187 protein-coding genes, 1 tRNA gene, 3 rRNA genes and 15 pseudogenes (1 of these 206 cut by a window edge) are annotated in these 230,686 nt (G+C 42.5%); 129 read left to right on the forward strand and 77 right to left on the reverse strand.

The window, feature by feature from the left end; translation table 11 throughout:
• The first annotated feature begins 668 nt into the window (after positions 1-668).
• The 10 genes from GFB47_RS11535 (at position 669) to GFB47_RS11580 (ending at position 18,750) form a co-directional block, all read left to right on the forward strand.
• On the forward strand, positions 669-1,892 hold the full coding sequence (locus GFB47_RS11535) for an AAA family ATPase (RefSeq protein ID WP_153448233.1): 1,224 nt from the start codon (positions 669-671) through the stop codon (positions 1,890-1,892).
• Positions 1,892-2,866: a ParB/RepB/Spo0J family partition protein gene (locus tag GFB47_RS11540; protein ID WP_153448234.1), complete on the forward strand. Its 975-nt coding sequence runs from the start codon at positions 1,892-1,894 to the stop codon at positions 2,864-2,866. Before GFB47_RS11535 ends, GFB47_RS11540 begins: the two co-directional genes overlap by 1 nt.
• A gap of 116 nt (positions 2,867-2,982) precedes the next feature.
• On the forward strand, positions 2,983-5,103 hold the full coding sequence (locus GFB47_RS11545; protein WP_153448235.1) for a GNAT family N-acetyltransferase: 2,121 nt from the start codon (positions 2,983-2,985) through the stop codon (positions 5,101-5,103).
• Positions 5,104-5,410: 307 nt separating this feature from the next.
• Positions 5,411-9,619 (forward strand): formate dehydrogenase subunit alpha, encoded by a 4,209-nt coding sequence (gene fdhF, locus GFB47_RS11550; RefSeq protein ID WP_153448988.1) that lies wholly within the window; start codon positions 5,411-5,413, stop codon positions 9,617-9,619.
• A 384-nt stretch (positions 9,620-10,003) separates the two neighbouring features.
• A complete protein-coding gene (gene pdxH, locus GFB47_RS11555) occupies positions 10,004-10,648 on the forward strand; it encodes a pyridoxamine 5'-phosphate oxidase (RefSeq protein WP_153448236.1) in 645 nt (214 codons plus the stop codon).
• Positions 10,649-10,872: 224 nt separating this feature from the next.
• A complete protein-coding gene (locus GFB47_RS11560) occupies positions 10,873-11,661 on the forward strand; it encodes a helix-turn-helix transcriptional regulator (protein ID WP_153448237.1) in 789 nt (262 codons plus the stop codon).
• Between the two features lie 156 nt (positions 11,662-11,817).
• Entirely contained in the window at positions 11,818-15,033 is a 3,216-nt protein-coding gene (gene putA / locus GFB47_RS11565; RefSeq protein ID WP_153448238.1) for a bifunctional proline dehydrogenase/L-glutamate gamma-semialdehyde dehydrogenase PutA, read from the forward strand.
• Between the two features lie 10 nt (positions 15,034-15,043).
• Entirely contained in the window at positions 15,044-15,781 is a 738-nt protein-coding gene (locus GFB47_RS11570; RefSeq protein WP_178306496.1) for a 1-pyrroline-5-carboxylate dehydrogenase, read from the forward strand.
• A gap of 124 nt (positions 15,782-15,905) precedes the next feature.
• Positions 15,906-17,399, forward strand: a complete 1,494-nt coding sequence (gene putP / locus GFB47_RS11575; RefSeq protein ID WP_153448240.1) for a sodium/proline symporter PutP — start codon at positions 15,906-15,908, stop codon at positions 17,397-17,399.
• Positions 17,400-18,075: 676 nt separating this feature from the next.
• Positions 18,076-18,750 (forward strand): Qnr family pentapeptide repeat protein, encoded by a 675-nt coding sequence (locus GFB47_RS11580; RefSeq protein WP_153448241.1) that lies wholly within the window; start codon positions 18,076-18,078, stop codon positions 18,748-18,750.
• Positions 18,751-18,759: 9 nt separating this feature from the next.
• On the opposite strand, the gene GFB47_RS16830 is transcribed toward GFB47_RS11580, so the two are convergent.
• Positions 18,760-19,335: a hypothetical protein gene (locus GFB47_RS16830; RefSeq protein ID WP_233282250.1), complete on the reverse strand. Its 576-nt coding sequence runs from the start codon at positions 19,333-19,335 to the stop codon at positions 18,760-18,762.
• A 281-nt stretch (positions 19,336-19,616) separates the two neighbouring features.
• Here GFB47_RS16830 and GFB47_RS11590 point away from each other — a divergent pair, with 281 nt between their 5' ends.
• Entirely contained in the window at positions 19,617-19,961 is a 345-nt protein-coding gene (locus GFB47_RS11590; RefSeq protein WP_153448242.1) for a YajD family HNH nuclease, read from the forward strand.
• Between the two features lie 116 nt (positions 19,962-20,077).
• On the opposite strand, the gene hpf is transcribed toward GFB47_RS11590, so the two are convergent.
• A complete protein-coding gene (gene hpf, locus GFB47_RS11595) occupies positions 20,078-20,437 on the reverse strand; it encodes a ribosome hibernation-promoting factor, HPF/YfiA family (protein ID WP_153448243.1) in 360 nt (119 codons plus the stop codon).
• 321 nt (positions 20,438-20,758) lie between these two features.
• On the opposite strand from hpf, the gene GFB47_RS11600 reads away from it, so the two are divergent.
• From GFB47_RS11600 to GFB47_RS11630, 7 genes are all read left to right on the forward strand, one after another.
• Positions 20,759-22,390, forward strand: a complete 1,632-nt coding sequence (locus GFB47_RS11600; protein WP_153448244.1) for a diacylglycerol kinase family protein — start codon at positions 20,759-20,761, stop codon at positions 22,388-22,390.
• A gap of 139 nt (positions 22,391-22,529) precedes the next feature.
• Positions 22,530-23,405, forward strand: coding sequence for a DMT family transporter (locus GFB47_RS11605; RefSeq protein ID WP_153448245.1), 876 nt, complete (start codon positions 22,530-22,532; stop codon positions 23,403-23,405).
• Between the two features lie 200 nt (positions 23,406-23,605).
• The gene (locus GFB47_RS11610) at positions 23,606-24,085 is read left to right on the forward strand and encodes a DUF1097 domain-containing protein (RefSeq protein WP_153448246.1); all 480 of its coding nucleotides are present in this window, start codon (positions 23,606-23,608) and stop codon (positions 24,083-24,085) included.
• A 118-nt stretch (positions 24,086-24,203) separates the two neighbouring features.
• Entirely contained in the window at positions 24,204-24,560 is a 357-nt protein-coding gene (locus tag GFB47_RS11615) for a helix-turn-helix domain-containing protein (protein WP_153448247.1), read from the forward strand.
• 39 nt (positions 24,561-24,599) lie between these two features.
• Positions 24,600-25,247 (forward strand): DUF3157 family protein, encoded by a 648-nt coding sequence (locus GFB47_RS11620; RefSeq protein WP_153448248.1) that lies wholly within the window; start codon positions 24,600-24,602, stop codon positions 25,245-25,247.
• A 315-nt stretch (positions 25,248-25,562) separates the two neighbouring features.
• Positions 25,563-27,137 (forward strand): sensor domain-containing diguanylate cyclase, encoded by a 1,575-nt coding sequence (locus tag GFB47_RS11625; protein WP_153448249.1) that lies wholly within the window; start codon positions 25,563-25,565, stop codon positions 27,135-27,137.
• 80 nt (positions 27,138-27,217) lie between these two features.
• Positions 27,218-27,853, forward strand: coding sequence for a Vat family streptogramin A O-acetyltransferase (locus GFB47_RS11630; protein WP_153448250.1), 636 nt, complete (start codon positions 27,218-27,220; stop codon positions 27,851-27,853).
• 118 nt (positions 27,854-27,971) lie between these two features.
• On the opposite strand, the gene gcvP is transcribed toward GFB47_RS11630, so the two are convergent.
• Both gcvP and gcvH read right to left on the reverse strand, forming a co-directional pair.
• The gene (gene gcvP, locus GFB47_RS11635) at positions 27,972-30,854 is read right to left on the reverse strand and encodes an aminomethyl-transferring glycine dehydrogenase (RefSeq protein ID WP_153448251.1); all 2,883 of its coding nucleotides are present in this window, start codon (positions 30,852-30,854) and stop codon (positions 27,972-27,974) included.
• 137 nt (positions 30,855-30,991) lie between these two features.
• Complete coding sequence (gene gcvH, locus GFB47_RS11640) at positions 30,992-31,375, reverse strand: glycine cleavage system protein GcvH (RefSeq protein ID WP_153448252.1); 384 nt, start codon at positions 31,373-31,375, stop codon at positions 30,992-30,994.
• Between the two features lie 395 nt (positions 31,376-31,770).
• Between gcvH and GFB47_RS11645 the strand changes: the two genes are divergently transcribed.
• The 3 genes from GFB47_RS11645 (at position 31,771) to GFB47_RS11655 (ending at position 34,544) form a co-directional block, all read left to right on the forward strand.
• The gene (locus tag GFB47_RS11645; RefSeq protein ID WP_153448253.1) at positions 31,771-32,361 is read left to right on the forward strand and encodes a helix-turn-helix domain-containing protein; all 591 of its coding nucleotides are present in this window, start codon (positions 31,771-31,773) and stop codon (positions 32,359-32,361) included.
• A gap of 103 nt (positions 32,362-32,464) precedes the next feature.
• Positions 32,465-33,598: a glycine cleavage system aminomethyltransferase GcvT gene (gene gcvT / locus GFB47_RS11650; protein ID WP_153448254.1), complete on the forward strand. Its 1,134-nt coding sequence runs from the start codon at positions 32,465-32,467 to the stop codon at positions 33,596-33,598.
• 538 nt (positions 33,599-34,136) lie between these two features.
• Positions 34,137-34,544: a hypothetical protein gene (locus tag GFB47_RS11655; RefSeq protein ID WP_153448255.1), complete on the forward strand. Its 408-nt coding sequence runs from the start codon at positions 34,137-34,139 to the stop codon at positions 34,542-34,544.
• A gap of 234 nt (positions 34,545-34,778) precedes the next feature.
• Here GFB47_RS11655 and GFB47_RS11660 read toward each other — a convergent pair whose 3' ends face one another.
• Positions 34,779-37,628: an FAD-binding and (Fe-S)-binding domain-containing protein gene (locus GFB47_RS11660; protein ID WP_153448256.1), complete on the reverse strand. Its 2,850-nt coding sequence runs from the start codon at positions 37,626-37,628 to the stop codon at positions 34,779-34,781.
• 320 nt (positions 37,629-37,948) lie between these two features.
• On the opposite strand from GFB47_RS11660, the gene GFB47_RS11665 reads away from it, so the two are divergent.
• Genes GFB47_RS11665 through GFB47_RS11675 form a run of 3 tightly spaced genes read left to right on the forward strand, consistent with a single transcriptional unit; the run spans position 37,949 to position 40,578 of the window.
• Positions 37,949-39,007: an ABC transporter substrate-binding protein gene (locus GFB47_RS11665; protein ID WP_153448257.1), complete on the forward strand. Its 1,059-nt coding sequence runs from the start codon at positions 37,949-37,951 to the stop codon at positions 39,005-39,007.
• Between the two features lie 16 nt (positions 39,008-39,023).
• Positions 39,024-39,791 carry an ABC transporter ATP-binding protein gene (locus GFB47_RS11670; RefSeq protein WP_153448258.1) on the forward strand — a complete coding sequence of 256 codons (768 nt, stop codon included), beginning with the start codon at positions 39,024-39,026 and terminating at the stop codon, positions 39,789-39,791.
• A complete protein-coding gene (locus GFB47_RS11675; RefSeq protein WP_153448259.1) occupies positions 39,784-40,578 on the forward strand; it encodes an ABC transporter permease in 795 nt (264 codons plus the stop codon). The genes GFB47_RS11670 and GFB47_RS11675 overlap by 8 nt, the downstream gene beginning before the upstream one ends.
• 116 nt (positions 40,579-40,694) lie before the next feature.
• On the opposite strand, the gene GFB47_RS11680 is transcribed toward GFB47_RS11675, so the two are convergent.
• The 3 genes from GFB47_RS11680 to GFB47_RS11690 all read right to left on the reverse strand — a co-directional run bounded on the left by GFB47_RS11680 (position 40,695) and on the right by GFB47_RS11690 (position 42,320).
• A complete protein-coding gene (locus GFB47_RS11680; RefSeq protein WP_153448260.1) occupies positions 40,695-41,090 on the reverse strand; it encodes a GFA family protein in 396 nt (131 codons plus the stop codon).
• Positions 41,091-41,188: 98 nt separating this feature from the next.
• Positions 41,189-41,821 carry an NAD(P)H-binding protein gene (locus tag GFB47_RS11685; RefSeq protein WP_153448261.1) on the reverse strand — a complete coding sequence of 211 codons (633 nt, stop codon included), beginning with the start codon at positions 41,819-41,821 and terminating at the stop codon, positions 41,189-41,191.
• 73 nt (positions 41,822-41,894) lie between these two features.
• Positions 41,895-42,320, reverse strand: coding sequence for a VOC family protein (locus GFB47_RS11690; protein ID WP_153448262.1), 426 nt, complete (start codon positions 42,318-42,320; stop codon positions 41,895-41,897).
• Positions 42,321-42,579: 259 nt separating this feature from the next.
• On the opposite strand from GFB47_RS11690, the gene GFB47_RS11695 reads away from it, so the two are divergent.
• Positions 42,580-44,964 (forward strand): Lon protease family protein, encoded by a 2,385-nt coding sequence (locus GFB47_RS11695; RefSeq protein WP_153448990.1) that lies wholly within the window; start codon positions 42,580-42,582, stop codon positions 44,962-44,964.
• Between the two features lie 1,059 nt (positions 44,965-46,023).
• On the opposite strand, the gene tnpA is transcribed toward GFB47_RS11695, so the two are convergent.
• Positions 46,024-46,452, reverse strand: a complete 429-nt coding sequence (gene tnpA, locus GFB47_RS11700; protein WP_153448263.1) for an IS200/IS605 family transposase — start codon at positions 46,450-46,452, stop codon at positions 46,024-46,026.
• A gap of 299 nt (positions 46,453-46,751) precedes the next feature.
• Here tnpA and GFB47_RS11705 point away from each other — a divergent pair, with 299 nt between their 5' ends.
• The 3 genes from GFB47_RS11705 to GFB47_RS11715 all read left to right on the forward strand — a co-directional run bounded on the left by GFB47_RS11705 (position 46,752) and on the right by GFB47_RS11715 (position 48,999).
• Positions 46,752-47,465 (forward strand): hypothetical protein, encoded by a 714-nt coding sequence (locus GFB47_RS11705; protein ID WP_153448264.1) that lies wholly within the window; start codon positions 46,752-46,754, stop codon positions 47,463-47,465.
• A 4-nt stretch (positions 47,466-47,469) separates the two neighbouring features.
• Entirely contained in the window at positions 47,470-48,090 is a 621-nt protein-coding gene (locus GFB47_RS11710; RefSeq protein ID WP_153448265.1) for a hypothetical protein, read from the forward strand.
• Positions 48,091-48,387: 297 nt separating this feature from the next.
• Positions 48,388-48,999 (forward strand): invasion associated locus B family protein, encoded by a 612-nt coding sequence (locus GFB47_RS11715; protein ID WP_153448266.1) that lies wholly within the window; start codon positions 48,388-48,390, stop codon positions 48,997-48,999.
• A 308-nt stretch (positions 49,000-49,307) separates the two neighbouring features.
• Here GFB47_RS11715 and GFB47_RS11720 read toward each other — a convergent pair whose 3' ends face one another.
• The gene (locus GFB47_RS11720; protein WP_225874366.1) at positions 49,308-49,478 is read right to left on the reverse strand and encodes a Txe/YoeB family addiction module toxin; all 171 of its coding nucleotides are present in this window, start codon (positions 49,476-49,478) and stop codon (positions 49,308-49,310) included.
• Positions 49,479-49,810: 332 nt separating this feature from the next.
• Here GFB47_RS11720 and GFB47_RS11725 point away from each other — a divergent pair.
• The 3 genes and pseudogenes from GFB47_RS11725 (at position 49,811) to GFB47_RS16700 (ending at position 51,684) form a co-directional block, all read left to right on the forward strand.
• A pseudogene (locus GFB47_RS11725) lies at positions 49,811-50,467 on the forward strand (glutathione S-transferase family protein).
• A gap of 302 nt (positions 50,468-50,769) precedes the next feature.
• On the forward strand, positions 50,770-51,153 hold the full coding sequence (locus tag GFB47_RS11730) for a hypothetical protein (RefSeq protein ID WP_153448267.1): 384 nt from the start codon (positions 50,770-50,772) through the stop codon (positions 51,151-51,153).
• Between the two features lie 408 nt (positions 51,154-51,561).
• A complete protein-coding gene (locus tag GFB47_RS16700; RefSeq protein WP_267904258.1) occupies positions 51,562-51,684 on the forward strand; it encodes a hypothetical protein in 123 nt (40 codons plus the stop codon).
• A gap of 109 nt (positions 51,685-51,793) precedes the next feature.
• Here the strand turns inward: GFB47_RS16700 and GFB47_RS11735 are convergent, their stop codons facing one another.
• From GFB47_RS11735 to GFB47_RS11745, 3 genes are all read right to left on the reverse strand, one after another.
• Positions 51,794-54,952 carry a DUF748 domain-containing protein gene (locus tag GFB47_RS11735; protein WP_153448268.1) on the reverse strand — a complete coding sequence of 1,053 codons (3,159 nt, stop codon included), beginning with the start codon at positions 54,950-54,952 and terminating at the stop codon, positions 51,794-51,796.
• A gap of 332 nt (positions 54,953-55,284) precedes the next feature.
• Positions 55,285-55,785: a ferredoxin-type protein NapF gene (gene napF / locus GFB47_RS11740; protein WP_153448269.1), complete on the reverse strand. Its 501-nt coding sequence runs from the start codon at positions 55,783-55,785 to the stop codon at positions 55,285-55,287.
• A 6-nt stretch (positions 55,786-55,791) separates the two neighbouring features.
• A complete protein-coding gene (locus GFB47_RS11745; RefSeq protein WP_153448270.1) occupies positions 55,792-56,472 on the reverse strand; it encodes a molecular chaperone TorD family protein in 681 nt (226 codons plus the stop codon).
• Between the two features lie 234 nt (positions 56,473-56,706).
• Between GFB47_RS11745 and GFB47_RS11750 the strand changes: the two genes are divergently transcribed.
• The 3 genes from GFB47_RS11750 to GFB47_RS11760 are packed head-to-tail and all read left to right on the forward strand — an operon-like array spanning position 56,707 to position 60,661.
• A complete protein-coding gene (locus tag GFB47_RS11750) occupies positions 56,707-59,154 on the forward strand; it encodes a DmsA/YnfE/YnfF family dimethyl sulfoxide reductase (protein WP_153448991.1) in 2,448 nt (815 codons plus the stop codon).
• On the forward strand, positions 59,151-59,813 hold the full coding sequence (locus tag GFB47_RS11755) for a DMSO/selenate family reductase complex B subunit (RefSeq protein ID WP_153448271.1): 663 nt from the start codon (positions 59,151-59,153) through the stop codon (positions 59,811-59,813). The genes GFB47_RS11750 and GFB47_RS11755 overlap by 4 nt, the downstream gene beginning before the upstream one ends.
• A complete protein-coding gene (locus tag GFB47_RS11760; RefSeq protein WP_153448272.1) occupies positions 59,813-60,661 on the forward strand; it encodes a dimethyl sulfoxide reductase anchor subunit family protein in 849 nt (282 codons plus the stop codon). The genes GFB47_RS11755 and GFB47_RS11760 overlap by 1 nt, the downstream gene beginning before the upstream one ends.
• Positions 60,662-60,789: 128 nt before the next feature.
• Here GFB47_RS11760 and GFB47_RS11765 read toward each other — a convergent pair whose 3' ends face one another.
• Positions 60,790-61,692: a 1,4-dihydroxy-2-naphthoyl-CoA synthase gene (locus GFB47_RS11765; protein ID WP_194704567.1), complete on the reverse strand. Its 903-nt coding sequence runs from the start codon at positions 61,690-61,692 to the stop codon at positions 60,790-60,792.
• Positions 61,693-62,281: 589 nt separating this feature from the next.
• On the opposite strand from GFB47_RS11765, the gene GFB47_RS11770 reads away from it, so the two are divergent.
• The 4 genes from GFB47_RS11770 to GFB47_RS11785 are packed head-to-tail and all read left to right on the forward strand — an operon-like array spanning position 62,282 to position 66,936.
• The gene (locus GFB47_RS11770) at positions 62,282-62,809 is read left to right on the forward strand and encodes a fimbrial protein (protein ID WP_153448274.1); all 528 of its coding nucleotides are present in this window, start codon (positions 62,282-62,284) and stop codon (positions 62,807-62,809) included.
• A gap of 51 nt (positions 62,810-62,860) precedes the next feature.
• On the forward strand, positions 62,861-63,523 hold the full coding sequence (locus GFB47_RS11775) for a fimbrial biogenesis chaperone (protein WP_153448275.1): 663 nt from the start codon (positions 62,861-62,863) through the stop codon (positions 63,521-63,523).
• 1 nt (position 63,524) lies between these two features.
• Positions 63,525-65,984, forward strand: coding sequence for a fimbria/pilus outer membrane usher protein (locus GFB47_RS11780; RefSeq protein WP_153448276.1), 2,460 nt, complete (start codon positions 63,525-63,527; stop codon positions 65,982-65,984).
• Positions 65,985-65,994: 10 nt separating this feature from the next.
• Entirely contained in the window at positions 65,995-66,936 is a 942-nt protein-coding gene (locus GFB47_RS11785; protein WP_178306497.1) for a fimbrial protein, read from the forward strand.
• Positions 66,937-67,149: 213 nt separating this feature from the next.
• Here the strand turns inward: GFB47_RS11785 and GFB47_RS11790 are convergent.
• Positions 67,150-67,650, reverse strand: a pseudogene (locus GFB47_RS11790) (IS6 family transposase); the annotation flags it as partial.
• 289 nt (positions 67,651-67,939) lie between these two features.
• Between GFB47_RS11790 and GFB47_RS11795 the strand changes: the two are divergent.
• The 9 genes and pseudogenes from GFB47_RS11795 to GFB47_RS11835 form a co-directional block, all read left to right on the forward strand.
• Positions 67,940-68,817 (forward strand): annotated as a pseudogene (locus GFB47_RS11795) (IS3 family transposase); the annotation flags it as partial.
• A 272-nt stretch (positions 68,818-69,089) separates the two neighbouring features.
• Positions 69,090-70,166, forward strand: coding sequence for an IS110 family RNA-guided transposase (locus tag GFB47_RS11800; RefSeq protein ID WP_153446669.1), 1,077 nt, complete (start codon positions 69,090-69,092; stop codon positions 70,164-70,166).
• A 16-nt stretch (positions 70,167-70,182) separates the two neighbouring features.
• Positions 70,183-70,491 (forward strand): annotated as a pseudogene (locus GFB47_RS11805) (integrase core domain-containing protein); the annotation flags it as partial.
• An 8-nt stretch (positions 70,492-70,499) separates the two neighbouring features.
• Positions 70,500-70,826 (forward strand): annotated as a pseudogene (locus GFB47_RS11810) (recombinase family protein); the annotation flags it as partial.
• Between the two features lie 121 nt (positions 70,827-70,947).
• The gene (locus tag GFB47_RS11815; RefSeq protein ID WP_153448278.1) at positions 70,948-71,505 is read left to right on the forward strand and encodes a recombinase family protein; all 558 of its coding nucleotides are present in this window, start codon (positions 70,948-70,950) and stop codon (positions 71,503-71,505) included.
• Positions 71,492-72,079, forward strand: a complete 588-nt coding sequence (locus tag GFB47_RS11820; RefSeq protein ID WP_153448279.1) for a hypothetical protein — start codon at positions 71,492-71,494, stop codon at positions 72,077-72,079. Before GFB47_RS11815 ends, GFB47_RS11820 begins: the two co-directional genes overlap by 14 nt.
• A 359-nt stretch (positions 72,080-72,438) precedes the next feature.
• Positions 72,439-72,801 (forward strand): hypothetical protein, encoded by a 363-nt coding sequence (locus GFB47_RS11825; protein ID WP_153448280.1) that lies wholly within the window; start codon positions 72,439-72,441, stop codon positions 72,799-72,801.
• 169 nt (positions 72,802-72,970) lie between these two features.
• Positions 72,971-73,375 (forward strand): LexA family protein, encoded by a 405-nt coding sequence (locus tag GFB47_RS11830; RefSeq protein WP_153448281.1) that lies wholly within the window; start codon positions 72,971-72,973, stop codon positions 73,373-73,375.
• Positions 73,376-73,379: 4 nt separating this feature from the next.
• Positions 73,380-74,636 (forward strand): Y-family DNA polymerase, encoded by a 1,257-nt coding sequence (locus tag GFB47_RS11835; RefSeq protein WP_153448282.1) that lies wholly within the window; start codon positions 73,380-73,382, stop codon positions 74,634-74,636.
• A 575-nt stretch (positions 74,637-75,211) separates the two neighbouring features.
• On the opposite strand, the pseudogene GFB47_RS11840 reads toward GFB47_RS11835, so the two are convergent.
• Positions 75,212-75,904: pseudogene (locus GFB47_RS11840) on the reverse strand (IS6 family transposase).
• Between the two features lie 238 nt (positions 75,905-76,142).
• Here GFB47_RS11840 and GFB47_RS11845 point away from each other — a divergent pair.
• The 4 genes from GFB47_RS11845 to GFB47_RS11860 all read left to right on the forward strand — a co-directional run bounded on the left by GFB47_RS11845 (position 76,143) and on the right by GFB47_RS11860 (position 77,905).
• A complete protein-coding gene (locus GFB47_RS11845; protein WP_153448283.1) occupies positions 76,143-76,364 on the forward strand; it encodes a TA system antitoxin ParD family protein in 222 nt (73 codons plus the stop codon).
• Entirely contained in the window at positions 76,357-76,647 is a 291-nt protein-coding gene (locus tag GFB47_RS11850) for a type II toxin-antitoxin system RelE/ParE family toxin (RefSeq protein ID WP_153448284.1), read from the forward strand. Before GFB47_RS11845 ends, GFB47_RS11850 begins: the two co-directional genes overlap by 8 nt.
• Before the next feature lie 243 nt (positions 76,648-76,890).
• Positions 76,891-77,526: a recombinase family protein gene (locus tag GFB47_RS11855; RefSeq protein WP_153448285.1), complete on the forward strand. Its 636-nt coding sequence runs from the start codon at positions 76,891-76,893 to the stop codon at positions 77,524-77,526.
• 13 nt (positions 77,527-77,539) lie between these two features.
• Positions 77,540-77,905, forward strand: a complete 366-nt coding sequence (locus GFB47_RS11860; RefSeq protein WP_178306498.1) for an LlaJI family restriction endonuclease — start codon at positions 77,540-77,542, stop codon at positions 77,903-77,905.
• Here GFB47_RS11860 and GFB47_RS11865 read toward each other — a convergent pair.
• The 7 genes and pseudogenes from GFB47_RS11865 to GFB47_RS11895 all read right to left on the reverse strand — a co-directional run.
• Positions 77,906-78,358: pseudogene (locus tag GFB47_RS11865) on the reverse strand (IS6 family transposase); the annotation flags it as partial.
• Between the two features lie 52 nt (positions 78,359-78,410).
• Positions 78,411-79,142 carry a DUF3726 domain-containing protein gene (locus GFB47_RS11870; protein ID WP_153448287.1) on the reverse strand — a complete coding sequence of 244 codons (732 nt, stop codon included), beginning with the start codon at positions 79,140-79,142 and terminating at the stop codon, positions 78,411-78,413.
• A complete protein-coding gene (locus GFB47_RS11875; RefSeq protein WP_225874337.1) occupies positions 79,139-80,875 on the reverse strand; it encodes a hypothetical protein in 1,737 nt (578 codons plus the stop codon). The genes GFB47_RS11870 and GFB47_RS11875 overlap by 4 nt, the downstream gene beginning before the upstream one ends.
• Before the next feature lie 144 nt (positions 80,876-81,019).
• Positions 81,020-82,531 (reverse strand): annotated as a pseudogene (locus GFB47_RS11880) (BCCT family transporter); the annotation flags it as partial.
• Positions 82,532-82,753: 222 nt separating this feature from the next.
• A complete protein-coding gene (locus GFB47_RS11885) occupies positions 82,754-83,743 on the reverse strand; it encodes a membrane dipeptidase (protein ID WP_153448290.1) in 990 nt (329 codons plus the stop codon).
• 145 nt (positions 83,744-83,888) lie between these two features.
• Positions 83,889-85,349 (reverse strand): aldehyde dehydrogenase family protein, encoded by a 1,461-nt coding sequence (locus GFB47_RS11890; protein WP_153448291.1) that lies wholly within the window; start codon positions 85,347-85,349, stop codon positions 83,889-83,891.
• A gap of 154 nt (positions 85,350-85,503) precedes the next feature.
• Positions 85,504-85,899, reverse strand: coding sequence for a RidA family protein (locus GFB47_RS11895; RefSeq protein WP_153448292.1), 396 nt, complete (start codon positions 85,897-85,899; stop codon positions 85,504-85,506).
• 156 nt (positions 85,900-86,055) lie between these two features.
• Between GFB47_RS11895 and GFB47_RS11900 the strand changes: the two genes are divergently transcribed.
• Together GFB47_RS11900 and GFB47_RS11905 are read left to right on the forward strand one after the other, a co-directional pair.
• The gene (locus tag GFB47_RS11900; protein ID WP_153448293.1) at positions 86,056-86,955 is read left to right on the forward strand and encodes a LysR family transcriptional regulator; all 900 of its coding nucleotides are present in this window, start codon (positions 86,056-86,058) and stop codon (positions 86,953-86,955) included.
• A gap of 273 nt (positions 86,956-87,228) precedes the next feature.
• Positions 87,229-87,867 (forward strand): annotated as a pseudogene (locus GFB47_RS11905) (IS6 family transposase); the annotation flags it as partial.
• Positions 87,868-88,098: 231 nt separating this feature from the next.
• On the opposite strand, the gene GFB47_RS11910 reads toward GFB47_RS11905, so the two are convergent.
• Positions 88,099-89,457: an MDR family MFS transporter gene (locus GFB47_RS11910; protein WP_153448992.1), complete on the reverse strand. Its 1,359-nt coding sequence runs from the start codon at positions 89,455-89,457 to the stop codon at positions 88,099-88,101.
• A gap of 151 nt (positions 89,458-89,608) precedes the next feature.
• Positions 89,609-90,832, reverse strand: coding sequence for a sodium/glutamate symporter (gene gltS / locus GFB47_RS11915; protein WP_153448294.1), 1,224 nt, complete (start codon positions 90,830-90,832; stop codon positions 89,609-89,611).
• Between the two features lie 763 nt (positions 90,833-91,595).
• Here gltS and GFB47_RS11920 point away from each other — a divergent pair.
• Positions 91,596-92,240 (forward strand): YdcF family protein, encoded by a 645-nt coding sequence (locus GFB47_RS11920; protein ID WP_153448295.1) that lies wholly within the window; start codon positions 91,596-91,598, stop codon positions 92,238-92,240.
• Positions 92,241-92,351: 111 nt separating this feature from the next.
• Positions 92,352-93,368, forward strand: a complete 1,017-nt coding sequence (dgcA, locus tag GFB47_RS11925) for an N-acetyl-D-Glu racemase DgcA (RefSeq protein WP_225874338.1) — start codon at positions 92,352-92,354, stop codon at positions 93,366-93,368.
• A 410-nt stretch (positions 93,369-93,778) separates the two neighbouring features.
• Here dgcA and GFB47_RS11930 read toward each other — a convergent pair whose 3' ends face one another.
• Positions 93,779-95,254, reverse strand: coding sequence for a peptide MFS transporter (locus GFB47_RS11930; RefSeq protein ID WP_153448296.1), 1,476 nt, complete (start codon positions 95,252-95,254; stop codon positions 93,779-93,781).
• Positions 95,255-95,516: 262 nt separating this feature from the next.
• Here GFB47_RS11930 and GFB47_RS11935 point away from each other — a divergent pair, with 262 nt between their 5' ends.
• On the forward strand, positions 95,517-97,079 hold the full coding sequence (locus GFB47_RS11935; protein WP_153448297.1) for a coniferyl aldehyde dehydrogenase: 1,563 nt from the start codon (positions 95,517-95,519) through the stop codon (positions 97,077-97,079).
• A gap of 168 nt (positions 97,080-97,247) precedes the next feature.
• On the opposite strand, the gene mpaA is transcribed toward GFB47_RS11935, so the two are convergent.
• Positions 97,248-97,961, reverse strand: a complete 714-nt coding sequence (mpaA, locus tag GFB47_RS11940) for a murein tripeptide amidase MpaA (protein WP_218619107.1) — start codon at positions 97,959-97,961, stop codon at positions 97,248-97,250.
• A gap of 209 nt (positions 97,962-98,170) precedes the next feature.
• Between mpaA and GFB47_RS11945 the strand changes: the two genes are divergently transcribed.
• The 6 genes from GFB47_RS11945 (at position 98,171) to rrf (ending at position 107,586) form a co-directional block, all read left to right on the forward strand.
• Positions 98,171-99,787, forward strand: a complete 1,617-nt coding sequence (locus tag GFB47_RS11945) for a peptide ABC transporter substrate-binding protein (RefSeq protein WP_153448299.1) — start codon at positions 98,171-98,173, stop codon at positions 99,785-99,787.
• A 361-nt stretch (positions 99,788-100,148) separates the two neighbouring features.
• On the forward strand, positions 100,149-101,564 hold the full coding sequence (locus GFB47_RS11950) for an SLC13 family permease (RefSeq protein WP_153448300.1): 1,416 nt from the start codon (positions 100,149-100,151) through the stop codon (positions 101,562-101,564).
• Positions 101,565-101,575: 11 nt separating this feature from the next.
• A complete protein-coding gene (locus tag GFB47_RS11955; protein ID WP_153448301.1) occupies positions 101,576-102,058 on the forward strand; it encodes a response regulator in 483 nt (160 codons plus the stop codon).
• A gap of 473 nt (positions 102,059-102,531) precedes the next feature.
• Positions 102,532-104,090, forward strand: a 16S ribosomal RNA gene (locus GFB47_RS11960).
• A 361-nt stretch (positions 104,091-104,451) separates the two neighbouring features.
• Positions 104,452-107,339, forward strand: a 23S ribosomal RNA gene (locus tag GFB47_RS11965).
• 131 nt (positions 107,340-107,470) lie between these two features.
• Positions 107,471-107,586 (forward strand): 5S ribosomal RNA (gene rrf, locus GFB47_RS11970).
• Together the 16S, 23S and 5S rRNA genes form the textbook arrangement of a ribosomal RNA operon.
• 234 nt (positions 107,587-107,820) lie before the next feature.
• On the opposite strand, the gene GFB47_RS16575 is transcribed toward rrf, so the two are convergent.
• The 7 genes from GFB47_RS16575 to GFB47_RS12000 all read right to left on the reverse strand — a co-directional run bounded on the left by GFB47_RS16575 (position 107,821) and on the right by GFB47_RS12000 (position 116,085).
• A complete protein-coding gene (locus GFB47_RS16575; RefSeq protein WP_225874339.1) occupies positions 107,821-108,783 on the reverse strand; it encodes a hypothetical protein in 963 nt (320 codons plus the stop codon).
• A gap of 11 nt (positions 108,784-108,794) precedes the next feature.
• A complete protein-coding gene (locus GFB47_RS16580) occupies positions 108,795-110,342 on the reverse strand; it encodes a hypothetical protein (protein ID WP_225874340.1) in 1,548 nt (515 codons plus the stop codon).
• A gap of 453 nt (positions 110,343-110,795) precedes the next feature.
• A complete protein-coding gene (gene yghU, locus GFB47_RS11980) occupies positions 110,796-111,653 on the reverse strand; it encodes a glutathione-dependent disulfide-bond oxidoreductase (RefSeq protein ID WP_153448302.1) in 858 nt (285 codons plus the stop codon).
• A gap of 314 nt (positions 111,654-111,967) precedes the next feature.
• Complete coding sequence (locus tag GFB47_RS11985) at positions 111,968-112,321, reverse strand: RidA family protein (RefSeq protein WP_153448303.1); 354 nt, start codon at positions 112,319-112,321, stop codon at positions 111,968-111,970.
• Positions 112,322-112,501: 180 nt separating this feature from the next.
• The gene (sstT, locus tag GFB47_RS11990) at positions 112,502-113,740 is read right to left on the reverse strand and encodes a serine/threonine transporter SstT (protein ID WP_153448304.1); all 1,239 of its coding nucleotides are present in this window, start codon (positions 113,738-113,740) and stop codon (positions 112,502-112,504) included.
• 417 nt (positions 113,741-114,157) lie between these two features.
• On the reverse strand, positions 114,158-114,847 hold the full coding sequence (locus tag GFB47_RS11995; protein ID WP_153448305.1) for a peptidoglycan DD-metalloendopeptidase family protein: 690 nt from the start codon (positions 114,845-114,847) through the stop codon (positions 114,158-114,160).
• On the reverse strand, positions 114,847-116,085 hold the full coding sequence (locus GFB47_RS12000; RefSeq protein WP_153448306.1) for an MFS transporter: 1,239 nt from the start codon (positions 116,083-116,085) through the stop codon (positions 114,847-114,849). Before GFB47_RS12000 ends, GFB47_RS11995 begins: the two co-directional genes overlap by 1 nt.
• 402 nt (positions 116,086-116,487) lie before the next feature.
• Between GFB47_RS12000 and coxB the strand changes: the two genes are divergently transcribed.
• From coxB to GFB47_RS12020, 4 genes are all read left to right on the forward strand, one after another.
• Positions 116,488-117,648 carry a cytochrome c oxidase subunit II gene (gene coxB, locus GFB47_RS12005; protein ID WP_153448994.1) on the forward strand — a complete coding sequence of 387 codons (1,161 nt, stop codon included), beginning with the start codon at positions 116,488-116,490 and terminating at the stop codon, positions 117,646-117,648.
• On the forward strand, positions 117,645-119,234 hold the full coding sequence (ctaD, locus tag GFB47_RS12010) for a cytochrome c oxidase subunit I (RefSeq protein WP_225874341.1): 1,590 nt from the start codon (positions 117,645-117,647) through the stop codon (positions 119,232-119,234). The genes coxB and ctaD overlap by 4 nt, the downstream gene beginning before the upstream one ends.
• A 9-nt stretch (positions 119,235-119,243) precedes the next feature.
• Entirely contained in the window at positions 119,244-119,909 is a 666-nt protein-coding gene (locus tag GFB47_RS12015; protein WP_153448307.1) for a cytochrome c oxidase assembly protein, read from the forward strand.
• A gap of 159 nt (positions 119,910-120,068) precedes the next feature.
• Complete coding sequence (locus GFB47_RS12020) at positions 120,069-121,043, forward strand: cytochrome c oxidase subunit 3 (protein ID WP_153448308.1); 975 nt, start codon at positions 120,069-120,071, stop codon at positions 121,041-121,043.
• Between the two features lie 56 nt (positions 121,044-121,099).
• Here GFB47_RS12020 and GFB47_RS16585 read toward each other — a convergent pair whose 3' ends face one another.
• Positions 121,100-121,342: a DUF2909 domain-containing protein gene (locus tag GFB47_RS16585; RefSeq protein WP_153448309.1), complete on the reverse strand. Its 243-nt coding sequence runs from the start codon at positions 121,340-121,342 to the stop codon at positions 121,100-121,102.
• On the opposite strand from GFB47_RS16585, the gene GFB47_RS12030 reads away from it, so the two are divergent.
• The 5 genes from GFB47_RS12030 to GFB47_RS12050 all read left to right on the forward strand — a co-directional run bounded on the left by GFB47_RS12030 (position 121,290) and on the right by GFB47_RS12050 (position 126,104).
• Positions 121,290-122,255 (forward strand): SURF1 family protein, encoded by a 966-nt coding sequence (locus GFB47_RS12030; RefSeq protein WP_153448310.1) that lies wholly within the window; start codon positions 121,290-121,292, stop codon positions 122,253-122,255. The two genes, GFB47_RS16585 and GFB47_RS12030, sit on opposite strands and share 53 nt — an antisense overlap.
• Positions 122,252-122,914, forward strand: a complete 663-nt coding sequence (locus GFB47_RS12035; protein WP_225874342.1) for a hypothetical protein — start codon at positions 122,252-122,254, stop codon at positions 122,912-122,914. Before GFB47_RS12030 ends, GFB47_RS12035 begins: the two co-directional genes overlap by 4 nt.
• Before the next feature lie 11 nt (positions 122,915-122,925).
• Positions 122,926-124,212, forward strand: a complete 1,287-nt coding sequence (locus tag GFB47_RS12040) for a COX15/CtaA family protein (RefSeq protein ID WP_153448311.1) — start codon at positions 122,926-122,928, stop codon at positions 124,210-124,212.
• A 72-nt stretch (positions 124,213-124,284) separates the two neighbouring features.
• A complete protein-coding gene (gene cyoE / locus GFB47_RS12045; RefSeq protein ID WP_153448312.1) occupies positions 124,285-125,391 on the forward strand; it encodes a heme o synthase in 1,107 nt (368 codons plus the stop codon).
• 152 nt (positions 125,392-125,543) lie between these two features.
• Positions 125,544-126,104, forward strand: a complete 561-nt coding sequence (locus GFB47_RS12050; protein ID WP_153448313.1) for a hypothetical protein — start codon at positions 125,544-125,546, stop codon at positions 126,102-126,104.
• Here the strand turns inward: GFB47_RS12050 and GFB47_RS12055 are convergent.
• The 6 genes and pseudogenes from GFB47_RS12055 to fruB all read right to left on the reverse strand — a co-directional run.
• Positions 126,098-126,406, reverse strand: a pseudogene (locus tag GFB47_RS12055) (integrase core domain-containing protein); the annotation flags it as partial. The gene GFB47_RS12050 and the pseudogene GFB47_RS12055 sit on opposite strands and share 7 nt — an antisense overlap.
• A gap of 16 nt (positions 126,407-126,422) precedes the next feature.
• Positions 126,423-127,499 (reverse strand): IS110 family RNA-guided transposase, encoded by a 1,077-nt coding sequence (locus GFB47_RS12060; RefSeq protein WP_153446669.1) that lies wholly within the window; start codon positions 127,497-127,499, stop codon positions 126,423-126,425.
• A gap of 272 nt (positions 127,500-127,771) precedes the next feature.
• A pseudogene (locus tag GFB47_RS12065) lies at positions 127,772-128,649 on the reverse strand (IS3 family transposase); the annotation flags it as partial.
• A 294-nt stretch (positions 128,650-128,943) separates the two neighbouring features.
• Complete coding sequence (fruA, locus tag GFB47_RS12070) at positions 128,944-130,674, reverse strand: PTS fructose transporter subunit IIBC (protein ID WP_153448314.1); 1,731 nt, start codon at positions 130,672-130,674, stop codon at positions 128,944-128,946.
• Positions 130,671-131,669 (reverse strand): 1-phosphofructokinase, encoded by a 999-nt coding sequence (gene pfkB / locus GFB47_RS12075; protein ID WP_153448315.1) that lies wholly within the window; start codon positions 131,667-131,669, stop codon positions 130,671-130,673. The genes fruA and pfkB overlap by 4 nt, the downstream gene beginning before the upstream one ends.
• A 9-nt stretch (positions 131,670-131,678) precedes the next feature.
• The gene (gene fruB, locus GFB47_RS12080) at positions 131,679-132,812 is read right to left on the reverse strand and encodes a fused PTS fructose transporter subunit IIA/HPr protein (RefSeq protein ID WP_153448316.1); all 1,134 of its coding nucleotides are present in this window, start codon (positions 132,810-132,812) and stop codon (positions 131,679-131,681) included.
• Positions 132,813-133,215: 403 nt separating this feature from the next.
• On the opposite strand from fruB, the gene cra reads away from it, so the two are divergent.
• From cra to GFB47_RS12110, 6 genes are all read left to right on the forward strand, one after another.
• Positions 133,216-134,238, forward strand: a complete 1,023-nt coding sequence (gene cra, locus GFB47_RS12085) for a catabolite repressor/activator (RefSeq protein ID WP_153448317.1) — start codon at positions 133,216-133,218, stop codon at positions 134,236-134,238.
• A 44-nt stretch (positions 134,239-134,282) separates the two neighbouring features.
• Positions 134,283-135,179, forward strand: coding sequence for a DMT family transporter (locus tag GFB47_RS12090; protein ID WP_153448318.1), 897 nt, complete (start codon positions 134,283-134,285; stop codon positions 135,177-135,179).
• A gap of 128 nt (positions 135,180-135,307) precedes the next feature.
• On the forward strand, positions 135,308-135,574 hold the full coding sequence (locus tag GFB47_RS12095) for a type II toxin-antitoxin system TacA family antitoxin (RefSeq protein WP_153448319.1): 267 nt from the start codon (positions 135,308-135,310) through the stop codon (positions 135,572-135,574).
• The gene (locus GFB47_RS12100) at positions 135,565-136,068 is read left to right on the forward strand and encodes a GNAT family N-acetyltransferase (protein ID WP_153448320.1); all 504 of its coding nucleotides are present in this window, start codon (positions 135,565-135,567) and stop codon (positions 136,066-136,068) included. The genes GFB47_RS12095 and GFB47_RS12100 overlap by 10 nt, the downstream gene beginning before the upstream one ends.
• Positions 136,069-136,259: 191 nt before the next feature.
• Positions 136,260-137,591, forward strand: a complete 1,332-nt coding sequence (locus GFB47_RS12105) for a DEAD/DEAH box helicase (protein WP_153448321.1) — start codon at positions 136,260-136,262, stop codon at positions 137,589-137,591.
• A gap of 96 nt (positions 137,592-137,687) precedes the next feature.
• Complete coding sequence (locus GFB47_RS12110; protein WP_153448322.1) at positions 137,688-138,605, forward strand: pyridoxal-phosphate dependent enzyme; 918 nt, start codon at positions 137,688-137,690, stop codon at positions 138,603-138,605.
• A 117-nt stretch (positions 138,606-138,722) separates the two neighbouring features.
• Here the strand turns inward: GFB47_RS12110 and speB are convergent, their stop codons facing one another.
• Together speB and speA are read right to left on the reverse strand one after the other, a co-directional pair.
• Entirely contained in the window at positions 138,723-139,682 is a 960-nt protein-coding gene (speB, locus tag GFB47_RS12115) for an agmatinase (protein ID WP_153448323.1), read from the reverse strand.
• Positions 139,683-139,699: 17 nt separating this feature from the next.
• On the reverse strand, positions 139,700-141,613 hold the full coding sequence (speA, locus tag GFB47_RS12120; protein WP_153448324.1) for an arginine decarboxylase: 1,914 nt from the start codon (positions 141,611-141,613) through the stop codon (positions 139,700-139,702).
• Between the two features lie 754 nt (positions 141,614-142,367).
• Here speA and GFB47_RS12125 point away from each other — a divergent pair.
• Positions 142,368-143,372, forward strand: coding sequence for a DUF4238 domain-containing protein (locus GFB47_RS12125; RefSeq protein ID WP_153448325.1), 1,005 nt, complete (start codon positions 142,368-142,370; stop codon positions 143,370-143,372).
• Positions 143,373-143,637: 265 nt separating this feature from the next.
• Here GFB47_RS12125 and ppsA read toward each other — a convergent pair whose 3' ends face one another.
• Positions 143,638-146,013 carry a phosphoenolpyruvate synthase gene (gene ppsA / locus GFB47_RS12130; protein WP_153448326.1) on the reverse strand — a complete coding sequence of 792 codons (2,376 nt, stop codon included), beginning with the start codon at positions 146,011-146,013 and terminating at the stop codon, positions 143,638-143,640.
• A 213-nt stretch (positions 146,014-146,226) separates the two neighbouring features.
• On the opposite strand from ppsA, the gene ppsR reads away from it, so the two are divergent.
• Positions 146,227-147,060 carry a posphoenolpyruvate synthetase regulatory kinase/phosphorylase PpsR gene (gene ppsR / locus GFB47_RS12135; RefSeq protein WP_153448327.1) on the forward strand — a complete coding sequence of 278 codons (834 nt, stop codon included), beginning with the start codon at positions 146,227-146,229 and terminating at the stop codon, positions 147,058-147,060.
• A 272-nt stretch (positions 147,061-147,332) separates the two neighbouring features.
• Here ppsR and GFB47_RS12140 read toward each other — a convergent pair whose 3' ends face one another.
• A complete protein-coding gene (locus tag GFB47_RS12140; protein WP_153448328.1) occupies positions 147,333-147,710 on the reverse strand; it encodes a DUF1971 domain-containing protein in 378 nt (125 codons plus the stop codon).
• A 107-nt stretch (positions 147,711-147,817) separates the two neighbouring features.
• On the reverse strand, positions 147,818-149,419 hold the full coding sequence (gene norR / locus GFB47_RS12145; RefSeq protein ID WP_153448329.1) for a nitric oxide reductase transcriptional regulator NorR: 1,602 nt from the start codon (positions 149,417-149,419) through the stop codon (positions 147,818-147,820).
• Between the two features lie 293 nt (positions 149,420-149,712).
• On the opposite strand from norR, the gene norV reads away from it, so the two are divergent.
• The 9 genes and pseudogenes from norV to GFB47_RS12190 all read left to right on the forward strand — a co-directional run bounded on the left by norV (position 149,713) and on the right by GFB47_RS12190 (position 157,366).
• Positions 149,713-151,287 (forward strand): anaerobic nitric oxide reductase flavorubredoxin, encoded by a 1,575-nt coding sequence (gene norV / locus GFB47_RS12150; protein ID WP_153448330.1) that lies wholly within the window; start codon positions 149,713-149,715, stop codon positions 151,285-151,287.
• Entirely contained in the window at positions 151,287-152,444 is a 1,158-nt protein-coding gene (gene norW / locus GFB47_RS12155) for an NADH:flavorubredoxin reductase NorW (protein ID WP_153448331.1), read from the forward strand. Before norV ends, norW begins: the two co-directional genes overlap by 1 nt.
• Positions 152,445-152,566: 122 nt before the next feature.
• The gene (locus tag GFB47_RS12160) at positions 152,567-152,743 is read left to right on the forward strand and encodes a hypothetical protein (RefSeq protein WP_153448332.1); all 177 of its coding nucleotides are present in this window, start codon (positions 152,567-152,569) and stop codon (positions 152,741-152,743) included.
• A gap of 154 nt (positions 152,744-152,897) precedes the next feature.
• Positions 152,898-153,662, forward strand: coding sequence for a sulfite exporter TauE/SafE family protein (locus GFB47_RS12165; RefSeq protein WP_153448333.1), 765 nt, complete (start codon positions 152,898-152,900; stop codon positions 153,660-153,662).
• Between the two features lie 239 nt (positions 153,663-153,901).
• Positions 153,902-155,482 (forward strand): annotated as a pseudogene (locus GFB47_RS12170) (nickel-dependent hydrogenase large subunit).
• The gene (locus GFB47_RS12175; RefSeq protein ID WP_153448334.1) at positions 155,482-155,991 is read left to right on the forward strand and encodes a HyaD/HybD family hydrogenase maturation endopeptidase; all 510 of its coding nucleotides are present in this window, start codon (positions 155,482-155,484) and stop codon (positions 155,989-155,991) included. Before GFB47_RS12170 ends, GFB47_RS12175 begins: the two are co-directional and overlap by 1 nt.
• On the forward strand, positions 155,982-156,230 hold the full coding sequence (locus GFB47_RS12180) for a HypC/HybG/HupF family hydrogenase formation chaperone (protein ID WP_153448335.1): 249 nt from the start codon (positions 155,982-155,984) through the stop codon (positions 156,228-156,230). The genes GFB47_RS12175 and GFB47_RS12180 overlap by 10 nt, the downstream gene beginning before the upstream one ends.
• A gap of 569 nt (positions 156,231-156,799) precedes the next feature.
• Positions 156,800-156,874, forward strand: a tRNA-Gly gene (locus tag GFB47_RS12185).
• An 81-nt stretch (positions 156,875-156,955) separates the two neighbouring features.
• The gene (locus GFB47_RS12190; RefSeq protein WP_153448336.1) at positions 156,956-157,366 is read left to right on the forward strand and encodes a hypothetical protein; all 411 of its coding nucleotides are present in this window, start codon (positions 156,956-156,958) and stop codon (positions 157,364-157,366) included.
• Here GFB47_RS12190 and GFB47_RS12195 read toward each other — a convergent pair.
• A complete protein-coding gene (locus GFB47_RS12195) occupies positions 157,361-157,783 on the reverse strand; it encodes a PACE efflux transporter (protein ID WP_153448337.1) in 423 nt (140 codons plus the stop codon). The genes GFB47_RS12190 and GFB47_RS12195 overlap by 6 nt on opposite strands.
• A 258-nt stretch (positions 157,784-158,041) precedes the next feature.
• Here GFB47_RS12195 and GFB47_RS12200 point away from each other — a divergent pair, with 258 nt between their 5' ends.
• Positions 158,042-159,958: a PTS fructose transporter subunit EIIC gene (locus GFB47_RS12200; RefSeq protein ID WP_153448338.1), complete on the forward strand. Its 1,917-nt coding sequence runs from the start codon at positions 158,042-158,044 to the stop codon at positions 159,956-159,958.
• 180 nt (positions 159,959-160,138) lie between these two features.
• Here GFB47_RS12200 and GFB47_RS12205 read toward each other — a convergent pair whose 3' ends face one another.
• The 4 genes from GFB47_RS12205 to GFB47_RS12220 all read right to left on the reverse strand — a co-directional run bounded on the left by GFB47_RS12205 (position 160,139) and on the right by GFB47_RS12220 (position 164,409).
• Positions 160,139-161,038 carry a LysR family transcriptional regulator gene (locus tag GFB47_RS12205; protein WP_153448339.1) on the reverse strand — a complete coding sequence of 300 codons (900 nt, stop codon included), beginning with the start codon at positions 161,036-161,038 and terminating at the stop codon, positions 160,139-160,141.
• Between the two features lie 81 nt (positions 161,039-161,119).
• Positions 161,120-162,001, reverse strand: a complete 882-nt coding sequence (gene pdxY, locus GFB47_RS12210; protein WP_153448996.1) for a pyridoxal kinase — start codon at positions 161,999-162,001, stop codon at positions 161,120-161,122.
• 176 nt (positions 162,002-162,177) lie between these two features.
• On the reverse strand, positions 162,178-162,786 hold the full coding sequence (locus tag GFB47_RS12215) for a DUF3299 domain-containing protein (RefSeq protein WP_153448340.1): 609 nt from the start codon (positions 162,784-162,786) through the stop codon (positions 162,178-162,180).
• 102 nt (positions 162,787-162,888) lie between these two features.
• Positions 162,889-164,409 carry a M20 family peptidase gene (locus tag GFB47_RS12220; protein WP_153448341.1) on the reverse strand — a complete coding sequence of 507 codons (1,521 nt, stop codon included), beginning with the start codon at positions 164,407-164,409 and terminating at the stop codon, positions 162,889-162,891.
• Positions 164,410-164,728: 319 nt separating this feature from the next.
• Between GFB47_RS12220 and GFB47_RS12225 the strand changes: the two genes are divergently transcribed.
• From GFB47_RS12225 to GFB47_RS12255, 6 genes are all read left to right on the forward strand, one after another.
• On the forward strand, positions 164,729-164,941 hold the full coding sequence (locus tag GFB47_RS12225) for a DUF1656 domain-containing protein (RefSeq protein WP_153448342.1): 213 nt from the start codon (positions 164,729-164,731) through the stop codon (positions 164,939-164,941).
• Positions 164,942-164,952: 11 nt separating this feature from the next.
• A complete protein-coding gene (locus tag GFB47_RS12230; protein ID WP_153448343.1) occupies positions 164,953-165,816 on the forward strand; it encodes an HlyD family secretion protein in 864 nt (287 codons plus the stop codon).
• Positions 165,817-165,830: 14 nt separating this feature from the next.
• Entirely contained in the window at positions 165,831-167,207 is a 1,377-nt protein-coding gene (locus tag GFB47_RS12235) for an FUSC family protein (RefSeq protein WP_153448344.1), read from the forward strand.
• A 296-nt stretch (positions 167,208-167,503) separates the two neighbouring features.
• The gene (locus tag GFB47_RS12240; RefSeq protein ID WP_153448345.1) at positions 167,504-168,262 is read left to right on the forward strand and encodes a hypothetical protein; all 759 of its coding nucleotides are present in this window, start codon (positions 167,504-167,506) and stop codon (positions 168,260-168,262) included.
• 413 nt (positions 168,263-168,675) lie between these two features.
• Positions 168,676-170,268 (forward strand): hypothetical protein, encoded by a 1,593-nt coding sequence (locus GFB47_RS16590; protein WP_407701708.1) that lies wholly within the window; start codon positions 168,676-168,678, stop codon positions 170,266-170,268.
• Positions 170,269-170,606: 338 nt separating this feature from the next.
• Positions 170,607-172,631, forward strand: a complete 2,025-nt coding sequence (locus GFB47_RS12255; RefSeq protein ID WP_225874344.1) for a carboxylesterase family protein — start codon at positions 170,607-170,609, stop codon at positions 172,629-172,631.
• 66 nt (positions 172,632-172,697) lie between these two features.
• Here the strand turns inward: GFB47_RS12255 and GFB47_RS12260 are convergent, their stop codons facing one another.
• Positions 172,698-172,901: a hypothetical protein gene (locus tag GFB47_RS12260; protein ID WP_178306502.1), complete on the reverse strand. Its 204-nt coding sequence runs from the start codon at positions 172,899-172,901 to the stop codon at positions 172,698-172,700.
• 16 nt (positions 172,902-172,917) lie between these two features.
• Here GFB47_RS12260 and GFB47_RS12265 point away from each other — a divergent pair, with 16 nt between their 5' ends.
• Complete coding sequence (locus tag GFB47_RS12265) at positions 172,918-173,682, forward strand: undecaprenyl-diphosphate phosphatase (RefSeq protein ID WP_153448347.1); 765 nt, start codon at positions 172,918-172,920, stop codon at positions 173,680-173,682.
• 834 nt (positions 173,683-174,516) lie between these two features.
• Here GFB47_RS12265 and GFB47_RS12270 read toward each other — a convergent pair.
• Complete coding sequence (locus tag GFB47_RS12270) at positions 174,517-175,986, reverse strand: DEAD/DEAH box helicase (protein WP_153448348.1); 1,470 nt, start codon at positions 175,984-175,986, stop codon at positions 174,517-174,519.
• A 442-nt stretch (positions 175,987-176,428) separates the two neighbouring features.
• Here GFB47_RS12270 and GFB47_RS12275 point away from each other — a divergent pair, with 442 nt between their 5' ends.
• From GFB47_RS12275 to GFB47_RS12295, 5 genes are all read left to right on the forward strand, one after another.
• Positions 176,429-177,745, forward strand: coding sequence for a YjiH family protein (locus tag GFB47_RS12275; protein WP_153448998.1), 1,317 nt, complete (start codon positions 176,429-176,431; stop codon positions 177,743-177,745).
• A gap of 48 nt (positions 177,746-177,793) precedes the next feature.
• Entirely contained in the window at positions 177,794-178,144 is a 351-nt protein-coding gene (locus tag GFB47_RS12280; protein WP_153448349.1) for a hypothetical protein, read from the forward strand.
• 343 nt (positions 178,145-178,487) lie between these two features.
• Complete coding sequence (locus GFB47_RS12285; protein ID WP_153448350.1) at positions 178,488-179,015, forward strand: GNAT family N-acetyltransferase; 528 nt, start codon at positions 178,488-178,490, stop codon at positions 179,013-179,015.
• 177 nt (positions 179,016-179,192) lie between these two features.
• Entirely contained in the window at positions 179,193-179,486 is a 294-nt protein-coding gene (locus tag GFB47_RS12290; protein WP_456119760.1) for a type II toxin-antitoxin system RelE/ParE family toxin, read from the forward strand.
• Between the two features lie 55 nt (positions 179,487-179,541).
• Entirely contained in the window at positions 179,542-179,844 is a 303-nt protein-coding gene (locus GFB47_RS12295; protein WP_153448351.1) for a helix-turn-helix domain-containing protein, read from the forward strand.
• A gap of 116 nt (positions 179,845-179,960) precedes the next feature.
• Here the strand turns inward: GFB47_RS12295 and GFB47_RS16735 are convergent, their stop codons facing one another.
• From GFB47_RS16735 to aceB, 6 genes and pseudogenes are all read right to left on the reverse strand, one after another.
• Positions 179,961-180,344: a DUF4113 domain-containing protein gene (locus GFB47_RS16735; RefSeq protein WP_225874345.1), complete on the reverse strand. Its 384-nt coding sequence runs from the start codon at positions 180,342-180,344 to the stop codon at positions 179,961-179,963.
• On the reverse strand, positions 180,262-181,098 hold the full coding sequence (locus GFB47_RS12305) for a bifunctional allantoicase/(S)-ureidoglycine aminohydrolase (RefSeq protein ID WP_153448352.1): 837 nt from the start codon (positions 181,096-181,098) through the stop codon (positions 180,262-180,264). The genes GFB47_RS16735 and GFB47_RS12305 overlap by 83 nt, the downstream gene beginning before the upstream one ends.
• Positions 181,099-181,128: 30 nt before the next feature.
• A pseudogene (locus GFB47_RS12310) lies at positions 181,129-181,469 on the reverse strand (transposase); the annotation flags it as partial.
• Positions 181,470-181,533: 64 nt separating this feature from the next.
• The gene (locus tag GFB47_RS12315) at positions 181,534-182,268 is read right to left on the reverse strand and encodes a GntR family transcriptional regulator (protein ID WP_153448354.1); all 735 of its coding nucleotides are present in this window, start codon (positions 182,266-182,268) and stop codon (positions 181,534-181,536) included.
• Positions 182,269-182,322: 54 nt separating this feature from the next.
• Entirely contained in the window at positions 182,323-182,751 is a 429-nt protein-coding gene (locus GFB47_RS12320; protein WP_153448355.1) for a GlcG/HbpS family heme-binding protein, read from the reverse strand.
• Positions 182,752-182,970: 219 nt separating this feature from the next.
• Positions 182,971-184,611, reverse strand: a complete 1,641-nt coding sequence (aceB, locus tag GFB47_RS12325) for a malate synthase A (RefSeq protein WP_407701709.1) — start codon at positions 184,609-184,611, stop codon at positions 182,971-182,973.
• Positions 184,612-185,000: 389 nt separating this feature from the next.
• Here aceB and gcl point away from each other — a divergent pair, with 389 nt between their 5' ends.
• From gcl to GFB47_RS12390, 13 genes and pseudogenes are all read left to right on the forward strand, one after another.
• Positions 185,001-186,776: a glyoxylate carboligase gene (gene gcl, locus GFB47_RS12330; RefSeq protein ID WP_153448357.1), complete on the forward strand. Its 1,776-nt coding sequence runs from the start codon at positions 185,001-185,003 to the stop codon at positions 186,774-186,776.
• A gap of 17 nt (positions 186,777-186,793) precedes the next feature.
• The gene (gene hyi / locus GFB47_RS12335) at positions 186,794-187,573 is read left to right on the forward strand and encodes a hydroxypyruvate isomerase (RefSeq protein WP_153448358.1); all 780 of its coding nucleotides are present in this window, start codon (positions 186,794-186,796) and stop codon (positions 187,571-187,573) included.
• Between the two features lie 168 nt (positions 187,574-187,741).
• Complete coding sequence (locus tag GFB47_RS12340; RefSeq protein WP_267904266.1) at positions 187,742-188,656, forward strand: 2-hydroxy-3-oxopropionate reductase; 915 nt, start codon at positions 187,742-187,744, stop codon at positions 188,654-188,656.
• Between the two features lie 370 nt (positions 188,657-189,026).
• Positions 189,027-189,635 (forward strand): TetR/AcrR family transcriptional regulator, encoded by a 609-nt coding sequence (locus GFB47_RS12345; RefSeq protein ID WP_153448360.1) that lies wholly within the window; start codon positions 189,027-189,029, stop codon positions 189,633-189,635.
• 179 nt (positions 189,636-189,814) lie between these two features.
• Positions 189,815-190,903, forward strand: coding sequence for an NADH:flavin oxidoreductase/NADH oxidase (locus tag GFB47_RS12350; RefSeq protein ID WP_153448361.1), 1,089 nt, complete (start codon positions 189,815-189,817; stop codon positions 190,901-190,903).
• A 460-nt stretch (positions 190,904-191,363) separates the two neighbouring features.
• Entirely contained in the window at positions 191,364-192,506 is a 1,143-nt protein-coding gene (gene add, locus GFB47_RS12355) for an adenosine deaminase (RefSeq protein WP_153448362.1), read from the forward strand.
• Between the two features lie 328 nt (positions 192,507-192,834).
• On the forward strand, positions 192,835-193,056 hold the full coding sequence (locus GFB47_RS12360) for a TA system antitoxin ParD family protein (RefSeq protein ID WP_153448363.1): 222 nt from the start codon (positions 192,835-192,837) through the stop codon (positions 193,054-193,056).
• Entirely contained in the window at positions 193,049-193,339 is a 291-nt protein-coding gene (locus GFB47_RS12365; RefSeq protein ID WP_153448284.1) for a type II toxin-antitoxin system RelE/ParE family toxin, read from the forward strand. The genes GFB47_RS12360 and GFB47_RS12365 overlap by 8 nt, the downstream gene beginning before the upstream one ends.
• Before the next feature lie 290 nt (positions 193,340-193,629).
• Entirely contained in the window at positions 193,630-194,532 is a 903-nt protein-coding gene (locus GFB47_RS12370) for a transposase (RefSeq protein WP_153448364.1), read from the forward strand.
• Between the two features lie 218 nt (positions 194,533-194,750).
• On the forward strand, positions 194,751-195,569 hold the full coding sequence (locus GFB47_RS12375; protein WP_325077669.1) for an outer membrane beta-barrel protein: 819 nt from the start codon (positions 194,751-194,753) through the stop codon (positions 195,567-195,569).
• A 123-nt stretch (positions 195,570-195,692) separates the two neighbouring features.
• Entirely contained in the window at positions 195,693-199,130 is a 3,438-nt protein-coding gene (locus GFB47_RS16600) for an Ig-like domain-containing protein (protein WP_153448365.1), read from the forward strand.
• A gap of 93 nt (positions 199,131-199,223) precedes the next feature.
• Positions 199,224-199,430, forward strand: a complete 207-nt coding sequence (locus GFB47_RS12385) for a hypothetical protein (protein ID WP_153448366.1) — start codon at positions 199,224-199,226, stop codon at positions 199,428-199,430.
• Positions 199,431-199,532: 102 nt separating this feature from the next.
• A pseudogene (locus tag GFB47_RS12390) lies at positions 199,533-200,688 on the forward strand (IS3 family transposase).
• A gap of 126 nt (positions 200,689-200,814) precedes the next feature.
• Here the strand turns inward: GFB47_RS12390 and GFB47_RS12395 are convergent.
• Together GFB47_RS12395 and GFB47_RS12400 are read right to left on the reverse strand one after the other, a co-directional pair.
• Positions 200,815-201,774 carry a GlxA family transcriptional regulator gene (locus tag GFB47_RS12395; protein ID WP_153448367.1) on the reverse strand — a complete coding sequence of 320 codons (960 nt, stop codon included), beginning with the start codon at positions 201,772-201,774 and terminating at the stop codon, positions 200,815-200,817.
• A gap of 136 nt (positions 201,775-201,910) precedes the next feature.
• The gene (locus GFB47_RS12400; protein ID WP_153448368.1) at positions 201,911-203,428 is read right to left on the reverse strand and encodes an EAL domain-containing protein; all 1,518 of its coding nucleotides are present in this window, start codon (positions 203,426-203,428) and stop codon (positions 201,911-201,913) included.
• Positions 203,429-203,794: 366 nt separating this feature from the next.
• On the opposite strand from GFB47_RS12400, the gene GFB47_RS12405 reads away from it, so the two are divergent.
• From GFB47_RS12405 to GFB47_RS12425, 5 genes are all read left to right on the forward strand, one after another.
• The gene (locus GFB47_RS12405) at positions 203,795-204,391 is read left to right on the forward strand and encodes a hypothetical protein (RefSeq protein ID WP_225874347.1); all 597 of its coding nucleotides are present in this window, start codon (positions 203,795-203,797) and stop codon (positions 204,389-204,391) included.
• 185 nt (positions 204,392-204,576) lie between these two features.
• Positions 204,577-204,957 carry a YkvA family protein gene (locus GFB47_RS12410; RefSeq protein WP_153448369.1) on the forward strand — a complete coding sequence of 127 codons (381 nt, stop codon included), beginning with the start codon at positions 204,577-204,579 and terminating at the stop codon, positions 204,955-204,957.
• Positions 204,958-205,022: 65 nt separating this feature from the next.
• On the forward strand, positions 205,023-205,304 hold the full coding sequence (locus GFB47_RS12415; RefSeq protein WP_153448370.1) for a hypothetical protein: 282 nt from the start codon (positions 205,023-205,025) through the stop codon (positions 205,302-205,304).
• Positions 205,305-205,352: 48 nt separating this feature from the next.
• Positions 205,353-206,042, forward strand: coding sequence for a pseudouridine synthase (locus GFB47_RS12420; RefSeq protein ID WP_153448371.1), 690 nt, complete (start codon positions 205,353-205,355; stop codon positions 206,040-206,042).
• Positions 206,043-206,131: 89 nt separating this feature from the next.
• Complete coding sequence (locus tag GFB47_RS12425; protein WP_178306504.1) at positions 206,132-206,293, forward strand: hypothetical protein; 162 nt, start codon at positions 206,132-206,134, stop codon at positions 206,291-206,293.
• 15 nt (positions 206,294-206,308) lie between these two features.
• Here GFB47_RS12425 and GFB47_RS12430 read toward each other — a convergent pair whose 3' ends face one another.
• On the reverse strand, positions 206,309-206,998 hold the full coding sequence (locus GFB47_RS12430; protein ID WP_178306505.1) for a tRNA (adenine(22)-N(1))-methyltransferase: 690 nt from the start codon (positions 206,996-206,998) through the stop codon (positions 206,309-206,311).
• A 128-nt stretch (positions 206,999-207,126) separates the two neighbouring features.
• Here GFB47_RS12430 and GFB47_RS12435 point away from each other — a divergent pair, with 128 nt between their 5' ends.
• The 3 genes from GFB47_RS12435 to GFB47_RS12445 all read left to right on the forward strand — a co-directional run bounded on the left by GFB47_RS12435 (position 207,127) and on the right by GFB47_RS12445 (position 208,426).
• Entirely contained in the window at positions 207,127-207,411 is a 285-nt protein-coding gene (locus GFB47_RS12435; protein WP_153448372.1) for a hypothetical protein, read from the forward strand.
• 73 nt (positions 207,412-207,484) lie between these two features.
• Positions 207,485-207,832 carry a hypothetical protein gene (locus GFB47_RS12440; protein WP_153448373.1) on the forward strand — a complete coding sequence of 116 codons (348 nt, stop codon included), beginning with the start codon at positions 207,485-207,487 and terminating at the stop codon, positions 207,830-207,832.
• A 447-nt stretch (positions 207,833-208,279) separates the two neighbouring features.
• Positions 208,280-208,426 (forward strand): hypothetical protein, encoded by a 147-nt coding sequence (locus tag GFB47_RS12445; RefSeq protein ID WP_153448374.1) that lies wholly within the window; start codon positions 208,280-208,282, stop codon positions 208,424-208,426.
• A 73-nt stretch (positions 208,427-208,499) separates the two neighbouring features.
• Here GFB47_RS12445 and GFB47_RS12450 read toward each other — a convergent pair whose 3' ends face one another.
• The 3 genes from GFB47_RS12450 to GFB47_RS12460 form a co-directional block, all read right to left on the reverse strand.
• On the reverse strand, positions 208,500-209,480 hold the full coding sequence (locus GFB47_RS12450) for an IS5 family transposase (protein WP_153448375.1): 981 nt from the start codon (positions 209,478-209,480) through the stop codon (positions 208,500-208,502).
• A 207-nt stretch (positions 209,481-209,687) separates the two neighbouring features.
• Positions 209,688-210,200, reverse strand: coding sequence for a DUF6622 family protein (locus tag GFB47_RS12455; protein WP_153448376.1), 513 nt, complete (start codon positions 210,198-210,200; stop codon positions 209,688-209,690).
• Between the two features lie 40 nt (positions 210,201-210,240).
• Positions 210,241-210,462 carry a hypothetical protein gene (locus GFB47_RS12460; RefSeq protein WP_153448377.1) on the reverse strand — a complete coding sequence of 74 codons (222 nt, stop codon included), beginning with the start codon at positions 210,460-210,462 and terminating at the stop codon, positions 210,241-210,243.
• A gap of 157 nt (positions 210,463-210,619) precedes the next feature.
• Between GFB47_RS12460 and GFB47_RS12465 the strand changes: the two genes are divergently transcribed.
• On the forward strand, positions 210,620-210,850 hold the full coding sequence (locus GFB47_RS12465; RefSeq protein ID WP_153448378.1) for a hypothetical protein: 231 nt from the start codon (positions 210,620-210,622) through the stop codon (positions 210,848-210,850).
• A gap of 83 nt (positions 210,851-210,933) precedes the next feature.
• On the opposite strand, the gene GFB47_RS12470 is transcribed toward GFB47_RS12465, so the two are convergent.
• Positions 210,934-212,187: a multidrug effflux MFS transporter gene (locus GFB47_RS12470; RefSeq protein WP_225874357.1), complete on the reverse strand. Its 1,254-nt coding sequence runs from the start codon at positions 212,185-212,187 to the stop codon at positions 210,934-210,936.
• A gap of 53 nt (positions 212,188-212,240) precedes the next feature.
• On the opposite strand from GFB47_RS12470, the gene GFB47_RS12475 reads away from it, so the two are divergent.
• A complete protein-coding gene (locus GFB47_RS12475) occupies positions 212,241-213,149 on the forward strand; it encodes a LysR family transcriptional regulator (RefSeq protein ID WP_153448380.1) in 909 nt (302 codons plus the stop codon).
• Between the two features lie 3 nt (positions 213,150-213,152).
• On the opposite strand, the gene yjjG is transcribed toward GFB47_RS12475, so the two are convergent.
• The 6 genes from yjjG to GFB47_RS12505 all read right to left on the reverse strand — a co-directional run bounded on the left by yjjG (position 213,153) and on the right by GFB47_RS12505 (position 221,409).
• Complete coding sequence (gene yjjG, locus GFB47_RS12480; RefSeq protein ID WP_153448381.1) at positions 213,153-213,827, reverse strand: pyrimidine 5'-nucleotidase; 675 nt, start codon at positions 213,825-213,827, stop codon at positions 213,153-213,155.
• 86 nt (positions 213,828-213,913) lie between these two features.
• The gene (locus tag GFB47_RS12485; protein WP_153448382.1) at positions 213,914-214,405 is read right to left on the reverse strand and encodes a MarR family winged helix-turn-helix transcriptional regulator; all 492 of its coding nucleotides are present in this window, start codon (positions 214,403-214,405) and stop codon (positions 213,914-213,916) included.
• Between the two features lie 153 nt (positions 214,406-214,558).
• Positions 214,559-215,566, reverse strand: a complete 1,008-nt coding sequence (gene proX, locus GFB47_RS12490; protein WP_153448383.1) for a glycine betaine/L-proline ABC transporter substrate-binding protein ProX — start codon at positions 215,564-215,566, stop codon at positions 214,559-214,561.
• 58 nt (positions 215,567-215,624) lie between these two features.
• Entirely contained in the window at positions 215,625-216,725 is a 1,101-nt protein-coding gene (gene proW / locus GFB47_RS12495; protein ID WP_153448384.1) for a glycine betaine/L-proline ABC transporter permease ProW, read from the reverse strand.
• Positions 216,726-216,730: 5 nt separating this feature from the next.
• Positions 216,731-217,918 (reverse strand): glycine betaine/L-proline ABC transporter ATP-binding protein ProV, encoded by a 1,188-nt coding sequence (gene proV, locus GFB47_RS12500; protein WP_153448385.1) that lies wholly within the window; start codon positions 217,916-217,918, stop codon positions 216,731-216,733.
• Positions 217,919-218,238: 320 nt separating this feature from the next.
• The gene (locus GFB47_RS12505; protein ID WP_153448386.1) at positions 218,239-221,409 is read right to left on the reverse strand and encodes a chitinase C-terminal domain-containing protein; all 3,171 of its coding nucleotides are present in this window, start codon (positions 221,407-221,409) and stop codon (positions 218,239-218,241) included.
• 985 nt (positions 221,410-222,394) lie between these two features.
• On the opposite strand from GFB47_RS12505, the pseudogene GFB47_RS12510 reads away from it, so the two are divergent.
• The 3 genes and pseudogenes from GFB47_RS12510 to GFB47_RS12520 form a co-directional block, all read left to right on the forward strand.
• Positions 222,395-223,903, forward strand: a pseudogene (locus tag GFB47_RS12510) (BCCT family transporter); the annotation flags it as partial.
• A gap of 208 nt (positions 223,904-224,111) precedes the next feature.
• On the forward strand, positions 224,112-224,726 hold the full coding sequence (locus GFB47_RS12515) for a LysE family translocator (RefSeq protein WP_153448388.1): 615 nt from the start codon (positions 224,112-224,114) through the stop codon (positions 224,724-224,726).
• 40 nt (positions 224,727-224,766) lie between these two features.
• Positions 224,767-225,162, forward strand: a complete 396-nt coding sequence (locus GFB47_RS12520; protein WP_153448389.1) for a DUF2391 family protein — start codon at positions 224,767-224,769, stop codon at positions 225,160-225,162.
• A gap of 124 nt (positions 225,163-225,286) precedes the next feature.
• On the opposite strand, the gene GFB47_RS12525 is transcribed toward GFB47_RS12520, so the two are convergent.
• Positions 225,287-226,096: a DUF2057 family protein gene (locus GFB47_RS12525; protein WP_153448390.1), complete on the reverse strand. Its 810-nt coding sequence runs from the start codon at positions 226,094-226,096 to the stop codon at positions 225,287-225,289.
• Between the two features lie 88 nt (positions 226,097-226,184).
• Complete coding sequence (locus GFB47_RS12530; RefSeq protein WP_153448391.1) at positions 226,185-226,502, reverse strand: DUF496 family protein; 318 nt, start codon at positions 226,500-226,502, stop codon at positions 226,185-226,187.
• A 503-nt stretch (positions 226,503-227,005) separates the two neighbouring features.
• Here GFB47_RS12530 and GFB47_RS12535 point away from each other — a divergent pair.
• Together GFB47_RS12535 and GFB47_RS12540 are read left to right on the forward strand one after the other, a co-directional pair.
• Entirely contained in the window at positions 227,006-227,665 is a 660-nt protein-coding gene (locus GFB47_RS12535; RefSeq protein ID WP_153448392.1) for a YceH family protein, read from the forward strand.
• Entirely contained in the window at positions 227,665-227,952 is a 288-nt protein-coding gene (locus tag GFB47_RS12540) for a GIY-YIG nuclease family protein (protein WP_274601944.1), read from the forward strand. Before GFB47_RS12535 ends, GFB47_RS12540 begins: the two co-directional genes overlap by 1 nt.
• Positions 227,953-227,995: 43 nt before the next feature.
• On the opposite strand, the gene GFB47_RS12545 is transcribed toward GFB47_RS12540, so the two are convergent.
• The 3 genes from GFB47_RS12545 to GFB47_RS12555 all read right to left on the reverse strand — a co-directional run.
• A complete protein-coding gene (locus GFB47_RS12545; RefSeq protein WP_153448393.1) occupies positions 227,996-229,234 on the reverse strand; it encodes an MFS transporter in 1,239 nt (412 codons plus the stop codon).
• A 246-nt stretch (positions 229,235-229,480) separates the two neighbouring features.
• Entirely contained in the window at positions 229,481-230,233 is a 753-nt protein-coding gene (locus GFB47_RS12550) for a LytR/AlgR family response regulator transcription factor (protein ID WP_153448394.1), read from the reverse strand.
• Between the two features lie 31 nt (positions 230,234-230,264).
• Positions 230,265-230,686, reverse strand: the 3' portion of a protein-coding gene (locus tag GFB47_RS12555; protein ID WP_153448395.1) for a LytS/YhcK type 5TM receptor domain-containing protein. It continues 1,267 nt past the right edge of the window; 422 of the gene's 1,689 nt are visible here — the last part of the coding sequence; its start codon lies beyond the right edge, outside the window; it ends in the stop codon at positions 230,265-230,267.

Consider the following 230,686-nt stretch of genomic DNA (forward strand, 5'->3'; position numbering starts at 1 on the left):
GCCCAAATTGATGCTTTGCTGTGGTCCAGAAGCATGATCAAGTAGAGACAGCATAAGAATTGTTTTCTTTATTTCTCTCTTGATCATCGTTCCGTGATTTTATCGGTTTTTAATGATGGATGTAGGAACAAAACTAGAAAGAAGAGTGGAAAAAAATCCAACCTCTTGAGCTATTTTTGTAAAAATCATCATTTAAGTATGTGGTGTGATGATTGATCTTATCCGAATGATCACTTTATTGGAGGGCATTCTTGGCTCTATAAGCGTATTTAGTTAGTATTTCAACGAAGAAATTAAATTGAAATAGCACTGACAGTAAAATAGTGACTCACTATAATCGTTCCGCAAAAAACGATTAGATATTAAGAAGATTCAAACTTAACTTACCGATTGACTTGATATCTCACTGAAAATATCAATCTTTGTAAGTTAATGCTATTTACATTGTAAATAGGTTACGTGGTAACACTTTTAATCTGTTGGAAATAGTAAGGTGTTTTACACAATAAAAAAGATCAAAATAAGCATGATTTTGACCAAATGGTTTGTTTTATCTCTCATTTACGCCATTTCAATGAAAACAAACAAATAAATATATGTTCAGCTTATTGTTGTTTTTACTGTTTTCGTTGTACAATCAGGACCTAGATAAAATGATGGGATCACTGATGAAAAGAGAACAGACAATAAAAAATCTGGAGCGTTTAGCTGAACTGACCAAACAAGTTCAAGCCGATCGTATCCAATTGGTTTTAGAAGAACGCAAGGAAGAACATTTTCCACCGATGTCGAAAGCATTAATGGAAACTCGTTCTGGTCTAACTCGTCGAAAATTGGATGAAGCAATTGGCAAAATGGAAGCCGGTGGTCATCAGTTTACCAAAAATAACGCCAATCATTATTCGATCACATTGAGTGAAGCTCATCAATTAATGGATGCGGCTGGTGCGCCAATGTTCCATCAATTGAAAAAAAACACTTCCAATAAACCATGGGTAGTGAACGTACAAAACCAAAAAGGCGGTACCGGAAAATCCATGTCGGCGGTGCATATTGCGGCATGTTTAGCGCTTAATTTAGAAAAGCGCTATCGAATTTGTTTGATTGATTTAGATCCACAAGGCTCTTTACGTTTATTTTTGAATCCACAAATTAGTGGCGAAGAACGTGAAGATATTTATTCTGCTGTTGATGTGATGCTGGATAATCTGCCTGATGATAAACAAATTGATGCTGAATTTATGCGTAAAAACGTATTAATGCCGACTCAATACCCAAATTTGAAAACCATTTCAGCTTTCCCTGAAGATGCGATGTTTAATGCTGAGGCATGGCAAGATCTTTCTCAGAATCAATCTCTTGATATCGTAAAGCTATTAAAAGAAAAGCTGATTGATAAAATTGCCGATGATTTCGATATCATTATGATGGACACCGGTCCTCATGTTGATCCACTGGTTTGGAATGCAATGTACGCCTCAAATGCACTATTGATCCCTTGTGCGGCTAAGCGATTAGACTGGGCTTCAACGGTGAATTTCTTCCAGCATTTGCCTACAGTGTATGAAATGTTCCCTGAAGATTGGCAAGGTTTAGAATTTATTCGTTTAATGCCGACTATGTTTGAAGATGATAACAAGAAACAAGTCTCGGTTTTAACTGAAATGAATTACTTATTAGCTGAGCAAGTGATGATGGCGACGATCCCAAGAAGTCGCGCATTTGAAACCTGCGCCGATACTTACAGCACCGTATTTGATTTAACCGCCAGTGATTTTGAAGGTGGTAAAAAAACCTTAGCTGTAGCGCAAGATGCAGTACAAAAAAGTGCACTAGAACTTGAACGAGTGATGCATAGTCACTGGGCATCATTAAACCGAGGGGATGAATAATGGCGATCAAAACGTCTGAATTAAACGCAAAATTGTTTGGTAAAAGTAATAAACGCCGCGCTTCCACTCCGATTGAAGCTCAAGCTGCTGCCAAAGATAAAGCACAAGTGATCGAACTTGCGATTGCGGGCAAAGCGTTAGTCTCATTTGAACTTATGTCTATTCCAGCGGCAGAGATCAAAGATCAAACTTTAGTCTTTGCTCAGAATTCGCGTGAACAATCTTTCTTAAATGAGCATGCTTTATCGGATATTTTATCGACCTTAAAAGAGCGTGGTCAACAATACCCTGCTGTCGGTCGTCGTAATAAAAATGGTAAAATTGAAGTGCTTGACGGTAGTCGTCGTCGAATGTCGTGTATTTTGGCACAAAAAGACTTCTTAATTTACGTCGCGGACGAGATTGAAACCGAAGACGCTAAGTTTTTATCCGATGTAGCCAATGCTCATAAACCATTGTCATTATATGAACGTGGTCGTGAAATGCAGCATAAATTGGATAGTGGTGAAGCGAGCGATCAAAAATCGTTAGCGCAAATCTTTCAGTGCAGCGAAGCACTGGTGAGTGGCGCTTTAAAAGCGGCGGCCTTGCCAATTGAAATATTAACCATTTACCCAAATGTGAGTGATGTTGGCCGCCCAACCATTGTTAAATTGCATAAGTTGTACCATTCGCTGCCACAAAAATCTCAAACGTTATTACTTGAAAAATGTCGTTCGCAACAAGGTGAGATCTGGAAAAGCTCGGATACTCAAGGTGTCGCGCGTTTAACCAAAGACATTTCCAGTCAATTAGAAGCTTGGATAGAAGAACTGGCCCCTACCCCAGCAAAGCAGACTGCGGATAAAGTCGATTTAATCAAAGGTCGTGCAAGCTACTGCCGTAAAGGGTCAAGCTTATCCTTGTCACTTAAAAAAATTGACGATGAAACCATGCAAGCTATTCTTGATTTTGTGCAGACGAAACTCGATTAGTTGCTCGAATAATTAATAATATACCCACCTTGTATAAAGCCGCACTTCATTGTTGAATGTGCGGCTTTTTTTATCGTGGTATGCTTAGCTTATTCAATCATTAACGGTGTGATGCCATGACCGCCCTCGCCTCTTTGCTGCAACTTCAAACTCAATTAATTACTGAACAACATCGTGCTGCGGTGCGGATAATGTTGGATCAATCGGATTCGATCTCACTGATCAAGCAATATTGCCAGCAGTTAGATTTATCGGCTGCTAACATCGCATGGTTTGGTGGGTTCAATGAGTTAGAGGCTCGCTTACCCTGTCAGAACTTTACTTATAAACAAGGTAGCCAAATCTTAGGTCAAGATGTTGATTTATTGATTTTTGATTGTGCTGTTGGGTTTGATGCCAATAGCTTTACTGCCGCGTGCGGGGCATTAAAAGCGGGCGGATTGTTATTGATACTCAATAGTGAACAATTGCCAAGCTCTTATAGCCACACTTGGTTATTGCACTATCTCCAATATTGGCCTGAGATTGACGCGATAGATTCACCGCTTAAATCGGGCGCTTTAATGGATGCTCAACCTAAAGCAGATCAAGTAAAACCACTCTGCGATCAAAATATTAAGCCCAACCGCTTTATTGAAGGTAAAACTCAAGATCAAATCTGTGCTATTGCTGCTATTCAAAAAGTGGTATCTGGTCACCGTAAACGCCCTTTAGTATTAACAGCGCACCGAGGCCGAGGAAAGTCAGCTTGTTTAGGTATGGCCGCGGCGCAATTAATGGCTGAGCAGCAACGAACGATTATTGTCACAGCGCCTTCGATTAAAGCGTTATCCAGTGTGTTTGAACATGCGATTTTGCAATTAGAGCAGCAGCAAGTAGGCCATAACTCGCCAGTAAAAGTGCAGCAACAAACACGCTTATCGTTAATATTAGATAATGGTTCCTGTTTGCAGTTTGTCGCGCCCGATGAGCTGTTATTAACTCTACCTGAGTGCGACTTGTTATTAGTCGATGAAGCAGCTGCCCTGCCGTTAGCGATGTTAAAACGCATGACTCAGCATTATCATCGCATGGTGTTTAGCTCGACGGTACATGGCTATGAAGGCTGTGGCCGAGGGTTCACGCTGAAGTTTATGCAGTGGTTAGTGGAAAACCGCAAAGGTTGGAAGCAACTTGAACTGCAACAGCCTATCCGTTGGCAGCAAGATGATCCGTTAGAGCTGTGGTTGTTTGATGCCTTTTTGTTAGCGTGCGATATGACCCCTGCCCCAACCTCATATTCTGATGTGAAATTAAAACCGATCAATAAATCCCAATTACTGGCGGAGCCTGAATTATTACGTTCGGTTTTTGGGTTATTGGTGAATGCGCATTATCAAACCGCGCCCAATGATTTGTTTCAGTTACTCGATGATGACGCCATGAGTTTATACCTTATTCAATCTCAAGCTTCACTATTGGGTTGTCTGGTTATTAATTTAGAAGGCGGGTTAAGCGATGATTTGGTCACTGCCATTCAGCAAGGAAAACGTCGCCCTAAAGGTCATTTAGTGGCAAGTCATTTAACCAATCATCTTGGGTTAAAAGATGCTGCGCTTCAAACCAGCGCGCGAATTATGCGAATTGCTGTCCATCCTCAATTACAAGGTCAAGGGATAGGTCAACAAGCGTTGAATCTGCTGCAATTACAGTTGATTGATCAAGTGGATTTTATATCGACCAGTTTTGGCGCCACCCCCGAGCTTGTGCGATTTTGGTCGGAGCAATTTAGTTTGGTCAAATTAGGCAGTCACCGAGATCAAGCTAGCGGTTGTTATTCGGCGATAATGGTTGCGCCGCTCTCCTTTGAAGCTCAAGTTTGGATTGAAGGCGCTCATTCTCGTTTTGGTCAACAATTTAAGTTTCTACTCTCTAATCTATTTCAAGCTTTAGAAACCGAAGTGGTGTTTGCTATTTTAACCCAGCAACTATCCAAGCAAGCCAAACTGGATAAATCGGCTTTAATAACTAACTATCTTGCAGGCGGCAATAGTTTTGAATCGGTGTCTTTTGATTTGACCTTTTTTGTATGGCAGCGACTTTGTGGTAACGCGGCAATGATACATACGCCGCATTGGTCATGTTTGATCGCTAAGCTGCTGCAACAACAAACATGGCAACAAGTGAGTGCCAGTAATGCCTTATCTGGACGTAAGGAAACGGAGCAATATATCAAACAACATATCTCTCAACTCTAAATTTACAGTGTAAATTGGTGACTCCATATCTCGCTGTATGCTGATTTACACTGTAAATTCTAATTAATGAGTCATTATATCCATCGATTTACAGTGTAAATTCTACTACTCAGGTCATAGCCTCTACCTCTTTGTAGGTGAATTAACTTTTTCCTGTATCAGATCAACCCATCTTATTTACAAGTTCTTATCATAGAGGTGCGAGCCATATCTTATAAAATAGGTTGGCGCTCGACAAAATGTGAATACAAATAAGATTGACCGATGCGCTCTAATTGCAATTGCGGATCGGTCATACAGGAATACAATCATGAAAATAATTATCAATGGTCAAGAATTTGATGTTGCTGGTGAGCAGAATTTATTAAATGCTGCAGAGCAATGTGGTGTCGCAATCCCTTCGCTTTGTGGCAGTAATCAGCATGGTGACAAAATCGCATGTGATTTATGTGTGGTCGAACTTACTGATGGTAAGCAACAACGCGCTTGTGAGCTGGCTGTAACAGAAGGTTTAGCGGTTATTACCGAAACCCCAGCCATTGCCGCGCACCGTAAACAAGCACTACAAAAAATCCTGTCTGACCATTATGCTGATTGTGAAGCGCCGTGTAAGGTGGCTTGTCCAGCAGGCGTCGATATCCAGTCTTATCTGTATCATATTTCACAAAACGATCATCAAAAAGCGATTGAAGTGATCAAACGTACATTGCCAATGCCATTGTCGATTGGCCGCGTGTGTCCGGCATTTTGTGAAACCGAATGCCGGCGCAATATTGTCGATGAACCTGTCGCCATTCGTCAGTTAAAACGCCATGCCGCCGATGCTGATCTGGCAATGCAAGAATCGTATGTTCCTTTTAAAAAACCAGCAAAAGGTAAAAAAGTGGCGGTTGTTGGCAGTGGTCCTGGTGGATTAACTACCGGATATTACTTAACCAATGAAGGTTATGAGGTCACCGTTTTTGATTCGATGCCAAAAGCCGGTGGCTGGTTACGTTATGGCATTCCTGAGTATCGTCTACCCAAAGATATTTTAGATAAGGAAATTGAATTGATGTGTCGTAATGGCATGCAAATTGAATTGAATAAAAAACTGGGTGAAGACTTTAGCTTAACCTCATTAAGTGATGACTATGACGCAGTGTGTTTAGCGGTTGGTGCATCCAAAGCGGTTGAAATGAATTATAGCGGTAGCGAGCTTGAGGGCTGTTACTTAGGTGTCGATTACCTCAAAGATTATGTCATGGACCATAACTTGATTACGGGCAAAAAAGTGGCCGTGATTGGGGGAGGGAATACCGCTATAGATTGTGCTCGTACCGCTGTTCGTGATGGCGCGCAAACTATATTAATCTATCGTCGTACTCGCGCTGAAATGCCAGCAGAAGATTACGAGATCTTAGAAGCGGAACATGAAGGTGTGCAATTTATGATGTTGACCAATCCGGTTGAGAACATCAGTGATAGCAACGGACGTGTATGCCAAGTTAAATTAGAAAAAATGAAACTGGGTGACGCGGATGCCTCGGGGCGTCGACGTCCTGAAGCGACTGGCGAATTCTTTATTCAAGAGTTTGATACTGTGATCGCCGCCGTTTCGCAAAAGCCTGATCTCAGCTTTTTAGATAACGAAAAAATAGAATTACCTTTATCTCGTTGGAATACCGCCGAGGTAGATGAAAACACCATGCATTCCAATACCAACAATGCGATTAATAAGAATATCTTCAGTATTGGCGATTTCCGTCGAGGTCCTGCGACCGCAATAGAAGCGGTCGCCGATGGTCGTGTTGCCGCTGAAGCGATCGACCGATTCTTCCAAGGTACGATGGATGCGATCCCTGTACGTCAATACGACTCAAAGAAAGAATCGTCAGTTAAACACATCGATACTAAGCAATTTGAACACATTCAAAAAGTTGCCAGACAAGTAATGCCAGAATTATCGGCTATGCAACGCGAGGGCAGTTTTGAGGAAGTCGAAACCGGCTTTGCCAATGAAGATGCCATGCGTGAAGCGGCGCGTTGTTTAGAGTGTGGTTGCCAAGCCAATACCGATTGTGCGCTGCGTGACAACGCTACTCAATATGGTGTGCTAGAAGATGAATTAGATAAATCGATGCAGCAAAAGTTTGCCATTGATGACAGCTCTGAATTTATCGTCTTTGATGCTAACCGTTGTATTAGTTGTGGTCAGTGTGTGCAAGCTTGTAATGAAAGTGGTGTGCACGGCGTTTTGAGCTTCTTAAAGGACGATAACGGCATACCAGCTTGTCGACCTGAGCAACGTGCTGGTTTTGGGCAAGATGCTCAAACCAAACAAACTACCTCAATGGGCGATTCAAACTGTGTCCAATGTGGCTTATGTATTCAAGCTTGCCCAACGGGCGCATTAGTGGATGCGCGCGATAAAGCCGAAAGCCGTCTTGATATCTTAACCCCAGTCGATACCATTTGTACTTACTGTGGGGTAGGGTGCAAAGTCACCATGTTTGTCGACCAAGCGAAAAATAAGGTGCGCTATGTGCAAGGTGCCGATTCGCCAGTCAACCAAGGTATGTTATGCGTAAAAGGGCGCTTTGGTTTTGATTTTATTAATAACCATGAACGTTTGACTACGCCATTAATTCGCCGTGATGGGGTGCTGCAACCGGCCTCTTGGGATGAAGCAATTCAACTGGTTGCCGATAAATTTAAAGCGATTAAACAACAACATGGCGCGGATGCCTTAGCCGGCTTCTCTTCTGCCAAAACCACCAATGAAGACAACTACGTATTCCAAAAGTTAGTTCGTCGCGAATTTGGTACCAATAATCTCGATCATTGTGCGCGCCTGTGTCATGCCTCTACGGTAACAGGATTAGAAGCAACACTAGGCAGTGGGGCAATGACCAATGATATTCCAAGTATTGCGCATTCGGATGTAATTTTTATTATCGGAACTGACACCACCTCGGCGCATCCTATTATTGGCTCGCATATTAAACAAGCGGTACGCAAATATGGTGCTCGCTTAGTGGTCGCCGATCCTAAACGTATCGAAATTACCGATCATGCACAATTGTATGTGGCGCAGCGTCCGGGAACCGATGTTATGCTATTAAATGGCATTATGCAGCAAATCTTGCTTAATAATTGGCAAGATGACGAGTTTGTCGCCAATAATACCGAAGGCTTTGATGCACTGAAACAAGAGGTGATGAAGCCAGACTACGCGCTTGATAAGGTTGAACTTGTTACCGGTGTTAAAGCCGAAGACGTGGCTGAAATGGCGCGTTTAATTGGTACCGCGCAACGCACCGCGATTTATTATTCAATGGGGATCACCCAGCACACCACAGGTCACGATAACGTTGTGTCTATCTCTAACTTACAATTATTGTGTGGCAATATTGGGATTGAAGGTGGTGGCATTAATCCATTGCGTGGCCAATCCAATGTTCAAGGTGCTTGTGATATGGGCGCATTGCCAACCGATTTCCCAGGTTATCAAAAAGTGGTAAACCCTGAGGTTCATGCTAAGTTTGTTAAGGCATGGCAAGCGCCGCATTTATCCGATCAAATTGGTTTAACCCTAACGGAAATTATCGATGCAGCGTGTGAGCAACGGGTGAAAGGTTTATTTGTGATGGGCGAAAACCCAGTATTAAGCGATCCAAACCAAGCGCACGTGTTAGCAGGGCTAGAAGAATTAGACTTCTTAGTGGTACAAGATATTTTCTTAACCGAAACCGCTGAATATGCCGATGTAGTACTACCTGCTTACTCATTTGCGGAAAAAACGGGTCATTTCACTAATACCGAGCGCCGAGTACAACGTTTGATCCCTGCTGTGAAAGCCCCAGGTGAAGCGCAAGAAGATTGGTGGATCATCCAACAAATTGCCAATGCGATGGGAGGAGATTGGAACTATCAGAAAGTCAGTGATATCACCACAGAGATCACCCAACTGACGCCACAATATGCGCATATTAGTTGGGATAATATTGGCCCTGAAGGGTTGCAATGGCCATGTAATGAGGCGAATCCGCAAGGTACTCGTTTAATGCACAGCAAAGGCATTTTACGTGGTAAAGGTAAATTAATTCCAACCACGTTTAAATATGCGGCCGAATTACCCGATGATGATTACCCATTAGTGCTGACCACCGGACGTGTGCTTGAGCAATTTCATACCGGTACTATGACGCGCAAAACCAAAGGCTTAGATAACCTTGCCGGCCCTCGCGCCATGATCAGTGTGCAAGATGCGGAAAAACTGGCTATTCACAATGGCGAAATGCTACGAGTATCGAGTCGTCGTGGTGAAATTAATATTGCGGCATTCGTCACCAAGCGTATGCAACAAGGGGTAGTATTTATCCCATTCCATTTTGTTGAAGCAGCAGCGAACCGCTTAACCATTGAGGCAACTGATCCGTATGCGCGTATTCCTGAATTTAAGGTTGCCGCAATTAAGGTCGAGAAAGCTCAGGTTGCGCCACCAGCAATAGTGGAATTTGAAAGCGTAAATTAGATCGAGGTTAATTGATTATGTTTATTCGACTTAAATATGATCAATTTTTATCAGATATAAAGTAATTGGAATTCGCCCCGAGATGGGATTTCTTTTAAAGAGATCGCGCATCACGGGGCTTTTTTATGCGTTGAGTTTATCGAGTTATATCAATTCCATTTAAAATTTGATCAATTTGAATACACCGAAAAGACGCTGATCCGTCTTTGGTCGCTTGAGAAAAGGCCATCCATGGCCTTTGACACTTTTCTATGTACTCAATTTTGAACGATCTTTAAATTTATGGAATTGGTATTACTTGGGCATATGCTGATGGCGAGGCTTGTTTTGAGATCGAGTTAAGAGCAAAATAAGTCAACTTAGTAATATGGACTGATACTTGTTATGAAACTTTCTGATATGCGTCGTGAGTACGCGTTAAGTGCCTTAAAACGTGAAGATTTAGAGCAAAATCCTGTAGATCAATTTAATCTGTGGCTGCAACAAGCGATTGATTTTGGGTTAAATGATCCGAGCGCAATGACAGTGGCAACCGTCGATGAACATGGACAGCCATTTCAACGAATTGTGCTGCTTAAAAATGTCGATAACCAAGGATTTGTTTTTTATACCAACCTTGGCAGTCGCAAGGCTTTACACTTACAACACAATAATAAGATCAGCTTACATTTCCCATGGCATGCAATGGAGCGTCAGGTTCATATTACCGGCACGGTTGAAAAACTCACCGCGATGGAAAATATGAAATACTTCACTTCTCGTCCTAAAGAAAGTCAGCTTGCCGCTTGGGCGAGTAAGCAAAGTAGCCGTATCTCTGCGCGAGGCGTGTTAGAAGGTAAGTATTTAGAGCTAAAAGAAAAATTCGCCGAAGGCAAGATCCCTGTCCCTAGTTTTTGGGGTGGTTATCGAATTAAAGTCGATAGCATGGAGTTTTGGCAAGGTGGTGAACGCCGTCTGCATGATCGCTTTATTTATGTGAAACCTCAGCTCGATCAATCCAACTGGGATATATCTCGCTTAGCACCGTAAATTATCTAGGGTTTCGAGAGCATCAGTAAGATCTTTGCGGATTTACAGTGTAAATTAAAACCCAGTCAATAGAATGATTTTAGCTCTATGATTTATAAAGAGTTGTTGGAATTACCATCACCGTAGTTTACTTGCTCTTGATCATCGTTCCAGAACTATGATCAAGAGAGATCAATATAGGATCAAACTCACGCATTCAGTGTTGGAACCGAGGGGGAAAAGGGATGGCTGAATTTGACATCAATGCTGAACCTAAAACGGCGCAAGTGCTCACTCTGCCAAGTTATATGGAAAGACACCAGCATGGCTATCCGCAGATCGTGATTGGCTTAAAAGGGCGCGCTGAGTTTGAAGTGGATGGCGAAGTGAAGCTTATTGGCCCTGGACAAGGTTGCATTGTACCGGCGGGTTATGATCATCGTTTTGGCGGTATTGGTTTATCCGATATTTTAGTGCTGAATTTTTTTATGGAGATGGAAGCGGTTGATAGTGATTTGAATGAACGCGTGAATGCCTTATTAGAAAAAGACATTTATTTTCAACTCGATCTTCCAATCCAACAGTTAGTGCAATTATTGGTTAAAGAAATACAGGCCGATCCAGATGATGTATGGTTATGCCAAGCTTGCCAAGACACTATTATTGCTCTATTACATCGCCATACTAAACCTTTTGAAATGCTCAAAAAAGGTAACCGTTTGAATATCGACCTTATCGATCGCTATATTCAACAACATTTAGCCAGCAAAATATCGGTAGCAAATTTAGCGGCTTGCGTTTTTTTAGGTGAAAGTCATTTTCATTTGTTGTTTAAATCTCAAGTTGGCTGTACCCCGCATCAATACATTGTGCAGAAAAGAATTGAATTAGCACAAAGTTTAATTAAAGAAGGGCAATATAATCTTGGTCATATCTCTCAACTTGTTGGTTTTTCAGATCAAAGTACGTTTACCAATAATTTTTGTCGTTTAGTTGGCGTATCACCGTCTCATTACCGAAAAAACCTTTCATAACTCTGCTAATTTACCGTTATTAAAAATATGTGACAATGTTGGTTTTTTGTAAATTAACTGAGTTTTAGTTAAATTAAACGTAGTTTTAGCCGTTTTTTGTGGTTTAAATAGCACTACACTCTGTGCATTGATGGAGCCTTAAAGAGTGAGAAGTGCATGTTTACTGCAACGGATGTGTTATCAGCCGAGTTTAATCAACAACCCTTAGAGCAACTTTGGGAATTAATTTCACCGTTGTATATGGTGGATGAATCGACTTGGTTAAAACAATTACTGCCACTTGCTACGCCCAGTGAGCAAGAAAAACAAACTATTCAAGCCAAAACTACCGCACTCATTCAAGCGATCCGTGCTGACAAAAAATCGGTGCAGATGGTTGATGCTTTGCTTTTAGAGTACAGCCTCGATACTCATGAAGGCATTTTATTGATGTGCTTAGCCGAAGCGTTAATGCGTATTCCTGACGCTGCCACTGCCGATGCCTTGATCCGCGACAAACTGAGTGTGGCGGATTGGAAATCTCACTTAAAAAATTCTGACTCAGTGTTTGTTAATGCGTCTACTTGGGGATTGATGTTAACCGGCAAAGTGGTTGGCTTACATGAATCGAAAACGCAAAGCCCATCGCAAGGCCTTAATCGGTTAGTGAATAAATTTTCGGAGCCGGTGATCCGTCAAGCAATGAACCAAGCGATGAAAATCATGGGACATCAGTTTGTATTGGGTCGCACCATTGTGGAGGCGCAAAAAAATGGCAAAGGCATGCGCGACAAAGGATATACCTATTCCTATGACATGTTAGGTGAAGCGGCGCTGACCACCGATGATGCCAAAAAATATTTTAACGATTATTTAATGGCGATAAGCGCGGTAGGCAATGATAAGTTTAATCATGAGGTTAGCCCAGCGCCATCGGTTTCGATTAAGTTATCGGCATTGCATCCACGTTATGAAGTGGCAAATAAAAAGCGGGTAATGACGCAAATGTACGCCACGGTAGAGCAATTGATCGTTCACGCCAGACAATTGGATGTGGCATTAACGATTGATGCCGAAGAAGCGGATCGGCTTGAAATGTCGCTTGAGCTATTTGAAAAGCTATACCGAAGTGAGGCGGCAAAAGGTTGGGGGAAATTTGGGTTGGTGATCCAGTCTTATTCTAAACGCGCTTTGCCGGTTTTGGTGTGGTTGAATGCATTAGCCAAAGAGCAAGGCGATGTGATCCCTCTTCGTTTAGTCAAAGGCGCGTACTGGGACAGTGAAATCAAATGGTCACAACAAGCTGGATATTTAAATTATCCGGTTTATACCCGTAAAGAGTCTACCGATGTTGCCTATCTAGCTTGTGCTCGTTTTTTATTAAGTGAACAGGCTCGTGGCAATATCTTCCCGCAATTTGCCAGTCATAACGCCCATACTGTAAGTGCTATTGCCACTATGGCTGCACACAAAGAGTTTGAGTTTCAACGCTTGCATGGCATGGGAGACTCGCTTTATCACCATGCGATGGCGGCTTATCAGCAATCAGTACGGATCTACGCACCGGTTGGAAGTCATAAAGATTTATTGCCGTATTTGGTGCGTCGTCTACTTGAAAACGGTGCCAATAGTTCGTTTGTGCATCGTTTAGTGGATGCTCGCTGTCCGATTGATGATTTAAACCAACACCCAGTGGATACTTTATTGGCCAATGAGCGATTTGATAATCCTGCCATTCCTCTGCCACGCGAAATTTTCAGCGATAGAAAAAACTCAATCGGTGTCAATGTTGATATCTTAAGTGAAGTTCAGCCATTTGAAGCTAAAGTGAATCAATGGCTAGAGAAAACTTGGCAAGCAGGGCCGATAATTAATGGTAACGCCCTGTATTGCCATGACAATTTTCAGCAAGATCAAACCAAACCCGAAAGCATGATCAAGGATGATATTCAGGCAGATGCAGAGATCCAAATGATCACAGCGCCTTATGATAGAAGGATCCAAGTGGGATCGGTGCAATTTTCAACCCTTGATCATGTTTCCGCTGCAATTGAAGGAGCGAAATCATGCTTCCGTGAGTGGAACAGGCTTAGCTATCAGATTCGCGCTGAAAAATTAGACCGTTTAGCGGATCTTTTAGAAGATCACTTAGCTGAACTGGTGGCGCTATGTCATAAAGAAGCGGGCAAAACCATTCACGATAGTATTGATGAAGTGCGTGAAGCTGTCGATTTCTGCCGTTTTTATGCCAAACAAGACAATATATTCTCGCCGCAGTCAGTGAGCGATTTTGATGGTGAACAACGCGACATGACCCGAGAAGGCCGAGGAGTCTTTGTTTGTATCAGCCCTTGGAACTTCCCGCTGGCGATTTTCTTGGGGCAAATTTCTGCCGCTTTAGTCAGTGGTAATACCGTGATAGCCAAACCGGCTGAGCAAACCAGTTTAATTGCCGCTCGCGCAGTCGAACTTATGATGGAAGCTGGCTTTCCTGCTGGCTCTATTCAATTGCTTCCGGGAAATGGTGCTTTGATCGGACAAGCACTCACATCCAATCCTGCTATTGCGGGGGTTGCCTTTACCGGCTCAACCCCAACCGCACAACGTATTAATACCACTTTGGCGCAACGTGAAGCTGCACCGGTCCCCTTTATTGCTGAAACTGGCGGTCAAAATGCCATGATTGTTGATAGCACCGCGCTGCCTGAGCAAGTGGTGCGTGATGTGTTGCGTTCTGCATTTGCTTCTGCTGGCCAACGTTGTTCTGCGCTCCGAGTGTTGTATGTGCAGCAGGATGTGGCCGACCGCATTATTGAATTAATCAAAGGTGGGATGAGAGAGCTTTCAGTCGGTTTACCGTATTTACATAGCACCGATGTTGGGCCTGTGATTGATACGGCGGCCAAAGATAAGTTAAATGCCCATATTGATTCGATGCGACATGCACAAAAGGTGGTTGCACAATTGTCGTTGACGGAGGAATGTCAACATGGTGATTTTGTGGCCCCGACTGCAATTGAAATTAATGACATTAATGTGCTCACCGAAGAGAAATTTGGCCCTGTACTGCATATTATTCGCTTTAAAGCCGATCAATTACCTAAAGTGGTCGAAGCGATTAATCGTACCGGCTTTGGTCTTACTATGGGGGTCCATAGCCGTAATGAAACCACTTATCGTTGGGTCGAAAAACACGCTCGAGTGGGGAACTGTTATATCAACCGCGATCAAGTTGGCGCGGTGGTTGGCGTTCAGCCTTTTGGCGGGCAAGGTTTATCGGGCACGGGGCCAAAGGCTGGCGGACCGCATTACTTGTATCGTTTTACCCAACAGGTCTTAGCCCAATTAAGTCAGGTAAACTCGCATTCACAAACCGATTCAACTCAAGCTTAGGAGTCACATTATGCAGACAATAACACGTTTTTCAGAAGTGACGGTTTTTGATGCCCAAACCGCATGGCAACAATGGAACTTAACCGAATACTCATTTAAAAGTGAGTGCTTACTATCGGTATTCAACTCATTAAATAAAATAGATGCTACGCTTAGTAACATTATGAACCTGAAAATTCAGCATGCTCAATCTTACCTCGCACAGCCGCAGATCATGCCTGGTCCAACAGGGGAAACGAATGAGTTGTACTGCGCAGGTCGTGGTGTGTGCGCCTTAGTAGTTGCGCCGACAACGGAAAATGTTGAGCAAGACAGTACTGATGAAAGACTGGATGAGCGATTAAAAATAGCCATGAGCTTTATGACTGCAGCGTTAATTGGCGGTAATAGTGTGGTGATGTGCTGTGATGATGAAAGCTTTAATCACAACATTCAGCAAGCGATTGGGACGACATTACCTGCGCATTTGGTTCAAATAGTCGCCTATGATGCTCATGCTAAGCTTATCAACAGCGAGATCGCGATTGCTGCATTGGTCGCAAAACCAGATATTCAGATCAAGATTAATCGTTTATTGAGCAGAAGGGATGGGGCGATTGTGCCATTAGTGACAGATGATCCAGACGCAGTAGTATCCGCATTTGATCCGGCTTTGGTGCTACGCTTTATTACTGAAAGAACCCGCACCATCAATATTACTGCGGTGGGGGGGAATGCAACATTATTGGAGTTAGGCAGTGGGCATTAACATTCACCCTATTAGCTCATTGTTTACTTGAATAAGAAATTTGATGCAAATTCAAAGGTTTTGGATTTTCATCTTCAACCCTTCAAGATAGAAGGGGCTTTTTATACACAACGAGGGATATTTTATGATCGAAAATAGCTTCGCGATTAGCGGCACTTTTATCGCGTATTTAATCTTAATGCTGGCGATAGGGTATTACGCTTATAAACGCACAGCTAACTCAACCGACTACTTTTTAGGAGGACGAACCTTAGGGCCATGGCCAGCGGCTTTATCCGCTGGTGCTTCTGATATGAGTGGCTGGTTACTGCTGGGTGTGCCGGGCTATGCTTATGCGTCGGGTCTTGAAGCCGGATGGATTTGTGGTGGTTTATTGGTCGGGACTTGGCTGAACTGGTTAGTCAGTGCTAAGCGGCTTAGAACTTACAGTATTACTACCGATGCCATTACCATCCCCGACTTTTTAGCCAGCCGTTTCTTGGATAAATCGAAGCTGATCCAAACCATTTCTGCCTTCTTCATTTTGTTGTTTTTCTTGTTCTATACCAGTTCTGGTTTAGTCGCTGGCGGGAAATTGTTTGAAACCGTATTTGGCTTAGATTATCGCATTGCAGTGGTTATCGGCGCGGTCTGTGTTATTTCCTACACCTTATTTGGTGGCTTCCTCGCGGTGGCCTGGACCGATTTAGTGCAAGGGTTACTGATGTCGGCAGCATTGCTGATTGTGCCAATTGCGGCAATGAACGGCGGATTCTCACAACTTGATATGGATGTCTCGGCTATTAACCCAGAACTGCTTGATATGTGGACCAATGCCAAAGGCGAGCCTATGACGGCGATTGCGATTATATCACTGGTGGCATGGGGTCTTGGTTACTTCGGTCAGCCGCATATTTTAGCGCGTTTTAAAGCGACTCGTAGCAATAAAGATTTAACCACAGCGCGCCGCATTGCGGTAATTTGGACGGCGCTTTCAATGTTTGGTGCGATCTTAGTCGGTTTAGTGGGCCTAGTGTATGTTACCGGCCATCCAACCCTTGAATTGGCCGATGGTGAGAAAATATTCATGATTTTGGTGAATGCGATCTTCCACCCAGTCATGGCGGGCATATTGTTAGCCGCGATTTTGGCGGCGATCATGAGTACCGCTGATTCGCAACTTTTGGTGTCTTCTTCCGCATTGGCCGAAGACTTCTATAAACAAGTGTTTAAACAAGATGCAACATCGGATCAAGTGGTCAAAGTTGGTCGTTTTGCCGTGATAGGGCTGTCAGTATTAGCGCTAACCCTTGCGATGGATCCAGACAGTTCAGTGTTAAGCTTAGTGTCGTATGCATGGGCAGGCTTTGGTGCGGCATTTGGTCCTACCATTGTACTGAGTTTGTACTGGTCGAAAATGAACCGTAATGGGGCGTTAGTTGGTATTTTAGTCGGTGGTATTACGATCGTCGTTTGGAAGCAACTTACCGGTGGTATTTTTGATGTATACGAGATTGTACCCGGAGTATTGTTCTCAACCATTGCTATTATTGCGGTGAGTATTTTAACCGGTGGTCCAAGTGACGGTGTTACGCAACAACATAAGAAGTTTAAGCAGCAGTTAATCGACCTTGATTAGAATATGAGGTATTAATCTCAGCATAATCAGCTCTTTAGTCATTTGATTAAAGGGCTTTTTTTTAGGTGGTTCATGTGAAAGTCATCCTCCATTTTATTGTTAGGAAATCGTCATTATATGCATGAGCTTACGCGAAGAGAAAAGGAATCTCGCTTGCAATTCTAACTGTAAACTGTCAATGCTATCGCCAGAAACTCGTCAGCCTGAATAGTGCGGCGCGAACGTAGTTCAGGATCTCCCACAGCCTTCGGTGACCAACCTTTTTTCATCAGCCAAAAGGCGGCAAGTAAGCGAAGCCCCATGAGCTTAGTTCACTAAGTGATTTGGGGTGAGTGAACGTAGCCAACAAAGCGGTAGCTTCAAGTAAGAAGGGGATAGATAACGGCTACAACCGCACATTCTTCAAGAAGCCTCACCAATCATCCATGATTGGTGTATCAAATAGAGTATTTCCACCAAGCAAAATTTAGGCAAGTTGGAGAAGCATTTTTAAACATCGAAAAAGCAATATAACAAATATGAATAGGTGTCGTGCAGCCGACACTTTATCTGGGTGTTGAACCAGCCTGAAGCTGCTTATTATTGTCAATTGGTCGAAGTTAGATGTCGTTTTTTATATAGGTTGCTTGTGTTCATCGGTATGATATTGAAAATTGTAATTTAAAGACGGTGTTGTATGTCCAACTACTTAAAAACCCAGCAAGCAGTGTATCGCGAACATGATTTTTCTAAACAGGATCTGCAAGATTTACAGTTTGAAGGCTGTAAGTTTTATTGTTGTGATTTCTCACGTTCAGACCTTAGCGAAACCAAGTTTATTGATTGTGTTTTTATTGAAAGTGGCAATGTTTTAGGCTGCGATTTTAGTCATTCAAAGCTAAAAGAGGTCAGTTTTCAACGCTGTAATTTGAGTATGGCAATTTTTGATGGTGCGGATGCGTTTGGGATTGAAATGCGTCATTGCCACTTAAAAGGCGCGAGTTTTTTACGCACTAATTTTGCCAACTATATTACCCATAACAGCTATTTTTGCTCAGCTTATATCACCAATTGCGATCTTTCTTATGCCAATTTAGAGCGTCAAAAATTAGAAAAATGCGATTTATTTGAAAACCGATGGGGCGGGGCTAACTTATCAGGAACCTCATTTAAAGGGGCTGATTTATCGCGTGGTGAATTTAGCCCAGAGCAGTGGCAGCAAGCCGAGTGGCTGGAAGCAAATTTATCTCATGTGGATTTAGAAGGCTTGGATATTCGTCGTATTAGCTTAACAGGGGCAATTATCTGCCAATGGCAACAAGAACAACTGTTAAGTAATTTAGGCTTAGTGGTGGTGTCTGATAACGTCTAGTCGTTATTCTTAGCCTTTATCTGTTCTGCTTCTTACTTTGATACAAGGCTTCGTCAGCGCGCTTATAAGTATCATCGAACAGATCATTATCTTCTCTTTGGCTGATCCCCGTCGATACCGAGACATAAATATCATCTGGGTTGATCGGCGTTGAGCGTCGGTGCTGGTTTTGTTGGTGCGGTTCTTCATGGAATAGATAAAATTGTAGCGATAACTGGTATAAAATTGATCGGTGCTTAATAACATCGGAAAACTGCTACTCCAAATGCGATCTAGCGTTGGTAGAATATAGTTATGTTGTTGTAGATCGCGCGGCGGCTTACCGAGTCCAATCAGAGTACCGTTTAATAAAATGTCTTTATAGCGATTATTATTGAAACCATATTCATCGCTGTCGGAATAGTAACGAATTGGAATAACCGATTGTGGGAATGGGGTATTTGGCGTCTCTAAAACGAGCTCAAAGAGGTTTTTATTTTCGACGACTCGTTTACCTAAAACATCAACAGAACGTTGAAAATTTTGTATTAATCTACCAACGTCGGATTTAGCATCATTCCAAGTATTATAAGTACTTATTAGCAATAAAACGATCAAGGCTATGCAGTTTAAGAGCGTCGGAGATAGGTGCATCGGGTGTTTCGTTCATGTCATGCTATCTCCGTATCAATTTGCTTCGTTTTGAGTATCTTTGCTCTTATCGCTAAGATATCTTGCTCTGATTGTTATTGTGTCATAGAGAAATAAAGAATTTACACTGTAAAGCCGACATTTTGGATAAATTAAGAGTTGATAAGATTGAGAACAATCAACCACGGTTAAGATTTATGATAGGCTTAAGCGAGTCTATTTGATAGGAAAAAAACATGGCTTCAGATTTTTATGGCAGTAGTGCGACCTATGCACGTCAAGAGAGTGGTTACCGCGAGAAAGCATTAAAATTGTATCCGTGGGTATGTGGCAACTGTGCACGCGAGTTCGTGTATTCAAATTTGCGTGAATTGACAGTTCATCATAAAGATCATGACCATACTAATAACCCAGAAGATGGCAGTAACTGGGAGTTATTGTGTTTGTATTGCCACGATCATGAGCATTCTAAATATTTAGAACATGACTTATACGGTTCAGATTCAACCCCGACGGAAGATGAGCATCAATCGGCAACACATAACCCTTTTGCCGATCTAAAAAACTTAATGAAAAAATAATTGTTAATACCTATTCAATATTGATAGGGTAGAAAAATGTATTCTTCATGATTTAAGATCAAAAAAACCGAGCCTTGAGAGCTCGGTTTTGTTTTTATAACGATAGGGTTGTTGAATTAATCGACGAGCTTCATTTCTTGGATAATATCAGAAGCAATCTCTGGTTTGGTACTGGTTGGGGTTGAATGCAGTTCCGATTTTAATTGACCTTTACGGTTTTTAAGCCCAGTTTCCAGTTTCTTAACCGCTGCAGCAATCGCAGGATACATCACTTTGTCTTCCGCTTTAGCTGAAATGCGCACACCTTCATAGTTTGAGAACGTTTCTACGTGGTGCTCATTATGCTGCTTGGTGATGATGATATCGCAGCTAATTAAGTCGGGGAAATGTGAAGATATTTTATTGAATTTACTTTCAATGTCAGCACGTGATTCGTCGCCAATAGTGACATGATGCGTTTGGATATTTACTTTCATACACAATACCTTCTGTTGAAGAGCCTTAAATCATTTAAGGCGGGTTACCTAATTAATCTACTTCCAACCTATCAAACTTTATCTCGGTTGGCAAAGACCAATGTCTAATTCTTAAGTCTAGTTACAATTAGAAATTTTGCCTTGATGGTTAATTGTACAAAAGATGAAATCTGCTTTCTCAAGCATCATTTGATTGCTGAAATAACGCACAAAATTGGATGTTGATCTGCATTTATGTTGTAGTGTATTAGAGCGTTGTTTACCCACTGTAATTTATTGTGAGTAGGTAACATCAAGGATAAGCTTTTGAAAGGATGATCAATGTTTGTCACTAAATACTATATCGTAGCAAGTGTTTTCTTTTATCTTCTTGCATTGCTGTGCCCTAATTTTTGGCTGTCGCTGCCGTTAGCATGGATAGCTTTATCTTTGTCAGTCGTCAGCATTGCCTATTTGTGTAATTTTCCCCATCTGTTTCGCAAAAAGCCCAATGGCGTGATCCCCAATGGTATTCAATTAGTGTTAGCGCCATTTTTGATTGGAGTGCACTATTATAACTATTGGGCCCGCCATCACGATTCGGTTGCGCCGATCCAACGTATTGATCCGCAATTGTATTTAGCTCGTCGATTATTTTCTAAAGATTTGGAGGAGCTTAAAGCGCAAGGAATTAGCAGCATTTTAGATATGACGGCCGAGTTTCATGGCCTAGAAAGTCGCAAAGCTGAAAAAGATTTTCATTATTTTAATCTTCCAGTATTGGATCATAAAGTGCCTTCTAAACGTCAGTTATTAAAAGCATTAGACTGGATGGATGTGCAACTGGCCAGTTCTCGAAAAGTGGTGGTGCATTGTGCGTTAGGGCGCGGTCGGTCGGTCTTTGTTTTAGCGGCCTATTTACTGCGTCGCTATCCGCAATTAAGTATCGATGAAGTGATGAAAAAGATCAAAAACATCCGCAACACGGCCAATCTCAATAAGGAGCAAATGACAATGTTACAACAACTGCATAATGAGAACGCATTGGTTGCTGATAAAACGGTGTGGATGATCGTCAATCCTGTTTCTGGTGGCGGAAAGTGGGCAACTTATAAAGATGAAATTCTAGAGAAAATAACCGCCAAATATCATGTCGAAATACGCGAAACCACGCCAGATATTTCGGCAACACAATTGGCAAAACAAGCCATTCAAGCCAATGCTCAGATGATCATTGCAGGGGGCGGCGACGGTACTGTCACCGAAGTGGCGAGCCAAATTATTCATACTGATATTGTGCTGGGAATTTTGCCGCTGGGTACTGCGAATGCGTTATGTCACGTTCTATATGGGATTGAAAATAAAATCATTCCGGTTGAAACCGCGTGTGGCGCAATTTTAGACGGTGAGATCACCCAAATTGATAGCGCCAGTTGTAATGAGGATCTGATCTTGTTGGTGGCCGGCGTTGGCTTTGAGCAACAAATGATTGAATTTGCCGAACGAGAAGAAAAAAATAACGATGGTCAAATGGCCTATCTAAAAGGTTTATGGGGCGCTATTTCAAATAACAATACTCTTACGCTTGATTTGACACTGGATGGTGAAAGTCAAAAAAACGTAGAAGTGAGCAGTTTAGTGATCGCCAATGCTGCGCCATTTACTACTTTACTGGCTCAAGGTGGCGGAGAACCTGATCTGCAAGATGGTATTTTGGATATTACCTACCTGCCAAGCAATGAGAGTGTGACAGGGCGTTTACTGTCTTTATCAGAATTGGCACTATCAAATTTTTTGCCCACAGCAGAGCCTATGGGGTTTGTGCATAAACAAGCCAAACAAGTGATGGTATCAAGCGATGAAGTTTTTAAGTATGTGATTGATGGTGAGTTGTATGAAAGTAATAAGCTCACGATTAATGTTCAGCCACGTTCGCTTAATGTGATGGTACCAACTTGGTTTAATGAGCAGTGACCTTGAAGATTTTAGGATTATTACAAAAATAAATACCGGCTCTATCATTTCAAAGACAGGGATTTCGATAGTAATTAGAACGGCATCGCTTTATCATTCCTGCCTTTGTCATTTCCCCTTTTGATGAGACATTTTTACCATGCCTAAACACTCGCCGGCGCTTGGCGCTTCTTGGATGCTGATCGCGGGTTTATCTTTCGCTATTGTGAACAGCATTGCTCAATACATCAGTATTACGTTTTCACTGCCATCTACTACGGTTGCGTTACTGCAATACGCGATTGCGCTGGTGGCGATCCTGCCGTATTTAAAAACCTTGGGTATTCGTAAGTCGTTATACACCAAACATTTTTGGTGGCATGCAGTGCGTGTGTTTTTATCGGTGATTGGTATTCAACTGTGGTTTTGGGCGTTGGCATATCCCGTGCCGATTTGGCAAGGGATCGCACTATTAATGACGTCGCCGTTATTTGCTACGGTTGGCTCGGGATTGATCTTAAAAGAGAAAGTCGGTTGGGCACGTTGGCTGGCAACTTTAGCCGGATTTGTTGGTGCGATGATCATTCTAGAGCCTTGGTCAGACTCCTTTACTTGGGCGACTTTACTGCCAGTTGGTGCGGCATTTTTCTGGGCCTGTTATTCATTAATGGTAAAGAAAATGTCGGTCAACGATTCACCTTCAACCATGGTGGTGTATCTATTGGTGCTATTAACCCCATTTAATCTCTTTTTAGCGCTGCCGGAGTGGTCAACCCCAATTGGATGGAATGTATGGCTGTTACTTATTGGCGCAGGAGCAATGACCGCGTTGGCGCAATGGGCGATTGTAAAAGCTTATGCCGTCGCGGATGCGTCATTTGTGCAGCCGTTTGATTTAGCCAAATTACCGTTTAATGTCTTTTTAGGTTGGTTGGTGTTTGGCTGGGTTCCAACGGGTAATTTATGGGTTGGCGCGGCCATTATGATGATGTCGATTGTGTTTATTACCCAATGGGAGCGGCGTAAGTTGGTTTGATTTCCCCTCTTTCTCTTTCTTCATCACGCAAGCGAGATAAGTTAATCGCTTGCGTTATCATTTCGATGTAATAGTGGGTTTTGTTGCATTAATTATGTGATCTAAATCTTTTATTCCTGTCTATGGTTAATTATTATACAAGCTTGAATTAATAGAGGTTGGTGTTCTGAATAGAATATCGATCGGCACGAGGCTTGTTTATGTCGACACTTTTCGCAATTTCATTAACCACAGGTCTGCTTTCTGGAGTATGGGGCTGGGTAGCGGTTTCTCTCGGTTTGCTTTCTTGGGCGGGCTTTTTGGGTTGTACCAGTTATTTTGCTTCTCCTACCCAAGGGGTTAAAGGGCTTGCTATTAGTTTACTGACTAACTTAACTGGTATTGGTTGGGCGTTATTGATTATTTATGGTTCACAATGGTTTGGCAGTGAAATTATTGGCTATATGCTAACGGGCATCGTGTCATTCTTTATGTGTATTCAAGCGCAAAAATCTTGGCTGAGCTTTATCCCAGGTACTTTCATTGGCGCATGTGCCACTTTTGCCGCTAACGGTAATTGGCAACTGGTTATTCCATCGCTACTTATTGGTGGTGTATTCGGCTATTTGATGAAAGCCAGCGGAGTATGGTTACAAGCAAGAAGCGAAGCCAAATTAGTTGCAGCCCAGCAAAGCCATTGATTTGAACACACAGTACAGATAAAAACGATGGGGCAAATTTGACGTTTGAATGACATCCCATTCGGTAAACTTCTAGATACTGAAACCAATATTAGTGTGACCAATCAATGGAGTTGAAATGCAGTTTACTGAAGATGACAGAGAAGTTTTATATCAAGTATGGATGACACATAAAGCCAAGCGTCACTTAACCCAAATGGATATGGCAAAACGTTTGGGGATCAGCGTGGTGGAGTTTTCCGACTTACTGCGCAAACGAGAGCCTTTAACATTAAGCTTTATCGCCAAATTTTGTCAGATCTTAGATTTGCAACCTCACAATATTGTCCCTTCTTTAAAACACCAATCGGGTCATGCACCACAGTTGGTATATTTGCAAAATCGTGTGATCATAGACGGCGATATTCAACGCGTTCAGGTAGAAGGTAATCAAGTGATTATAGATTACTGTAGCCCCGTGAAAGCGGTCGGTTAACCCTAGATATTACCACCATTATTTTTTGAGATTAATGTTATGTTAAAACGATTTTCAACCAGTTTACTTGCTGTGAGTAGCAGTCTTATTTTATGCATGGTTCCATTGTCGGCCAGCGCCAATACGACTCAAGTCGGCACATTTACTCTGGATAATGGTGCGCAAGTGGTGCTAAAGGATGACTTTACTTGGGAATATGTTTTAACTAAAAAAGAGCCAGTGTCGTCAAAAAATAAGACTCAAACCAGCGTGATTGCCGCTCCAGTCGCTGGGGCTGCAAGTGCTAAGGTGGCGACAACATCCTCAAGCATGACCAAGGAAAGCTTAACCACTCAAGCGATGGCTAATCCATCTTTACTCGGTCAAACGGCAAAAAATGGCATTGCGGTTTCATTAGCCAAGACCCAGTGGGATGGCAATAAGCTAGGATTAACGTTCAACTTGGCCAGTACAAGCAGCGATAGCATGGTCACGGTATTAATTAATGCTGATTTTTATAATGACCAAGGCGTTAAACTGCAACAACAAGAATTGCAGGTATGGCAAGCCATCAAGCGCATGCCAGAGACTTATCTTCGTAAAGGCGAAACACGTCAATCAAAAGTGGTTTGGGTAGAAGGCATTGATAAAAGCCAATGGAAAAAACAACTGATGACGCTAAAAATCACAGAATTAGATACTTGGTGATATCAAGGGTTTAACGAGAACCGATTAAATTGAAATGATATGAAAATCCCGCTTTAAGAGCGGGATTGTTGTTTTCAATCAATGAACATATATTTAACAACTATCCATTGGTGAAATTAATATTTGAGAGAGGTATTATTGAATAGATTATTAATTGTTAGTTTTCTGTATTATCTAAGCTGATGAATATAATGATAATCAACGTTTGTGGTTAAGTTTTAGATGTAAATGGTCTTAAATCGAAACTCTAACGAATATGAAGCCATAACTTGGAAGTCGTGGTTAAATGGAATGGATGATTAGGGTGGTATTGACGTGTTACCTATCGATAATTGGACGCTACTTGTTGTTATTGTTTTAATTTCTATTTGTTCTGCTATGACGTTAGCAGCTTTTTGGCGAACCCAAACAGAACCGAATGGGATTGGTTTTTGGGCGGCAGGTATGGCTTTTATCGGGCTTTCAGGTGTGGTGTTATTAACCCGAACTCAGGCCTCTGATATGTTACCGCTATTTATTGCCAATGCCGGTTATATTATAGGGTTTCAGCTGATATTTATTGGCGTTAAAATATTTTCTAATCGCTCCAGCTCCCTCGCATTTGATTTTGCATTTCTACCGCTAGTGGCCGGGTGCTACTTTGTCCTTTATTATATTGCCAATTTTCAAAATGCTCGCGTCGTGGTGTTTTCTGGTGCAGCTGTGCTAATTTCTCTGGCGATTGTTTATGTCTTATTAAACGGTGCAAATAAAAAGCAACGATCGACAAGAAAAATTGTTACGGTGCTTTTTGCCTTATTTGGTTTCTTTCACTTTATGCGCGCCTTTATGGCTGTATTATTTCCATATCAACCATCATTGATTGAACACAACCTTGCTACTACTTCTTTATATCTAGGTACTATTTTTATCATTATTGGCTTTACCATTATCATTATTGTACAAAGCTATTCAATCTTACTGGCCAAATTACGAATGATCTCACTGGCAGTCGATCAATCTGCATCTTCAATTGTGATCACTGATGATAAGTGGAATATTGAGTATGTGAATCCGTCAGCATTAAATAAAACTGGTTATCGTTTAGATGAAGTGCTCGGCCAGCGGGCTGATATTTTTGATGCCGATACCATGTCGCTGGAAGATCAGAAAAAAATGTCCGATATTCTAGGAGCGGGAAAAATATGGCGTGGCGAATTACTGACTCAAAATAAACAAGCCGATAAGGCATTTTGGGAATTGGCATCAATCTCACCGGTTAAACGAACAAACAATCAGATCCGTCATTTTGTTGCGGTAAAAGAAGACATCACCGAGCTAAAACACGCCAAACAAAAAATTCAACATTTAGCCCAACACGACACCTTAACTGGCCTGCCGACTCGACAACTGATCATGACCAGGCTTGAAAAGGCAATCATCGCAGCTAAGCAAAGCAACGGCCAATTAGCGGTGCTATTTATGGACTTAGATGGTTTTAAGTCGGTTAACGATACCTTTGGACATGGCACTGGTGATGCGCTATTAAAGTCGGTGGCAACAAGGTTACGCTCATGTGTGCGTGATATTGATACGGTTGCTCGTATTGGTGGTGATGAGTTTCTGATGCTCTTTAACGGTGTTGCCGATCAGGCATCAGTGGCAATGATTGCAGAGCGCATGTTACACGCGATTGCAGAACCATTTAAAATTGATAATCAGCTGATAAATATTAGCTCAAGTATTGGTATTTCTATGTATCCTGATGACTCTCAAGACCCACTTGAATTGATTAAACTGGCTGATCTTGTGATGTATGAAGTGAAGCGAGAAGGCAAAAATAACGTAGCGTTTGTCAGTCGGACCAATACTGAACAAGCCGCAAGCAATGCAAACGAATATATGATTTAAACTGAAATTCAAAAATTATAAATAGAGTAATCTACGGTTTTATCGTAGAAGTATCAGCAGAAAACCTAAAGGAATAATGCGTGACTTACCCAGATCCAAATAATAAAGAGCCAGTGAAGGGTTTCCCTCAAGTTGGTTTTCTGAAAAATTTTATTACCTCAGCCAATATTTTAGTGGGGGATTATACTTATTATGATGATCCTGAAGGGGTGGAACGGTTTGAATCGAATGTGCTCTACCATTTCCCATTCATCGGCGATAAATTAATTATTGGTAAGTTCTGTGCCATTGCGAAAGGTGTCCAATTCATCATGAATGGTGCCAATCATAAAATGTCGGGTTTCTCCTCATACCCATTTTATATCTTTGGTGAAGATTGGGCTAAAAGCTTACCCGCAGCAGGGACGCTACCGTATAAAGGCGATACCACCATTGGCAATGATGTATGGCTAGGTTATGAGTCGACCATTATGCCGGGTGTTAGTATTGGCAATGGCGCGATTGTGGCCAGTAAATCCGTGGTGACATCTGATGTACCTGCTTACAGCATTGTAGGCGGTAATCCTGCTCAAGTGATTAAATATCGCTTCGATGAAACAACAATTGAAACATTACTGGCGATTGCATGGTGGGATTGGGACAGCAAAACCATTACCGAAAATCTTGAATTGATCACCAATAATGATTTAGATGCTTTAGCTAAAGTCTGTGGTTGATGATACATACGACTAAGATCATCTCAGCAAAAATATGAATTTCAAATCAAAAAAAACGAGCACCCAATTGAGTGCTCGTTTTAGTCTGCGTTCTTTACGCTACTCTACTTTCTTTGCACTACTCTGCATAGCTATCAATGCTCGGACATGAGCAGATCAAATTACGGTCGCCGTAGACGTTATCTACGCGGTTTACGGTCGGCCAGTATTTCGAGCCTTGAGTGTGCGCGGTTGGGAAGCAAGCGATCTCGCGGCTGTATGGGTGATCCCATTCGGTGGCGATCAAATCGACTTGAGTGTGCGGCGCATTGACTAACGGGTTGTTGTCTAGCGGCCATTCACCTTGCTGCACTTTATCCATCTCTTTGCGAATCGCGATCATCGCATCACAAAAACGGTCTAGCTCGGTTTTATCTTCCGATTCGGTCGGCTCAACCATCAAAGTACCCGCCACTGGGAATGACATCGTTGGCGCATGGAAACCGTAGTCCATTAAACGCTTAGCAATGTCTTCTTCACTAATGCCGGTGGCTTCTTTAAGAGGACGAATATCAATAATACATTCGTGCGCCACACGGCCATGATGACCGCGGTATAACACCGGATAATGAGGACGTAGACGTTCCATAATGTAGTTGGCATTCAAAATCGCAACTTTAGTGGCTTCGGTTAAGCCTTTACCGCCCATCATGGCAATGTAGGCCCACGAGATAGGTAGAATGGATGCGCTGCCAAGATCGGCGGCAGAAACCGCGTATTCTTTACCGACCACGCCATTTTCAATATGACCAGGTAGGAAAGGTGCAAGGTGCGATTTAACCCCAATCGGACCCATACCCGGGCCGCCGCCGCCATGTGGAATACAGAAGGTTTTGTGTAAGTTCAAGTGCGATACATCGCCACCAATCACGCCTGGATTTGTTAGGCCGACTTGAGCGTTCATATTCGCGCCATCTAAATACACTTGACCGCCTGCGGCATGCACCATGTCACACACTTTCTGCACTTGTTCTTCATACACACCATGCGTCGATGGGTAAGTGATCATAATGCTGGCTAGGTTGCTGCGGTGCTTATCAATTTTAGCGGCTAAGTCTTGAATATCGACGTTACCGTATTCATCACACATGACCACCACGACTTTCATCGACACCATTGACGCCGTTGCAGGGTTCGTACCATGGGCCGAACTTGGGATCAAACATACATTACGATGCCCTTCACCGCGGCTTTGATGGTAACGCTGGATTGCAATTAAACCGGCGTATTCGCCCGAAGCACCTGAGTTTGGTTGCAGTGAAAATTCATCATATCCGGTGATTTCGCACAGTTGTTGCTTTAATGAAGCGGCTAAAGCGGTGTAACCAGCGGCTTGATCGAGCGGTGCGAATGGGTGAATACTGCCAAATTCAGGCCAAGTGATTGGGATCATTTCGGCGGCGGCATTGAGCTTCATGGTACAGCTGCCCAGTGGGATCATGCCATGCGTTAATGAGAAGTCTTTGTTTTCAAGCTTTTTCAAGTAACGCATCATTTGTGTTTCACTATGATAGGTGTTGAACACCGGATGAGTTAGGTAGCTTGAAGTACGGCGACAGTTTTCTGGAATGGCCGCAAATTCGTTAGCGGCAATATCCGACGCAAAGGTATCAACTTTCCATTCAATGCCAAAAACAGCAAATAGTGCTTCGATGTCATCCGCAGTGGTGGTTTCATCTAAGCTAATGCCAAGTTGAGTCGGCTTTTTACGCAAGTTAATACCGGCATGTTGCGCCGCATGATACAAGCGCTCGGTGTGTTCTTGGCTGTTGATGGTAATGGTATCAAAGAAGCTGCTATTGGCGAGCTCATAACCTGAATGTTTTAAGCCAGCCGCTAAAATCGCGGTAAGGTGATGAGTGCGACGAGCAATCGTGCGTAAACCTTCCGCGCCATGATAGACCGCATAAAACGATGCCATGTTCGCCAGTAAAGCTTGAGCAGTACAGATGTTTGAGGTCGCTTTTTCGCGGCGAATATGTTGCTCACGCGTTTGCATTGCCATGCGCAGCGCTTGGTTGCCTTTGCTATCAATCGATACGCCAATGACTCGACCTGGCATGGTACGTTTGTGTTTCTCACGCGTTGCCATAAATGCAGCGTGTGGACCGCCGTATCCCATTGGGACGCCAAAACGTTGCGCGCTGCCAATCACCACATCTGCGCCCATTTCACCGGCCGGTTTTAATAGCGTTGAAGCCAGTAGATCGGTTGCTACCGTCACAAGGGTTTTATTGGCTTGAGCGGCGCTGATTATGTCGGTTAAATCACGAACCTCACCGGTGGTGCTTGGGTATTGCAGCAATGCGCCAAATACGTCTTGCTCGGCCAGAGTGTCGATATTGCCAACCATGACTTCAAAGCCAATAAATTCTGCGCGAGTTTTTACCACTTCAATCGTTTGTGGGTGCACATCATCGGCAACAAAGAATACGCTGCTTTTGCTTTTTCCTGCGCGCTTGCACAGTGTCATCGCTTCACCAGCCGCCGTTGCTTCATCTAATAATGAGGCGTTGGCAATGTCCATGCCTGTTAGGTCCATCACCATTTGTTGGTAATTCAGCAGTGACTCTAAACGGCCTTGTGAGATTTCTGGTTGATAAGGCGTGTAGGCAGTGTACCAACCTGGATTTTCAAGCACATTTCGTAGGATCACATTAGGCGTGAAGGTGTTGTAATAACCTTGACCAATAAAGGTGCGCTTAATGGTATTGAGATTGGCGAATTGTTTCATTTGTCCCAGCATGTCGTTTTCAGACATTGGGGCTTTAAGTTCCATCGCACTTTCGAGGCGAATGTGTGCAGGAACGGTTTGAGTGATCAGATCATCTAGGCTATTCGCTTTGGTTTCACTTAGCTCATTGATGATATCCAACATGCGTTGTTGGTCGGTGCTATTCGGGCCATTATGGCGACCGATAAATTCTTCGTTATTGCTAAGAGAGTTTAATAAATTAGTCATGGTTATCCCTAAACTTAGATCTTTTTACGTCAAACTACCTAAAGGAAAAGCCAGTGAAAGAGTTCACTGACTTTATATGATTGAATTTGCGAATATAAATGAAAAATCCAACCATATAAGATGATTGGATTTTAGTTTTACTCGTCTTCTTCGATTGCTGCTAGGTAGCTTTCGGCATCTTTTAAGTTTTCTAATTCAGACGCATCTTCAATCTTCACTTTCGCAATCCAGCCGCCATCGTAAGATTCGCTGTTAATTAGCTCTGGGCTATCTTCTAAGTCTTCGTTAATTTCAACGATTTCGCCGGTCACAGGAGAGTAGATATCTGACGCCGCTTTAACTGACTCAACCAGTGAAAAACCTTCGCCCGCATCGACGGTGTCGCCCACTTCAGGCAGATCGACAAAAACCACATCGCCAAGCATTTCTTGTGCATGCTCAGAAATACCGATAGTAACCGTACCGTCGCCGTTATCGCGAACCCATTCGTGGCTTTCTGTAAACTTAAGAGTCATATCCATTTTCTTGCTCCAGAGTATGTCTGTTGGATCAGTGATTTATACGCAATCGTTTGCTTTGGAATCGTATTTATCGCGGCAAACCATCACAAGTTTCATTGAGTAAAAGTTTTTTGTTTGATATTTAGCTTCATAATAAAGCGTGATATATCTCCATAACATACTTTTCATAGGTCAAATATTCAACCAAAAGTTTCCTATAAGAAACAAGATTTCTAATTTTGCTACAAGCCGCACTTTTTTGAACTTTGTTGCTATGGTTGAACACGGCGTACTCTGTATTATCGATTAACTCAGATTTTGGCAATCGATTGCGCCATGTGGTGGAGTTAAAAGGTTATTTAGCCGCATCCGCGCAATTAAGATAAGGGATATCCGTGAGCTTAGGATCAACAAAAATGAAATTTCAGTCTGATGATAGCGATCAAACGCTCACGCCACTGGATTTAGGGCAAAGACTGAAAGATATCCGTTTGCAAATGGGGCTCACGCTTGAAGAAGCCAGCAAGCGAACGGGGTTGGCGCGCTCTACATTATCAAAAATGGAAAATAGCCAGATCTCACCAACCTTTCAAGCATTGCAAAAATTAGCAACTGGGCTGGATATGCCTATTCCGCAGATCTTTGAACCGCCAAAGCAAACCAGTGCGGTAGGGCGACGCGATATTACTTTAAAGGGGCAAGGCAAGCCGCATCCAACATCTACTTATGAGCATGAACTGTTGGCCAGTCAATTATCAAATAAAAAAATGGTGCCCTTTAAAAGCCGTATTCGATCGCGCCATTTTGATGATTATCAAGAGTGGATCCGCCATGACGGGGAAGAGTTTTTGTTGGTACTGGAAGGCGAAGTCCGTTTTTATTGTGAATTTTATGAACCGGTTGATTTAAAAGAAGGCGATAGTGTGTATTACGATGCCAGTATGGGGCATACGCTGATCTCAACCGGAGAAAATGACGGTTTAATATTGTGGGTGACGGCGAAATAATACCGATATCGACAACAATATTTGACATTTATATCGAAAGAACAAGCCGCAAGCCCGAATGGGAGTGCGTAACCAAAACACTGGATAATCCGTTGGAGGATACATGACAGAGCAGCACGCGACACAAACCCCACTGAAAACACCTTTATACGATGTGCATGTAGAAGCGGGTGCAAAAATGGTTCCTTTTGCTGGTTACGACATGCCAGTGCAATATCCATTAGGTGTGAAAAAAGAGCATTTGCATACGCGTGATGCCGCGGGGCTTTTTGATGTGTCTCACATGGGGCAATTACGCTTAAAAGGCGCGAATGCTGCGGCGGGTTTAGAGTCGCTTGTACCGGTTGATATTATCGATCTTCCTGCTGGGAAACAGCGCTATGCGTTCTTTACCAATGAGCAAGGCGGCATCATGGATGATTTGATGGTGGCGAACTTAGGCGATCATCTGTTCGTGGTGGTTAACGCGGCCTGTAAAGCGCAAGATATTGCTCACCTACAAGCGAACCTGCCAAGTGATGTTGAAATCGAAGTGATTGAAGACCGCGCATTATTAGCACTGCAAGGCCCGAAAGCGGCGCAAGTGTTGGCTCGCATCGAACCGTCTGTCAGCGAAATGTTGTTTATGGATGTGAAAGTGATTCAATTAAATGGCATTGAGTGCATTGTTAGCCGTTCGGGCTATACCGGTGAAGATGGCTATGAGATCTCTGTGCCAAGTGAGCAAGCGGTCGAATTTGCCAATACCTTAACGGCATTTGAAGAAGTAGAGTGGATTGGTTTAGGCGCGCGTGATTCACTGCGTTTAGAGTGCGGCTTGTGTTTATACGGACACGATCTGGATACCACCACCACGCCAGTAGAAGCGAGCTTGTTGTGGGGTATTAGTAAGCCGCGCCGAGCTGATGGTGAACGTGCTGGTGGCTTCCCAGGCGCTGATATCATTTTGCAACAGATTGCCACTAAAGATGTAGTGCGTAAACGTGTTGGCTTAGTGGGACAAACCAAAGCGCCGGTGCGTGAAGGGACAAAATTATTTGATGCTGCTGATAATGAAATTGGTATTGTTACCAGCGGAACAGCAGGGCCTACGGCTGGTAAACCAGTATCAATGGCGTATGTAAGTACTAACTTATCAGTCATTGGTACTGAAATCTTTGCTGATGTGCGTGGTAAGAAACTGCCAATGCTGGTTGAGAAAATGCCGTTTGTGCCACAGCGTTACTATCGTGGTTAATAGATAGGCGTGGTTAAAAAATAGCGTGGTTAAAAAATAGCGTGGTTAATAGATCGATGTGGTTAAAAAAATAGCGCGGTTAATATCTGGTGCAATGAATAGATAAGCGTGTTAAAAACTGCGATTAATCTGGATGTTTAATTAAAGACAAACGGCAGGGATGAGTACTCATTCCTGCCGTTTTTGTTTGTTAGATATGTCGATATTTTTCAGTTTATAGAATATTGATGGCTGATCACACAGCCTTCGGCGACCAACCTTTTTTCAACAGCCAAAAAAGGTGGCAAAAAGGCCGCTGCTAGAAATTTTGTCACCTTGGCTGCAACACTCTATTTTTTATATCGGCTTCAAGCGCACGTCCATGTTCGCAAGAAGCCTCACCAATCATCTATGATTGGTGTATCAAATAGAGTCTTTCCGCCAAGCAAAATTTAGGCAGGTTTAGATCACTTCCGCCTCAAATCAGTTAATTTTTTATTGCAACGCTTTGCTATTGAGCGATAACATGTAAGGCTATTTTCTTGGTAAAGATTTGATTATGTCAGATGAAGAACTCGCACTAAAATGGATGCGCCAACAAGCTCGTAAAATTGATCCTTATGTGGTCAACCCGTCTTTTGACGAGTGCGTTGAACTGATTGAGCCTGCTTTCCAAAAAGGGCAAAGTTTAGCGCAACTTAAATATCTTTTAGGCGAAGCCGACCGTAGAGCGGGCGCGGCAGAGCGTAAACATGCAGCCTTAAAGTTTGCCAAAGAAAAGAACCCCAATGCCGGTCAAGTTTTGCGTCTGCAGAGTAAACTGCAGCGAGTTCAATTGGCGTTAAAGCTCGCCACCAGCGATAACAACATGACTATCTCACAGTTTTGTTCTGAATATGATGTCTCTAAGCGAGATGGCAACACCGCGTGGAATAAGACTTTAGTGGAGATCAGTAAGAGAAAGTAAATGTTTTAGGATATATGCATCAACCCGCCCCAGCCCTTCCTTGACGGTGAACTTCGACGCTTAATGTTAATACATTGGTTAAGGGAGGGAGCTTGTTTAGTTGTTGTGGTGATTCCAGCGATCGCAAAATAGTGCTTCCACTTTACACAGTCAATAACCCAATAAAACCTCATCTTCACACTGGTTTTATTGGGTTTTTTATTGTCGGTTATGCGTTGATAACGATCAACATACTCACTGCGCCGCTTCGCTCACTAAATACAAAATAGATTGATAAGGAATACCGCTGTGGTGCGATAGGCCGATTTCACAGGTTAGGCTGTTACTAAAACCGCGAGTGCAGTGGGTGGGGACTTGGGCTTTTAATGGGTGCAGTGCCGCTTGATTTAACTCTGGGGTATTAAAGCCTTTATCGCCAGCCCAGCCGCAACATTGAATATGCTCCGGTACGATCACGTTTTTCGCGCATTGTGTTGCGAGGGCGAGCATCTTGCTTTCAAGCCCCATCATGCGACTGCTGCAAGTGACGTGCAGCATAACCGTTTCGTCGATCGGTTTAAGCGTTAAGTGTTCAGCGGCGTGCTCGATAATAAAATCAGAGGGTTCGTAAATACTCAGTCCTTTACTAAACAATTGTAAGCTTTGTTTCACACATGGGCTGGTATCCATCAATATCGGATAGGTGCCTTGTTGGCTGGCTTGCCATAAGGTTTCTTCGAGTTGGTGAGATTTTTTATCTCCAAGCGCATCCATTCCTTTGCTTTTGTATGGCATTCCACAGCATTGTTCGCTGAGATTTTTCGGCAAGATAATATCAAATCCTGCCTGAGTTAATAACGACATAGTGATCGCGGTTAATGAAGGCGCATTAGTGTTTGAGCCCATAGTGCGGCTCACACAAGATGGAAAATAAACCACCTTCTTGTGTTGAACATCGGCGATCTTGCTGCGATCGCTAGCGGCTTCATCTAATGTGTGCATTGGCAGTTTATGTGGGTTGGCTGGGGGAATTTCGGCTAACCACATTGGTGTGCGTTCATGGGTTAATTTACGCATTCCATTGACCATACTCGCCATGCCTTTGCGACTGATGAGCTTAGTCATAATGTTGTTAATGCTAAGACCCGTTTTGATGATTTTGGCGCTGGTGGCAAAGTTATCACTGGTCCAACGGGCAATAAGCGGAAAGTGTTCAGCTTGATCTTGTTTGGTTGGATACTTCTCAGCGCGCAGTTTTTTAACTAAATCACCGGTGTTAATACCGACTGGGCAACGTTGCTCGCATAAGCCGGTGGCGGCGCAGGTTTCAATCCCTTGGTAGTTAAATAGCTCTGCAAGATGTTTGGCGGTTTGTTTGCCGTCGCGGCGTTGCTGTTGTAATTCTCGATATAACACAATGCGCTGACGTGGCGATAAACTTAACGTGCGAGATGGGCATACTGGTTCACAAAATCCACATTCAATACAGCGATCGACTAAATCATCCGCTTTGGGCATTGGTTTTAAATCACTTAAATGCGCTTGAGGATTGGGATTAATGATAACCCCAGGATTTAATAACCCTTGCGGATCAAACAATGCTTTGATTTGCTGCATTAAGCGATAGCCTTGTTTGCCCCATTCGAGTTCGACATATGGCGCCATATTTCGGCCAGTGCCATGTTCGGCTTTTAATGAACCTTGGTATTTTACTGCCACTAATTGAGTGACATCATCCATAAACTGGCCGTATCTCTCGACTTCACTTTGTGCTTCAAATCCTTGAGTAAACACAAAGTGTAAATTGCCGTCTAGCGCATGACCAAAAATGATCCCTTCAGAATAATCATACTTTTCAAATAACTGCTGAAGCTCTCGTACCCCGTTGGCTAAATGCTCAACCGGAAAAGCCACATCTTCGATGATCACCGTAGTACCCGCTTCTCGAACCGCCCCTACCGCAGGGAACAAGCCTTTACGAATATTCCACAATCCGGCAACGGTTTCTGCCTCGGTGGTGAAAGGCACGGATTCGATGATGTTGAAATCGTCCAGTCGGCTTAAAATTTGCTCACATTGGTCGGCTAATTGTTCGTGATCGGTCGCGTGTGATTCGATCAGCAAGGCAGTAGCTTCTAAATCTAAGTGTTTAATAAATGCAGGCATGCCAGGTTTATCGGCAACCGATCGCAGTGAACGGCCATCCATCATTTCTACCGCGGCAACAGGGGTATTCGTTAAAATGCTTACCGCTTGGCTGGCTTGTTCAATATCGGCAAAAACTAATAATGTCGAACCTTTATGTTGATGTTCAATAACCGTGTGGTAGGTGATCTCGGCAATAAAACCTAATGTGCCTTCTGAACCTATCATTAAATGTTGGATAATTTGGATAGGATCGGTGAAATCCACCAAGGCATTAATCGCATAACCTGTGGTGTTTTTTAACCGGTATTTATGCTGAATTAAATGTGCCAGTTCGTGGTTACTTTTGGTGTCTTGCGCCAGAGCCGCTATACGGCCAATAAAATCGGGGTGGGTGCGTTTAAAGGTTTCAATACTTTGCGGGTTGCTGGTGTCTAAAATTGAACCATCGGCAAACACAATCTTCATGCTGTCTAGGGTTTGATAGGAATTTTGCGCGGTGCCACAACACATGCCACTGGAGTTATTTGCTGCAATGCCCCCAATTTTACAGGCATTGATTGAAGCCGGATCGGGACCAATTTTACGCGAAAAAGGCGTGAGGTATTTGTTGGCATCTGCGCCAATCACCCCAGGTTGTAGTGAAATCTTGTCGCCATTATCGAGTATTTGATGTTTTCGCCAATCATCGGTAAGAGTAATTAAGACCGAATCGGATACCGCTTGCCCAGAAAGGCTGGTTCCCGCTGCGCGAAAGGTAAATGGTACTTTCAGTTCTCGGCAACAACGCATGGCATAAAGCAACTCGTCGATATCTTGAATACGTAACACAATCTTAGGCACTAAGCGGTAAAAGCTAGCATCGGTACCATAAGCCAAACATTTATCTTGCTGGCTAATAATGCGCTCGCGATTGATGCGCTGAGCTAAGTTGTGTTCGAGTTGAGAATAAATGTCCATATTGTTTAGTACCATGCGTTTATTATCATTGGGTTATATAGAAGATCACGCATCAGTATATACCTAAGTTGCTTTTACTCGCCATAATCAATATCGAAGATGATACGTGGGTTGATATTGTTATGATGTTGATGCCATCACTTTAGATTGAGCGCAGATCAGCATGTTTGGCCATTCAATGTTTAAGCTTAAAACTCGCTTGAGCATTGATTCAAGCTATAAAATGGAATAGGTTAATAGTATGGAAGAAATCTGTAACGAAATATAAGTTTGTTACGATATGAAAAATAACAATAAAAATAACCGTTATGGAGAACAGGATGTTCAACCTTCAAAGAAAATCGCTACGGACCTTAATTGGATCATTTGTTGTTTTATCCACTATTTATACCGCTAACATTTTTGCGCAAGATAAAGCGGTCACACCCAACACCGAAATTACCGTGGGCGCATTACGCTTTACCAGTCACGCTGCGACCTTTGTTGCCGTTGAGCGAGGTTATTTCAAACAACAAGGTCTCGACGTTAAATTAAAATTCTTTCAAGCGGCTCAACCAATGGCGGTGGCCGTAGCCTCGAAAGATGTTGATTATGCCGTGACAGCCATGTCGGGGGGATTGATTTCTTTAGCCGATAAAGGGGCGATTAAGATAATTGGTGGGTCTTTAACTGAAGATCCCAAGGTTAATGGGCAAAAAATAGTCGTATCGAATAAAGCCTTTGAATCGGGTGTCACCGATCCATCAAAGCTCGATGGTAAGGTCTGGGCAATTTCCCAAAAAGGATCTTCTTTTCATTATGTTGGTTCACAAATAGAGCAACAAGAAGGCGTTGATCTTAGATTTAAACCACTACAAAAAGTCGGCGCGATTATTGGCGCTTTAAAGTCTGGTCAAGTCGATGCATGGTCGATTGTTCCACATATTGCCAAACCATTAGCCGACAGCGGCGCGGTTCATATTATCGGTAATGTGTCTGATTACCTGCCAAATTATCAGGTAACCACCGTATTTACGTCGACTAAGAATGCCAGTGATGAAAGAGATCAAACTCAAGCATTTTTAACTGCGTTAGCCAAAGGTGCTGCGGATTATAATGCCGCAATGGTGGATCATACTGCTGGTCAGCAAGGCCAAGATGATATGGTGAAATTGATCCATAAATATATTTATACCGATCGTCCGTTAGAAAAAGCCGCACCAAGTATTATTAACGGTTCGATGCGTTTAAATGCGGACAACTTCCTCTATATGGCGTCTTTGCAAAATCAATTGGATTGGTTTCAGCAAGGAAAAATGGTGAAAGCGTCGATTAAATTAACCGATATCGTAGATACCAGTTACGTTAAAACGGTTGATGAAAAGCCTGATACCAAATAAATGCCAAGGGAAAAAAATGAATTTAAGCATTGAACAACTCGGCCATTCATACGGACAAATGGAAGTGCTGAGAGATATCACTTTAGATATTCCGGCGGGAAAAATTGTGTGTATTGTTGGCCCTTCTGGTTGTGGGAAATCGACATTATTACGCTTAATTGGCGGTTTAGAACAGGCGACTTCTGGGCAAATATTTCAAGTTGGCGAACCACCACAAGCTTGTTTGAACCCATTAACGTATGTTTTTCAACATTTTGCTTTATTGCCTTGGCGCACGGTAGAAGGGAATATTAGTGTGGTGTTAGAAGATCATAAATTATCTAAAGCACAAGTAAATGACATTATTACGGATGTATTGACGCGCACGAATTTAACCGATTTTCGTCAAGCATTACCTAAGCAATTGTCTGGTGGTATGAAACAACGTGTGGCGATTGCTCGTGCGTTAGCGGTAAAACCGGCGGTGATGTTAATGGATGAACCGTTATCGGCATTAGACAGCCAAACGCGTGAGCTATTAATGGATGATTTGGTTCACCTTTGGACTAAAGAGCCATTTACTGGCGTGTATGTGACGCATAACTTAAATGAAGCCGTCCGTCTTGGACATAAAATTGTGGTGTTATCACGTCGTCCCGGCTGTATTCATAAGGTCGTCGATATTGATATTCCGCTGAGTGAGCGTCTTGCAGGAAATGCCACTTTAACCGAAAAACAAGCGTATTTATGGGACTTGATGCGAGATGAAGCGATGGCGGCAGAAGGGGAGTTGATTGATGGATAATGCAACTCGAAAAGCGGTTCCCTTTCGTGGTGGTGGTTTTGACCCACAGCCTAAAGTTTGGATTGGTGTTTGCACTTTTATCGTATTGATTTTGTTGTGGGAGTTAGGTTCTCGAACGGGGTTTCTTTCACCGCTCACCATGCCAATGCCGTCAAATGTATGGGCAACCTTTGTCGATTTATACCAAAGCGGTTTATTGTGGCAGCAGTTACTACCTTCGTTAACTCGTTTAGCGGTTGGTGCTAGTATCGGCGTGGTTGTTGGGATCGGTTTAGGCTTAATCATCGGACTGTTTTCATTGGCTCGGGCGGGCTTAGTGCCTTTGATTTCCGCTATTTTTCCAATTCCTAAAATTGCATTGTTGCCATTATTTGTGATCTGGTTTGGAATTGATGAAGCTTCTAAATATGCATTGATCGCGTTTGGCACTTTTACGCCAACGGTGGTCGCAACCTATGGCGCTGTCGATAATGTCGATCGTTCACTTATTCGCATGGGGCAGAGTTTTTCGATGTCGTGGTTGTCGATTGTGCGAAAAATTGTATTACCAGGTGCAATGCCAGGTATTTTATCTGGTTTACGTGTCAGCTTAGCGATTGCCATTATTCTACTGGTCGCGGCGGAAATGCTCGGGGCGGAATATGGTATTGGCGCGTATATTTTAGAAGCTGGTTCATTATATGATCTCGACCGACTGTTTACTGGCGTGGCAATATTGTCATTACTCGGGGTTATCATTAGTTTTGTTATTGGGCAAATTGAGAAGCGAGTGTTGCGCTGGCGATGAGTTTCCGCTTCTTAATCCATGCGCTTCTAATTCAACATTGCGATATTTGTCCATAAATGAAACTTGTCCATAAACGCCATAGCGTATCCATAAAGATGCAGTTATGGCGTTGTCTATCATTTATCTGCAGGGTGATTGACACCATCACTTGTGACAATATCCCCTAAATCAAACGGATTAACGCCCTCAAGGCACCCAATATTAAAACCGTATTCATTCGGATTAGAACGACGTTGATGATGGGTGTAGATACCGCAATTTGAACAAAAATAATGTTTGGCGATCTCTGTATTAAATTGATAAAGCTTTAATACTTCCTCACCTTTAATAATACGAATACCAGATAAATCGACGGAACCCACAATTGCGCCTTTTCTTCTGCAAATTGAACAATCACATCGGCGTGGATTCTCGATACCATTAGGTAGAGTTAGCTCAAGCACCACGGATCCGCAGTGACAAGTGGCCTTATGCTTGAGTTGAATTACGGTATTACCGACTTGTTTTATCATACTGAAACCTCCTTGTTTCATAATGGGGGAATATAGCCTGAATGGCTGATTACCTTTAACTTTTTTGAGTTAAATTTATCTTATCGAAGTTATGAGAATTAATTTGCTAATTGAGCCGAACGAATACGATGGCAACCAGGCTTAGATTCTACGGCTGAATCTAACAGAGCTTGTGCAATATTACTGGCAGGGCTAATGCGCCATCGCTTAGGTAATAATGGCTGAGTTAATGTTAAAGCGATTGCTAATATTCGTTCGCCAAATCGAAAATCATCCCGTTTGCCACCGATTAAACCAGGTTGAACAAAGGTTAAAGAGTCAAAGCCGATGGTTTGTAAATTTTGTTCTACTTCACCTTTTATTTGGTTATAAAAGACTTTTGAAGTCGGGTTGGCACCGAGGGCAGAGTTAAGAATATAGCTGGATGCTCCATGTTGGTGAGCAAGCCGCGCGACCATTAATGGGTAATCATGATCGACACGTTTAAACGCGGCTTTCGATCCTGCAGACTTAATTGTGGTACCTAACGTACAGATCACGGCATCAACATTCCAACATGATTGTTCGGCGGAGAGTTGCTCGAAATCGATCATGGTGGAAGTCAATTTAGGGTGAGAGGTTAACGCTCTACGAGTTGGAGCGATAATGGCGGTCACTCTTGGGTCGGCTAATGCGAGATCCAAAACGTGTCGCCCAACTAATCCAGTAGCGCCAATGATCAATAATTTCATTTATTCCCTCTAATTAACTCACCGAATTTTATGTCGAAACAAATTTAATCGCTTCAGAATGCCCAATAATAAACTATTTAGCAAAGAGTTGATTCATGTCCTTAAACGCTTTGAATTCCAAGGCGTTACCACAAGGGTCGAAGAAGAACATTGTCGCTTGCTCCCCAACTTGACCTTGAAAACGTATGTAAGGATCAATCACAAATTCAATATTAAAATGCTTTAATCGTTCGGCGAGTGCTTCCCACTGTTGCCATTGCAATACAATACCAAAGTGAGGTACAGGAACATGATGACCATCGACTGCATTAGTATAAGCATGTTCTTGAGTAGTGGTTTTTGGGTGTTTATGGATGACCAGTTGATGGCCATAAAAGTTAAAATCAACCCAATCTTTGCTAGAACGACCTTCTTCAAGTCCAAAAATATCATGATAAAAATCACGGGCTAAATCGATATCATAAACAGGGATTGCAAGATGAAAAGGGGATAAGGTCATAAATGTCTCCTATGGACGAAATCAAACAGTCATGTATGGAATGGGTTACCCAATTACCTTAGTTGACAACATTATTATTGGCTAATAACTTGCTTGAAATTTAACCGTTTAAGCCTCAATTTAACCTAAATACCTCAAACTACGATAAAAACGTACTATTCTAAAAGGATGCAATGCTACAGTAGTTTCATGATTTTTAACTAAGTAAGGATTGCTTATGTCGAAAAATTCGCATCCAACCGATCTTCATCCTGAAAATATGTATTCAACATCTCCTGCATCGCTTCTTCATACTCTCGATGCCGACCAGCTTTACAACCCAGCCGATCTTGATCAGCTTCCTTGTAAATCGACCAAAGATATCCCGCCGATTGATGAAATAGTCGGGCAAGAGCGCGCGCAAAAAGCGGTCGAATTTGCTATGTCGATAAAAGACAAAGGCTACAATATTTACGCTTCTGGGCAAAATGGGTTAGGCAAACGCACCATGATCTTGCGTTATCTCAATCGCCATCAACCCGATGACTTACAAATATTTGATTGGTGTTATGTTACCAATTTCGAAGATCTGCGTAAGCCAAAGGTGCTGAAATTAGCGGTGGGTTTGGGTAAGCAGTTGCGTCAAGATATTGAAAAACTGTTAGGTAAATTGGTTAAAGCTCTGCCGTTAGCTTTTGATAACGAAGTGTATTTTAATCGCTCGGAAAAGCTTAAAAATCAGCTCAATCAAAAACAGCAAAGCGCGTTAGAAGAGATCACCAAAGAAGCCAAAGATAAGCGGATAAGCTTAACGGTGACCATGCAAGGCGACTATGAATTTATCGCCATGTTTGATGATGAAACGATGCATAACGAAGAAACCTTTGATGCATTGACCCGTAAAGAGCAAGATTACTTTCGTACCACCATTGATGCACTTGAATTTAAGTTGCGTGGCATGGTGCGCCAGCTCACCGAATGGGAAGAGTCATTCAGTGATAAGTTAAAAAAACTCAATGATGAAACCACGTTAGAGGTGTTGGCTTATCAAATTAAAGCGTTAAAAGAGACCTATTCCGATCACCCTGAAATTAAGCAACACTTAACTGAACTGCAAAAAGACATTGTCGAAAATGTTGATATCTTCTTACAAGAAAGCGATGAGCAAAATGAGATCGCGTCCGCCTCTTTAGATGGCAAATTACCGCGTCGTTACAGCATTAACGTATTGGTTAATCAACAACAAAATACCTTTCCAATTGTGGTGGAAGATACGCCAAATTATCACAGCATATTTGGTTGTGTTGAAACCGCCACTTATAAAGGCACCGTATTTACCGATTTCTCATTGATCCGATCGGGCAGCATTCATAAAGCCAATGGCGGGGTATTGCTGCTTGATGCGATTAAAGTGTTAGAACAACCTTATGTGTGGGATGGCATTAAACGTGCGTTACGGGCTCGGCAATTAAGCTTAACGTCACTGGAAAAAGAGGTGACGCTAAGTGGTGCGGTCTCGCTCGATCCTGAGCCTATTCCCTTGGATGTAAAGATCATTTTATTTGGTGATTATAATACTTATCAACTGCTGCAACATTACGATCCGGAGTTTAGTGAACTGTTTCGGGTGACCGCCGATTTTGAAGATGAAATGCCGAGAACTCAAGATGCCGAAATGCATTATGCGCGTTTTATTTCCAGCATTGTGCACGACAACGGTATGTTGCATTGCGATAAAAAAGCCATCGCCAAGATCATCGAACACAGCTCGCGTATGTCGGGTAATCAAAATAAGTTGTCTTTGCATTCGGCTCATATTGCCAATTTATTGCGTGAATCTAATTATGTGGCGCGTGGAGCGAAGTCGAATTTGATCCGCGCTTCTCATGTTGATCAAGCTTTGAGTAACCAAGAGTTGCGGGTTAATCGAGTGCAAGACAATGTGATGGAAACGTTCACCAATGGCACCACTTTGATTAAAACCCAAGGCTCGGCGGTGGGTGTGGTCAATGCGTTATCTGTGTTATCCACCACCGATCACATGTTTGGCGCGCCCAATCGAATTACCGCCACGACGGCATTTGGTGACGGCGATATTTTAGATATCGAACGTAATGTCGATTTAGGTGGCAGTATTCACTCGAAAGGGGTGATGATCTTGTCGGCATATTTGGCATCGATTTTAGGTCGCAGCGCAAAAATCCCACTGACGACGCATATTACTTTTGAGCAGTCTTATGGTGGCGTAGATGGAGATAGCGCTTCAATGGCAGAGGTTTGCGCGATAGTGTCTGCTTACTCTAAATTGCCGTTACGCCAAGATATTGCTATTACCGGTTCGATGAATCAGTTTGGTGAAGCGCAGCCAATTGGTGGTGTGAATGAGAAAATCGAAGGCTTCTTTGAGGTATGTAAAATTAAAGGACGCCAGCACTCTCAAGGGGTGATCATTCCACAATCGAATGTGCAAAACTTGATGTTGTCGCTTGAAGTCAGAACCGCCGTTGCCAAAGGGGAATTTCATATTTGGCCGATTGAGCATGTGACTCAAGCCATTGAAATTTTCACCGGAATTGAAGCTGGAGAAATTGCAGATGATTTCACTTTCAAAGTCGGCAGTGTCTTTGGGATCACTCAAGCTAAGTTGAATGCACTAAGGCGGTAGAGAATCTTGCAGAAGATTAGGGGCTGTTGATCTTTCGTGGTTGTTTTTGCTGCGAATTGTTGGGTTTTCGTACAAGGAAGAGGCTTTGTGGTGTAGCTGGCTACACGAAAAGCCGATGACGAAGTAGAAAAGACCAACAAACGCAGCCCGAAGGGTTCGGCTAAAAGCCTTTTACTCTTCGTTAAGTCTCATTTACTTAGAATAACTAGGCTTCAATCGACTTGCCTCGATTAAAAGGCTTTTATCTCGAACAAAATTTAATCACGAAAGATCAACAGCCCCTAATACCAAACAATAAAGTTTCATACTAACAAGGCAGCGATCCGATCATTGGTACGATGCCTTTTTCTAAAATGTTTATGCCCATACACCGGTGAGGAAATCGTCATTCCATGCATGAGCCTAAGCGAAGAGACAGGGAATCTCGCTTGTAATTCTAACTGCAAACTGTCAATGCGAACGTAGTTCAGGATCTCCTACAAAGTGTTGAGAATTAACTGGTTGTAGGCTATTAGGTTTTGGTTCATGTGTGGAATTGCAGCGGTTTATTTGAAGGTTGTTTTTTGGTAGGTTCACCGCACAGCCTTCGGCGACCAACCTTTTTTCAACAGCCAAAAAAGGTGGCAAAAAGGCCGCTGCTAGAAATTTTGTCACCTTGGCTACAACACTCGATTGTTATCCCCAAAGTAATTGAAGTTACAGTGAGGCGGCAAGTAAGCGAAGCCCCATGAGCTTAGTTCACTAAGTGATTTGGGGTGAGTGAACGTAGCCAACAAAGCTGTAGCTTCAAGTAAGAAGGGGATAGATAACGGCGTCAACTGCACATCCGTATGCGCAAGAAGCCTCACCAATCATCCATGATTGGTGTATCAAATAGAGCATTTCCACCAAGCAAAATTTAGGCAGGGTTGGCGCGTTTCTGCCCATTTACGAGTTAGACATGAGTTATCTATCACAGACAGGTATGCGGCTTTTACTTAAACTCAACAACCACCTACTGAAGTAGGTGGGTTAGTATTACGGACTAAAGTCCCGGATACCGGTCGAAGACCGGTTAGCTTAGTCCTCAGTCTTAAAATTGTCCTCTATCCTAGGTTCGAAATGGTGCTCTAAATATTCTTTGATCATATCTTCAGTTAAATCTCCTGATGTGACACAAAAATAACCTCGAGCCCAAAAATGACGACCCCAATATCGCTTTTTTAAATCTGGAAATGATTCAAACAACTTACTCGAACTTCGCCCTTTTATTCGACGCATTATCTCACTTGGAGCCATATTAGGAGGTGCTGAAACTAGCAAGTGAACATGATCTTTACTTACGACTCCTTTTAATATTTCTATTTCAAAGGCATTACATGTTTGCCTTATCAACTCTCGAACTCTAATACCAACATCACCTTTTAGAACTTGATAGCGGTACTTCGTTACGAAGACAAAATGATACTGTATTTTGAAAACAGTATGGCTACCATATCGATAATCCATATGAACACCTCTACTTTGATCTTAGGTGTACAGTATCATAGCTAAAGCTGACCGACTAAAGTCGGTGGTTTTAACCTTAAAACCGGACTAATAAAAAATCTATTCTTTTGTCGCTTTGACACTCTTTTGGGGTTGAATTTATTCAGGAGATGATAGAAAGAAAATCATGCAGAAAACTGTCATAAACTTACAGGTCGTTTTAGTGGCAGATAGTCTGGGTTATATGGATAAAAGATGTCTAAGCGCTTTTTAGGCGCTCTAGTGAGTGTTTTTGATAGCTAGCTGGCCTATTGAACATAATGCTCATTTTACGAAGTGATTTTAGAGTGTATTTTGAGTTTGTTACTATCGCTTGCCCTAAACCAGTTCTTCAACCCCTTTCTTCTTGTAGTGATGATTATATTGAGGCTTTTATGAGTAATATGGGTAAATGTTTAAAATTATTTTACTCGGAAAATGATGAAGTAAATGGAGTTATAAGAGATCTAATTGATCAATGGCCTTATGGTTTTTCTAAGTACGTAACGAACCCTGATGATTATGGAAATGAATGTTGGAGTATTAAAATTGAACCGTGTGATTCTTTAAAAAGTACATCCGTAGTTATTAGTGCATATATGCATATGAGATGTGGGTTTTCTATGTTTGAGCATGATAGAGAAACCATGCAATCTTGGATTGATTCTGGAGATACTTTTAAAGAAATAGAGATTCAAGGTGACGTTAAAGAAATTGTTTATGATTGTTGGCATGCACTAAAAAAAGAAGAAAAAAAAGCAATCGAAAATGGCTTTGAAATCAATGGAACAATTATGACGTCTATTGCAGATACTTTAAGTATGGATGATTTCACTTTGTTGGATACGGTGTGTGGAAAATTTGCCAAGCTTCATTATCCAAATACGTGTTTTCTACCTAATAACAATAAAGTTGTTGTCAAAATTCATTTAGCTTTAAAGAAAAAGCCTGTTGCTAAATTTAATGAGAATGAACCCGTTTTTTTAAGAGGATAGACATATGAGTAATGTTTTTTTTAGACCTTGGATTGGTGAGCATTTTAATAATGAAAATTCTCTCTTTGATAATAAAATTTTGGTGTTAGGTGACTCTCATTATTGCGAAGATGGTGACCTTGAACAAGGAACCAAATCATCTAGTGATTTGACTACGGAAGTAATGACTGTTTACTTAGATCAAAATCAAACAGCCTCATGGAAAGGCACTTACAGCAAGTTCATGAATAGTTTCATTGCAAATAGCCAACTAACTAATCAATCGCGTAGTAACTTATGGAATTCGGTTGCGTTTTATAATTATCTGCAAGTTTCAGCTGGTACAGGAGCAAGACAAACTCATCATTATAGTTATGCAGAATCTAAGCACCAATCAGCATTATTGGAAATAATAAACGAGCTTCAACCCGATGTTATTATTAGTTGGGGGAATAAAGTATGGGATGCTATTCCTGACGATTTTGGATATGGAAGGTATAGTGACAACCCTATATTCGACAATTGTTGTTGTGTCTATCCATTTAAAAATAAAGAGATTAAGTTGATTGGCATAACTCATCCATCAACTTCATATGATTCGTCATATTGGTCTAATGTTTTTAATGAGCTAGGTGTGAATACGTAACTGTACTTTGAAAGATGCGATTAAAAATAATATCCGTAAACTGTATTGATGAAAGGTCGCCACTGGCGGCCTTTTTTGTGACCGTATCACGAGAATTGAACATAATGTCCATTTTACGAACAATCAAATAGCCATTTAATTTATAGTTTTCTCCGTCGTTGAGGACCTTGAAAGGGGGAGTCATATAAAACCGGTTTTTTATATCTTCCTCAATGTTTTGTTCAATTTCAATGTTATGCTGATTCTTTAATATAACTGGTTAGTAATTAAATTGGCCCACAGGTGAGCGAGATAAAAATGAAGTTAAAAATGAAAGTTTGGTCTATTGCCTTGGTACTAATATCACAGTGCGCATCAGCTAACTGGCTAAACTCAGATAACACAGATGCAATCACTGAAGGACGTACAATTAGTGTTTTCTCTTATAAATACAAACAAGATGAAACAATAGGGCTTCGGTGTGATGTTTCTGCCGAAGGTGAAGAAGCATTAATTACTTTTGATGCGGATAGTGTTCTCGGAGTACCAAATACGCAGGTAGATATGTTTGTTAAGGTTGATGACAACAAACCCATTAAATTCCGGGGGCGTTTATACAGCAACTCATACACATCAGGGTTTGTGCGTGCTAATGATAAAACAGAATCACAGTTCAATAAGCTAGTTGCACAAATGACTTCTGGTAACAAAGCTATCGTCAAAATACAGAATGACAGACGATCAGAAATTGTAAACTTTAACGTGAGCTTATCTGGCTTCACTGCTAAGTCTAAAAAGGTATTATCAGTATGTAAACTGAACTCTAAAGCTATAGAAATTAGTGCAGAGGACAAAGTTAGATTGAAAGAAATTAATATTGAACTGGAAAAGCTAGGTTCAGAAAAAGACTCTATCTTATCTAAGTATTGAATTTTTGATCGCATAAAGCCTGCTATAAATCATTATGGCAGAGTAATATTGTTCATTAATTTTTAAGTTTCTGTGGCCTTTGGCCGAAAGCTGCTTAGGTATCTTTCTACATTTACCATAACACCCGTAAACCGTACTTGCATTAATATGTACGGCTTACTGCTTTTAGTGATTTTTAGAGAGCAATAACTCTTAATCTAAACTCACTTCTGTCCAAAAACTATTTGTCATAATGCTATAAGAAACTTTTCAGACGTTAATATACAGGTTAACAAAGTAATGCACTCGACAAGTGCATGACTACGACCTTATATACCGTAATGGTATCGGAGTTGCGCAATTAGAATCGTATTTCCTTGATGTTTGTAAACGATTCGATGCTCATCGTTGATTCGTCGAGACCAATATCCCGATAGACCATGTTTTAAAGGCTCAGGCTTGCCAATACCTTCTTGAGGCGTTCTTTGAATATCTTTAATGAGTAAATCCTAGATTCTCGGCATGACAGCCAACGCGCTTAAAATATCAATTTCACATAAGGCTTTACCTTACCCTTGTCGCAACCTTTATGATGGCTTTAAATGAGAGAAAGGAGAAATATCATGGGTTGTTGTAATCAAGCGCCAAACGGTGGTGGTGATGCCAAATTAGGGCTTAAAGTGTTTGCTGTTATCGCCGTGGTTGTTTTATTTATCGTGCTAGTCTTTGGTTGATTTACTTTGCGTAGCTCCTCGCTTATGCTGGTTAAAATTTAGGCGCATCAGTTGGGCTTTATTATCGAAAGTAAAAATGCTGACACAAGGAAATGTGAATGAAACTGTATATTGGCAATCAAAATTATTCGAGTTGGTCACTGCGTGGCTGGCTTATTTTCGCCCAGCATGATGTGGCGGTGGATATTGTAAAGCTGACATTATCGACGGATGAGTTTTATCAATCGCTTAAAAGTGTGTCACCCGCAGCAAAAGTACCAGCCTTGGTCGATGGTGATGCCGTGGTATGGGATTCGCTGGCAATTTTAGAGTATATCAATGATACGGTTTTAGCTGGAAAAGCATGGCCGTAAGATCCTGCGCAACGGGGTAAAGCGCGCGCATTAGCTTGTGAAATGCATTCTGGATTTATGGCATTGCGTAGTGAGATGCCGATGAATTGTCGAGCCACAAGAGCGATAGCATTAAGTGCTGCGGCTCAAAAGGACATTGCTCGGGTTGATGCGATGTGGTCGGAACAAATGACGCAAAATCCCAATGGTTGGTTATTTGGTGAATGGTCGATTGCCGATGCCATGTATGCACCATTGGCGCTGCGGTTTAAAACTTATCAAGTTGAGCTATCAGATTTGGCGCGTCAATATCAACAAAAAGTGCTCAGCAGCGCCGCGATCCAAAAGTGGTTAGCGCAAGCCAGTTTGGAAACCGATATTGTGGAAGAAGATGAAGCCGGTGTAGACGTTACTGTGTCATAATTTTCCGATTCAATGGTCATCTTGTTTATTGATTAACGTTTGTTACTTGTGAGGAAAGCCGGCTTTGGGCTTCCTCGCTCATATCTCATATCTCATATTTTTATTTACGGCCACTACGACCAAAATCTCATTTAATCTCCCTTTGTTTTATCAACCCTCGTCATTTAATGGTTATTTTTTGCGACTAACGTCTAATTGATTGAAATATCAACAGTGGTAATTTTGTCCCTCCATCACTAATGATAAAAATATTAACAACGAAAATAATAACAATAAGTACAGGGATAGGTACGATATATGTTGTGAAGAAGACGAGCGTTAAAACAAAACAATTATCGCTGCTGTGCGCGATTTTTCCTTTTGTGAGTGGTTCGGTGAATGCTGCTGGTTACGAATTTGGGCGCTTTAGTTTTAGTAACCTTTACAGTAAAGAAGATAAGATAATGGCGGCCTATAATTGGGCAGGTTATGACATTGAAGGGGTCACCCCTCAAGGGGCCAGTACGGGTAATGTTGCTGCTGACACTAACTATATTCAAGCCGCGATTAACTACCACTTTAACGATAGCTTTTCTGGCAATATTCAATATTATCGTTCGCAAAATATCGATACTCATCATGCTCAAGGGCCTTATCAAGGTTCGGGGGGGGTATGTTCGCAGCCGAGTATTGGCGATTACTGCTAAGTATCAGGCCAATCCGTATTTCTCGGCTTTTTTAGGGCCGACGATTAATGAAACTAAGATTGGAGTCGATTTTGATGGTGCGTTAACCGGAGGCGCGGCAACCTAGCCATAGATTTTGGTAAGGACTATGGTTTTGGTTATACTGCTGGCGCTTCGTTTCATCTGCCGGATATTGCATTAAGAGCAACCTTAGGTTACCAATCGAGCGTAAAACACAGTTTTGATGATATTGGTGAGTCAGGTTCGCTGACCAAATACATCACGGGCGTTAACCATGTTGGCAGCAGCGCCGATATTGAGCTTCCTCAAAGTCTTACCTTCGATTTTCAAACTGGCATTGTTAACCCATTAGCCCCCGCCAATGGCGCACAAGCAATTAAATTAGGTGGTCGTTATCAGTTTAATGATGTGTCGATTTTCTTAGTCGGGCAATACACCATGCTTAAAGACGCCAAAGATGAGATCACCCAAGCAAGCTATGATAATAATAGTTTAGTGACGTTAACCGCTGGAATGGAATACGCATTTTAAGATCCACTTCAATTATCATAATCACCAATTGCCGGATATAAAAAAGCTCAAGTGCTGCCGATTAGGAGCGCTTGAGCTTTAATGGTTTGGCCTAAATTAATACGTGTATTTACTCCGCATCAATCGTTAACTCTGCCCCTTGGCTGTCGGTTTTTAGCTGCGATTTACTGTCGAGGATAAACACGCGCGCCGGATCGATTTTTTGCTCATCGACCAAGTATGCCTTAATGGCGCGTGAACGCTCGACTGCTAGGCTGCCTAATTCATCTTGAGTGACGGTTTGCGCGTCAATTAACTGGTTGTATAAGCTAATATGCAGCGCGGTTTCCAGTTGCTTAGAATCGACTTCTTCTTTACCGCTGCTTTGTTGGATCTGCAGTTTTACCTTATCTTCTTCATCACCAATGCTGGTGTTAGGCAGATCGTCGTACACATCTTCAATACTATCGGTTAAGTCTTCATTGTTAGCGATTGAACTGGCTGAAGCATCCGCAGGTAACTTATCTAAGCCGCTGTCTTGTAATAATAATTGCTGCACTTTGGCTTCGGCTAAGGCTCGGCTATCATCGGCGTCGGCCACTGCACCTACAATGCTGAGTTTCAGTTTTGGTCGGTCTTGCAGCGCTTTACCTAAGGTGGTTAAACGGTCGGTCGCTTCTTGGTTTAATTGCGCTTGGCCCGCATCGTAAGGAATATGATTTAACTCCTCGTCGCTGCCAGCCAATCCTGCGAGCAATGAGAAAGGTGAGGTCACGGCTTTGGTGATGATGTTGGTAAAGGCCGTCATCACTATTCCGCCAACACTAAAATCTGGGCTATTTACATCGCCAGAGACTTGCATGCCAAGATCGATCACGCCATTTCTGTCTTGCAGCAAAGCGATCGCTAAGCCTAAAGGTAGGTTAGTGGCTTCGTCGGAATCACTTTTTTGGCCCAGTTTAAGTTGGTCGATCACTAAGTGGTTATCACCGACTAATTGATTTTTTTCGAGTTTATATTGTAAGTCAAGTGACAGTTGACCTTTATCAATGTAATAACCAGCGTAAGTGCCCGAGTATGGGTTGACCGAGGTCAGTTCGACACTCTTGAACATCAAATCCAAATCTAAGTAAGGCTGTTTGATTAACGGGTTTAATTCGCCTTTTAAGGTGACAGGGGCGTACTTGTTGATTTTACCTTTAATATCGACGCTCGCTTTGGTGCCGGGAGTGGACGATAAATTACGGATGTTGCCATTAATCGATTCAATGCCTGAAGAAAAACTGGTTGGCAATGAATAATCGGCGAAGAAGGCCGAACCTTGGGTAAATTTGATTTGTTGGATCTTGACCGATAATGGTTTGCTTGGTGCGGATTTTTTAGTTGCGCGAGCCTTGGACGCCGGCTGAGGTTTAACGATGCTACCAATATTGGTATGACGATTTTTGTCGATCAATACCTTGCTGTAAGGGGCGGTAAAGTTAATGGTGCCAATATTAAGACGTTGAGTTTGTTGGTTGAAATTCAAGCTGTTGATGGTCATGTTCGACCATTGGATCAGCGGTTGGTATTCCAAGCGATCTCGAACTAACAAGCTGGCGATTTGAGCATTACCAGCATAAGAGGCCGCGCCTTTGCTGTCGGCGTGGAACTTGCCTTTTGTGCTTAATTTGCCGCGTAATAATTGCACATTTAAATACGGATTAATGTAGGTCTGTAATTGAGTTAGATCTAATTGTGATAATGCGATATTGCCATCGACCACCACACCTTGAGTGTCGAGTTTGGTTAGATCGATACTGCCTTGGCTGCTTAACGAACCACGAGTGTTATCGGGTGCTTTCCTTAACCAAGAATTCACCGATAAATCTACGTTGTAATCAATCGGTTTGCTGAGATCACTCAACACGTCTTTGGTGGTAATGGACAATGGATAAACACGCCAAAATACGCCATTGCTGACCAATTGCTCTTTAACGTTAATATCGGTTTTTTGCATATCAAACTGATGCAAATGCACTAGCCAAGGTTTTGAGTGAACCGCAGTGGATTGTGTGGTTGCTGGTGTTGTTTGATTCGCTTTAGTTTTGTCGCGGTTTACGGCTTTATTTTCAGGAGTAGGGCTTGCAGCTGTTTTACTTGTTGCCGGTTGGTTTAATGCGGTTGGGGTAAATAACGATTGCAGATCCAAGCCGTTTTTAGTCATGGCGGCATCGACCCATAATCCTTGTAATTTCAGGCTTTCAATATCGATAATTTTGCTTTCACTGCTTAGGGATATGTTATTAATCGCTAAACGAGGCAGTTTAATTTTAGGTGTTTTTTTATCGGCAAACTCTAAGCCTAATAATTCAAACTGACCTTTGTTGGTAGAAAAACGAAAACTGTCGTTATGTTGATTAACCGCGAATTGAGTTGAAAAATTCACTTGTCCATGAGTGAGTTGCGCTGGCAGTTCTTTTTCAGCAAATGGCCAAAAGCGTGACAGTTTAATGTTGTTTAAGGCGATATCCCCTTGCAGTGCAAAAGGTTGGAATTGGAACTGGCCTTTAAGTTTTAGCTTACTTTTATCTAGCCCCATCAGATCTAGAGCAAAGTGGTTGGCTTTGTTATCGAGCGTGGTTGGTTGTTCTGTTTTGTTGGCGCTATTAATTTGAGGTTTTACTAAGGTTAGGGCTTGTGAATCTAAGCGAGGCAGGTGCAGATCCAAACCTTGGTATTGTAAATGCGCGCCAGTCGGTTGGTCGATAAAATCAAAGCGGCCTTGAACCAGTTTAATGTCTTGCGCCCGAAATGAAGGCAAAGAGGTGGTTGGTTTATCGGCTTCTGGGGCTGCGGGTTCGTTACTGGCATTGTCATTGATGGTTTTGATGATGTCAGAGAAATTAAAGTCGGCATCGGTATCTAAACGCGCGACCGTCACTTGTGGTTTGACAAGATAAAGGTGATCGACGGTTGGCGTTAAATCAACAATGCTGCGCCAAAAGCTAAGCTGTAATTCAAGTTGATCAAAATTCACAAAAGAGTCTTTTACATCTTGCTCTTTGATATCAAACCCGTTGATCCGCACGCGTAATAAAAACGGGTTAATGCTGACTTTTTGAATCGTCACATTACGCCCTAATAAAGCGCTCAGTTGTTTTGGTGCTTGTGATTGCGCCACGGCTGGAATAATAAGCCCGAGGATGATGGCGTAAAAGCCGTAAATCAACAGTAAGTAGCTGACAATACGCAGTATAAGAGGGGCTTGTTTGAATTTGGTATAAGCATTTTTTATCGCGCGTGGCATAGGGTGGTTTCGAACCTCAGGGTTAATCTTTTGTGGGGAAAGTGCTCAGCCTTTAAATGGGCTGATTCACTGTTGCCATTATAGCCTGAGATCAAAAATGACAAAGCAAGATAGGTGATTTATTTGTCAGTTTTTTATTACAAGCTCATTGACGGGTCATTATTCAAACGATATATACCCGTCTTACTTGAAGCTGCAGCTTTTTTGGCTGCGCTAACTCACCCCAATCACTTAGGCAAGCTAAGCTCATGGGGCTTCAATTACTTAGGGTATAGCTGAATAAGCAATATAACATATAAATAATAGGGGTATTTGAGAGCCAGTTCGCTAAATTATGACAATGAAATTGCGCCGATATAACAATCGGGTTTGCATGCGCCACAACCATTACAGTTAGCCAATTCTATGCTTGGGCGAGCCCCATCTTGCCACTTTAATGCTTGGCTGGGGCAAGAGCTTTCGCACGCATCACAATAGCCATAACGGTTAATGCAAGTGTCGTTTACTTGCGCGCGTAGGCCGGTGTCTTGTTGCTCACCAGACAGGGCAATGGTCGGGCACACTTTTTTGCATTCGCCACATAAGGTGCAATGGGCATAATCCACATCTAAGGTCGGATAGCCGTTTTGGATATGGATAATGTCTTGCGGACAAACTTTCGCGCACTCGCCACATTGATTACACAAACGCTGAAAAATATCTTCATCGACTGCGGTAGGTGGGCGCGCCACGCTTCGCTGAACTTTTTCAGTGGTGCGGATATTCATCGCCTTGGCTTGAGTACTCAGGCCACCAAATAATCCACGACGCGTTAAGTTTGGTTTGTCCGACATGCTTAATTAGCCTTGGTTGCTATCTGTACTGGTATCAGCGTCTTGATGAGCTTCAATGTAGAGTTTTCTTGCCTCGACTGGGATCAAGAAAAAAGTACTGAATTGATCAAGCAAGATTTGGGTGGTTTTCGCCAGTGCTAAATACGTTGGATCGGTTAATGAATTCACTAAGTTATATAGGTACGTTTGGCTCCACGGCAATAAATGGACGCTCAGCATTTCTTGCAGTTCGCTTGAATCAATCGCGTTGTCATTTTGTTGGGTGTCTAACAATGCGCTTAATGTCATCAGCATCAAGCCAATGTGATCAAGTGGGTCGTTGTTTTGGGTTTCAAATTCAAAACCGGATTGGGCTAAGAATTTTTTATATTGGGCGTGGGATTCGCCAAATATGACATTTTCACGATCAAGGTAAACTGAGCCCCAAGGTGGGACCGGAATATCGGCAATGCCGGCGAAATATTCGTCGTGTATTAAGGTCAGTTGATCCAAATCCGCTTGCTTAAATTGGTTTAATGTTGCCGCGAACTGCTGCATTAATGGTGAAGCGTCTTGTGGGTCTAATTCAATATTCAAAACTTGATCGATGCCGTATTGAGAGTATTGGCATGGGCGATAATAAAACAATGAACCTAAGATTTTGCTGATCAAGGCGGATTCGATATGGCTGTAGGTTGAAAGGCTCATAGTGTCTCTCTTTATAAAGATACGAACAGGCAATAGTAATGACGAGGTGAATGTTACGGCACTAGCTATTGATTACTGGCACATAATATACGTGTGATAACTTGATCACACTTTGATCTGAAACAAGGTAACCCCATAGTGGTAAGTTTACAATTCTTGGCATAACTAAAAGAAGTATAAAATAGAGGAAATGCCGTGTCTGGTGATCATAAACAAACAAGTAATGGGCAGTCGATGCTCAACGAAGCATTTGCGGTTACACGCCGTGGTTTCGTTAAAGGTGGTTCTGCTTTGGGCGCACTTGCTGTTGCCACCAGTGGTTTAACATTGCCATTTAGTAAAAAAGCATTAGCAATAGAAACGCCTGCTAAAGCAGATGAAAAAATTGTTTGGTCAGCATGCACCATCGACTGTGGTAGTCGTTGTCCGTTAAGAATGCATGTTACTGATGGTGAAATTAAATGGGTTGAAACGGATAACACTGGTAAAGATATCTTTAATGATCATCACCAAGTGCGTGCATGTTTACGTGGTCGTTCTATGCGTCGCCGTGTATACAGTCCAGATCGTATTAAATACCCACTTAAACGCGTTGGTAAACGCGGTGAAGGTAAGTTTAAGCGTATTAGCTGGGATGAAGCATTAGATACTATTGCTGGTAGCTTGAAGAATACGATCAAAGAATATGGTAATGATGCAGTTTATATTAACTATGGTACTGGTACTCTTGGCGGCACAGTTACAAAAAGCTGGGCTCCAAGTGAAACATTGATCGCTCGTATGATGAACCTTTGTGGTGGTTACTTAAATCACTACGGTGATTACTCAACAGGTTCTTATACTAGTGCGTGTGAATACCTATACGGCGATTACATGGATACCAATGGTATTGATGATATCGAACACGCTGATTTGTGTGTTCTTTTTGGTAACAACCCTGCTGAGACTCGTATGTCTGGTGGTGGTAACGTTCATAATTATGTTGAAACGAAAAAGAAAAGCAAAACTCGCACAATTATCATCGATCCTCGTTACACTGATACAGCCGGCGGTCGTGAAGATCAATGGTTCCCTATTAAGCACGGTACCGATGCGGCATTGTGTGCCGCAATTGCTCACGTTCTGATCACAGAAAATAAAGTCGACCAAGCATTCCTAGATAAATACTGTGTAGGTTATGATGCGAAAACACTGCCTGCTAGCGCACCTAAAAATGGTAGCTACAAAGACTACATCTTAGGTAATGGCGATGATAAGACGGTGAAAACTCCAGAGTGGGCAGCACCAATTACAGGTATTCCTGCAGAAGACATCATCAAGTTAGCTCGTGAAATCGGCGATGCTAAGCGCTTGTACTTGAACCAAGGTTGGGGCTTACAACGTTCATCAAACGGTGAGCAAGCATGTAAAGCCGTTGCTATGGTATCGATCCTACGTGGTCAAGTTGGCTTACAAGGTGGCGGTACTGGTATGCGTGAAGGTGACCATACTTACCCTTTTGTTCGTTTCCCTACTCTTACTAACCCTGTTCAAGCATCGATTCCATTCTTCTTATGGACTGATGCTATTTCAAGACCATTTGATTTGACTCCGACCAAAGATGGCTTGCAAGGCACGGATAAACTGAAAAACCCAATTAAATTTATTTGGGCATACGCAAGTAACACGCTGATCAACCAGCACTCAAACATCAACCGTACGAAGAAAATTCTAGAAGATGATAAAGCATGTGAAATGATCGTTGTGATCGAAAACCACATGACATCATCAGCTAAGTACGCGGATATTATCCTTCCTGACTGTACTGCTTCTGAGCAATCAGATTTCTGTATGGACGGCGCTGGCGGTATGATGCCTTACTTTATCTTTGCTAGCCAAGTTATCGAACCTCGCTTTGAGTGTCGTACTATCTACGACATGATCTCTGATCTTGCACATCGTATGGGTTGTGGTAAAGAGTTTACTGAAGGCCGTACCCAAGAAGAATGGTTACGCTGGATGTACGCAGAGACTCAAAAACAGAACAACGATCCAGATCTTCCTGACTTTGATACGATGCGTAAGCAAGGCATCTACAAAAAGCAGTTTGATCGTCCATACGTTGCACTAGAAGATTTCCGTAAAGATCCAAAAGCAAATGCACTGAATACACCATCAGGTAAAATTGAGATTTATTCAGAAGCGTTGGCTGAATTGGCTAAAACATGGGAACTTGAGGAAGATGAACACATCACACCTATTGCGGAATACCGCTCTAGCTTTGATGGTTGGGATTCTCCAATGCGTAAGCAATACCCATTGCAAATGATTGGCTTCCACTTTAAAGGCCGTGTTCACTCAACATACGGCAACGTTGAATTGCTAAAAGCCGCAATTCCACAAGAGATTTGGATGAACCCAATTGATGCGCAAAAACGCAACATTAAAAATGGTGATTTAGTAGAAGTAACTAGCCGTTTCGGTACGGTTCAGGTTTGTACTAAAGTGACACCTCGCATTATGCCTGGCGTTACCGCTCTTGGTGATGGTGCATGGTATGCGCCAAATAAGAAAGGCGTAGACATGAATGGTGCGCTTAACGTGTTGACAAACAACCGTCCGACACCAATTGCGAAAGCAAGCCCGTCACACACCAATTTAGTAGAAATCAAGCTAGTGAAAAGCATGGGAGTTGAGGTATGAGCGATCAACCAGTAAAAAACAATCAACCTGTAAAAGTGAAAAAGCAATACGGATTTTACATTGATTCCAGCAAGTGTACTGGTTGTAAAACTTGCCAACTTTCATGTAAAGACAACAAAGACTTAGATGTTAAACGTAACTTCCGTCGTATCTATGAATACGTAGGCGGTAACTGGTCTGAAAACAATGGTGTATACCGTCAAGACGTTTTCTCATACTACTTGTCTATTTCTTGTAACCACTGTTCAAACCCTGCATGTACAAAAGTATGCCCATCAGGCGCGATGCATAAGCGTGAAGAAGATGGCTTAGTGGTCGTTAATGAAGAAGTGTGTATTGGTTGTAAATACTGTCACATGGCTTGCCCATACGGTGCGCCTCAGTACAGCGAAGAAAAAGGTCACATGACTAAGTGTGATGGCTGTCATGAGCGTGTATCAGAAGGTCTGATGCCTATCTGTGTGGATTCTTGTCCATTACGTGCGATTGAGTTTGGTCCAATTGATGAGCTACGTGCTAAATACGGTACGAATGCAGATTGTGCGCCATTACCAGATTCACGTCTAACAAGCCCTAACTTGATTGTTAAATTAAACCCAAATGCGAAACCATTAGGTGATACATCTGGCTTCTTACAAAATCCGAAGGAGGTAATCTAATGCACTTTTTAGAACTACCCTTAGTTATTTTTACCGTTCTTGCACAATGTGCGGTAGGTGCTTACTTATTGATTACCTTCCGTTTAGCGTGTGTTAAAGACGCAGCAATGACAAAAAATCTTGCAGTAAAATGTTTGTTTTTTGTATTGGGCTTTATGTCTCTAGGCTTTATGTCATCGACTATGCACTTAGGCAGCCCATTGCGTGCATTTAACTCTCTTAACCGTGTAGGTGCATCTGGCCTTTCAAACGAAATTTTGACAGGTTCTACTTTCTTTGCGATTGCAGGTGTTTACTGGTTATCTGAGCTACTTGGTATTGCAAGCCAAAGCCTTCGCACTATCTTGCGTTATGTAGGTGCGGTTGCGGGTGTGATCTTCATGATTGCCATGATCAAAGTATACTTGATCAATACCGTACCACTTTGGAACACAGTATTTACTCCAATTGAGTTTGGTTTCACTGTGATCACAGCAGGCTTGTTGTTTGGCTACTTCCTACTTAATGCTTTCGATGGCAGTTCTGTCGTTGCTAACAAACGTATTGCCGTAGTTGGTATGTTACTGCTTGCAACGCACCTAGTATTGACTGTGGCTCGTGTTATCGAGTTTGCTGGCGTAGAAACATCGATTCACCAAGGCATTACGATGCTAAATGATTACTCAACCATGATCATGATCCAATGTGTTTTGTGGGTTATTGGTGGTTTGTTCTGGGGCATTTCTGCACACCAAACGACGAATAAAGTAAGATTTTACAGCCTATGTGCGCTTGTGATTGTTATTGCAGCTGAAATCTTTGGTCGCGGTGTCTTCTACGGCATGCACTTTACCTTTGGTCTTATCTAGTTGAGCTAGTTTCATTCCAATATGTAAAAACCGTTAGCGGAAAAAGAAAGCCCGAGCAGAAATGTCCAACTTTAAGGAGGACTTCAATGCTCGGGCTTTTGTTTTTCAGTCATTAAATGAAATGGCGATTAATAATGATATGGAAACTTAGAGAAATCTTTCGGGCGCTTTTCTAAGAAAGAATCACGGCCTTCGCGCGCTTCGTCTGTACCATAGGCTAAGCGTGTCGCTTCACCAGCAAACATTTGTTGGCCAACCATGCCATCGTCAGTCATGTTCAAACCAAACTTCATCATGCGTAGGGCAGTTGGCGATTTTTGACAAATAATACGCCCCCATTCCAAGGCTTCTTTTTCGAGATCCGCATGAGGTACGACTTTGTTAACCATGCCCATTTCGAATGCATCTTGCGCGCTGTAATCTAAACCTAAGAAGAATATTTCACGTGCTTTCTTTTGGCCTACCATTTTAGCTAAATAAGCGGAACCATAGCCAGAATCAAAGCTCGCTACATCAAGGTCGGTTTGTTTGAATACTGCGTGCTCTTTTGATGCCAAGGTTAAATCACACACCACATGCAAAGAGTGACCACCACCAGCCGCCCAACCTGGAACGACTGCGATAACCGCTTTAGGCATAAAACGAATAAGGCGCTGAACTTCTAGAATATGCAAGCGACCTAACGCAGCAGGATCGATTTGATCTTGTGGCATCCCTTCATATTTATAGCCATCTTTGCCACGAATACGCTGATCGCCACCAGAGCAAAATGCCCAACCGCCATCTTTCACACTTGGCCCATTACCGGTAATTAATACACAACCGACATCACTCCACATGCGGGCATGTTCAAGTGCGATATAAAGTTCATCGACGGTTTTAGGACGGAAAGCATTGCGACACTCAGGGCGATTAAATGCAATACGCACCACACCACCATCAACGGCGCGGTGGTAAGTGATGTCTTCAAAAGAATAGCCTTCGACTTCTTGCCAGTCGGCAGGATTAAAAATTTCAGAAACTGTATTCATGATGTGGACCTTAATTGGTTAGAGCTGTATTTATTAGAGAGCAGTGTATGGCGTTAGTTTAACACATCAAATTAGAGGTTGCGGCGGTTAGTCAATGAGCATGTTACCATGGTTGAAGTGGTTGTTTTTTGCTCGACTTGCGCTAACTTCGAGTTTGCTATCACACTTGTTCAATAATATTACAAATAGACGTGATTTTTTATATCAATTGGATTTGACTGAATTCATAATGAGGTATGGTTACCAGAATGATAGGTAACATCTGAATTTGATAAATATTGAGGTTATGTAATGTTGGATTTTCTTGGCTTTATCGTCGTCAACTTTGCGACAGAACCCTAAATAGGTGATTTAGTTAGCAAAAATAACATTAGCACTTGCTGTGTGTTATTTTTTGTATTAACGTCATGTTAACACCTTGTAAACGTATCGCGATTTCGATGTAAAATTTTATGTTACCACCTTGTAAACGTATCGCGATTTCGATGTAAGTTGGTATGCGGTAATAAAGTATCTGTAGGTAAGTAGAATTACAATATGGATGTTTAATATCTAATTAAATATAGAAATAAAGCGATAGAGGTTTTATATGAAATATAAAAAATCACCCCAATTTTTTATGGTTATGGGATTACTTTCAGTTGGTATGACATCGGCATACGCTTCTTCTGGAGTAGTAAATTTTACAGGTAGTATTGTTGCTGATTCATGTACAGTTAACTCTGGAACAACTGATGTACAAGTCACTCTTGGTAATGTCTCTGCTGGTGATTTGCAAAGTGCTAATGATCACTCTACACATAAGAATTTTTCTATTAGCCTGACGGAGTGTCCCGCAAATAGTAATGTTGCTTTCCGTTTTGATGGTGAACAAGATGAGAATAATTCTAACCTGTTAAAAATAACAGGTGGTGATACGGTAGCAACAGGGGTAGCCATCGGGTTATTTAATGCTGATGGGACTGCATTGGCATTAGGGGACGATAGCACTACATTTCCTATTGATGGTAGTGGTAGTGGTAGTGCAAACTTTCAAGCTGCATATATTAGTACAGGAGCGGGAGCAACCGCTGGTGAGGCAAATGGTGTAGCTAATTTCACCATTATTTATGATTAAAACCTGAATTAATGAGGAGATGACTCCTCTGTTTTTTATAAAGGTAATGGTATGACGATGAAAAGATTTATTTTATTATTGATAATGTTTATCAATATCCAACCAAGTTATGCAGGAATAAAGTTAGGAGGAACAAGAGTTATAATTCCTTCTAGTGTAAATGCCGCGCAAATGAATATATATAACACATCTGATTATCGTCCTTACCTTATACAGTCATGGGTTGAAGATAAGAACAACAAAAAAACACAGTCTTTTATCATTACACCTCCTCTTTTTAAGTTAACCGGAAAAAAAACTAATGCCATAAAAATTATAGCCAGAGATAAGTTTCCAGAAAACAAAGAATCTTTGTTCTGGCTAAATGTTAAGTCAATACCATCTTCTAAAAAAGGAGTTAATGATTTATTATTAGTTATTAATACGAAAATAAAATTAATATACAGACCGACTTCTCTTTCTATGAGCATCAAAGATGCAGTAGAACACATTTCAATTACAAAAAAAAATAATACACTACATATTAACAATCAATCTCCATATTATTTTTCTTTTTACCGTATTAATGTAGGTAGTTATAAATTAGAAAAGTCCACTATGATTGCTCCTTTTGATAAAAAAACAATAGCCCTTCCTAAGGGAGTATCAGGAGAAATCTCATGGTCTTATATTAATGATTTTGGGGGTGTTTCTATTGGTAAAAAAGTAGATTAAAATGAATTTTAATAAGGTAAAATTCAGTTTAATAACTTTTCTATTTCTAACTCATATAAAAACCTTGTATGCGGAGGATTATTTTTACCCTGGAGCATTAGACATTTCAAATTCAGTAGACACTACCTTTTTTGTCAAAAATCAATACATTCCAGGGTTTTACGATCTTAATGTGTATCTAAACGGAAAATTTCAACAAAAAAATAAAATAAAATTTATTGACAAAAATGGGGAGTTAAAACCGGAAATTTCAAAGTCATATCTATTAAATCAGGGTGTTAAGGAAAATAAAAAATTAAGCTTAATTTCAAGCGATGATGTTATTAACGACTTGAATGAATATTATAAACAAGCAAGCTTTTCATATGATATTAATAAAGGAAGGTTTGACATTACTATTCCACAGGTAAATTTAAACCGTCGACTAGATGATAAACGAGACCCTAAGTCTTGGGATAACGGTATCAATGCATTTCGATTAAATTATACACTTAATGGTAGTCACACTTTTACTCATCATGATAATTCTGAAAACTATTTTTTAAAGCTTGAACCCGGTATTAATTATGCTGGTTGGCGACTAAGGAGTAACTTTAGCTATGCAGAAGTTGATGAGTCAGTTAAAAAGAACATTTTCGGGACGCACGCAAGCCATGAAATAAGAAAATATCACTCACAATTTAGCATTGGAGAAGTGTACACTAAAGATGATTTGTTTGAAAATAATGCGCTTTTAGGTGTTCAATTGTTTTCTGATGAAGAAATGAAACCTGATTACCTAAGACAAAATACGCCATTAATTCAGGGAGTTGCCTACAGTAACGCTGTTGTTATTATTAAACAAAACGGTAATATTATTTATCAAATGAATGTTCCTCCTGGAGCATTTGAAATTAATGATTTAATTGTAAATAATCAAGCAGGGAATTTAGAAGTTACGGTAAAAGAGAGTTCAGGCAAAGATCATCAGTTTACTGTTCCTTTTAGTTCTACAGTATCAATGCAGCACGAAGGTCAGTGGAAATTTAGTTTATCAGCTGGTAAATACCAATCTCAAGATAATTATCATGATGAACCTGTTTTTTTTCAAGGTAGTTTTGCTTACGGTTTAAGTCGCCATCTAACCCTATTGGCAGGCACAGTTTATGCTGATAAGTACAACGCCTTAGCTTCGGGTGTGAACGTTGGGTTAAATAATTTTGGTGCTTTTTCTTTGGGCGTATCAAGGTCCTCTTATGATTCAGAAAATATCACACACAACAAGAATATTAATAACTTAACAGGTTACAGTTATAAAGTTGGTTACCAGAAAACATTATATGAATTTGGGACGACATTTGCTCTAGGACAGTATCAATATAATGGTCAAGATTATTATGATTTTGAAGAATCAAATCGTAATGATGATTATACTTCAAGTGGTTTTAATAATAAAAAAAAATCTCGTTATGAATTAAGCTTAAATCAAAACTTAGGTGGTTATGGTTCCATTAATGCAGCTATCTATAGGCAAGACTATCGAGATAACAGTTTCAAAGATATCAATTATAACATTAACTATACTGTTAATGTATTTGGTGCAAATATATCTTTAAATTATAATAAAACCGAATCTCAGATATCGAGTAATGCTTATAATATTGGTATGAACGTCCAATATCGCCTTGGTAGTAATGATAATCCTATATATACATCTTATAATATTAACAATGATAATGAAGGTAATACATCACAAGAAGTGACGCTAAGTGGTTCATCTGATGATAATACTCTTAATTATTATGTTACAAATGGCTATCGTAATGATTTTTCTCATTCTTATCATAGATTGGGTGCTAATTATATAACAGAACATGGTCGTTATGCATTGAATTATTCGCATGAAGATTCATCAGATACGATAGGCTATGATATGAATGGAGGTATCATTATTAATAATAATCAAGTGACTTTTAGTCAATATCTTGCCGAAACCATTGGTATTGTTAAATTAGATAATGGTCATGGTACTAAGATCAAAAACCAAACAGGTGTCAAAGTTGATAATAATGGCTATGCTGTGATCAGTAATATTAGGCCTTATAATTATATGAATATAGATATTGATACTTTAACCTTACCCAATAATCTTGAAGTTATGGAAAATCGTTCTCGTGTTATGCCAACACGTGGCGCCATTGTTCAAAAGAAATTTGATGGTAATTGGGGCTATAAAGCGATTATTCATATTACTTATGTCAATCAAAAACTGCCTTTCGGTAGTGTTGTTAGGTTGGTGAATACTAAAAGAAACCGATCTCAAGGGATTATAGATGAATTTGGTGATGTATATTTAACAGGATTACCCAAAAAAGGCACCTTAAAAGTAAGTTGGGGAGGGGATAGAAAAGACACTTGCTATGTCGATTTTAATATCTATAACGATGACCTTAATGTTTTATCTGAAAATTGCCATAAGTAGAGGATATAAAATGTTCAACCATGCACATTTATTGAAAATAAAAACATACACATTCGGATGTTTAGGAATGTTTTTTATTTCTTCATCAGCTTATGCAAATTGTGCATATTTTCCACCTGCGGGCCAAATATTTAATAGAAATTTTGGTGACATCAGTGATAATTACTACACAGCTAAAGTTGGGGATGTAATAGCAAGCTATACAGAGAGTTCTTTGACTCGTATGAGGTGTCCCGCCGGTACAGTTATCGAGGCGAGAATAGATGTCGGATCTCGTGAATATGGAAATATTTATCGAGTTCCCAATACTAATGTAGGATTTATGATCACAGATCATGTTGGTGCAGGCGATAATATCTTTCCTGGTGATATGATTTATCCATTTACGCTAACCTTGTCAGAGCCTTACACTGAAAGCACAGCACCAAGAGAGGTTAAGTTATATAAGCTCTCCAAACAGTTTGATGATGCAGTTAACTATCCTAGAACCACGATGTCAGGCGTAGGGGCTGCTGGGTATTGGAATCGAACTATGATTGCATTTTCAATCAAAGTACCGACATGCACGATGGAAGATCAGGTAGTAAATATGGGAGAGCGCAGCTCTGTTGATATTCAAAAAGGTACTGTTGAGGCAGCTAGCTTTACAATTCGTGGTCAATGCATTAAAAAAACGAATATAGCTTTAACTTACACTCCTTTAACGGATATATTTAATGCCGAGCAAGGGATATTTTCTTTATTTACAACAGGCGATTATGCCAAAGGTGTTGGTATCAAGTTAATGGATGCTAATAGCAATCCTATTCTTTTTAATCAACCTATAAGCATTTCTCAGTCTGGAGACAACAGTTTTAGTGTTAACCTAAAGGCAAAATATGTACCAACAACGGGTAAAATAACAGCAGGAGAAGCAAACAGCGCAGTGAGTGTTAATATTACTTATCCATAGGGACTGTTGCAAATAGTCTGAGTTGATAAATAAACCCCAAGCTCTACAATTGACTCATAACATGCGTAGGTTACATTATGATAAACGATTATTTAGTGCTGAATTCGGGGTTAAGCTCTAAAAGCATCAGTATTTGTTAACCACTCATATCGGTTCTGTCGCAAACTCAGATTGTGGGTTCTAAATTAAAGAGGCACTTTTCCTCAGATATAATTATGCAGCTAAAGAATAAAACTGCTCCCATGACGTCATTTCTTCTGAGTTAATCATCTGTCCTTGCTTAATCATGGAGCAGATTTCAACACCTGCCAAGGTTGATTCTGCACCAATCCAAGACTTCCATCCTAAACATTGATGCATTTTACCTTTCACTTTTCGATGACTTTGTTCAACAATATTGTTGAGGTATTTAACTGCCAATACTTCGATCATACGCAACATGTATCCACCTAACCAAAGGCTAATATTGATGGTATCTAACGCTGCTGCATTCGCGCCACTTTTATCGATAACAACTTTACTTGTCAATCCAATACTGCCTATCGCTTTATCAAAGAAGGCCCGTGCATCCTGTTCATTACGCGTTTCACTCAAATAGAAATCAATAATAGCGCCATACTTATCGACGGCTCTATAGTAGTAGACCCACTTACCTTTGACCTTAATGTAGGTCTCATCCATGCGCCATGAATCAGCTACTTTACGTGCATATTTCGGAGCATTCCGATCAGTCATTTCGGGATTATCCGATCACCCATTTCGGTTTAAATCGATCACTGATTCCGCGATTATCCGATCACTTTTAGCCTAACTCCGAAATCGGTGATCGGAATAGCGAAAACCGCGATCGTAATGGCCGAAATCTTTCCTTTTTCTCTTTTAAATCAATAGCTCGCTATTCTTTACTTCTTAAACAAGAAAGAAAGGAAGTGTAGTGGTACGGTGATTTTGGCCACCTAATTAGAGGTGATATCATCACCTCATATATCAATAGGTGCCAATTATGACAAAACGAACAAGACCAACATTTAGCCCTGAATTTCGACTTGAATCTGCATTGTTAGTAACCGAACAAGGTTACACCGTTCAAGAAGCCGCTAGCGCCATGGGCGTTGGCAAATCGACAATGGATAAATGGGTACGCCAATTACGTCAAGAGCACAATGGGATAAAGCCTAAAGCAACGCCAATAACACCTGAGCAACTTAAAATTCGAGAATTAGAGAAAAAAGTTGCTCGTCTGGAAGAACATAATGAAATTTTAAAAAAGGCTACAGCTCTGGTGATGTCCGACTCACTGAACAATTTTCGATAATCGAAAAACTCAAGCAGAGCTATAGCGTTACTACATTATGCAAAGTGTTCAGTGTAAATCGAAGCAGTTATAAGTACTGGAAAGCACGCTCAAAAATGCCGAATGTTGAATTGATTAAGCTTAAAAGCTTAATCAAAGAAGTTCATATTGCGAGTAATGGTTCAGCAGGAGCGAGAAGCATAGCGGATATGCTAATAGCTAAAAATGTACCTATGAGTCGTTATCGTGCTTCTAAGTTAATGAAATCACTTGGCTTAGTTAGTTGCCAAATGTCCAAGCATAAATACAAACGAGCGCCACAAGAGCATATTGAAATACCTAATCATCTTGATCGACAATTTGCAGTAACTGAACCAAATCGAGTTTGGGTAGGAGATGTGACTTACATTTGGGCTGGAAATCGTTGGATGTATTTAGCTGTTGTCATTGATTTATTCGCACGTAAACCAATTGGCTGGGCAATGTCGTTATCACCAGATAGCAAATTAACAGGAAAAGCACTAACAATGGCTTTTGAGTCTCGTGGGAAACCGAAAGGCGTTATGTTCCACAGCGATAGTAATAATGTGTTGGCTAGATTTCATCATACACTAACTAAGAAAGTTGGTTCATGCTTGAAAGATGGTACCAATAATGTTCTGAGCTTTCTGACCCACACAGCGATCGACCTTATGTGTCCTTCCTTGGATCTGTCGATTGCTTAGTTTCATTATTTGGTGAGGGTTGCCTCGCCAATATTTGTGACTCAAGAAGGGCCTGACGCCTGTCCCATTACTGTCTTGTCCAAGTATTTGGTTTTGTGACTCTTGTCCATGATCATATAGTGAAGGAGTCAATAATGAATACCAGTACAATCTCATCTTATGTCATTGGTGGAGTGGATACTCATAAAGATATCCACGTTGCTGCCATCGTCAATGATTCTAATCAAGTATTATCAAGTGAATACTTCCCAGCAACCCGCCATGGATATAAGGAAATGCTAAAGTGGATGTCTTCATTTGGTAAAATATCACGTGTGGGTATTGAGTGTTCAGGGACGTATGGTTTGGGCTTGCTTCGTTATATGCAAAGCAGTGGCATTGAAGTATTGGAAGTAACAGCACCAGATAAGGTTGATCGAAGAAAACGAGGCAAGGATGACACAATAGACGCAGAAAATGCTGCTCATGCCGCGTATAGTAAATTACGCACGGTGACGCCAAAGACGCGAGATGGGATGGTTGAGTCGCTAAGAATACTTAAAGGTTGCCGTAAAACAGCAATGGCAGCTCGAACTGTTGCCCTTCAGATGATTAGAACGAGCATTGTATCTTCCCCCGACGAAATAAGAGATACATTAAGACATATGACTCGTATGACTTTGATTCGCACACTAGCATCAAGCAGACCTGATTTAACAGCTTACAAAAATATTTCTAGCGCATATAGGATCGTATTTAAATCCTTAGCTCGTAGATATCTTGAACTTCATGACGAGATTGCGGATTTAGATAAAATGATTTCTTCTATCGTTGACATGCTTGCTCCTGAATTAATCGAACAAAAAGCCGTTGGATACGAATCCGCCGCACAATTATTGATAACGTTGGGTGATAACCCTGAACGTTTAAACTCTGAATCTAGTTTTGCTGCGTTATGTGGAGTTAGCCCTATACCTGCATCCTCAGGAAAAACCAATAGACACAGGCTTAATCGAGGTGGTGATAGAGCTGCAAATAGTGCACTCCATATTATTGCGATTGGTAGACTTAGAACTGAGCAGCGTTCAAAGGATTACATCAAAAAACGAACGGCTGATGGATTATCAAAAATGGAAGCTATACGCTGCTTAAAAAGATACATAGCACGTGAAATTTATTACCTTTTGAAAAATAGAAACGCCTTAATCAACAGTATACAAATAACGACTTGACTCTTAGAAGGGCATCCAAGGAAGCCATTATACGAGTCGCTATTATCGTCAATTACTATGGCGTTACCAACTAAAACAAAGTTTGTCACGTCGTGGTAATTGCTGGGATAACGCTCCGATGGAGCGTTTCTTTCGAAGCTTTAAAACAGAATGGATGCCCATTACGGGCTATCGTAGCTTTTCGGAAGCTAGGTTAGACATCATTAAATATATAACAGGTTATTACAGCCGACTCAGACCGCATCAATATAATGGAGGGTTAACACCTAATAGATCGGAACAATTATATTGGGAAAACTCTAAAACTGTGGCCAATTTTCATTGACCACTACAGTATATATAGCCAAACAAAACATGCAGCTCGATGGTTCTATGCAATCAAAAATAACCGCTACAGTTCTGGGGCTTGCTGCAGAAATCGAGCGAGAGTTTATCTCGATGCGAACCAAAGAGGCGTTAGCTGCCAGAAAACAAAACGGTATGATACTCGGTAGACCTAAAGGCCAGGCCATTAAATTAAAGCTTGATAATAAACGTGACCAAATTGAAAAATACCTCAATATGGGATTAGGATTGCGCCCGACAGCAAAACTTATCGACGAAGCACCTAGCACTTTGCGCGACTATATGAAAAGACGCGATCTCAAACTCAATCCATAGTGTCCATAAAGGTGTACTTTTGATGCACTTAAAATTTCCCCACGCATGACTGTTCAAAAAGTCCTAATATGATATTGTAAACATGTACATAATTTTATTTAGAACTTATTGAGCACTTTTTATGTTGATCGGCTATGCACGAGTCAGTTCCAAAGAACAATCCTTAAAAATTCAAATTGAACAGCTCAAGCAACTGGGTTGCGATAAAGTTTTTCAAGAAAGCGCCAGTGGTAAAGATTCAGAACGTGAACAACTTAATGCCATGCTCGATTTTGCACGTGAGGGTGACACCATCCATGTGATGAAAGTGGATAGGTTAGCGCGTAATACTATCGATGCGCTGCAAATTGCTGACCAATTATCCCAAAAAGGTGCTGGCTTAATTTTTCATGATCTCGGCAATGTCGATATTAACAGCGATGTAGGGCGAGTGATCTACACCACCATATCCGCTTTTGCTGAAATGGAAAGAAAGCGCATCTTACAGCGTTGTAATGAGGGCAGGGAGCGCGCTAAAGCAGAAGGGCGACATCTGGGCCGTTTTCCTAATGAAGCTTTACATCAGCGCATACAAGAGCTTGCAGAGCGAGGTATGAACAAGCACGCGATCAGTAAAGAACTGGGATGCAGTCGGACGACGGTTTATCGAGTATTGGAGCGAAGCAATGCTAGATATTAATGAACAACTTTTATTGAAACGAGCTGGATGTTTAAATAAAATCGATCCTTATCATAGTTACCATAAATCGTATCAATATTTTGTTTCTTTCTTTGCTAATAAACAAGAGTTAACAGAATCAGATTTAATTATTGGTGCCAATTTTACCTATGGTTGGATGCCAACAATTCTAAATTTTAAAAGTGCTGATTTTGATCAGGCCGTTTTGATATTAAATCGAGCTAAAAGCCCAATAATGATCAGTGATATTGAAATAATACTATTAAAAAAATTAATCAATAACTCTCTTGTTGGTGTATCAAAACTGCTGCATTTTGTAAACCCAGAACTATATGCTATTTGGGATAGTAGAGTTTGTTATTTTTTAACTGGGAAATCATACAAGCAAAAAGTTGAAAATATTGATTTATTCAAGGAATACTTAAACCTCTGTCATAGAGTCAGCCATCACAAAAATTTTGAATCTATTCATAGGCAATTTATTTGTAAAGTAGGCTATGAAGTTTCACCAATGAGAACACTAGAACAAATAATGTTTATAGAACATGCTCATCCATTAAATGATGAAAATTAACATCTGATCGTTCATGCTTCGCATCAACTAAAACTGCGCACCTTGTTCACAAAAGGCGTAAACAAAGTGCGTTAACCATCCTCGCTTTCATTTCGTTCTTGCTTGCGGATACTAATAACAATAATGCCATGTTGCTCAACACTCCAAGCCTAACGGGCCACTTCCTACCCGTTTTCACGTAAAAACGCATCATGGACAAAAACGTGTTCCGCTGCGCGCAACTGCCCATCATGCAAACGTCAAAAAGGGCAGGGCGGCACCGTCAGTCTCTCCGTAGCAACCTGCCTTAAAAGCTTTATTTTCTTCCCCCATCCCCCAAGCATGGGGGTATGTGCTCAAGTTCAACATAATGTGGAATAATGCGAAATCACACATGCCTTATCGCCAGCAAGCTGTCGGGCATTGAGTGGCTTCAAGCATTATTTGACATTATGTTAAATTTTCACCACCGCACTAAACAACGTGCTACAAGGAAGCCAGCTTCGCCGGCACTGTTTTTATCTGCCTTGCCCAAAAAGACAGGCAAAGCAGGGCAGTTGGCAGTCGCATCAAGCACAAAAAACGTGCTTAATACGGCAAGGTTCATCATGATCTTTTTGCTCAACTTTCGCGGTATTCTTTCTTTTGCCCGTTCCGGCCAATCCATAAAAGGCGCAAGCTGTTTTACGGAAGTGCCACCACATCCCCCGCCCACCCTGAGCTGCGCCCCCGTTCTTTGTTAAGGGAGCAGGTTAGTTGTGGTGCGTTATTCTGTTTCTTTTCGTTTATCTGGTGTGATTTATCAGGCGCAGCGGTGTGCGTGTCGTGGTAGCTCGATAATTTAACCTCTTGCCTTTTCTATCAATAGCCCTAAAATGATACTGTGTTTATATACAGTATTTTAAGGGTTTTATGAAAGTCATTCCTATTTCCGCCGGTGCCGGTATCACGGGCTTTGAGTCGCCAGCAGCCGAATATTCTCAATTGAGTTTATCGCTTGATGATTTGTTAGTTGAGCACCCAAGTTCAACCTTTCTGTGCAAAGCTTGTGGTGACTCGATGCAAAATGTCGGCATCTTTAGTCAGGATATTTTGATCGTGGATCGCCATGAAGTGGCCAAGAATCTAGATGTGGTCGTGGCCAATTTCAATGGTGAATTTGTGTGCAAAATCATTGATATGAAAAATCGACTATTGCTGTCTGCAAATGAAAAAATTCAACCGGTGGCGGTGTTCGATTACGATCAATTTTCGATTGAAGGCGTGGTCGTGCGCTCGATCCGCTGTCATCGTCCAAGTTATTTACTCGCGAGCTAACACCATGTTTGCGCTGGTCGATGCCAATGCCTTTTATTGCAGCGCCGAGCAGGTGTTTCGTCCTGATCTGCGTGGCAAGCCTTTGGTGGTGCTATCTAATAATGATGGCTGCATTGTGGCGGCCAATCGACAAGCCAAAGAACTTGGCATTCCTAAATTTGCCCCTTTTTTTAAAGTGCGCGAGTTATGTGAAAAGCAAGGGGTGATCGCCTTATCGTCTAATTATGAACTGTATGCGGATCTCTCGGCCAAAATGATGGCGGTGATCGGACGCTTTGCTCCTGTTCAGCATATTTACTCGATTGATGAATCATTCTTATCTTTGAGACACTGTCACCAAGCCATTCCTTGTTTGCGAACTCATGGCGCACTGATCCGTCGCGCGGTGTGGAAAGAGTGTCGTTTGCCGGTGTGCGTTGGGATGGGAGAAACCCTTACGTTGGCCAAGCTTGCCAACCATGCCGCCAAGAAAATCGAAGGCTATCAAGGGGTGTGCATTCTCAATAATGAGACAGCGCGACAACAGGTATTAAAATCGGTCGATGTGAGTGAGGTGTGGGGGATTGGGCGACGATTGAGTGCCAAATTAAAAGTGATGAAAGTACATACAGCGTGGGATTTATCTCGCCTTGAACCGGCTGTCGCGCAACGCCAATTTAACGTTGAAGTTGAGCGGACCGTGCGTGAGTTAAACGGTCAGGTGTGCAAGAGTTGGGATCAAATCCGAGCCGATAAAAAACAGATATTCTCAACTCGTAGTGTCGGTGAGCGGATCGTCGATTTGCATTCATTACAACAAGCACTTAGCAAGCATACCGCCATTGCGGCCTATAAAGCACGGCAGCAACACAGTTTATGCAAAGTGTTGATGTGTTTTGCAGCCAGCTCTCCTTATGATGCCAAGCCGGTATCACATAAAATGGTGCATTCCTTTGCGTATCCCACCTCTGATACCACCGTGCTCACTCATACGGTCATGGCAATGGCGAAAGCAATGTTTCAGCAAGGTGAGCGTTATTACAAAATTGGGGTTGGGTTGTTAGATTTAATGGAAGGCAAGCACGCTCAGATTGATTTTTTGAATCCAAAGCCCGACGATCCTCGCTTAATGGCGGTGTTTGATGGATTAAATCAACGTTATGGAACCGACAGCGTCTTTTTGGCAGCGCAAGGGATTGAGCATAAATGGGCAATGAGGCGAGAAATGTTGTCGCCTCAATATACGACCAAATGGGGGGATCTGCCGGTAGTGAGGTGTTAGGGTACTGTAACTAACACCACTTTAGTTCCAACTAACACCACTTTAATTCCAACTAACGCCACTTTACTTCCAACTAACACCACTTTAATTCGCAACTAACACCACTTTACTTCCAACTAACACCACTTTACTTCCAACTAACACCACTTTAGTTCGCAACTAACGCCACTTTAGTTCCAACTAACGCCACTTTAGTTCGCAACTAACGCCACTTTAGTTCGCAACTAACGCCACTTTAGTTCCAACTAACACCACTTTAATTCCAACTAACACCACTTTACTTCCAACTAACGCCACTTTAGTTCCAACTAACACCACTTTAGTTCGAAGTTAACTATGAATCAGGATAAACAAACACTTCAAGTAGGGTTTCATTTTAAGTCAATATTTTCTAATTTTTTAATAATGCTTTCACACCATAGAATGAATTAGGTGCAAAAATAGTGATACAACTTATAAAAATCCCTATTCCTATAACAAAATAGATAGCTATCATTAAGTTAGTCCTTATTTGGTTCTGTCGCAAACTCAGATTGTGGGTTCTAAATTAAAGAGGCACTTTTCCTCAGATATAATTATGCAGCTAAAGAATAAAACTGCTCCCATGACGTCATTTCTTCTGAGTTAATCATCTGTCCTTGCTTAATCATGGAGCAGATTTCAACACCTGCCAAGGTTGATTCTGCACCAATCCAAGACTTCCATCCTAAACATTGATGCATTTTACCTTTCACTTTTCGATGACTTTGTTCAACAATATTGTTGAGGTATTTAACTGCCAATACTTCGATCATACGCAACATGTATCCACCTAACCAAAGGCTAATATTGATGGTATCTAACGCTGCTGCATTCGCGCCACTTTTATCGATAACAACTTTACTTGTCAATCCACTACTGCCTATCGCTTTATCAAAGAAGGCCCGTGCATCCTGTTCATTACGCGTTTCACTCAAATAGAAATCAATAATAGCGCCATACTTATCGACGGCTCTATAGTAGTAGACCCACTTACCTTTGACCTTAATATAGGTCTCATCCATGCGCCATGAATCAGCTACTTTACGTTTTCTTTTTCTGAAATTGACTTCAAGTAATGGCGCATATTTTATCACCCAACGATTTAATGTTGAGTGGTCAAAGCGGATATTTCGCTCAGCAAAAATCTATTCTATTTCCCGGTAACTTAATTTGTACGCTAAGTAATAACGAAGTGCTTGCATGATGATCTCTTGCAGGAAATGGCATCCTGAAAAGTTAAGTTTCATGTTAATAATACTCCGTTATTGTGACGTTGCATTATCAATATATCGCTTAACTTCGTCAACTTTGCGACAGAACCAGTTTTCGTGGTATTTGAAGTGAAACGTGATCGCGAGCCAAAAGAAAGGCCGCTAGATTCACAGTATTAGCGTTGACACCTTAGCACGTCACAATGATGCGATTTGCTACAATAGAAGCTATGCGCTACAATAATAAAAATCAACTTTAAATAGGATACTTAAAATGGCTACAGCAAGCATTAGATTAGATCAAGACCTTGTACAAAAAGCTACCATTATGGCTAAAGCATTTAGCCGTACCGCACCAAAACAAATTGAACACTGGGCTAAAATTGGTGAAATGATGGAAGATAACCCAGAATTACCATATGAGTTTGTAAAACAAGCAATTATTGCCAAAGCTGAAAAAGAAGCAGGAAAGTTGGAGAACTATAATTTTGGCTAAGATAACTCAAATTTTACAGACACCTACATTTAAGAAAGCAGTAAAAAAGCTACATAAAAATCAGAAGCTTGATCTTGATAATGCAGTTAAAGAACTAATGAAAGAGCCATTATTAGGAGAGCAAAAGAAAGGTGACTTGTCATTTTTACGTGTTTATAGATTCAAAATGGTTAAGCAATTAACGTTACTTGGTTACAGTTATGAAGATGGCACCGTCACCCTTGAGCTAATGGCATTAGGATCTCATGAAAACTTTTACCGTGATGTTAAAAATATCTTCTGAGTCATAGCGAGAATATAGAATTACTCCAAGCTTCGCATAATTATTCTTTTCAATATTCAGAATATGAAAACTACTCAAAATCGAGAATAATGGTTTTTATGCGTTGGGATTTTGTTCTATTTAGCGCATGACATTAGGCTATACCCTATGATCACATATAAAAATGGCAGTTTTTATATATTTGTCATAACCTATATGGCACACCAAGTTGGATCATAACTTAAATGTCACTTAGGGTGAATTATGTACATCTTTGGTTACCTTAGAGTATCAACAAGCGACCAAAATGCAAAACGGGCACAGAGTACCTTACAGAAGTTTGTACAGGATAAAGGTTTTCGTATAGCTGGATGGTATATTGAAAATGAGTCAGGTGCTTCTCTGCAAAGACCAGAACTTCTTCGTTTACTTGATGATGCTGCGAAAGGTGATGCAATCATCATTGAACAGATAGATAGGCTTTCTCGTCTGGATGAGAAAAGCTGGTTCACATTAAAAGAAATGCTGCACGAGAAAGAACTCAAAGTGATTAGTCTGGATTTACCAACCAGTCATATCGCATTCTCTCCCCAAATCACCGATGAATTTACCGGATCGATGATCAAAGCAATAAATAGCATGATGATGGATATGCTGGCTGCTATCGCAAGAAAAGATTACCAAGATCGCCGCCGCCGTCAGTGTGAAGGAATAAAGAAAGCCAAAGAAGAAGGTAAATACAAAGGACGTCAAGCAGACTCAGATCTACACGAAAAAATCTATCAGCTACGAGTTATCAACAAGCTGAGTATTAGTGATACCGCCAAACTCACCAATGTTTCGGATCGTACAGTAATACGGGTGGCGAAGAAGTTAGCAATTGAACGTTCATTGGGATAATGAATTTGTTCCTATGGCACAAAAAGGGCAAAGAATTGATACGCTTTTAAAATCCGAAGATGGTCAACATTATGCCGTTGTAGATGCTAAATATTATGGAGCTCAATCTCCAAACACAGCCCCAGGTTGGTCCGATTTAGTGAAACAATTTTTCTATGTAAATGCAGTGGAAGAAGTGGCAGGTTCCACCGTAAAAGTGACTAATCATTTTATTTTTCCAGGCAGCAAATCAAAGTTGAAAGCAGCCTATGTAGCCCACAGAAACAAATCTATTTCTAGTGAAAATGATTGCTTATCTAACTACCCACCCATTCACTGCCATTATCGGTTCTGTCGCAAAGTTTTAATAAGCGGCTATTGCACTAATCTCCAGGCGTAATTACGCTACGAGACCGTAAAACTGTTCCCAACTAGATAATCCATTTGGATTATCTAGTTGTTCATTTTTGATCATCGTCCACAATTCGATACCGGCTAGTGTATTGCTCGCCCCCTCATCACTTTTCCAGCCTAGGCATTGATGCATCTTTCCTTTCACCTTTCTGTGACTTTGCTCAACCATATTATTCAAATACTTCACTTGGAGTACTTCAATTAATTCGAGCATTCGGCCTGACAACCAAAGTTGAACATTAAGGTGGTGCAAGGCTAAGGCATTCGCACCACTCTTATCGATGACGACTTTTTTAGGTAAGCCGTGTTGTTCAAACGCCTTATTGAAAAAGGCACGAGCAGCCGTTTCATCTCGACGGGGAGACAATAAAAAGTCGATCACCTGACCACGATTATCAACGGCTCGATAATAGTAAAGCCATTGCCCTTTTACTTTAATCAATCAAACTTTGCGACAGAACTTAAATGCGTAACCTTGTTAACGATTAAAATCACGCGGCTTCACCCGCTCCCTTTATCGATTGTTCACTGTTTTCCACCAATATTGCAGTAGCCGTTTGTTTTAACTGCAACCATTCCTGATCGTCTACCGTTATGCCGTTATGCCAAGCATTGTGTTGCGCTTGAGACTGTTCGCTGGCATCGATATGAATGCTGTACCCGTCTGATAACGCCTCCACATCAAAATCTTGCACTGATAATTCGATAGTCATGCTGTGACAATCGAGCTGATCGGTGACTAATACATTGGATAAAAACAATTCTGGGGCAACGCACCCTCGGTTGATGATATACATGGTATGTTTTGAGCTGCTGCCATTGGTCCATTTGGCCGTACACGCGATCCCTTTTGCTGCTAGTTTAACTAGTTCGCTGTAGGCCAGCCAGCGGTTATGGCAGTGCGTTAGCTCTATTTTCATGGTTTTCGAGCCAATCATTTTCTCAATCGCGTAGTCTATGATGACGGGAAGGTGGCACGCCAAGCTGCAGCGATGTAAGTCTGCAGTGATGAGCCCTTGTGCGGTCTGCGTGATATCCGCGGGGCAATCTTGGTCATGATCGATATAGGTGCTCGCATTATTGAAGTGGCGGACACCATGTAATCCCACCATCTGTAAGTCTGCGACCATGTTAGCGATGACGTCAGCCTCTCCACATGAGCGGCGCATACCGAGAAACGCCTTGTTGACGGCGGCGACAAGTTCATTGTGAGAGACGATCATAGCGTATTTCCTCCTTGTATCGGTCCGTTGTCTTGCAGCTGCTCATGGCTTGGCAGTAGCGGGAATATCCAGTCATCTTGATACGTTTGATTGTGAATTTCGTCGAGCAATGGCGCGCCTTGGAAAAAGGTCACGCGCACCCAGCGGTCTGAGCGAGGATCAAACTTAGTCGCACCAAATACGGCAAGCTTGCAGCGTAGCAGGTGCATGGGAAGCGCATCTCTATGTAAAACATTCATTTGAATATCACCCATCTGTTTATGGCCGAGTGTCCAAACGCGTCGCGCAATGGCCCTGTGCTGAGGGTGAAGCACCAGAAATTCAGCTAAGGACAAGTCTGGTTGATGGTCACATAAGGCGTGATAAAGTCGATTAACCTGACGGGCCACATCCAGTGGGAGCTCTTTCTCTTCCCCTTTTTCTACGCCTCGAACGCCTAACCTTGGCTCTTCTTTATCTTGCGAGCGATACCAAAACCAGTATTGATTTTCTGGCTGACTGAAATCAATGTTAATGGCCCATTGATAAGAGGTATTGAGTGTCGCTAATAGGTCCTGTACCTTTTTTCCACTTGGCAGAAATAACGTTTCATCGCTATTCATCCTATCTTGATAGGCATCGACAAGGTCAGGGTATATCTCCATCAAACATGACAGAACCACCTCTTCCGCCTCTAGTGCCATGACCGGTGCCTGTTTGATGAACTCTGACCATGTCGTTTGACGGTCATCGTGCGTAATGAGGTGACGAGTAAACTGTTGCAGGTTCTCAATGGCCTCACTATTGTATTGGCGCTGTGTTTCATTGATGGTGACCACTTGCTGTAGATGCAATGTCGCTTTGGCTATCAGCGCTTGTAACCGATCCGTCTTTCCTTTGTTGGTTAGGCTCTGCAAGACGTCTGCCAAAGCTTGCTCACGGGTGGTCATCCAACGGTCAACAATGGTCGGGTGGTTGATCAAATAGGGCGCCATCCCTAGGCCTGTTGCATTACCCACACCAAGGTAGCGTTGCAGCTCTTGATGTAAAGTAGCAGATTGGGGGCCACCGAGTTGGTTGGCGAGGTAATTGACCCAGTCCAAACTAAATTCACGAAGCAGGTACACCGCACACATTTGAGCACTGAACGACTGACTAAAATCTGCGTTTTGTTCAAGCAATTTAAAATCGGCAATACCAAATTTACCGTTGCCGTACACCGCGGTCGTTCTGAGAATATACCCCACTTCCGCTAACTCTTGCGGACAAGGTTGCTTACCTTGCGCCAAATGACTGACGATATGATCGAACATGCGAACACTTTTGTTAGCACGAGCTAGTACTAGAACGTTATTTGGATTTCGTCCTGCTTCTTGTAAAGGAACATTAGCGCGAAGCTGCTCGAGCAAGTTAACGTCAACGTCACCCGAAATAAGGGCAAAGGTGACATCCCAGCGCTCTGCAATGACACGATCATTGCGATCCTCATCGGCAATTTCATCGCAAAAAACGACCAAGTGATAGCAATAATTAGGGGTCGTCAGCTTATAGATGACGTGACCAAAGCCTTGAGGCGAAAGTTGCCAATCGTGTTTGGATACTTTCCATTGTTGCTGTGCCATTTTTCGAATCATAGTACGAACGAAACTGATTCGATTTTGGTGCATTGCACCCAATCTTTCTGGCGCCATGACGATGTTAGCAGAGCGAGCTGTGTGTAGGGTAGTCGTGTAAGTTGAAGGATGTGCATCCATTTTGCTCACCACCATTTTAATTATAGTATTGGTTGATGTTCGTGTTAGGGCGAGTGACCTCACCCTAACTATGTTTCAAGTGCATGTTTCGCGTCTCAAATGTATGCTCATTTGTTTGACGGTATGGCTCTTTTCTTGCTGGTGTTACAAGCCTTGTTCCTTGGCGAGCTTCATCGCAATCTGTGGCGCATTCCATAGTGACGGCAACAGAATTAATGAAACTGGGACCGCTGTGATAACAATGAATGATTGCAGCGCGGAGATGCCGCCGGAACCAAGGGTAATCAGAATTAACGCTGTTACCCCCATCATCACACCCCAAAACGTTCTTATGACGGCATTAGGTTCAGTTTCACCACTGATCACCACACTGATGGTGTAGGTCATCGAGTCACCGGTCGTCACAATAAAGATCGTAGTGAGAATCAAAAATAAGATAGACGTGAGCATTGGAAACGGCAGCTGTTGCGTCATGGCAAGGAGCGCACCGGGTAAGTTGAATCCTTCAAAGGCCTTGCTGATACTACCAGGGTCGGCAATCTCAAACGCCAAACCAGAGCCACCCACGATGGTGAACCAAAAACAGGTGACAAGTGGTGCGACGATACTGATGATAGAGACCAGCTGGCGAATGCTTCGACCTCGAGATATACGTGCAATGAAGATCGCCATCATAGGGCCGTACCCTAGGAACCAACCCCAGAAGAACACGGTCCACCCACTTAGCCACCCTTCATCACCACGGTAAGTGGCCATGGGTAAGAAGTTGTCGAGCATGCTACCCACACCTTGAATGTAGCCGTTAATGATGAAATTCGTAGGTCCGAAAATCAGAATGTAGATCATCAAGGCAACGGCGAGAATCACATTATAGCGACTGAGCATTTGCATGCCGCGATTCAGGCCACTTAACGCTGACAAGGTATATAAAACAATGGCAAAACTGACGATAATGAGCTGGGTAGTGAAACCATCGGGAATATCAAACAGAGCATTGAGTGCGTAACTGATCTGTAAGCCTAAGAAACCAATTGGGCCAATAGTCCCCGCCGCAACGGCAACAATGCAGCAGGCATCAATCAACGCTCCAGTGTGGCCCTTCAGCGCGCGCTCTCCTAAAACGGGATACAGCAGAATACGAGGCTTAAGCGGCAAACCTTTATCGTAATGAAGGTGCATCACGACGATAGAGGTTAAGCTACCTACAATAGCCCAAGCTAAGAATCCCCAATGCATAAAGGATTGCGACAGTGCATTCACCGCGGCTTGGTAGGTACTTTCTTGCGCGCCATATAAAGGAGGAGGGCTGACATAGTGGGCGATAGGTTCTGCCGCGGCCCAAAATACGCCACCACCGGCGAGTAAGGTACAGAATATGATGGAGATCCAACGAAAGGTGTTCATCTCAGGTGTGGTGACGCCGCCAAGAATGACTTTGCCTGTTTGCCCTGCGGCAAGCGCAAGACCAATAAGAAAAGTCAGAAGTAGCAAGATTTGCCAGTAAGGACCAAAGACATTAACGGACCACGCGAATCCGGAGTTAACCATTGTTGACAGCAGCTCTCCATCGTACAAGGCCAGTGCGACAAATAGCCCGATGAATCCACCGCTGTACCAAAATGCTGGGTTGCTTAACCCGAGGTTTTTGTATGTACTTCCTGTGCTGCTATCGGTCTTTGAGGGACCGCCTGATGCACTGGCAGAAGACATTTCTGCGGGCTGCAACTTTGAAGCTTTCACGTTGTTGGTTAGATTTGACATACTCTGACTCCAGAGGTTTCTTTGCAATGAGCGAGATGGCTCACGACAAGAGTTGTATTTAACACCCGCTCTGTTGTTTTTGTATTGAGCGGGCTGTTCCATGTTTGGGCTACGGCTTTACGAAATAGGCTCTAGTCCTTGTTGTAAGAAATTGAACCAATTCTCACCCAGTATTTTTCCTGCTTCAGATTCATTGAATCCATGGCGTATTAATCCGTTGTAAATGTTCTCCATGCCTGCACTACCGCAGAACCAAGGGAGTGCGTCAGGCCATCCTGAGTTACTCGCCGACCCTTCGCCATAGTCCATGGCTTTGGACCAACGGCCGTTTCGCATCCACTCTAAGACTTCTTGAGGTTGGTTTAAGCATAGGTCACTGCCAATGCCTAAGTGTTCGACACCAACCATATCGGCCGTAGAGGCCACCATGTGGCAGAAGTCATCCAGTGAACATTGGCTGCCGTTTGGCAAGTGGAAAGGGTATAAACTGAACCCAATCAAACCGCCGCGAGCGGTGAGCGCTTTGATGACATCATTGGATTTGTTGCGAAGCGCATCGAAAGCAAAAGTCGGGTTAGCATGGCTAATACAAATCGGCCGAGAAGAGAGGTCAATGGCTTCTAGTGTTGAACGCTCGGCGCTATGCGACATATCAACGATCATGCCGACACGATTCATTTCTCCGATAGCTTGTTGACCAAAACGTGTCACACCACTGTCGTGACTCTCATAGCAACCCGTCGCTAATAGGCTTTGGTTGTTGTAAGTCAGCTGCATGATAAGTAAGCCTTGTTGACGCATGACTTCGATCAGACCGATTTCATCTTCTATTGGGGAGCAATTTTGTGCACCAAAGAAGATACCCACTTTTCCTTGTGCTTTTGCCAGCTCAATATCGGCCATTGAATGCACAGGCATGATGAGATCCGCATTTTGCTCAAACCGTAAATTCCATTCAGCAAAGCGAGTGAGTGTTTCGCGGGCATTCTCGTGATAGACCATGGTAGCGTGAACCGCTGTGATACCACTGCTTTGAAGCGTTTGAAAATACTCACGATCCCAATTGCAGTACTGCAACCCATCAATAACAATCCGTTGTTGGTACATAGCCATTCCTTACTCTTACTGATTCATCGTCGATTTTTTGTCGTGGTTTTTTGTTGTTCTCTTTTAGTGCTCGTGTTTATTGGTGTTTTCTTACTGAGCGTTAAGAGAGAAGAGCCTTGTCTAACAAGGCTCTGTATATCGGACCCTAGTAAGGGCGTTGATAGGCTGTTTTGACGACGGTATAGAATTCTTTGGCGTATTGGCCTTGCTCACGCGGCCCAAAGCTGGATTCTTTACGACCACCAAATGGGACGTGATAATCGGTACCAGCGGTTGGCAAGTTCACCATGACACAACCGGTTTGGGCCTGTTGCTTGAACAACGCACTGCTACGCAAGCTTTGCGTGATAATGCCGCCTGTAAGGCCAAAACGAGTATCATTCGTTGTTGCGATGGCTTCATCAAGATCGGCTACTCTTATCACACTAGCCATGGGTGCGAAGACTTCTTCTTGGTTGACTTCCCAGCTATTTTGGGTGTTTAAGAACAAGGTGGGAGACATGTAGTACCCGTCATGTTCTAGGCTTAAACGCTCTCCGCCAAAGGCCAGTTCAGCGCCGCAGTCACGTGCTTTGTCAATCCAAGAGAAGTTAGCGTCTAATTGGTTGCCGTCCACGACAGGTCCCATGAATATGCCTTCTTGAAGGGCGTGGCCGACTTTGAGTTCGCCCATTCGTTTAATGAGCGCTTCGACATAGGCGTCGTGGATACCATCCATGACCACTAAGCGTGATGAGGCGGTACATTTTTGACCTGCACCAGAGAATGACCCTGCGATGGTGGCTTCTACTGCAATTTGAATATCGGCATCATCGGCAATGACAAGTGCATTTTTACTGCCCATCTCTAGCTGACAACGGACAAAGTTTGGCGCGGTGGCTGCCGCGACCTTGCGACCTGTCTCTACTGAGCCAGTGAAACTCACGCCGTTGATATGTGGTGAGTTAATGAGGGTATTACCGACTTGAGAGCCACTGCCCAAGACCAGATTAAAGGTGCCCGCTGGGATACCTTGGCGGTGGATGATTTCTGTCAACGCCACTGCACTGGCTGGGGTGAGGTTCGCCGGTTTCCAAATGACACTGTTGCCAAAGGCAAGGGCAGGTGCAATCTTCCAAGCCGCCGTCGCAGTAGGGAAGTTCCAAGGTGAAATAATTGCGATAACGCCGACGGCTTCACGCGTAACCTCGACAGAAACGCCTGGACGGACTGAGTCGGCGCTGTCACCAATTTGTCTGAGCACTTCGGCTGCAAAATATTGAAAGAATTGGCCTGCGCGATAGATCTCGCCACGACCTTCCATGAAGGGCTTCCCTTCTTCTTTTGAAAGTAGCGTACCCAGTTCATCGCAACGAGCAATTAACTCATCGCCAATGGCTTGCAATACGGCTTGCTTACGTTCAATAGGTGTTTTTTCCCATTCTGGTTGCGCTTGTTTTGCCGCAGAAATGGCTTGCTCAACCTGAGCTTCACTGGCTTGAGCAAACTGCCCAAGGTTTTCAGTGATATCCGATGGGTTAATATTGGCGACGGTGCTGATCCCTGACTGCCATTCTCCGGCAATGTAGAGCGCGTTTTCTGTAGGAAGCGTATGTTGAGTCATCATGGAGTCCTTATCACGAGTTGGTTGCCTATGAGTCTGACAACGGTCGTTAATGTTGAAAGTAATGAAGGAAAGCCGCCGTAAACATCAATAGTGGAGTGCGACTTACCTTATAAATAATGTCTTAAAAGAATTCGAACCATAAAGGACTCGAGTGCTAGCCTTCAGATACGGCGGCGTAAACCACAAACTCAACCAGCATTTCTTCTCGTGCTAGCCCAGCCACAACAATGGCGGCTCGGTTCGGGTATGGCGCGGTAAATTGCTCTGCATAGACAGCATTAACCGTTTTTAAGTACTCGCGGTCAGTAACATAAATAAGTACCTGCAAAACAGAATCCAAGGATTCGCCTGCGCACTCTAAAGTATGCGCCAGATTGGCAAAGGTTTGGCGAGTTTGTGCTTCGATACCGCCTTCGACCACCGCGCCTGTTGCGTCAATTGGGATCTGAGCAGTATAGAGAGTGCCGTTGTTGACTACTGCCCATTCTAGGGGGGCTTTTGAAGCAAAAAGTGCAGTTTTTACAGGCTGTTTCTTTGTTTTAATGTCCACGTATAAATCCTACTCTGTAACAACTATGTTTCAAGATGGTTAAATACTGCCTGTTGACATATGATAAATCTAACGCTAAATTCCGTGCATTTGATAAATAAAATCTATCACCATGCATAATGTAAGGTAAATAAAGGGCTGAGGAGAGGAGGATTAATGCGGATAAAACTTCAACAATTGAAACATTTTGTGATGGTGGTCGAAGAAGGGGGTTTTAGAGCGGCCTCTCATCGAGCCAATCGCTCTCAAGCTGCGCTCTCTACCTCGATAAAAGAATTGGAGAAAGTTTTAGGGCAGCCTTTGTTTGAATCTGGTAATAAATCGACCCTCACGCCATTTGGTGAAATCTGCTTACCTAAGATACGTAAATTTCTTAATGCCTATAGTGCGTTGGACAATGATCTCCGTGCCACCGCCGCAGGCCAACAAGGAAGAGTAAGAATTGCCAGCGTCCCTTCGGTAGCTGCTAAGTTAATCCCTAGCGTGCTGGGGGCATTTTGCGAGCAGTATCCTCACGTCGAAGTCAGTTTAATTGATGATAATTCGACGGGCGTGGAGGCGAGATTGTTATCCGGTGAAGTGGATCTCGCTCTTGGTAATGCTTCGACTCTGGAGCAAGAATCGATTGATTTTACCCCTTTGATTTCAGACCAAATAGGGGTCGTCTGTTTAAAAGAAAATCCTCTCGCCGCTAACCCAGAGGGTATTGAGTGGCAGACATTGCAAGAACAACCTTTCATCCGTAATGGGACGTGTACGCTGTTAGATGCCACGCCTGCAAGGGTGCTGAGTGAGCAAGCGCTGTATTCCGTTGAGAACATTACCTCTTTGTTTTCTGTTTTAGAGTTAGGGATTGGGGTCACAACGTTACCGAAATTGGCCTTTCCTACCAACGAAACTCGGTTGATCTGGATTCCATTGATTGACCCGCCGCTTAAGCGTCAAATTGGCATTTTTCGTTTAGTCGATCGGACTATTTCTCCTCAAGCTCAAGCGTTTTATGATTTGTGTGTGCACTATTTGAATTACGGGTTTGTTGCAAATAACCTGAGTTGATAAATAAGCCCTATAATTAATTCATTATTATTGGGGTATTGTGCTCAATTCACCGAAAAGTTCCACGTAACCCTATAAACCTTTTATTTTCAATATGTTGGATTCAAGTTTTGAAATTCGGCAATTTCAAGTTTTAACCCGAATTGGCGTTGTTGCCTAAATCAATTGAACCTTTTCCGAGTCTTGCGATCTGATCCTTTACGATAGTTAGAGCGGTGGTGACATGGGTAAGGCAAAAAAGAAGGTTTTGTCGCAAAGTTTGACTGATCTACGGTAAAATACCGTACTGCTTACAAACTCAGCTATCGTGAAATTGAAGAGATCCTAGCCGAGCGTGGACTGTCGATTGATCACTCAACCCTCAATCGCTGGGTAATTAAATTCAGCCCGTTATTAGCGTGTCGAGCGCGTCAAAAAAAGAAGCCAGTGGCTTCTTCTTGGCGAATGGATGAAACTTATATTAAAGTAAAAGGGCAATGGCTTTACTATTATCGAGCCGTTGATAATCGTGGTCAGGTGATCGACTTTTTATTGTCTCCCCGTCGAGATGAAACGGCTGCTCGTGCCTTTTTCAATAAGGCGTTTGAACAACACGGCTTACCTAAAAAAGTCGTCATCGATAAGAGTGGTGCGAATGCCTTAGCCTTGCACCACCTTAATGTTCAACTTTGGTTGTCAGGCCGAATGCTCGAATTAATTGAAGTACTCCAAGTGAAGTATTTGAATAATATGGTTGAGCAAAGTCACAGAAAGGTGAAAGGAAAGATGCATCAATGCCTAGGCTGGAAAAGTGATGAGGGGGCGAGCAATACACTAGCCGGTATCGAATTGTGGACGATGATCAAAAATGAACAACTAGATAATCTAAATGGATTATCTAGTTGGGAACAGTTTTACGGTCTCGTAGCGTAATTACGCCTGGAGATTAGTGCAATAGCCGCTTATTAAAACTTTGCGACAGAACCAATGAGCAATATGCACAAACTATTTTAGAATTGTACAAAAAGTCAAATGAAGTAGAGAACGAAGACAATAATTAACGCCGATTAAATCAGCATTACAGCTGATACATTGAAGCGGTATTTATGGCTAAGCAGTATAAGAGGCGGGATGATTGATCACCTCGCCTCATGATTGGGTCGCTTATTCTGCTTTTACTTCGGTGGCCAGTTTCTGCTTTTTAAGTGCAAATATCGTCAGCAATACGGCAAAAATTGCCATCGCGGCCATCATTAAATAAATCGAATTAAAACTGTGCCCAAGTACCTGTGGTGGGTAATCTGCCATATTATCTTTGGCAACTTGTCCTTGAGTGGAAAGCGAATATTGAAATACTGCTGAGCAAATCGCCACACCCACCGCTCCTCCTAGTTCACGCCCAAAGTTAAACAAAGACATGCCAATGCCGCGATCTTTAGCCGGTAATACATTTTGTACCACTACCCCTAATGCCGGTAGCGTAAAACCTATACCTAAACCCGCAAGTCCTAAAGCTAGCGCAGGTAAAGTATGGTGATATATCATGCCGAAGCTTAATGCTGCTAAGGCAAAGCCGGCTAAACACAGCCCTTTATATTCGCCCAATTTATTCACCAACTTGCCGCCACAATAAGCCCCGAGCGTCACGCTGAACATAAAGATCACCATGATTTCGCCACTTTCAGAAGGGGTCATACCGCGTTGCCACTGCATTTGCATCGGTAGATACACTAGCACTGCAAACATCAATAACTGTGAGCATAAGATCAAGAAGATACAAACAATATAGCCAGGCAGCTTGGCAAGTCTTGCTGGAAGGATAGGGTCGGAAACTTTACGTTCTACCAAGAACAGCATCAATAAAGATAATGCGAAAGCACCACCTGTCCAGGTTTGAGGAAATCCAGATTCAGGCGATAACAACAATAATAAGCTGGTGGAGGACAGCATTAAAAATAACGCGCCAAACCAGTCAAATTTGGCTTGTCGTTTTTTATTTAAATGCGAAAGATTTTTGCGGATCAAAATAACCGCCAGTACCCCTAGCGGTAAGTTTATCCAAAACACCCAACGCCAAGATAAATGCTCGGCAAAGTAGCCGCCTAATAATGGCCCTGCAATGCTAGATACCGCATAAACAATCGAAATATAGCCTTGGTATTTGCCAACTTCTCGCGCCGGAATGCAATCGGCTATCACGGTAAAGGCCAGTGCGATTAAGCCGCCGCCGCCAATGCCTTGGATCACGCGCGCCATGATTAAGGTTTCGATGTCTTTAGCAAAACCACAAGCAGCCGAGCCGATAATGAACAGAGTAATGCCGATATACAGCATACGAACTCGGCCTAAAATATCACTTAACTTGCCATAAATGGGTAACACAGCGGTGGCAGCAAGTAAGTAGGCGGTCACTATCCAAGTTAAGGCTGACCCCGCATGAAGCTCATTGCCAATAATCGGCAATGGTGTGGTGACGATACTTTTTTCAAGTGAACCGAGGGCAATGACCAATGCCACACTCATAAATATCTTTTGCGGTGAAATAGGGGCTTGTGTTGTCACTGTTTATCCTGCTGTCTGTTTTTAAAAAAAATCTTATAAAAAACAATGCATTTACGGTAAGGTAAACACATTGTTCACATAGCGATTTTTTTTGCTAGCTCAAATGATGAGTTTAGCCAATAAAGGATAAGTATCCTTGGATGATGATCAAATTTACCACATCAATAAAGAAAGCACCGACAATAGGCACCACCATAAAGGCTTGTGGTGATGGGCCATAATAGCTGACCAATGAACCCATATTCATCACGGCGGTTGGCGTGGCACCTAAGCCAAAACCACAGTGACCACCGGTGATCACCGCCGCATCATAATTTGAGCCCATAACACGGAAAGTCACGTTATAAGCAAAAATAGCCAGTACCAATGTTTGCACAAAAAGGATAATCAATAGCGGCACAGCCAGATCAAAAATTTCCCATAATTTTAAACTCATCAAGGCCATTGATAAAAAGAGTGACAATGAAACCGTACCTAAAATATCGACGGTATCAGTATTGAGTTTATATTTACCTGAGACTTCAAAAATGTTGGTAATGATCACACCGATAAACAGGGCATAAACAAAGTCAGGAATTTTTAACCAGCTTATTTCAAAACTGCTGACCCATTTTTCAACGTAAATGGCGCCAACCACACAGACCAGCATAGTGAATAAAGTCTCGATCACGCGGCGAGCGGTGACTTTTTCTTCTTCACTGTCGTTATAGGTCACCACATCGGGGAAGCTTTCGTGGTGTTTATCGCCGTCACCATATTCAGATTTTAGATTATGTTTTTGAATGCGACGTTGCGCCACAGGGCCGCCAATAATACCGCCCACGATCAACCCAAAAGTTGCCGCCGCCATAGCAAACTCTAACGTGTTTAAGCCATACATAGATTGGAAAGTACTAGCCCAAGCCGCGCCCGTTCCGTGACCGCCAGAGAGGGTAATGGACCCTGCTACCAAGCCAAGTAATGGATTAAGCCCTAGCATAGTCGCAAGGCTGACACCCACCGCATTTTGGATAATGATATAAATGGATGCCACAGCTAAAAAGATAAAGACCTTTTTACCGCCCTTGACTAACTGGGTGTAGCTGGCCGATAAACCGACAGTGGTAAAAAACAATAGCATTAAGGTCTGTTGCAAAGGCAATTCAAACTCTAAAGTAATGTTATTAAAGTGCAAGATCGTGATGATGATTGCCACAATTAAGCCACCGACAATCGGTTCTGGCACTTTATATTTAGATAAAAATGATACTTTTGTATTAACAAAGTGCCCTAATAACAGGACAAATATTGCCAACAAAAAAGACTCTATTGAGCCAACAGGATAAACTGTATTCATATATCGCCTCTAAAAAACTCGATAAAAATTGACCGTTACTTTTAGCATAGACAGTGTTTGGAACACATGACTGATAAATGCGGCCTTTCCGTGGCGGGCGATGTGATGGGTATTAAATAAACGTTAAAACCGATCAAAAATGTTAGCTAAAAGAAACGATGGTATGCGATATCAACTGCAAATTTTGATATCGGTTGGATTATTGACATTAACTTTTCAATTTCATGACGTATTGGCAGTTTCAATGGATATTATGCCGAGCCTGTACGAAATTTAACCGTTAATTTTTGGAGCTCATCATGCCTGTTCTTTATTGTGACTCATGCCGTCGTGACACCCAACACAAAGAAGTGTTGTGTAGACTACCTAAGGACAATATTGATATTTCATTAAAAGCGAAGCTGCAGCAGTTTAGCAAATTGATGAGCCAGTTAATGAACGGGGTACATTACCACAAAATGGGCCCAGTTTGTTTATGTCGTAACTGTAATCAAAAAAATAATTGGCAGGCTGAGTCGTTATCACACTAATCTAGTTGGTTTTTTACTCAAATGGCTGCCATTTCATTCATGGTGGCTTTTGTCATTGTGCACTTATTTCAATATTATGTCTTTTTCCTACCTCTTCTTTATTCTGTCATTAACACTTGCCTTAAACTCAAGTAAAGTAGTTTGATCTATTCTCATTTTCTACTGTTAGATTTTTAGGGTAATGAGTGTTTAATTATTTGGCGCTTGCATGTTGTAAGCCGATGGAGTGGGTGATGTCTGGTTATTACAATCAAGTGTTAGCGGTTTGGAATTATTTACAGCTCAAGCAAGATATACAACCGAGTGATGCAATATTGTTGCTGGGCAGCTCCGATTTGAGAGTGGGTGAACGAGTGGCAGAATTGTATCATCAAGGGATCGCGCCACGGGTGATCATCTCTGGTGGATTAGGGCGAATGACCGATGATTTATTTCCGCAATCAGAGGCTGAAATGTTTGCCAAAGTGGTGATGGATTGCGGAGTGCCGTGTGAGGCGATTTTATTGGAATCCCAATCGACCAATACCGGTGAGAATCTCATTTTTACTGAGCAGCTTATAGTCGAGCAAGGCATTAAGCTAAATAGCGTTACTTTAGTACAAAAACCGTATATGGAACGCCGTGCACTAGCGTGTTGCGAACAACTGTGGCCTCAAGTGAACGCGCAAGTTACCTCCCCACAATTCCCCAACTTTATTGATTATTGCAATACGTTGCATCCCTCTTGTGATGTGATTAATTTGATGGTGGGTGAATTGCAACGCATTGAGCTTTATCCTAATCAGGGATTTTTTAAACCTCAGCCTTGGCCAGAAAACATGACCCGAATCATGCAGTCTTTAATCGCCATTGGGTATGATGAGCATCTTATCGCTTAAAATACCTGTTACACCCCGTATTACTTGACGTTGCCGCTTGGTTGGCTCGTGAATGCGATCGTATTGATCTCATGGTAACTTCAATGACTTTGGCTATCGGAGGGCCGCTCAGTGTCAAAACAATTCAAATTTACCATTAATCATCACTTGGTTAATAAGTTATCGGTCAATCAATATTCTTTGCCAATCAATGGCTCCTTTACTATTTCTCGAGGCTCTAAAACCCATGCTGATGTGGTGGTGGTCACGCTTGAGCCGGCCAATGGTGCAGTTGGTTATGGTGAAAGTGTTCCTTACGCCCGTTATGGTGAATCGGTTGAACAGGTGATGGCCGATTTAGCGGCGCTTGATATTGATGCGATACAATTGACCCCAGAGCGTATTGCCACCTTGTTACCAGCTGGTGCGGCGCGTAATGCACTTGATTGTGCGTGGTGGGATTTACACTGTAAACAGAATAAGCAAAACATCTGGCAATTGCTGGAGCTCTCGCCTTGCGTGCAGACCACCGCTTTCACTTTATCACTGGATAGCGCCGAAAAAATGGGGCAAGCGGCGTATCAAAATCGTCATCGTCCGTTATTGAAATTAAAGTTAGCGGGAGAAGGCGATATTGAGCGTGTGGCGGCAGTTCGTAAAAATGCACCAGATAGCCAGTTGATTGTGGATGCCAATGAAGGGTGGAATGTTGAGATCTATCAACGCATGATCCCGCAATTGGTTGAATTAAATGTGTTGATGATTGAGCAACCTTTCCCTGCTGATAAAGATGAGTGGTTGGATGGCTTACCTCGTCCAATTACGATTTGCGCTGATGAATCTTGTCATGATGCAGCCAGTTTAGCTAAGTTGGTAGGGCGATTTGATATGATCAATATTAAGTTGGATAAAACTGGCGGTTTGACCGAAGCATTAAAACTGAAACAAGCGGCGATTGAACAAGATCTAAAAATTATGGTTGGCTGCATGGTTGGCAGCTCTCTAGGGATGGCACCTGCCTTTGTAGTGGCGCAAGGCGCAGATATTGTCGATTTAGACGGCCCATTACTATTGGCGCAAGATTGCGATCATGGCTTTGAGTTTGAAGGCTCAAGCATGCAGGTGATGAGCGAAGATCTTTGGGGTTAACACCAATCAAAATAATACCCATGCGATAAATTTAATGATCGTTCACAAACGCCAAGAATTACTAAAAGTGGCTTAGAGGTCCTACAGGATTACTTGACCATTACAGACGGATCAGCGTCTTTTCGGCGTATTCAAATTGATCAAATATCAAATGGAATTGGTATATACCCAAAGTAATTGAAGTTGCAGTGAGGCGGCAAGTAAACGAAGCCCCATGAGCTTAGCTTGCCTAAGTGATTGGGGGGAGTTAGCGCAGCCAACAAAGCTGCAGCTTCAAGTAAGACGGGTATAAGTAAGTTAATCTACCGAGACAAGTATTAAAAAGGGTCGCACTGCTTATTATTAAGTAGTGCGACCCTTTTGTTTTTCTATGTCTATTTACGCGACAGGCTTTTTATATTACCGGTTTCTTAGACCGCAGGCTTTGCCTCTAATTTTTCTGCGCAAGCATCGGCTTTGTTAAGCATCTTACGAATAACGTACGAGCCAATCAGAGCAATCACTGCCATCACTAACGCTAAGATGGTAAGCAATTTAAAGTAATCGCCATAAACCGTTTGAACGATGGCTTGGGTGATCACTTGGCCTTTTTCCATCGCAATGCTGGTGGAGAATACTGCACCCACAATGCCACTTAATGCTTGAGCAATGTAGAACAAGCTTACAGAAAAGTTCTCGATGTATTTTGGGGTAACGGATAAAACAAACGCCACCACAAAGCTACCGACAATCACTTCACCAATTGACATAAAACCGTACACAGCCAAGAACACTTCTGGGCGGATAATTGCATCCTGACCAACACCAGTAACAGCAACGGTTAAGATACCAAATGAAATAGCCACGAGAACAAATGAAATCGCCACCTTGGTTGCGGTGGAAATCGTTACGCCGCGTTTTTCTAAAGTCGAGAAAATCCAAGTAATGATTGGACCACCGACGATACACCATAGTGGGTTCATCGCCATGGCCGCTTCTGGTGCAATCGGAATAAATCCAAATAAGTCACCGCGCATTGTATTTAAACTCACCATGGTCATGGATGTCATCATTTGACCGTAGTATACAAAGAAGAAAGTGGTAAGCATGGTCATAATAAGCATGGTACCAATGCGTAAACCTTCGGATTTGTTACTGCGGAAAATCAAGAATACCAAGTATGAAAGAGCACTGATACCAATCACGTAAACGATATTTTGACCGATATCCATGTTCGAGAACATAAAGAATACCAAGCCAATCATTGCCGCAGAAATCACTAAGAACAAGACTAAGTTTTTAGGGCTAACTTTATTTTTATCGATCTCGCTGCTGACATTCGATAAAGGTTTATTTAGTACCAATAAGGTAATGAAAGCGATAGACGCTAACGCCGCCGATAACCCGAAACTGCCGTTAAAGCCAATCGATAATACAAACAGTGGGAATAAATACTGACCTAAAAAAGCACCGATATTATTGACTGAGTAGTTGAGTGGGTAACAGTTTTCAAAATCAGTATCAGTTTTGAAGGTACGTTTGTATAAGCTTGGGTAAGACGGTGCCATCATACCGCGACCGTAACTGGCCAGTGCGATCCCGACTAAACTCATAGGTACATTGGTAGAAGATGCCCCTAGTACCAATAGAACGTAACCGATACTAAACGCACCATAAGAAATGGTGAGTGAGCGGTACGAGCCAAGCAATTTATCGGCAATGAAGCCACCTGCGATCGCAAATAATGGACCAATAGAGGAAAAAGCCCCTACGATCATCATGGTCTCTGCTTCGCTATAATGGAGCTTTTCTAAGAAAAAACGGGTGAGAATGACCATCACCCCATAAAATGACAAGCCGAACATAGCTTGGCAGAACATCATTGATTTGTTTAGTTTATTCCACATAATCGCCTACTTATTTAGTAATAGCTTAGTTTAATATGTCGCGCATATTATCACTGTTAGGCGAAAATAAAAAAACAATATAAGTCTCATTTTTATAATGTAAGAATTTAATTCCAAAAATAAATCGTAGCAAGTTGTTAACCTATGGATGACTTTGATCTCATTGGGTATCAGTATAGTTGCAGCAATGTTGAATGTGACTTAATGTTGACCAAGTAATGAAAATAACAAATGACTCAATAATTGAAGGTAAGGATCGAATATGAACGGAATAACGTCTGTGAATGCTAAAGAGGTGGCATCAAGTGATGTTTTATCTGCTCAATCTAAAGTCATTGAGCCTGCATTCGTTGCTTCGTCCTCATCGGATCTCGATCTCAGTGATTCATTATCGGCACTATTGCAAAAAATGCAGGAAAGTTTTACCAAACATCCGTCACCAAGTCTTGATGAGCGCAAACAAAAGCTGCTCAAACTCAAGCAGTCATTGATCACGCATCAAAAGTCATTAGTACAAGCATTGAGTGAAGATTTTGGCTATCGCTCTGAATTTGACTCCACCATGGCCGATATTATGCCGACCGTGGCGCAAATTAATTACACTCTCAAACGTTTAAATAAGTGGGCAAAACCCAGTCGTCGTCATGCCGGTTTAATGTTTGCGCCATCGAAAGTCTCGGTTCAATATCAACCGCTGGGTGTAGTGGGGATCATTTCACCTTGGAATTTCCCGGTGATCTTAAGTCTCGCGCCATTAGTGACGGCGTTGGCGGCGGGCAATAAAGTGATGATGAAGCTGAGTGAATTCACCCCAAAGACCAATCAAGTGATCCGAACGATTGTGGCGGTGATTTCAAAAGACGTTGAAGTGGTTGAAGGTGAAGCACAGGTGGCGCAAGCATTCAGTCAGTTGCGGTTTGATCATTTGTTATTTACCGGTTCAACTTCGGTGGGGCACGCGGTAGCAAAAGTTGCAGCGCAAAACTTAACCCCAGTGACATTAGAGCTTGGAGGAAAATCTCCGGTGATCGTGGCGGATGATGTGTGCGCCACCGATGCGGGCTTGATTAAAGCGATCGATGCAATTTTATTTGGTAAATGCCTTAACGCTGGGCAAATCTGTGTCTCCCCTGATTATGCTTTTGTGCCACAAGCCAAAGTGGATAAATTCGTACAGCTATTTTTAGCGCGATTTGAAAAGCATTATCCAGCTGGGAAAAAAGGCCGCGATTTTACCCATATCATTAATCAACGTCAGTATGAGCGTTTGCAGTCTTATTTACGTGATGCGCAAGAAAAAGGCGGTTGTATTCATGCCGTTAAAACCGAGACGAAGGCAGAGGCGAACACTAAATTGAGCAAACCATCGAGTGAGCGTGATGTAACTCGTCGTCTGTTACCCCACTTAATTACCGATGTGAATGATGACATGCTGATCATGCAACAAGAAATCTTTGGCCCGATTTTGCCAATCAAACCGTATAAATACTTGCATGAAGCGATCGATTATATCAATCATGGCGAGCGACCGTTGGCGCTATATTTAATGAGCAATGATAAAAATACCACCAAAACAGTATTACGCAATACGCACAGTGGTGGGGTTGGTATTAATGATACTGTGCTGCATGTGGGAGCTGAAGATGCGCCATTTGGTGGCATTGGAGAGTCCGGAATTGGGCATTATCATGGGGTCGAAGGTTTCAAAACCTTTAGTCACGCCAAAACCGTGTTTAATACTCCAACTTGGCTACCAAGGATCAGTTTTTTGATGAAGCATAAAAAGTTTGCTGTGCGCACCTTTAAGCGATGGTTTATTCGCTAAATCCAATATTTGATGAGTGATCTATGGGGTGAACCTATACCCGTCTTACTTGAAGCTGCAGATTTGTTGGCTGCGCTACTCACCCCAATCACTTAGGCAAGCTAAGCTCATGGGGCTTCGTTTACTTGCCGCCTCACTGCAACTTCAATTACTTTGGGTATAAGTCAGTTAATCGGTATTTGCTTTGCCAGTTAATAAATCGACCAACATTGCTTGGTATTCCTGACTGGCAAAATCACTGGAAACTGCCGGTAATTCAACTGTGACACATAATAGATCGCGCTCAGCGCACCAACTGCCAAAAGAACCTGGGGTTTCATAACCAACATCGCCCACTAAGGGAACTTGCATTTGATTGGCAAACCATTGGCCTAAGTCTGAATTCGCGGGATCGTCAATACATGCCAAAGGTTCGTGTAAAGACACCACCCAAGCGGGCTCTAATTCATCAATCAGTTGGCATAAAGCTTGAGTTTCTGGCTCTGAGTTTCCAGTCTTTCCTGTACCAATCAATACATCACGTTCAGGCTCGTGGGTGCTCCAACGATAGACGGTGCCACCTTGTAGCCAATTGTTGCAGGCAAAATTACGATTGAGGTCGACCCCATTGGCATTGGCGCGAGTGCCCAATTGATTGCCATCAGGATTCACTGACAAGATCACATGATGATGTAAATACTGAGTTTGAATGGAGCGCAGCGCACAAGACAGGCTGGTGATCGAGGCGGTTTCATCACCATGGGTTCCGGCGATAATTAATCCCGAATCGGCATTGTGTACTTGAGCGGGAAAATACAACAAAGCGGCGCCTAAAACCGATTGACCATAAATTTCGGGTTTGAGTTCAAATTGTCCACGTTGTTGGCGCGAGCGAAGCGTTATAGTCATGCGATCATCCTAATCGTTATACCCGTGTTACTTGAAGTCGCAATTTTAATGACTTTGGGTAATGTTGGTGATATTTGAGTATTACCTATTCAAAGTCACAGTTAAAGCGACTGACGCAATAAATTGACAAGAAATATGAGATGTAGTGCTAAGCTAACAATATTATCAATGATCTGTATTTATTCACTACTCAAGGAAGAATCATGTCTAAATTTGCTTTTTCGCTGGTGGCGTTATCTCTTAGCTCTGCGCTTTGTTTGCCTGTTTATGCCGCCCATGTGCCTGCTGGTACCGTATTAGCCAAACAACAAGAATTGGTGCGTGGTAATGATGCCGAAGCGCCCACGCTCAATCCTTTAAAAGCGGAAGGCATTCCCGAGATGCATATTCTGCGCGATCTGTTTGAAGGGTTAGTGATCCAAGATAAAGACGGCAGTGTGGTACCCGGTGTGGCGCAAAGTTGGGAAACCAAAGATAACCAGACTTACACCTTCCATCTGCGTCATGATGCGAAATGGTCAAATGGCGATCCGGTAACGGCGCAAGATTTTGTTTATAGTTTGCATACCGCGGTCGATCCGAAATTTGCTTCCCCGAATGCTTGGTATTTAAAACTCACCGGCATTAAAAATGCGGAAGCGATCATTGATAGCGATAAGCCAATCGCCGATCTGGGGGTAAAGGCGCTGGATAAATACACACTACAGTTTGAGCTCGATAAACCCGTGCCGTATTTTGTTGCCATGACCGCGCATACCGTGATGATGCCGATCAATCAAAAAACGGTTGAAAAATATGGTGATAATTGGACCAAGCCTGAAAATATGGTATCCAATGGCGCGTATAAACTGTCGAAATGGGTGATCAACGAACGCTTAGAAATGGTGCGTAATAGCCATTATTGGGATGATAAAGATACCGTTATTAATAAAGTGACTTACATTCCATTTGAAAGCCAAACTTCGGCCATGAATCGTTATTTAACCGGTGAAGTGGATATTACTTCTGATGTACCAGTGGCCATGGTGGATAAGCTTAAAAAAGATCATCCTAATGCTTATAAAATCACGCCTTTGTTATGTACTTATTATTACGCCATGAACACCAAGCGTAAGCCATTTGATGATGTGCGAGTGCGTAAAGCGATTTCTTATACCATTATGCGTGATGTGATCGCCAATGGTGTGACCAAAGGCAATGTGCCTGCCTATACGTTTGCCCACCAAGATGTGGCGAACTTTAAAGCAAGCCAACCAGAATACAGTACTTGGACCCAACAAAAACGCGATCAAGAAGCGGCAAAATTATTAAAACAAGCCGGTTATGATAAATCTAACCCGTTGAAAGCCTCTTTACTTTATAACACCAGTGAAAACCATAAAGCGATTGCGGTGGCAATTGCCTCGATGTTGAAACGAAATTTAGGCATGGAAGTGACACTGGATAACCAAGAATGGAAATCCTATTTAGCCGCGCGTCAACAGCGTGACTTTGACATTATGCGCGCCTCTTGGTGTGGCGATTACAATGAAGCGTCGACTTTCTTGAGCTTATTGACTTCAGATAACGACAAAAACTTCCCATCTTACGCCAACCCTAATTACGATAAAGTGCTAGAACAAGCGCAAAGTGCCGTGGATATTAAAGCGCGTAATCAATACTACGATCAAGCGGAACAAATGCTGGCGCAAGATATGCCTATCGCGCCGATTTATTACTTTATGCAATCGCGTTTAGTGAATCCTAAATTAGGTGGTTACCCAATGCATAATGCCGAGGGTCGGATATACTCCAAGGATCTCTATTTCAAAGCGAAATAACCGTCATAATTGGAGCTGTAGTTTTGTTGGCTACGTTCGTTCATTTACCCCAATCACTTAGGCCAGCTTTTAGTTTATAAAAATAGGTTCATGGGGCTGAATGATCTTGCCGCCTCACTACAACTGCAATTATTTAGGTTATAAATCAGTCTATTTGAATAAATAATATGTCGTGATTGATGAGAGCAAGCGATCGTCATTATTACTTACACATCCGTGTGGTGATCATGGCGATTTTTTGATCTTCACCACAAACCAAACATATCCTTAAGTATAGTGGGCCTTTTGTTGATCTCACGCTTCTAGTATAGAAATAAGAGCCTTGATAATAGTCATCAAATGATAATTTCAAGGTAATACAATGTACAAGTATTTAAAGTTCATACTCCCTATTGTCATCCCATTACTGATCTTATGCTTGCCATTATCAGCGTTTCCTTTCGACGGTATGACCATAGTGCAGCAGCGTGTTGCCGCTATTTTTGTGTTTGCCACCTTAAGTTGGATCTTAGAGCCAATCCCTATCTATGCTACCTCTGTCGCGATTATTACCTTGGAGTTATTCCTGGTCTCCGATAAAGCGATTATTTTTTTTCGTGGCGCGGAAGGTAGCCCGCAATATGGCGCGGTGATGAGTCATATCGATATTATGGCGACCTTTGCCAGTCCAATAATCATGTTATTTTTAGGTGGATTCTTTCTTGCCATTGCCGCGACTAAATATCGTTTGGATGTCAATTTAGCCCGAGTACTACTCAAACCGTTTGGGCAAAACCCTAGATATGTGATGTTAGGCCTTATGCTGATCACGGGCATGTTCTCAATGTTTATGTCCAACACTGCCACCACCGCGATGATGCTTTCAATCTTAGCGCCGGTGATTGCGATATTTAGACCCAATGATCCTGGCAAGATTGCGTTTGCTTTATGCATTCCATTGGCGGCAAACATTGGTGGGATTGGCACCCCAATTGGAACCCCACCCAATGCGATTGCACTAAAATATTTACACGGCGCTAATACCATTGGCTTTGGAGAGTGGATGGCGTTTGGTGTGCCGTTTGTGATCATTATGATGGCGCTGGCTTGGGTGCTGATCAATAAACTGTTCCCGGCTAAGCAACAGAAAATCGAATTGGATATTCAAGGCGAATTTTTAAAAACACCGAAAGCGATATTGGTTTACGTTACCTTTATTAGCACTATTTTATTATGGTTGATGGGTTCATCGCATGGCATGAATTCGTATACTGTAGCGATGATCCCCGTCATGGTGTTTTTAATGACTGGTATTATAACCAAAGATGATTTGAAGAAAATTTCATGGGATGTGTTGTGGCTGGTCTCTGGCGGTATTGCGCTAGGGCTCGCATTGGATAAAAGCGGCTTGGCAGAATTGATGGTATACAGTATTCCGTTTGATTCATTCTCGCCGTATGTGGTTTTAATCGGCGCGGCATTCTTGAGCTTAACCATGGCAAACTTTATGTCGAACACCGCCACCGCCAACTTATTAATGCCAATTATGGCCGCGTTAGGGGTGTCGATGAGTTCATTGGCACCATTAGGCGGTGAGGTAACATTATTACTGGTCGTTACTTTTGCCGCATCACTTGGCATGGCGCTACCAATTAGTACCCCGCCCAATGCTTTGGCTCATGCGACCGGTCATATTCAAACCAAAGAAATGGCGACGGTGGGAATTATCATCGGGGTATCCGGTGTGTTATTAAGTTTTGTTATGGTGTGGATACTAAATTTATTGAGTGTTATTTAAAGGATTGAGTTATGGATAAATTACATATCGTATGTGTGGATGAAAATGTTGAGATCACATTTAAACTATTACACGACTTGGCACCTTTATCAGATCTGGTGACGGTTCACCAATACAATTCAGCAGACAAAGCATTAAGTGGCATCAAAGAGCTGGATAAACATGGTGAATTTGTTGCTGTAGTGGTTTCAAATATCATTACCTGTAGCGAGAGTGGAGCGCCATTATTAGAGGTGATAGCAGACGATCCCGATTTTAGGTTTACCAAACGAGTATTGATCACCGACAACCCAAGTAAAGATGTACTAAGCCATGCCATTAACGTAGCGCACATTAGCCGTTTTTATGAGTTTGATTGGGATGCTGAGGTTTTATTACAGCAAGCGCGCTCACTCGTGACTAAATATGTTTTTGCTAAAGGACTTGATTACCATAAATACCAAGCATTATTAGATTATGAAACCATATTAAAGCGCATGCGTCGCAATGGTTAAAATAAACCAAGGGTTAATACTGACGCCATTTGCATAAGAAAGCCTATTAAGTAAACGGTTTTCACTTGTTGCGCCTAAAATTTAAACGGTTAAACTGATTTTTGAAAAATAACCAAATAAATACTTGCCAACAGTTAATCCTGGTCTATAATGCGCACCTCTTCAAAGGAAAGCCAACACGGTGACCGAGTTATCCAAGTCGATAGCAACGAAGAATGCTCTTTAACAATTTAAACCTATCAATCTGTGTGGGCACTCGTTGATGATAATCAATAAGCTTTCTTAGAAAGCAAAAATGATTTCAATGAACTGAGTGACCAAATTGAACAATTTATTGTTCGGCACAGTCAATTCATCATCATTCTGTTGGAATGATGATAGCTTTAAAATTACACTTTATCTTCGGATAAAGATTAGTTTTGAAGTCAGTATTCGTTGAGTCACTCCCTTTTAATTAAGGGAATCAAAATCTTAAATTGAAGAGTTTGATCATGGCTCAGATTGAACGCTGGCGGCAGGCCTAACACATGCAAGTCGAGCGGTAACAGAGATAGCTTGCTATCTGCTGACGAGCGGCGGACGGGTGAGTAATGCATAGGAAGTTGCCCTGATGTGGGGGATACCAGTTGGAAACGACTGTTAATACCGCATAATCCCTGTTTCTTTTAATTAAGAGCGGAGCAAAGCGGGGGACCTTCGGGCCTCGCGCGTTAGGATACGCCTATGTGGGATTAGCTAGTTGGTGAGGTAATGGCTCACCAAGGCGACGATCCCTAGCTGGTCTGAGAGGATGATCAGCCACACTGGGACTGAGACACGGCCCAGACTCCTACGGGAGGCAGCAGTGGGGAATATTGCACAATGGGCGAAAGCCTGATGCAGCCATGCCGCGTGTATGAAGAAGGCCTTCGGGTTGTAAAGTACTTTCAGTTGCGAGGAAGGTTGCGTAGTTAATAGCTACGTAGCTTGACGTTAGCAACAGAAGAAGCACCGGCTAACTCCGTGCCAGCAGCCGCGGTAATACGGAGGGTGCGAGCGTTAATCGGAATTACTGGGCGTAAAGCGCATGCAGGTGGTTTGTTAAGTCAGATGTGAAAGCCCGGGGCTCAACCTCGGAAGGTCATTTGAAACTGGCAAACTAGAGTACTGTAGAGGGGGTAGAATTTCAGGTGTAGCGGTGAAATGCGTAGAGATCTGAAGGAATACCAGTGGCGAAGGCGGCCCCCTGGACAGATACTGACACTCAGATGCGAAAGCGTGGGGAGCAAACGGGATTAGATACCCCGGTAGTCCACGCCGTAAACGATGTCTACTTGGAGGTTGTGGCCTTGAGCCGTGGCTTTCGGAGCTAACGCGTTAAGTAGACCGCCTGGGGAGTACGGTCGCAAGATTAAAACTCAAATGAATTGACGGGGGCCCGCACAAGCGGTGGAGCATGTGGTTTAATTCGATGCAACGCGAAGAACCTTACCTACTCTTGACATCTACAGAAGTCGGCGGAGACGCTGATGTGCCTTCGGGAACTGTAAGACAGGTGCTGCATGGCTGTCGTCAGCTCGTGTTGTGAAATGTTGGGTTAAGTCCCGCAACGAGCGCAACCCTTATCCTTGTTTGCCAGCGAGTAATGTCGGGAACTCCAGGGAGACTGCCGGTGATAAACCGGAGGAAGGTGGGGACGACGTCAAGTCATCATGGCCCTTACGAGTAGGGCTACACACGTGCTACAATGGCGCATACAGAGGGCAGCAAACTAGCGATAGTGAGCGAATCCCAAAAAGTGCGTCGTAGTCCGGATTGGAGTCTGCAACTCGACTCCATGAAGTCGGAATCGCTAGTAATCGTGGATCAGAATGCCACGGTGAATACGTTCCCGGGCCTTGTACACACCGCCCGTCACACCATGGGAGTGGGCTGCAAAAGAAGTAGGTAGTTTAACCTTTCGGGGAGGACGCTTACCACTTTGTGGTTCATGACTGGGGTGAAGTCGTAACAAGGTAGCCCTAGGGGAACCTGGGGCTGGATCACCTCCTTACGAAAAGATTATTTTTGATGAGTACCCACACAGATTGATGGTTTAGATAAAGTTAAAGCAGAGCTTTAATGAATGACTTCGGTTATTGATTAAAGCTTTTATGCTTTATGCTCTTTAACAATTTGGAAAGCTGACTGAATAAATAACCAAGGTTATTTGTTCAAAATAAAAGTTCTCAAATCTTATTACTTGCTTGCAAGTGATGAGTAACAACACACATTCAAGTGTCTTGTATTCTACAAACCATTTATGGTTTGTTCTATTGAGTCCGGCAAATCGTTTATTCAAGATTACCCTCTTGAATAAACAAAAAACTAAACCTTATTTAGTTGAACATACATAAGACCCTTTTGGGTTGTATGGTTAAGTGAATAAGCGTACACGGTGGATGCCTAGGCAGTCAGAGGCGATGAAGGACGTATTAACTTGCGATAAGCGTAGATAAGGCAGTAAAAGCCACTTGAGTCTACGATTTCCGAATGGGGAAACCCACGTGCATAAGCACGTATTATTAACTGAATACATAGGTTAATAAGGCGAACCCGGGGAACTGAAACATCTAAGTACCCGGAGGAAGAGAAATCAACCGAGATTCCGAAAGTAGCGGCGAGCGAAATTGGATTAGCCCTTAAGCTTTATATGATGCAGGTGAAGGCTCTGGAAAGTGCCGCGATACAGGGTGATAGCCCCGTAACCGACACATCATACTAAGTGAAAACGAGTAAGGCGGGACACGTGATATCCTGTTTGAATATGGGGGGACCATCCTCCAAGGCTAAATACTCCTGACTGACCGATAGTGAACCAGTACCGTGAGGGAAAGGCGAAAAGAACCCCTGTGAGGGGAGTGAAATAGAACCTGAAACCGTGTACGTACAAGCAGTAGGAGCACCTTCGTGGTGTGACTGCGTACCTTTTGTATAATGGGTCAGCGACTTAATTTTAGTAGCAAGGTTAACCGTTTAGGGGAGCCGTAGGGAAACCGAGTCTTAACTGGGCGAATAGTTGCTAGGATTAGACCCGAAACCAGGTGATCTAGCCATGGGCAGGTTGAAGATTGAGTAACATCAATTGGAGGACCGAACCGACTAATGTTGAAAAATTAGCGGATGACTTGTGGCTAGGGGTGAAAGGCCAATCAAACCTGGAGATAGCTGGTTCTCCCCGAAAGCTATTTAGGTAGCGCCTCGGACGAATACTACTGGGGGTAGAGCACTGTTAAGGCTAGGGGGTCATCCCGACTTACCAACCCTTTGCAAACTCCGAATACCAGTAAGTAATATCCGGGAGACACACGGCGGGTGCTAACGTCCGTCGTGGAGAGGGAAACAACCCAGACCGCCAGCTAAGGTCCCAAAGTATAGCTAAGTGGGAAACGATGTGGGAAGGCTCAGACAGCCAGGATGTTGGCTTAGAAGCAGCCATCATTTAAAGAAAGCGTAATAGCTCACTGGTCGGTCGCCTGCGCGGAAGATGTAACGGGGCTAAGCTATACACCGAAGCTGCGGCAGCATAATTTATTATGCTGGGTAGGGGAGCGTTCTGTAAGCCGTTGAAGGTGAACTGAGAAGTTTGCTGGAGGTATCAGAAGTGCGAATGCTGACATGAGTAACGATAAAGGGAGTGAAAAACTCCCTCGCCGGAAGACCAAGGGTTCCTGTCCAACGTTAATCGGGGCAGGGTAAGTCGACCCCTAAGGCGAGGCTGAAAAGCGTAGTCGATGGGAAACGGGTTAATATTCCCGTACTTCTTATAAATGCGATGGGGGGACGGAGAAGGCTAGGTGGGCCTGGCGATGGTTGTCCAGGTTCAAGTGCGTAGGCTAATTTCTTAGGTAAATCCGGGAAATTGTTAGGCTGAGACACGATGTCGAGTCACTACGGTGATGAAGTCATTGATGCCATACTTCCAGGAAAAGCCTCTAAGCTTCAGTTTATAAGAAATCGTACCCCAAACCGACACAGGTGGTCGGGTAGAGAATACCAAGGCGCTTGAGAGAACTCGGGTGAAGGAACTAGGCAAAATGGTACCGTAACTTCGGGAGAAGGTACGCTCCTGTTGGTGATGAGACTTGCTCTCTAAGCTGACGGGAGTCGCAGATACCAGGTGGCTGCAACTGTTTATTAAAAACACAGCACTGTGCAAAATCGTAAGATGACGTATACGGTGTGACGCCTGCCCGGTGCCGGAAGGTTAATTGATGGGGTTAGACTTCGGTCGAAGCTCTTGATCGAAGCCCCGGTAAACGGCGGCCGTAACTATAACGGTCCTAAGGTAGCGAAATTCCTTGTCGGGTAAGTTCCGACCTGCACGAATGGCGTAATGATGGCCACGCTGTCTCCACCCGAGACTCAGTGAAATTGAAATCGCTGTGAAGATGCAGTGTACCCGCGGCTAGACGGAAAGACCCCGTGAACCTTTACTACAGCTTGGCACTGAACATTGAACCTACATGTGTAGGATAGGTGGGAGACTTTGAAGCATTGTCGCTAGATGATGTGGAGTCGTCCTTGAAATACCACCCTTGTAGTTTTGATGTTCTAACATAGGTCCCTAATCGGGATTGTGGACAGTGCCTGGTGGGTAGTTTGACTGGGGCGGTCTCCTCCCAAAGAGTAACGGAGGAGCACGAAGGTGGGCTAAACACGGTTGGACATCGTGTGGTTAGTGCAATGGCATAAGCCCGCTTGACTGCGAGAATGACAATTCGAGCAGGTGCGAAAGCAGGTCATAGTGATCCGGTGGTTCTGAATGGAAGGGCCATCGCTCAACGGATAAAAGGTACTCCGGGGATAACAGGCTGATACCGCCCAAGAGTTCATATCGACGGCGGTGTTTGGCACCTCGATGTCGGCTCATCACATCCTGGGGCTGAAGTCGGTCCCAAGGGTATGGCTGTTCGCCATTTAAAGTGGTACGCGAGCTGGGTTTAGAACGTCGTGAGACAGTTCGGTCCCTATCTGCCGTGGGCGTTGGAAGATTGAAGGGGGCTGCTCCTAGTACGAGAGGACCGGAGTGGACGAACCACTGGTGTTCGGGTTGTCATGCCAATGGCATTGCCCGGTAGCTAAGTTCGGAATCGATAAGTGCTGAAAGCATCTAAGCACGAAGCGAGCCCTGAGATGAGTCTTCCCTGGCGCTTTAAGCGTCCTAAAGGGTTGTTCGAGACTAGAACGTTGATAGGCAGGGTGTGTAAGTGCTGCGAGGCATTGAGCTAACCTGTACTAATTGCCCGTGAGGCTTAACCATACAACACCTAAAGGGTTTTGTTGTTGGATTTAATAGAAGATACGAATAGATACTTGAATTTGTGTGAGAACGAATTAGCAAAGCAGCTTTCCGAATTAGTTAAGACGAAATCGTCTTAACAAAGAATATTGCTTGGCGACCATAGCATTGTGGACCCACCTGATTCCATGCCGAACTCAGAAGTGAAACGCAATAGCGCCGATGGTAGTGTGGGGTTTCCCCATGTGAGAGTAGGACATCGCCAGGCTTGAATTTAGTTTTTAGATTTTTATAAATCTAAAAATAAAAAAAGCCCACTAGAAATAGTGGGCTTTTTTACGTCTGTATCATGCCATTAAATACCAATTCCATTTAATATTTGATCAATTTGAGTATGCCGAAAAGCTACTGTTTGTTCTTGGTTACTCGAGAGTGACCTCGATGACCCCTCTCAAGCTTTTTTCCTACGCAATATCTCTACATCTCATTATTTTTAGCTGTTTTACAACGGTAAAGATAGCCCTGCTTGAAAACTATCTTGATCGGTTAATGGGTTATTATCACTGCGAATATATTGAGTGTAGAAACCGATTGGTAACACATTCATGATCAAAGTATCAATATGTAGCCCTATGATACCTTGATTTATCGAGATATCGCCGAGTGCATTTACCTGGCCTAAGTCATAACGACGATACGACATTTCAACCATTTCTCGGCACAAAGAAATAGGCCCTTTGAACGAATAAGCAGAAAGGTTAATTACTTTCGACAATTTTAATTGAGCAGAGCTAGCGGTTTCGGCAAAAGCATCATCTTTGAGCGATGGCATAATAAAGGTGCTTGGGTCATTATTAATAAAATCAGTACCTTCGCTTAATTCAACCCCTCGGCGTTCACTCCTACCTACTTGATTGGTATCACTGTTTGAATATTTACCTGAGAGATTAATGTAAAACTCAGCGGGTAAATCTGTGCCGAGTGATAGCGATACACCACGAATATTATCGTTTCGGTCCTGAACACCATAAACTGATAGTGCCGCTTCTTTGTTTAACAACCAACTATTACCATAATGTTCGGTACGAGATATATCGAATTGTACTGATAATGGTTCGCGCTCGTCTAACTTGTAATCTTGATAATAATTACCCGATACTTCAGCATCCCAAAAACCAGTTTGAAGGAAAGGCAAACGTAATTGCGCGGCGAGACCTCCGTCTCGAGTTTGATTTTTCTGTTGGTTCGGATCTGAGTAATTGTCATTTAATACGTAGTAACCACGGACACCAACCATCAAAAAATATTGGTTATTACTAAAGCCTGCGCCGATTAAATCACTGTAGTCGCTATCATTCATCGCCCAAAGTCGATAAGTACTGCGATGCAGCGGATCGGTAAATTCAAAGGTTGCGTTATAGCGCCACTTTATTTCATCTTCATCTTGATCATCGGTTTCTACCACAGCGAAAGCATTTATGAACCGCGACTATAACGAATATTGTTAAAAAAACCGTAGTCGCTATCAGTATTGAGTGGCACGGGTTTTAGTTGCGCCAGCTTTTGTTGTTGCTGCTCGGCAAGGCCATCTTCACCATCCCATAATAATGTCACTTGGTAAGGCGCTTGATGTTTAGCTTCTAATGGCTCAATCGTATAGTAATAATCATCGGCTGAGATCGCGGTTGCTACCACTTGCTTGTCATTGACAAGTCTCGCATCAATGATGTTATCTGAGCTAAGAACAGGTTCAATTTTGCCATTTTTAGTTCTAAAAAGTGAGCTGCCGGTTTCAGTATTGGCAATAAAGTAGAGCTGACCTTGGCTATCGACATCTTTCACCATCGCATAGAAAGCAGGCAAGGTGAGTATGGCTTCTTTATTGCGATATAAAGTGCGACTATTGCCTTTTTGGATGAAGTAATAAAGGTCGTCATTCTTAACCAATACTGAGGAATTCACCGCTTGATAAAACTCATCACCAACATAAAGTTGAGGTTGAACAAAAGACTCGGTGATTTTGAAGTACACGTCACGACCATCACTCATAAAGCCTTGGTGGACTCGACCTTCACTGCCACTTTTGATTAGAGCATCATCATCAAATAACCCTTGCGTAGTGCGCCAAACCGAAGTTCTTCGACCTGAAACGGTATAATCTTCATCGTTTATGTTGTACACCTTGCCCATGTCTAAGCTGCTATTTTCTTCACTCACATCCCCATTAGTTAAATCATAGCGGACTAATTTAGGTGCGCTCACAGCATCAGGGTTGGTTAAGAAAATAATCTGACCTTGTTGCGTATTGAGTTCACCATAATATTTAGAGCGAGCGATCACTTTACCTTGCGCTAATTGCATGTTTTTCGCTTGTTGGGTTTCTTCTTCTGCCCAAGCGGCAAATGTGGTATCAAAAGTTTCTCCCACGGTTTGTTTGGTTGGATTATTGACTTGGAAAGGCCATAACCAGTGTTGGGAGCGGTTTTTAAAGAACTTATTGGTGGTGTCTAAACCGTAAGTTTCTGCTAGGTAATATTGATATTGCGAACCAAAGATATAGGCACTTTCACCAAACGGAAAGAAGAGAGTGTCGTTATAAAGGCGTTTTGGTGTTAAATAACCTGCTTTGGCGTGAACATGTGTCATTGCTCGATAAAGGCCACTGTAGAGTCGTCCGCCTTGCCCATGCCACGATTCATTCAATACCGCATTCCCTTCAAGCATAAAGCGTGCAGAGGTTGAGTTAGGCAATACGGCGGGAATAATGCCAACAGGGCCAATGTTCCCGGTACGTAGGACGCTAAATATCGATTGTGAGATCAGATTATCTTTGGCATTCATTTGGTAGTCGTGCGCAGTTTCATGGAATAATAATGTGTCTAACCATGAACTAGAAGTGAAGTAATCCGGTAGTTGCGCCCCACCCATATAGTTGATTTGTCGGTTGAGGGGGTATTGGCTTGAAAAACCATTGGCAATTTGGTTATAAGACGACATCAGCCCAACATTGAGGCGACTATCCATTTTAAAGCCAAAAGTATCTTCATATGCAGGTTGTAGAATTTGCTCTACTGCAGCGGCATGTTCGGCGTGAGGTTTGTTCTCTTCGGTATAGATAATGCGAGTATTACGAATATCTTGGGTGTAGTAATCTTGATCTTATGCCACCCCTGAATCATTGGAACGAACTAATGGGACTGCGTGTGCAAAATTGGGTAAGATTGCGGTTAATGCCAGCGCCAGGGGTAATCGCTTCATTTGTTATTCTCTTATTGGATGATAAGTCATAAATAAGGTTACTTTAATTATTAACTTTGTGTATGTATTAGTGCGAACTCATTTGTGAGGTGTTTGATGATATCACATTTAGCTCAATTTAAAACAATGTTCAATTGATGCGTAAACATAAAAAACATGAGTTAGATTGTGGCTAACTCATGGTGTATTTAATAGAACAGTCTTACTTAAGCTTGTGTTTTAAGGCTTTTGACTCAAGGCATCATCAATATCTTGTGCGCTATGACGCTCAGCTACTGCTTCCCACGCTTCACCCATTGGCTTATTGACGATACGTCCACGCTGAACGGCAGGGCGATCTAAAATAGCCTTAGCCCAACGTTGTAGGTTTTTGTAGCTGCCAACATCTAAGAACTCAGCGGCGTTGTAAGCATTGCCAAGTGCAAGATTACCGTACCAAGGCCAAATGGCGATATCTGCAATGGTGTATTCTTCACCAGCGATAAAGGTATTGTTTGCCAATTGCTTATCTAATACATCTAACTGACGTTTGGCTTCCATTGAAAAGCGGTTAATCGGGTATTCAAATTTCTCTGGCGCATAGGCGTAAAAATGGCCAAAACCGCCGCCTAAATACGGAGCCGATCCTTGTAACCAGAACAACCAGTTCATCACTTTGACGCGATCTTCTAATGCTGTTGGCAGGAAGTGACCAAACTTGTCAGCTAAATACAACAAGATAGAGCCGGACTCAAATACGTTAATTGGCGTAGGACCTGAACGATCGACTAAGGCTGGGATCTTTGAATTAGGATTGACCTCGACAAAGCCAGATGAGAATTGATCGCTATCGCCAATTTTAATTAAATAGGCATCGTATTCAGCCCCTGAAATGCCTTTCGCCAGCAACTCTTCGAGCATAATCGTCACTTTTTGTCCATTAGGTGTTCCCATTGAATGCAATTGAATGGGATGTTTACCTACCGGTAATTCTCGCTCAAAACGAGCACCAGAATCTGGACGGTTAATGCTGCCCCAAGTGCCACCATTCTCTTCTTCCATGGTCCAAACTTTAGCTGGAGTATAATCGTTATTCATCTGCTTTCCTTATAGTGAAACGAACGGTATTGAAACCGATCACAATGATTAGATAGCCCGATAGTGACGACACTGCTTTGATAGGTGTCGGGTATTTGTCTTATCGCTTACTAACAATATAACGAACAGACCGCTCAATTTCATTTTTTTGTTCATTCGACCCCAAACGAATAGCCATTAAAGTAATGAGATCACCAGATAGTGGCTACGATTGCTATCATCACAGTTAACAATCTAATTGCTGTAATAGGTATAAAAAAGCCCCGTGTGATCATCTATCACACGGGACTTAATGCTTTAATTGCTTAAATCAATTATTCAGCGATAGCAGCCACAACTGAAATTTCGACTAATAGCTCAGGGCTTGCCATTGATGCTTGAACACAAGCGCGAGCTGGAGCGTGACCTTCTGGAACCCAGTTGTCCCATACGTTATTCATTTCAGCGAACATAGACATATCTTTAATGTAGATTGTTGCGCTTAAAATATGCTGACGGCTGCTGCCTACTTCAGCCAATAAGGCATCCACTTTAGCGAGCATGGTTTCAGTTTGGTCAGTAATGCCTTTGGTGCGATCTTCGGCAACTTGGCCACAAAGATAAACCGTGTTGTTGTGCTTAACGATACGGCTCATACGGGCTTTAGTGTGGTGGCGTTCAATAGTCATGCGGTCTCCAAAAATAATAAAAATCACGGGTGGCGTGATGATGGCGGCAGTATACCTAAATTTGAGCTTGTGATTCATTAATTTTAATCAAAAAAACGACCAACTTAATGAGTAAGTTGGTCGCTTGTCTATTTACTTTTATTGGATGTATTAATTATGTACATCAATTCATCACTGTAATTATACTTCAGCCGATTGTACGCTTACTTCGCCATCTTTTGAGCGACAAACCGCAGCGGTAAAGACCACATCGGTTGAGCTATTCAGCGCCGTTTCAGCTGAATCTTGGATAACACCAATAATAAAGCCGACACCAACGACTTGCATCGCCACATCGTTTGAAATGCCAAATAAGCTACAAGCCAGTGGGATAAGCAGCAATGAACCGCCGGCAACACCTGAAGCGCCACAAGCTGATACCGCCGCAACCACACTAAGCAGTACTGCGGTGAAGATATCCACTTGAATGCCCAGAGTGTTAACGGCTGCAAGTGTCAATACGGTAATGGTGATCGCCGCGCCCGCCATATTAATGGTCGCACCGAGTGGAATCGATACCGAATAAGTATCTTCATTGAGTTTTAGTTTCTCACACAATGCCATGTTCACTGGAATATTGGCGGCACTTGAACGAGTAAAGAACGCCGTTACACCACTTTCGCGTAAGCAACGAAATACTAATGGGTATGGGTTTTGTTTGGTTTTTACGAACACAATTATTGGGTTTAACACTAGGGCAATAAAGAACATTGACCCTAATAAAACCGCTAATAAATGTACGTAGCCCGCAAGTGCAGCAAAGCCTGTAGTAGCAAACGTGGATGCGACTAGACCGAAGATACCAATTGGCGCAAGGCGAATAATAAAGCGAACCATAATAGTGACGCCGTGGCTCACATCCGTAAGCATAGTTTTAGTTGCTTCACTGGTGTGGCGCAGGGTAATACCAAAACCAATCCCCCAAGCTAGAATACCAATGTAGTTGGCTTCAACTAAGGCATTAATTGGGTTATCGACCACTTTAAATAGCAAAGTATGCAGAACTTCTGCAATACCTTGTGGTGGGGTAGTGCCGGTTGCGCCTGCCACTAAGGTTAAATGGGTTGGGAACATAAAGCTAAAGGTCACTGCGGTCAGTGATGCCAATAATGTGCCTAAAAGATAAAGAACAATAACGGGGCGCATATTACTGTTAGCATTTTGTTTTTGGTTGGCAATCGACGCTGCGACTAAAATGAAAACCAAAATAGGGGCGACGGCTTTTAATGCGCCAACAAATAATCCCCCGATCATCGAAACACTTTTTGCAGCTTCCGGTGACACCAGTGCCAGTACGATACCAGCAGCAATGCCGAGTAATATTTGTAGCACTAAATTGCCATTAGCAAGTTTAGATATAATTGTTGTGTCGTTTTGCATAATTCAACCTGTTTATCGTTTTAAAATGACGAATAAAGTCCAGTTCATTCGATCCTGTTAACAGTCTTGTTATTAGGAACTCACCATCATAACGGCTCTAGTGAATCTGTCTATACATCAGAAGGTTTAAAATAGAAACATGCGGAAATAACTATCATCTGCAAGTTAATATATTGTTACTTAAATGTTGGTTGGTTTTATATCACGAAGTTGAAAGGCAATTAAAGAGCTTTATTGAGCTTTTGTGCGCTAGGTTTATAGGTTTAAATTCATCCTTTTTCAAGATTTATGAGCGAGTGATTTTATCTTATTGATATCTAAAACGATAAAGTGAACTCTATACTATGCACCTTCAATGGAAAGTTTTGACTGATCAGAGTTGTTTAACGAGGAGGTGCTAGAGGGTTTCGCTCATTTTTATTTTAAATCGGTTCTCTTTAATATCAGATTCGGGTTGGGACAATTATTCAGGTAATAATCAGCTTGAGCGGGATCAATTACACCCGGATAATCGTCGGTATGATTACCCATATCTTGGATGATTTGCAGATGTAGATGTGAGGCCCAACCGCCATTTTCATTGCTCGCACCTATACGGGCAAACTGCTCACCTTGTTGGATGCTTTTACCAATAAATAAATCAGCTAAAGAATCTCTAGATAAATGACCGTAAAGGGTATGGAAAACCAAGCCATCAAGTTGGTGACATAAAATAATAGTGGGACCGTAATCACCCTGTGTTTGATGATCGGCAAATCCAAAAATCTTGCCATCAAGCGGTGCAAATACCGGCGTGTGCGTAGGAACCCCTAAATCGATGCCAATATGCATAGTACGAGCTTGGCTATCTGAAAAATTATCTGTGTCTTGATAAATTGTGCGTTCTTCTGCGTAGCGTCCGATCTCAACTTTGGCTTGAATAACTTGTGCTTGGCGTTTTATTTCATCGGCAAAGCTATGCCCAGCAGTGACTTTTCCCCAAATATCACTGGTGGCTGAGAGATCGACAATTAAACCAATCCCAAATTGAAATTCCTTTGGCAAAACTGGATGACAAGTCGTTTGTGCTAATTGCTGGGCTAACGAAGCAGAAGTCAAACTCGTCATTATTGAGCCTCATGATTAGATTGAGACGGGAGAGGTTTTGGCACTAATAAAATTGCAATAAGGTAACCTAGCACCGCAATCGCGGTTGGCAGAATTAACTCGATATTAACCAAGCGAGCGGTGATATAACCGGTTAATGTCCAAGCTAAACCGACCATCGCACTGGATAACGCCATTGCCCAACCTTGGTCTGAGTGACTGGCCCTATCCGATAATGAAGTAATGTATAACGGAAAGGATAATGCCACCATGATCGCGGTGAAAATCATCGCAATTACATGGGTGGTTGGGGTTGGTGTGATCGCCAGTAATAACATACCCACTGCGGCAAAAAATAATACTGTGCGTAAAGCTGTGGTGAGCTTAAGGTAAGTCAAAATTAGGCGGGGAAGCAGTAATAATGATGCCATCATCACAATGCCAATTCCCATCATATAGAATTGATAAAAATCACTTTCGACCGAAATATTCCATTTTTGTGGTAGTAGAAAAGAAATATTTTGGAAATATAAACTCCAGCTAAATTGACAAATAAACACGATGGCTAAACAAGGTAGCAGTCCAGTTTTGCTGCGTGCGAGAGGCGCTGCAAGTGACCATGGATTTTCTTCGCTTAAAGCCGTTTGTGTTGGCAGTTTTATGAGATTCAATAATAACAAACAGACTAAAGCGATGACTAAGCAGGCATAAAATGGAGCTTGAGCGCCATACAGTGCGGATAATTTGCTGCCCAGTGCCGGTCCAAAAGACATCGCGGCGGTCATTACCACTGCCACTAAACTCATTAAGGTGGCTTTATTTTTGCCTTGGCTGTTATCCGACAAAATAGCTTGAGCGATCGGTTGGCTAGCCGAGCCTAAACTGTTGATCATATTACCGGCAAATAACAATACGACCGAGCCTACCACAATGGCATATATGGGCATGGCAAAGCCAATAGCACCAACCATGAGGCATAATGCCATTACGATCTTTCGATTAAATCGATCGGCAAAGCGAGCGATAAAAGGGGTAAATAACATCGAAATAAAGGGTGCCAACGACATCACAGTACCAAATAAATTACGACGTTGTTCAAGTGGCATGGCTTGCGCTATTTGCAAAGAATGATCAGTGAGAAACAAGCTAACATAAGCTGGAATCGTAATAAAAAATCCGGCAGAACCAAGAAAAATTATGCCATAAAGAACAAATAAAGTGGTAATAGGCAGAGGGGTAGCAGGCTTTGATTGGTACATCGTGTCTCCAAACTCAACACATCCATGAATTCCGACCATTTTAATCAGGTATTCACTATTATCAAGTATTCAAGATATTTTACTGAACGTTTTTATTGTTCACATTGTTATTGCTGTTTTCTTGAACAATTCGCATTCTCTAGCTAGCTTTAATTAACATGTCAGAAGATGTGTACTCAAATTAGATATTTATAGAGCTCTTTGCTCACCTTGCCGTATCAGTGTGTTCACAACGCTCTATACCTGTATTACTTGAAACGGTAATTGGGGTCTGGTTGGTTTAGAACAACGGACGTATTTTGTTGATATTTCACAGGCAGGTGAGGAGGGGTCTTGGATAGATCATTGAGTCGAACCTACGCGGTACTAAGTCGAAATATTTTATTCGCATGGAATGTGGGTATGTATTGGGCTTTGGCATTGGTGTTAATTGTCCCCTCTACAGCAATCGCGCAAGAGACGCGCCTTAATCTTACCCGTGGTGTGACTGAGATCAGTGGCAAGGTTTATCATCTGCACATGTTGATTTTTTATGTCTGTGTGGCGATTGCCATTGTGGTGTTTGGCATTATGTTTTACTCGATTCTCCGTCATCGCAAATCTCGTGGCGCAGTGGCTGCGAACTTTCACGAAAGCACTAAAGTCGAAATTATTTGGACTATTATCCCCGTTATTATTCTTATCCTGATGGCGATCCCTGCCACTAAAACTTTAATCGATATGGAAGATACCTCGCAAAGCGATCTCACTATTACCGTGACGGGATCCCAATGGAAATGGCACTACAGCTACTTTAATCAAGGGGTCGAGTTTTATAGCTTTATGAATACCTCACAACAACAAATCGAAGGCACAGAAGAAAAAGGTCAACATTACTTATTAGAAGTTGATCGACCTTTGGTGCTACCCATTAATCGAAAAGTGCGCTTTTTAATGACTTCTGATGATGTGATCCATTCTTGGTGGGTACCCGATTTTGCAGTGAAAAAAGATGCCGTGCCTGGGTTTATTAATGAGGCGTGGACCAAAATAGATAAGCCCGGCATTTATCGCGGCCAATGTGCCGAGTTATGCGGACGCAATCATGGCTTTATGCCGATTGTGGTTAAAGCAGTGCCAGAAAAAGATTTCGATATTTGGCTTAGTGAGCAACAACAAATAGTCGCACAGCAAAAAATAGAACAAGAGAAAGCACTAGATAAAACCTTACCACTAGAAGAATTAATGACCAAAGGCGAAAAAATATATAACGAACGATGCAGCGTTTGTCATCAAGTGACAGGGTTAGGTATGGGAACGGTTTTCCCTGCATTAAAGGGCAGTAAAGTGGCGCTTGGACCGGTTGAGCATCATATCGATGTGGTATTGCATGGTGTATCTGGCACGGCAATGCAAGCTTTTGCTAACCAATTATCACAAGAAGAAATTGCCGCAGTTGTGACTTATGAAAGAAATGCTTGGGGTAATGATACTGGCGATGCGGTGCAAGCATCCGATATCAAAAAAGCGTTAATGCCAGAAAATGAATCAAGTGATGCCAGCCAATCCGTGGAGGTAAAATGATGAATACACCAATGGATAATCTTGATCATAACGAGAATGCCCACGGTCCGCAAAAAGGCATCAAGCGTTGGATGTATTCCACCAATCATAAAGATATCGGCACCTTATATTTATGGTTTAGCTTGATCATGTTTTTCACTGGTGGGGCGATGGCAATGGTGATCCGCGCCGAGCTCTTTCAACCTGGATTACAATTAGTTGAGCCTAATTTCTTTAATCAAATGACCACAGTGCATGGTTTAATCATGGTATTTGGCGCCGTGATGCCAGCTTTTACTGGTTTAGCTAATTGGATGATCCCATTAATGATTGGTGCGCCGGATATGGCGTTGCCGCGCATGAATAATCTCAGTTTTTGGATTTTGCCTTTTGCGTTCCTGATTTTACTCTCCTCATTGTTGACTGATGGTGGTGGCCCTAATTTTGGTTGGACTTTCTACGCGCCGCTTTCTACCACTTATGCTCCAGATAGTACCGCGCTATTTGTATTTTCTATTCATATCATGGGTATCAGCTCGATCATGGGGGCGATCAATGTGATCGTGACTATTGTGAATATGCGCGCACCAGGGATGAGTTGGATGAAGATGCCAATGTTTGTGTGGACATGGCTTATTACAGCCTTTTTATTAATTGCGGTAATGCCAGTATTAGCGGGTGCGGTCACCATGATATTGACCGACAAGTACTTTGGCACCAGTTTTTTCGATGCGGCTGGGGGCGGCGATCCTGTGATGTTCCAGCATATTTTTTGGTTTTTCGGTCATCCTGAAGTGTACATTATGATTTTACCGTCATTCGGTATTATTTCGGCGATTATCCCGACTTTTAGTGGCAAGCGGTTGTTTGGTTATCATTCGATGGTGTACGCCACTTGCGCGATTGCAGGCTTGTCTTTCTTAGTGTGGGCCCATCACATGTTTACTACTGGCATGCCGGTTTTTGCCGAAATATTCTTTATGTATTGCACCATGCTGATATCGGTGCCGACTGGGGTTAAAGTATTTAACTGGGTGGCAACCATGTGGCGTGGATCGCTCACTTTTGAAACCCCGATGTTATTTGCGATTGCGTTTATTGTGTTATTTACCATTGGTGGATTTTCCGGTTTGATGCTTGCTATTGTGCCGGCTGATTTTCAATATCACGATACCTATTTTGTGGTGGCGCACTTTCATTATGTGTTGGTAACAGGGGCGGTATTTTCAATTATGGCGGCGGCCTATTATTGGTTGCCCAAATGGACTGGCAATATGTACAACCAAACTTTGAGTTTATGGCATTTTTGGTTGTCGTTGGTGTCGGTTAATGTGTTGTTCTTCCCGATGCACTTTCTAGGATTGGCTGGCATGCCAAGACGGATTCCTGATTATGCGATCCAATTTGCCGACGTTAACCAAATAGTCTCGATTGGCGGTTTTGCTTTTGGATTATCACAACTTTTATTCTTAGTGGTGGTGGTGAAATGTATTCGAGGAGGAGAGGCTGCGCCCGCCAAACCTTGGGAGCGAGCTGAAGGGCTAGAATGGACAGTACCAAGTCCAGCGCCGCACCATACATTCTCAACACCACCGAAAGTGGATTAAGGTGTTGCTATGGCGAACAACGATCTTAAGCATGGCAAACAAGGTCTGAATCAGAAGCGGTTAATTAGCTATTTGTTGCTGGGCGTGATCGGCATGTTCGCGTTTGGTTTTGCCTTAGTGCCGCTGTACGACATTATGTGCGACAAACTGGGCATTAATGGCAAAACTAATACTGTGGCCGCTTCATCACAAGGGCTCACAATCGATACGTCACGCAAAGTGTTAGTGCAATTTATTTCTAATGTTAGTCCTAGTATTCCATGGACATTTCGCCCTAATCAAACCGAAATATTTGTTCATCCAGGGCAGGTGATAAAAACCACCTACCATGCGGTCAATAATGGCAATAAAGCCATGATAGGTCAGGCGGTTCCTTCTATATCGCCGGGATTAGCGGCGACTCATTTTAATAAGATTGAGTGTTTTTGTTTTAATCATCAACCTTTAGGTGCCCATGCGGTCGCTGAGTTACCCGTCATTTTTTATGTTGATCATCAACTGCCACAATCAATAAACACGCTGACATTGTCCTATACTTTATATGACATTACCGACAAGCAAAAAGTCACCACTGAAATAACGAAAAAACCAGTAGTAGAGGATGTTATTGACATTGTGGTTAGCAAAGGTGATCGACAAGTGGTGAGAAATGTATTCAATGTCGCTCAGAATTAAATGATGACCACATTGTGAAAACATCAAGCTTATAGGCTTGAGAAAGGATAAAGGATGGTCCTAAGTCGTTCATGTTTATGAAGGATTCATCGAAAACCATGCTGTTATTTATTCCATTTATTGAGGCAGCATAGATGGTTGGAGAAGGAGAGCCAGAGAATGAATAAACACATTGAAAGTGTTGCTAGCCCAGTATCGCCAAAGCAAGCGTTACAAATACAGCAAAAACAAGCACGACAAGATGAATTTACTCGTAGTGCCACTAAACAACCGCAAGTGTATTATGTGCCGCCGGAGAGTAATTGGCCGATCGTCGGTGCGTTAGCCTTGTTTATGATCGCGGTTGGGGCGGGGTTGTATATTCAAGATAAAGCTTTTACCAGTGATTTGGGGGGCTTGGTATTACTGGCGGGTATTGGCACCTTAATTGTGATGCTGGTGGGTTGGTTTAGTAACGTGGTGCAAGAATCTGTTTCAGGTTTATATTCCAATCAACTGAGTCGTTCTTTTAGACAAGGAATGAGCTGGTTTATCTTCTCTGAAGTGATGTTTTTTGGCGCCTTTTTTGGGGCGTTATTTTATGCCCGTATGATTTCCGTTCCTTGGCTAGGGGGCGCATCTAATAATGGCATGACTCATGAAGTGTTGTGGCCCGCATTTGAAGCAATTTGGCCTTTGATCACCACGCCTGCTGGTGGTGTGACCGAAGCGATGCCATGGCAAGGCTTGGCATTAATGAACACTATTATTCTGCTTACCTCTTCTATTACTCTGCACTTTGCGCACCTTAATTTAGAAAAAAATCATCGAACTGCTTTGATCGTGTGGTTAGAAATCACCATCGTGTTGGCATTAGCATTCTTATTTTATCAAGGGCAAGAATACATTCACGCCTATCAAGAAATGGAATTAACGCTCCAGTCTGGTGTATATGGCAATACCTTCTTCTTGTTAACCGGATTCCATGGGGTGCATGTCACGCTAGGAACACTTTTTCTTATTGTGCTGCTGGTGCGAATTTCCTTTGATCATTTTTCCCCTAAAGATCATTTCGCATTTCAGGCTGGCAGTTGGTATTGGCACTTTGTTGATGTGGTTTGGTTGTGCTTGTTTGTGTTTGTTTATGTGTTGTAGGCGATGAATACCGGTGGAGAGACGAGAACAAAAAAATAAAAAAGAACACCAATGAGTCAATAAGGTCTCGGATTCGGGGTAATGATGCCAGAAGCCATGAGGAAAATAAGGAATAACATCACGCAAACAGCGAAGAGTAATCGACGGCCAATAAAATGAGTCATAGAAGGCGGATTTATAGGTGAATTTTCATTGTCAGACGATTCTCTTACCATCACATATAAGGCGCGGGCGAGATTATAAAAAATGAAAAGGATCAAAACGACCAATAGAAACTTTATTAATAATATTGCTGTCATTGAGGCTCCTTGTCGCAGCGTGAAAAATGAATCATCGGGTCGAGCCAAAAAGCTATTTTTACTCCTGTTAACTGTGGCTCTATTTGTATTAATGGTCAAATTGGGATTTTGGCAATTGGCAAGAGGGGATCAAAAAGTGCAGATAGAACAAGCATTATTAGCCAAGCAAAATGCCGTGCCTATCAGCTTATCTCAATGGTTACAGCGTACTTCGCCTCGATTTGGTCAACAGGGACAAATTGATCAGCAGGCGCAAAAGGTTTGGCAGCACAATGGTGTTAAAATCGCCGTAACCGTGACCCCGACTCATTTATCATTAAACAGTGGCGCTAAGCAAACCCCGCAGACTAAGATCATTTTGCTCGATAACCAAACATGGCAAGGAAAAGTCGGCTACCTGGCTTTTCAAGTGGTCAAAATTCAAGCGCCATCAACAAGTATTGGGGCAACAAATAATCGTATTGCGGAGTTCGCCTTATTGGAACTTGGTTTTGTGGCAAGTGGTCCCGATCGTCGCATATTGCCGGCAGTCACGCGGCTACATTCCCCACAACATATTGTTGGTCGCTTATATCGTAAACAAACTAATCCGATGAGTGAGTCATTAATGGCGGAATCTGGTTGGCCGATGCGGATCCAAAACCTATCAATACCCGCCCTAACAACCAAATTGAATTTGCCTTTATTTGATTATGTTATCCAGCCTCTTTCGGTTTTAGCGTTAGAAAAACCGTTACCGCATCCGTGGAAACCCATTCCGATGACTTCAACTCGTCATTTTGGTTATGCGATTCAATGGTTTTGTATGGCGCTAGTGTTAGCGCTGTTGTCATTGTGGTTTGGTTATCAAATATGGCAGTCAAACCGAAAAACCATTATGTCGCAAACGACGCAAATTAAGGAGCCAAAATGATGCCCTCAAGTGTTCCGTCTCAACTCAATAGGCCTAAAGCTTCGGCTGTGAAAAACCGCAAAATACTGTGGTGGATGTTGCTGATTTTTTCTTTGCCAATTGTGGCGGCTAAGCTGATTTTGTTTTTTCATTGGTATCATTCTGGCGTGACTAACTATGGCGTATGGATATCCCCTAAAATGAGTTATCAATCAGTTAATATGGTAAACCCTGCGGCTAAATTATGGCAAATAGGGTATATCATGCCGCAAAAGTGTTTGGCTGTATGCCAGCAACAATTAGCACTTTTGCACCAATCCCATGTGGCACTGGGTAAAGATCAGCCTCGGGTGGCAACGGTAATATTGGTTAAACCGGATAGTGATAAGTCGGCTTTATCTGCTTGGGATTATCAACAAGTCGCGGTCAGTGAAACTTGGCTGAAAAACGAAAGTGCTCAATTTTCTCAACAAGATTTTGTGGTGATTGATCCATTAGGGGATTGGGTGATGCGTTATCCCGTGCCTTTAAATGCCCATCCCAAACCATCGCAGAATATTATCGATTCCGGTCAGCAATTGATGATGGATACACAGACCATTTCGCCCGCACTGAGCGCATCTGTTAAAGGCTTACTGGGCGATTTACGCAAACTGCTAAAGTTATCTCGAGTGGGATGAAAGGAGTTGATATGCGAACAACTATCGAGCATAAAATTGGGTTATGGCGCGCACTTACTTGGTTAGTTAGGCTTAGTTTCTTGCTGACTTTAATCGTGATTGTGCTAGGTGCTTATACTCGAATTTCAGATGCTGGATTAGGTTGCCCTGATTGGCCGGGGTGTTTTGGGCAGTTAAGCGTGCCCAATGAGCATCATGAAATTGAGGCCGCCAATACGCGATATCCTGATTTAATGGTCGAACCGCATAAAGCGTGGCTGGAAATGATCCACCGCTATGTTGCCGCCACACTTGGCCTTATGATCGCTGCGATTTTATTTTTTAGTATCAGATTAGCTCGATTAAAATTCATCAAGCTTAGTATTGCTTTACCTATTGGCTTATCTATTTTAGTGATTGCTCAAGCAGCATTAGGTATGTGGACGGTCACACTCAAGTTAATGCCGATTATTGTGATGCTGCATTTAGTCGGAGGCTTTAGTATTGCGTGTTTGTTATTGTGGCTTCATTTACGTCTGCAACATATTAAGCACTATATAATGAAGCTACTGGCGACTGTACCACTACAGACCGACTCTAGTGCCATATCAACGCTTAGTTCTCGCTCCCATATTAGGGGCTCATTACAGCAAAGAGATAAAGCTTCTCCGCCCGAAAATCCACCTACGCAAGGCTTGAAACGATTGGGGATACTCGGGTTAATCATACTGATCATGCAAATTATGTTGGGTGGATGGACCTCGTCAAATTACGCCGCCTTAATGTGTACTTCTCTGCCTATTTGTGAAGGAAACTGGTGGCAACAATTACAATTCACTTCGGCATTTTCAGTTTTGCAAACCGCCCATCATAACGCTAACGGCAGCTATGAATTTGGGGTTTTAGATTATGCCTCTCGTATGACGATTCATGTTTCTCATCGCTTTGGCGCATTGTTAACTGCTGGGGTGCTTATCAGTTTGGCGTTGCAATTGATTCGCTGGCATGCTTTTTCTACATCTACATCTACATCTACATCTACATCTACATCTACATCTACATCTACATCTACATCTACATCTACATCTACATCATCCCGATCTTTGCATCATTTTCGTCGTTTGGGCTGGTGGCTAATGGGTTTAGTGGTGATTCAAATTGGATTGGGAATCGCGAATGTGCTTCTGCATCTTCCTGTTATTTTGGCGGTCGCGCATAATTTTGTGGCAGCTCTGCTATTGTTAATGATGGTGAAAATACATTTTGCTTTGCGATATAGCGAGCGTACACCTCAAAGCTTATGTGCTAAGCAATGTTGATAAGGGGTGATTAACGATAGATCACTGTTCGTCTAAAGCATCAAATAATACGGTTATTCGGTAGGAGTCAATATGGCGAAATCTAATATAGTCCAGTTTCCAGAGCCGCAAAAAAAGACTGGGTCGTTACGATATCGAACTCGTTATCAATCGGTGTCGTCATCTTCAGGATCGACGCCTTCACCAAAACAAGACTTCACGTCATCATTAGAGTCTAAGGTATCCCCGACTTCAGCAGACACTAATACGGCCAATAATACTCAATCCCATAATCTCAAACACAACCAGTTCAATGGGGTATTGGCGACGATTCAAACTCAAGCAAAATTGTATTACTCCCTTACTAAGCCAAAGGTGGTCATGCTTATGCTACTCACAGCATTGGTGGGTATGTGCTTATCGGTGGAGGGTAAACTCGCATTGCAGCCGCTAGTGATGGGGCTATGGGGCATAGGTTTAATGGCAGGAGCCGCTGCGGCATTTAATCACCTGATTGACCGTAAAATTGACGCTATTATGGCACGAACACAAAAAAGGCCACTACCTTCTGGGCAATTGAAGAGTTGGAAAGTGAGTGTGTTTGCCACCAGCATTGGGTTACTTGGCTTTGTCAGTTTGTATTTTTGTGTCAATGGACTTACCGCTTGGCTTACCTTTGCCAGTTTGGTGGGTTACGCCTTGATCTATACTTTATATTTAAAGCGCGCCACACCGCAAAATATTGTGATTGCAGGTATTGCTGGTGCGATGCCGCCGTTGCTGGGTTGGACGGCAATGACAGGTGAAATGCATGCTCATGCTTGGTTGCTCGTGATGATTATTTTTATTTGGACACCACCGCATTTTTGGGCATTAGCGATCCATAGAAAAGATGAATACGCCAAAGCAGATATTCCTATGTTGCCTGTCACTCATGGGGTGGCGTTCACTAAAACCACGGTATTGCTCTATACCATTTTATTAGCAATTGTGTGTTTTCTACCGGTTTTAGTCGGTATGAGTGGGTTGATTTATGCACTGGCTTCTACCGTATTGTCTGGCGGATTTATTTATAAAGCTGTGCAACTTAAATACGTTTCCACCTCCAGAAGTGCAATGGAGACCTTTAAATTTTCGATCTATCATTTGATGGGTTTGTTTGTGGCTTTGTTAGTCGATCATTATATTTTTATCGCTTGAAATTTTTCTGATTTCATCCGATAAAGTTTCAGTCAGTATTCAGATTAATGTGAATCAAGCTCTGTGCCTTTTCAAGCATATAAGGTAAAGCGCTCATCCATACGCACCTTTAATAACTAGAGTGTATTCTCTTGATTCAGGAAGAAAAATAAATGAAAAACTTTGCCTCTGGTATGAATAATTTTTTTGTTGGCTTATTTAGTGGTTTATTATTGCCGATTGTGATCATCATGGTATTGCTGTTTATGACGGTTGATAAAGTCACTAGCTTTGCTCAAGATGAAGCGATTGCTCCTCTATATCAACGCGGGGCGAAAACATTAGATAAAGTGGACTCATTAATCACCACCTTAGACAATAAGGTCGATCAAGCGGATCTAAAAGACATTAAATTATTAGCACCACTAAAAGATGCCAACTTATTTCCTGAGTTAAAGCAATTGGCGAGCTCAGTTTCCCATATTCGTGAAGCGGCGGCAGGTAAAGATAAGCAACAAGTGATCGATGGCTTAAAAGGCCAATTGAAAGCCTCTTTCGCTAAGAAATTCCCAGATGCTCAAGCGCAAAAATTAGCTGATAATTTTGCCGGTATTGCAGAAGTGATGGCGAGTAAGAAAGAAAAAATAGCAGATAAAAAAGACCAACTACAAGACCAAGCCCAAGATATAAAAGAAGAAGTGGCAGATAAAAAGAGCAAGTGTAGTGGTCAATGAAAATTGGCCACAGTTTTAGAGTTTTCCCAATATAATTGTTCCGATCTATTAGGTGTTAACCCTCCATTATATTGATGCGGTCTGAGTCGGCTGTAATAACCTGTTATATATTTAATGATGTCTAACCTAGCTTCCGAAAAGCTACGATAGCCCGTAATGGGCATCCATTCTGTTTTAAAGCTTCGAAAGAAACGCTCCATCGGAGCGTTATCCCAGCAATTACCACGACGTGACAAACTTTGTTTTAGTTGGTAACGCCATAGTAATTGACGATAATAGCGACTCGTATAATGGCTTCCTTGGATGCCCTTCTAAGAGTCAAGTCGTTATTTGTATACTGTTGATTAAGGCGTTTCTATTTTTCAAAAGGTAATAAATTTCACGTGCTATGTATCTTTTTAAGCAGCGTATAGCTTCCATTTTTGATAATCCATCAGCCGTTCGTTTTTTGATGTAATCCTTTGAACGCTGCTCAGTTCTAAGTCTACCAATCGCAATAATATGGAGTGCACTATTTGCAGCTCTATCACCACCTCGATTAAGCCTGTGTCTATTGGTTTTTCCTGAGGATGCAGGTATAGGGCTAACTCCACATAACGCAGCAAAACTAGATTCAGAGTTTAAACGTTCAGGGTTATCACCCAACGTTATCAATAATTGTGCGGCGGATTCGTATCCAACGGCTTTTTGTTCGATTAATTCAGGAGCAAGCATGTCAACGATAGAAGAAATCATTTTATCTAAATCCGCAATCTCGTCATGAAGTTCAAGATATCTACGAGCTAAGGATTTAAATACGATCCTATATGCGCTAGAAATATTTTTGTAAGCTGTTAAATCAGGTCTGCTTGATGCTAGTGTGCGAATCAAAGTCATACGAGTCATATGTCTTAATGTATCTCTTATTTCGTCGGGGGAAGATACAATGCTCGTTCTAATCATCTGAAGGGCAACAGTTCGAGCTGCCATTGCTGTTTTACGGCAACCTTTAAGTATTCTTAGCGACTCAACCATCCCATCTCGCGTCTTTGGCGTCACCGTGCGTAATTTACTATACGCGGCATGAGCAGCATTTTCTGCGTCTATTGTGTCATCCTTGCCTCGTTTTCTTCGATCAACCTTATCTGGTGCTGTTACTTCCAATACTTCAATGCCACTGCTTTGCATATAACGAAGCAAGCCCAAACCATACGTCCCTGAACACTCAATACCCACACGTGATATTTTACCAAATGAAGACATCCACTTTAGCATTTCCTTATATCCATGGCGGGTTGCTGGGAAGTATTCACTTGATAATACTTGATTAGAATCATTGACGATGGCAGCAACGTGGATATCTTTATGAGTATCCACTCCACCAATGACATAAGATGAGATTGTACTGGTATTCATTATTGACTCCTTCACTATATGATCATGGACAAGAGTCACAAAACCAAATACTTGGACAAGACAGTAATGGGACAGGCGTCAGGCCCTTCTTGAGTCACAAATATTGGCGAGGCAACCCTCACCAAATAATGAAACTAAGCAATCGACAGATCCAAGGAAGGACACATAAGGTCGATCGCTGTGTGGGTCAGATAGCTCAGAACATTATTGGTACCATCTTTCAAGCATGAACCAACTTTCTTAGTTAGTGTATGATGAAATCTAGCCAACACATTATTACTATCGCTGTGGAACATAACGCCTTTCGGTTTCCCACGAGACTCAAAAGCCATTGTTAGTGCTTTTCCTGTTAATTTGCTATCTGGTGATAACGACATTGCCCAGCCAATTGGTTTACGTGCGAATAAATCAATGACAACAGCTAAATACATCCAACGATTTCCAGCCCAAATGTAAGTCACATCTCCTACCCAAACTCGATTTGGTTCAGTTACTGCAAATTGTCGATCAAGATGATTAGGTATTTCAATATGCTCTTGTGGCGCTCGTTTGTATTTATGCTTGGACATTTGGCAACTAACTAAGCCAAGTGATTTCATTAACTTAGAAGCACGATAACGACTCATAGGTACATTTTTAGCTATTAGCATATCCGCTATGCTTCTCGCTCCTGCTGAACCATTACTCGCAATATGAACTTCTTTGATTAAGCTTTTAAGCTTAATCAATTCAACATTCGGCATTTTTGAGCGTGCTTTCCAGTACTTATAACTGCTTCGATTTACACTGAACACTTTGCATAATGTAGTAACGCTATAGCTCTGCTTGAGTTTTTCGATTATCGAAAATTGTTCAGTGAGTCGGACATCACCAGAGCTGTAGCCTTTTTTAAAATTTCATTATGTTCTTCCAGACGAGCAACTTTTTTCTCTAATTCGCGAATTTTAAGTTGCTCAGGTGTTATTGGCGTTGCTTTAGGCTTTATCCCATTGTGCTCTTGACGTAATTGGCGTACCCATTTATCCATTGTCGATTTGCCAACGCCCATGGCGCTAGCGGCTTCTTGAACGGTGTAACCTTGTTCGGTTACTAACAATGCAGATTCAAGTCGAAATTCAGGGCTAAATGTTGGTCTTGTTCGTTTTGTCATAATTGGCACCTATTGATATATGAGGTGATGATATCACCTCTAATTAGGTGGCCAAAATCACCGTACCACTACAGCTGCGAAAGTAGGTGGTTGGTTTATGTCAGGTGAGATTAAATCATTTGAGCATAAAGACGCTGCTCTTTTGTGGTTACATAGTTAACAAATCCTATTTTTATTGATAAAAACGCCCTTTCACTATTAACGGATTCTTTTCGGAAGTCTGTTAATAGTTTGAAAGGGCGTTTATTTTTTCGTAGTCAACCGTCATTAATAAAACAGTTGGTCATCCACTACTTAAGCCGCAACTGCCTTGGATTCGGCTTTATTTTTCAAGAAAGCATAGCTCACGCCTGTTACCACAGTACCGGCAAGAATCGCCACTAAATACAACAGTGCAGGGGTGATGGCATTTGGGATCAGCAATACGAATAAACCGCCGTGTGGCGCCATCAGTTTTGCGCCAAATAGCATAGAGAGTGCACCGGTTAATGCACCGCCCGCCATGCAGCATGGGATCACGCGCATTGGGTCTTTAGCCGCAAATGGGATCGCACCTTCAGTGATAAAGCATAAACCGAGAACGGTGGCCGCTTTACCTGCTTCGCGCTCACTGGCTTCAAATTTGCTCTTCGCAAGGAAGGTCGCTAAACCTAAGCCTAGTGGTGGGATCATACCGGCGGCCATTACCGCAGCCATTGGCATATAAGTCTGTGATGCCAATAGACCGACGCCAAAAGTGTATGCCGCTTTGTTGATCGGGCCACCTAAATCGAAGCACATCATGCAACCAAGAATAATCCCCAATAACACCGCATTGGCAGAGCCCATATTATTTAGGAATTCTGTCATTGCCGCCATGATGCTAGAAACTGGGCCGCCGACGATGTAGATCATCACCAAGCCAGTAAATAAGCTTGCCAATAATGGAATGATTAAAATAGGTTTTAACGCTTCCATTGATTGTGGCAGTTTGAGTTTCTCTGCAATAAATTTAGCTGCATAACCTGCAATGAAACCGGCAAGGATACCGCCGATAAAGCCTGCGCCAGTAGAACTTGCCAACATACCGCCAATTAAACCAGGCGCTAAACCTGGACGGTCAGCAATGGAAAAGGCAATAAAGCCAGCCAGAACGGGGATCATTAATGCGAATGCAGAACCGCCACCAATGGTCATTAATGCTGCCGCTAATGTGCCTTCTTGCTCAAATGCTTTAATACCAAACACAAAAGACAGTGCGATACATAAACCACCGGCCACCACTAATGGCAACATGTGGGACACACCCGTCATTAAGTGCTTATATACCCCTGTTTTTTCTTCGCGGCTTGCGGTCGTTGCGGAACTTTGACCTGCTTGATAAGGCTGAGCTTGGGCAAAGGCATGGGTGAATTCTTGTTCGGTTTTCTTCAGTGCCAGACCGGTACTGGTTTTGTAGAGCGGCTTACCTGCAAAGCGATCCAGTGGCACTTCAATATCAGCGGCAATGATCACTAAATCGGCGTCGGCGATGTCTTGGTCGGTCAGTTGGTTTTTAGCGCCAACCGAGCCACGGGTTTCAACTTTAATTTGGTGTCCAAGTTTTTTCCCAGTTTCTTCAAGTGCTTCAGCGGCCATAAAAGTGTGAGCAACGCCGGTAGGGCAAGCGGTGATCGCCACAATCTTCTTGTTGCCAGACAGACTAACTGGCGTGGCGGTGGTGATATTGACTTGCGCTAACGTTGTGGCTTGTTGTGCCGCTTCTTCTAACCATTTTTGTGTATCGTTAAAGCAAGCTGAAATATCGCCTTGATAGACTTTTTTACCGATGAAACGGCTGGTGTCTACCGTGGTATTGGCCGCGATGATCACAACGTCGGCTTGTTCAATTTGCTGCGCGGTTAATGGTGGCTGGGCAATCAGTTCAGATTGGCATTCAACATTGGCAGTCCAATTTAGCGATTTAGCGGCTTGTTCTAATAAACCGGCAGCAATAATGCTGTTAGCTACGCCACTTGGGCAAGCGGTAATAATGGCAATATTCATAGCAATGTCCCTGTTTTTGTTTGCATTTGTATGGTTGCTTTTTGTTGTGGCAGCGTTTTTACTTGCTGTTGTATAGCAGATACCGCCTCTAGGCTTGCAACGCCCACCCCAACTTGGGTGACGGCCAAGGCTGATAACGCGGTAGCAAAACTTAAAATGTCATCTTCTGACCATTGTTGTAGATGCCCCCATGCCATGCCTGCCACTAAGGTATCGCCTGCACCAACGGTACTCACGACTTGCATTTTTGGTGGGGTCGCTTGACGCCATTGACCTTGCTTTAGCCACATTACGCCATTTGCGCCCATCGAGACCACAATATTGGCAATGCCTTTTTGTTCGAGAGTTTGTGCTGCTTGTTGGCAGGCTTGACTGTCTGATAGTTCTTCGCCAATGAGTTCTGACAACTCTTCATCGTTGGGTTTAATCAGCCAAGGGTGGGAATTTAAGCCCGCTTTTAATGCGGCGCGACTGCTATCAAAGATGACTTTCTTGCCTAGTTGATGCAGTGTTTCTATCCATTGAGCACAAAGTTGTGGCGAGATACCTTGCGGTAAACTGCCAGCCATCACAAAGTAATCATGATCTTGCGCTAACTCTAATAAGGTTTGCTCAAATTCAGCAATCGCGGCGGCATCGACTTGTACACCAGGGAAGTTGATATCGCTAACATCACTGCTAGTATCGACTAATTTGACATTAATTCGAGTTGAACCTGCCACACGAATAAAACGATCATTAGCGCTCATTTGCTCAAATAATTGGTTAAATGCTTGCTGGTTATCGGCGCCAAGGAATCCGGTCACAGTGACATTCGCGCCCAGATCGGACAACACTTTAGCCACGTTAACGCCTTTTCCGGCAGGATGTAGCGTGCTTTTCGACACTAAACTGACCGTACCGACATTTAATGTATCCACCAAATGACCGGTTAAATCCAAAGCCGGATTTAAAGTAATGGTGACGATTTTTGTATTCGGTTTAATACTAGACATAGAGATCCCTTAACCTTCACCCAGGCCAGATTCAATCGCTTTACCAATTGAACTTAAAGCTAATTCTGCATCACTACCGTCGGCAGTAAATTGCAAGCGATGGCCGTGTTTAACCCCTAATGCAATCACTTTCATTAAGCTTTTGGCATTGACACTGGTCCCTTCTCCATCGAGATTGGACACTCGAATCGTCGACTCAAATTTTTTCGCTTCTGCCACTAACATTGCGCCTGGGCGGGCATGTAACCCGTGGGTATTTTTGATCTTAAACGTGGCTTGATTGGCATTTTCAGCAGCAATTTCAGGTACGCTTTCACTTAGATCAAATAAGGCCAGTAAGGACGCCACATCGGCATCTAAAATATCTTGTTGGCGCTTAGATAACATTAATTGGCTGAGTTTATACAGCAAAGGTTTGTAGCTGGCATTACAAGCGGCAAAGGCAATTAATCCTTTCACCAACTGGCCGTCAAATTCACAATCGTTAGCGGTTGAGACAAATGACATTGCAGATCGCGCCACCCCTTGTGAGCCACTGACAAGCCATAATCCATGGCCTAAGTGTGTTGGCGCTTTGGTGATCACTTCAGAGATATACTCATCATTGGCACAACCATTATTACGCAATAAACCACTGGCCACCGCGGTCATTTGTAGCATGTCGCTGGCGGGGAATTTTAATTGAATTAACATCGCGTCAAAATCAGCTTTTAACTGAGTGTTGCCGTTAAGTACGTTGATGATATCTTGTTCGGTTTTGGCTTCTTTGAGCGCCGCTTCAACCCCATCGGCCGATAACACTTTGGTTAATTGCTTTAAAATACCTAAATGTTCATCCGATTTTGCCGCGATACCAATGGCAACATAAACCGTGCCGTTGCCCCAGTTAACGCCCTGTGGGAAATGGTGGATAGCAACGCCGGTTTTTTGCACCAAACCACGAGTGTCGGTAGTGCCGTGCGGAATGGCAATGCCGTTACCTAAAAAAGTAGAAGATTGCGCTTCACGGCTAAGCATGCCTTCCACATAGCCAGCTTCAACGTAACCTTGTTCGGTTAAACTGGCGGCAATGTGAGTGACTGCTTCGGCTTTGTCTTTTGCGGTTCTTGCAAGCGTAATGTTTTGTGTGGTGAGCGTCAGCATGGTGCTGCTCCTCTGTTATGTTGTTATTTTCGTATTCAGCAATAAGAATAGAGTATGTGTCGCTTTGCGTAAGTCATTTTCTATAACGAATGCTGAATCGATTCAGCTTTTTGGGAGAAAAAATTCAACCAATGGTTATCGACTTAACAGCACTATTGTTAATGGCGTGATAAAAACACGAACGAATTAAAAAACTGTGAGGTTTGGTTTACTTGGCTTTGATCACAGATTTTAGAATTAATACAATAAATAGTCATTGGCTGAATGCTTTCAGCTTTTATACTGAATCGATTCAGCATATAGTTCAAATAACGATGCAATTGGCTTGTGAAATTTATGATCCAGTGCACAAAAAAGGCACACTGATGCGATTTGAACGGTTAAAAAGTGAAGGTAAGTAAGCATGACGTTAGAGCAAATTGCCAAACTGGCGGGTGTCTCAAAAACCACCGCCAGTTATGTTATCAATGGCAAAGCCACCAAATACCGAATTAGCCAGAAAACCCAACAAAAAGTGATGGCGGTGGTGGAAGAGCACCAGTACCAACCTGACCATGCCGCTGCTGCATTACGCGCGGGCAATAGTCGCTCGTTTGGTTTGGTGATCCCTGATCTAGAAAACACCAGTTATGCGCGTCTGGCTAAATTGTTAGAATCGAACTCCCGCTTAGCTGGCTACCAAATTTTGATTGGTTGTTCGGGGGACGATCCAAAAATAGAGAAAGATGTGGTCAATGCGCTGGTCAGTCGCCGCATTGATGCGCTGTTTGTCGCCAGTTCGATGAGCGATGCCAATGAGTTCTATCTGACTGTGCAAAACAAAGGCACGCCAGTGATCGCACTCGACCGACCATTAGATGATGAACATTTTAGCTGTGTGATCAGCGAAGATTTTGAAGGGGCACTCAATTTAACCGCTTCGGTGTTATTTGATGATATTCAATCCATTGGTTTAATTGGCGCATTGCCGGATCTCAATATTTCAAAAGAGCGACAACTGGGATTTGAAGCGGCAGTAAGACAACATGCCAATCGTTCAACACTCGGCTCAGCAATCAATCTTTCACCAGTAACCATGCAGCTTGAATATGGCGCGCAATTTAATGCTGAATCGGGCAGAAAAGCGATAGAAAAATGGCTCGCACAAGATGCCATTCCCGATGCGATTATCACCACTTCTTATACGTTACTCGAAGGGGTGCTTGATGTGTTTTTTGAGCGTCCAGAGCTGATGACAAAAATTAAAATTGCCACTTATGGGGATAATCGGTTACTGGATTATTTGCCGATCAAAATAAACTCCCTTTCGCAACAATTTGAAATTATCGCCGACAGCGCCCTCGAACTGGCTTTAAATGCTTCGGCCAAGCGTTATCAATCTGGGGTTGAGTTGGTAGCACGGAAATTAAAAATTCGGATGAAATAAATGAACAATCAAACAGCAACAGAATCACAGAATAAGGTTAATTCGTGTATTTAGGTGAAATAGCAGCGATTGCTGCAGCGTTGGTGTGGGCGAGTTCTACTTGGTTATATGGTCAGTGCTCACATCACTTTTCGGCGCTGCAATTGAATATGATCAAAGGGGTACTGGCGTCCACCATGATGTTGTTGGTGATGCCCTTACTGCCACTGCCCGAATTGCATATTTCGAGCAAATATATTGGGGTATTGGCTGTATCGGGCATGGTAGGGATCGCGGTTGGTGACAGTGCCTACTTTGCCGCTTTAAAACGCATTGGGCCGAATCGAACCTTGTTATTAGAGTCGTTAGCGCCGCCATTGTCGGGCGTATTAGCACTAGCTTTATTGGGCACCAGTATTGGGTTGCAAAGCTGGCTTGGTATTATTATTACCACTTTAGCGGTGGCGTTTACCCTGTTTCAAGTGCGTACTTCTGCCACCATGCGCGATGAAAGCGTGTCACGAAGCGGCATTGGTTTTGGGGTATTAGCCAGTTTTTGCCAAGCATTTGGGGTGGTGATTTCGCATTACGCTTTAGTGGAAGGAAACCTGCCACCGTTACTTGGCGCGTTTATTCGTTTAAGTATTGGGGTGTTAAGCTTGATGCTGGTGGTGGGCTTTATTGAACCTAAACCATTTTCGTCGATTATTCAGGGGTGGAAGCAACTAAAACCACGCGCAATGTGGGTGTTACTCGCGGCTATTTTCTTCGGCACTTTCATCGCGTTGTGGCTGCAACAGGTGGCGCTGAAATTTGCCAACCCTGCGGTGGCGCAAACACTGATGTCGACCAGCCCGTTATTTATTTTAATGATTAGCTTTATCAAAGGTGAGTCGATCAGCGCGCGTACCTTAATCGGCACATTGATGGCGCTGGGTGGGATCGCGTTGTTCTTTTTGTAGCACTTTTATAAATCATTGGTCTGTTTATAATATTCGAACTGTTGATTATCGCATTTGCGTATATCGATTAACTACACTAGAATTGTATAGTCAATCAATACACATAATCAATCAGCAAGGTTAATAATATGGCGACGAAAACTGCTCCAATCAATATGCGGGTCGAGCCTCAAGTTCGTAACGTGATTGATGCTGCCGCAAATTTGCTAAAAGTAGATCGTTCGGTTTTCATTCAACAAGCAGCATTGGCGCAAGCGCGTTTAGTGATCTCAAATCAACGTGATTTTGCTTTAGATGATGTTGCTTTTGATGCGTTCGAACAAGCGCTAAAGGTTAAGCCTAAAGCCAATGAAGGGATGACTGAGTTATTGAACCGGAAAGCGCCATGGCAATAACCTCACCGCAGTTGCTCATGGCAGAGCACCTGCTCTCAAGTTTTAGCTGTGGCATTGACGATCTTGATGATTGGTTGATCAAAAAGGCCATCAAAAATCAAAACAGAAATAATACCAGAGTGTATGTGGTGGTAGACCAAACTACGGATCAAGTGGTGGGCTATTATGCGATTGCGATGGGATCTATTTTACGTGTCAGTGCCATTGGTTCATTAAGACGAAATAGCCCTGATCCCATTCCAATGGTGGTGCTGGCTCGGCTTGGTGTGCATCGCGATTTTCAACATCTTGGCATTGGCGCTGGGTTACTGAAGGACTGCGTGCTGAGATCGGTTCAAGCCATGAATGTAATTGGTGGGGCGGGTATTTTGGTTCACGCGATTGATGAGTCAGCCAAAAGCTTTTATAGCAAATTTGGATTTAGTGAATCAAGCTTTGATCCTTTACTCCTAATGGCAAGAACTTGCGATATAGAAGCAAGCCACTCTAATTGATGTGCGCTCTAGGCCCGTTGGTCTAAGTATGTTGAGCAATAAGTTATCCCCATAAAAGCAACACCACAACATCCGCGTTAAAATCAAGACGGGACTCTTTTTATAAATCTCTCAAGTATTATGAGGGAGGCGTCAAACCCTTGTGGTATCATGCGCGGGATTTTTGTTTTATTTCCTCTTGGAGTACACCTTTGCAATTTAAAGATATTGGTATAGATAATCGCTTACTGAAAAACTTACAGCACTATAATTTTTCCAAAGCGACTGAAATACAAAGTAAAGCCATCCCTGTTGCGATTGCTGGCAAAGACTTGTTGGCGTCATCAAAAACCGGTTCCGGTAAAACTTTGGCATTTGTGCTGCCTATGCTGCATAAAGCGCTTAAGACCAAATCTCTTTCTGCTAAAGATCCAAGAGGGGTGATTTTAGCGCCGACTCGTGAACTGGCGAAACAAGTCTTTGGTGAGTTGAAGTTTATGCTTGGTGGTTTGTCTTACACTGGCGCATTAATTGTTGGTGGTGAAAACTTTAACGACCAAGTCAAAGCGTTGCGTAAATACCCACGCTTTATTGTGGCAACCCCAGGGCGTTTAGCCGATCACCTTGAGCATCGTTCATTGTTCTTAGAAGGCGTTGAAACCTTAGTTTTAGACGAAGCCGATCGCATGTTAGATCTGGGCTTTACCGCTGAATTACGTCGCATTAATAACGCCGCGAAACATCGTCGTCGTCAAACGTTAATGTTCTCAGCTACGCTCGATCATGCTGAAGTAAATGACTTGGCGAGCGAGCTTTTAAAAGATCCTAAACGTATTTCGGTTGGTGCTTCTGCGGAAGAGCATAAAGACATCGATCAATCATTCTACTTGTGTGATCACCTTGATCATAAAGAAGCGATTTTAGAGCGTTTGATTGAACAAGCTGAATATAAACAAGTTATTATCTTTACCGCGACGCGTAGTGATACTGAGCGTTTGACGACTAAGTTAAACGAGATGAATTTAAAAGCGGTCGCGTTAAGTGGCGGCTTAAATCAAACTCAACGTAATAATATTATGAGCCAGTTTGAGCGTGCCGTGCACAAAATTCTGGTGACAACCGACATCGCCTCGCGCGGTTTAGATATCGCTAATGTGACCCACGTGATTAACTTCGATATGCCAAAACACACCGAAGAATATGTGCACCGTGTTGGTCGTACGGGTCGTGCGGGTAATCGTGGTACAGCGTACTCTTTGGTTGGTCCAAAAGATTGGGTGAGCTTTAAAAATGTCGAACTGTACCTACAACAAGATCTAACCTTTACTGTGTTAGAAGGCTTGAAAGGTAAGTTTAAAGGCATTAAGCCACGCAAACCTATTGCCAAAAAAGGCGCCGCTAAAACGGGTAAAGTGGCGAAACAATCCACCACGCCGAAGAAGCAAGTTAACCGCGATAAGAGTTTCTATAAAAATGTGGCAGTGGGCGATGAAGTCTTTATGCCGAAGAAACGAAAAAATCCAATCGAGAAAGATGACGAGTAAGCGAGTCTCAATACTCTGATTGAAGTCATTAGGTATAAACATAACAGCTGAATCGCTCTGGTCGATTCAGCTGTTATTGTATTTGGGAACCGTAGTATGAAATTAAACAACACTCCCGTGACTCAACACTGCTTTGCTGGTCATTCTTTTTATCTTAAAAGAGACGATCTGCTCCACCCTGAATTTTCTGGCAACAAGGCTCGAAAATTTATGGCTCTGCTTGAAAACGACTACCCCAATGTGACCACTCTGATTGGCTATGGTTCGCCCCAAGCAAATTCTCTATACAGCTTGGCGGCATTAGCTAAACTGAAAGGTTGGACGCTAGAATTCTATGTTGCGCATATTCCTTCTTGGCTAAAACAAAACCCTCTCGGTAATTTTCAAGCCGCACGCGAACTTGGCGCGAAAATCATCGATCTGAAAGCATTAGGTTGCGATCTTTCACCACATCAGTATATCGAACAAATCCGGCTGGCTGCTGCGGATGCCAATCAAGGCTGTTTATTTGTCCCCGAAGGTGGACGCAGCCCGATCGCAGAATTTGGCATTCAACAATTAGCGCAAGAAATACGTCACTGGGTGCAAGATCAAAATATGGATGACCTTACCGTTGCGTTACCCTCAGGTACTGGCACTACTGCCTTGTATTTGCATAAGCATCTGCAAGCGCACAATATCAATGTGATCACCTGTGCTTGTGTCGGAGGAGAGGCGTATTTAACCCAGCAATTTGACAGCTTAGGCGAAACCAGTCACCCACAAATACTGTCGAGTTCAGAAAAGCCCAAGCACCAGTTTGGCAAGCTGTATGGCGCGGATTATCAAATATGGCAAGCGCTTAAACAGCAAACCGAGGTTGAGTTTGAACTGCTATACGATCCGTATATGTGGCAATGTTTAGCCACTTGGTTTGAAAGCCACCCCGATCAGAAACTCATGTATATCCATCAAGGTGGTTTATTGGGTAATACCAGTATGGAAAAGCGTTATCAGCGTAAGTTTGATCATTAATAGATAATGGCATGTTTGGAATGGGCATAAAAAAGCGCCTGACAAGTCTCTTTCTAGTTGAAAATGTATAAGGCGCTGATTAATATTGTTAGTTATGGCTAGAAAGCTATTATGCTGTCATTGGTTAGTGTTATCTATACACTCGCTTTCAAGTCGTTGCTGAGTCCATAAATACAACAGATCCAATGCAATGGTCGCGCCAGCTAAAGCGGTCACATCACTGTGATCATACGGTGGCGATACCTCCACTACATCCATACCCACTAAGTTAATTCCTTGCAGGTTGCGTAAAATTTTAAGCACTTTATCCGAACTCATGCCGCCGCATACTGGTGTGCCGGTTCCTGGCGCAAAGGCCGGATCTAGGCAATCAATATCGAAGGTTAAATACACAGGTTTATCCCCGACGATGGCTTTCACTTGTTCGACGATGTGCGCCGCAGTCAGATCATTGGCTTGCATCGCATTAATCACATTAAAGCCGTGATCTTGCTGTTTGTACTCGGTGCGGATCCCAATTTGCACTGAATGTTCACGCGAGATCAGCCCTTCGTTCGGCGCATGGTAAAACATGGTGCCGTGATCATAACGGCTGCCATTACTGTATGTGTCGGTATGGGCATCAAAATGAATTAACGCCATTTCACCGTATTTTTTCGCATGCGCGCGCAGCAGCGGTAGGGTGATGAAGTGATCACCACCTAAGCTTAATAACGTTTTTCCACTGTTAATGATCTCGCTTGCTGCGGCTTGTAGGCGTTGGGTTAAATCCTCCGCATCGCCGCAATCAAATACCAAATCGCCCGCATCGACCACTTTGGTGTGTTTGATTAGATTAAACTCCCACGGAAATTTTTTGCCTTCCCATGCGAGATTAACCGAGGCGCGACGGATCGCATCTGGCCCCATACGAGCGCCGGCACGACCCGAAGTTGCCATATCAAACGGCACCCCAAGTACCACCACATCCGCATCAGCTTCGACGGGATTTTGCACCATAGGACGACGTAAAAAGCTCATCGAGTTTGAATACAGTGAGTTATCTGGTTTGCTAAACAAATCATTAAATTGACTCATGTTGTTTTCATCCACCGTTATAAATCTTCTAAATAAGTGTAACCAGTTAAGCCTTGCTCGAGCTCTGCCATGATCTTGTCTTGCTCACTGCCATCCACTCTGCTGGTGACTAATTCGCGATAGTTACGGCGAATATCATCCACATCGATATGCACGTAGCGCAACATATCTTCGACCGTATCACCTTCATTAATCGAGATAATTTCTGGCTCGCCTTTTTCATTGACGTTCACCACCACAGAGTGACTGTCACCAAACAAGTTGTGCATGTCGCCTAAAATTTCTTGATAGGCGCCAACAAGGAAAAAGCCGATGTGATACGGCGTGTCTTTATTCCAACGTGGCACTGGCAAAGTGGTTTCAATACCTTGACCGTCTACATATTGATCAATCACACCATCTGAATCACACGTAATATCTAGCATCACTGCGCGAGTTTGTTCCACTTGGTTCAAGTTGCTCAGTGGCATCACAGGGAACACCTGATCAATGCCCCATGCATCTGGTAGTGATTGGAACAAAGAGAAATTGACGAAGAATTTATCCGCCAAACGCTCATTTAACGCATCCAAAATTGGACGATGAAAACGGTTGTTATTGTTCAATTGCATGCGTAATTCATAGCAAATTCGCAAACACACTTGCTCTGCCCAAGCGCGATGGTGCAAATTAATCATGCCGGTAGCAAATTGATTATGTGCTTCGGCTAAATCACTTTGAGTGTCGTTGTAAATTTCAATCAAGGCGCGATCATCGGTGCCATGAGACAGAATTTCCCAGTTGCGCCACATGTTATGCAATAGCGTCGGAGCGTCGTTTTCTGGTGCTTCAATATCTTCTGCTTTGTAGCTTTCTGTGCCAATAACATTGGTGATCAATACCGCATGGTGCGCCGTTAATGAACGCCCAGACTCCGAAATAATCGCAGGGGTTGGTTGGCCGTATTGCTCGCAAATATCGCCAATGGTCGAGACGATATTGCGCGCGTATTCGGCCAAGCCGTAGTTCATTGAACTGTGCGATTGGCTACGCGTCCCATCGTAATCCACTGCCAAGCCGCCGCCGACATCCATATAATCTAACGTCGCGCCCAATTCACGCAGCTCACAGTAAAAACGTGCCGCTTCACTTACGCCATTGCGTACATCTCGAATATTGGCCATTTGTGACCCAAGATGGAAATGCACTAACTGCAAGGTGGCTAATTGGTCTTCTGCTTTCAAGCGATTGATCACGGTTAACACTTGGTTTGCCGATAAGCCAAATTTCGATTTTTCGCCACCACTGGATTGCCATTTCCCCGCACCTTGCGAAGCCAAACGAATACGCAAGCCCATGCGCGGTGTGACGCCTAATGATTTCGCTTCAGACAACACCAGATCAAGCTCAGACAGTTTCTCGAGCACGATGAAAACCTTGTGGCCGAGCTTCTCACCAATAAGGGCTAAACGAACGTATTCACGATCTTTATAGCCATTACACACGATCACAGAACTGGCTTGTTGCGCTAATGCCAATACTGCCAATAATTCTGGTTTGCTGCCCGCCTCAAGCCCCAATTGTTTGTGCTCAAGTTCGGCTTGGCTAGCTAAAATCTCATCCACCACTTCTTTTTGTTGGTTCACTTTAATTGGGTAAACCAATAGGTAGCGGTTGTTGTAATTGTATTCTTCGATCGCTTGGTTAAACGCATCACAAACATTATGCACACGTTGATGCAAGATCTGCGGAAAACGAACTAAGGCTGGCAGGGTTAAATTCTGCGCTTCAATCTGCTTTACAATCGCACTTAATGGCACTTGCTGATGCTCACCATCGGCACGAGGAGAAACCGTCATTTCACCTGCATCATTAATGCCATAGAAGCCTTGGCTCCAGTGACGCACATTGTAGTTAGCTCGGATTTGCTCTAAGTTCAAAGATTTTTCCACATCGGTATCTCGCTATAAGTAATTGAAACGGATTTTCATGTTAATCAACAACCTAACGCGTTAGTCCAACGTTTGGTTGCGATCGAATTCACGCGCATTAACGTATATATATGAGATGGAGTCCAATGAGAAAATTTTGTGGTTAGCACAAGAGAATTAGATTAATGGTGAGGAACGGTAGTGGCTTATTTGAATATTGAGTGGTGAGCCCTTCGGCGATCAACCGCACATCCCTGTGCACAAGAAGCCTCACCAAGTATCCATGATTGTTGTATCAAATAGAGCACTTCCACCAAGCAAAATTTAGGAAGGGTTGGGGTGTTTCTGCCCAATTCCTAGTTAGGATTAGAATTTATCTCAATACATTAAGTATCCTTTTGAACGGTAAATCGATTCTCTGTCTCGCTCTGTGTGTATATACAGTTATAATTCAATTTTGTGAGTATTAAGCAGTTTTGCGTGAAAGCGAGAACTTATGTTTAGATGTGACTAATCAGACTCAATTTTAAGTAATTGTTAATTAACAATAATATATAAACATTGAAAGTTCACACCTGTCACAACTGGCTCGCTAAACCCAGTTCTCGCTTTCTCCATCGCATAAAATCGGCTAAATGCTTTTAAAAAACCGTTATTAGAGTATCTTATGGCAATAAATGAAGTGATTAGCAGCGATCGTGTGTAAAATCTATTCGGGTTTATCTGAATTTCTTGCTAATACACTGTTAGTTTACCAATATAATTCGGAGTCATAATGACGAGAGTATCTAAGCTTTCTACTGATGTGAAAAAACAACATACGGTTCCTAGATTTTTATTGAATAATTTTGGGAGCGAAACAAAAGGCAAAAGAAAGCAGTTATTTACCTTTGATAAACAAAATGAGAAAAGTTACCCACAATCAGTAAATGATGCATCAACTAGAAATACGTTTTATAACCTTAGCGAGCATCCTGATAAGGCGAGTTTAGAACCTATTTTAGGCATTTATGAAACTAAAGCGGCCCCAATAATAGATAAAATTGTTTCTGACAGAAACATAAGTCAACTTACTGAAGATGAAAAAATTATATTAGCGACATTTACTGCTGTTCAAAGGGCGAGGTCATTTGGGGAATTAAAAAAAATAAATCATTCAATAAAAGCTATAGCATCAAAATTAGAAAATATAGGAGCAACAAAATCTCAAGTAGAGGAACAATTAGGGAATGAAGATTCAGCCGAAAGAAAAAACTTATTTTTACAAATGATCTTAGATCAAACTGATGTAATTACTCATTTGATGAATAAAGACTGGATTCTCTACGAAACTGATAAAGAAAACCCTTACTATATTTCAGACAATCCCGTTACGCTTTATAACGATATAGATATGAGCCCCTATGGAAACTTGGGTTTTGCACTTAAAGGAATTCAAGTCCATTTACCAATTTCTACTACTTTAACTTTAGCATTTACTTGTCCATCTATCTCTGAAAAAGCTTTAAAAGCAAAACAACAAGCTGAGCAAATTATAGCTATGCAAAATGTATTTTCTACTAAATTTGAAATACTAACCGGCGTTATAGATTATGGTAAGGCCTATGAAAATGGAACTCCTAAGAAGCAAACTCCTGATAATGCACGTTTTCTTAATAGCCTCCAAGTTCAGTTTTCAGAGCAGTATATTTATTGTGAAAAAAATACATTTTCTCTGGCAAAAGAAATGATTTCAGATGATACCCGATATAAATCAGGTCTGAGGGCTAAGGTAAACTAACAAGTTGCTCAAGCAGGACAAAATACAGTTGGTTTTTTGCTCGTGCCTCGCTTATTTTAACCAACTATATTTTGCCTCTTAGCAAGGCGTTACTTCTTCCGTACATCAACTAATCCGTAATTTACTACATAAGTAAAACCTGTAACTCGGAAATGTCCAAAAGTAAGTCTAGGTTAATATTTGAATGTGTAAGTCCAAAACTTCAAAAAAAATGAGCTCAACTGAGCTCATTTTTATTCAATCAAACATCTCTATCTAATCGTCATTACTTCACTTTTTCACCCAAGTGTAACCAAGTTTCGAGTACGGTATCAGGGTTTAATGATACCGAATCAATGCCTTGTTCCATTAACCATTGAGCCAGATCGTCGTGATCTGATGGGCCTTGGCCACAAATTCCCACGTATTTTCCGGCTTTATTGGCCGCTTTTATTGCCATTGCTAACATGGCTTTAACCGCAGGGTTTCGCTCGTCAAACATGTGAGCAATTTCGCCAGAATCTCGATCCAGCCCTAGGGTTAATTGGGTCATGTCGTTAGAACCAATCGAGAAGCCATCAAAGTATTTTAAGAAGTCTTCTGCCAAAATCGCATTCGATGGCAGCTCGCACATCATGATCACTTTTAAGCCATCTTCACCGCGTTTAAGATCAAACTTAGCAAGAAGGTCAATCACGCCAGCGGCTTCGTTAGTGGTGCGCACAAATGGGATCATGATTTCGACGTTCTTTAAGCCCATTTTATTGCGAACTCGTTTCATCGCTTCACATTCCAACGCAAAACAATCTTGGAATTTAGGTGAGATATAACGCGAAGCACCACGGAATCCTAGCATTGGGTTTTCTTCGGTTGGCTCGTAATTGATGCCGCCGACGAGGTTACGGTACTCATTCGATTTAAAATCCGACATCCGCACAATCACACGTTTTGGCCAGAAAGCCGCTGCCAGTGTGGAAATCCCTTCGGTTAATTTTTCAATATAGAATTCAACTGGATTCGCGTAACCGACAATACGTTGATCAATTTCTGCTTTCAGTTCATCCGATTGCTGGGCGTAATTTAGCAACGCTTTAGGGTGAATGCCGATCATTTTATTAATGATGAATTCTAAACGCGCTAAACCAACACCTTCATTGGGAATACAAGCAAAGTCGAATGCACGATCGGGGTTGCCGACATTCATCATCACTTTTAACGGTAAATCGGGCAGGTCGGTGACAGAAGATCGCTTGATTTCAAAGTCCAATTCGCCTTCATACACAAACCCTGTTTCGCCTTGTGAACACGATACAGTCACACGCTGACCATCTTTGAGTTTGCTGGTGGCATCCCCACAACCGACCACCGCAGGAATGCCGAGCTCACGCGCAATGATGGCGGCGTGGCAAGTACGTCCACCACGGTTGGTCACAATCGCCGCGGCTTTTTTCATTACCGGTTCCCAATCTGGATCGGTCATGTCGGCCACTAATACATCGCCCACTTGCACTTGATCCATTTCATCTAGGCTTTTCACTACTCGAACCACACCGGCGCCAATACGCTGGCCAATCGCGCGGCCTTCGATAATGGTTTGGCTGGCGGCTTGATCGTCTAATTGGAAGCGCTCCATGACTTGTTGATCATCACGCGAGCGCACCGTTTCAGGGCGAGCTTGAACAATCAACAATTCACCAGTAATGCCATCTTTTGCCCACTCAATATCCATTGGGCGGCCGTAATGTTTTTCAATGATCAGCGCTTGTTTGGCTAATTCTTGAATTTCATCATCGTTTAGAGAGTATTGGCGACGTTCTTCATCGGTGGTGTCGATAATTTCGACTTGAGTGCCGATCTCTTTGCCATCGGCGTAGATCATTTTAATTTGTTTGGAGCCAAAGGTTCGGCGCACTACCGCTGGGTTTCCGGCTTGTAGGGTTGGCTTGTGGACATAAAATTCATCAGGGTTAACCGCGCCTTGCACCACCATTTCGCCCAAGCCCCAAGAGGAAGTAATGAAGACCACTTGGTCAAAGCCCGATTCGGTATCAAGAGTGAACATGACGCCAGAAGAGGCTTTGTCAGAACGCACCATGCGCTGAATCCCCGCAGACAATGCCACGCCTTTATGATCAAAGCCTTGGTGAACGCGATAGGAGATAGCGCGATCGTTAAATAATGAAGCAAAGACATGTTTGGCGGCTTCGATAACGGCGTCAATGCCACGCACGTTTAAAAAGGTTTCTTGTTGGCCTGCAAACGAGGCATCGGGCAGATCTTCTGCGGTTGCTGAGGAGCGAACCGCAACAGAAAGCATATCGTCGCCATTACCCAGTTGTTTATAAAATTCGCGGATCCCGTTTTCTAGATCGGCAGGGAAGGGAGCATCAAGGACCCATTGGCGGATCGTGCTGCCTGCTTTTTTAAGAGCGTTCACATCATCAACATCGAGCTCATCAAGTAGCTGATAGATTCGATCATTTAGTTGGTTAGCGTCTAAAAATTGGTTAAAGGCAAAAGCCGTTGTTGCGTACCCATTTGGTACTTTTACGCCAGCATTTGAAAGATTTGCGACCATTTCGCCTAAAGACGCGTTCTTTCCCCCGACTTTATCAACATCATTAATTGATAAAGCATCATACCAAACCACATTTTTATCCACGGGCAACTCTCCTGTATTTCTCATCATAAATTTAAGTTAATCAATGTGGGATCATTCACATTGTTTTGCTAAAAATCAGTTTATGGTCAATGTGCCGATCTATATTCAGTGGTGGCAAGCTGTAAAAAAAAACGTGTGAAATTTTGGTTGTGTTTTTTTACACCTCGATCACACTGATAACCTGACAGGGACTTACCGAGGATTCAACTTCTTATGCAGAGCAAAACAAATTTTCGTGATGTATTTTACGTTTCTGATGGAACCGCCATTACATCGGAAACATTAGGCCATGCGGTTTTAGGTCAGTTTCCGATTGAAGTTTCGCAAGTAACTTTGCCATTTGTTGAGACGGTTGAACGCGCGCAATATGTGAAAAATCAGATTAATCAAAAGTTTATCGAGACGGGTGAAAAGCCATTAGTGTTTTTCTCGATCGTATTGCCGGAAATTAAAGCCATTATTGCTCAAGCTAACGCCAATTTGTATGATGTTTTGAGTGTGTTAGTGGAACCATTAACGCGTGATTTACAGCTAGAGCCTGCGCCTAAATTACATCGATCTCACAGTATAAATAAAGATTCCGACAGTTATCAAAAACGAATTGCCGCGATTGAATACACGTTAGCGCACGATGATGGGGTATCGCTTAACAATCTTGAACAAGCGGATATCATTCTATTGGGCGTGTCGCGTTGTGGTAAAACGCCTACTTGCTTATACCTTGCGATGCAGTTTGGAGTGCGGGCGGTGAACTACCCGTTTATTGAAGATGACATGGCGAGACTAAAGTTGCCAAAAGAGATAGAACCCTACCGTTTCAAAACATTTGGCCTCACGATCGACACTGAACGCTTAATGGCGATCCGGCATGAACGTTATGCGAATAGCGAATATTCAAGCGAAAATCAATGTGGAAAAGAGCTCAACAAAGTCGAAAGTTTGTTCCGCCGCGAAGCGATCCCATACTTAAATACCACCACATTATCGGTGGAAGAAATTTCAACGCGCTTAATGGAAGTCAGTGGTTTGAAGCGAACACTGTGGTAAAAAATGGTGTGATAAAGTTAATTAAGAACAAAAATTAAGCGCCGTGATAATACCTACTCCATAAATTTAATGCTCGTTCAAAATTGAGTACAGAGAAAAGTGTCAAAGGCTATGGATGGCCTTTTCTCAAGCACACAAGGATGGATCAGCGTCTTTGCGGCGTATTCAAATTGATCAAATATTAAATGGAATTGGTATAACACAGAGAAGGCAAAAGAAAAGTCCGTCATTAAATAAAATAATGACGGACTTTTTAGTTTATATTAAGGCAGTTATTCGTTATCTAACAACCCATCGATCTTGGTGCTATGAATACGTGAGCTTTTAAACATCGCTTTATTGCCGGTATCGGTTTCCGACCAAAAGTTAATGTTAAATTGAGCATCATCACTCATTTCAACACGGTGCCAATATTGCGGCGGGCTGGTGGCAAAGGTTCCGGCTTTGATCACCACAGTTTGTTCTGGCTCAGTGGCGGCCTCGTCGGCAAACCCGTAGAAGGTCACGGTACCCTGCATTACGCAGATCTGACCAAACACACCTTCGGCAGTATTATGGTGAGTTAATAACGCTTTTGGCACATTATCTTTAGTGAAAAAGTGAGTAGAGCGTTTGATTTTCCAATGACTTGGGATGACTAAGTGACTCATATTTCTCTCCTTAAAAATACCCTTGGTACTTGAAGCTACGTATCTGCGCTCAAGACTGTGAGTATGTCGTTATAAATAATGACTTTGGTTGAGTTTCAATTTCAATTTTAATTTTTTAAGCCTAGGCGCTTGGCTAAACGATGCAAGTTTCCACTGTCGATTTGCAGATCTCGAGCGGTGGCAGCCCAGTTTTGTTGGTTATTATTGAGTGCGGTAGTGATAATTTGAGTTTGAAAATCTTCGGTAGCTTGTTTGAGCCCAGCTTGAGGATCAATATTTGGCGCAAGATCTAACGTCTGCGGCAATAAATTTTCGTTAGCGGCAGTTTGATGGCTTGATGATTGTGGCTTAGACGAAGCCGCTTGGGTTAATTCAAAATGATGCGGCTGCAGGATCACATGGCTCGATGGCATATTCTCTTTGCGGCTAAAGATTTCAGTTCTGGCTAAAACGGCTGCGCGATGAATTGAATGCTCTAACTGGCGCACGTTGCCCGGCCAAGGGTATTGGCGCAGTAAATTTAACGCGGCTGGTGAAATGCTTAAATGATTAAGATTTAGTTTGTTTTTGCACTTTTCGATAAAGAAACCACTGAGCAAAGTGGTATCACCTTCACGCTCGCGTAAGGCAGGAACATGGATCGGGAACACACTCAATCTGTGGTATAAATCGGCGCGAAATTGCCCAGTCACCACATCTTGATGCAAATCGCGATTGGTCGCCGCCACAATGCGGGTATTCACTTTTAATACGCTGTCATCACCGACGCGTTGTAAGTCGCCATATTGCAGCACTCGTAACAATTTTGATTGCAGCCCTAATGGCAATTCGCCGACTTCATCTAAAAATAGTGTCCCGTTATCGGCCAGTTCAAATTTGCCTTTTCGGTGGCTGATCGCGCCAGTAAAGGCTCCTTTGACATGACCAAATAATTCACTTTCTGCCACCGACTCTGGTAGCGCAGCGCAGTTTAGATATACCAAAGTTTGTTTAGCGCGGTTTGATTGAGCGTGGATAGAGGCGGCAACCAGCTCTTTACCTACGCCCGTTTCCCCCATCACTAAGACAGAAAGATCAGTATTGGCGACTGCTTGGATCTGCATGCGTAAATCCATCATCGCGCCAGATTGACCAATCATTTCTTCATCCAATTTTATGTCTTTGGTGACTTGCGGGCTATTGGCGCTGACATTGACGACTTGTAACTCTAATTGTTTCATTAACAGGGATGTATGCAAACTGGCAGCGGCCAATGCACTAATGGTTCTTAAATCTCGGTCGCTAAATTGGTCAAATTGGTGAGCATCAAACCCATCGATGGTTAACGCGCCAATTAAATTGCCATGGGCGATCAGGGGTAAGCCGACACAAGCATGTACATGCAGTTTATCGCCTTTATTGGGAATTAACCCATCGTAAGGATCGGCAATATCACTGTCGGCCGGAAAGCGCACCACATCCCCCGCGCGAGCAATGGCTTCAAGACGCGGGTGCTCATTGATATTAAACCGGCGTCCCATCACTTCTTCATACAAACCATCAATGGCCAGTGGCACAAATTGCTGATCGCGATAAGCCAATAACGCTGCTGCATCGCACTTTAATAAATTACGCAGCACTTCCAACAGACGGTCAAATCTATCTTGATTGGAGATCCCTAGAGTCAGATCTAATGCTAATTGAGTAATTTGAGTGTGAAATTGCTGCATGTTGTTTACCTAAGTCGCCGTCATTTTAGAGTGGTCATATTGAGAGCGTTCACACTAGCTGAAGCGTGGATATATACTGTCAATGTGACATTGTGCTGTCACATTGATACTACTCGGGTTTTGTCAAAATGACATACTACTAAAGAGTAAAAAACGTAACTCATTGAATATTAAAGATCTAAAAAGTTGGCACGCTAACTGCAATATACAGGGCAGAGAGTTAATTAATTTTAGTATTGATGCCTAAATTGATAAGGCGGCAATACAGTTTAGTATTTTATTCAGGAGTCTTTATGTCTATTCATGTTAAAAACAATATCCACTGGGTTGGTCAGCGCGATTGGGAAGTACAAAACTTCCATGGTACAGAATACAAAATCACCCGTGGTACCAGTTATAACAGCTACCTTATTCGTGAAGAAAAAACCGTTCTTATTGATACAGTAGATCATCGCTTCAGCCAGCAGTTTATCCAAAACTTAGAAATGGAAATTGATCTCAATGAGATTGATTACATTGTTATCAACCATGCTGAAGAAGATCATGCCGGTGCGTTAGGTGCATTATTAGCTAAAATTCCCAACACGCCAATTTACTGTACCGAAAACGCGGTGGATTCTATTACCGGTCATCACCATCAGCCAGATTGGAACTTCAATGTGGTGAGAACTGGCGACAGCATCGATTTGGGTAACGGTAAAGCATTAGTGTTTGTTGAATCTCCAATGTTGCATTGGCCAGACAGCATGATGACTTACATGACAGGCGACGCAGTATTGTTTAGTAACGATGCATTTGGTCAACACTACTGTGACGAGCACTTGTTTAACGATGAAGTTGATCAAGTGGAATTATACGAGCAATGCCTACGTTACTACGCCAATATTTTAACCCCGTTTAGCGCCTTGGTGACGGCTAAAATTAAAGAAGTATTAAGCCTTGAGTTGCCAGTGGATATGATTGCCACCGCGCACGGTATTGTTTGGCGTGATAACCCAACTCAAATTATTCATCAATATCTTGAGTGGGCGGATAATTACCAAGAAGATCGTATTACCTTATTCTACGATTCAATGTCTAACAACACGCGTATGATGGCCGATGGTATTGCACAAGGTATTCACGATATTGACCCGAACGTGGCAGTAAAAGTGTTTAACGTGTCGCTTCATGACAAAAATGAGATCCTCTCTAGCGTATTCCGCTCAAAAGGTATCTTAGTGGGATCTTCAACCATGAATAATGTGATGATGCCAAAAGTGGCGGGCATGTTAGAAGAAATTACCGGTATGCGCTTTAAGAATAAAAAAGCGGCGGCATTTGGTAGTTACGGTTGGAATGGTGGCGCGGTAGACCGTATCCACACTCGCTTAATGGATTGTGGTTTTGAAACGGCGATCAGCAAGAAAACTAAGTGGCGTCCAGATGGGAAAGCGATGCAAGAATGTCGTGAATATGGTCGTCAGATCGCGCGTGAATGGGCACTGTATGAGTTATCCAACACCATTTCTCCAATTGTTAAGCAAACCACAGGTGTTCCGGTATCAAAAGCGGTACCGAATGAAGTGAAGCAAGCAGCCAATGCGCCAGTAACGGGTATTGCGATCCCTGCTGCAAGCGTTGAAATTGAAGCGCCAAAGACAACAGAACAAACAAGTAATGATGCAAATGATCAAGCAATGCTGTGTACCGTGTGCCAATGGGTTTATGAGCCTGAACTCGGCGAACCAAATCAAGGGGTAGAGCCAGGAACCGCTTGGGCTGAAGTGCCAGAATATTTCTTATGCCCAGATTGCGGTATTGGTAAAGAAGTGTTTGAACCTTGTGCTAGCAAGCTAGGTAAAAACAACGGCTCACAGGTGGCTTAATGAGTAATCCAATTATGATCATAGGCAGTGGTTTTGCTGCCTATCAATTAGTGAAAACGCTACGTCGCACCGACACTGATACGCCGATCACAGTGATCACAGCCGATGATGGCCATGATTATAACAAGCCCGATCTGAGCCATGTATTTTCTAAAAATCAAGATGCTGCCGCCCTTATTCGTCAAACGGCAGAGGTGTTTGCACAAGAAAATGGCGTGACTATTATGACTGACACGCGCATCAAAGCGATTGATAGCCAAGCACAAACCGTGACATGTCAAAACGATCAGGTCATGGGTTATGCAAAATTAGTGTTGGCGACAGGCGCGTCTGCTTTTGTGCCACCGATGACAGGATCAGCGGTTGAACACATAGTGACGTTAAATAGTCGGGTTGAATTTCAAGCCGCACAGCAAGAGCTAAGCCAAGCCGAACATGTCTTGATCATTGGCGCGGGTTTAATTGGGACTGAGCTGGCGATGGATTTAGCGTCTGCGGGCAAAACGGTATCATTGGTCGATCCCTGCGATAGCGTGATGGCCACCTTATTACCGGATGTCGTATCTGCGCCACTGCAAAAGCAATTGCGTAAACGTGGGGTCAAACTGCAGTTAAGCAATAGTGTGCAAAATTTAGATAAAACCGAATTTGGCATTGAAGTGACGCTGGAGTCTGGCGAGCAATTTTTAGTTGATAGCGTGATCTCAGCGGCGGGCCTAAAGCCGAATGTACAATTGGCTCAGCAAGCTGGGTTAGAAGTGGGCAAAGGTATTGTGGTCGACCGTCAATTACAAACCTCACAGCCTAATATTTATGCGATTGGTGATTGTGCGCAAATTGAAAACAAGGTGTTGTCTTACCTGCAACCGACCTTATTAAGCGCCAATGTATTGGCCAAAGGCTTGCTCAATGCCGATCAAGAAAATGCCGCACTCAAATTGGCGTCGATGTTGGTGAAAGTGAAAACGCCGGATCTGCCAATCCAATTAAGCGGTCACACTGGTGAGAGTGTTTATCGTTGGCAAGTAGAACTCGATGGCGACGGTATTACTGCCAAAGCGTTTAATGTTGATGATGCCTTAGTGGGCTTTGTGGTCACGCAAAATCACATGAAAAACGCCTTCCCAATGCTAAGAGAATTACCCGCTTTGTTGTAAACAGAGCAGAGCGAATAGCAATAATTGAAGTTGCCGCAGAGTCATTTTTATACTGATGGTAACAACAAAGTGTCAGCTTCAATTAAGCTAAAAGCGGAAAGGATAAAATCAAGGAGAGCCGAATGAGCATGCAAATTCTAAATCGTTATGTTGACCAAGTAAGTCAAAAAATTACCGTTTATGTCAGCCAACTCGGTCAATGCAAAAACAGTGAATGTGAGTTAGAAACCGCGCAGCAATGCCAGCGGGAATTGGCGTGTGAGAATTGCCAGAGGCATCGTTCGGGATCTTCTCGTTAAATGATGCCAAATGTGGCGACATTGTTAAATCAATCAAACGGCATAGGAGAATATCCTGTGCCGTTTTTGATCTTTTTCTGTCAAAACTGCCTATTCGTAACCACTTTTTTGCTTTGAGGGGTATAATCGCGTTTTAGCTTAAAATGAACTCGCCATGCTTGATTTTATACTGCACTTCAAACCCGATATTCTTAGTGATTCTCAATTTTATTTTCTGATCTTATTAAGTGGCATGACTTCGATGCTCAATACCATTATTGGTGTTGGTGGTGGCGCGACGCTGATTGCTTTTATGATCACCATGATCCCAGCACAAGCGGTTATTCCGGTGCATGCGGTGGTGCAACTGGGTTCTAATGCCGGCCGTGCATTTTTGATGCGCAAGTACATCGAAAGGAAATTTCTCGGCTGGTACTTTGTTGGTGCAGTGATTGGCGCGATTATTGGTGGTCAACTGGCCCTGAATTTACCGACCCGTTATTTAGAGCTTATTCTGGCGGTGTTTATTTTGATCAGCAGCTGGGTGCCAATCAATTTAAGCTTGAAAGGCACGAAAGGTTTAGTAGGGATTGGCTTTCTGACGACTTTCCTTAGCATGTTTGTTGGCGCTACCGGACCATTATTGATCGCCACGGTGAAAAACTTATTGCCCGATCGCCGTCAACTGGGCGCGACTATGGCTTGCTTTATGTCAATGCAACACACCATTAAAGTGGTGGTGTTTGCTTTCTTAGGTTTTGCATTTAAAGATTGGATCGGGGTGATCGCCTTGATGATCGCCTGTGGTTTTGTGGGCACTTATATTGGCAAACGTATTTTATATAAAGTGTCGAACCAACATTTTCATACCATTCTTAAAGTGGCGTTAACCTTTATTGCGCTGCGTTTGATTGTCGGATTCTTTACTGGTAGTCATTAATAGCAGATACATTTCTTCGTTATTACGGCTGGTGTTGAAATAATTTCAATTATCCACTTAAAGTAAAACCGCAATAAAATGGGCTGTGACCGATTTCTTAGGAGAAAAGTCATTGCTCATTTTTTATTTATCTTCTGATGATGGTCATAGAGTATGTTTAAGGACACCTGCGCATAGACTGCGAAATTGATAACGGTGTGGTGACCAAAGCTTGGTCGTCAGGCACCATGTGGCGCGGAATGGAAAACATTTTACAAGGCACTAGCCCAATTGATGCGTGGACCATTACTCAACGAATTTGTGGCGTTTGTACCACGATTCATGCACTTTCTTCAGTAAAAGCGGTGGAAAATGCGCTCGATTTAGACGTGCCATTAAACGCCCAATATATTCGTAATATCATTCAAGCGGCGCACGGTATTCAAGATCACGTTGTGCACTTTTATCAATTATCGGCGCTTGATTGGGTGGATATTACCTCGGCCTTAAAAGCGGATCCGGCCAAAGCGGCGGCATTGGCAAATTCAGTGTCGTTATGGGAAGGCAATTCTGTGGCTGAATTTACCAAAGTGAAAGGTAAAATTTAGGGGTTAGTCGACAGTGGTCAATTGGGCATTTTTGCCAATGGTTACTGGGAACATCCTAAAATGCAGCTGCCACCAGAAGTAAACTTGATTTGCTTTGCCCACTATTTACAAGCGTTAGAGTGTCAGCGTGACGCGACTCGCGTGGTGGCCCTGCTGGGAGGAAAAAGCCCGCACATTCAAAACCTAGCGGTGGGCGGCGTTGCAAACCCTATCAACCTTGATGGGATTGAAGTGCTTAATATCGAACGTTTAGATTTTCTAAAAAGCTTTATCGATCGCTTAGAAGGCTTTATTGAAAACGTCTACAAACCGGATGCGGTGCTACTGGCTTGCTACTATCCTGATGCGTTTAAAACTGGCGGAGGGGTAAAAAATTACATCTCAGTGCCTAACTTCCCTGTGGATGAAAAAAGCACCGAATTTGTGATGGAAGGCGGCTTTATAAAAGATGGCGATCTTGCTACTTTCCGTCCGATCACCAGCTACACCGACGACTGGTTGATCAAAGGCATTACTGAATCAACCAAACACTCATGGTATGACGATGAAGGTAAACTGCACCCGTGGGAAGGGCAAACCGAACCTAATTACACTGGTTGGGATGCCGACGATAAATACAGTTGGGTGAAGTCTCCGGCGTTTTATGGCGAAGCGGTGCAGTTAGGGCCACTGGCGAACATGATGTGTATGATCACCGCCGGAAACCAAGACTGCCAACGTCATTTCGATGATATTACTCGCATTATCAATGATGTCAGCCATCGTCAATATGGTTTAGAAGATATGCACTCTACTATGGGGCGTGTGATCGCGCGTGCGGTCCGTTGTGGCATGTTGCACGAAGTGGTGACTGATCAATTTAATCGCTTGATCGCCAATATCAAAAAAGGCGACACCAGCACGTATAACAAACCGGATATGCCTGATACTGAAATTAAAGGTGTCGGTTTTCTGGAAGCGCCGCGCGGCATGTTGTCGCATTGGGTGGTGATTGAAGAAGGCAAAATCAAGAACTACCAAGCGGTGGTGCCATCGACTTGGAACGCCGGTCCGCGTAATGAAGACTGTGTCCCTGGGCCTTACGAGCAAGCTTTGGTTGGGTTACCCGTTGCCGATTTAGACAAACCATTGGAAGTGCTGCGCGTTATTCACTCATTTGATCCTTGCATGTCTTGTGCGATCCATTTGTTTGATACCGAAGGCCTGCCAGTTAATGTGATTAAGGTTCTGTAATGGCGGCATTATTATTAGGGGTGGGCAATTTACTGCTCACCGATGAAGCGATTGGCGTGGAAGTGATCCGCGCCTTTGAGCAACACTATCACACCCCCGATGCGCTAGAAGTGGTGGATGGTGGCACTGCGGGCATGGAGTTGCTGGATTTTTTAATCGATAAAGACGTGGTGATCATTGTTGATGCGGTTAAGCATAAAGCGGTGCCTGGCACGGTGATATTGCTTGAAGATGACGCCATTCCAGCTTTATTTACGCAGAAGATCTCGCCTCATCAATTGGGATTAGGGGATCTGTTATCGTCGCTGATTATGCTCGATCGTTACCCGAAGAAATTGTACTTGGTTGGCGCGATCCCACAATCTATCGAGCCGCATATTGGCATGACAGAGACCTTGCTTGGCAAAGTGGATCCGATGCTCGCTCATGTGGTGGACTTACTGACTCAGCATGGTTTTGATCTGCAAAAAAAAGCGCAGATAGACGATAAGTCATCATCATGTGTATAGGTATTCCTAGCCAAGTGGTTGCATTAGGCAATGGTACTGCCCGCGTTCGCTGTTTAGACAGTGAGCGCGAAGTTAGCCTGTTATTGATGTCAGATAACGTCGAGTTAGGCGATTATTTGCTGATCCAAGCAGGCGGCTTTGCGGTGGAAGTATGGCCAGAATCTGATGCCTTAGCCACGTTAGCGCTATTAACTGGCTCCGATAATACAGAGAACTCAAATGAATCTATCTCCCGCTGATATTGCTCAAAATAAAGTCGATATTGAAGCTGTGTATCAGCGTATTTTTGCTCAACAGATGCAGTCACTGCCCTTTGTTTCGCCTCATATTGAGATTGAAATGGTGAGCTTGCAGCCGTATCAACTAAAATCAAGCGCACATATACAAAGCGTGCAACTGGATTACCAGCGTATATCGATTGAACCGTGCTTAATTGGGCTGACTCAATCACAAGTGATGCAACGTATTGGTCAGTTGATCAGCTTGTGCCCGGTTTCCCATCAAGTCGCCAGTTTGGCCAGTTTTTCAGTCGCGCAAGCCACAACGTGCCCTGAGATTTCTGTTGAGCAACAAACACAATTAAAGCAAGAGTGGATCAACACTTACGCAATGCAATGGATGCAAGTTGCTCAACGCTTGAACCTTGCTAACGTTATCATTACCGCATGGTTTAACGCTGTCGGTTTCTTTTTGGACTTTAATTGCACAAAAAGGCATCAAACAAACTTTTTTTTGTATTTAGGTCTTTCATTTCCTTTAAGTTGTGGCATCATTACTGTGCTTTCCAAGAGAGCCAATCTCAAAGTAAGCGTGCGTCGTATAATGGCTATTACCTCAGCCTTCCAAGCTGATGATGCGGGTTCGATTCCCGCCGCACGCTCCAATCGTTTTTTCAACACCATTCCAATGTAAGCCCTTGAAAATCAACACTCTTTATTGAGTGATTTTTTGCGTCTGGTGTTTGGTGAACTCATTTTCTCAGGTGTTAAATAAGAGCTGGGGACCAGATGTAGACCACAACCATCAAAAAGAAGTGATGGTTGCGAGTAAAAAGTACGTTCTTTTACTTGATGAAAAAAATGAATTTATGTTTTACACCTTTAATAAAACATACGATCCATTTGCTCGCGTGGGTGAGGTTAGTCGAAGCTTTAATAACCTACACGGTGAGGTTAATCCTTTCTCACTGTTTATCGAAATAGAAAAATTCATTCGATATTTATTTTCGCGAGGCGTGACGTATTTCTATTTTTCATGTGAGGAGGAGCGTTTCGATATCTATCAATTTTTCATTTCACGCTTGGTGAAAAAAGCGGGGTATTACTCGACAAATCATAAGCAAGGCAATGAGTTCTATGTCTATAAGTGCTTATGATCTGATTGGCGCAATTGGGAAGACTTTATCGTAAGCTAAGTTATAAACAAAAGCATAGATCAAGTAAAATATCACCATGCCAAAATCTAAAATTAAGGCATCAATAAGGCTGATGTGTAACCACCAAGCCATGATAGGTAAGGTGATAAATAACAAGCCAAACTCAAAGAGAACAGCGTGTAGAATGCGTATTAACGTTGTTTTATGCAACTGTCCCGTGCGTTTTAGCATCGCTTTATCAAATAGGATGTTGTAAAAATAATTCCATACCGTGGCAATGACGGAAAATACTATCGCGAGTACCCCTATTTCTCCCATATCCATATTAAAAATCTTGCTGATCCCAAAGATTAAAATGATCAACCCGAGCACTTCAAAGCCAACGGTGTGTCTGATCCGGTCTAATTTACTGCGCATATTTTCCTCAGGTGATCCCTTTTTATTTTCAGCTCTTTTATAACTGATTTTTTAGACATATTGTTATTTTTCACATCATTATACTAGTCATTCGAGTTATGCACTTTGATATTGCACCCAAAAAAGGAATAATTGCGCCAGTTCACACTTTTTGATTGGTGTTACAATAATCCAGTAAATGCATTTTATTTACAATTACACACACTTTTAATGAGTGCTATTCTTCTTGTCATATTCACAATTATAGCGAGAAGAATCATGCACTCCTTGATCAATAAAAACCTCGTTTGCTTGGACTTAAAGTCTGATAACAAACAAGATCTGCTTAATGAAATGGCTGAGCTATTGGCGGCAAATCAATGCGTTTCAAACAAAGATGCCTATTTAAAAGACGTTTGGGCACGAGAAGAGCTTGGTTCGACCGGTTTTGAAGATGGGATCGCCATCCCTCATGCAAAAAGTGCTGCGGTGATCAAACCTGCATTCGCGGTGGGTATTCACCGTACTGGTATTGATTATGGCGCGGATGATGGTGAGCTATCCAACGTATTCTTTATGCTTGCTTCACCCGATGGTGGCGATAATCACCACATTGAAGTTCTAGCACAAATTTCTAGTAAAATTATTGAAGATGGTTTTCTTGATTCACTGCGCAGCGCCACTACGCGTGAACAAATTATCGAATTACTCGTGGGCAGCGACGTTGCCGAGCAAGCAACCCCTGCCGCAACATCAACGCCATCAAACGCTGCTAATTTCGCAGCTGAAGAAAAACCATCGGCATGGAAAGCGACCCTTTCTCGCATGAAGCAGCACTTATTGTTTGGTACTTCCCACATGATCCCATTTATTGTCGCGGGTGGGGTTTTACTCTCGCTGTCGGTGATGATCTCAGGTAAAGGTGCGGTACCGGAAACAGGGGTGTTAAAAGACATCGCCACTATGGGGATTGCAGGTTTAACCATATTTACCGCCGTTCTTGGTGGTTATATTGCGTACTCGATTGCTGATAAACCAGGTCTTGCGCCGGGTATGATTGGTTCTTGGATCGCGGTGCAACAATACAACACCGGCTTTTTAGGTGCGATTGTGGTTGGCTTCTTAGCGGGCTTTATTGTGCTGCAACTTAAACGGATTAAATTCCCAGATAGCATGGCATCGCTAGGTTCTATCTTTATCTATCCGCTAATTGGTACTTTCCTCACTTGTAGTATTGTGATGTGGGTGATTGGCGAACCTATTGCGGGCATGATGGCAGCAATGAACCATTGGTTAGCCAGTATGGCAGGCAGCGGTAAAGTGATGCTTGGCGCGATCTTAGGTGGTATGACAGCCTTTGATATGGGCGGTCCAATCAACAAAGTTGCGACGTTATTTGCTCAAACTCAAGTGGACTCTCAACCGTGGTTGATGGGTGGCGTTGGTATCGCAATTTGTGTTCCACCACTGGGTATGGCACTGGCTACTTTCCTTTCTCCAAAGCGTTATAAAAGAGACGAACGTGAAGCCGGTAAAGCCGCTGCGATCATGGGTATGATTGGTATTACAGAAGGTGCGATCCCATTTGCTGCTGCCGATCCAATTCGTGTTATTCCTGCCATTGTCGCTGGTGGTATGGTTGGTAACATTGTGGGCTTTATGATGAATGTTATTAACCACGCACCTTGGGGTGGCTGGATTGTTCTGCCCGTGGTGGATGGCAAAATTGGTTATATCGTCGGTACGATTGCGGGCGCGGTTACCACAGCCATCATTGTTAACTTGTTGAAAAAACCAGTGACAGAAGACGAAGATGATTATGAAGTAAATGCGGCGCCAGTAGAGTCGATTTCAGAAGAGGGCGTGGCGCAAGTTCTGGCGATCACCGCTTGTCCATCTGGCGTGGCACATACTTTCTTAGCCGCAAAAAGCTTAGAAAAAGCCGCAGCTAAAATGGGTGTTAAAATTAAAGTTGAAACTCAAGGCGCAAACGGGATTGTAAACCGCATTACCCCTAAAGATATTGCCAATGCTGAGTTTATTATCTTTGCCCACGATGTAGCGATAAAAGATCCACAACGTTTCACCGGCATGAATATTGTGGATACACACACCAAACATGCGATGAATGCACCGGAAGAGTTGATCCAATCGAAATTGAGCTCAAGCCCAACTAAGGTTGCGACGATTAAATAAAATTATAATGATGAAAAATCAGTGGTCAGTATATCTGGTCACTGATTTTTTTGTTTAAGAGATGTTATTATTTCAATCGTTTACTCTTTTAAAAAAATAGCGCTTGAAATTATCAATACCTGTGTTGTTATCGGCGATCGTACTTACTGCAAAGCCGATATTTATACATTATCCATAACATTATTGTTGGTAAGTCTTGACATGTTCTTGAATGGCTTTGACGATAGAATTCTTAATTTCTTTGATATTTTTAGCATGCGGGCACCACAGTGAGATAGGAAGTTTCATTCCTTCGAGCATTGTGTCTAGCTTGAGTGGCGAAATACCATCAATAGAAAATTGAGATTCTGACAGAGCCCTAGGTAGCAATGCCCAACCAATACCTTCTTTAATCATTTTGATCACTAATGCTAATTGGTCAACGTGCTCATTGTTGGCTGAAAGAGTGAACTTTTCACCTAGCCCCTCATCGACTAATGACTTTAGCATTAATTGTCGCTCTGTTTGCAAAGAGCTGTAAATAAGACTCTTATCCATTTTAGCTAATTCTCCTCCCGTTTTTACATAAGGGATAAATTCAACGTGCCCCAAGAAAGTTGAATCCATACTATGCATGGCAGTACTTTCGTAAATATTGACTAAGCCAAAATGAATGGATCCATCAACAATACCTTGCTTTATAGTGGTGCGATCCCGAACGATAAATTCGACTTTCAAGGTAGGGAAGTCTTGAATTAACTGTTGACGAATAAGGTAAAGCGCTTGATGAGGGATAAAACTAGGATAGGCAATAACAATGCGTTCTAAACCACCATAGGATAAGCTTAATGCAATTTTATCAAACACTCTTGCTTGTTCGATCGTTTGCTTTGCGTATCGATATAGTAGGTGACCATCTTCTGTTGGTTCAACCGAACGGCCAATGCGTTCAAAAAGAGAGATCGCTAATTGATCTTCTAGATTTGTGATGACTTGACCAATCGTAGTGCGGTGCTTATTCAGTTTAACGGCTGCTTTACTAAACGACAGTTGTTCATACACAGTAATAAATGCAAGAAGCTGTTCAAGACTAAAGTTCATATCATTCTCAATTTACTGACTTATAAAATCAGCATACCATTAATGCAGTGTTGATAACCATAATAAATAGTTGGTAATATTTTAAGTTGTTGATATTGTTTTCTTAAAGTTAATTTTTTGCAGTGGAAAATTAAACGTAGGTTCCACAAATTCATACTGAGCACTGACGGTTTCGAGTTCACAACTATTATTATCACGTGTTAGCTCAAGCACGCCATATAGGGCATTATTGGTGTGTTGTAATGCTGCGACAGGGGACATTTGGTTAACTAAACAAGCAGTAAACAATGCGGTAACTAAAGCACCAACACCTACGGGTGAACGTGTGAATTCTATCCATGGTCGTTGACTTATATATATAACTTTTGGTGTGGCTAACATCATCGTACATGTTTTCTCTGCAACGATAGGTAAGTGTTTTATTAAGATAATGTTAGGGCCCATAGTTAAGGCACGTTGACAAGCGTATATTGCGTCTTCAATGTTATTTATCTTAAGACCTGTAAGTTGCTCTAGTTCATATTGGTTCGATACAACAACATCAGAAATAGGCACAAGTTGTTGTATAATCTGCGTTTGTATTTGTTCGAAATGAACCGACGCTTCTACATGGTTTTCTATGGCGGGATCGCAAACATAGAGAGCGCTATGGTTTCTATTTTTCACTTGCGTTATAGCTTGATTCACCGCCGTACATTGCTCTGTATTACTAAGGTAACCAGAAATGACTGCTTGGCAGTTTGAAAGTTGATGAATGTTATCGAGCCCTTGAATAGCGGCGTTAATATCGTCAGCCGGATAAGATCTACCTGTCCAACCTTGTTGGTATTGAGTGTGGTTTGAGTATTGCCCTGTGTGGATCGGCCATATATCTATACCCATACGTTGAATAGGAAACACTGCTGAGCTGTTTCCGTCATGCCCATAAACAACATGGGGTTGAATTGAAATTATGCCTTTCATCATTGATATCTAAACCTGGATTAGTCATTATTTTTCTATCGTAAAGCGTGTCGTTTCATTTCCCCCAATCTCTTTCTATGGGGAGTATTCTATAAATTTGACAGTGATTTTCGATGAAATGTTGATATAAAAAAGGAAATAAAAATCTAACTCCCTTTTCGTAACGTTGATTATTTTTATTGATAAAGTTCGATACCCGATGCGTTAATGACATAGCCAGTTTGGATGGCTTGATCACCGTCAGACAGCGCAACCGAAGTTTTGACAGAGCTGGACTTGATATCACCAGTTACCCAGACCGGAGTGTACAAGCTTTGTAATTCATGACCCTCGGGGAATTTGACCAAAATAGTTTGGTTGATTGGTGGGGGTGGTGTGTGGATACAAGCTCCTGCGGTTGGAACTAAAAGGAACTGAGTGCCGATTAAGCCTTCCATTTCGATAGGAACTAAAAAACCGGCCATTTTCATATCTTTAATGTTCAACTCAGGGACAACATCTGATGTTTGTTGTGTACGTTGCTCAAGCATTTCTTGTACGTCTAAGCCAAATTTCTTCGCTAGGGTGACACGCTGAGTATATCCATCATTTTCCATTGGACTTAACTGGCGAGTTTTTTTAACGACTTCATACGCGTAAATCTCGGAAAGTAGAGCTTTATTGCTGGGTGAAAGGTTTTGATATTGACTCTGCAGTGGTCTTAGTGACGGCCAAGTAATCGTTTCAGATGCTTGTACATATAGACTAAAAAGAGTTGAAACAATAAGTGAGATGGCATATTTCATGTCGGGATTGTCCAATGATGGTAACTAATATCAATAATGGCTAAGAAAACCTTAACCATTTTTTTGATCTGAATTGACTTAATACAGCATGGTCGACTCTGTCTATAGGCTCTCTAAGTTATCCATAATTTGGTAAAAGAACCCGATTGAACGCCCGTACTCTTCAACTAATATGCGTTCATTCACTCCATGGAAACCTTCAAATTCTTTTACGTTTTCTAGTTGAATCGCGGTCATTGTGTAAACATCAGGCGCAAAATCGCGAGCTTGGAAGTGCTTAGAGTCTGAACCACCAATAACAAAGAACGGCGATACAATTAGATCATTCCCCCAAGTTTGGCGAATAGTTTTCTCTAGAATTTTGTAACCTTCACCACTTGGATCGGCCACATTGGTTGCCGGTGTTGATGCTGAAATATCACGAATGGTCATTCTGTCATCGTTGATTGCTTTCTTCACGTGTTCAATAATGACTTCTGGCGTATCACCAGGCATAGGTCTAAAGTTCACAACTGCGGTAGCTGCTGGTGGCAGTACGTTATCTTTAATGCCGGCATTAAACATTGTCACCGCTGTTGTGGTATGAAGCATCGCACGCGTCACCTGATTTTTAGACATTACATCAATAAATTCTTTTTCTAAATCCGTCACTGTGTCGCCGTCACCATAGGCGACTGCTTTATATAATGGTTGTTGCGCTTCTGGTAGCTCTGGACCCATGTATCTATATTGGTATCTCACGGCCTCGTGAATTTTGTAAGGGAATTGCGCCGCCTCTACTTTTTCAACAGCTTTCGCGAGGGCGACAATATTTGACTCTTCACCCGGTTGTGATGAATGGCCACCGATACCGTTGATGGCAATTTCTAAGCTGACAAACCCTTTTTGAGCAATACCAATTAATGCGGTATTTTCACGAATGCCTGGGAATATACCGGGTACAAGCGGTGCTGATTCATCCATAACAAAAGCGATTTTTTTATAGCGTTGCTCAATAATATCGGCGGCATGTTTTGCTCCTTCTGGTCCACCGACTTCTTCATCGTGACCGAATACAAATAAAATTGTACGCTCTGGCTGGAAGCCCTCTTTTAGTTTCATTTCTGTTGCTTCTAACAGTGCTTGTAGCTGGTTTTTATCATCAAGTGAGCCACGACCCCATATATAGCCATCTTTAATTACGCCAGAAAAGGGGGCTTCTTTCCACTGATCACGAGATTCTTCAGCGATAGGCACAACATCTTGGTGTGCCATAAAGACCGCTGGAGCTAAATCTGGGTTTTTACCTTCCCATGTATAGATCAAGCTAAACGGACGTGGGTCTCCTACTTCCTCACGCTTTAACGTTTTATGAACCAGAGGGTAAGACTTTGCAAGAAACTCATGGTAATCACGGAATGCTTGTTCATCAAAGTCACTACGATCTTGATTTGAAATAGTTTTAAATTGAACCGCTTGCGATAAGCGTTGAGCGGCACCTTCTAAATCAACTTGAATTTCTACTTTCTCAACACCTTGCATTTGCATTGAGCTAAAGTCTTGTTCATCAGCCCAAGCAGAAACGCATGCAGTCAGTGCTAACGCTGAAGCGATACTAGTAAAGAGTCTTGATTTTTTCGTCATAATAAGCAGCCTTAATTGGATAATAAGTGAGCAGTGTTTTACTTGATGTATGCAGTATTATTGAAAAACTCCGCTTAACCCAATCGCATTAGTAGGACCCAACCCTACATGAGATATAAAGAATAGGTGATATGTATCATTGCCTGTGTAGGGCCTTATTTTTGTACAATCATTACAATTAAGCCTTAATAAATGAAAACATGTCACGCTCGAAACTCACTCGTGGACTGTTTGATGGGTTTTATCCTACATAAGTGATTATTCGCCTTTCTAACCATAAGCTAATCTCAATGCTTTCATATTACTATTGAGGTTCATTATGAACGCCATTCCACATGAACTTACGTGGGGAGAGATTTATTTTCCTCCTTCGTTATTAGTCGTCGCTTTAGCTTATGGTTTTACTAATTTGGTGACTAAGGCCGTTGTTAAAACAGGGTTGTATCGTTGTGTTGCTTTTCCGGTCATTGCTGAAATTAGTCTAATGATCATTTTTATCGGAGCAATCAGTCGTTTTATCCCAATGTTTTGAGGTGGATTACAATGTTCAAACGTTACTTTATTACTCTATTGCTAGTGCTTGGTGCTGGCACCGTGATTGCCCATTTTTATAGCCTCTATACTCAGAACCCATGGACTCGAGATGGACACATCAATGCTTATATTGTCTCAATTACTCCTCGGGTGACTGGGCAAGTGACAGCGCTTCATGTGTCAGATAACAGCGAAGTTAAAAAAGGGGATATGTTATTTGAGATTGATGACAGCCTTTACAAAGTGGCTTATCACAAAGCGTTGGCCTCTTTGCATCAAGCGCAAGTTGCTCTTGATAAAGCGCTTAACCAAGAAAAACGCGCTAAGGCTCTTCAGAAACGCTTACCTGGTGCGGTGCCTGTTTTAACGCTGGATAATTTAGACAATAGCGTTCAATCCGCAATCGCAAATTTAAATATGACAAAAGCGGTGGTTGAAGAAGCGAAGCTCAACTTGAATTACACCAAGGTATTTGCATCAACTGATGGGTTTATTACTAACTTTAATCTTCGTGTTGGTTCTCAAGTCGTAGCGAATACTCCGGTTGTTGCACTGATTGATGCGAATAGCTTTTGGGTTGATGGTTATTTTAAGGAAACCGATCTAGAAGGTGTTAATCCAAATGACACAGCTTTTATTACTTTACTAACGAACTCGAATGAAGTGTTGGAAGGAAAGGTCAAAAGTATTGGTTATGGCATTGCAAAACAAGATGGTGTGACAGGAGAGGCGTTGCTTCCCAATGTTAACCCTAACTTCCAATGGATCCGTCTTGCCCAACGTATCCCAATCAAAGTAACCCTGACGACATTGCCAAGTAACGTTCAACTCCGTGTTGGTATGACGGCTTCTATTAAGATCATTAAAGAATAAAAGAGAAAGTAACCATGCTAAGCAGATCTACCAAAGAAGCCATTAAAGCCGCTTTATCCGTTGTTATTGCGTTGTGTCTTGCCATTTTTTTTCAATGGGAAAAACCCTATTGGGCTGGTATTGCTGTTGTAGTAACGGCGCTTAATGAGACCTTTGCTCATTCATTACAAAAGGGACAAAATAGAGTATTTGGATCGTTGATGGGGGTTTGCTACGCACTTTTTTTACTCGCTCTTTTCCCTCAAGATCGCTTTTTATTTCTAACGTTTTATGGACTCTTTCTCGGGTTAAGTCTGTTCATGTCTAGCGATGAAAAGCATGGTTATATTTTTGTGCAAGGCTACACCGTTTGTACGATTATCTGTTGTATGGGTGAGTTTGATAGTGCAAACACGTTTCACTATATGATATTGAGGACTCAAGAGACTCTTCTTGGTGTGGCTGTTTTTACTCTTGTTTATAAAGTGCTGTGGCCTGTGACGACGCAAACTGTATTTATGAATGAATACATAAAATTGCACGCAAAGCTTAAACTCGCCTTAAATCACGTCGGTGAAGGAACGTTATCGGCCAATGAAATACAAAACCTTGAGCAATCTGCGACACATTTACATCATATTTTACTGCTGCCAAATAACGGCAGCTATGATTTGCAATTTTATAAGAAGCAATGGTTAGAACACCTTCGTCAAATTCAAGTTACCATTCATGTGCTAGAGCTTTGTGATAAAAAAAACAATGAGTTTGCAAAGTATATCTCTGATATTAAAAACAATATGCTTGTGTTTGATCATTCAATGCCATTATTACCGTTGTTACCACGGGATTTACTTGAGTTAACCAAGGAGCATACGAAGGATGAATCGTTCATATATCACGGTAATTTAAAGCAGCGTATGCAAGATGATGTACTTAAAGTCGTACAGGGTTTATCGATGTTTATTACAGCGGTGGCCGTTTGGATTTATTTTCCCGTTCCTGGAGGCGTTGCCTTCCCTATGATTGCAGGGATTTTAGCCACCAATCTTCCACCTTTACCGCCTAGAGTGATAAGGGATGCATTTTGGGGCACTATATTACTTGGAAGTTTTTATCTAATCCAACTAGTGTTTATTATGCCTTCATTTACCGAAATATGGCAGCTCGCCAGTTTTTATTTAATTAATATTTTTGCAATATGGAAAGTATTTGATTCACCAAGAATGGGAATATTCCGTGTACTTGCGGCCAACTTATTGCTTGTTCTCACGTCAGGAGCATTAAATTTGACGCCGAGTTACAGTATTGATGGTTCATTGATGATGATAGTTTATTTACTAATATTGTTAATGATCGCTAGAGTATTTTCAGATTTATTCCATCCGAAAGCCAGCTTTGGATTACCTAATTAAACGTTATTAATACATCAGAAACATCTATCTAACTAGGTTGGTTATATTAGGTTTTTTAATATACCATGTATTTTTAACTTTATGATCCTGTTGTTTAATTAATGTGTTTTTAAGTGTCCATGGCTTTAACTATTCATAGCTTTAAGTCTCTATGGTTTTTAGTACTGGCTGTTATTTTATATTGGCATTGTTTTATCCTAAAAATATGAAGGATACAGTCCATCATATGCGATTAAACAACCTTGTGGTTTTCTCATAGAATAGCCTCTCTCAAGACAATATGTGGAACTAATAAAATGAAAAACTTCAAAAAAACAGTATTAACAATGTTAATCGGTAGCGCCTTAATCTCAACAGTGCGCGCTGATGATAACGTAAAAAGCACAAATTTGGATGCTTCTGACATGACTCGTGCTTATTCAACTTTCTATGTTGGTGCGAGTAATAACGGTGATGTTAAAGCATCAGGTTCGGTTTCGTACCACTACGAAAATGGGATGGAATCTATGGTCTCTCTGGAAGGGACGATGGATAAAGGAGGTAAATACAGTGACAGCCGTATGCAGTACTTTCATGTGTTTAGTATTCAGAATCCAATAGTACCTCGCGTGGCTGTTTCTCTTGATGTTATCGATAATGACATAGCGACCACTGCGGCGCTTGGCGCGATTTCCATCTTCCGTACACCTATTGAGTCGTTAACCTTTTTTGGTCGCGTTGGTGTTCTTACTGGTGAATATTCAGATGCATCTATCAATGATTTTAATGTTTCAGACAATAGTTTGGTTGGTGGTATGGGTACCGCGTATGCAGTATGGAAAACAGGACAAGATGGTACATTCTTAGCCCTTTATCCTGAGTTCACTTATCTAAGTGGTGATATTAAATCTTCAACTGTGAAAACAACGCTAATGGCAGCAACGCCGCTTAGTGCAGATAAAACACGCTGGGGACAGATTAAATTTGAAAATACCTACGGAAATATGAAGTCGGATAATAACACTGTTGATATTGACGAAACTCGTGTTTGGTTTAATTACAAAGTATACCTGTAATTAAAACGTTATGATTATTTATTTGATAAAATTGCCTATATTTAATTTAAACTGTTTTTATTGGTGATTATCAGGTTATGCTATCGCTGTTAGGCTAAAAACACTAGTCAGAAAGTTGTTATATTTTGTTTGTTTTATATTGAGTTTGATTAAGTCTCTTATGATTCGAATGTTTGGGGTTACCTTCTACAACATTATTTATAACTCATATAGAACACAGTTGAATATTACTTCTGGGCGATAAGCATACTTTAAATTAAACGGTGGAACAAGGTCGTTCACAATTACATAACGATCGTATTTTCATAGAGTTGAAAAGTCGGCTGGAATATTATTATATGGTTATATTTAATTTCACGATTAAATCATTTTTGTTAGGTTTAATTATTAGTACATTATATTCATTTCATAGTATGGCAGGCGAGACTAACACCTCAAACCTTGACATTCTTCCTTACACGCAAGGGACGGTTTCTGAACATGATGTATTTAAAAAATACGGCATTGATGAAAATTTACCCAAACTAGGTTTAAGCTCTCTATCTTCTGGTGAACATTTGGTTGAACATGTTTTCCGACAAGTAAAAGTGGGCGATGAAGTGCGAGAATCACGTGTGTTCGTAGTGAAAGACACCGATCAAAAAGGCAATATTGATTTACGCATTAAATACAACCCGAGTGAGCTTGATGAACCCGATGATACGATTGATGAAATAGAAAAAAACACTCGAACAGAATACCGTTTGAGAGATTACGTCCAAAGCTACGATCCAACGACAGTGAAAGTGACAGAGCAGCCAAATGGTCAAGTCGTGGTGAGCTTTAACTATTCTAAATATGGTCTTCCTCAAGATATTGCATATTTCCGTTTTATGCGCGTGGAAATCACCGTTAAAGATAACGTGCCATTGTCGATGACCATATCGAACACAACTCCATTTGACTTTGAAGATTATCAAGTCGAGGCATATCTCCAAACCATTACTTTTGGGCAATTGGATTCGGGTAAAATAATTCTGACTAAAAAGAATATTGTAGTCACAGGGAAGTCTAGAAACCAATCGTTGTATATGTTGACTACTACCGTTCCAGTTGCACTGTATATAGATGACACTGGAGTAGAAGTCATCAACGAATCGTTGTTAGCACAAGTTTCAGATCCTAGGATCAGAGAATCGAGAGTTAAGCTTGACCATATTTTCCCTCTGATGGGGGATATGGTTCGACGTCAAGGTATCGATTTGCCTCTTCCTTATGGGATATCCGTTGCTTACCGCAATCAAGATATGAATATTCCATTTAGTGACATTGTTGTCGATGGTCTTCGCCTAAATGACCTATTTGATCCAGATGATTCGATAGGTATCGTGAATGCTCAAAGCTTAAGTTTACGTGGTGATATTAACATTCTTCCTTTTTGGAATGTGTTTGGGTATATCGGAAAAATTAATATGGATGCGAAAGTTGATACCGACTATACCGGAATAGTTGGGCAGTCTATTAAGGAACTTATTGATAATAAATTGCCCGGCGCAGGGCTAGGAGATAAATTTTGTGATGGGCTCGCAGTGCTGTGTAATCGAGGACGTTTATCTGTTCCACTTCATCTCGAATATGATTTGCGGGGTGTCGGTACGACATTATCGCTTGGTTACAGAGAGTTCTTTACATCAGTGACAGGGTCGGTATCTCAAACTCGTTTGAAAGGGCTGACTGAATGGGGTGACCCGATAGTGACGATTCAACCTATGGTTGGTTATCAATTGGTTGACTACCGGGCGCAAGTTTTTGTAGGGGCCGAGTACCAAGGCCTCAAACCGCGCTTGTCTGGCCATGTTAAGTCAGGAGATATTGAATTGGATTATGACATTGGGGTTGAGGTAAATCAGTGGGCTTACATGGTGGGATTTAACAAGCAGATAGGAAAAAACTATAACCTGACTTTTATGTACAACAAAGGTGAAACACGTAACTCGATGACGTTAAATTTTGGCTACCGTTTCTAATTTTTATTTTGTACTCGCGCTTTGAGAGCGTCAGACAATCGTATTTTTGCGTCAGATTGGTTTAAAAGGTGCTTATATTCCTTCGCCAATCTTTCTCGAACGACTTCTTACCAAGACGCTGTTGATTCTGCATCTTGAAGTCACTTGGGTATTGAGGATGACATCCTACAAATGCGATTACGTAGGGAGACGATTCTCACTTATGCTAAGCCCAACAAAACACATCAAGCACTCCAGTGACGGAGTTTCGTCCAGGTATGGCGTGTTTGGTAATACAGCACTAGGCAGCGATGCCATTTATTGTGGAAACAAACATGAGATTTATGAAGCGAACTTTTATGGCTGCAACCATTGCGTTAATGATGACAGCCTGTGGCGGTGATGATACCTCAAATACCCCTTCGGTCATTCCTGATGAACCGGTCAACGTTCAGCCTCTACCGAGTGAAGTCGTGAATCTACCTATTGGTAATAGCAGCGTTGATGCGATGAAAGAATCGGTGGTCATTCGCTCTCTTAAAGGGGAATTGCAGCGTGTTTGGGTCGAGTCATTCAAAGGAATTCCTTATGCACAAGCGACACGCTTTGAACATAGTCACAACATCGAATTAGCTTCTGAAGTTAATGCAACTGAGTTTGGGGATGTGTGCCCACAATTGCGAGTTACGGCACAAGCGCAAAGTGAGGCGTGTCTGAACATAAATGTTTGGCGACCAGCAGAAACTAACATTGGCGATGAATTACCTGTTTATGTTTTTATACACGGTGGTGACTTTGAGTATGGTTCGGGCTCTGATCCTCTGGTGCATGGAGATACGGTCGTTGCTCAAGGGAAGGCGGACAAGGCTCCTTTTATGGTCGTTTCATTTAATTATCGCTTAGGGTTGTTGGGAACCCGTTGGGTAAAAGGGGCTCAAGAGCCAAATCGTTCGAACAGTGGAAACTATGCTATTGGCGACCAAAAAAACGCACTAAAATGGGTGAATGACAATATTACCCAATTTGGTGGAGATACCAACAATGTTACGGTTATGGGACAAGGCGCGGGTGCGATGTCTGTGGGTTTACTTCAATTGTCTGACACGGCTCAACAGACAAGCAAAGAATTATTTCAAAGGGCTATTATGCAAAGTGATATAGGAGGATTTAGTTATCCAACCTACGACCAAGCAGAAGCCACATTAAAAGCGGCGAAAAAATCGAGCAACGAGTTATATGGAACAGAAGACATTGCGAGCCTTGAGAGCTATCAAGCGATTTTAGAGATACAGCGTAAGTTGCTCAATCCAGTAGCAAAGCTTGAGAGTTGGTTGCTGGATAACGTATCTGGAGTCATCGACAATCATGGATCTTCCATGTCTACATCGATGCCTTTTGCACCCTATATAGAACACAAAGATAATTTACTTACAACGTATCCTGGATTTCATATTCGTTCACAACCAGGGTTGAATCGAGATGGCTTTTCAGTCCCTACAGTGATTGGGTCTAACCACGATGAATCTAACACTATGAGTATGTTGCCAAACCTTGCGTCATTGATCTTACCGGTGATTTGTGAGTTAAAAACGTGTTCTGATGATGCTCAATTTGAAGTGGTATCCATTCTTGAGTGGTTGAAAAATGAAGAAAACACAAAGCAATTAGACCAACGTTTGTTAGGGCTATCGCAAGAGGCAAGAGCAGATATAGATTTAAAAGATTTACTTGAACAACTTGACCCAAATGTTTATCAGATTATTACGCACCTTTTCTTTGGGTTAAGTAATGATACTGCTGAGCAAGTGTTAGCACTGACAGATTACGCTAAAAATGATGAGCATCACATAGGAGGTGCAGTTAAAAACATAGCTCAATATCGTCGTCTGATGAATGACATGCTTTTTGCTGGCCCTGCTCGCCAAAAAGCCATTGAAACGAACCCTATGAATAGTTCCACCTTTTATCAGTTTGACTATAAACCTAGTTTTAATGTTTGGGGTTACAACCCAGCTGAGGATAATCGTTTAGATATTCTTAGTGTGCTGAATATGGTCAGTTGTATCAGTGGAGCATGTAATGCTTCAGAGTTACCTTTTGTTTTTAATAAGCCATATACCGTAAACGGGTTGAAGATTACCCCTAGTAATAAAGACAAAGCCCTAATGGCGAATATGTCTCGGCTTTGGTTTAGTGATGCGCTGTTTGAGGATTTTCAATACCGTGCTGAGAGCGACTCAGTACTTGTCATTGAAGAGTCGGGAGATTTTTCGACTTTATATGAATGGGACAAGCGTACCCAAAAAGGGCTTGATCCAGAATTACGTGAAGGTCGGCTTACTGGGTTGAGCGATGCTGGAATCTTATTGGGTTATATGCATTAACCTCGACATATTGATATAGGAAGTGTCGTGAATGAATAACTTTGTTCACGGCATTATTATTTTAGTTTAAGGGGCTGTGGTGCCTATAAATAATGGCCAACCCTTAGTGTTTATAAGGCTTACGATAACCGTTGAAACCATAAAATTAGCCTGAATTATATGGTTTTCTAATATAAAAAATGAGAATACCAAACCAATACTTTTTCTATTATTCACTGCCTGTGTAAAAAACACAGGAAAATCACCGATTGTCTCTAACATTAATAACATAGGAATCTGCTTTATCATGACCATTTTTGACGCGATAGTATTAGGTATTATTGAAGGCATTACTGAGTTTTTACCTATTTCTTCCACAGGTCATATGATCGTTACGGGTGATTGGCTTGGTGTCGCCAATACCGCTAATAACAATGCGTTTGAAGTTATTATTCAAGTAGCCGCTATCCTTGCCGTTATTGCTAACTACAAAGAAAAATTTCATCCTAAATATTTTTCATTATGGGTTAAAGTCGCGGTCGCTTTCTTGCCGATTGGTATTATTGGCTTCTTGATGAGTGATATTGTTAAAGCGCTATTTAGCGTCACTATCGTGGCTATTATGTTTATTATTGGAGGGATAATCTTTATTTGGGTCGAGCGTTTTTATAAAGAAGAACAATGCCCAACCTCGAATGTTAATGATGTGACCATGAAGCAAGCCATGTGGATTGGTTTTGCGCAGATTTTTGCTTTAATTCCCGGCACTAGTCGTGCGGGTTCAACTATTATTGGCGGGATGCTGGTTGGCTTGAATCGTAAAACCTGTGCCGAATTCTCATTTTTGCTAGGCTTGCCAGCTATAGCGGCTGCATCAGGTTATGACTTATTAAAGCACTATCAAGATTTCACTCAGAGTGACTTTATCAACTTAGCGGTTGGTTTTGTCACTGCATTTATCGTAGCCTATTTTGTGATCAAATGGTTTATTCGTTTCTTATCTAAGTTCACTTTTGTCAGTTTTGGTATTTACCGCATTCTATTTGGCTTGTTATTGCTGGGCATGGCGTAGTATGTCATCTTTCATGGAGGTGATATCAACTTCTACATAGGCTTTCATTTTGGGCTGAAATATTTTTGCAAAAAATAAAAACCAAAAAAACAAAGCACCGCCCAAAAGAAAAACCCCGACACTTTCGTATCGGGGTTATAGTCTTACTCGCAGCAATCCAGCCACTATACATGCTCCATGCATCAAATCCGTGATAGTGTGCTTGTCCTAAGCTTATCCTTTGTCTCGCTTTCCTAGCGGTGTCCTGTGCCAATCCTTGCAAGCTACTCTTCCTGAATAGCGCTCATCACTTGTTCCTTGAGCGGTGTTCCTTTCCTCTGTCCTGAGGTGTCCTTCAATTCCATTTTAAGTCACATCCTGCAACTTAGTTGTATCCGTTCTATGTCCTGTGCATCCTGCCGACCGCCAACCTTAGCCATCGTGCTTAAATTTACGCTAGGTAATTAAAAGCGTTGTCCTTTTCCTTAAAGCGTCTTCCTGAATAAGCGTTTTCCATTCACGCTGAACTTTATCCTAAGTTCTGTGCTTGCTGCTTTTCCGTAAGCCGCGTCGTTATCCCTTCGACACAGTGAAGATTACGCTATTGTGGATTTTGGGCAAGGGAGCACAAGAGAATATCGATTGACTTTTTTATGCAGACAATAAAAAACCCATTAAATAACAGGTATTTAATGGGTTTCATTGCTGGTTTTCATGCAGTGAAAGCGTCTTATCTTACAATGGGTGTAAGCGATCTCGCACAAACGGAATCGACGTTAGCGATAAGCCGTTTTGGCGGGATCTTGAGGCGATCCGCTTTTTTGTTCTCTCGTTCGAAATTAATTAGCTCGAAAATTAGTTAGAGCGAAAGTTACTGCCGTTATTTTTTGGGTTACGTCTTGGCGCCGCAGGCTTTGCTGCACCTGAGTTCGCGCGAGATGCAGGGCGAGCGGCACTAGTTCGATCCGAATTTGCACGCTCGGCACTTGGGCTTGATGTGCGACTACTGCTCGCGCTATCGCCATTACGAGCAGATGCTGGTTTTGCCGCGCCAGTATGACGACGGTTTTTGCTCACCGGTTTATGACCACGGGCGTTATCACCTGAACGTTGGCCATCGTTATGCGCTTTTGGCTTTTTCGGTTTCTTGGGCTTGATTGGGCGCGTGTCTAATCTTGATTCCGGAAGGGTATTCACTACTTTAAAGCCTTCAAGATCCATACGCGGCAATACTTGTTTGATCAAACGCTCAATTGAGAACAGATCATGCACTTCATCAATGCACACTAAAGAAATCGCTTTACCGGTTGCACCCGCGCGGCCAGTACGGCCAATACGGTGGACGTAATCTTCTGATACATGCGGTAGGTCGAAGTTGACCACTTGAGGCAACTGCGCGATATCAATACCACGCGCGGCAATATCGGTCGCAACCAATACTCGAACTTCACCAGTTTTGAAGTTTTCTAATGCTTTGGTTCGTGCGCCTTGGCTCTTGTTGCCATGAATAGCAGCCGAGGTAATGCCTCTTTCATCTAAGAAACGGCTTAAACGGTTAGCACCATGTTTGGTTTTGCTAAACACTAATACTTGTTGCCAATCATTATCTTCGATCAGCTTTAATAGCATTGGCGATTTTTGTTTTTGATCGGCAGGGTAGATGCATTGTTCAACCGTGGTGGCCGTTTGGTTGGCTGGGTTGACTGAAATCTCAACCGGATTATTCACTAAACCTTTGGCTAAGTTACGAATATCATCCGAGAAGGTTGCAGAAAATAGCAGGTTTTGACGTTTTGCTGGCAAGAAGCTTAAGATCTTACGAATATCACGAATAAAGCCCATGTCTAACATGCGATCGGCTTCATCTAATACTAGTACTTCAAGTTGTGAGAAACGCACTGCATTTTGATTGTATAGATCAAGCAAGCGACCCGGAGTGGCAACCAGAACATCAACACCTTGGCGCAGTTTCATCATTTGTGGGTTAATTTTAACTCCACCAAAAACCACGGTTGAGGTTAAACGAGTATGTCGGCTGTATTGCTCAACATTCTTATGCACTTGCGCGGCAAGCTCACGAGTTGGGGTTAAAATCAATGTACGCACTTGATTTGGGCGAACACGATCACCGCCTAAAAGACGCTCTAAGATCGGTAGGGTAAAGCCGGCTGTTTTACCTGTTCCGGTTTGGGCTGCAGCCATGACATCATTGCCTTCGATAACCGCTGGAATGGCTTTCGCTTGAATAGGTGAAGGTGTGTTATAGCCCTGCTCTTCTACCGCTTTTAGTAGAGGTGCAGAAAGTCCCAAAGAGGAAAAACTCATATAGTGATCTCAGTTATTTAATAGATAGCCGGTGTGGCAAATAGGCGTGCATGGCAATTCGGAATAATGTGATCTCGATCTACCATTTTTTTGAATGCGCTATTCTGAGGCTTTTACTCGCTAGCAGCAACAATTATCGTCATTATTATTACTTTCTCGCCAGGTAATTGCTTAAAATGTAGACGAGGTGATTCAATATGCAAATATTCCACTTAATAATACCGAAATAAGGGGTAAATTTTTATGCTGAAAGTGTTTCACTTTGACTGAAATGTCGGTATTCTTGCCGCCACTGAATAAATCATGGATTGATAGTGAATAATTATGCGAAGGATTACGCAGGATTTACGCATTGCCACATGAGAGTAGAATGAATAATACCCCCAAAGAACTTGGTCAATCTCCGCAAGACTATAAGCACTATCCAGCCAAAACCTACATGATGTTTTTGATCCCATCATTGCTGGGTTTATTACTATTTATGGCGCCAATCGAATTCAATGGTTCTTACACCATTCCGGTGGCGGTATTGGCAAAATCATTACAAGCATTTTTAGCCGACAGCATTGTTGATATTGTGGCGTTTGTGATCGCCTTTATGTCGGTCGCCACGCTGGCTTGCAAATTGTTCAAACCAAAATTTGTGCAAAATAGCCCATTCTTACACAGTTTAATGAACCCAAGTCCAATTTGGCTTTTTGTGCGTTTGCTAGGTGGGGTGATCGCTGTGATGAGCCACAGTCAGATTGGCCCTGAATTCATTTGGGCGGATGATACCGGCGGTACGGTGTTAAAAGATTTACTTCCGACCCTATTTTGTGTGTTCATTTTTGCCGGAATGTTACTGCCTCTTTTGCTTAACTTTGGTTTGCTGGAACTTTTTGGCACTTTATTGAGTAAGGTGATGCGCCCAATTTTCAACTTGCCAGGACGCTCAGCTATCGACTGTATGGCATCGTGGTTGGGTGATGGTTCGGTTGGTATCTTATTAACCAGCAAGCAATATGAAGATAAATTTTATACCCAACGTGAAGCGGCAATTGTCGGCACCACCTTCTCCGCGGTATCAATCACATTTAGTTTGGTGGTGATTGCCCAAGTCGGTCTAGAGCAATTGTTCTTACCATTTTACGCCGCTGTGTGTTTAGCCGGTTTTGTGGCCGCGATTATTTTGCCGCGTATTCCACCTCTGCGCTGGAAAAAAGACATCTTTGTTGATGGCAGCATTCCAGACAGTAAAGCCGATGATTTACCCCAAGGACACACCAATTACACTTGGGGCATGACGCTCGCATTACGCAAAGCGCATAACGTACCTTCGTTTAAAAGCGTATTAGGTGAAGGCGTGCGTAATGCAGTCGATATGGTATTTGGCGTATTACCTGTGGTGATGGCGCTGGGTACAGTGGCTTTGATTATTGCGCAGCATACTCCAGTCTTTTCGATTTTAGGTCAGCCGTTTATTCCGTATTTGAAACTGTTAGGCGTACCCGAAGCGGTGCAAGCCTCACAAACCATTGTGGTCGGTTTTGCCGATATGTTTATCCCCGCCATTCTTGCTGCGCCAATCCACAGTGATATGACCCGCTTTATTATTGCGGCGATGTCGGTGACTCAGCTTATTTATATGTCGGAAGTAGGCGCATTATTATTAGGCAGTAAAATTCCAGTGGCATTGTGGGAACTGTTTGTGATCTTTATTCTGCGTACCTTGATAACATTACCTGTTATTGTAGGCGTCGCACATCTGGTGTTTTGATTGACGTTATCATCGCCGCAAGAACTTAATTTATAAAAGGTAGTTACCATGCAACATGAAGAATTTGAAACATTAGTTAAAACGCTATGTACGCTTAATGAAGTACCACAAGTACTAAAATTTTTACAAATGAACAGCGACGAAGACGTTTCAGAAGCCGCAAAATCATTGTCAGGTCAATTTGCACTGGCTGAAGTTGAGGGCGAAAACCGCATTTACCATGTGACGAACGAACTTGATGAACAGGGCGTTGAACAAGAATATGTCGAGCATATTATGAACGAAGGGGACGATGTGATCCGCTTTGTGGCATGGTTTTTTGAGATCATGTTTGAAGTGAAGATGAAAGAAACCTATCAGGCAGCTGGTAAGGCCTACGTACAACCTAAGCGTTCGTAGTTTTATTATACAAGACCGGCTCTTCGTACTTGAAGTTACAGCTTTGTTGGCTGCCTTTAGATGATTGAATACTTAACAAAACCAGTGATCGTGATCACTGGTTTTGTTTTTTGTGCTGTTCACGGTATTTAACCTAGCTTTGCTAATTTTTAACAGCGCATCATGTTGTTTTTTTGTTAGAAAAGAGTAATACCTTTTGCGGCTTTTACGATAAAGTAAAGGTAGAGGTGATTTTTTATTCACCTTAGGAACATATTTTTTTGAATCTAAGAAATATAAAAATGACAAAATGCCAGTCAATAGGATTTGACTAAATTCGGTTTGCTATATGAAGGGATGTCTAATGCAAATAAGAGAAGCAGAATTTACCGATTACACTCAAATAGCCCAACTCCACGCCAGCAATTGGCAGCAAGTCTATGCCGGAATTTTAGACGACGATTACCTACAAAACCAATTACTGGATGAACGCAAGGCGATTTGGCAAACCCGTTTAACCCATCCATCGCTCAACCAAGGTATTTTACTGATAGAACAAGATGATCAGTTGTGTGGCTTTGTGTGTTTATATGGCAACCATAGTTTTGAGCTCGGCACCATGATCGATAATCTGCATGTTGCTAAAGACTATCGCGGTAAAGGCATTGGCAAGCAGTTATTGGCAGAGGCGGCCACTTGGGCTAATAAGCATTTTTCTGATATTGGCTTGTATCTTGAAGTGATCGAAAAAAATTATGCCGCTAAAGGTTTTTATCATTCGATTGGCGGAACACATGCCGGCGATCCAATGTGGAATGCCCCCGATGGCAGTCAAGTTCTTTGCCAAACTTACACTTGGGCATCACCCAAACATTTGCAGCAGTTCGTTTAATACTTTTACAGTGCCACGACATCTTAGTCTTTTAGGTTCTGTGGCCTACTGGGTTTTCTTTATAGCGAGTTGACCTATTGAACATCATGCTCATATAGCGAACCGATTTTTAAGACTACCCACTTTAAATTAGTGTGATATTATATATAGACTATAATCTATATTGGTGCTTTGATAATGTGGACTGTACTCACAACAGATACTTTTGACGAATGGTTTGATTCTCAATCAGACGATACGCAAGAAAAGGTGCTATCGGGTTTGGTTGCATTGAGAAATGGTGGCCCAAGTATTGGTCGGCCGCTCGTCGATACAGTGAAAGCATCTCAACATAAAAATATGAAAGAAATTAGGATCCAGCACCGAGGCGATCCTATTCGAGCATTTTTTGCTTTTGATCCACTGCGCCAAGCGATAGTCCTTTGTGCGGGTAATAAAGTTGGCAACGAGAAGCGATTTATAAAGATATGATCCCTGTTGCAGATCGTGAATTTACAAACCACCTCTCTGAATTGGAGAATAAATAATGGCTAGAAATCTAAATGAAATGATGGCTTCTCGTTCTTTGGAAAGTCAAAGTCGAATTACTGAAATGGCAGAAGAAATGCTATTAGAGGTAAAGCTTCAATCTCTTCGTGAGGAACTTGAAGTAACACAATCTGAATTAGCGAAACACATGGGTATTAGCCAACCGTCAGTTGTTGCTATTGAACAAAGAGGAAGCGATGTAAAAATCTCCACTATGAAGCGATATGTCGAAGCAATGGGTGGGAAAATGAGTATTGACGTTGAGCTTCCGACTGGTCGGCATATTGGCTTTAATGTTTAAGCATGTAGCTTTACTGTATGGAGCGAGAAATATTATGTCTAATGGTCTAATGGTCTAATGGTCTAAAGGTTCTATAGCCTATAATTGACTGCAATATAGCAACCTAACTATGAACATTAATACTCGAAAAAACGACTATACCCAAAGTAATTGAAGTTGCAGTGAGGCGGCAAGTAAACGAAGCCCCATGAGCTTAGCTTGCCTAAGTGATTGGGGTGAGTTAGCGCAGCCAACAAAGCTGCAGCCTCAAGTAAGACGGGTATAAAATCATCAGTCATTGTCGATGCTAATATACCGAGTTTATCTTGATGACGTAAAATGTGAGACCTACACCTCACTATCGGCAGATCTCCCCACTTAGTCGTATATTGAGGCGACAACCTTTCTCGCCTCATCGTCCATTTATGCTCAACCGTATCAATTACGCGGACGAATAAACGGCATGTGGCGGTTAACGTCTTTATATAAAAGATAACGGAACGGGCCAGGGCCACCGGCATAACAAGATTGTGGGCAGAACGCGCGGAGCCACATAAAGTCGCCGGCTTCTACTTCAACCCATTCTTGGTTTAAGTGATACACCGCCTTACCTTGTAATACATACAAACCATGCTCCATGACATGAGTTTCATCAAATGGGATCACCGTGCCTGGTTGGAAGGTTACAATATTGACGTGCATGTCATGGCGCATATCGGTCGAATCCACAAAGCGAGTGGTGGCCCATCCATCGTCAGTATCGGGCATCGCAATTGGCTCGAGATCGTTTTCGTTGGTCACAAAAGCTTCTGGTAATGCCAAACCATCAACAAATTGATACGCTTTACGCACCCAATGGAAGCGCACAGGCTGATCATTATTATTATGCACCGTCCAGTGACAACCTGGTGGGATAAATGCATAACCACCTTCGGTCATGTGGTGGGCTTCGCCTTCAATGGTAATGTCCATTTCGCCCGCCACCACAAATAATACCCCTTCTGCATTTGGATCGAGTTCAGGTTTATCCGATCCTCCTTGCGGTGCGATCTCGACAATATATTGCGAGAAAGTTTCAGAGAACCCACTTAATGGGCGAGCAATAACCCACATGCGCATGTTTTGCCAAAATGGCAGGAAACTGGTCACAATATCAGTCATGACACGTTTAGGAATAATCGCATAAGCTTCGGTCAGCACCGCGCGATCGGATAACAGTTGAGTCTGAGGCGGTAAGCCACCTTGTGGTGAGTAGTAAGCGTGTTTCTTGCTCATAGCTTGATAATCCTTTAACAATAGACCCATACAAAGCATTTTTATTGGAAATCGAGAGCGATGCTCTCGAATAAATTGAAACTTTACTTCATTTCTTTCGCAAAGAAGGCGCTGGCTTTTTTTAGGATCTCTTTCTCCATTCTAAGCTGCTTTACTTCCTTTCTCAGAGCCATTAATTCCGTTCTTTCATCTGCGTTGACAGATGAATTATTGAGTTCGTCAGCCTTCTGCTTCCAAGTGTAAAGCAGGTTTTGTGATACTCCCAACACATCAGCAGCTTGGGCGACAGAATACCCTTGTTCGGTAATAAGGCCGATTGCCTCTTCTTTAAATTCTTTCGTATAAGTTCGATATTGACGTTTTGTATTCATATTCACCTCGATTGATTATCGTATTATCCACAATCAAGGTGTCCAGATCGATTAGACCAGAATACTACGCTCTGGAACGGATTATATCTGAAAATACTACATGTAAATCGCTAGAGGTGGCATCATCATTTAAGTTTAAATTGGCCCGAATATGCTGCATGTGGTGATCCATTAAATGCAGCGCTTCTTCTTTATTGCCTGCTTCAATCGCATTGAGTAAATTGCTATGTTCGTCTTGTGAACAATTACTGTTGTTACTGCCTTCGTATTGAGCAATCAGGAGCGAGGTTTGTGATACTAAGCTGCGTAAAAAGTGCAGTAGTGGGGCATTTTTTGCCATTTTAGCCAACTCAATGTGAAACTCACCAGAAAGTCGGATGCCTTTTCCTATATCGTTATTGGCAATAGCTTCGTTCTCGCTGGTGACTAAATTGCGCAGCACTTGCAGCTGAACTTGGTTGCAGTTTTCAGTTGCCAGCTCAGTGACGGCTAACTCTGTTATCTCGCGTGCTTTTAATATTTGAATGGCATCTTCAATGGTAGGGGCCGAAACGGTTGCCCCTTTATTTGGTTTTATATCAACAACTTGTTCGAGCGATAAGCGTAAAAGCGCGCGGCGAATAATGGTGCGGCTTACCCCGAATATTTCACTTAATGATTCTTCATTGAGCTTGGTATTCGGCGGTAAGCGTTGTTCCAATATCGCATCAAAGATATAGCAATATACCACATCATCTTGTGTTTGGTTATTTGCCTTCGCTTGCATTTTGGTGTTAGAAATTTTATTTAATTTAGTCATGCTCAGTCTGCTGATATTCCAAAATAATATTGTACATTATAGACCTTATTCTACTCAGGTCTCTAATGAATACAACTTTGCATGCAAAATGCCTTGCAGTGCACACTTTTCATCCAGATCCGACAAATCACCACTCACGCCGACAGCGCCAATGATTTGACTGGATTCTGACCGTATTAATAACCCGCCGGGTACTGGCACCAAATTACCTTGAGCCAATACATTAATAGCCGAAATAAAGGCGGGGCGAATTTCTGCATCTTGCGCCAGTTTTCGTGATGAGCATCCTAAGGCGATGGCTCCCCATGCTTTGGCAATTGCAATGTCGGGTCGTAACATACTCGCCCCATCTTGCCGTTGCAAAGACACCAGCTTGCCACCTGTGTCTAGTATTGCCACAGTAAGTGGGGCGGTATGTAATTCTGTTGCGGTATCAAAGGCACCTTGGGTGATGTTTAAAGCCTGTTGTAGTGTTAAACTCATCGTGTAACTCCTTTATTATCGTACAGATTAAGCCGCCATAACATATCTGTTTAGCAATATGTGTTTGGTGTGCAAAACCTATTTGTTCGACAAAGAAGTAAAGCGCCTTTCTTCATTGATCTTAAAAAACTAAGCAATTTAAGATGCAGTGTCACTATTTTTTTCTACTGCATATATGTTACTGCATCTTAATCACATCATCTTAGTATCTTTGGTTGATCAATTAAGTAGAGAATAGCTCGGTAGTGTCAAGAACTCTGCAAAATCGTCTTGGGTCGATAATGTATCGAACATCTTGGCCGTTTCTTCAAATCGTCCTTGAGCATAACGTTGCTCACCAACTTCTTGTTTAATCGTGATTAGTTCTTCAGCCAACAGGGAGCGGAAATACGCTTCTGTTACCACTTGGCCATCGTCAAGTTTTACGCCGTGTTTGATCCATTGCCAAATTCCAGCGCGTGAGATTTCTGCGGTTGCGGCGTCTTCCATTAAGCCATAAATCGGCACACAACCTACGCCGCTGATCCAAGCCTCAATGTAGTACAACGCAATGCGAATATTTTTGCGCAAGCCTTCTTGGTTACGGGGGCCTTCACAAGGGGCAAGCAGTTGTTCGGCTGTGATTTCTGCCACATAGCTGCTGTCGTAATCCATTTGGTTTACGCTGCCTTTTAATTTTTTATCGAAGATATCCATTGCAATATCAACCAATTTTGGATGCGCTACCCAAGTGCCATCGTGACCATTACTTGATTCGCGGTTTTTATCGTCTTCTACTTTTGCCAATACTTGTTCCATCACTTGTGGATCAGAGCTTGGAATAAAGGCTGACATGCCGCCCATTGCCAGTGCGCCGCGTGCGTGACAGGTTTTGACCAGTAATTGGCTATAAGCGTTTAAGAACGGCTTGTCCATACCAATGCTATGACGGTCTGGCAGGATGCGATCTTTATGATTCTTCAATGTTTTAATGTAGCTAAAAATGTAGTCCCAACGGCCACAGTTCATCGCCACAATATGCTCACGCATCACATACAGAATTTCTTCCATTTGGAATACCGCAGGCAAAGTCTCGATTAAAATGGTTGCTTTGATAGTGCCACGCTCGACCGAAAAATAATCTTCAGTAAAGGTAAATACATCATCCCACCATTTGGCTTCTTCCATACTTTCTAGTTTTGGAATGTAGTAATACACGCCTTCGCCTTTTTGAGCGCGCGTTTGGTAGTTATGGAAGAAGTACAAAGCAAAGTCCATCAAACAACCCGCGATGGCTTTACCGTTATATTGAATGTGTTTTTCAGGTAAGTGCAACCCACGAGGACGGGCTAGTAGCTGTGCTGGTGCATCAACTAAGTTGTATTCTTTTCCTTTCTTTTCATCCAAGTAACTGATGGTGCCAGCGTTGGCATCTCTTAAGTTAACTTGGCCATCGATCATGTTTTCCCATGTCGGAGCAGAAGCATCTTCAAAACAACACATGAACACTTTTGCGCCTGAATTAAGCGCGTTGATCACCATTTTACGGTCAATTGGCCCCGTAATTTCGACACGTCGATCTTGCAGTACTTTAGGAATAGGGGCGACTTTCCAACTTTTATCCTCACGAATGTGTTGAGTATCGGCACGAAAGTCGGGCAGTTTACCGCCATCAAATTGGGATTGATGCTGGCGGCGCAGAGCCATAACCTCCTCTAGTGGTTGACTGAACTTAGTAACAAGTGCATCTAAGAAGTCGAGTGCTGATGGAGAAAGAATCTCTTGTTGTTGTGCGCTTTGTAGTGTGCCGATCACTTTGATTGAATGACATGGATTTGCCATACCTCCAGTGACTTCACGTTCCTGTGTGCTGTGCATAATGGTCTCCTTTATGAACATATGCTCTGACAATTGAAGTGTTTTATCTGCTCGCGACTAACATCGAGATAGTGACAACGCCGAATAACAGTATCAATGACAATGAGTGTAGGAATGATTGTGATTGTGTACATTAATGTTTTATATTTTCATTATTTATAACGCTTTTTTTACATAAGATCAAAAAAATATTAACGTGATGTGATAGTAAATAAATGGTTCAATACTGGTTTGATGAGTGTTAAATTTTTATAAAACAGACTGTTACCTCAACCCTTGCCGGTTGTGTACAATTTATTTGTTTTTTTATTTGCGTGTTTATAGGATCTCGACCTAGACTGGGTGATGTATTTAACATTGTATACAATATCAATTAGGAAGGGATTCAAACTATGGCTAAGATGAAAGCAATTGAAGCAGCAGTAGAAGTATTGAAGCGTGAAGGGGTAGATATTGCCTTTGGTGTACCAGGCGCGGCGATTAATCCATTTTATGCGGCAATGAAAAAGATCGGTGGTATTGACCATGTGCTTGCCCGCCACGTTGAAGGTGCGTCGCACATGGCAGAGGGTTACACCCGTACTAATGATAACAATATTGGTGTTTGTATTGGGACTTCGGGCCCTGCTGGAACGGATATGATCACGGGCTTGTATTCAGCCTCGGCCGACTCTATTCCCATTTTATGTATTACTGGTCAAGCGCCGCGAGCTCGTTTGCACAAGGAAGATTTCCAAGCGGTGGATATTGAGTCTATCGCCAAGCCGGTGACGAAATGGGCGACCACAGTATTAGAACCCGCATTAGTGCCTCGCGCATTTCAACAAGCGTTTCATATCATGCGTTCGGGTCGCCCAGGTCCGGTATTAATTGATTTGCCGATCGATGTGCAATTAGCTGAGATCGAATTTGATATTGATACTTATGACCCCCTTGAACCTTACCAACCGAGTGCGACTCGTGCTCAAGTTGAAAAAGCACTGACTATGCTGACTCAATCTGAAAAACCACTCATTGTTTCAGGTGGCGGCGTGATCAATGCAGGTGCCAGTGCACAGCTACAAGAGCTGGCTGAAATTTTAAATGTCCCAGTTATTCCTACATTAATGGGTTGGGGCAGTATTCCTGATAGCCATGAATTGATGGCGGGCATGGTTGGGCTACAAACGTCACACCGTTATGGTAATGCCACTATGCTGGCTTCTGACTTTGTTCTGGGCATTGGTAACCGTTGGGCTAACCGTCATACCGGTTCGGTCGATGTGTATACCGAAGGACGTAAATTTGTCCATGTAGATATTGAACCTACTCAAATTGGACGTGTGTTCTGCCCAGATCTTGGCATTGTTTCCGATGCCAAATCCGCATTAACGTTATTCATTGAAGTGGCAAAAGAAATGCAAGCGGCTGGCAAGCTGAATAATACCGGCTCTTGGGTGAGTGAGTGTATTGAGCGTAAATCGAGCATGTTACGTAAGACCCACTTTGAAGAAGTGCCGATGAAGCCAATGCGCGTGTATGAAGAAATGAACCGTGCGTTTGGAGAAGACACTTGTTATGTCAGTACCATTGGTCTCTCTCAAATCGCCGCTGCGCAGTTCTTGCATGTGTATAAGCCACGCCATTGGATCAACTGTGGTCAAGCGGGGCCTTTAGGTTGGACTATCCCTGCTGCATTAGGTGTTCGCGCCGCCGATCCAAACCGTCCGATTGTGGCGATCTCGGGTGACTACGATTTCCAATTTATGATTGAAGAGCTAGCGGTAGGTGCACAGTTTAATCTTCCATATATTCATGTGGTTGTGAATAACTCATACCTTGGTTTGATCCGCCAAGCGCAACAACAGTTTGATATTGATTACTGTGTTCAGCTTGCATTTGATAACCAAAACGCCCCAGAAATGGAAGGTTATGGGGTTGACCATGTCGCGGTAGTTGAAGGCTTAGGGTGTAAGGCGATTCGTGTTCGTAAACCAGAAGATGCGGCTGCCGCGTTTGAACAAGCGAAGAAATTGATGGCCAAGCATCGCGTCCCTGTTGTGGTTGAGTTCATTTTAGAGCGCGTGACTAACGTTGCAATGGGCGTTGAAATCACAGGCGTTAATGAGTTTGAAAGCCTAGCCGAAGGTAGCGATGACGCACCAACCGCCATCACATTTAATCAATAATTATAAGGGATAACAGTATGCCTAAATTTGCCGCCAATCTATCGATGTTATTTACTGAAGTCGATTTTCTGCAACGCTTTGGACAAGCAGCGGATGCCGGTTTTCAAGGGGTGGAATATTTATTTCCATACGACTTTGAAGCCACCACGATTAAAGAAGTGCTCGACGCTAATAAACTGACCCAAGTGCTATTTAACTTACCCGCAGGGGATTGGTTAGGCGGCGATCGTGGTATTGCGGTGGATCCTGCGCGTGTTGAAGAGTTTCAGCGTGGCGTAACCAAAGCTATTCAATACGCCAAAGTATTGCAGTGTGATCAAGTGAACTGCCTAGCGGGGATCGTGCCTGATGGCGTTAGCGCAGAGCAAGCCGAGCACACTTTTGTGTCGAACTTGCAATTTGCGGCCGGAGCGCTTAAAGAGAATGGCATTAGCTTGATCATTGAAGCGATCAATACGCGTGACATTCCGGGCTTCTTCCTCACCAACACTAAGCAAGCGTTAGATATTATTGCCAAAGTGGGCAGTGATAACCTCAACTTCCAATACGATATTTATCACATGCAAATTATGGAAGGGGATCTGGCGCCAACCTTGAGTGAGCATATTGGCCAAATTCAGCATGTGCAATTAGCCGATAACCCGGGCCGAAATGAACCTGGAACCGGTGAAATTAACTATCCATTCTTGTTTAAACACTTAGATAGCATCGGTTATCAAGGTTGGGTTGGCTGTGAATATAAGCCCAAGACCACTACACATGAAGGTTTAACTTGGCTGAATATTCTTCGTAATTAAAGCCGTAGCGGCTTTTTATGAACAAGAGGGACTACGTTTGCTCACCCCAGTTACTTAGGCGAGCTTTCTTTTATAAAAGAGAATGACTCATGGGGCTTTGCTCACTTGTCGCCTAGCTACAACATTAATTACTTTGAATATTGTGGGAAAGAGAAAAAATATTTTAAAATTAAGGGAAATGAAATTATGACTACTCCAACTATTGCATTTATCGGCACTGGCATCATGGGCAAACCAATGGCCGTGAATTTACAAAAAGCAGGTTACTCGATTGTGGTTTCTGATCACTTTGTTGCGCCGCCACAAGAACTTATCGATGGCGGGGCCGCGGTGGTTCATAGCGGCAAAGAAGCGGCACAAAAAGCCGATATTATTATTACGATGGTGCCAAATACGCCCGACGTTTCAGATGCACTTTTTGGTGATAATGGTATCGCACAAGGACTATCGGCAGGGAAGCTTGTGATCGACATGAGCTCGATTGCACCGATTGAAACACAACAATTCGCCAAACAAATTAAAGAGTGTGGCGCTCAATACCTAGACGCTCCGGTATCAGGTGGTGAAGTGGGGGCGATTAATGCCACGCTAACCATTATGGTGGGGGGCGATGAGTCTGCCTTTGAGCAAGCTAAGCCATTGTTTGATGTCATGGGTAAAAACATTACGCTGGTGGGTGAAAATGGTGCCGGTCAAATCTGTAAAGTGGCCAACCAAATCATCGTCGCATTAAACATCGAAGCGGTATCGGAAGCGTTGGTCTTTGCCTCAAAAGCAGGCGCAGATCCGGCGCGTGTGCGTGATGCGTTAATGGGCGGCTTTGCTAACTCTAAAGTGCTTGAAGTGCATGGTGAGCGCATGGTGAAAGGCACGTTTGATCCCGGCTTTAGAATTTCATTGCATCAAAAAGATTTAAACTTGGCACTGACTGGCGCTGAGCAATTAGGCCTACAACTGCCAAACACAGCTAAGACCCAAGAGCTGTTCGGCAATTGCGCTGAAATGGACGGTTCCAACTGGGATCACTCTGCGTTGATCAAAGCGATTGAGCAGCTAGGCAATCATAATATCCGTGGTGAATAAGTTAAGGTTCTATGGGTGAACATTGATCGTATATCGGTGTACAAAATCATAGTTATCAAAGTAACAGCTATCAAGGTAACAGTTTAGAAATAACAGGTTATTTGGTCTGGAGTATGATTTGGCTGTGTGTGGGAGCATAGTCATATCATCACAAATAATTCTGTTTTAACGCACGGTTTCGTCTCCTTTGAGTGCGCCCGAGTGGCTAGGTTTATGATGAAGTTTGAGTTGAATGAGCGAGGTTGCTTTTTCATCTCTCACCACACATCCACTTAGTTATCTCGGGATTTTTTTTGTCAGCTATGTTAAAACAAGCTAAGGAATTAACATTGTTTGAGACTCAACATGCTCACTTATAAGGAAGACCGTAATGGCAACAGTTCGAGAGCGCAATCAACACGTGATTATTGAAGCGGCCAGTCAGCATTTTGCCAAATACGGTTATGCCGCAACCAAGGTGGCGGATATTGCCAAAGAAGCCAATATTCCCAAACCGAATATTTATTATTATTACACCTCAAAAGATAACTTGTACCGCGCGGTATTAGAAAGTGTCACCGCGCCGTTACTTAAATCCTCCCTGCCGATCCAAGTACTTGATGATCCAAAAGAAGCACTGACCGAATACATTAAAACCAAGTTGATGATCTCACGCGATCACGCCCATGCCTCAAAAGTGTTTGCCAACGAGGTGATGTCGGGAGGCACGTCGCTACCAAAAGATATTGAAGCGGAACTGCAACAACAGTCACAAATGATCCTCGCCAAATTTAACTCGTGGATAGCACAAGGCTTGATGGATAGCGTTTCGGCCCATCATCTTATGTTTACCATTTGGGCAGCGACACAAACGTACGCCGATTTTGGCTGGCAGATCTGCCGAGTGTTAGATAAAAAAGAACTTTCACATCAAGATTACGACCAAGCGGCTGAATTTCTCACGACTATGATTTTAAAAGGTTGTGGGGTGAAGTCATGATCCCGGCTAACGGCTAACGGCTAACGGCTAACGGCTAACGGCTAACTGGAGCGGTTGTCGTGAATCTTTGCAGTAATATTCCTAAACCGCATATTTAATACCCACCAATGTCATTTCAATTATACTACTTATGCAGGTAGTATCTCTCCATCGTTTTACTTCAAACAAGGTCAGTCTCAATGTCTGCATTATTTAACTCACTCGCATTAAAAGATGTGGTATTAAAAAACCGTATCGCAGTACCACCAATGTGCCAATACAGCGCCGAAGATGGCTTGGCAAATCAATGGCATGATATTCACTACGCGGGCTTGGCTCGTGGTGGTGCGGGTCTTGTGATTTTAGAAGCGACAGCCGTTTCGCCAGAAGGTCGTATTAGCCCAAATTGTTTAGGTATTTGGAATGATGAGCAAGCCGAGGCACTAGCAAAAATCGCTAAAAACATTAAAGACAACGGCAGTGTGGCGGGCATTCAAATTGCGCATGCTGGTCGTAAAGCCAGCGCCAATCGTCCTTGGGATGGCGATGATCATATTGCTAATGATGACCAAAAAGGCTGGCAAACTATTGCTCCTTCAGCGCTTGCGTTTGGCGGAAATTTAGATAAACAACCGCTTGAAATGAGCATTGCCGATATCGAGCGAGTAAAACAAGATTTTGTTGATGGCGCTAAACGGGCTCTTGATGCGGGTTTTGAATGGTTAGAGCTGCACTTTGCTCATGGTTACTTAGCGCAAAGCTTTTTCTCGGCACACTCAAACCAACGCACAGACCAATATGGTGGTAGCGCCGAAAATCGTGGTCGTTTCTTGCTCGAAACGTTTGCTGCTGTACGCGCAGTTTGGCCTGAGAATTTACCATTAACCATTCGTTTTGGGGTGTTGGAATTTGATGGTCGCGATGAAGAAACCCTGCAAGAATCGATTGCGCTATTAAACCAAATGAAAGAGCAAGGTTTGGATATGGTCAGTGTCAGCGTGGGTTTCTCGACTCCAACGGCACAGATCCCCTGGGGACCTGCGTTTTTAGCACCAATCTCAGAGCGTGTTCGTAAAGAAACCGGTCTGCCTGTTGCTTCGGCTTGGGGCATTGATAAACCTGAAGATGCCAACCGCGTGGTCGAAGAAGATCAAATGGACGTCGTCATGATAGGAAAAGCGTACTTAGCTGACCCACATTACACTTACCGTGTGGCCAAAGCATTAAATGTTGAAAAGCCATCATGGATCTTGCCAGCGCCTTATGCCCATTGGTTAGATCGTTACTAATATACTTAAAGCGTTTAATAATAGACTCAAAGCGTTTAATAATAGACTCAAAGTGTTAAGCATATACTAAAAGCAGCCGCTGCTATACCCAAAGTAATTGAAGTTGCAGTGAGGCGGCAAGTAAACGAAGCCCCATGAGCTTAGCTTGCCTAAGTGATTGGGGTCCAACAAAGCTGCAGCTTCAAGTAAGACGGGTATATTATTTAGTGTGTGCCGCTTTTTAGATGTAAAAAATCCAGTCCTTGAGTGAGGGCTGGATTTTTTACATCTGCTGACAAATACTTGAGAGAGGTTATCGTTTGCGTTTTGATGGCCCACTAATTTCGCTGTGTCGGCACTTGCTTAGCCTTCATTTATTGGTATGGTGCTTTTTATCGATATGAGGCTGGGTAAACTTACCGTCTCACTGTAACATCAATGACTTTGTGTCAATAAATAGAATAACGAAAGGAAGTACATTATGATTTCAACCCTGCCTAAAGTCATACTGCATGAGCATATTGAAGGTTCAGTTACCCCTGAACTCGCGGCGATTTTAGCCCAAAAACATGGTGTGACATTACCGAGCGATTTCTTGTATCCAGAAGGTCAATACGATAAAAGCGATTTCCCCAATGGACGCTATCAATATGATGAGTCGGACTTTGGCGCATTTGTCACCGCTTACGATGTGGTGGCCGATTTAGTCCGTGATGCCGATGATTACTACCTAGTGATGAAAGACTATTTAACCCGCAATGCCGAGCAAGGCTTAGTGTATTGTGAGATGATCACCTCCGCCTTTCATATGTGTCACGATCCTAAAACCAACAGCTTAAACGCGAAGCAATATCATGCGTTTATGGATGGCATATTACGCGCGATGGATGAAGTAAAAGCAAAATATGGCACCGAAACTCGTTTACATGCTTGTGGTGTACGTCATCTGAGTTTAGAAGAATTTACTATCAGCGCCGATTTTGTGGCGGCAGAGCCTCGCCCAGAAGTCACCGGTTTTAATATTGCTGGCAATGAAATGGCGGGTGAGTTCGCCGATTTTGAGTATGCACATAAGTTAGTGGCGCAAATACCATTGCAAAAATCGTATCACGCCGGAGAGATCCGAGGCCCTGAAAGTATTCGTGATGCACTGGCATGTGGCGCGAAACGTATCGGGCATGGCATTGCCGCAATCAAAGATCCTGCTTTGATCCAAACCTTGATTGATGAACAAATTACCCTTGAAGTCGCCCCAAGCAGTAACCGTATTTTAGTGACAGAGTTTGAACAATCACTCGAAAAACACCCTCTACGCCGTTTATATGACGCTGGCGTTCGTTTGTCGATCAATACCGATGATGCCGGATTATTTGGTACTGATGTGGCGAAGGAATATCGCTTAGCGCAACAGGTATTTGGTTTTAATCGAGTTGAACTATTGGATGTCACCTTATGCGCGTTAGAAGCGGCATTTGTCGAAGATGAGATCAAGCAAAGTTTGATCGCCAATGTTTACACTCAGTTCAACCAACAAGACTGGCAAGATTTAGAGCTACATTGCCAACAATTGCCAGACGGCGCGTTAAAACAGCGTTTGCAGTCTCGCTTAAAAGAGAAAAAATAAAAACCAAAGGGCAGAACATTGTTTTGCCCTTTGTTGTTTCTGTCTTTAGGTTGAGACAGAAGGGAAGTGATCTGGTCAACTTGGCTTTTACAAGCCCGCTCCTTTAGGGGCGGCGTAATTGACTTAAGTACCTCTTACTGACATATGACAATAGAGTGATGCTTAGTTTTCGTGGTATTTGAAGTGAAACGTGATCGCGAGCCAAAAGAAAGGCCGCTAGATTCACAGTATTAGCGTTGACACCTTAACACGTCACAATGATGCAACTTGCTACAATAGAAGCTATGCGCCACAATAATAAAAATCAACTTTAAATAGGATACTTAAAATGGCTACAGCAAGCATTAGATTAGATCAAGACCTTGTACAAAAAGCTACCATTATGGCTAAAGTATTTAGCCGTACCGCACCAAAACAAATTGAACACTGGGCTAAAATTGGTGAAATGATGGAAGATAACCCAGAATTACCATATGAGTTTGTAAAACAAGCAATTATTGCCAAAGCTGAAAAAGAAGCAGGAAAGTTGGAGAACTATAATTTTGGCTAAGATAACTCAAATTTTACAGACACCTACATTTAAGAAAGCAGTAAAAAAGCTACATAAAAATCAGAAGCTTGATCTTGATAATGCAGTTAAAGAACTAATGAAAGAGCCATTATTAGGAGAGCAAAAGAAAGGTGACTTGTCATTTTTACGTGTTTATAGATTCAAAATGGTTAAGCAATTAACGTTACTTGGTTACAGTTACGAAGATGGCACCGTCACCCTTGAGCTAATGGCATTAGGATCTCATGAAAACTTTTACCGTGATGTTAAAAATATCTTCTGAGTCATAGCGAGAATATAGAATTACTCCAAGCTTCGCATAATTATTCTTTTCAATATTCAGAATATGAAAACTACTCAAAACCGAGAATAATGGTTTTTATGCGTTGGGATTTTGTTCTATTTAGCGCATGACATTAGGCTATGCCATGCCGTCTGTGACGTATAGGTTATGAATTTAGAGTATCTATGTGGCTGGGCTTTGTTGAATCGCTCAGATAATGCTCAATTATTCCATTAACACTGAGTTCAGTTATCATAGCTGGCCTTTCATTCCAGTTAGCTGTTTAACACATGCCTTACAAACACAATGACGCCAAACGCCATCATTTTAAGAAGCATACCTATGCCTTAAATAACTATCGGGAGTATAACCAGGCTCTCAGACAACGTGGTCGGTTCGATATTTGGATATCTGAAGATATCATCAAACATTGGCAACATGACGACCGCGTTTATGATGGTACCGGCTCTTCCGTTAAGTATCCTGACAGCACCATCGAAGCCTGCCACTACATTCGATTGGTATATAAATTTCCTCTACGTCAAGCTCAGGGACTGATTGAAAACTTACTGATGAAACTCGGCATGGACAACCTTCAATGCCCAGATTATACGCTGTTATCAAAGCGGCTAAAGCAACTCAACCTTACAGCTCCCCGCTTTAGAAAGCATGAAATGCCAGATGACAAAATGGCAGCGATAGCCATTGATTCAACGGGTCTCAAACGATTTGGGAAGGATGAATGGCATCAAGAAAAACATAAGGTTAACGCAAAACGAAGCTGGCGAAAGGCGCACTTTGCGGTTGATGAGGGGCACTTCATTCAAAGCGCAGTCCTCACCGACAAAATGTATGATACCAATATGGTGTACCAGACATTAGAAGCCCATTTTCCGAATGCCGAGATTGTTATTCCACCGAAAGACAATACGTTTGCCGATGAGGCTCATCACCCTAAGAGGATGAGTAACCTGATAGGTTGCTTCGCCCTTGGTATTATAGGTTGGCAGAGCGTGCGGCAATACGGCAAAAGGAATATCTCAGAAACTGCCATGCAACGTTACAAGAAGATAATCGGCAATACATTACACAGCAGAAAATTTAAAAATCAGTCAAAGGAAATGTTACTCGGTTGTTCTATTTTAAATCGCTTCACTCACCTCGGTATGCCCAATAGCTACCGAGCTGCCTAACCGTATCAAAAGACCACAAAGTTTTAGTATTGCAACAATGCCCTCTGAGACCGGCTATTTTGGTTTTCATTTTTTGGATAAGATAAGAGTTCGTTCTTTGTAGAAAATAAAGTACAAACAAAGCTGACCTGTTGATTTAAGTGCTCATATTACAAGCAATGCTTGCTAAAAATGATACTATCTATCTATCTATCTACCTATCTACCTATTTGGAAATCATGAAAAAAATAATATTATTTACTAGTTTATTCAGTATTCCAGTACTGGCTGCGACGGAGTCCCCTCAGATTTTTGTTGGTGTAAAGGGTGGGTATCAATGGGCCCTAGACGACAATTACAATCATTCACATCCAGAGGGCACAATTTTAGGTCTCTATGGCGGGTTACAGTTTACGCCCTCTTGGAGTTGGGATTTAGGCTATCAATATCACGATAAACTAAAGGCAGACGTCACATCAGTTAATGTTAAAACTTGGTTGATTGAAAGTGCTCTTCGTTACGATTGGTACCTACAAGATAACCTAAGTTTATACGGTCGGCTTGGTGCTGCTTATTGGGACATGGAAAAAACGCAAATGTCTTCAAATGAGAGCGATGCAACAGGCTTTTCTCCTCTCGGTGAGGTAGGGATTAACTATCTCTTTAATCCTAACGTCCGATTATCAATGGGCTACCAATACATTGACAGTATTGGTAAGTCAAATACGGGTAAGTATGGTAAGTCAAATACGGGTAAGTATGATAGCCATGGATTGTTGGTCAGTCTAACCTATACGTTTGGCAGTACAACTCAACCAGCGTTAGTCGAAACAGCGCCAACGTCTATTATTGAAGATACTCCCGTTAAAGAGACAGCCACTGTAAAAGCACCTCCTCAAACACAGGCCTTTTCACCAAAAACTACAGATGGATTGTTTGGTTTTGATTCAGTCGAACCTAGCCAAGAGTTTATTGACCAATTAACTGAGATCTCTTCAGTATTAAATTCTTACCCACAAGCTCAGGCTAAAGTTGTTGGACACACCGACGCAACTTGAGTGGAGAGGTGAGGGTGAGTCTCAACCTGTTGCAGATAACAATACTGCTGAAGGACGAGCTAAAAACCGCCGAGTTGAAATCACCATTCCTAACTTCCAGTTTCAAGAATAGGTTGTATTACTATGAATAAATATTTTAAATTTCTATTTGCAATAGTGATTTTTCCACTATTAATGCTATTAACTGGTTGTAATTCAGAAGGTGCCTTCTCTGGACCAACCGTAAAATTAGAACGTATAGATATCACCGCTTCACCGATAACAACACGAGGTGTTAGTGAATTAACGCTTGCGGTAGGTAACAAGCAGCCCTTTGAAGCGGTTGGTCATTACTCTGACGGCACATCTCAAGCATTTAAGGATTTAAGTGCGCTTGATTGGGATTCTAGTGATTCAGAGGCTGGGCGTTTTGATGCTCCTGGGGTGCTTACTGGCATCGAAGTGGGTAGCACGACCCTCACGGCCAGTAAAGATGGTGTTACTAGTAATGAGGTTACTGTCACCGTAACGGATGCGGTCATCACATCGATTCAAGTGACGCCTTCACCGATCAACGTAGCAAAAGGTCAGACTCAGCAGTTAACTGCAACAGCGACATTCAGTGATGGGACGTCCTCTGACGTGTCTAACTCAGTGACGTGGACATCTCTCGATACGGCGACCGCTACCGTGTCATCAACTGGGTTATTATCTGCGGTTAAGATGGGTAATACGACCCTCACGGCCACGAAGGATGGCGTGACCAGTAATACGGAGGATGTGGATGTGTCGGGAGCGGTCATTACGGCCATTCAAGTGACACCTTCGCCTGTGAAAATTGCGAAAGGTCAGACTCAGCAGTTAACTGCAACAGCGACATTCAGTGATGGGACGTCCTCTGACGTGTCTAACTCAGTGACGTGGACATCTCTCGATACGGCGACCGCTACCGTGTCATCAGAGGGTTTATTGTATGCGGTTAAGATGGGTAATACGACCCTCACGGCCACGAAGGATGGCGTGACCAGTAATACGGTGGATGTGGATGTGTCGGGAGCGGTCATTACGGCCATTCAAGTGACGCCTTCACCGGTCAACGTAGCAAAAGGTCAGACTCAGCAGTTAACTGCAACAGCGACATTCAGTGATGGGACGTCCTCTGACGTGTCTAACTCAGTGACGTGGACACCTCTCGATACGGCGACCGCTACCGTGTCATCAGAGGGTTTATTGTATGCGGTTAAGATGGGTAATACGACCCTCACGGCCACGAAGGATGGCGTGACCAGTAATACGGAGGATGTGGATGTGTCGGGAGCGGTCATTATGGCCATTCAAGTGACACCTTCGCCTGTGAAAATTGCGAAAGGTCAGACTCAGCAGTTAACTGCAACAGCGACATTCAGTGATGGGACGTCCTCTGACGTGTCTAACTCAGTGACGTGGACACCTCTCGATACGGCGACCGCTACCGTGTCATCAGAGGGTTTATTGTATGCGGTTAAGATGGGTAATACGACCCTCACGGCCACGAAGGATGGCGTGACCAGTAATACGGTGGATGTGGATGTGTCGGGAGCGGTCATTACGGCCATTCAAGTGACGCCTTCACCGGTCAACGTAGCAAAAGGTCAGACTCAGCAGTTAACTGCAACAGCGACATTCAGTGATGGGACGTCCTCTGACGTGTCTAACTCAGTGACGTGGACATCTCTCGATACGGCGACCGCTACCGTGTCATCAACTGGGTTATTATCTGCGGTTAAGATGGGTAATACGACCCTCACGGCCACGAAGGATGGCGTGACCAGTAATACGGAGGATGTGGATGTGTCGGGAGCGGTCATTACGGCCATTCAAGTGACACCTTCGCCTGTGAAAATTGCGAAAGGTCAGACTCAGCAGTTAACTGCAACAGCGACATTCAGTGATGGGACGTCCTCTGACGTGTCTAACTCAGTGACGTGGACACCTCTCGATACGGCGACCGCTACCGTGTCATCAGAGGGTTTATTGTATGCGGTTAAGATGGGTAATACGACCCTCACGGCCACGAAGGATGGCGTGACCAGTAATACGGTGGATGTGGATGTGTCGGGAGCGGTCATTACGGCCATTCAAGTGACGCCTTCACCGGTCAACGTAGCAAAAGGTCAGACTCAGCAGTTAACTGCAACAGCGACATTCAGTGATGGGACGTCCTCTGACGTGTCTAACTCAGTGACGTGGACACCTCTCGATACGGCGACCGCTACCGTGTCATCAGAGGGTTTATTGTATGCGGTTAAGATGGGTAATACGACCCTCACGGCCACGAAGGATGGCGTGACCAGTAATACGGTGGATGTGGATGTGTCGGGAGCGGTCATTACGGCCATTCAAGTGACGCCTTCACCGGTCAACGTAGCAAAAGGTCAGACTCAGCAGTTAACTGCAACAGCGACATTCAGTGATGGGACGTCCTCTGACGTGTCTAACTCAGTGACGTGGACATCTCTCGATACGGCGACCGCTACCGTGTCATCAGAGGGTTTATTGTATGCGGTTAAGATGGGTAATACGACCCTCACGGCCACGAAGGATGGCGTGACCAGTAATACGGTGGATGTGGATGTGTCGGGAGCGGTCATTACGGCTATTCAAGTGACGCCTTCACCGGTCAACGTAGCAAAAGGTCAGACTCAGCAGTTAACTGCAACAGCGACATTCAGTGATGGGACGTCCTCTGACGTGTCTAACTCAGTGACGTGGACATCTCTCGATACGGCGACCGCTACCGTGTCATCAACTGGGTTATTATCTGCGGTTAATATGGGTAATACGACCCTCACGGCCACGAAGGATGGCGTGACCAGTAATACGGAGGATGTGGATGTGTCGGGAGCGGTCATTACGGCCATTCAAGTGACGCCTTCACCGGTCAACGTAGCAAAAGGTCAGACTCAGCAGTTAACTGCAACAGCGACATTCAGTGATGGGACGTCCTCTGACGTGTCTAACTCAGTGACGTGGACACCTCTCGATACGGCGACCGCTAGCGTGTCATCAGAGGGTTTATTGTATGCGGTTAAGATGGGTAATACGACCCTCACGGCCACGAAGGATGGCGTGACCAGTAATACGGTGGATGTGAATGTATGTGCTGACTTGGCGGGTGCATGCATTGATACTTTCGATACTGGTACTGGTAAGTTGTTTACCAATTCACCATCAGTGGCTTACCTAGACAGTATTGGCGGAAGTGCTACAAACGGTATTTATACTGAAACAGGAGCTTTCGGCCCAAGTGGTGATTTCTACCTATTCAACGTGACTAACGCAAATGCACTATGTACTACCTACAACGCCCTTAGTCTCGGCGGACGAACTAACTGGCGTTTAGCGACAAGAGACGAGTTAAAAACGGAGCTATACAACGTATCTGGTAATATGTTTACCGCGCGCGGTTGGCCGGCCTACACCATCTATTGGTCGGCGACTCCTGATGGTTCTAAGCAGTACTACGTGAACCTCAACAATGGCAACGCCTTCAGCCTCAATCCGAGCGGCACGTACTACGCATCCTGCGTCTCAAATCCTTAACGTTGAGCGTTTACAGTTTAACGTTTTAATTTTCAATTTTAGTTTTTGAAGTGCCAGAGTTGCATCTGGCACTTTTTAAAAGGGGGAAGATAAGTGAATATTGAAACTAAATTAGCATTGGTTGAAAGCAGTCAACGTATTGTTGGCATAAAAGAGGGGATGTTTGTACGTTTCTATGAGCAATCACTCTTTGGTTGGCAGCAGTGGGTATCTAAACAGGACCAATTACAGACATTGAAGGTGTTAAGGAAAAAGGTTAAGAAATTGAATGGAAGAGAGGTGTTGTATGGTGGACCCTAGATTCTCAGAATAACCGACACACTTGGTATAGACACAAGTATTCTGGTCTAATCGATCTGGACACCTTGATTGTGGATAATACGATAATCAATCGAGGTGAATATGAATACAAAACGTCAATATCGAACTTATACGAAAGAATTTAAAGAAGAGGCAATCGGCCTTATTACCGAACAAGGGTATTCTGTCGCCCAAGCTGCTGATGCGTTGGGAGTATCACAAAACCTGCTTTACACTTGGAAGCAGAAGGCTGACGAACTCAATAATTCATCTGTCAACGCAGATGAAAAAACGGAATTAATGGCTCTGAGAAAGGAAGTAAAGCAGCTTAGAATGGAGAAAGAGATCCTAAAAAAAGCCAGCGCCTTCTTTGCGAAAGAAATGAAGTAAAGTTTCAATTTATTCGAGAGCATCGCTCTCGATTTCCAATAAAAATGCTTTGTAACGCTCTAAAAGTAAGCCGCAGTGCATTTTATGATTGGTTAGCACGACCTGCTCAGATCATTACTGAGCAAGAGCTTAATTTATACAGAACTGCCAAGCGCTTATTCAAGCGCAGTCGTGGAAGTTTAGGCTCTCGTCAATTAGCTAAGAAACTACGTGAAGAAGGCTTCACTATCGGGCGTTATCGTACTCGCACCATCATGCGTAAGTTAGGTCTTGTTGTGCGTCAGCGTCGAGCTTATAAAATCACCACCAAGCGGAAACATAGTGATAGCGTTGCAGATAATATATTAAAACAACAATTTAATCCTACAGTGCCCAATCGTATTTGGGCCGGAGATGTTACTTATCTGAGAACCAATCAAGCTTGGATGTATCTGGCTGTAGTCATGGATTTACATTCACGCGGATCATTGGTTGGGCATTATCAGATCGCATGACGGTAGGTCTCGTTGAACGTGCATTACAAATGGCAATTACACTTCGTAAGCCTCAAAGAGGCTTACTTTTCCATAGTGATAGAGGCTCACAGTACACCAGCAGTTCATTTCAGCACCTGTTAACGAGAAATGGCATCACATCATCAATGAGCAGCGTTGGAGCTTGTTTAGACAATGCAGTCGTCGAACGGTTCTTCGGTAGCTTGAAAAATGAATGGCTACTCAATGTGGTTTATTTAACGCGTGATGCAATGAAAGAAGGTGTTGAAGAATATATCCGGTATTACAACCATGAAAGGTTGCATACTACGCTTGGTGATTTAACGCCAATCGACTATGAAAAATTACAAAGTCAGGTGTCCTATTGGGCTTGACCAGAATATTTTTAAAATGATATTAAAATAAAGCAAATAATAATTGTGAATGCATCATCCAGTATTTATTTTTTATGATGAATGGGTGGTTGATATTAACTTAAAACAATATGTTTCTTTAAATGTTTATGATGAAATATTGAGCTTCGAACGTTCTTCTCTTGGAGTTAATTGGTAATAGGTTTTATAGGCAGAAGAGAAATGCGGACCGCTAGAAAAGCCACATTTTAATCCAATTTGAACAATAGAGGTTGAAGTGGTTTGCAGTAAATGCTTAGCGTGTTTTAGACGAACTTGCATGTAATGACGCGCCGGCATGCTATCGAGATGGCGTTTAAATAATCGCTCTAACTGACGACGAGAAATATACACTTGGTTGGCAATATCATCGGTGGTTAATGGTGTTTCGATATGACTTTCCATTAACGCTATTGCTGCACTGAGTTTTGCATCAATAGTGGAGGTCATAAGAGGCGTGCGCTGCTTTTCTTCGCCATTTCGCAAGCCTTTCATACACAGTAATTCGGTTAATTGTTGGATCAACTCATCTTCTTCGAACGGTTGTAAATAGTGTAATACGCAATCGAGTAGCGCGGTTTGCCCAGCGCAACTGCTAAGGTGTGGGCCAAATTGAAATAATTGATCCGTTAATGCCGCGTTTGGATATTTTTCTTTTAGATCATCGAGTAATGACCAATGGGCCACCAAGGTTTGGGCGCTGATAGGCGGCTGATCATGGTCTGGCTGCTTGTTGGTGAATTTACCACTTGCTTCAATGCCGCTATCAAATATCCAATACAACCCCGCATGGACACTGAGTATTGGGGTGTTATGTTGATAATAATATTGCAGTGTATGTTTAACCGAAAAAGAGATGGGTTGCTGGGGGGCTTGTTCTGCTAACACGATCAATAAATCAAACTCTTGTAGAGTCGTTAAAACAGAATGATCTAACAGCGTGAGTTGATATTTATCTTGCTCTAATAATTGATTTGCCAAGATAAAAGGTTCGCGCAATAAGCCTTCGCTCAAGGGGGAGCAACCTTGAGGGGTAAACACGCCGATATTTACGCTTGGTAAAATCATTATGCGCAACTTCGGATCATTGCTTGGGACATATAAACTGCTTCCTTGCGTTAATTATGTTGTTTTTTATCGTTGTGAGTGAGCTTTATTAATCCAATGCGCTTGTAATCTATCGAGACTTAGTTTTAAGGTGCTCTTAATCAAGAGAACCTTTAATCAATAGATTACTAATTTGACTAAAAGGCATGGGCTTGTATAAAAAATAGCCTTGTAATAAGGACACATTTTTCGATGTTAAATACTCCATTTGTTCTTGAGTCTCAACCCCTTCAGCTACGATTTTAACGTTCAGCTGGTGGGCAAGATTGATAATACTGTTCAGTACCGGCGCATTAACCGATTCCACCCCAATGGTATTGATAAAGCAACGATCAATTTTTAAATAATCAAACTTAATATCTTGCAGTATAGACAATGAGGTATAACCGGTACCAAAGTCATCGATAAATACTTCAATTCCTAATGCGCGAATATCATTTAAAATCGCTCGACCTTGTTGATTGAGTAGTTGTCGTTCGGTGATTTCGATGCCGAGTGTGAGATTGTGAGCTTGGTATTGTTTTACCCAACGGCTTAGCTTACTCATGCAGTCGGAGGTAAGTAAATACGATGGTGGAACATTAATACCAATATGCATAGGTTGGCTGAGGTTCGAATCTTTCCACTCTAATAAGGCTTTATCAAACACAAAATCTGTGATGATATTGATGAAATTATGCTGCTCTGCTAATGGAATAAAAATATCAGGCGGAATATTGCCGTATGCAGGTTTTTTCCACCGAATCAGCGCCTCTACTCCTGATAACTGCTTATTGTCTGATGCAATAAGGGGTTGATAATGCAAATAAAGCTCATTATTTTTCATCCCTCTTTTAAGATCTTCAATTAATGAACCTCGATTATTAAACCAATGTTGGATCAGAAAGATAATTAAAGAAATCAATAATGAAACCGGAATAATGCTGATGTAGTAAATGGCAAAAATGTCGTGTTTGAATGTGTCACTAGGCGCAATGGTCACCTTGATCGCCAAATAGTTGGAAGAAGCAGAAACCGCATAAGGTAAATCTTCGACATGATTGCCTTTCGGGTAGGTCACTTTGTTGACGGTGAGCTGTGAATTTTGGATACGGTCATCCGATTTGAGTCCAAGGCGAACATCAATATAACGCTGATCAACCACGGAGATCGCGGCGCGACGCGGATTATTCTTATCAGCATCAACCACAATCAGACTGCGAACGCGGCTGTTCTCATAAGGGAAATCGAATAAATATTCACCTGTTTGTAAGTTCTTATTAGGAAATAGTGAAGCAAAAGACTCGTATTCTTTATAGCCTCGCTTGGATGAGCAGACAATTTTGCCATTTTCAGATATCAACATCTCACGTAAAAAAGCTTTAAATAAAAGGTCTTTCTGAATCTGTTGGCAGTTTTGCGCACCGTAAAGGGCTTGTTTATTTTCATCTCTTAATTCATCCACCACTTCTTCAAGTTGAGGCACATACGATTGAGCTAAGGTATTGAGTTGGTGGTTAAGTTTGATATTGCTTAAATGAAAGCAAGCAAGCATGACGAAAGGCAATGGGATGAAAAGAATGATAAATGCTTTCTTGGTAAGCATTTTTTTAAAATTGGAAAAATTATTAGGCATGGAGTCTCATTTAATAATGGTGAGGCGCAATGATAATGACGAAACATATAGTAAATGATTAAAGAGTTGAAGAAAATAACAGATTTGAGACCACGTTAAAATATTGAAAGTTAAGTCTTTTTAATGGTGTTTGCTAGGGTGGTTAACGTGATCAATACCTCACTTTCAATATGGAATTAGATGTAACTATTTGTGTAGTGTATACAAAATGTCTAAATCGTCATATTAAATAATACAATATCACTTTATCCTTAATCTCAAATATTCAATAAATAAATAGAGGTTACGGACGATGAAAAAACTCTTTTTAGGTCTAGCGGTTGAAGCTTATTGGCAGGTTGTGCATCAACGGATGACTCTTCAAATATGCAATCTACGGCTGCCACGACTTCGATGGGAGCGGCAACAGTAACGGATGGCCAATTAACCAAATTTAGAGCCACCAGCGGTAAAAGTGATGCGTGGGTGAAACATGCAGATAAAAACAATGGTAAAGGCGATGTAGGCAGTTCAAAAGATACCGCGTTTGATGCTGAAGGTTCGGCTCGAATTCGCTTTATGGCAGCCGGAGATGATTTCTCTGTCACACCGGGTTTAAGCCAAGTGATCACCAATATTCAACCTAACACTGATTACACTTTATCGATGTATTACTACGATAAAAAAGGTGCTTACTCGCCAAGTGAATTAGAGTTAGGTGTGAAAAAAGTGAGTGGTGAATCGCTTGCAGGTTCAACCATTGAAAGCAAAGAAGTTCACGCCAAAGATTTAAACAACAGCCCTCGTGGTGAAGTGAAAACAGGTTTCCGTCAAACGACCCTTGATTTTAACTCTGGCAGCAATACTTCCGTCGAAATCTACGCTTTAATGCACATTATAGATGCAGATAAAATTGATAAAGATGGTGACATTGGTAAGCAAACAGAAGTTCGTATTGATGAATTCTCACTAACTAAAAAGTAAACTAAGCGAAAAATGTAATTACAGTACGGTTTAGCGAAACATAAAATCCCTGCAAATGGCGAGCTTGATAGCCACTGTGGGGATTTTTTCTTTTCATCTTTCATCTTTCACCGTGGCAATGATCGTTTTATTATATCTTGAATTTCAGTTTTAAGTATTAAGCGGTAGTCTTTAGGGGGCATAAAATGTCAGACAATCAATTTGAGCAAGAATTTAGCGATGAAAAGTTTTGGGACAAGACCAAAAACTTCGCTAAGGCCGCTGGCGAAAACGTATTAGGCACCGCGTTAAAATTGTATTATTCTGCGCAAGATCCAAGCACTCCTATTTGGGCCAAAAGTGCAATTTATGGCGCATTAGGTTATTTTATTTCACCCATTGATGCCATTCCAGATATCACGCCTTTTGTCGGGTATTCTGATGATCTCGGGGTTTTAGTTGCGGCAACCGCTGCAGTGGTCGCGTATATTAAGCAAGAACATAGCGATAAAGCTGAAAATAAACTGAAACAATGGTTTGGTGAGCGTGAGTCTAAAACAGAACCCAATCCGAATAACCATCAATGAGAAAACTATATTAACAATATCTCTCATAATATCTGATTTTTAACATTATTTTTTAGGTCTATCACATGAATAAAGCAAGCATCTCTGGCTCTATCGCCTCTTTTTTAGGTTTACTCGGTCTGATTTATTTTTTGGTGTCAGATGCAAAATTCCCACTAGAACAATGGCCAAATGAAGCGTTTCAAAGTTTGGTGTTTGTTATTGTTTTAAGCTTTCATGTCTCACCCTCGGTCGCTTATTTTGTTTCTGCTGTATTTGTTGTGAGCGTGTTGGTGGTGTGTTTTGCTATTGGGCATAAACTGGCTCGTTGTATATGGGAAGATAAAGCCGCCGAGTTATCTAAATAGGAAGTTGGTTCCGCCAATCATTAAACCTCATGAGAGATTGATACCACGATGCGTTTAGATAAGTTTATTTGTAAAAGTACCAATCTCTCTCGCACCCAAGCGATAGAACAGATCCATAGCGGTTCTGTCAGCGTAAACAGTGTCATTATTCAAGATGAAGCCACACAGGTGCACCAAAATAACACCGTCACTTTAAATGGCGAGGCACTGCAAGCGCGTCCTTTTCGCTATATTCTATTGCATAAACCTGCCAATACCATTTGTTCGAATGTCGATGAAGTGTATCCCTCTTTATTTCATTATCTTGATGTTGATAACGTTTCAGAATTGCATATCGCAGGCCGTTTGGATGCCGACACCACCGGCATGGTGCTGATCACCGATGACGGACGTTGGTCTTATAACATCACCACCCCAACCAATTTATGTGCCAAAGTGTACCGAGTTGGGTTATCGCGTCCGATTGCAGAGACTAGTGTTGAAAGGTTTAAACAAGGTATTCAATTGCAAGGGGAGGCGCAATTAACTCACCCAGCGCAATTGAGCATTATTACGCCTAATGAGGTATTACTTAGTATCACCCAAGGTAAATTTCATCAGGTGAAGCGAATGTTTGCTGCGGTGGGAAATCGAGTGGTATCACTGCATCGTGAAGCTATCGGCGGAGTGCATTTAGATGTTGATGTGGAACAATGGCGATATTTAAGTGAGTCAGAAGTTCAACAGTTAAGTCACTAATTTGGGTTAGAAACTGGCTCTTACTTGGTGTTGGTTTTGCTGCTAAAGTTTTGTATTCTGGAAATCAACACGTCATGGAGAGAAAGACAATGAGCAAATGTGGACAATGCCGACAATTTACCCGCACCCCCGATAATCAAAAAGACTTATGTGGCGCGTGGGAACAACCTACCATCGCAATCCGCGCCGCTTGTGATTTCTTCATTCCTAAAAAAGCGCCACGAGAAACGCAAAGTCACACTGAAAAATAACAATACTGCATCTGTTTAATTGAAACTTGGCTGCACGGCTTGGTAAGCCTTAAGGATATGCTCAACCTCGTGATTTTGGCCTTGTTGAATACGCTGATAATGAGTTAATGTTTTGTTTAAATAAGCACTCACCACTTCAGTTTGTTGTGGGGTTGTCGCATGCCAAATATCTTCTCCTACCGCGCTAATCTTATTGCTATTGCCTTGGTTCTTGTTTGATGAAACCAACAACACCTCATAAAAGCGTTTGTTTTCTTCGACTAATATTTCGCGTTGTAAACTGAAATCAAGCGAGATGAGGTGTTGGCGTAAAGCAAATTGATGATGAACCGGGCACAATAAAAAATCGAGTTCTAATTGTGGGTGTTTTTGACAAATCGATGAAATAAAACCCTTCATTAAATCGCCTCCCACACCGGCTATGATCACTAAATGCTTACCTTGATATTGCGCTAAAGGCAGTTTTGCGACATCCAAACAATGAGTTTGCCAAGTTGAAAGTGAATTAGCATAAAATCGTTGTAGCTTGTCGTCTAACTCGGCCATTAATTCAGGCACAATATCGACAAAATGAACATGCTCGGCCGCTTGTCTTGATAATAACGCCGCCCCTAAAAAACCGTGATCACAACAGCAATCCCATATATGGGTGTAATCATTGGTGACCATGTGTTTAATCTGTTTTAAACGTTTATTAAGCTTCAAGTCGGTTTCCTAAGTATGTGTCAAACTTTCCAATGAATTACGGCGATATATTTTGCAGCGCATGGTATTTTTAATAGAGATATAGGTATTATACGGGTAATTTAGTTTAACAATCATAAGGATTTGCCATGAATGTTGATAAAGCAAAAAAACGCATTGCCAAGCAGGTTAAAAAAGGGTTTAAAGGCTACCCACAAATCGCCATTGCCTATTTTGGCGACACACCAGAGTGTGCCACCGAAGTCGCGGTACAATTCACCTTAGAAGAGGGGGCACAAGTTCAAGAAGAGCGCTTTGCCAGCCCAACCGATGCACGAGAAAGTGAAGTGATCCAATCGGCATTAGTTAAAATCATCGAACGAGCGAATGCAAATTCTGTCATAGAAGTGGAAGGTGTGGCGCTGCGTGCTTAAATTGATAAACCGCTGAACGTTAACTTTAAATTATTGCAATAAAGTCTTCTGAAAAATAGAGTACGGAGTGAATGTGAAATATAAATCGTTATCTTTAATATTGACTGCCGTATCGATGTTTTCATTCAATGCTTATTCATGGGGCAGTTTACAATCTCAAAAGGTCGATGGCTTCAGTCGTTATTGCCATTATAGTGATGGCGGAGTAGAGACAGTAAAAAGCAGTGAGTTATGCCCAATAACCAATCAATCGACCTCGCAAAATAATGGATCTCCTACCATTAATATCAAAAACAACAACGGTGGTTTTGGTAGCTTATCCAGTCAAAAAATCAATGGCTTTAACCGCTACTGTAAATACACCGATGGCACCGTTCTCACCGTTGGTAGTACCGATTTATGCCCGATCACCAGCCAGTGATCGGCACCCACACTCACTTAATCCATAACAATCCTACCTTTTAATCTTCAATACGTTATCTTCATAGTACAGATAAAAACACCGTTCAATTTCATGCTTTCTTGGTTTTCATTTTTAAATGATAAAAGCGAAGGTTTATCATTTTTAATATATAAACCTATCTTTTTCAATAGTTTAACTTCGGGTGTGTGTGTGTGTGTGAAAGCATATTTTAGTTTGAAAATGATAAATTTCCACCGTACCATTATGAATGGCGTTTTTAATTGTGTGAAGAACATGTATATTGCGTCCAGTGGTTGATTTTTGACCAGTGAATTCTTGGGTGGCTTGATATTGTTCGAGTCCAAAAAATAAGCTATTTACAATAGTATTGGTATGCAGGAAATCTGTTGTATATATAGATTTTAAAACTCAATATTTTGAGTTACGAGAAGATAGGAACATAATATGAATAAACTATATAAAGTCACTTTAATTGCGCTAATGGGACTAGTTTTATCGGCGTGTAATGCAGAAGATACCGAAGATGCTATTCATGATCTAAAAAAGGCATCATCAGAAATCAATATTGCAGAGATGCTGTTGCTGTATTAGGTGATGCAGGTGGTCAATATCAAGAAGATGTGGCTTTGTTGCAATACTCAACCTAGGTGGTCTTTTGATACAGTTAGGCGACTCGGTAGCTATTGGGCATTCCGAGGTGAGTGAAACGATTTAAAATGGAACAACCGATGAGCATTTCCTGCCGTTGATTGGTTAACTTTCTACTGTGTAATTGGTTGCCGATGATCTTCTTATAACGTTGCATGGCCGTTTCTGAAATATTCCTTTTTCCATATTGCCGTACCCTCTGCCAATCAATAATACCAAGGGCAAAGCAACCTATCAGGTTGCTCATCCTCTTGGGATGATGGTCGTCATCCGCAAACGTATTGCCCTTCGGCGGTATAACAATATCAGCATTTGGAAAATGGGCTTCTAATGTCTGGTACACTGCATTGGTATCATACATTTTGTCGGCACTTATCAGCTCAACATCCGTAACGATAGACTGACATAACGACTCGAAAACTTGATCATCCATTGTATTTTTGTCAGTCAATACGGCGCTTTGGATCAGGTGGTTACTATCAACCAAAAAATGTGCTTTTCTCCAGCTACGCTTGGCATTAACCTTATGTTTTTCCTGGTGCCACTCGTCCTTACCAAACCTTTTCAGCCCTGTAGAATCAATGGCGATAGCGACAATGTTGGTATCGGGTTTATCGTTCTTTTTAAATCGTGGTGTTGTAAAATCAAGCTGACTGAGTCGTTTTGACTGTAAGGTATAATCTGGACATTGAAGGTGCTTCATGCCCAACATATCTAGTAAATTTTCGATGAACCCCTGCGCTTGGCGCAGGGGTAATTTAAACACCATTCTCAGATAATGACAGGCTTCAATCGTACTGTCAGGATATTTTTCCGTCGAGCCCGTACCATCGTAGGTTCGCTCTTCATGCTGCCAAGTTTTGAGGATCTCATCGGACAACCAGACATCAATTCGTCCTCGGTTTTTGAGGGCCTGATTGTAGTCTGAATGATTGGTCAGCCGATAAGTATGCTTCTTAAAATGATGACGTTTAGAGTTGTTATGTTTGTAAGGCATTTATTAATAAACTAACCTAAGTGAACGGTTAACGATGATAAATGATATTCATGAGAATAGGAAAAAACGAAGGTTATTTGAGCACTGCAACAAAGCCCCGAAGTATTAAAGGGGTACTTTAACCAATTGGAGTAGGTAGCACCTTCCTACCTTCAGGTAGGTGAGAGAAGCTGTAGCGGATAGCTAATCCTTATTGGCTACAGACTCTCAAACTATGGACTTTCTCGCTGTTATTGCAACATGAAGATTTCTTAAAGTGTTGCCCCAAAAAGCGCCGATACTGAACCCAGATAACACACAAAAAATAACGACAAAAGACGCAGATTTAACAATTTGGGGATCTACTGCAACAAAAACAGAAAAAACATAATGCGAAATGAAAGCAAAGAGTATCAGTAACAAAGAAATAGGTTGCCCCGGCAATATAACCATCATCGTATCAGGATTATATTTTGCTTGATTAATAAACCTCCTATTAACGAATAGGAGGCCTAATACGCCTAACGTAAAAGATCCGATAACGAGTGTTAAGGTCAAGCTAGTCAACGTTAGGGTTGTGATGATTTCATAAACACCCCATATGAAAAAAATCATGGGTATGATCAATAACCTCCTAACAGACACTTCTCTTGGTTTTAATGAAGTAATTCCACGACGTACTAAATAAGCCAAAAGAATCCATACCCAAACAGGTGTATTCTTAATTATTTCAATCAACATCCCTAGTCTCCTTACGAGCAAAATGCTCGACAATCCAATATCACATCGTATCTAACGAGGTAATAAGCTCCCTGATTTCGGCATTATTTAAAACAAGTGTATATTTTTTTGCTTCAATACAACCTAAAACCACAACTATTGCTCTAGTGCGTGTTTTGGGGTCACTCCACCAATTAAATAAGGTACTACGTCCAAAGCCACTCATTGCGACAACATCGCCAATTTTGATATTTTTCTTTTTAGCAAACTCATTAAGTGTCATGCCAGAGTCCCTAATGTAGATTATAATTAAATAATAGTCCAAAATAAAGACTATTTTCAAGCACCAACTTTCCAGTTTGGCTTAACATCCCTACTCCTTGGTTGTCGGTTATTCTGAGAATCTAGGTATTGATATTGACTCAAACGGGAATGCTGCCTTGTCTAAAAATAAGGTTGCTCATATTTATATAAAAATTGATCTAAATAGTGATAATGCAAATACCCGTCATGAAAAAACGGCACAATTTTTAGCAACACGTGTTGGTAATGAGATTCAGATAGTGCCATATATCTATGCAATTGCCATTACTGATGACATTACTACATTGTGGTCATCGGGTGATATTAAAAAGATGGATGATGAGTATATTAAAACTTATCCATTATAATGCTTAAAAACGTAAAGTTGTAAAATATTAGCCTCTCAGCACGAGAGGCTTTTTGATAAATTTCGGATGTGGATGGATCATTATTACAAGCTTTTTTCTAAATCATGATTATCTTGCTTCACACGACTCCCCAACAAAACCAGCACCATACTCACGGTGATGGCTAAATAAAAAATGCCGAGATCATTTTGGCTGCTGACATAGTTGCGGACTAAAAATCCACCACCGAAACCGGCGACACACATTTGAATCGAGCCAGATAAAGCGGAGACTGCGCCAACGCGATTAGGGTGAGGTTCTAATAGCATCGACATTGATAACGGAAAAGTCATGCCTTGAGCAATGGTTAAAATAGTAAATGCGGTAATTAAATGTCCAACCGAAAGCGGAGTGAGTAATAGCCATAAACCGGCGATTGCCATCACGGTAAATGCTAAACATAAAATCTGGCTAGGTTGAAAATAATGATTTAAGCGATTAACAGTAACACTGCCAATTAATAACCCCGCCGATGGGATGATCATTGCTTGTCCATATTGTGAGGCGGTCATGCCTAATTCATTTTGCAATAAAAAAGGCAATACCGACAACGACACCACCGCGCCTAAGTAGCTGATCCAATTGTAACTGGCACTGGTAAGAACTTGTTTATTGGTGATCAGTTCACGATAAGCGAGTAATACTTTTCTGACATTAAATCGACTTTTCGCGTAAGGCAAGGTTTCCGGCAATACCATCCACCCCAGAGCAACAATCGCGAGTAAGTAAATCAAAACCGCCATAAATACACTTTGCCAACCAAAGTGAAAGGCTACCCAGCCGCCAAATACTGGCGAAATAATCGGTAAAATAGATGCGGTGATCGACAAATAAGACAGCGCTTTGGTGAGGTTGAAGCCATCGTAACTGTCACGCAAGACGCTACGCCCCAACACAGAGGCACTCCCAGCGCCTAAGCCTTGTAATAACCGTCCCATTAATAGCGCATCAAAACTGTTGGCGAACAACACACAAATTAATGTGCCAATTAAATACACCCCTTGTCCGATCAAAAATACCGGACGACGGCCAATCGCATCCGATAATGGCCCATAGAACAGTTGCGATAATCCAAAAGCGAGTAAGAACATCGTCACAATAGATTGAACCTGCGCTTGGGATACCGCAAGATCTTGGCTGATCAGCGGTAAAGAAGGCAAGTAAATGCTCACCCCCACCTGACCTGTGGCAATGATCATCATCGCAAGTAAGAGGGGTGTTTTTTTAAAGGCGTTAACCGCACTGGTGGTGGTTTCTGTTTTCATGGATTTAGTGTACTTTGAAGAATAGCAATTGATAATAGCTTCAATAGGAAAGAGATTAAGTCCTTAAAGGAAAGAGTGGGGCACGAATGGATTGGATAGAATCGGTAAGAACGTATATCAAAGTAGTAGAAGAGGGCAGCTTTAATCAGGCGGCAAGGCGATTAAATACCACCAGTTCGGCGGTGAGTAAGCGGATCCATTTTTTAGAACAACGCATTGGGGTGCAACTATTAAAGCGTACTACCCGTTCGTTGAGCCAAACCGAAGCCGGCGCGATGTTTTATCAACGCGGTAAAACTCAGTTAGAGCAATGGCAATCGCTGGTGGACGAAACTCGCTCGGTCAACCAAACCCCCACCGGATTATTAAGAGTGGGCACCACTTTGGCGTTAGGCTCTAAATTCTTTATGCGTTATGTTGATGATTTTTTGCGCCAGTATCCACACATTAAAGTGCAGCTTATTACCACCATGCCTGGGCAATTACCTGAACTCAGTTTTGATATTTTTATTGGTCGAGAAATTGAAAAATTAGATACGTTGAGTTTTCGTGCGGCGCCTTTAGTGGATTATCAATCGGGCTTTTATGCCGCGCCAAGCTATCTGAAAGAGCATGGAGAACCACAGACTATTGATGATTTAGAACATCACAATATGCTGGTGTGGGGCGAAAAAGTGACTCGAGAGGTCAGGTTAACCTCTCCTGCGAAGCGTACTCGCAAAGTGACATTAAGCGGTAATTTTTCCACCACCAACCCCGAGGCTTTATTTCACAGCGCCAAACGTGGCATGGGGATCATTTTATCCAATCAAGTGATGTTACAAGAAGAAATTCAGCGTGGTGAGTTGATGCGTATTTTGTCCGATGTGACTTCAGAACATACGCGGGTGTATGCGTATTACCCTAAATTGGATTATGCGCACACCCGAACTCAGTTATTTGTCGATTACTTTAAACAGCGTTTAGAAAGTGAAAAAGGGGTGGTTAAATTATAATGCTTACGCATGCAGTATGGTTTGCAACTCAGAGAGTGACGTCACGCTGTAATGCGGTTTGATACTCTCGACCGGCTCTGCGCCGTGATGGTTGAGCCAGCAGGTTTCAATACCAAAGTTAAGACCGCCTAAAATATCGGAATGTAAATTATCGCCTACTATTAATACGCGTGATTTCTCAGGGTTGCCAATGCGTTTCAATGCGTGCGCAAAAATGCCCTGATCGGGTTTAGCCACACCCACTTCTTCTGAAATAATCACATGCTTTATGTATTGGTCCATGCCGGTGCGTTGTAAGCGAATGGTTTGCAGTTCGGTAAAGCCATTGGTGATTATCCCAACTTGCGCTTTACCCACTAACGATGCCATTAATTCTTGTGCGCCGGGCAATAAGGTGCAGATGTCTGCCATTGCTTGTAAGAAGGAAGAATTAAGATCGGCAGTGGTGGTGCCCAGTTTTTGTGCCCAAGCGTTAAATCGAGTGTGCTTTAATTGTGCGGCGGTAATATCGCCATTTTGATAATCGATCCACAATGGTTTATTGACCTGTTGATAGGTTTCGAAATCTTGCGCGGTAAAATTGACACCTTTACGGGCAAACATTAATTGAATGCCTTTGAATGAGTCAAAGTGAAAAAGCGTTTCGTCGGCGTCAAATAAAATCCAATCGTACTTCATGGTTATCTCGATTTTGATTAAATGTATAATATCAATCGTAGTAACTATCTGATCATCTAATTACTTTGATCGGTATAAAAGGGAGTTTAACGGCTTGGTGTTTCTTGATGATGATCGATATTGCCGACTTCTAATAGCGGCGCCACATTTAAATGTTCAGCATTCATCATGGAAGAGATACGTTGTACCGATGATACCAATAAGGACTGTTCCCATTCTTCTAGATTTTGGAAGCGATCAATAAAGTGATCTTGCAGTGGCAGTGGGGCTTTTTCGAGTAAAATCGCGCCTTCTTCGGTCAGATAAGCGTGTACCTTACGTTTGTCTAGCTGGCTACGTTTACGCTCGACCAAGCCACGTTTTTCGATGCGATCGATAATGGTGGTGGCGGTGGCTTGACTCATATTGGTGTTATTAGATAACTGGCGAATCGTTACCTCACCACAATCACGAATTGAGCGCATTAAAAGCAACTGAGGACCGGTTAATCCGAGTTCTTTATTGAGTTTTCTGGAATGTAAATCGACGGCGCGAATGATCTGGCGGATAGCCACCAAAACTTCTTCATGTTTGTTCATCGGATGTCCTTCTATTTTAGGAGGAGGAAAGTACCTTATCTATGGTTATTCGCAAAGGAAAATGTACAAGCTTTGGTAAAAAACTTGAAGAGGGTATTAAATTTGAGAGCGTTGAAAAACTGCCAGCAATTACTGGCAGTCAATATGCTTATACTATTTGGCCGCCGCTTTTGCTTGTTCAATCCAAGCATTAAATTGCTTCTGGTGCGCTTTGATCCAACCGTTAGCATGGGCTTCGATATCAGCCGGTTTGTTTTGACCTTTTTGCATCATCAGGTTTTCGGCACTGACATCGTTAATGTTCAGCTTCATGATGGCAAACAGTTTTGCCGCTGCAGGGTTTTGTTCCGCAAAGGCTTTATTGGCAACAATGCGCATGCTGTTCATTTGGAAACCGTAGTTTTTACCATTTGGCAATGTGGTATCGATATCACCACGATCACCTGGTAGTGATGAGTGAGGCACTTCTAACCAAACGACATCTTTTCCTGGGACGAGCACACCACTTACCCAATATGGTGTCCATGTGTAATACAAGATCGACTCACCATTTTGATAACGCGCAATGGTATCGGCAATAATGGCGGCGTAGTTCCCTTGGTTGTTATCGATAGTGGCTTCTAAACCAAAATCTTTCATTTGGTGATTAACCACAGACTCACAACCCCAACCTGGATTACAACCGGTTAAGTCAGCTTTGCCGTTGTCGTTGGTATCAAACAATTTGGCCAGTTTTGGGTCTTTTAATTGAGCAATATTGGTGATGTTGTATTTATCAGCCGTTTTCTTATCAATTAAGTAACCTTGCGCAGCGCCTGTAATGTATTGACCTTGACGGTAATATTTGTCGTCACCACCGGCTTGAACATATTTGTTGCTGTGTAGTGGATCCCAGTTAACCGCCAAATATGTAGCATCGCCGTTAGCAATTGAGGTGTAACCAACGTTGTAATCCACTTCTTTGGTTGGTTCAACAGTGTAGCCGAGCGCTTCCATTGCTTTATTGACGATTAGGGTTTGGAAGGTTTCTTCAGCAACAGTGGATTGAATAGGCTGAACGGTCACGCCTTTACCCGGCAGATCGGCCGCTTGGGCTGTAAAGGCAACAGTTGAAGCTAAAATTGTGCTAGCAAGTAAGGTTTTCATCCGTGTGTTTTTCATTATATGTCCTTGTTTATTGGTGGCTTTATTTTGTGCCTGTATTGGTGGTATTTCTGTGTTACGAGTTAGCCGTGTTGTTTTTCTTAATCAATTTGTATATTAAAGATGCTGGGCCTGTTTCATACCAACGAGTCTTTTTATCACGTGCCGCAACCCCTATAGTTTGGGTTAAGCGATCCAGTAAGATGGCTAGTATCACGATGCCTAAACCACCGACAGCAGCAAGACCCATATCTAAACGACCAATACCACGTAATACCATTTGACCTAAACCGCCTACTGCAATCATTGAGGCAATCACCACCATTGAAAGCGACAGCATTAAGGTTTGGTTCACACCTGCCATAATGGTTGGAGTCGCCAGTGGTAATTGAATGCGATACAGCATCTGCTTTGGACTTGCGCCAAAAGAATGACCGGCTTCGATAAGCTCTTCTGGTACTTGTTGAATACCTAAAATCGTCAAACGGACAATCGGCGGTAGGGCGAAGATAATCGTCACCACCACGCCGGGAACGTTACCGATACCAAACAACATTACGATCGGCACTAAGTACACGAAAGCCGGTGTGGTTTGCATTGCATCGAGGATAGGACGAATAATTTTGCCGGCGGTTTCGTTTCGCGCCAGCCAAATTCCGAGTGGTAATCCTATCAACAGACAGAAAAAGACCGAGGTGAGCACTAATGCTAACGTGACCATTGCCTCTGACCATGCGCCAGTTAAACCAATCACGGCTAAAGAAATTAGGGTCGATATACCCATTTTTCTGCCCGCGAGTTGCCATGCGATAAGCGTTAAAATGGCAATCATTAGGATCGATGGTGTCGACACTAAAGCGGTTTGAAATGAGGTTAAAATAAAATCAATGGGCACACGTATGGCTTGGAATACAGGGCGTCCGTGCATCACCATCCAATTTAGTGAGGTTTCAACCCAGTGATCAAATGGGATCACCGCATCTTTAAACGGGTGTGACCAATCAATACCTTGTTGGACATGTTCGGTTGGGGCGCTATTTAACCAAGAACTGGCGCTATCGGCAGAACTGGCGGTCGACCAAGGATCGGCGCTTGCTGCTGTCGTGCTACTGGTTGCCCATGGATCTGCCGCCGCCGCTTGGCTCACGGTTTCCGTTGCGATTGCTTCGGTTGTCATAATAATTACTCTCTATCTAATGTTTGCAGCAGACGGGTTTTAGTAATAACCCCATGATATTGACCTTTTTCATCCACCACTGGGACGGCATAAGGTACATCGGCTACTTGGCTGATAAGCTCGCTGACAGGGGTGTCGGCATCCAAAGACAAGGTATCGCTAAGCAATGCAGAGCTTAATGTGCGGCCTTCTTTTTTGGCGAGCGTGAGAGAATCTATGGAAACTATGCCAGCATAGACATTGGCTTTGTCGGTCACAATGCCGTAATCACGGTCATGATCCGATAAAATTTGTAGCGCAGCTGCTGGTCCATCGGTTTCGCCTTTTTTAAATACGGCTGCTGGTTTTTTACGCGCAATATCTTTGGCGCAATAGACCGATGCTACGTTTACACCACTAAAGAATGATTCGACATAATCGTTGGCTGGATTTTGCAATATTTCATCCGGCGTACCGACTTGAACCACCACGCCATCTTGCATAATTGCAATTCGATCACCAATGCGCATGGCTTCATCTAAATCGTGCGAGATAAAAACAATGGTGCGACGATCGTCATTTTGAAGGCGAATTAATTCATCCTGCATTTCAGTTCTAATCAGTGGATCGAGAGCGGAGAAAGCTTCATCCATTAATAGAATATCTGGGTCGGTGGCTAATGCGCGAGCAAGGCCCACACGTTGCTTCATCCCGCCAGATAATTCATCTGGGTAAGACTCACTTTGATTTTCAAGCCCGACTCGAGCTAAGGCTTTTTGCGCAGCTTCATTACGTTTATCCAACTCAACGCCTGATAATTCAAGGCCAAAGGCAGCGTTTTCAATGACGCTCATGTGTGGCATTAGGGCGAAGTTTTGGAAAACCATACTGATATTGTTACGGCGAACCGTACGCAATTCTTGCTCTGAAATAACCGCTATATCTTTGCCATTTAAATAAACATGGCCTCGAGTGGGTTCTATAAGGCGGTTTAATAATCGAACTAAGGTGGATTTTCCCGAGCCAGATAGCCCCATAATAACGAAAATTTCACCTTCATTAATTGAAAGGGAAACATCTTTAACCCCAACCGTTAAACCGGTTTGGTCAAAAATTTGGTCTTTATCCAGACCTTGTTCTAATAATTTAAATGCCTCATCAGGGGATTCTCCGAATACCTTGTAGAGATTTTTCACTTCTAATTTGGTTGTCATTTTTTATTGCATCCTTGACTAATTTTCACAAAACCGGAACGTCATGGCTTTGTTAATTGTTTAGTACCCTAACGAATTTTAGGGGTAATTGCAAAAATACAGGATAAATTAGGTGGTTAACTATCGAATACAATTCATTTGCCGTGTGAATGTAACTTTTAACAATTGACTTAAGTATCAATATTATATGTTCAATATAGGCAGGATTTTATGATCATTTTGTAGATGAAATAAAAAACGCACATCAATCAATGATGTGCGTTTAATTTAGCATTAGTGGTTATTTATTGTTCATTAATAACCGACTAAATAGAGACAGATTATAAATTACAAACTTTTGTCCAATCTGCATTGTTACCCGGCTCTGAAGATGTCCACCAATTCGCTTGGTAAACCACACCATCATTGATAACTTTATCGCCTTGATTTGCGTGGCTTGGATTTCCTGCCCAGTCCTTTTGAGGGAAGTCTGGGTAAGTCACTAAACCGGCATTATCACAAGTGCCATTATCGCCGCCGCCATTGTCGTCACCACCACCATTGTCGGCATCGGTAATGTCGGCTACAGGGTAGTTTGGATGTTCAAACTTAAAGCCATAATCCACACCGTTAATGTTGACGGTGTAGTTAGCTGGGCCTGAAATTGGTAGGTAGTACACCATATCCAATTCATATGCTTCGCCAGCAGGTAAGGCTTTCCAGGCGGGTAGAGTAAAGGCAACACGATGCATCACGCCGTCTAAACCACCAATATTATCGGCGCGAGTATGACCTGAGCTAATCACGGCTAAGCCACCACCGGATTGATCTTTGGCGTTATCTGGCGCTGAAGTTGGAATATCGAATTGGAATTCGGTTCCTCCAGGAATATCTTGACCTGTGTTGTTGGTAAAGGTGATTTTTGGATTGATTGGGTAGTTTTGGTCGCCTACTTTAAAGCCGCCAACACTGACTGCAATATCGACCACTTCTTCAGGCATGGCTGATGTTGCAACTTTATTACCGTAAGGCGCTGCGGATTTAAACTCTTCGTAGATAGTCTTAGTCAGAGTGTTACCCATGTGGTATTCACCGTTACCAGAATTACACGCTTGTTCAGTTTCATCGACTGTGGTGCGTTTTCCGTTGGCATCAAGTACATAACAGCTGTAATCGCCGGCTAATTCCCAGAACATCACTCCACCAATACCTTGGTCGATAACGTAATCGGCTTTAGTAATAATGGATTGCTTATCCTCAGTAGATAAGAAGACTTTTTTCTCTTCATTCCATAACCAAGGTGCAACGGCAACACTGTCATAGTAACGAGTGTAAGAGCCAGTTAATGCATCATCAGGATTGGTGTCAGGGTGCAAACCATACGCATCGGCGTAAGAGCCCCAAATACCTTTCTCCAAGTTTTTAGCATGCCACATAGGGTTAGAGCCGGCGCCCATTTCGTTGCCTTTTGGATCGGTATCATGCCACATGTTATCGATGCCAGTTGCGCCGTGACCACAGTTGTTTTTCTCGCCTTCACCAGTACCTGCATCACACTGAGTTTGATCTGGAAGTGCTGCGCGGCCCCATAAACCATGGTCTCCGCCGGTCACGCCTTGCCAACCACGAGTGTAATATGGCACACCAATGTTAATTCGACCGGCTGGCATAGAGCCGCGGAAGAAGTGGTAAGCCCAATCGGTATTCAAGTAACCCATACCACCATAAGCAGCGGTGCCATAAACATTCCACTGTGCAAGCTCAGAATCTTTACCCGTATCGTACAATGCCGCATTATGACCGACGTGGTCATTCCATGCGCCATGCAAGTCGTAAGACATAATGTTAACGTAATCAAGGTACTTAGTAACATCGAAGGTTTCCATGCCACGCAGTAAGTAGCCTGAAGATGGTGCGGCAATCGTTAACATGTAGTATTGATTGTCGGCAGCAGAGGCTTTATCTATCTTCTCACGTAGCACTTTCATCAGTTCTTGGTAAGAAGCCCAAAGATGCTCACGGCGAGGTTCCATAATATCTTTATCAAGAGGGTTACCCGCACCTGCCATTGAGGTTGGGTATTCGTAATCGATATCGATACCATCGAATTTATATTTACGGATAAGTTCGACCGCAGATTGGGCAAATTTTTCGATTGCAGCGTGGTTAATAGAACCATCTGCATTGGTGGTCATGGTGTAGAAACCGCCATCATCGATGCGAGAACCATCGTCAGCAAAGTGACCGCCGGTTTCAGCCCAACCACCAATTGAGATCAGGGTTTTGACATCGTAACGTTTTTTGTAGGTGGCTAATGCGCCGAAGTGACCTTTAAAGCCTAACTCAGGATCAACATCCACACCTGGCCAAGTTTTATTGACCGCGGCATTGTTAGGATCGTTTACATCACCAATGTTGACATTACCGTCAGAGCCAATGCTTACGAACGCATAGTTAATGTGAGACAGTTGCTCCCAAGGGATATCTTTAACCAAATAAGCAGCTTGCGGATCATCGCCAGAACGCCAACTAGTAAAGTAACCAATAACACGGCGAGGGTGATCTGCACCCATGATCTCACGACCATCTGCGTCATAAGCATCACAATAAGGAACATCAACACCTTCAGTTTGATACAAACCGTCTGGATGACAGGTTGAAGTGGTTGGTACATCGCTTAATACTTTTAAAGAGGCAGTTGAAGAGTTTGTGGTCACGCCTTCGTTATCGGTCGCTTTGGCAAATATCGCCAATGTTCCTGCTTTAGTGGTGGTGTAATCAAGAGTGTAAGGAGCAGAAGCAACGCTACCCACTAAAGATCCAGCAACATAGAAATCAACTTTATCAACTGTGCCATCGCTGTCTGCTGCATCGGCGGTTAATGTGACGACTGCGCCAATATCAACACTGTTTGCTGAAAGGGCAACAGATACGCTTGGAGCTTGATTGTCATCAGTTGGGGAGGCTTTAACATCAACCGTGACACTACTCTGAGTACTTTTCTCGCCTTCGTTATCATAAGCAATCGAACTAAAAGTATGCGAACCAGAAACCGCGGTCCAACTGGCACTATATGGCGCCTTGGTTGTTTGCGCGACGACTGCGCCATCAACTAAGAACTCAACACGCGCGACGCTGCCATCACTATCACTCGCAGTTGCCGTTAATGCGACAGTATCGCCTTCAGTGACATCGGCACTTGCTACTGGCGACGTGAGCTCAGCCGTAGGGGCAATATTGACCACCACATCACCAAAACAAGTATCGGTAAATGCCCAAGCGCCCCATTCGCCAGCATCTTTCGGGCTATTGCCTTGAGTCCAATATTTAGCGCTATACGCACTACCATCTTGTTGCACTTTTGCACCGCCATTGTAAACCGCACCAGAATCCCATTCTTGTAATGACCCACAATCGACCGCAGCGTAACTGCTGAATGCCATTAAACAACTCGCGGTTAATGCGCTGAGCTTAAAGGCACTCTTGCCAAATTTATTACGACTTCTTTCCATGATTTATTATCCTTAACTAGTTGTAACAAAGAGTAAAATTATAAAAAGTAATCAATGTATATTTAAGATTAAACTTAATTTCCCTCACCAAACAACTTTAGAATAATTGATACAATACACACTGAAAATTTAGTAGAACTCAGTTCTGACTCGTAAAATATTTATGTAACGTGCAACAACTGACAGGAGTTTGCATGTGCAACCGATCTTTTACTTATCTTGACATTTTGCTAACAAAAGGTGGGGGTTGATCTATTTATTTAGGCGGTAATTGCCTTGGCTGGAGTAAAGAAATAGCGCCACTGTAATACAATTTGGCTTGAATGATTGAATCATGTATTGCTAGTTTATTGAGCGGTTGGCTTTGTGTTGAACTGTTTGCTCAAAAGGTAAGCATTTTTGCTGTTTCTGTCACCAACGTGTAACCAACTGTCGATAACTTCGTGATATGTGGCAAGTTACAATTTGTAATGATCTTTTTTGTTGTGAGTGAGAAATGTATAGAGTCATGATTTTTGTCGTTCATTGATGAGTTTAATTGGAAAATTAATGTGATGTAGATCAACATCTTGATTGTGGGGCACAGAGATAAACAGTCGTTAATATTCGACCTAAGCACGCTAAGTTGCTGACGAGTAACCGCGGGATGATAAAGCTGAGAAACTTGAACTTATGTCACAAATCTATACCCTCCGTCGGCTGAACTTAATTACCGATGATTTTATGCCACAATCGATACCCAAATAAGACAGGTAGCGTGAGGCGTCATTGAAAAATGCGGTATTGAAGTTAACGCAACCTGATTGAAATGGATGACAACGGGTATAAATACATCTCTGTGATTGCTGTTTATTCATTGTTTGCCATAAAGAGTGGTAATGAAAAGCAGACAGAGAAAACTGGAGTCAGAATGCCTGATTTAACCAACTCCCTAAATACCTCTTCTCAACTGCAACATTCCCAACGACAAGAAACCGATTGCGCCGCTGATAAACTGGGCTTAAATAATCCGACCTTATGGTATAGCGGCGGTTTTATCGCGATGTTCGTGGTATTGGCTTTATTTGACGGCCAAATGTTATCAAGCATAGTCAATGCTGGCTTTGCTTGGTCGGTCAAAGTCTTTGGCCCTTATTGGCAGGTGTTACTTCTGCTGACTTTTTTAATTGGCATCGCATTAGCCGTAGGGCGCACCGGTCGGGTAGTGTTAGGCGGGATTGATACGCCAGAGATGGATAATTTTCGCTGGATGGCGATCCTCTTTTGTACCTTACTGGCGGGTGGTGGCGTTTTTTGGGCTGCGGCTGAGCCGATTGCACACTTTGTCAGTGCGCCTCCTATTTTTGAAGCGACAAAAAATGTGCAGCAACAAGCGGTGAATGCGCTTTCTCAATCGTTTATGCATTGGGGGTTTTTAGCGTGGGCAATCGTAGGCAGTTTAACCACCATTGTGGTGATGCACCTGCATTATGATAAAGGCTTACCACTCAAACCAAGAATTTTGCTTTATCCAGTATTAGGTGAGCGCGCGCTGAAAGGGCACACCGGCGCCTTGATTGATGCGTGTTGTATCATTGCGGTTGCGGCCGGAACCATAGGGCCAATTGGCTTTCTTGGCCTGCAAATCAGTTATGCGCTCAATGCATTGTTTAACATCCCAGATGGTTTTACCACTCAATTGATTATTGTGCTCTTTACCATCGTGCTTTATACCCTTTCGGCGTTAAGTGGTTTAAATCGCGGCATGCAAATGCTCAGTCGTTATAATGTGATTTTAGCGGTTGGCTTAATGCTGTATATCTTAATTTTCGGCCCAACCAGCTTTATTTTTAACACTTATATTCAAGGTGTTGGCAGTATGGTTGATAACTTTATCCCGATGGCAACCTATCGTGGGGATGAAAGTTGGCTTGGCGGTTGGACTGTTTTCTTTTGGGGGTGGTTCTTAGGCTATGGACCTATGATGGCGATCTTTATCGCGCGTATTTCTCGTGGTCGTTCGATTCGTGAGTTAATTTGCACCATCAGTATTGTTGCGCCTTTAGTGACTTGTTTTTGGTTCACCATTATTGGCGGCAGTGGTTTAGCGTTTGAAATTGCCAACCCAGGAAGTGTCAGCGATGCATTTGCAGGCTTTAATTTGCCTGGTGCGCTGCTGGCAGTGACCCAACAGTTTCCAATGCCGACTTTAATTTCGATTTTGTTTTTAATACTCACCACCATTTTTATCGTCACGACCGGTGATTCGATGACTTATACCATTAGTGTGGTGGTTAGCGGGGAGACAGAACCGAACGGGATCATCCGTACCTTCTGGGGTGTGATGATGGGGGTTACGGCGTTGATTTTGATTTCACTAGGCGAGGGTGGGATTTCGGCGTTGCAATCCTTTATCGTGATCACGGCTGTACCGGTATCATTGATATTGTTACCTTCGCTTTGGAATGCACCACAAATAGCAATCAAAATGGCGAAAGAGCAAGGCTTTGATTAATAAGTTAATAGATTCATCACTTGTTAGGCTTTAATGAGTTAGGGGCAGTTTATGCCCCTTATTTATGTGTTGGACTATGATGGCAAAAAATTATCAACCCGATGAGATTTTAACCTGATATTTTAGTATCTTATTGTCTTATCACGGTTAACCTTGACAGAGATTCATGTTGAGCGTGAGTGGTTGGATATTTTTATTAAGGCTTGTTATGACGCTCTCTATTTGGTTTTCATTAGTGTTGATTTGTTTGCTGGGAGCTATGTCTCCGGGGCCGAGTTTGGCTATGGTGGCTAAGCATAGTTTGGCGGGTGGACGTGCAAATGGATTGGCAACCGCTTGGGCGCACGCTTTTGGTATTGGTCTGTATGCGTTATTCACTATTCTAGGTTTAGCGGTTTTATTGCATCAATTTCCCAGTGTTTTTAAACTGATCACTTATGCTGGCGCGCTTTATTTAGCGTGGTTAGGTTGGAATGCGATTCAATCGAAAGGCGGTATTGCCGAGCGGTTGGAGTCGGGCAAAACCTGTTCAGTCTATCAATCCGCCAAAGAAGGTTTCTTGATCTCGATTTTAAGCCCTAAAATCGCGATATTTTTCACCGCATTATTTAGTCAATTTGTGGCAGTCAGTGCAGAAACCAGCAGTAAGGCTATTATTGTATTAACCCCATTTTTTATTGATGCTCTTTGGTATACCTTGATCACCTTTATGCTTTCGAGCCAAGCATTGTTGGGCACTTTAAGACGTAAAGCACATTGGATTGATCGTGTTTCGGGTGTGGTGTTAATCTTATTAGCGCTGCGAGTGGTGTGGATGGTTTGATTTTAGGTGAGCTAAAAATTGCAGCCAAAGGAGTGGAGTAATGGAGATCAACTTTAACTGGGAAGATGCTAGCCAAGTTATTATTGGGGCATTTACGTTGGCAGTTCCGATCTCATTTTCTGAGGAAGCATGGGATCTCAGCCGCACGCTACCAATGCTCAATATTGGTATGCTATTTGGCACTTCAATCGTAATCCTAGCTTTTTTTGCCTATCAAAGTGTGTTCCAAAGTGACGTCCAACACCGTATGTTTGCCTTTGTATTTCGGATCGTTTTTACTTATTTTCTTACTCTATGTGTCGTCGCATTAGTGTTGTTTTCACTCAATAAATTGCCATTAGATGCAGAACCATTATTGGCACTTAAACGATTGATTATTATTGCAATGCCAGCTTCAATGGGCGCAATAGTCGTGGACAGTTTTGATAAAGAGTGAATAAGGGTAAATCACGCGAAAGGATAAAAATAGGATAGAAAGGAAAAGGGAGCGGTTGATAAATGAGCCGCTCCCTTTTTTTGGTTGAAATTGAGCATCGTTAAATGCTCAATGTCGACATGGGTTATTTGGTCGATAATGCGCTGTTAACGATCGACGACATAAAACGTTGCTGAGTGGCAGAGTCTGATTTATTAAACCAAAAATGCAGCATTTCTTCTTCGGTATTTTGGTAGGCTGCTTTAGTCGCCGGTTTTGTTTTGGCGAATGCTTGGCTCATCACTGAAGAGGTAAAGCGTTGCTGAGTGGCGGTATCTGCTTTATCAAACCACTGATGCAACATCTCCTCTTCGGTATTTTGATATTGGACAGCGGTGGTCGTTGTAGCGGCTACAGGAGCAGAAGCTGCAACAGGAGCTGTGGCAGCGACTGCTGTGATGGCCGCAACGCCACCCTTCTTATTGTATGCGACAGATTCTACTTCATATTTACGACCAAGTTGGACGCCATTCTTGAGCAGTTTGTCTTGTGCAACTTTAACTTCATTACCATTTTGGTCAACTAATTTCCATGTTGGATTTTTATCAAAATCACGAGCTTGATCGGCGCTACGGTATTTCGGCATCACCAGTTCTAGTTGGCTATCGGTGGCATCAAATTTAGTGATAATAGCATCAGTAGTTACATTTACTTGGTCATTACCTTCTTGAAATACAGGTTGGTAACGGAACACAATTTGGTTCACACCATCGGGCAAGGTGACGCTTTTTTCACTAGCAAACAAACCACCATTGATGTCTGGATCCGCGCTATTGGTTGCCAACATATCGACATTACTTGGAAACTTAATAGTCACATCGGCTGCAGCGGTAGCACTAAAGCAGAGTAGGGCAGCAAGAGCAGCCGGCGTTAAGACAGAGCGAGTAATTGACATGTTGGTATCCTTTTCGTCAATGAAGATAATAGATGAACAGCAATAGAAAAGGGCTCTAACTGAGAAGAGCCCTTTGATTTTCTTCTTTTTATTTTTTTGCGTTATTTTGTTGCTTGTCCGCTTCTGTTAGTTCGCGGATTTTACGGCTGATATCACGACGCTGTTTTGAAATTTCTGCACCAGTGATGATGTGGTCATCAACACGATCTTCATAATCGGCTTTCATGTTCTTGATGATGGCAATGATTTCTTCTTGAGACATTTCTACGTGAATATAATCCATAAGGTTGTCTAGCAGATCAACACGCTTACGGTTATCACGGATTTTTTTCTCGTTATCCAGAATTTCACGTTTCAGTTTATTTTTACGACGAGCTTGGTTTACGATTTCAAATACGTTAGCCATGGTTTCTTCCTCATTAAAAAGTTAAAAATAAAATCCTATTTATCAAATTAAACCATATCCCTATCTCGCATAACAGCGCTAAGATCAAAATAAACGAGGATTGTGACGCTTCTTGTTTATCCTCGTCTACTTTTCAACCACTCAAAGCTTAAATGACAAAGGGTGAACTAAAGTCATTGAAATGAAGTCGAAAATAATATGATATAGACATCAGTCGTTTAGGCTTCAATCGACTTACCTCGATTAAAAGGCTTTTATCTCGAACAACATTTAATCACGAAAGATCAATAGCCCTAGTATGATGGATGAAAATGACAAAAATAAGATAGATAAATCAATCTATCGTTTTCGAAAAGCTTACCAAGAGGCCAGATATTGGTCGGATAAACTAAAATTAGAGCTGAACCGCAAACAGATCATGGTGGTCAGCAATAATGGACAGAAAATCTCACGCTTGTGTCGTTGGGATCATTGAGGCCATAGGGTCAATCAGAGGAAAAAAAATGAATATTGAATTATCGGCAGTAGAAGCGCGTGTGATAGGTTGTTTGATTGAAAAAGAAGTCACAACCCCAGATTATTACCCACTGACACTCAATAGTTTAACCACCGCATGCAATCAAAAAAGTAATCGTGAGCCGGTTATGGCGCTTACAGAAGCAGAAGTGATGGATGCTACAACTGCATTGATTGCGCGTCATTTAATGACCGATGAAAGCAGCTTTAATAGCCGCGTCTCTAAGTTTCGTCATCGTTTTTGTAATACTGAATTTGGCTCGCTGCAATTTAGCGATCAACAACGTGCGATTGCCTGTTGTTTATTATTACGTGGTGCACAAAGCCCAGGGGAAATCCGCACGCGTACCAATCGTTTGTGTGAATTTACCGATGTGAAAGAAGTGGAAGCAGTTCTAGATCAAATGGCCGCTAACCCAGAAGGGGCGGTGGTGGTGAAGTTACCTCGTGAAGCCGGTAAACGTGATTCACGTTATATGCACTTATTTAGTGGTGAGATTGATATTGCGGCATTAGAAGCGGCTGCGCCTGTGCAAAGAGTTGCGGTGAGCTCATCTCAATATGAACAACGTATTGCTCAGCTTGAAGGTGAGGTGGTGCAATTAAAAGCGGATATGGCCGAACTAAAAGCGTTAATCGTTGATTAATGCACAGCTCTGACATGACTGATGTGACGGTTACCCCACACAAACAATGGCATGTGTACTTGATAAGGACGCGTGCCAATAGTTTATATTGCGGTATTACCAATGATTTAGCCCGTCGATTTGCGCAGCATCAATTAGGTAAAGGCGCGAAATATTTACGCGGTAAAGGCCCATTAGAACTGGTGTGGTCACAATCGGTTGATGATAAAAGCGCGGCGCTGAAAGAAGAAATAAGAATTAAAAAGCTGTCGAAGGCTTATAAGGAAAGGTTGGTGTTAGAAGGATAAATTTGGTGGCGTTAATCACACGCCACCGAATATAAAGTCGAAATTATGCTGCTGTCATTAATTGATCTTGAGATTGGTTTTGAACCGGTGCTTTTACCGTGATACATAACACTAATGATACGACTAATAGCATCAACATTACGCCAAATACCGCGCTAAATCCGCCAAATAGTGAAGCAATGATTGAGCCAATTAAGCTGCCGATACCAAACCCTAAGTAGATAACGCCATAGTTCTGAGTTAAGTTGTTCAAACCAAAGAAATCGCTGACTAATGATGGGAACACAGTAATGGTTCCGCCAAAACTAAAGGCCACACAAGCCACTGCAAAGTAGAAGCTCATTTCATTGAGTGACATAAAACGCAGTGCCAATACCCCAGCAAGACAAACAATAACTGCAATCGAAACCACTTTAATACGAGATATTTTGTCGGATAAAATACCAAGGACTAAACGACCACTTAAGTTTGCGATTGCAATAATTGCTACCGCACTCGCTGCTGCAGCAACTGAGAGATGTACATAACTTTCACCGATATCTTTCGCTACACCAATAACATATAAACCAGACATACAAATGGTTAAGAAAATAATAGACAATACCCAAAATTGTTTGGTTTTTACTGCATCATTCAAAGTCATATCTTTTGATGTATTTTGGCTTTGTTGTTGCGTCTCCACCTGTGGTGCATCGGTCATCATCAATGCGCCGATGATCACCATAGTTGTGACTAATGCTCCCCACACTTCAAACGTCATATTTAGGTTGTCGTTAGTTAGGAAGTATAAATTGATGTATTTGAATCCTAAACTGCCAAGGCCATAAGCACCAATAGCATAAGCAGAAGCTAAGCCCTTACGCTCAGGGAAGAACTTCACACAATTGGAAAGTGTCATTAAATAGCCTGTACCATCGGCAAAGCCTAACAATAAGCCCGCGGTTAAATACAATGCCCATAAATGTGTTACGTGAGAGATGGCCATTAACGTCGCACCCATTAACAATGCCGCGCCAATGGTCACTTTACGCACTCCAAATTTAGCTTGTAGTTTACTTGATAGTGATGATGCAACCGCAAGTGATAAGCTTAAAATGCCGAAAGAAAATGCCACTTGGCTGACAGGTTGATCTAATTGCTTGGCAAGAGGGGCATTAAATAAGCTCCAAGTATAAACCGAACCTAATGCAAATTGAGTCAGGATAGTACCAAGTAAGGTCCATAAGCGAACATTGCTTTGGTTAGAGGTTTTAGCCTCGGTATTGGTGGTTGAAATAGCCATAGTTTAGCTCCAAATTTAACTTAAATCATAGGGTCAAAGCCCGTCTCTAAGGTCTAAGTTACAAGCATTATTCAGTAATACAATGGAGGGCGAATGATATAAAATGAACTGCATTTGTATGGCGTGAAATGCAATATAAGCGCATCAAATGCAATTTGGCCGAGTGATGATTTGTCAATAATGGAGAATGGGAGCGGTTATCAGGATTGGATATTCAATTAAGTGGAAGTTTCAAACTCACTCAGTTTATAGCCCCATTAGAATTCGGAATTCCTTCACATTACCACGACTGACCGGCACTTCTTTAGCAGCATGGGCTAACGTTAATAAATAGGTACTATTCACGCTTGGCTTTATTTGTTTGATTTGCTGCAAATTGATGCAATATGAGCGATGACAGCGATAGAATTGCGCTTCTGGCAGGCGACTAATGAGCTCGCTGATCGGGTACTGAGCCACTAACTCTTGTCCTTGAGTCGTATAAACTTGAGTGATTTTTTCATTTGCCCATGCATAAACAATATCTTGCTTATCGATGATACAGATTTTGCTGCCATCTTGCAGCGGCAGGTGATTTTGTCCGTCGGCAGGATGAGACTTGGCATTCGAACTCGTTGGCTGAGCAATCGGCTGTGGATTGACGATAGCTTCTAACTTCTCAAGCGCACGGAGCATACGCTGCTCATTTAAAGGTTTAAGCAAGTAATCCAGCGCTTCAATTTCAAACGCATCGGCGGCATGTTCTTTATACGCGGTGGTAAAAATAATATGCGGCGGTGACGGCATTTGGTGAAGGTTCTTTGCCAGCATCACGCCATCAATCGAGGGAATATTAATATCTAAAAATACCACATCCACTTGTGCGCTCTGCAAATATTTAAACGCTTCAAGTCCATCATTAAAATCGGCTTTAATCTCGATTTTACTGTGCTTATTAATTAAATAGGTTAACTCTTCACGCGCCAGATATTCATCTTCAACAATTATTGCAGTGGTCATTTGTTTAGCCTTTTGTATTCTGTGATCTGGATTATGAGAGTGTAATGTCAAAACTGACTTGGGTGTAAACACGCCCATTCTCTAACGTGATTCGCTCAATATTCAAACCATGTCCATATAATAAATACACCCGCTGGTGGACATTGATTAAGCCGATTTTATGCTTTTCCATTTTATTGGTTTTGAGTTTATCGATAAGGTCCGAGTTAATGCCTGAACCGGTATCGAGTACTGAGACTCGAATAAACTCAGCATGCTGTTTGACCGATATAATGACTTCACCGTTTTCTCGCGACGGTTGGATCCCATGTTGAATCGCGTTCTCGACTAAAGGTTGGATCAATAAGCATGGGATTTTGGTATGAACGGCATCAATATCGAAACTGACGGTCAGTTTGTCGCCAAAGCGCGCTTGCTCAATCGCCACATAGTCTCGCACTTGTTGCAGTTCAT

This window comes from Vibrio algicola, assembly GCF_009601765.2.
Lineage (GTDB): Bacteria > Pseudomonadota > Gammaproteobacteria > Enterobacterales > Vibrionaceae > Vibrio > Vibrio algicola.

Bases quoted from the DNA above. Each gene is read 5' to 3' on its own strand.
- GFB47_RS11535 (WP_153448233.1), top strand. From the start codon at position 669: ATGAAAAGAGAACAGACAATAAAAAATCTGGAGCGTTTAGCTGAACTG.
- GFB47_RS11540 (WP_153448234.1), top strand. From the start codon at position 1,892: ATGGCGATCAAAACGTCTGAATTAAACGCAAAATTGTTTGGTAAAAGT.
- GFB47_RS11545 (WP_153448235.1), top strand. From the start codon at position 2,983: ATGACCGCCCTCGCCTCTTTGCTGCAACTTCAAACTCAATTAATTACT.
- pdxH (WP_153448236.1), top strand. From the start codon at position 10,004: ATGAAACTTTCTGATATGCGTCGTGAGTACGCGTTAAGTGCCTTAAAA.
- GFB47_RS11560 (WP_153448237.1), top strand. From the start codon at position 10,873: ATGGCTGAATTTGACATCAATGCTGAACCTAAAACGGCGCAAGTGCTC.
- putA (WP_153448238.1), top strand. From the start codon at position 11,818: ATGTTTACTGCAACGGATGTGTTATCAGCCGAGTTTAATCAACAACCC.
- GFB47_RS11570 (WP_178306496.1), top strand. From the start codon at position 15,044: ATGCAGACAATAACACGTTTTTCAGAAGTGACGGTTTTTGATGCCCAA.
- putP (WP_153448240.1), top strand. From the start codon at position 15,906: ATGATCGAAAATAGCTTCGCGATTAGCGGCACTTTTATCGCGTATTTA.
- GFB47_RS11580 (WP_153448241.1), top strand. From the start codon at position 18,076: ATGTCCAACTACTTAAAAACCCAGCAAGCAGTGTATCGCGAACATGAT.
- GFB47_RS11590 (WP_153448242.1), top strand. From the start codon at position 19,617: ATGGCTTCAGATTTTTATGGCAGTAGTGCGACCTATGCACGTCAAGAG.
- hpf (WP_153448243.1), bottom strand. From the start codon at position 20,437: ATGAAAGTAAATATCCAAACGCATCATGTCACTATTGGCGACGAATCA.
- GFB47_RS11600 (WP_153448244.1), top strand. From the start codon at position 20,759: ATGTTTGTCACTAAATACTATATCGTAGCAAGTGTTTTCTTTTATCTT.
- GFB47_RS11605 (WP_153448245.1), top strand. From the start codon at position 22,530: ATGCCTAAACACTCGCCGGCGCTTGGCGCTTCTTGGATGCTGATCGCG.
- GFB47_RS11610 (WP_153448246.1), top strand. From the start codon at position 23,606: ATGTCGACACTTTTCGCAATTTCATTAACCACAGGTCTGCTTTCTGGA.
- GFB47_RS11615 (WP_153448247.1), top strand. From the start codon at position 24,204: ATGCAGTTTACTGAAGATGACAGAGAAGTTTTATATCAAGTATGGATG.
- GFB47_RS11620 (WP_153448248.1), top strand. From the start codon at position 24,600: ATGTTAAAACGATTTTCAACCAGTTTACTTGCTGTGAGTAGCAGTCTT.
- gcvP (WP_153448251.1), bottom strand. From the start codon at position 30,854: ATGACTAATTTATTAAACTCTCTTAGCAATAACGAAGAATTTATCGGT.
- gcvH (WP_153448252.1), bottom strand. From the start codon at position 31,375: ATGGATATGACTCTTAAGTTTACAGAAAGCCACGAATGGGTTCGCGAT.
- GFB47_RS11645 (WP_153448253.1), top strand. From the start codon at position 31,771: ATGAAATTTCAGTCTGATGATAGCGATCAAACGCTCACGCCACTGGAT.
- gcvT (WP_153448254.1), top strand. From the start codon at position 32,465: ATGACAGAGCAGCACGCGACACAAACCCCACTGAAAACACCTTTATAC.
- GFB47_RS11655 (WP_153448255.1), top strand. From the start codon at position 34,137: ATGTCAGATGAAGAACTCGCACTAAAATGGATGCGCCAACAAGCTCGT.
- GFB47_RS11660 (WP_153448256.1), bottom strand. From the start codon at position 37,628: ATGGACATTTATTCTCAACTCGAACACAACTTAGCTCAGCGCATCAAT.
- GFB47_RS11665 (WP_153448257.1), top strand. From the start codon at position 37,949: ATGTTCAACCTTCAAAGAAAATCGCTACGGACCTTAATTGGATCATTT.
- GFB47_RS11670 (WP_153448258.1), top strand. From the start codon at position 39,024: ATGAATTTAAGCATTGAACAACTCGGCCATTCATACGGACAAATGGAA.
- GFB47_RS11675 (WP_153448259.1), top strand. From the start codon at position 39,784: ATGGATAATGCAACTCGAAAAGCGGTTCCCTTTCGTGGTGGTGGTTTT.
- GFB47_RS11680 (WP_153448260.1), bottom strand. From the start codon at position 41,090: ATGATAAAACAAGTCGGTAATACCGTAATTCAACTCAAGCATAAGGCC.
- GFB47_RS11685 (WP_153448261.1), bottom strand. From the start codon at position 41,821: ATGAAATTATTGATCATTGGCGCTACTGGATTAGTTGGGCGACACGTT.
- GFB47_RS11690 (WP_153448262.1), bottom strand. From the start codon at position 42,320: ATGACCTTATCCCCTTTTCATCTTGCAATCCCTGTTTATGATATCGAT.
- GFB47_RS11695 (WP_153448990.1), top strand. From the start codon at position 42,580: ATGTATTCAACATCTCCTGCATCGCTTCTTCATACTCTCGATGCCGAC.
- tnpA (WP_153448263.1), bottom strand. From the start codon at position 46,452: ATGGATTATCGATATGGTAGCCATACTGTTTTCAAAATACAGTATCAT.
- GFB47_RS11705 (WP_153448264.1), top strand. From the start codon at position 46,752: ATGCTCATTTTACGAAGTGATTTTAGAGTGTATTTTGAGTTTGTTACT.
- GFB47_RS11710 (WP_153448265.1), top strand. From the start codon at position 47,470: ATGAGTAATGTTTTTTTTAGACCTTGGATTGGTGAGCATTTTAATAAT.
- GFB47_RS11715 (WP_153448266.1), top strand. From the start codon at position 48,388: ATGAAGTTAAAAATGAAAGTTTGGTCTATTGCCTTGGTACTAATATCA.
- GFB47_RS11735 (WP_153448268.1), bottom strand. From the start codon at position 54,952: ATGCCACGCGCGATAAAAAATGCTTATACCAAATTCAAACAAGCCCCT.
- napF (WP_153448269.1), bottom strand. From the start codon at position 55,785: ATGTCGGACAAACCAAACTTAACGCGTCGTGGATTATTTGGTGGCCTG.
- GFB47_RS11745 (WP_153448270.1), bottom strand. From the start codon at position 56,472: ATGAGCCTTTCAACCTACAGCCATATCGAATCCGCCTTGATCAGCAAA.
- GFB47_RS11750 (WP_153448991.1), top strand. From the start codon at position 56,707: ATGCTCAACGAAGCATTTGCGGTTACACGCCGTGGTTTCGTTAAAGGT.
- GFB47_RS11755 (WP_153448271.1), top strand. From the start codon at position 59,151: ATGAGCGATCAACCAGTAAAAAACAATCAACCTGTAAAAGTGAAAAAG.
- GFB47_RS11760 (WP_153448272.1), top strand. From the start codon at position 59,813: ATGCACTTTTTAGAACTACCCTTAGTTATTTTTACCGTTCTTGCACAA.
- GFB47_RS11765 (WP_194704567.1), bottom strand. From the start codon at position 61,692: ATGAATACAGTTTCTGAAATTTTTAATCCTGCCGACTGGCAAGAAGTC.
- GFB47_RS11770 (WP_153448274.1), top strand. From the start codon at position 62,282: ATGAAATATAAAAAATCACCCCAATTTTTTATGGTTATGGGATTACTT.
- GFB47_RS11775 (WP_153448275.1), top strand. From the start codon at position 62,861: ATGACGATGAAAAGATTTATTTTATTATTGATAATGTTTATCAATATC.
- GFB47_RS11780 (WP_153448276.1), top strand. From the start codon at position 63,525: ATGAATTTTAATAAGGTAAAATTCAGTTTAATAACTTTTCTATTTCTA.
- GFB47_RS11785 (WP_178306497.1), top strand. From the start codon at position 65,995: ATGTTCAACCATGCACATTTATTGAAAATAAAAACATACACATTCGGA.
- GFB47_RS11800 (WP_153446669.1), top strand. From the start codon at position 69,090: ATGAATACCAGTACAATCTCATCTTATGTCATTGGTGGAGTGGATACT.
- GFB47_RS11815 (WP_153448278.1), top strand. From the start codon at position 70,948: ATGTTGATCGGCTATGCACGAGTCAGTTCCAAAGAACAATCCTTAAAA.
- GFB47_RS11820 (WP_153448279.1), top strand. From the start codon at position 71,492: ATGCTAGATATTAATGAACAACTTTTATTGAAACGAGCTGGATGTTTA.
- GFB47_RS11825 (WP_153448280.1), top strand. From the start codon at position 72,439: ATGCGAAATCACACATGCCTTATCGCCAGCAAGCTGTCGGGCATTGAG.
- GFB47_RS11830 (WP_153448281.1), top strand. From the start codon at position 72,971: ATGAAAGTCATTCCTATTTCCGCCGGTGCCGGTATCACGGGCTTTGAG.
- GFB47_RS11835 (WP_153448282.1), top strand. From the start codon at position 73,380: ATGTTTGCGCTGGTCGATGCCAATGCCTTTTATTGCAGCGCCGAGCAG.
- GFB47_RS11845 (WP_153448283.1), top strand. From the start codon at position 76,143: ATGGCTACAGCAAGCATTAGATTAGATCAAGACCTTGTACAAAAAGCT.
- GFB47_RS11855 (WP_153448285.1), top strand. From the start codon at position 76,891: ATGTACATCTTTGGTTACCTTAGAGTATCAACAAGCGACCAAAATGCA.
- GFB47_RS11860 (WP_178306498.1), top strand. From the start codon at position 77,540: ATGGCACAAAAAGGGCAAAGAATTGATACGCTTTTAAAATCCGAAGAT.
- GFB47_RS11870 (WP_153448287.1), bottom strand. From the start codon at position 79,142: ATGATCGTCTCTCACAATGAACTTGTCGCCGCCGTCAACAAGGCGTTT.
- GFB47_RS11875 (WP_225874337.1), bottom strand. From the start codon at position 80,875: ATGGATGCACATCCTTCAACTTACACGACTACCCTACACACAGCTCGC.
- GFB47_RS11885 (WP_153448290.1), bottom strand. From the start codon at position 83,743: ATGTACCAACAACGGATTGTTATTGATGGGTTGCAGTACTGCAATTGG.
- GFB47_RS11890 (WP_153448291.1), bottom strand. From the start codon at position 85,349: ATGATGACTCAACATACGCTTCCTACAGAAAACGCGCTCTACATTGCC.
- GFB47_RS11900 (WP_153448293.1), top strand. From the start codon at position 86,056: ATGCGGATAAAACTTCAACAATTGAAACATTTTGTGATGGTGGTCGAA.
- GFB47_RS11910 (WP_153448992.1), bottom strand. From the start codon at position 89,457: ATGAGTGTGGCATTGGTCATTGCCCTCGGTTCACTTGAAAAAAGTATC.
- gltS (WP_153448294.1), bottom strand. From the start codon at position 90,832: ATGAATACAGTTTATCCTGTTGGCTCAATAGAGTCTTTTTTGTTGGCA.
- GFB47_RS11920 (WP_153448295.1), top strand. From the start codon at position 91,596: ATGTCTGGTTATTACAATCAAGTGTTAGCGGTTTGGAATTATTTACAG.
- GFB47_RS11930 (WP_153448296.1), bottom strand. From the start codon at position 95,254: ATGTGGAATAAACTAAACAAATCAATGATGTTCTGCCAAGCTATGTTC.
- GFB47_RS11935 (WP_153448297.1), top strand. From the start codon at position 95,517: ATGAACGGAATAACGTCTGTGAATGCTAAAGAGGTGGCATCAAGTGAT.
- GFB47_RS11945 (WP_153448299.1), top strand. From the start codon at position 98,171: ATGTCTAAATTTGCTTTTTCGCTGGTGGCGTTATCTCTTAGCTCTGCG.
- GFB47_RS11950 (WP_153448300.1), top strand. From the start codon at position 100,149: ATGTACAAGTATTTAAAGTTCATACTCCCTATTGTCATCCCATTACTG.
- GFB47_RS11955 (WP_153448301.1), top strand. From the start codon at position 101,576: ATGGATAAATTACATATCGTATGTGTGGATGAAAATGTTGAGATCACA.
- GFB47_RS16580 (WP_225874340.1), bottom strand. From the start codon at position 110,342: ATGGATAGTCGCCTCAATGTTGGGCTGATGTCGTCTTATAACCAAATT.
- yghU (WP_153448302.1), bottom strand. From the start codon at position 111,653: ATGAATAACGATTATACTCCAGCTAAAGTTTGGACCATGGAAGAAGAG.
- GFB47_RS11985 (WP_153448303.1), bottom strand. From the start codon at position 112,321: ATGACTATTGAACGCCACCACACTAAAGCCCGTATGAGCCGTATCGTT.
- sstT (WP_153448304.1), bottom strand. From the start codon at position 113,740: ATGCAAAACGACACAACAATTATATCTAAACTTGCTAATGGCAATTTA.
- GFB47_RS11995 (WP_153448305.1), bottom strand. From the start codon at position 114,847: ATGACGAGTTTGACTTCTGCTTCGTTAGCCCAGCAATTAGCACAAACG.
- GFB47_RS12000 (WP_153448306.1), bottom strand. From the start codon at position 116,085: ATGTACCAATCAAAGCCTGCTACCCCTCTGCCTATTACCACTTTATTT.
- coxB (WP_153448994.1), top strand. From the start codon at position 116,488: ATGTATTGGGCTTTGGCATTGGTGTTAATTGTCCCCTCTACAGCAATC.
- ctaD (WP_225874341.1), top strand. From the start codon at position 117,645: ATGATGAATACACCAATGGATAATCTTGATCATAACGAGAATGCCCAC.
- GFB47_RS12015 (WP_153448307.1), top strand. From the start codon at position 119,244: ATGGCGAACAACGATCTTAAGCATGGCAAACAAGGTCTGAATCAGAAG.
- GFB47_RS12020 (WP_153448308.1), top strand. From the start codon at position 120,069: ATGAATAAACACATTGAAAGTGTTGCTAGCCCAGTATCGCCAAAGCAA.
- GFB47_RS12030 (WP_153448310.1), top strand. From the start codon at position 121,290: ATGAAAAGGATCAAAACGACCAATAGAAACTTTATTAATAATATTGCT.
- GFB47_RS16585 (WP_153448309.1), bottom strand. From the start codon at position 121,342: ATGACAGCAATATTATTAATAAAGTTTCTATTGGTCGTTTTGATCCTT.
- GFB47_RS12035 (WP_225874342.1), top strand. From the start codon at position 122,252: ATGATGCCCTCAAGTGTTCCGTCTCAACTCAATAGGCCTAAAGCTTCG.
- GFB47_RS12040 (WP_153448311.1), top strand. From the start codon at position 122,926: ATGCGAACAACTATCGAGCATAAAATTGGGTTATGGCGCGCACTTACT.
- cyoE (WP_153448312.1), top strand. From the start codon at position 124,285: ATGGCGAAATCTAATATAGTCCAGTTTCCAGAGCCGCAAAAAAAGACT.
- GFB47_RS12050 (WP_153448313.1), top strand. From the start codon at position 125,544: ATGAAAAACTTTGCCTCTGGTATGAATAATTTTTTTGTTGGCTTATTT.
- GFB47_RS12060 (WP_153446669.1), bottom strand. From the start codon at position 127,499: ATGAATACCAGTACAATCTCATCTTATGTCATTGGTGGAGTGGATACT.
- fruA (WP_153448314.1), bottom strand. From the start codon at position 130,674: ATGAATATTGCCATTATTACCGCTTGCCCAAGTGGCGTAGCTAACAGC.
- pfkB (WP_153448315.1), bottom strand. From the start codon at position 131,669: ATGTCTAGTATTAAACCGAATACAAAAATCGTCACCATTACTTTAAAT.
- fruB (WP_153448316.1), bottom strand. From the start codon at position 132,812: ATGCTGACGCTCACCACACAAAACATTACGCTTGCAAGAACCGCAAAA.
- cra (WP_153448317.1), top strand. From the start codon at position 133,216: ATGACGTTAGAGCAAATTGCCAAACTGGCGGGTGTCTCAAAAACCACC.
- GFB47_RS12095 (WP_153448319.1), top strand. From the start codon at position 135,308: ATGGCGACGAAAACTGCTCCAATCAATATGCGGGTCGAGCCTCAAGTT.
- GFB47_RS12100 (WP_153448320.1), top strand. From the start codon at position 135,565: ATGGCAATAACCTCACCGCAGTTGCTCATGGCAGAGCACCTGCTCTCA.
- GFB47_RS12110 (WP_153448322.1), top strand. From the start codon at position 137,688: ATGAAATTAAACAACACTCCCGTGACTCAACACTGCTTTGCTGGTCAT.
- speB (WP_153448323.1), bottom strand. From the start codon at position 139,682: ATGAGTCAATTTAATGATTTGTTTAGCAAACCAGATAACTCACTGTAT.
- GFB47_RS12125 (WP_153448325.1), top strand. From the start codon at position 142,368: ATGACGAGAGTATCTAAGCTTTCTACTGATGTGAAAAAACAACATACG.
- ppsR (WP_153448327.1), top strand. From the start codon at position 146,227: ATGCAGAGCAAAACAAATTTTCGTGATGTATTTTACGTTTCTGATGGA.
- GFB47_RS12140 (WP_153448328.1), bottom strand. From the start codon at position 147,710: ATGAGTCACTTAGTCATCCCAAGTCATTGGAAAATCAAACGCTCTACT.
- norR (WP_153448329.1), bottom strand. From the start codon at position 149,419: ATGCAGCAATTTCACACTCAAATTACTCAATTAGCATTAGATCTGACT.
- norV (WP_153448330.1), top strand. From the start codon at position 149,713: ATGTCTATTCATGTTAAAAACAATATCCACTGGGTTGGTCAGCGCGAT.
- norW (WP_153448331.1), top strand. From the start codon at position 151,287: ATGAGTAATCCAATTATGATCATAGGCAGTGGTTTTGCTGCCTATCAA.
- GFB47_RS12160 (WP_153448332.1), top strand. From the start codon at position 152,567: ATGAGCATGCAAATTCTAAATCGTTATGTTGACCAAGTAAGTCAAAAA.
- GFB47_RS12165 (WP_153448333.1), top strand. From the start codon at position 152,898: ATGCTTGATTTTATACTGCACTTCAAACCCGATATTCTTAGTGATTCT.
- GFB47_RS12175 (WP_153448334.1), top strand. From the start codon at position 155,482: ATGGCGGCATTATTATTAGGGGTGGGCAATTTACTGCTCACCGATGAA.
- GFB47_RS12180 (WP_153448335.1), top strand. From the start codon at position 155,982: ATGTGTATAGGTATTCCTAGCCAAGTGGTTGCATTAGGCAATGGTACT.
- GFB47_RS12195 (WP_153448337.1), bottom strand. From the start codon at position 157,783: ATGCGCAGTAAATTAGACCGGATCAGACACACCGTTGGCTTTGAAGTG.
- GFB47_RS12200 (WP_153448338.1), top strand. From the start codon at position 158,042: ATGCACTCCTTGATCAATAAAAACCTCGTTTGCTTGGACTTAAAGTCT.
- GFB47_RS12205 (WP_153448339.1), bottom strand. From the start codon at position 161,038: ATGAACTTTAGTCTTGAACAGCTTCTTGCATTTATTACTGTGTATGAA.
- pdxY (WP_153448996.1), bottom strand. From the start codon at position 162,001: ATGAAAGGCATAATTTCAATTCAACCCCATGTTGTTTATGGGCATGAC.
- GFB47_RS12215 (WP_153448340.1), bottom strand. From the start codon at position 162,786: ATGAAATATGCCATCTCACTTATTGTTTCAACTCTTTTTAGTCTATAT.
- GFB47_RS12220 (WP_153448341.1), bottom strand. From the start codon at position 164,409: ATGACGAAAAAATCAAGACTCTTTACTAGTATCGCTTCAGCGTTAGCA.
- GFB47_RS12225 (WP_153448342.1), top strand. From the start codon at position 164,729: ATGAACGCCATTCCACATGAACTTACGTGGGGAGAGATTTATTTTCCT.
- GFB47_RS12230 (WP_153448343.1), top strand. From the start codon at position 164,953: ATGTTCAAACGTTACTTTATTACTCTATTGCTAGTGCTTGGTGCTGGC.
- GFB47_RS12235 (WP_153448344.1), top strand. From the start codon at position 165,831: ATGCTAAGCAGATCTACCAAAGAAGCCATTAAAGCCGCTTTATCCGTT.
- GFB47_RS12240 (WP_153448345.1), top strand. From the start codon at position 167,504: ATGAAAAACTTCAAAAAAACAGTATTAACAATGTTAATCGGTAGCGCC.
- GFB47_RS16590 (WP_407701708.1), top strand. From the start codon at position 168,676: ATGGCAGGCGAGACTAACACCTCAAACCTTGACATTCTTCCTTACACG.
- GFB47_RS12255 (WP_225874344.1), top strand. From the start codon at position 170,607: ATGGCTGCAACCATTGCGTTAATGATGACAGCCTGTGGCGGTGATGAT.
- GFB47_RS12260 (WP_178306502.1), bottom strand. From the start codon at position 172,901: ATGTTATTAATGTTAGAGACAATCGGTGATTTTCCTGTGTTTTTTACA.
- GFB47_RS12265 (WP_153448347.1), top strand. From the start codon at position 172,918: ATGACCATTTTTGACGCGATAGTATTAGGTATTATTGAAGGCATTACT.
- GFB47_RS12270 (WP_153448348.1), bottom strand. From the start codon at position 175,986: ATGAGTTTTTCCTCTTTGGGACTTTCTGCACCTCTACTAAAAGCGGTA.
- GFB47_RS12275 (WP_153448998.1), top strand. From the start codon at position 176,429: ATGTTTTTGATCCCATCATTGCTGGGTTTATTACTATTTATGGCGCCA.
- GFB47_RS12280 (WP_153448349.1), top strand. From the start codon at position 177,794: ATGCAACATGAAGAATTTGAAACATTAGTTAAAACGCTATGTACGCTT.
- GFB47_RS12285 (WP_153448350.1), top strand. From the start codon at position 178,488: ATGCAAATAAGAGAAGCAGAATTTACCGATTACACTCAAATAGCCCAA.
- GFB47_RS12290 (WP_456119760.1), top strand. From the start codon at position 179,193: ATGTGGACTGTACTCACAACAGATACTTTTGACGAATGGTTTGATTCT.
- GFB47_RS12295 (WP_153448351.1), top strand. From the start codon at position 179,542: ATGGCTAGAAATCTAAATGAAATGATGGCTTCTCGTTCTTTGGAAAGT.
- GFB47_RS16735 (WP_225874345.1), bottom strand. From the start codon at position 180,344: ATGCCGGTGGCCCTGGCCCGTTCCGTTATCTTTTATATAAAGACGTTA.
- GFB47_RS12305 (WP_153448352.1), bottom strand. From the start codon at position 181,098: ATGAGCAAGAAACACGCTTACTACTCACCACAAGGTGGCTTACCGCCT.
- GFB47_RS12315 (WP_153448354.1), bottom strand. From the start codon at position 182,268: ATGACTAAATTAAATAAAATTTCTAACACCAAAATGCAAGCGAAGGCA.
- GFB47_RS12320 (WP_153448355.1), bottom strand. From the start codon at position 182,751: ATGAGTTTAACACTACAACAGGCTTTAAACATCACCCAAGGTGCCTTT.
- gcl (WP_153448357.1), top strand. From the start codon at position 185,001: ATGGCTAAGATGAAAGCAATTGAAGCAGCAGTAGAAGTATTGAAGCGT.
- hyi (WP_153448358.1), top strand. From the start codon at position 186,794: ATGCCTAAATTTGCCGCCAATCTATCGATGTTATTTACTGAAGTCGAT.
- GFB47_RS12345 (WP_153448360.1), top strand. From the start codon at position 189,027: ATGGCAACAGTTCGAGAGCGCAATCAACACGTGATTATTGAAGCGGCC.
- GFB47_RS12350 (WP_153448361.1), top strand. From the start codon at position 189,815: ATGTCTGCATTATTTAACTCACTCGCATTAAAAGATGTGGTATTAAAA.
- add (WP_153448362.1), top strand. From the start codon at position 191,364: ATGATTTCAACCCTGCCTAAAGTCATACTGCATGAGCATATTGAAGGT.
- GFB47_RS12360 (WP_153448363.1), top strand. From the start codon at position 192,835: ATGGCTACAGCAAGCATTAGATTAGATCAAGACCTTGTACAAAAAGCT.
- GFB47_RS12370 (WP_153448364.1), top strand. From the start codon at position 193,630: ATGCCTTACAAACACAATGACGCCAAACGCCATCATTTTAAGAAGCAT.
- GFB47_RS12375 (WP_325077669.1), top strand. From the start codon at position 194,751: ATGAAAAAAATAATATTATTTACTAGTTTATTCAGTATTCCAGTACTG.
- GFB47_RS16600 (WP_153448365.1), top strand. From the start codon at position 195,693: ATGAATAAATATTTTAAATTTCTATTTGCAATAGTGATTTTTCCACTA.
- GFB47_RS12395 (WP_153448367.1), bottom strand. From the start codon at position 201,774: ATGATTTTACCAAGCGTAAATATCGGCGTGTTTACCCCTCAAGGTTGC.
- GFB47_RS12400 (WP_153448368.1), bottom strand. From the start codon at position 203,428: ATGCCTAATAATTTTTCCAATTTTAAAAAAATGCTTACCAAGAAAGCA.
- GFB47_RS12405 (WP_225874347.1), top strand. From the start codon at position 203,795: ATGCAATCTACGGCTGCCACGACTTCGATGGGAGCGGCAACAGTAACG.
- GFB47_RS12410 (WP_153448369.1), top strand. From the start codon at position 204,577: ATGTCAGACAATCAATTTGAGCAAGAATTTAGCGATGAAAAGTTTTGG.
- GFB47_RS12415 (WP_153448370.1), top strand. From the start codon at position 205,023: ATGAATAAAGCAAGCATCTCTGGCTCTATCGCCTCTTTTTTAGGTTTA.
- GFB47_RS12420 (WP_153448371.1), top strand. From the start codon at position 205,353: ATGCGTTTAGATAAGTTTATTTGTAAAAGTACCAATCTCTCTCGCACC.
- GFB47_RS12425 (WP_178306504.1), top strand. From the start codon at position 206,132: ATGAGCAAATGTGGACAATGCCGACAATTTACCCGCACCCCCGATAAT.
- GFB47_RS12435 (WP_153448372.1), top strand. From the start codon at position 207,127: ATGAATGTTGATAAAGCAAAAAAACGCATTGCCAAGCAGGTTAAAAAA.
- GFB47_RS12445 (WP_153448374.1), top strand. From the start codon at position 208,280: ATGAATAAACTATATAAAGTCACTTTAATTGCGCTAATGGGACTAGTT.
- GFB47_RS12450 (WP_153448375.1), bottom strand. From the start codon at position 209,480: ATGCCTTACAAACATAACAACTCTAAACGTCATCATTTTAAGAAGCAT.
- GFB47_RS12455 (WP_153448376.1), bottom strand. From the start codon at position 210,200: ATGTTGATTGAAATAATTAAGAATACACCTGTTTGGGTATGGATTCTT.
- GFB47_RS12460 (WP_153448377.1), bottom strand. From the start codon at position 210,462: ATGACACTTAATGAGTTTGCTAAAAAGAAAAATATCAAAATTGGCGAT.
- GFB47_RS12475 (WP_153448380.1), top strand. From the start codon at position 212,241: ATGGATTGGATAGAATCGGTAAGAACGTATATCAAAGTAGTAGAAGAG.
- yjjG (WP_153448381.1), bottom strand. From the start codon at position 213,827: ATGAAGTACGATTGGATTTTATTTGACGCCGACGAAACGCTTTTTCAC.
- GFB47_RS12485 (WP_153448382.1), bottom strand. From the start codon at position 214,405: ATGAACAAACATGAAGAAGTTTTGGTGGCTATCCGCCAGATCATTCGC.
- proX (WP_153448383.1), bottom strand. From the start codon at position 215,566: ATGAAAAACACACGGATGAAAACCTTACTTGCTAGCACAATTTTAGCT.
- proW (WP_153448384.1), bottom strand. From the start codon at position 216,725: ATGACAACCGAAGCAATCGCAACGGAAACCGTGAGCCAAGCGGCGGCG.
- proV (WP_153448385.1), bottom strand. From the start codon at position 217,918: ATGACAACCAAATTAGAAGTGAAAAATCTCTACAAGGTATTCGGAGAA.
- GFB47_RS12505 (WP_153448386.1), bottom strand. From the start codon at position 221,409: ATGGAAAGAAGTCGTAATAAATTTGGCAAGAGTGCCTTTAAGCTCAGC.
- GFB47_RS12515 (WP_153448388.1), top strand. From the start codon at position 224,112: ATGACGCTCTCTATTTGGTTTTCATTAGTGTTGATTTGTTTGCTGGGA.
- GFB47_RS12520 (WP_153448389.1), top strand. From the start codon at position 224,767: ATGGAGATCAACTTTAACTGGGAAGATGCTAGCCAAGTTATTATTGGG.
- GFB47_RS12525 (WP_153448390.1), bottom strand. From the start codon at position 226,096: ATGTCAATTACTCGCTCTGTCTTAACGCCGGCTGCTCTTGCTGCCCTA.
- GFB47_RS12530 (WP_153448391.1), bottom strand. From the start codon at position 226,502: ATGGCTAACGTATTTGAAATCGTAAACCAAGCTCGTCGTAAAAATAAA.
- GFB47_RS12535 (WP_153448392.1), top strand. From the start codon at position 227,006: ATGAATATTGAATTATCGGCAGTAGAAGCGCGTGTGATAGGTTGTTTG.
- GFB47_RS12540 (WP_274601944.1), top strand. From the start codon at position 227,665: ATGCACAGCTCTGACATGACTGATGTGACGGTTACCCCACACAAACAA.
- GFB47_RS12545 (WP_153448393.1), bottom strand. From the start codon at position 229,234: ATGGCTATTTCAACCACCAATACCGAGGCTAAAACCTCTAACCAAAGC.
- GFB47_RS12550 (WP_153448394.1), bottom strand. From the start codon at position 230,233: ATGACCACTGCAATAATTGTTGAAGATGAATATCTGGCGCGTGAAGAG.